Consider the following 230,686-nt stretch of genomic DNA (forward strand, 5'->3'; position numbering starts at 1 on the left):
ACGGATAGGTATGGTGCTGAAGTCCGGATCGTTGCTAATGGCCTTGAGCGCCAACTGGGGAAGCACGGAAACGGCGCATCCAGTGCGCACGATCTCCAGGGTGGCGCTCATATTCCTGCAACTGCTCATGACCCGAGGTGTGAACCCCGCTGCATGGAAAGCGTTGAGCAGGAAGTCGTAGTAGGTAACCGCAGTCTGGTTCAGCGCCCAACGTTCGTGGGCGAGTTCCGAGAGTTGGATTGATCGCTTGCCTGCGAGTTTGTGGTCGGCGGCAACCACGGCTTCGAAGTGGTCGGTACAGAGGGGATGGAACTCCAGGAGAGTCGCGAGGTTCCCCGCGCTGACCAGGTCGTCGACCACCGCAAGGTCCATCTTCTTCGATGCAGCAGCCTTAAGGCCGTCAGCAGGTTCCAGTTCCTGAATGCTCACGTTCAGTTGCGGATGTTCGCTTGCCAGCCTGGCAATGGCGTGGGGCACGACCGTCGACGCCAGGGACCCGAACGCAGACAGCCGGATGTCTCCCGATATCTGCGTGTTGGCGGCAGCCAGCTCCGCCTCGATGTCTTCGACGAGCTCGAACAACTCCGCGGCACGCGCAACCAGGCGACGTCCTGCAGGGGTCAGCTCGACGCTCCGGCCGGAACGTTCGAATAGAACCGTTTCGAGTTCCTCTTCAAGCAGAGCGAGTTGCTGGGACACTGCTGGGCGAGTGAGATGCATCGCTTCCGCCACAGCAGAAATTGTTCCCAGCACCGAAAGCTCATGGAGCAGATGCAGTCGACCAAGATGAAGCATGACAACCCTTCGTGAAATGAAGCTCGAGTAATCGAGGTTTACCCTAGTCTGCGAAACAGGATAAAAAAATCTTCCTGTTATTGGTGCGCCAAATCTGTGCACGTACCGGTCCACGCACACCTCACTTTGCGCGCGTTGCTACCCCGTCCTCTGCTGCAGGGCGACAGAAGCTCGAGACCAAGTCCCAACTCCCGCAAGGCTTAACGGCAAGCGGGCTTTCCCACAAAGCGAGGCCTTTGCTTCCGCTTTGCTTTTCTGCGCCGCACAAATTCCTGCACTCCGCTGGGGACGCTCGTTCGTCCAAAAACGTGCAATGCAAATGGTAAGTGAAATTTACGCATAGCGTCATAAATGGTCGTCTTTTTTTTCCATTTTTCGCTGTCTATAGTTTGTCGCACCAGACAGCAAATGCATATGCAAAGCGCAGTGAATGCGCAACAAGCGAGGTGCCAGACCAGCCTCGCCATGCATATGAAACTGGCGCCAGGTCTCTCAAGTTTTCGGAGGTTTAATTCAATGAAGGTCGCTTTTATCGGTGTGGGTCGTATGGGTTCGCGTATGGCCGCTCGTCTTATCGAAGCCGGGCACGAAGTCCGTGTGTTTGACCCGAACCAGCAGGCAGTGCAGGAACTGGTGGCCAAGGGCGCAATTGCCGCGGGCCAGCCGTCCGAAGCAGCCGAAGGCGCCGAACGTGTGCTGCTGAGCCTGCCCAGCCCAAAGACGCTGCGCGATGCAGTGACCGGAGCCGCCGGTGTGCTCCAAACGATTCCGCGTGGCGCCATCATCATCGACTTCAGCACTGTCGATCCGGCAACTACCAAGGACATTGCTGCCACTTGCGCCAAACAAGCCGTGGAGTTCCTGGACGCGCCGGTGAGCGGTGGTGTGCTGGGTGCAGCAAATGGCAAGCTCGTCATCATGATTGGCGGAAAGGCCGAAGTCATCGACCAGGCACGCGCTGTACTCGATGTTCTGGCGACCCGCATCGTCCACTGTGGTGACACCGGCGCAGGCCAGTTGACCAAGCTGAGCCATAACCTGCTGACCGCCATCAATACGGTCGCGCTTGGCGAGGTTCTCGCTGCGAGCGTGAAGGCCGGTGCCAACCTCTCCGTGCTGTGTGATGTGTTCGGTGCGGGTCTGGCCGGCAGCAAGATGCTGGACTACCTGCCCAAGACGCTGTTCACCGAAGAGCGCCCGGCGAACTTCGCCATCGACCTGATGCACAAGGACATCACGCTCTGCCTGGAAGAGTTCTCGAATCTGCCGATGCCTCTCGGCCAGCTGGTGCGCCAGACCTACAACGCGGCCCGCGCCAAGGGTCTGGGTGGCAAGGACTCCACCAGCGTCAACGAACTGTACGAAGAACTGCTCGGCGTTCGCCTGAGCCTGCAGTCGGCCAATCAATAAGTCTTGAGTCAGTGAGGAATTCCGTGAATAGCCCCGTTGAAATGAAGCAACCCGAAGTCATCGTGCCGGCAGCTGGCAAGACCGGCCTGTTGGTGAACGGCGAATGGACTACGCCGAAGAAAGGTCGCACGCTGGATGTTGAAAATCCGTGCCGTCGGACGGTCATTACCACTATCGGTGCGAGCGACGCTGACGATGTAGATGCGGCGGTGGCCGCCGCAGCAGCAGCGTTTCCGAAGTGGCGTCGTCTCGCATCGCGCAGCCGCGGTGCGCTGCTGACTGAATTGGGCAACCGTATCAGTGCCAATGTGGAAGAAATCGCCCGCGTTCTGGCCGCCGAAACCGGCAATGCCCTGCGCACGCAGAGCCGTCCGGAAGTGCAGAGCGCCGCCGAGGTGCTGCGCTACTACGGCGGTGTGGTTGCTGAGCAAAAGGGTGAAACGCTGCCGCTGGGCCCCGGCCTGTTCAGCTACACCACGCGCGAGCCCCTGGGCGTTGTCGGGGCCATCATTCCCTGGAACTCGCCGCTCGTGCTGGCCGCAGTGAAAATTGGCATGGCACTTGGCACCGGCAACACGCTGGTACTGAAGCCGGCAGAAGATGCGCCGCTGGCTGTTCTGAAGGTGGCCGAACTGGCTGCGGACCTGTTCCCGGCCGGCGTATTCAACGTTGTTACCGGCACCGGTATCGACGCGGGTGCGCCGCTGTCCAGGCACGCGAACGTCGCCAAGGTGTCGTTCACGGGTTCACTCGAAGTTGGCCAACTGGTCGCTCACGCCGTGGCAGACCGTATTGGCCACGCCACGCTGGAACTGGGCGGCAAGAGCCCTTGCATCGTATTTCCGGACGCAGCCACGCCGGAACACATCGATGCCACCGTGAATGGCGTGATCGCAGCAATGCGTTTCGCGCGCCAGGGGCAATCGTGCACAGCGGGCTCCAGGTTGTACGTCCACAAGGACGTCTTCGACACCGTCATGACCAGGGTAGTGGCGAAGGTAAATGAACTGCGCATCGGCGACGCTCTGGACGAGCGTACCGACATCGGCGCAATCATCAACGCCGAGCGCTACAAGGAAGTGCGCAGCTTCATTGCCGAGGCCGTCGAGGCTGGCGCCAAGACGCTGACCGGCTCGGTGCCGCCGGCAGTCGAGCAAGCGGACGGCTTCTTCCCTGGCCCCGTCATCTTTACCGGCATTGACAACAGTTGGCGGGTCGCCCGCGAAGAAGTGTTCGGCCCGGTCCTGGTTGCCATCCCGTTCTCCACGGAGCAAGAAGTGGTGCAGTGGGCGAACGATACGGTGTACGGCCTGGCGGCGTATGTGTTCACGAACGACCTGACCACCGCGATGCGCGTCACCGAGCAGATTGATGCGGGATGGCTGCAGGTTAATCGTGCCGGCGGCCAGATTCCTGGCATGTCGTATGGCGGTGCGAAGCAAAGCGGTATCGGTGCCGAGTACTCGATTGAAGGCGCGTTGGAAAGCTACACATCGCGCAAGAGCGTAACCATCAACGTCTGACGGTAGGTCCGCTGGTCGGCATCCCCTGCCGTGTTGATGCCGACCAGCGTGTATCAGAAAGCCCCACGAAGCGGAGTTTGGAATGAATGCACACACTACAACAGCCCACAATGTCGGACGCACCCGAACCGAGCGTTCGGCATCGACCAAGGCTGCGCTCGGTTCGTTCATCGGCACGACTGTCGAATGGTACGACTACTTCCTCTACGGTACGGCGGCTGCCCTCGTCTTTCCGAAAGTCTTCTTCAACGGGCTCTCTCCCGAATTCGCAACGTTCGCCTCGATGGCGTCGTTCGCTGTTGCATTCATCATCCGTCCGCTCGGCGGCATGATCATCGGTCACTTCGGCGACCAGATGGGTCGCAAGAAGCTGCTGGTCTTTACGCTGGTGCTCATGGGCCTTTGCACCGCGGCAATTGGCATCCTTCCGTCGTTTGAGACGGCGGGCTACTGGGGGCCTGGTCTGCTTATCCTGCTGCGTGTGTTCCAGGGCTTCGCCTTGGGCGGCGAGTGGGGCGGCGCAGCGCTGATGTCCGTCGAACACGCGCCGGACGGTAAGCGTGGATTGTTTGGCAGCACCATGCAAATGGGCGTGCCGGCTGGCCTGCTTGTGTCGTCGGGCGCATTCGCACTCGTCTCGATGCTCCCGGACGATCAGTTCTATGCCTGGGGATGGCGCCTGCCGTTCCTGTTCAGCCTGGCACTGCTCGCGGTGGGTATGTATATCCGTCTGCAGGTGAGCGAGCCGCCCGCATTCGAGAAGCTGGCCAAGACGGGCGAGGTTTGCAAGGCTCCGCTGAAAGAGGTTTGGGCCAACGAAAAGAAAAAGACCCTGGTGATGGTCTTCTTCCAGAGCGTTGCCAATGTCGGCTACTTCCTGATTACGGTGTATGCGCTGACCTACATCACGGAAACGCTCCACCTGCCCCGTAGTCTTGCGTCGACGGCACTGCTGGTTGGCGCTGCAGTTGACCTGTTCATGCAACCCGTATTCGGCGCGCTCTCCGACAAGATTGGCCGGCTGAAAGTGTATGGCTTTGGCGCGATTTTCCTCGGCGTCTATGCGTTCCCGCTGTTCTGGCTTCTGAACACAGGGAACCCCGCCTTGATTGTGCTGGCCATTACGCTCGGCCTGGGTATCGGCCACGCTTCGACCGGCTCGCTTCACGGCGTCATCTATGCCGAGCAATACCCGACGCGTTATCGCTTCAGCGGCGCCTCGACCGCATATCAACTGTCCGGAATCATCTCTAGCGCTCCGACTCCCCTGATTGCCGCCTGGCTGGTAGCGCAGACCGGCACCTCGCATGCGGTTTCCTGGTTTGTAGTCGTCGCCGCAGTGATCTCGCTGGTGTGCGTACTGCTTGCCAAAGAGACCTACCGCGACCCGATTGACGCCTGAGGAGCCGGTCGTGTTGAAGCAGAACGATGAGATTGTCGGCGAGCGGCTCGACAGACTGATGACTGTCGAAATCCGCCCGCTCAGTGGTGGTCTCCCGGCCGGATACGTTGCTCCGATGTACGCGGCGTGCCGGCGCCATCACGGACTTCCACTTACGACTCTCGCCGCCCGAAAGCTCATTGAAGCGGTAAAGCCAGGAAGCACCGTGTTGATTGCAACCGGGGCCGGCATCGCGCCGAAATTGCCACTCGGTGAAACCGATGGGCCTCCAGGGGCCGCGGTTCTGGCCAGAGCGCTGGTTCTTGGTTTCGGCGTGAAGGCCATCCTGGTTACCGAGGATGCGCATATGCCACCAGTCGCAGCCGTAACCGCAGTGGTGAACGACGAGCTCGGCAGGAAGGGAAAGGTTGCTGTCGAATCGTTCCCCATGGGTGCGCACATGGGCCAGGTGGCTGCGGAGTACCTGGTACGCGAGTACAACCCAACGGCGGTGCTCTTCGTGGAACGGGATGGCCCCAACGTGGAAGGCCATTTCCACGGTGTCCGAGGTGATTGCCGTGAGCCGGAGCAAGTCGCTCACGTGTATCAGCTTGCGGCAGTAGCCAGGAGCCGGGGGATTCTTTCGATCGGCATTGGCGATGGCGGAAACGAAGTCGGCTTTGGTGCGGTTCGCGACGAGATCTCGGCAGTGCATCCGCTACGGGCAAAGTGCCTGCGCGGATGCGAGTCCGGTGTGGTGACGACGGCTGCGACGGATGTTGTCGTGAGTGCGTCGGTTTCCAATTGGGGCGCATACGCAGTCGCTGCGGCGTTGGCCTCCGCGCTTGCAAAGCCGGAACTTATTCACTCGCCGGAACTGGAGCGTGGGTTGATTGAGGCCACGGTCAAGGCGGGAGCACGCGATGGTGCGACCTCCCTGGCTGAATGCGCGGTCGACGGGATTGACTGGCAGGGGCACGCCTCATTCGTAGGACTCCTGAACAGCATCGTGACGGTCTCCAGGTAATGGACGGGTTCACCCTTACCGGCGCGGCACTGTTCGACTTCCGGCTGCCCATACACGAAACAACGCCGGCGAGTCCGCCGGCATCGCAATCAGCAACAACTGGATTTGATATGCAGACCCCATCTGGCAAACGTCCCGATGTCGACAGCCTGGCACAGGACCGTTTCGGCAACCCGATTGACCCCGTAGTTGGCTTTGCGCGCGGCACGATTATTCGTTCCAGCGTCGACGAAGCGCGCCGTTTGCAGCAAGGCCAGGCAGTTGCGGCTGCCCGGGTGCGCGAACTGGGTCCGGAATCGATCGGCATCTTCACCGGCAATCAACGCGATTTTCCGGTATCGCCCGATGATCTTCTGACGCTATGCGAAGAATGGGTTGGGCCCGGGCTGGGCGCCAAGGAACTGCGGGCAGTCGCAGTCAAGCATATGGGTGGGAAACCTGAGGATGGTGTGGCCATCTTCAACCGCACCAGCGCCGGCATCATCGCCACCATCGCCGCAAATGCAGGCGGTAAGACGGTGGTCTCGGTGGTTCCACCGGGTGGGCGGTCGCACGCTTCGGTGGTGCGCGGCGCTCGCATCGCTCAAGTCAAGCTCGTGGAGGTCCAGGGCGACAAGGATTGGCGTTCCGCAATCGAGGCCGAGAGCCCGGGATTGGTGGTGGTGACTACGGTAACCAGCAGCCTGGAGCGCCTGGAAGACACTATTACCACCCAAGTGGTCGATTTTGCCAAGCGTCGCAACGCCACTGTCTTCCTCGACGAAGCGTATGGTGCCCGCCTGCGTCCCGTGTTGCACGCAGGGGCCCTGAGTCTTCAACTCGGTGCAGATATCTCCATCACGAACTGCGACAAAGCCGGCTTGTCGGGCCCGCGCGCTGGCGTGCTGGTCGGCCGTCAGGACCTCGTCACTGCGGCCAGTGCCAAGGCATCGGAGTTTGGCATGGAAGCGCGCGCACCGATTGCAGCAGCTGTATTGCGCAGTCTCCAGAAATACTCGCCGGAAGACTTGCAGCAGGAGGCACAGGCTGGCCAGGTCCTTGCGACCGCACTCCAGAAACGTCTTGGCAAGGAACGGGTTCAGCGTAGCGATCTCGGCCCCATGATTGACGAGAACGATGTGCTGGCCATTCTGCTGGAGCGTGCTGGCCGCGCGGGCGACAAGCCGGTTGTTGTTCCCTGCGAGGCAACTTCAGCGCTTGGCATGGTCCTGCTGCGTGACCATGGCGTCCTGACGGTGAATACGCATGGCCAACCGGGCGCGCGGGTGTCGGTTCGACTCAAGCCGACGCTCGATGCGCTGCGTCGCGCCGGTGGCCTCGAAACCGTCATCGATGCGATGGACAAGTCCCTGACTGATATCGCCAGGATCATTCACGACCGGGATGCTGTGGCGCGACTTGTTCTGGGAGCCGCGCAATGACGAGCAAACCTGAGTTTCGCGCATTCGACGACCGTCTGGACAAGCTGGTCTCACTGGATATCGGCGGCCGCGGTGTCGAGCATCTGTTTGCGGCGGCCCGCGAGCGCCTGGGTCAGCCTTTGGTCGGCGCAGCAGCCGACGCACTCGCTGCCATTCCGAAAAGCGCGACCGTGCTGGTGACAACGGGCTCCGTCTCGCGCGCATGGATTTCGCCAAACGTTGGCGAGAACGACGGCCCTGCAGGACTCGCCGTCATTGTGCGCGCCTTGGCTATTGCCAGGCAGGCCCATTGCGTGGTGCTGGCAGAAGAGACGCTCCTGGACCAACTCGGGGCAGTGCTGACTGCTGCGGGATTGACAGTGCTCCCGTTCGATCAGGCGCAGATAGCCTGCAAGGATGGCAGCCTGGCTGTTGTCTCGCTCCGAGGCTTCCCGGTCGAGGACGATGCAGCGCGAGATGCCGCAAAGCAGGTACTGGACGAACTGAAGCCTGCACTCTTCTTGTCAACCGAGCGCGTCGGCCGTAGCGAGCGCGGCGTCTATCACAGCATGCGCGGCGTCGACTATGGCATGAAGCGCGCGCGTATCGATTTTGCTTTCGACGAAGCCATTCGTCGGGGCATCCCCACCGTTGCAGTCGGCGATGGCGGCAACGAGATTGGCATGGGCATCGTGGCGAATGCGGTGCGCGAGCATGTCAAGTTTGGTGACAAGTGTGCATGTGGATGCGGCTCGGGAATTGGGGCGGTCACAGGCGCTGACGTACTGGTCACGGCCGCGTGTTCGAACTGGGGTTGCTATGCGATTGCTGCGGCACTCGCCATGCGACTGGGCGACGCACGCCTTCTGCATACCCCTGAGTTAGAGGCAGAACTGCTGCGTAGGGGTGTCGACGTCGGCCTCATTAACTCCGTAGTGGGAGTTATCGACCCGAACGTCGACGGCATTCCGGTCGCTAGCCACCTGGCAATGGTCGAGATGCTGCGCGCCATTGTTCGACCTGTCGTTCGATAACCGGAGATTCGCGATGCGATCAACCCCGACAACGCAAGACATCCTTGACCGCCACGAGACGACGCCGTCGAAGACGCAGCAGTGGCACCAGTATCCGGATTCGCAGCTCGCTACGCTGAGTCGGCGTATCGGGCTGGACTGTGGCACCGAGGATGAAGAGCTAAGCCGCGTGGCAGTGCTTGGATACAACTAAGTGAGACGGTTGATTTCGATGGGATTGAAGAAAATGAACGACACTCAAATCTGCTGTGGCATGGATCAGGTCGCGGAAGCTGGTCGCGCAATGCGTCTCTTCCGTTGTCTGACCGTGGGATTCTCGATGGCAGCGGCAGTGCTGCTCGCCTCTCCGGCGCACGCCCAGTCCTCGAAGCTGGACGCGGTGCTGTCCAAAGGCAAGGTTGTGGTGGGCGTATCGAGTGAATCGCCTCCGTTCGGCTTCGTAGATGAGAAGGGTGCTTTGACGGGCTTCGACATCGACGTGGCGAAGCTTATCGCCAAATCCCTCTTCGGCGACGACAAGCCGGAGCGTATCGAATTCGTGAAGCAAAGCTCGGCCGCGCGTTGGGAAAACGTGAACAGCGGGAAGGTGGATTTCGGTATCCATGTCGCGACCATCTTGCCGGACCGTGTTGCCCGTGTTGCATTCACCGAAGGGTATATCGACTCCGGCATTGTGGTCATCGTCAAGAAGGACTCGCCCATCAAGACGTTCGCAGACCTCGATAACGCAAAGTACTCCACGGCGATTTTGTCCACGCCGGTGCAGGCGGCCCGTGCAAAGCAGTTCTTTCCGAAAGCGAAGCCGGTGGTACTGGACTCGACCGGCGCTCAGTTCACGGGGGTGAAGTCCAATCGGGTGGATGCCGCGCAACTGGATGAGCCGGTCGCGCTCTGGTATGTCAAACAGAATCCGGACGTTCGCATACTGGACCAGCGCATGTCCGCTGCAACGAACAACGCCATCTTTATGAAGCCCGGCGACTTTGCCTGGTGGCTGACGCTGAACACCTATGTGTCGGAGATGCGCGGCGGTTCGCTCTATCCGGAGTACTCTGCCATCTATCAAAAATGGTTCGGCAGGAATCCTCCGAACGCGAAGTACTACGCGAAGTAACAGCTGAAGGCCGGGGGAAGACGACATGCTATCGACCTGGATCATCTGGCTCAGTTCAATGCTGGGCGAGTTCACGGACGGGTTCATCACAACCTTGGCGGTGGTTGCCCTCAGCCTGCCTGGAGCGCTGGTTCTCGGTGCGATGGTCGCTGCAATGCGTCTCTCCAGCAATGTCATGGTGCGAGCGCCGGCCTACGCAGTAATTGAGTTCCTTCGCAATACGCCAACGTTTCTTCTCATCCTGGTTGCCTACTATGGGCTGCCTTTGCTCGGTTGGCGCCTTGATGGAATTTTCTGCGGTGCATTGGCAATCTCCATACAAAGCGCGGCATACTTTGCTGAAGTGCTTCGCGGCGGTGTTCAGTCGGTGCCGCGAACTCAATGGGACGCTGCTCGCGCTATTGGCATGAAGCCCAAGGCAGTTTTCTTCAGGGCGATCCTTCCTCAAGCGTTGCTGAAGGTCATTCCGAGCCTGGGCAACCAGGTGACGGTCCTTATCAAGGATACGTCGCTTGTCGCCGGCATAGGTGTCGTCGACTTGACCCTCACCGGAAAGCTGACGATGGAAAGAACCGCTGCCTCCTATGAGGTGTTCTTGGTCGTCGCCATCTTCTATCTGGTCATGACTACTGCAGTCAGCCTCTTCTTCCGGGCGATGGAAGGTCACTACCGGAGGAAGATGTGATGGGCGCGACAGGATTGTTTAGTTCATTGCCGTACCTTCTGCAAGGTGCGATGGTCACGCTTCAGCTCGCCGTGTTTACGGTGGTTATCAGCTTCATCGTTGGTACTTTGCTGGGAAGTGCCGCGGCAATCGGGCCCCGGTTCGCCTCGTGGATCATCACCCCGTACATCTATGTAGTCAGGGGTGTTCCAGTTCTGGTTCTCATCTTTGTCGCGTACTTCGCATTGCCGAAGCTTGGTGTCGAGTTTCCACCTGTCTATGCAGCCGCGATTGCACTGGCAGCGTACTTTGCGGCGTTTGTCGCAGACATTGTCCGAGGTGCGATTCTTGCAGTCCCAAAGCTTCAGGTTGAGGCGGCGAAGAGCATTGGAATGATGCCTGGACAAATCCTGCGGAAGGTGCAATTGCCGCTTGCGTTGCGGTTGGCGGCGCCGCCACTGGTGACCAACGCTTCGATTGCTGTGAAAAGCACCTCGTATGCGTCGATCGTCGGTGTGTGGGAGCTTACTTATGCATCGCGCGAGGTTGTCGAGAGAACGCTGGAAGCATTCCAGGTGTTCGCCGGGGTGATGCTTATCTATTTTGCTATCTGCTACCCGATTTCACTGTTCGCTGCCCACTTGCAGCAGCGGCTCAAGTTCGAGTAGTGCCACGGGTCATCGCATCAGAATTGAGGACTGTCCCATGAATGACGTAGCTGTAAGTCGACCGATGATTCAGGTCCAGAAGGTATCGAAGTGGTTTGGCGAGTTACGCGTGCTCGATGAAATCTCTTTCGACGTACGCGAGGGGGAGGTTGTGGTGATGGTTGGGCCGAGCGGCTCCGGAAAATCCACCCTTCTGCGCTGTATCAACTTCCTTGAGGAGTTCCAGCAGGGTTGTATCCATGTCGACGGAGAACCTGTCGGATACCGAAAAGCTGCTGAGGACGGCAAGCGAATACGGCAGTCCGAAGCAGACATCTCCCGTCTACGTATGACTGCAGGGATGGTTTTCCAGAACTACAACCTGTTCCCTCATCGAACTGCGCTGGACAACGTCATGATGGGACCGTTGATGTTTCATCAACGAGGTAAGGCTGAAATCCGCGATGAATGCATGGCCCTCCTTGAGAAGGTCGGGCTGGCTGACAAGGCATCTGCGTACCCTGCGCGGCTATCTGGCGGTCAACAGCAACGCATTGCCATCGCGCGGTCCCTTGCGATGCACCCGAAGGTCATTCTCTTCGACGAGGTAACTTCGGCGCTCGATCCGGAACTCGTCGATGAAGTGCTTCGCACAATTCGAGACCTGAGCAAGGAAGGCATGACGATGATTATCGTCACCCACGAGATGCAGTTCGCGCGCGACGTTGCAGACCGCCTGCTGTTCTTCTACCAGGGGAAAATCCTCGAGGACGGCAACCCGCGCGAAATTTTCGCCAATCCAACCACGGAGCGGTTCAAGGCTTTCGTGCGGCGTTTCAGTCAAGGGCACCTTGCCGCAGCTTGACATGCGGCGCGGCGGCGGCCACGCACACCAACCGATTAGCGCGGTTTTTCTTGCCGGTTCGCCGCCACATGCGAAATCCGGTCCCTGACCACCCCGATCGCCTGCTTTAGGGCGTAGACGTCCTGGAAGTAGCGCTGTGGTAGCCGGATCTGGCTGGCGTGCGCGTCGATGTTCTCGATCTCGTCGCGCCATTGCGCTACCTGTTCGGTGGTCGGTTCGCTGTTCTTCCAGATCTCGTCCTCCAGCGATTTGATCTCCTGATACCAGACTACGAGCCGGTTCTTGTACCGCGCTTCGATCATGCGCGGCAGTGCTTGCAGCAAGCCGAGCAGCAATGCCATGAACGGTAGCAGGATCAGCAGGCGTCGTTCGATAAAGCTGGCGAGCCAGAAAGGCAGGTAGCGCTGCAGGAACGGTCGCCCGGATTTGAAATAGCGCGTGCTCTCGTCCGCGATCGGGAACTCGCTGGTATTCAGGTTGGGGAACGTGCCCAGGCGCGTGAAGTAGTCCTCGCCGCCATGCACGGAACGGGCGGCCTCCAGTAGCAGGTAGACCAGGGCAGGGTGGAGCGTGTCTTTCGAAACCAGCAGGGCCGTGGCGGCCAGCAGCGTGACGTCGGCCTGCGGCAGGTCCTTCGCGATACTGGTCGAGGCGCGCGGGAAGGTGAGCTTGGTGAGAGAAGGGAACCTCTGCACCAGGGCGTCGGCCTGGGCGAAGTTCATCAGCTTCAGGTCGCTGTTCAGCAGCTTCTGCTGCATGTCGGCATCCGGCCGGCCGATGAAAAAGGCGGCGTCAAGCCTGCCATCGTGCAGGCTTTGGTACGCCTGGCCGGCGTCCATTTCCATCAGCGTGCTGTTGCTCGCGTTGACACCACTATGGTTGAGCAGGACGCGCGAGACGTTCAGCAGGCCGCTTCCGGGTACTCCGATCGAGATCCGCTTGCCGCTTAGTTGTGCCAGACGGTCGATCGTGGCCTTGCCGCGATAGAACACCCAGATCGGTTCATAGGACACCGCGGCGATGGTCTGCAACCGGTCGCTGTCCTTCGGGGCGGTGGTGCCCGACTGGATAAAGCCGACGTCGTATTCACTATCTGGGTCAGTCAGCCGCGCGTAGTTCTCGACCGAGCCGGCGGAACTGCGGATATCGAGCTTGATGCCATCGCGCTTGAGCAGGGGCGCATAGCGCTCTGCAAAGCCGCTATAGATGCCCTTGTCCGCGCCGGTCGTGATTACGATGGTGCGCTGGATGGCGGGTTCGACGACCACCGCTACGCCCCAGCCCAATGCCGCGACCAGCAGGATGATGCCGGCGATAAGAGAGCGCCGGCGCGCGGGTGTCAAGGGCGTTTTCTGGCTGCGTCGGAGCGCCGGGTTGGGTGTGGGCATTGCTTGGCTCTCTCTTTCTCTCTCATGAGTATTGTTCTGCGCCGCAAGGCTTCGGCGCCATACGATAGCAGGTCGCGAGTTGGGGAAGCCATTGCGGTGACAGTTCAATGTCCCAACTTGACAAATTCATGTCCCAAATAAGCAAGCGAGGTCGGCTGAGCGAGACCGATACTCGATGCACAGGACAGGGTGAACCGATCCACGGATTCATCCGACTCTGCAGGAGACATGACAATGAAGATCAGGCAGATCACCCCGGCCATCGGCGCCGAAATCTCCGGCATCCATCTGGGTGAAGCGTCACGCGACCCGATGCTGTTTGCCGCAGTCCACGCCGCGCTGCTCGAGCACAAAGTGCTTTTTTTTCGCAAACAGCAAATCACGCGCGCCGAGCATGTGGCGTTCGCCAGGTGCTTCGGCAAGCTCGAGGATCATCCGGTAGCCGGCAGCGATCCGGAGCATCCGGGTCTGGTGCGCATCTACCGCAGCGACAACCCGCACAGCTACGAGAACAACTACCACTGCGATGGCCTGTGGCGGCCCAATCCGGCCATGGGCGCGGTGCTGCGCTGCGTCGAGTGCCCCGAGATCGGCGGCGACACGATCTGGGTGAACATGGTGAAAGCCTATGAGGAACTGCCTGACGACATCCGGCAGAAGGTCATCGGCCTGCGTGCCCGGGCCAGCATCGAGCATAGTTTCGGCGCGGTGATGACCCCGGAAGCACGTGCGAAGCTGGCGCAGGACCATCCGCCGGTGGAGCATCCGGTGGTACGCACGCATCCGGAAACCGGCGAGAAGATCCTGTTCGTCGGCGCAGGCTTCAGCACCCATTTCACCAACTACAGCACCCCGGCCAATGTTCGTCACGGCATCGACAAGGCGCCAGGCGCTTCGCTGCTGCTCAACTACCTGATCAGCCGCGCCACCATTCCCGAGTACCAGGTGCGCTGGTCATGGCAGGAGGGCGATGTCGTGCTGTGGGACAACCGCTGCACGCAGCACTACGCGCTGAATGACTACTGGCCGGCTCCGCGCAAGATGGAGCGTGCCGGCATTGTCGGTGACATCCCGTACTGAATCGGCTGCTGACTACTACCCGGAGCATCACCATGAATTTTCTTGACGGTCACCTTTTCCCTGAGAACCAGCAGCCGCTGATCATTACCGCCGCCCCGTACGCGCCTGGCTGGCTACCGTCCGATTTCCCCGAGGACATTCCGGTCACGATGGAAGCACAGATCCAGAAGGCCGTGGATTGCTACAACGCCGGCGCCACGGTGCTGCACCTGCATGTGCGTGAACTGGACGGCAAGGGCAGCAAACGCCTGTCCAAGTTCAACGAACTGATTGCCGGCGTACGCGAGGCGGCACCGGGCATGATCATCCAGGTCGGCGGGTCGATCTCGTTTGCCCCCGAGAATGAAGGCCAGGCCGCCAAATGGTTATCTGACGATACCCGCCACATGCTTGCGGATCTGGACCCCAAGCCGGACCAGGTGACGGTGACCGTCAATACGTCGCAGATGAACGTCACCGATCACGCCGAGGATGCCGACTTCAAGAGCACCTCGCGTGAGGACATGACGCTGTTCAATGCCTACAAGAACTTGACGGTGCCTGCCAACCCCGGCTGGGTGGAAGAGCACGTGCGTCGCCTGACCGAGGCTGGCATCCAGAGTGAATTCCAGTGCTACAACGTCAACAGCTTCGAATCGGTCGAGCGGCTGATGCGGCGCGGCTTCTACAAGGGACCGTTGAACCTGAACTGGGTGGCGATCGGTGGCGGCATGGATACGCCGAGCGTCCACAGTCTGGCCAACTTCATGCGTGCCGTGCCTGAGGGCGCGGTGGTGACCGTGGAAAGCAATGTGCGCAATGTGCTGCCAGTCAACGTGATGGGTATCGCGATGGGTTTGCACGTGCGGTGTGGCACCGAAGACGTACTGTGGAACCCGCGCCGTACGGCCAAGCAGGGCTCTGTGGATCAGATCGAGCAATTGGTACGCATCGCACGCGAGCTTGGCCGCGACATCGCCACTGCAGAACAGGCGCGCGAAATCTGCAGGATTGGCGTGTTCTATGACACCGTCGAGGAATCCTTGCAAGCCAATGGGTTCGCGCCGAACCGGAACGGGGGCAGCCAGGGCTTCCTGCGCAAGACGCAGTGAGGCGACGCAGCGATTGACAAGGAGACAGAGATGAAACGCCATGCCCTCAATGCGCGCACGACCCTCGCGGTCGCGCTCGGTTCGGTAGTGTTTGCCATGAATACGGTCCATGCTGCCGACTGGCCAAGCAAGCCGGTGCGCATTCTTGTCGGCGCACCACCGGGCGGCACCGCCGATATCGTGGCGCGCCTGCTGGCTTACGAACTGCAGCGCCCACTCGGGCAGCCCGTGATTGTCGACTACAAGTCGGGCGCGGCCGGCACCATCGCGGTCCAGGGCATGCTGTCCGCACCGCGCGACGGATACACGTTCCTGCTGATCCAGAAGGGCATTGCCTCGGAAGTGCCGCAGGCTATCAAGGTGTCCTACGATCCCTTCAAGGATATCGTGCCCATTGCGCAGCTCACGCGGCAGGGACTGGTGCTGGTCGGCAATCCATCGCTGCCGGCGAAGAACCTTCCGGAACTGGTTGCGCATATGAAGGCCAATCCGGGCAAGCTCGACTATGCGAACTTCGGCATCGGACTGCGCGGCCAGACGATCGGCGTGCAGTTCAACCGGCTGGCCGGCGTGGATGCCGGCGCAGTGAGCTACAAGGGATCTCCGCCGGCGCTGCAGGATGTGATGGGTGGACAGGTTCCGTTGATGTTCGATGGTCCCGCTACGTCGTTACCGTTCATCAAGTCAGGAAAGCTGCGCGCCTATGCGGTGGCTTTCCCGCAGCGCATCTCGGCACTGCCCAATGTGCCGACTTTCGCTGAACTCGGCTATCCCGAACTCAACGAGGTGGGCTGGATGGGACTCTGGTCAGCGCCGGGCGTGCCGCCAGCGGTTATCGCAAAAATGCGCGACGCCACGCTCAAGGCGCTGCAATCGCCCGAACTGCGGCGGAAGATCGAGGATCTTGGCATGGAGATCGGCTCCACTGCCACCACGGAAGAGCTTGCCAAGGATATCCATGAATCGTACGAGCGCCAGGGCAAGCTGCTGCGATCGATCCATTTCACTCCGCAATAACAACCAGCGCCGAGGACTAGCAATGAAGGCAGTGCGCGTATTACCGGGCGCCGACGGCGGCCGGACAGAGATTCACGACATTCCCATTCCAGAACCGGGCCCCGGCGAGATCTTGATCAGGGTCCGCGCATCCGGCATCAATCTTGGCGAAATCAAGTACATGCGCGAGCATCGAACCGGAAGCCCGATGACTGCAGGGGTCGAGTTTGCTGGTGAGGTAGTGACCGTCGGCAAGCAGGTTGAAGGCTGGCGCGAGGGCGACCGCGTGATGGGTCACGGCCGTGGTTGCCATGCGCAGTACGTGGTGGCCGCGCGGCTCGCGTTGATGCCGGTGCCCGATGATGTGTCATGGGTCGACGCAGCGGCGTTCCCCAATGTGTTCATCACCGCCCACGATGCGCTGGTCAGCAATGGCGAGTTGAAGGCTGGCGAGACGGTGTTCATCAACGGTGCGTCGGGCGGCGTGGGTATGGCCGCGATCATGGCTGCCAAAGCGCTTGGCGCCAGGCTCGTCATGGTGTCGTCGCGATCCGCAGAAAAGCTCGCAAGGCTTGCCGGCTTCGGGGCGGACGTGGGCATCGACGCATCGCATGACGGGCAGGTGGAGGCCATCATGGCGGCCACTGACGGACGTGGCGTCGATCTCGTCATCGACACCATCGGCGGCACGGTCTTCGAAGACAATGTCCGAAGTCTTGCGGTGCAGGGACGACTGGTCAATCTTGCACGGCTGGGTGGAGGGCAGTTCGGGCGGATCGATATCAACCTGCTGTGGTTGAATCGCCTCAAGCTGATGGGTGCGACGTTCCGGACGCGCAGCGAGCAGGAACGCCTTGCATGTATCCAGGCATGCGCGCGCGATCTGCTGCCGCATTTCCGTGCGGGCAGGCTGCGCTTGCCGATTGACCGCACGTTCCCGATGGATGCGATCGCAGACGCCTACACGTATATCGCGAGCGGCCAGCACATGGGAAAGATCGTGCTTATTGCCGACTGAGCGCTGAAGCGGGACGGCGGCGTCCCGCACCGGCGGATGATGCTGCCGGTTGCACGACCTGTTGCCGGCGCCATTGCGTGACGCTGCAGCCAAACTCGGCGCGGAACCAATGGCTGAAGCTGCTCTGGTTTGCAAATCCAAGCAGACTCGCAATGTCGCCGATCGGTTGGTCGCTCTCTTGCAGGTGGCGCGTCACCAGTTCCGCGCGTACTTCGTCGAGCAGGCCGGAAAACGTCAGCCCATCGACGCTCAGATGTCGATGCAGGGTGCGGCGGTCCACGCGCAACAGCCGGGCGACCTGTTGCGCCGTACAGCGCCCGACAGGCAGCAGCGCCATGATCAATTCACGACATGATTCGCGTGTGCCCTCGCCACGATGCCGCAGCGCGTCGTCGAGGTAGCCACGCGCCAGTTGCGCCGCGCCCGACCGGTCCGGGGTGCGTGGTTTCTGCAGATCGGCTGCCGCGCAGACCAGACCGTTGAAGGGCTGATTGAACATCGGCTTACGGTCGAAGAATGCCTGGTGGGCCGCCATGCTGGCCGGCGGGCGATGGGTGAAGCAGACCTGAAGCGGGCGCCATTGCGGACCGATCAGTTCGCGCAGGATGCGAAACATCATGCCGACGGTCAGTTCCATGGCCTGGCGCGTGCCCGTACCCGGGCTCGGCAACAAGTCTTCGCGAATGATCACGGTCTGGCCCACGTCCTCGACGTGCGTTACCAGCGATGCACTGATCAGCTTCAGGTAGCGGCACAAGGTATCGAGCGCCTGCCGTGGCGAGGGCTCCTCCTTCAGTACCAGGCTGATCGGCCCGAGGTTGGAAAACGTGCGGCGCGCCGCCATCCGCAACGCAAAATCCTCGGCACCTGTCGCGCGGGCAGTGGCTTCCAGCAATTCTCGCAACGCGCTGCTCGGTATCAGCGTCTCCGGGTCCTTGAGCAACCGCGCTGACAGCCCCACACCGCGCAACAACCGACCGGGATCGCAGTCGAGCGATTCCACCAGTTCGATATAGCCGCTCAGCGTGGCACTGCGAACGAGTCGGCCAACGTTTTGCATGGTGCTGCTGTCTCCTGTGTGCGGACCGGTGAGAGTATGCACGAACTGTCCTCATCGCAGGCGGTGTGCGCAAAGGCCTTTGTTGGCATACGATACGTGCTCAAATCCTTTCCGATCGTGCATTCGTCGACAGCCACGCCTTACCATACATGACTATGAAACAGGTCACTGAACCAAGCCGGAATGTATCCGCTGCGCGGCTCATTGCGCTGGACTGGGGCACCTCCTCGCTGCGCGCGATGTTGCTGGGCGATGGTGGCGAACTGCTGGATGCTCGTGACGCGCCACTCGGGATCATGCAGATCGGCGCAGGCGGCTTCGAAGCGGCGTACAGATCGGTGGTTGGCGACTGGATGGTAGGGACGGGAGCGGAGAAGCTACCAGCCATTGCGGCGGGGATGGTGGGCAGCGCCCAGGGCTGGCTCGAAGCACCATATTGCCGTGGCACAGCGGGCGCGCCGGAACTGGCGCAGCAACTGGCCAGGGTGATGCTCTCCGACGGAACGGCGCTGCATCTGGTGCCCGGCGTGTCGATGACCGAACCACGAGCGGAGGTCATGCGCGGCGAGGAAACCCAGGTGGTGGGAGCGCTGACGCTTCTTCCCCATCTTCGCCGCGAGGCAATGCTGGTGCTGCCTGGCACGCATAGCAAATGGATTCGCCTGGAAGATGGGTGCATTCAGGAATGCCAGACGTATATGACCGGGGAGTTGTTTGCGGTGCTGCGGCAGCACTCCATCCTTGGCCGGTTCGCTAACGCAAACGACCCGATGGAAGCTGACGAGGCCGCAGACCATGCGTTCGACACGGGAGTGGAGGCGGCGCGCGGCAGCGTCAATGGCATTGCACCGCTACTGTTCTCGGCGCGGGCGAAGGTGCTGTTGGGTCAATTGCCCAGATCGGCCAGTCTCGCCTACTTGTCCGGACTATTGATTGGCGACGAGCTTCGCAGTGCGTTAGGCGTTGGCGTCCCGACCGCTTCGCTGGCCATGATTGGCGATGCACGACTCTGTGCGCGCTATCGCCGCGCGGCGCGTCAGTTCGATATTGCCGATGTACCCGAGATCGAGAACGCGACGCGCGCGGGCCTCTGGGCGATCGCCAGCGAAGCAGGCCTGGTCCGCTGACCGGAAACTTCCACCGACAAGGATTATCCAGATGACTGATCCGATCCATTCGATCCAATCCTGTTTGGACCGCTTTCCGCTGGTTGCCATTCTCCGCGGGGTGACTCCGGATGAAGTGGTCGCAGTCGGCCAGGCACTCGTTGACCAGGGCTTCACAATCATCGAGGTGCCGTTGAACTCTCCGGATCCGTTCGAGAGTATCCGGCGACTGGCCGAGGCGTTTGCGCCCGGTATCCTGATTGGCGCCGGCACCGTAACGGAAGCCGCGCAGGTGAGCGCCATTGCTCAGGCTGGCGGGCGGTTGGTTGTCATGCCGCATGGCGACGCCGCGGTGATACGCGCGGCAAAGGCCGCTGGCATGGCTTGCCTGCCCGGTGTGGCGACGCCCACCGAGGCATTCGCGGCGCTGCGCGAGGGCGCGGATGCACTCAAGGCTTTTCCGGCCGAAGCGCTGCCGCCCGCCGTTGTCAAAGCATGGAAGAGCGTATTGCCAAAGCATGTCCGGCTGCTGCCGGTAGGCGGTATCACGCCGCAGGCCATGCAGGCTTATGTATCCGCCGGGGCAGCGGGCTTTGGCCTGGGTTCCGCGCTATACAAGCCTGGCATGAATGCCGCCGCCGTGGGCCATGCCGCCGCGGAGTTTGCTGAAGCATGGCGCAGGATCGAGGTGAGCTAAGCCAACCGTGCTGCCATATCAGGCATCGGCCGCCAGCAGCGCGGCCTTTGCCTGTTCGCAAAGCGCGAGCAAGGGGCCGCTCAGTTGGTTCTCTGTCGTTGGGATATCGGCCGTGGTCGCGACGCTGACGTTCAGCACGTAGACGGGGCGCCCCGGCAGCACCAGCGGCGCGGCGATAGCGACCACTTCCGGCTGCCACGAGGCAGCGCAGTAGCCTTTCGTATCCACGCTGAGCTTGGCGGCATCGATCTCCTTGCGCAGGCGCTGCCAGTCGGAGGGGCGTCGCTCCCGAAACTGTGCGAGCAGCGCGCGCCGCTCCGCGGCATCCGCTACCGCGAGGTAGGCCCTGCCAAGCGAAGTCAGCTCCATTGGCACCCGTTGCCCGGCAACTACATTGCGCAGCGCTACCTTGCGGTTGTAGCGAACCGATTCCAGATAGACCATCTCGTCGCGATCCGCCGTTGCCAAGCCGACGTTGATGCCCATCTTCTCGGCCAATGTCCGCATCATTGGCGCAACCACACCCAGTACGGGCGACCCCGCGCGCATCGCATGTGCGAGGCTTAGCACCAGTGGGGCCAGCCGGTAGGTACGCCGGCTCCTGTCATGCTCCAGCAGTCCGCTTTCTACCAACGTTTGCGTCAGGCGGCTGACCGTGGCGCGTGAAAGCTGGGTACGTTCTGCGATCTCGCCATTGCCAAGCTGATCCGCGCCGGGCCGGAAGGCGCGAAGAATCTCCACGCCGCGCACCAGCGAGCGGTTCAGGACCGGGTCTTCATGGTGGTGCCGGCGTGGTTTTTCGGGCGGGGTGGAAGGCATGGTGCAATCTAGCACGATTTTCACGTAATTCCACTTGATGGAATTTTAGTGGGCCTCGCCATAGGTTGACTCATCGGCAAGCACGACGACACCATCCGCTGCTCGCACTCCCTGGCCTTCCGGTAGTACGAATACCGGGTTGATCTCGGCTTCGATCAGGCGGTCGCCGAGTTGCGCTGCCATTTGCGAGAACGCCACGATGGTGGTGACCAAGGCCTCTACGTCAGCCTTGGGTCGCCCGCGGAAGCCGTCGAGCAGAGGCCAGGTCTTGAGTTCGCGTACCATCCCGGCCGCCTCTTCACGGCCAAGGCCGCCGCCGGATGGCAGCAGTCGCATGGTGGTGTCCTTGAACAGTTCGGCCGTGATGCCGCCCATGCCCAACAGGATCGCCGTGCCGAGCGGATCGCGGTGCATGCCCAGGATCAGTTCCGTGCCGCCGCAAACCATCTCCTGAACCAGAAAGCGTTGCGGCATGATGCCGGTCTTTGCCTGCACCTCGGTCTTCATTGCGGTCAGCCGGGCGCCGACCTGCTCGGACGTCAGGTTGACGGCGACACCGCCGACGTCGCTCTTGTGCGTGATCTCGCCCGAAAGGATCTTGAGCACGACGCGTCCGCCGAATTCGCGCGCGGCCTGCTCGGCTTCGGCCGGTGTTGCAACCACGGTCTCGCCTGCGCAGGGCACGCCAAAGCGTGCGAACAATTTCTTGGCCTGGGCTTCGTCGAGTGACCCGGTCGGCAGGTTGGTGGCATCTACGGGTGCTGGCAGCGCCGAGTGCGAGGGCGCCTGCCAACGCGCATGTTGCAGCATGCCGTCCAGTGCCACGGTACAGCTTTCGGGCACTGAGAAGGCGGGCACGCCTCGCTGCGTCAACAACGCAGCCACTTCCGGCGCGTGGGGGCTGACGAAGGCGATCACCGGCTTGTCGCTCTCGGGCAGGCAATCCTGGATGGCGTTGGCCATCAGTTCGGGCATTGCGAGGCTCGAGGAGCCGACGATGACCGCGAGCGCGTCGTAGCTGGGGCTGGCCAGCAACGCACGGATCGCGCCGCGCAGCAGGTCCGGCTGCAGGCCGGCCAGCGTCACATCGATCGGATTGCGGTCCAGCGCGGCGTGGTCGCCGGTCTGCAGCGCGCGCAGCCGCGCGCCGGTTTCCGCGTCGGGCGTTGGCGTGTCGAAGCCCGACACGCCGAGGCTGTCGGACACCAGCGTACCGGCGCCGCCGGTCGAGGTCAGGATCGCCACCCGGTTGCCGCGCAACACGCGGCCGGTGGCCAGTGCGGCGGGGATATCGAGCAGGTCGCCAAAGGTCTGGGCGCGGATTACGCCGACTTGCCTGAACAGCGCATCGTACATGCGGTCGGCCCCGGCCAGTGCGCCGGTGTGCGAAACGGCGGCCTTCGCGCCTGCTTCCGAGCGTCCGATCTTGAATGCCACCACCGGCTTTCCAGCACGTGCGGCCTTGAGCGCTGCAGCACGGAATTTCTCCGGGTCGCGCACGCTTTCGACGTAGAGCGCGATGACTTTCGTGGCCTCGTCGTCGGCCAACTGATCGACGAAGTCGGCCAGGTCAAGGTCGACCTCATTGCTGGTCGAGATCAGCTTGGACAAGCCGATGCCACGCGACGCCGCCCGCGACAGCAGCGCACCGAGGATGCCACCGCTCTGCGACACCACGCCGATGGAACCGACCGGGAAGTGCTCCATTTCCAGCGCGCCGCTGGCCGACAGCACGATATTGTCGGTCAGGTTGACCAGCCCAATGGTGTTGGGCCCAAGGATGCGCATGCTGCCCGCGGCTTCGATCAACTGCGCTTGCCGGCGTGCGCCCTCGGCGCCGGTTTCGGTGTAGCCGCTTGCCAGCACGATTGCCGCCGCGGTGCCAAGCTGCGCTAGTTCGCGCACGGCCAGGTGGGCGCGCTCGGCGCCCAGCAGCACGATGGCGACATCAGGTACCGCGGGTAACGAGGCGATATCGGGGTAGCAACGCAAGCCATCGATGCTGTCGACGCGCGGGTTGACCGGATAGATGTCGCCAGTGAAGCCGTGCTTGCGTAGGTAGGCAACCGGACGGCCGGCAGTCTTGTTGGCGTCGGCGGAGGCGCCGATGATGGCCACGCTGCGTGGCTTGAGAAGGCGGGAAATGGCGTCCATGCTGGTCACTCGTTGCTGGTGCGTGCGGCGCTCTTGGCCAGGAAGGCCATTACCGATTCACGGTGCTCGGTGCTGGTGTAGCAGATGCCCTGCGCTTGGCTGCCCTGCGCGAATATCTGTTCGGCAGGTAGCTCGAAGCTCTGGTTCAGGATGGTCTTGCCCAGCGCCAGCGCAGTGGCCGAGCCCTTGCTCAGTTCAGCGGCCCAGGCCTGCGCATCGGCTACCAGCCGCTCGGCGCTGGTCTGGCGATCGGAGATGCCCAGGCGCAGCGCTTCTTCGGCATCGACCTTGCGGCCGGTGAAGATCAGTTCCTTGGCTTTCGCCAGGCCCACGCGGCGCGGCAGGAAGTACATGCCGCCGCCGTCCGGCACGATGCCCCGGTTGATGTAGGACCAGGTAAAGCTGGCGGCATCGCTGGCAATAATGAAGTCGCAGGCCAGCGCGGTGTCGGCGCCCAGGCCCGATGCCGCGCCGTTCACGGCGGCAATGGTCGGCTTGGGCATCGTATGTAGCAGCGACTGTGTGTAGTGCACGCGCTGTTGGCGGTGCCAGCCGTTGAAGCCGATCTCGCCGGCCGGCGCGCTCATGCGCCGCTCCATGCCGGCCACGTCACCTCCGGCGCAGAAGCCCTTGCCGTTGCCACTGAGCACCAGCGCACGTATCGTCTTGTCCGCGCTGACGCGCTCAAGCGCCGCGATAAACTCGGTGCGCATATCGTCGCTCATGGCGTTGCGCTTGTCCGGGCGGTTGAGCAGCAGGGTTGCGATACCCTCGGTAACGCTCAGTTCGATCAGGTTCGTAGTCATGTGGGGTGTCTCCTTGGATCCGTCGCTTCTTGTGAATCTGGGGCCGCTTGCCGTTCACTTCAGCGATGCAGCGACTGCCCAACTCTGCGATGCAGATTAAGGTCGAGCCTGTCCGCTGTCATCGGACTATTTCCACTGAGTGGAAATCAAGGAGCGTTACCTGACGCGTTCTTCTGAGCGTTCTTCCGGGCGCGCGTCGGTGCCTTCAGCGGGAACCGAGAATGGGAAGGCCATGGTGAAGCGCGTCTTCCCGTTGGCGGACTGGACGGAGATGTCGCCGCCATGCGCGGCCATGATGGCGCGCGTAATCGACAGGCCAAGGCCGACGCTGTCGGATTCCGGCCGTACCCGGGACTTGTCGCCGCGGAAGAACCGGTCGAACAGGGATGGAAGTACGTCGGCAGGAATTTCCTCGCCGTCGTTCTCCACGGCAATGCTGGCGCCATCATGGTCCATGGTGGCTTCCACCAGCACCTTGCCATGCGCAGGGGTGTGCCTTAGCGCATTGGACAGCAGGTTGCTCAGTGCACGTCGCAACATCAACCGGTCACCGGCAATGGTTCCGTGCCCCTTCCATTGGAGCTCGATGCCCTTGTCTTCAGCCAGCGCCTCATAGAAATCGAACAGCGCAGACACCTCGGCCTCGATCGAGATGACTTCCTTGTGGGGAAGGTCGAGGCCATGCTCCATCTTGGCCAGGTAAAGCATGTCGGAGACCATGCGCGACAGGCGTTGAAACTCCTCGGCGTTGGATGCCAGGATCTCGCGATACTTGGCGGCGTCGCGTGGCTGGGCCAGCGCTACCTGGGTTTGCGTCATCAGGTTGGTCAGGGGCGTACGCAACTCATGGGCGAGGTCCGACGAAAACTCCGAAAGGCGACGGAATTCGTCTTGCAACCGCCCAAGCATGGCATTCAGGTCGGCGGCCAGATCCGCCATCTCGACCGGCACGGATTCGACCGGCATCCGCGCACTGAGCTTCTCGCCGGTCACCGATTTTGCGCGGGAACCCATGGTCCGCAATGGCAGCAGGCCCCGGTATGCCGCCCACCAGCCGAAGACGCCGCTTGCGAGTGCCGCCAGCGCGACATAGAAGACCAGCGACCTGCGGAACGCCCGCATGAAATGCTCGTGGATCTCGGTGTCCATGGCCAGAATGACTTCCACGCGCTGGCCGGCCTGCGCCGTCATGTCGGCGCGCATCCCCCGATACTCCTTGCCACCCTCGTGCCAGTTGAAGATGTCATGTCTGCCACGTTGGTCCTGTGCCGCGGCAAGGGCCAGCGAAGGGTCGAAGCCCCGCGACGCATAATGCGTCTGACCCTGCGCATCGCGTACGGCTACCAGTAATCCGGTGTGATGCTGGTAGGTCTCGGTGAGGCGCGCCGGCAATGTCGCTGCCGGGCCTAGTGCAATGGTGCGTTCCACCAGCCGCATATTGTCTCGCAGCAGCGCATAGTCTTCGTCTGCGAAATGCCGGTCCATCGCGGTAAAGATCAACAGGCCAAGACCAAGCAGGACGCCTGCCGACGACAGCGAGAAGAACACGGTCAGGCGCGTGGTGAGTGAATGCCTGCGCATCACGCGGCGTCCTCGGGTTCTTCGAGCACATAGCCCATGCCACGCACGGTCTGGATCAGCTTCTGGTCGAACCCGTCATCGATCTTGGCGCGCAGGCGCCGGATGGCAACGTCGATCACATTGCTGTCGCTGTCAAAATTCATGTCCCAGATCTGCGAAGCAATCAGCGAGCGAGGCAGTACTTCGCCGCGCCGCCTTGCCAGTAGTTCGAGCAGCGCAAATTCCTTGTTGGTCAGGACGATCTTGCGTCCTGCGCGGGTGGCCCTCCTGCGCGCGAGATCGAGTACCAGGTCTCCCACCTCGATGCGGTCCACCGGCTGGTTGCCTGCGCCACGCCGCAACAGGGTCCGCACACGGGCGAGCAACTCGGAAAACGCAAACGGCTTGACCAGATAGTCGTCGGCTCCCAGTTCCAGACCCTTGACCCGGTCAGCCACGCTGTCTCGGGCGGTCAGGAACAGCACGGGCACGAAATTGTCAGCGGCGCGCAGGCGTTGCAGGATGCGCCAGCCATCGAGGTCGGGCAGCATCACATCCAGGATCAGGAGGTCATAGAGTCCGGTCGTCGCCATATGCAGGCCATCCTGGCCATTGCGTACCAGGTCCACGACAAAGCCGGCCTCGGACAGCCCCTGCCTGACGTAATCCCCCGTTTTTACCTCGTCCTCGACCACCAGCAACTTCATCGATCCCCCCGTCAAGACACGCATCCAGCCTCGCTTTCGGCCTTGTTTGCGGCATTGCCAGCCGCTGCGACGCCGCCAGTGTAAGTGGTGGCCGGAACATTACACGAACCTTACCGGAATGTAATGTTCGAGTAATTCCGAGGTTAGTCCGGTTTCACTAATCTGTGCCGGCTGCGCCATTCGGAGGCGCCAGAACGAGTGGGAAGAGGCAAAGGGAAGAGGAATTATCTGCATGCGATCGAAAACTGCAACCGGCGTGGTCCCGCCAAGGCCGCTGGGGCTCTCCAGGCGCCAATTTGTGCAAGGGCTGGCGGCCGGAGGCGTGCTGGGCGCGCTGGGTGGCTTTACGGAGGGCGCGTGGTCTCAATCCGCAGCCGCGCCGGCGAGCGCGGGTAGCGGCACCGCGCCTGTGCTGCGCGGAACCGAATTCGACCTCGTCATCGAAGACGCCGCCGTGAACTTCACCGGCAGGCCTGGCGTGGCGCAGACCATCAACGGGACCTTGCCTGGCCCCACGTTGCGCTGGCGCAAGGGTGACACGGTGACCATTCGCGTGACCAACCGGCTGCGCGAGCCGACGTCGATCCATTGGCACGGCATCATCCTGCCGTTCCAGATGGACGGGGTGCCGGGCATCAGCTTTGGCGGCATTGCTCCGGGCGAAACGTTTACCTATCGCTTCAAGGTCGAGCAAAGCGGCAGCTACTGGTATCACTCGCATTCGGGCTTCCAGGAAATGACTGGCGTTTACGGCGCCCTCATCATCGAAGGCGACGATGACCCGATACGTGTCGATCGGGAACACTCGGTGCTGTTGTCGGACTGGACTGACGAGGACCCGATGCGGATCCTGTCCAAACTCAAGATCCAGAGCGATTACTACAACTACAACCAGCCGACGGTTATCGATTTCTTCCGCGATGTATCCAACGACGGCATCAAGGCCGCGCTGGACAAGCGAAAGATGTGGAACCAGATGCGGATGAACCCGACCGATCTTGCCGATCTGTCGGGGGCAACGCTGACCTATCTCATGAATGGCGTAACGCCGTCCGGCAACTGGACCGGACTGTTCCGCCCAGGAGAAAGGGTTCGCCTGCGCTTTATCAACGGCGCGGGGAACACGTTCTACGACGTGCGCATTCCAGGACTCAAGCTCACAGTGGTGCAGGTTGACGGACAGAACATCGAACCCGTCACGGTCGACGAATTCCGCTTTGGGCCGGGGGAAACCTGCGACGTACTGGTAGAGCCATCCGACGAGGCGTACACCATCTTTGCGCAGACGATGGATCGCACCGGCTATGCGCGTGGCACGCTGGCGGCGAAGGAAGGACTCCAGGCGCCAGTGCCAGCGCTGGACCGCGTGGAATGGCTGACCATGGCCGACATGATGGGAAGCATGGACCACGGCAGCATGGGTCATGGCAGCATGCAGATGGACCATGCTGCGATGGGGCATGGCGCGATGCAGATGGACCATGGTCAGCACGGCATGGCCATGGATCACAGCATGCACACCATGGCCGCGACGAATCCGCTCAAGGTGCCGAGCACCACCGCACGCCATGCCAGGACTGAATACGGTGCCAGCACCGACATGCGCGTCGACATGGCGCGTACCAATCTGGACGATCCCGGTATTGGGCTGCGCAACAATGGCCGGCGCGTGCTGACGCTGGCAGACCAGCACACGATTGGCGGCGCCATGGATGCACGCGGGCCGGGTCGTGAAGTCGAACTGCACCTGACCGGCAATATGGAACGCTATAGCTGGTCGTTCGATGGCGTGGAGTTCGGCAAGTCGACGCCGATCTTTTTCAAGCATGGCGAGCGGCTGCGGGTCATCCTGCACAACGACACCATGATGACGCACCCGATGCACCTGCACGGCATGTGGAGCGAACTGGAAGCACCCGACGGGTCGTTCCAGGCCAGACGGCACACGATTCCGGTCCAGCCGGCACAACGCATCAGTTTCCTGGTCACCGCCGATGCGCTCGGCCGCTGGGCATGGCATTGCCACCTGATGATGCATATGGATGCCGGCATGTTCCGGGAAGTGGTGGTGGCCTGATGTCCGATTTCAAAGCAACTTCTCGCATGCATACCCGGAAGATGACGTTTCTTGCCGCGCTGCTGGTCGCCACGAGCGTGGTGCCGGCGTGGGCCCAGCACGCCCACGGCGATCATGGTGACCACAGCGATCATGGCGCCATGCAAGGCATGGACGGCATGGACGGCATGGAGATGCAGACCATGGACGGAGGTCAAATCCAGACCATGGAAGATGCGGCCCCGCCGCCGCCGATGGACCATGGCGACATGAAGATGCAGGGCGGCAAGGCGCCGCCAGACGCACGGGATCCGAACGCCTACTCGGGCGGCTATCAATTGGGCGTCGGACAATATGCGCTAGGCCCGCATCGCCAGCTTCATATGGCGGACGAGCACCTGTTCGCATCGGTGCTGGTCGACCGGCTCGAATGGACGCACGGTAGCGACAGCAATGCCGCATCGTACGAGGCGCAAGCCTGGTTCGGGAGTACCTACAACAAGTTCGTGATCAAGGCCGAAGGCGAAGCCGAGAAAGGGAGGGTGCACGAGGCCCGTACCGAACTGTTGTGGGGCCATGCGGTTGCCACGTACTGGGACACGCAGCTTGGTTTCCGCAACGATGCGGGCTATGGGCGTCCGGCCCGCAACTGGCTCGCATTCGGCGTGCAAGGGTTGGCACCGTACTGGTTTGAAGTTGATGCGACCGGCTATGTCGGCACGGAAGGCCGCACGGCACTACGTTTGTCCGCGGAGTACGAGTTGCTGATCACCCAGCGCCTGATCCTGCAGCCGCGTATCGAGGCCAATCTGTATGGCAAGAACGATCCGGCCGTGGGTATCGGCAGCGGCCTGTCCAATGGCGCGGTCGGGATCCGGCTGCGCTACGAAATCAACCGACAGTTCGCCCCGTATGTCGGGGTCGAACGGTACCAGACGTTCGGCAACACAGCCGATATGATCCGCGCATCGGGCGGCCGCAGTGGCGAGACCCGGTTTGTTGCCGGCGTACGTATGTGGTTCTGATAGTTCAATTCGCAATATCGAAGGAAATTCAATGAAATCCGTTATCTCCATCGCCAGGCCTTTGCTGGTCGCCGCAACGCTCGTTGCCAGTGCCGCTGCATTGGCGCATCCGAAGCTGGTCAGTTCCACACCGGCCGATGGCGCGGAAGGGCCCGCACCGCAGAAGATCGACCTGCAGTTCTCTGAGACGCTGACCCGGCAATTCTCCGGTGCCAATCTTGTCATGACCGGCATGCCAGGGATGAGCGATCATCCGCCCATGAAGATTGCCGCCGCGGTCTCGGGGTCAGACGATCCCAAGACGATGGTCATTACGCCCAAGAGCCCGCTGGTACCCGGAAGCTATCGCGTGGAATGGCGCGCAGTCTCGTCTGATACCCACCCGGTCAGCGGCACGGTCAACTTCAAGGTGAAGTGAGCCCATGCAGGTCGAATGGCTCAATGTGCTGGTGCGCTTCCTGCTGTATCTGGACTTGATGCTGGTATTCGGCCTGCCGCTGTTTGCGGGCCTTTCGCTACGGCGTGGTGAACTGCGCTCGCCAGTGGCCCGCCGGCTCATTGGCTGGACGGCTTCCGCAGGCATTGCCGGCATGGTGCTGTCGGCCATTGGCATGGCCGTGATGGCCAAAGCCATGACTGGCGCAGCCAGCTATTCAGAGCTGACGGCCCATGTCTTCGAGATGATGATTACGGGGACGGCCTTTGGGCTGGCGTGGGCGGGTCGCCTGATCGCGTTGACCCTCGGCATCACCGCCGTGATCGCATTACGCAAGTGGCCGCATATACGGCTGCCGGTCCTGGGCATCACCGGCGCGGTGGCACTGTCCACGTTGGCCTGGGCAGGTCATGGGGCCATGGATGATAGTGCTGGGTCTACGATCCATCTGTTCCATTTGTTCGTGGACATCGCGCATCTGCTGGCGGCCGGCGCGTGGATCGGCGCGCTGGTGGCGTTCGTGTTGCTCGGCAGGGCCGTGCGAGCCGGCAGCGCTTCGTCGATGCTACTGGCGCGGACCGCGCATGACTTCGCGCGCCTGGGCAGCATCATCGTGGCGACCCTGGTCGCCACCGGCACCGCGAACTATTGGCTGATCGCCGGCCTTCCTTCCATTGCAGCGGCGCGTTCTCCCTATGGCATGCTGCTGCTCGCCAAGCTTGGGATATTTACCACCATGCTCGGCATGGCCGCGCTGAACCGGTATCGCCTCGTGCCGAGGCTTGCGGCGGAAATCCACGCCGCTACAACGTACGGCGCCGTCCGTGCGTTGCGCAAAAGTCTGCTGGTCGAACTGGCGATCGGTCTGTGTGTACTCCTGGCGGTGGCGCTGCTGGGTGTGCTGTCTCCCGAGGGCTAGATCTGGTTGGCCTGGCCTAAGACTTCACGAGTTCGAAGTCCGGCATCTTGAACGTCTTCCGATTCATGGCCTCGGTGGCGCCATAGAAGCGCATGGTCGGCATGGGGCGCTTGCCCTCGGTCGGGATCCAGTTGGATTCCAGACCGACCGGTGCCGTCGGTCCGACATAGATGGTCACCCCGCCGTCGGGGTTGCGCTTCATCTTGTCCAGGTCGTAGGAAGACAGCGTGGTGCGGTTCGAGTCGCTGTAGATGAAGGAGAAGGTCGCGTGATCGTAGACCGTGAGCGCCCAGAACTGCCGCACCGGCATGTCGCGCGGTACATCCACCTTGTACAGCTTGCCCGGCTCGAGCAGCTTGCCATCCTTGTCGGCCAGGGCAACCATATAGTGCGTGGCCGGGGCGTCGCTGAGTTCCTTGGGCATGTAGGTGCACCAGAAATACTCTGCGGCGCGCTCTATCAGGTCGATGCGATCGTCGTAGGTGAAGGTGAAGCGACGGTTGGCGTCGCTCTGCAGCAGTGATACGTAATGTCGGTCCGGCCAGTAGACACGCTTCACCAGTTCCGTATCGAACCACTGCTGCAGGAAGAACCAGGCATCGATGGCAGCCTGACGCATGGCGCGCTTCGCCGTGTCGTCTGGGGTGAACGGCTTGCCTTTCTGGATGCCAAGTGAGGTCAGCATCCCCATCATGACCTTGTCGTGTTCCCTTACCGGCTCGACGCTCATGATGGCGTGCATGTCTTCGAAGTGCCGTTCGTCGTAAAACGGCAAGGTCGGGTAGCGCTGGTTGGCCGGATCGACGAAGCGCTGGCGCGGCGGGCTGGCGGCTTCGGAAAGATAGTACATGTGCAGCTTTTGCGCGTAATGGTAAGCGTCCTCCACGGACTTGCCGGGCGCACGCACCGAGCGGAAGGCCAGGGCGATGCGGTAGTTCGGCGACGGCACGTGGATATAGCCTTTCGGAATGGCGTCCTTGTAGCCTGGTGGCGTGAAAAGGTATTTTCCGCCTTTGCCCTTGTCGAGCCCGGCAGGCCCCACATCGGCAATCGTGAACTGCCAGGCGTCCACCACCTGTCCGTAGAGACTACCGTCGGGCCCTGCCTTTGGCACTTCCAGGACTACCGGCCCCTTGCGCAAGTCCGTGTACGCGGCGATATAAGGTGTCGAACTGTTGGCGGTAATGGCTTCCAGGCGCGGTGTTGCCGGGGCCGAGTACGTGATGATGTCGTTGTCCTTGAGGCCCAGGTCCGCAAACGCTGCCCGGCGGAAGGAATAGATCGCGATCGCTGGCATGTTCCACAGCACCGCTTCAAAGGCCCGGTGATACTTGATCTGGTAGTCAAAATCCTTGACCGATGGCATGGCGCCCGGTGGTGGTTGCCCGCCCAATGGTTCGCGCGTTGCCCGCGCGCCAGCCGTGCTGGCGGCCTGCGCATCCGGTTGTGAACCGGCTGATGCCGCGGCAGTTGCAGAATTGGCGGCAAGCGTGCCACTGGCGGCGGAAATCAGGAACTGGCGTCGATCCATGGCGGTAGCGTACCTTTTCAGATCCGGTCGATTCGGGATGGCGGCTCGTGTTACTTGCCGGCACGCTCGAACTGCGGGAGTTTCCAGGTTCCGGAGATGACGGATTCCCTGGGCTGATAGATGCGGAGGATCGCGTAGAAAGGCCCATTGGGCGATGGCAGCCAGTTGATGCCCTCTGCTGGCCGCCGCGGCGAAACGGTGACCGAGAAACTGCCGTCGGCATTCTTGCGGATGCCGGCGGTGTCGCTGCCGAACTTGTAGCGGCTTAGCGGGTTCTCGATCAGCATCTTGGTCTTGGCGTCATAGATCGTCAGCGACCAGAAGGCATCGCTCGGAGGCTCGCTCGCGAAGCGCACCACGTAATCGTTAGCCCCGTCGAGTGTTTGCCCCGCCTGATCCGTGTAGCGCAGCGGATAGACCGCTTCCTTTTCTCCCTGTCCGCCGAGGTAGGGGCCTGCCACGACTGCGCGTAACGGATAGTTGTACCCGAAGCTGTCGAGTCCGAACACGTAGTTCCAGCCTTGACGAACTTCCGATGACTGCGCGACGGCCGAGACCGGAATCAGTGGCGCATCGTTGATGGCCCGCGCCAGTCCCTTGCGCTGGTTGTCATTGAGTCTGGCAGGGTCGAAGCCCTTTTCCGTCAGGCCGATCCGGGCAAACTGCTCGGCGAGCCCCTTGTCCTCGATGCGTATCGGGTTGTCTTTCAATACCGCGCCAAGGTGGCGGTAGAAGCCAAGCGGATCGTTGCCGATATCCGGGAGCGGTGCCAACGTGGCAGCCGGCGCCTTCCAGTCTTTCTTGCCTGCGGCGGACAGGGGACGAAGATCAAACGCATCCTGCAAGGCACGAATCTTCTTCATGTCTTCGCCCGGGGAAACACGCATGCGCCCCCACAGCCATACCTTGCTTGTCTTGATGTCCAGGCGCTTGACGCCGGCCGGAAGGGTGCCGCGCCATCCTGGCGCCACCAGTGCGAAGCGACCGGCCTTGGTGCCCGTAACGCGGCGGCCGATGTAGTGCTCCAGCTCCTGCCACATGTTGAAGGTGTCCACGACGTAGTAGCGCCCTGCCGTGTCGGGTACGGAAAGGATGTAGGGCTCACGGGACAGATCCACGACCGCGCTCAGATATGTGGTGTCGTTGTTTGCGGTCGGCATATCCAGTGCCGATGGCGTGGCCAGCGCGCGTGCCCATCCGAGCTGGTTCAACGGTGCCCGATAGCTGGTATCGGGCTTGGGATTCGGTACATCCGTGTACTCGCGAGCCACGCGCTCCATCCTGACCAGTGGATAGCCCCATACATAAGCCGACAGGCCAAGCTGGTAGGCATCGTACTCGGCGCCCTTTGCCACGTTCTCCGGTGTTCCTGCAGTTTCAAGCAAGGGATCGGGCCAATCCTTTGCATGGCTCGCCGGGACAAGCCCACACAGGATCGCCGCCACCAGGCATTGCCGAGTGCGTTTGAAGAAGTACGTCATCCGTTTCTCCATCGATAAAGAAACCGGGCGGTGAGACCATCCCGTGCCTGCAAGAACCAGGGGCACGGTCTGACACGGTTTTATCTGACGGAGTATGCCGAGCCGAACCGGGGTAAGCCACTGTAAATGCCGCTGGCATCCCTTTTTACGCAAAGATTCAGATCGGCTCTGAAATATTTCATCTCGTCTTGAGTCCGCTCGTTGAATCTGCCTGAGTCCGCCGCGATTCAGATCGGAAACTGCGTGGTCGACAACACTTGCTTGAGCACCATGAACGAGCGGATCTGACGCACGCCCGGCAGATAGAGCAGTTGTTCCGCATGTAGCCGGTTGAAGCTGTCGCTGTCCTTCGTGCGTACCAGCATGAAGTAGTCGAACTCGCCAGTCACCACATGGCATTCCATGCAGCCCGAGACCTGCTGGGCAGCGGTTTCGAACTGCGCGAAAGACTCCGGCGTGGAGCGATCCAGCACCACGCCAATCATCACCAGCATTCCCGCATCGAGCGCATTCGGATTCAGCAGCGCCACGATGCCGCGGATCAGACCCATTTCCTTCAGACGTTCCACGCGCCGCAGGCACGCGGGCGGGCTCAGGTTGACCTTGGCCGCCAGCGCCACGTTGGAAATCGATGCGTCCTGTTGCAGCGCACGCAGGATGGCTTTGTCGGCACGATCGAGGGTCTCGATGTGCGGCGTAGTCACCGTATTCGATGGTGTCGAAGGTGGTGCATGCGGTGGTGCATCCGGGCCGGATTTGGTGCGAAATTTTGTTTCTTTCATGGGGTTTGAGAAAGAATTTTTGAAGTTATAAGGCTTGTTGTTCCTTTTAATAGTGTTCAAAAGACCGATTTTTTGCAAGCACGTTTCGTGAGTTTTTTCTTAGGATTGAGCCCATCGCAACATCGATCTGCCCCTCGCACGGCAACCTGCGCGGCGCGGCACATCGGTGACGGGATACGCCCCTCAACCCTGGAGTTGCCACCATGAATCTCAAGCGTTTCGCTCGCCATCCCCTGACGTTCGGACCTACCCCGATCCAGCCTCTGAAACGCCTGTCCGCGCACCTGGGCGGCAAGGTGGAGCTGTATGCCAAGCGCGAAGACTGCAATAGCGGCCTGGCCTTCGGCGGCAACAAGACCCGCAAGCTCGAATACCTGATTCCAGACGCGCTGGCGCAGGGCTGCGACACGCTGGTGTCGATCGGTGGCATCCAGTCGAACCAGACGCGCCAGGTAGCAGCCGTGGCCGCACACCTTGGCCTGAAGTGCGTGCTGGTGCAGGAGAACTGGGTCAACTACGCCGATGCAGTATATGACCGCGTGGGCAATATCCAGCTGTCGCGCATGATGGGTGCCGACGTGCGACTGGTGGCCGATGGTTTCGATATCGGCATCCGCAAGAGCTGGGAAGACGCCATGGAAAGCGTGCGCAAGGAGGGCGGCAAGCCGTATCCGATCCCGGCCGGTTGCTCGGAGCATCCGTTGGGCGGCCTGGGCTTTGTCGGGTTTGCCGAGGAAGTCCGTGCGCAGGAAGCCGAACTGGGCTTCAAGTTCGACTACATCGTGGTGTGCTCGGTCACGGGCAGCACGCAGGCGGGCATGGTGGTGGGCTTTGCGGACGATGGCCGCGCCGATCGCGTGATCGGTATCGACGCATCGGCCAAGCCCGAGCAGACACGCGCGCAGATCCTGCGTATCGCCAAGCATACGGCCGGCCTGGTCGAACTCGACCGCGATATCGTCGATGCCGACGTGGTGCTCGATACCCGTTACGCTGGCCCCGAGTATGGTCTGCCGTCCGCAGGCACGATGGAAGCAATCCGCATGTGCGCGAAGTTCGAAGGCATGATGACCGACCCTGTCTACGAAGGAAAGTCGATGCACGGCATGATCGACATGGTGCAGCGGGGCGAATTCCCGGCCGGCTCGCGCGTGCTGTATGCCCATCTGGGCGGCGCACCTGCACTGAGCGCCTACAGCTTCCTGTTCCGCAACGGCTGAGCGCGCCAGCGCCGTCGTCGTGCACGTATCCGCGCCGGCACTGACCGCCGGTGCGGTGGTCTCGCTTCGCTTCATGTTCGTTTCACGCAGGGGAACGCAAATGATTGCCTCGCTACGGAAGGGGTTTCTACGGACGATCATGGCGACGGCCAGCGTGTGCGCGCTGCCGGCCATGGCCATGCTTGCCGCTCATGCGGCCAATAGCCACGCGGCGAGCTACCCGACGCGGCCCGTGGTGCTGGTGGTGCCGTTTCCGGCCGGCGGCGCGGTAGACATCATCGGGCGGCTGGTTGGCAAATCGCTTGGCGATGCGCTGGGCCAGCCGGTCGTGATCGAGAACCGCGCCGGAGCCGGCACGATTGTCGGCGCGGGATACGTGGCCAAGGCTGCGGCCGACGGCTACACACTGCTGATCAGCTCCGGATCGACGTTCACCGTCAATCCGGCCATCAATGCCAGCCTGCCGTACGATCCGGTGAAAAGCTTCGAGCCGGTGGGGCTGGTGGCCCGTGTGCCATTGATCGTGGTCGCCAACCGGTCGGTACCGGTAGACAACCTGCCGCAGATGGTCAGTGCGGTCAATGCAGCGCCGGGCAAGTATGTCTATGGTTCCTTTGGTAGCGGCACCACCGGGCACTTTGCCGGCGAGTTGCTGCTGAGTGCCACGGGCATGAAGATGCAACACATTCCGTACAAGGGCAGCGCACCGGCCATAGCCGACCTGATTGGCGGGCAGATTCCGTTTTCGATCGACACCGTGGCCGCTTCGCTGCCGCATATCCGCAGCGGCAAGATCAAGGCGATTGCGGTAACTGGCGCCACGCGCGCTTCGTTGTTGCCCGAGGTGCCCACGGTGGCGGAAGCTGGCTATCCCGGTTTCGATGCCGATTCATGGGTGGCCATTGCGGCGCCACGCGGCTTGCCCGCCGATGTCCGGGCCAGGCTGGACAGTGCGCTGGCACAGGCGATGAAGGACCCCGAGGTGCGGCAGAAATTGCTGGCTAATGGACTGGAACACAAATACGCGGCTGGGGAGCAGGTCAGTGCAATGATCGACCGGGAATTGCCGCGCATGCGCACGATTGCGCAGAAGTCCGGTATCCAGGCCAACTGATTTTGCTGCGTCACCACGACTAGACTGAAACTGGCTGGGCCGGACCCAGCCTGAACCGCGCAGGAGACACTCGATGGAACAGCATGACCGCTTCGGTGCAGCCGCGCAGGCGCTGCACGCCCAGGCAGATCCGCAGGAGCTTCAGGAATGGTGCGATGCGCTCGATGGCGTGCTGTCGGCGTGGGGTGCGGAGCGGGGCCGCGAGCGTGCCTGCGAAATCCTCGATGCACTGTTGGCCCACGCGCGCGAGCGGCGCCTGGCATGGCGTCCGGCGCAGGTCACGCCGTATCTGAACACGGTGCCGGTGGAAGACCAGCCCGCCTATCCGGGCGACCTGGCGATCGAGCAGCGGCTGTCGGCCATCCTGCGCTGGAACGCGCTGGCCATGGTGGTACGTGCCAATCGCGCGCATGGCGAACTCGGCGGTCATATCGCCAGTTATGCGTCGGCCGCGGATCTGTTCGAGGTGGGATACCAGCATTTCTTCCGCGGTAATGCTGCACCTCACGGTGCCGACCTGGTTTTCTTCCAGCCGCATTCGGCGCCTGGCGTCTATGCGCGCGCGTTTCTGGAAGGGCGGCTCGATGAGTCGGCGCTGTGTCACTACCGCCAGGAACTGGTGGCCGAAGCGCAGGGGCTGCGCGGCCTGAGCTCGTATCCCCATCCATACCTGATGCCGGATTTCTGGCAGTTTCCCACCGGCTCGATGGGCATTGGCCCACTCAACGCGATTTATCAGGCGCGCTTCATGCGCTACCTGCAGAACCGGGGCCTTTGCGAGACCGGTGGACGTCGCGTGTGGGGCTTCTTTGGCGATGGCGAGATGGATGAGCCCGAATCGGTCGCGGCACTGACGCTTGCCGCGCGCGAACAGCTCGACAACTGCACCTTCGTGATCAATTGCAATCTGCAGCGGCTCGATGGTCCGGTGCGCGGCAATGGGCGCATCGTCGACGAACTGGAGGCGCTGTTCGCCGGCGCAGGCTGGCATGTGGTCAAGTGCCTGTGGGGCTCGGAATGGGATGCATTGCTGGCCCGCGACCACAACCATGCGATCAGCCGTGCGTTTGCCCAGACGCTTGATGGCGAGTTCCAGACCTTGTCCGCCAATGACGGAACGTTCAACCGCGCCCACTTCTTCAGCAAGACCCCTGAGCTGCGTGCGTTGGTGGCGCATCTATCCGATGCGCAGATCGACCAGTTGCGCCGGGGCGGCCATGACCCCGTCAAGATCCATGCGGCATTTGCCGAGGCCGCGCGCTGCAAGGGCCGGCCCGCCGTGGTGCTGGCCATGACGATGAAGGGCTACGGCATGGGCACCATCGCGCAGGGCCGCATGACCACCCACCAGCAGAAGAAGCTGAGCCAGGCCGACCTGATGGCGTTCCGCGACCGTTTCCGTTTGCCGCTGTCGGACCAGCAGGTCATGGATGCCGCGTTCTACCGGCCGCCCGAGGACAGCCCCGAAATGCAATATCTGCAGGCGCGCCGCGCCGAACTGGGCGGCTATCTGCCGGTGCGCAGTGCCAGTGGCGCCGCCTTGGCGGTGCCCGGCCTGGAAGCTACCGCCGCCTTCGCGCTCCATGCCGATGGCAAGGCGATGAGCTCGACCATGGCGCTGGTGCGGCAGCTTGGCGCGTTGCTCAAGGATCCGGTGCTGGGGCCGCGTATCGTCCCGATCGTTGCCGACGAGGCCCGTACGTTCGGCATGGCTGGCTTGTTCCGGCAGGTTGGCATCTATGCGCCATTTGGCCAGCTGTACCAGCCGGAAGACTCGGCGTCGATGCTGTCGTACCGCGAAACGCGCGACGGCCAGATCCTGGAGGAGGGGATTACCGAGGCGGGTGCGCTGTCGTCGTGGACCGCGGCGGCCACCAGCTATGCCACGCATGGCCTGCCGATGCTGCCGTTCTATATCTACTACAGCATGTTTGGCTTCCAGCGCGTGGGCGACCTGATCTGGGCGGCCGCCGACCAGCGCGCCCGAGGCTTCCTGGTGGGGGCCACGTCGGGACGCACCACGCTCGGCGGTGAAGGGCTCCAGCATCAGGACGGAAGCAGCCATCTTGCAGCCGCCACCATCCCGAACTGCCGCGCCTATGATCCCGCGTTCGCAGGCGAACTGGCGGTCATTGTCGACCACGGCATGCGCCGCATGCTCGAGCAGCAGGCCGACGAGTTCTACTACCTGACCGTGACCAACGAGGCGGTGGAGAACCCGAGCCTGCCACCGGAAGCGCATGAAGGCGTGGTACGCGGTATCTACCTGCACCGTCGGGGCGGCGATTTTGCCCATCGGGTGCAGCTGTTTGGCAGCGGCGCCATCATGGGCGAAGTGCTCAAGGCCGCGCGGCAGCTCGAACAAACGCATGGTATCGGTGCCGATGTATGGAGTGTCACCAGCTATATAGAGCTTGCGCGCGAGGGCGCCGACTGTGAACAGCAGTGGCGGCATGGCAAGGGACCCGCTGACCAAAGCTGGCTGGGCCGGCAGTTGCAGCGCAGCGTTGGACCGATCATCGCCGCCACCGACTATGTACGTGCACTGCCGGAACTGGTGCGTGCCTTCCTGCCGGCCGGAAGGCGCTACGTGACGTTGGGTACCGACGGCTTTGGCCGCAGCGATTCGCGCGCGGCGTTGCGGCGTCATTTCGAGGTGGATGCCGCGGCGATCGTGCAGGCCAGCCTGCGTGCCGTGGAGGAAATCGTGGCCGAGGAAACGGTCTCGGAGCGGCGGCACCTGGCCGACGTGATCGCCTTGGCATCGATATGACCCGCGCTTGATCCGAAGTTGATCCGAGGTTGATCCACCGCTGACGCGCGGAGCGGTTCGGCACCAAGGCCGCGCGTCGCGCACCGTGCTGGGGAGTCATGGCGCGCTGCATGCCCGATTTTCGCGCGTCGGGTGCGGCTTTTTGCCGACAAATCTTGCATACAAGCATGGCATACCACTTGCTCAAGTGGTTGCCGTGACCGAAACCACCGACAAATCTCCCGCTGACATTGCCAATCGCATCACCGAGGCGATGCTTGGCCAGAAACTGCTTCCCGGCTCGCGCCTGGGCGAGCAGGAGCTTGCCGCGCTATTTGGCGTGAGCCGCACGCTGGTGCGTGAAGCACTGATGCGCCTGGCCGCACGTGGCATGGTGACCGTCAGTTCGCGGCGCGGCTGGTTCCTGGTGGAACCGAGCGCCGATGACATCCGTGCCGCCTTTGATGCGCGCCGCATCATTGAAACCGGATTGCTGCGCGAAGTCAGTGTGGACCGGCCGCCAAGCGTCCAGGCGATCCATTCGCTCAAGGTTCATATCGCCCGTGAAAAGGCCGCGCTCGATGGCGACGACGCCAGCGTACGCAGCTTCCTGCTGGGCGATTTCCACGTCTGCCTGTGTGCCTCGCTTGGCTATGGCCTGCTCACCGATACGTTGCGTGACCTCACCGCGCGCACCACGCTGGTAGCCAGCCGCAACCAGTCTGCCGCCGATGCCGGACGCTCATGCAGCCAGCATGAAGATATCGTCAACGCGCTGGCCGATGGCGATGGCGCGCTGGCCGCACGCCTGATGGCCGACCACCTGGGCGAAGTCCATACGAGCCTCGATGCCGTGCCGCCCATCGATCCGCTCGCGCACCTGCGCCACGCACTGGCGCCAGTGGACCCGCAACGCGTATCAACCTCCGTTTTCCCGTCCGGGGATCTGTCCCCGAACCCATCCACTCCCTCTCGAAGCTAAGGAAACTCGCGATGTTCCACGTCAACGCCCTCAAGAAGTTTTCCCGTCGTGGCCTGATGGTCGCCATGCTGGCCGGTCTGTGCGTGACGGCCTTGCCGAAGCTGGGCCATGCCGACACGCTTGCGGACGTCACCAAGGCTGGCGTATTGCGCGTGGCCGTGCCGCAGGACTTCCCGCCGTTTGGTTCGGTTGGCGCCGACATGGCACCGCAAGGCCTCGATATCGACGTGGCCGCGCTGGTGGCCAAGAAGATGGGCGTCAAGCTGCAACTGGTGCCGGTGACCAGCACCAACCGCGTGCCGTACCTGCAGACGCGCAAGGTCGACCTGGTGATTTCGAGCATGGGCAAGAACCCCGAGCGCGAGAAAGTGCTCGATTTCTCCGAAGCCTACGCGCCGTTCTTCAACGGCGTGTTTGGTCCAGCCGACCTGCCGGTCAAGAGCGCGGCCGATCTGGCCGGCAAGACCGTGGGTGTTACGCGTGGCGCCGTGGAAGACCTGGAACTGAGCAAGATTGCGCCGGCCAGCGCCACCATCAAGCGCTATGAAGACAACAACGCCACGATCTCGGCGTTCCTGTCCGGTCAGGTGCAACTGATTGCCACGGGCAACGTGGTGGCATCGGCGCTGATCGCCAAGCATCCGCCCAAGGCACCGGAAACCAAGTTCCTGATCAAGAACTCGCCGTGCTTTATCGGCATGAACAAGGGCGAGAAGGCGCTGCAGGACAAGGTCAATGCGATCCTGGCGGAGTCGAAGAAGGACGGTTCGCTGAACTCGCTGTCGATCAAGTGGCTGCTGCGTCCGCTGCCGGCACAACTCTGATACGCGCCGTCACCGGGTTGAAGCATGGCTTACCAGTTCGATTTCCTGTCGGTGCTTGACTACACCGATGTGCTGCTCAAGGGCATTGCCGTCACCGCGCAACTCACGCTTACGGGCGGCGTGCTGGGCGTGGCGGTGGCCGTGGCCGGTGCCTGGGCCAAGACCCAGGGGCCGGCCTGGCTGCGCACCGTGGTCAGCGCCTATGTGGAGCTGATCAGGAACACGCCGTTCCTGATCCAGCTGTTCTTCATCTTCTTCGGGCTACCGAGCCTGGGCGTGCATCTGCCCGAGATGCTGGCGGCGTCGCTGGCCATGGTCATCAACCTGGGCGCATACGGCACCGAGATCGTTCGCGCCGGGCTGGCCGCCACGCCGCGCGGGCAGTTCGAGGCCGGCGCGAGCCTGGCCATGTCGCCGTTCCAGGTATTCCGTCACGTGGTGCTGCGCCCCGCGTTGCAGAAGATCTGGCCGGCGTTGTCCAGCCAGATCGTGATCGTGATGCTGGGGTCGGCGGTCTGCTCGCAGATCGCGGCGCAAGACCTGACCTATGCGGCCAACTTTATCCAGGGGCGCAACTTCCGCGCCTTCGAGGTGTATCTGGTCAGCACCACGATCTACCTGCTACTGGCGCTGGTGTTGCGGCAACTGCTGCGCGGCATCGGGCGGCAGCTTTTTGCACGGAGCGTCCGATGATCGAGTTCTCAACCTGGGACATCGTCCGCAACCTGTTACTGGCTGCGCGCTGGACCGTGCTGCTGTCGCTGGTGGCTTTCGTGGGCGGTGGCATTGTGGGGCTGCTGGTGCTGCTGATGCGCACCAGCAAGCGCCCGATGCTACGCCGCGCAACGTGGGCCTATATCGAGATCTTCCAGGGCACGCCACTGCTGATGCAGTTGTTCCTGGCGTTCTTCGGGCTGGCGCTGTTCGGCATCGAAGTGCCTGCATGGCTCGCCGCCGGACTGGCGCTGACATTGTGGACCGCGGCGTTCCTGGCCGAGATCTGGCGCGGCTGCGTCGAGGCCATTCCACGTGGCCAGTGGGAAGCGTCGGGCAGCCTGGCCATGAACTATGTGCAGCAGATGCGCCACGTGATCCTGCCGCAGGCGTTGCGCATCGCCGTGGCACCCACCGTCGGCTTTGGCGTGCAGGTCGTCAAGGGCACCGCGCTGGCATCGATCATCGGCTTTACCGAGCTGTCCAAGGCGGGGACCATGATCGTCAACGCCACATTCCAACCGTTCACCGTGTATGCCGCCGTGGCGCTGATGTACTTCGCGCTGTGCTGGCCGCTTTCGCAATACAGCAAACTGCTGGAGAGGAAATTCCATGCCGCTCATCGCCATTGACCAGGTCCGCAAGTCGTTCGGCAGCAATCAAGTCCTGAAGGGCGTATCCCTCTCGGTGGAGCCGGGCGAAGTCATTGCCATCATCGGCAAGAGCGGTTCGGGCAAGAGTACGTTGCTACGTTGCATCAACGGGCTGGAGACCATCGACTCCGGTGCGATTACCGTGGCCGGCGCGCACCTGGCCGACAGCGAACTGCAACTGCGCGCGCTGCGGCTGAAAGTGGGCATGATCTTCCAGCAGTTCAACCTGTTTCCGCACCTGAGCGCGGGGCGCAACGTGATGCTGTCGCCAATGGTGGTCAAGGGCGTGCCGGAGTCGCGGGCCCGTGAACTGGCCGAGGAGAATCTGGCACGGGTGGGCTTGTCCGCCAAGTTCGACGCGTATCCGGATCAGCTGTCCGGTGGACAACAGCAGCGTGTGGCCATTGCACGTGCGTTGGCCATGCAGCCGACTGCCTTGCTGTGCGACGAGATTACCTCGGCGCTGGATCCCGAGCTCGTGAACGAAGTGCTGCAGGTGGTGCGCGGCCTGGCTTCCGATGGCATGACCTTGCTGATGGTGACGCACGAAATGCGCTTCGCACGTGAGGTGTGTGACCGCGTGGTCTTCATGCACCAGGGCAAGGTGCATGAGATCGGCGCGCCCGATGAGGTATTCGCCCGGCCGCAGACGCCGGAGTTGCAGCAGTTCCTGGGGATGGTGGAGGCGGTGGCCTGATCTCTGCCGATGCGCACGGCCCGTCAGGCGGATCGCTGATCTGCCGTGCGCCATTCGGCCCATTGCCACGACAGCAACGCTGGCACGCCAAAGCCAATCTCACGTGCCCGCTTGACCAGCGCCAGCGCGAGCGAGGTTGGCGCATCGATGCCGCAGGTCGTTCCCAGCACCACGAGCACCGCTTCCTGCACCCCCAGTCCGGCGGGAATGAAGAACGCCATCTGGCGCGCAGCCAGCGTCAATGCTTCGATGGCCAGTGCCGCACCAAAGCCGACCGGATGCCCAAGCAGCGACAGCCCCCACCAGACTTCCAGTGTCCCCACCACCAGTCCGGCCACCTGCCAGGCCAGCGTGCGCAACAGCATGCGATAGCGCTGGCATAGCGCGCGGATCTGCGCATCCAGACGGACGCCGTCGATCACCGCCGCCATACGGTGCTGGTCGCCCAGCATGCGTTGCGCGAAGGTCTCGATTCGCGTGAACCATGTACCGTGCCGCAACGCATAGGCAAACAATCCGGGTCCCGGAAGCGACAGCAACAAGCCAACCGCGATCAGCCAGCCATGGTCACTGACTCGCGTGGTCGATACCAGCAGCAACACGCCAGCCAGCGCGAACAGATAGTGCGCAAACATCGTCACCATTACCTCAATTACGACGCTGGCCGTGACGGTGGTGTTGTCGGGCACACGGCGCCACGCCAGGCGGATGCCTACGAGTTCGCCGCCGACACCAGCCGTCGGCAGCAGTCGCGTCACGGCCTCGCGTACGGTGGCGACCCATAGCAGGTATCCGGTGCCCGCCTTCCCGGTCGGGTCGGAAGGTGCCAGCAAGGTGCGCCAACCGCGCGCGTCGAGCCACAACGCGGCGAGATGGATCGGCGCGAGCCACAGTAAGGGCCAGCCCGCGCGTTCGAGGATCTGGCCAACTTCGACGAAGCCCTCCATCGCCACGACGATGGTAAGGAGCAGCAGTCCGAGTAGTGCGCCTAGCAAGCCCAGACGCTTCATGGACATGCGGCCTGAAGGTCGATAAAGCTGCCACGTCTTGGCGCGGCCCGTTCCGCCGCGGCACGCACACGCGGCGAGAGCAGCGCTGCAAGCTCATCGGCGTGGCGATAGTCGGGCATCGATGCACCAATGCGTGCGCCCGAGGTCACGGCCGGATGGAGATACAACTCGACGGCACCGTTGGGTAAATGGTCGAGCGCCGCAAGCAAGGCGGCTTCGTCCATCGCGCCGCTGGCCGAGAGGCCGAGCACGAAGTCGTTGTGGGCGATACCTGCGCGATGCAGGCGCCGGCGTAGCAACGCCAGCCATGGTCGCAGGTACAAGGGGCCACCGGCCTCGCGCGGCAGGCGCATGGCGCGTAGTCCGTACTCGCGGCCGATGCGCAGGATCAGGCCGAGCACAGTCGGATGCAGATGAAAATGCTTGTGCGCGTTCACGTGATCCAGTGCCAGTCCGGTCTGCGCGAACGCCTCGAACTGCGCGCGTATCTCTGCCGCCAGTTGCTTGCGGACCCGAGGCTGGAAGAAGAAGCGAAAGCTGTGCCGCACCATGGCCTCGTCGAAGCGGCCATCGATATCGACGAGGTCGGGTATCGCTTCCCATGGCAATGCAGACCAGCCATCGGTCAGTACCAGATGCAGGCCCACGCGCAATCCGGGCAGCCGGTGGGCACGCGCCACGGCATCGGCCGTGGCGGGGGCACTGACCATCAGGCTGGCCGCGTTGAGGATCCCTTCGAGATGTGCCTGCTCCACTGCGGCGTTGACATCGCGATGCAGGCCGAAGTCATCGGCGGTGACGATCAGCAATTGACAGCTGGTCATCGATCAGGCCTCGTGGGAACGCAGGAAGCGGAAAAATTCCACGCCTTCGCGCAGGCGGCGTTTGGTCATGCTCCAGCTACCCATCATCTCCCTGACGATTTCGTAGATCTTGCTCGGCCGGAAGTAAAAGCGCCTGTAGAACGTCTCCACACCGTGATAGATCTCCTCCCGGCTCAGGTGCGGATAGCTGAGGGCGGCCAGTTGCACGCCCTTGTCGTTGACAAGATGAATCACCTTGTTGTCTTCGAGCCAGCCGTTGTCCACGGCCTGCCGGTACAGCGTGGTACCCGGATACGGGGCCGCCAGCGATACCTGGATCGTGTGGGGATTGATTTCCTTGGCGTACGCGATGGTTTTCTCGATGGTCTCGCGGGTCTCGCCGGGCAGGCCCAGGATAAACGTGCCGTGGATCTGGATGCCAAGTTTGCGGCAATCTTCGGTAAAGCGACGCGCAATATCGGTACGCAGGCCTTTCTTGATATTGAGCAGGATCTGGTCGTCGCCCGACTCATAGCCCACCAGCAGCAGGCGCAAGCCGTTCTCCTTCATGATCTTGAGCGTGCTGTATGGCACATTGGCCTTGGCGTTGCAGGACCATGGCAGCCCGATCTTGCCCAGGCCACGCGCGATCTCTTCCACGCGCGGCTTGAAGTCGGTGAACGTATCGTCGTCGAACATGATCTCGCGCACTTCGGGCATGTTCTCCTTGATCCATTTCACCTCGTCGATCACGCTTTGCGCGGAGCGCGTGCGATAGCGATGACCGCCCACGGTTTGCGGCCACAGGCAGAACGTGCAGCGCGACCGGCAGCCCCTGCCGGTATAGATCGACACGTAAGGATGTAGCAGGTAGCCGATAAAGTAGTTCTGGATCTTCAGGTCGCGCTTGTAGATTGGCGCGACGAACGGCAACTCGTCCATCTTCTCGATCATCGGCCGCGCCGGATTGTGCTCGATCGACCCATCGGGCAACCGGTAGCTCAGGCCTGCGATTTCGCCGAGTGGCTTGCCGGCGGCCACATCCTGGCAGGTGTAGTCGAACTCCTCGCGACACGCAAAGTCGACGGCTGCGGTAGCGCCGAGCGTGCCGCCCGGGTCCACCGCAGCCTTGGCGCCAACCATGCCAATCAGCAGGTCGGGCCGGCGTGCCTTCAGTGCTTCGGCAAACCTTGCATCGGTCGGAAAAGATGGCGTGCTTGTATGGATGATCACCAGGTCATAGTCGGCCGCGATATTCAGCGTCTGTTCTACCCCCAGCCCGTCGGCAGGCGCATCCAGTACGCGGCTGTTTGGTACCAGGGCTGCCGGTTGCGCGAGCCATGTTGGATACCAGAACGACTTGATCTCGCGCTTGGCCTGATAGCGCGAGCCCGCACCGCCGTCGAATCCGTCATACGAAGGCGCCTGGAGGAAGAGCGTTTTCATCGGGAGCTATCCTGTGGGTGGGGCGTGGACGAGTACAGCCCATGATTCGGCGCGGGGCGAGCGGCCGCGTGCACGGCAGTGGGTTCGGCGCGTGGCTCATCCGCGGTGGTCATTACGTGGCCGCGCCAGTGCACCTGGCCGCCGGGCAGCGATGCCGACCACTCGAGGAGCAGTAGCGCATCGCGCAGCGGTGCCATCAAGGCATTGCCGATGCCGTTCGCCATCGCGCTGCGCGCCAATGCGCCAGCCATCGCGATAGTGAACACCACCGGAGTCGGCGTGAGCACGCATCCAAGGATCAGCATCGGCCACGTGAACGTGAGGAACATGAAGTAGAAGCCGGGCGCGCTCAGCGAGCGGATCGTGCGCATCCAGCGCAGTTCGTGCCGCCACAACGCACGCAGGCCAGTCTCGATCACGTCGGTTTCCACTACTACGTCGGACAGCACGGTTCTCCATCCGGCCTGGCGTGTGAGCTCGCCGAGCCAGAAGTCGTCGGCCAGACGGTCTGCCAGCGCCGGGAATCCGCCAATGGCATTGAGCGTGTCGCGCCGCAGCGCGATCGTTGCGCCGAACGCAAAGCGTCGAGAGCCGCCAGCATGCGCCACGTGTACCGACGGTGCAAACCAGTCGTTGATGAACGATGCCCCCAACCTTGCCCAGGCACCCTCAACGGGCCGACCGCGATACAGGCACGTAACAACGCCGACGTGCGGGTCGGCGAGCGGGCCAGCCAGTCGTTCCAGATAGTCGGGCGGTACGGCGATGTCGCTGTCGGCGATGACCAGATGATCGTGCCGCGCCGCGCGATAGAGGTTGATCAGGTTGCTGACCTTGGGATTCCTGCCATGCACGCGTGCATCGACGACCAGTGCGATCTCGCGCTCGGGAAACTCCTTGCGCAGGCGCAACACGACGTCGATCGCCGGATCGTCATCGGCGCAAACGCCAAAGACCAACTGATAGTGCGGATGCCGCTGGCGGCAGAGGCCTGCCAGGTTTTCGTAGAGGTGTGGTTCGGCGCCGCAAAGCGGCTTGAGAACGCTAATGGGTGCCAGGTGACGGGGAGGGGCAGCGGGTAGCGTACGTCGCTGACTGACGCACGCTGCCGTGATGGCATAGCACGTGGCAGCCTCCACCAGCAATTGCCCCGCGGTAGCGGTCCAGATGGCACTCATCGCTCGCCCCTCGCATGCGATTACTTACGATCCATGACTTGACTCAGTATTGCTCGATCCACTGTGCCCTACGCGCTTGACGGACGCAATACGGTTGCGTGCGCCACGGATCATTATTGCCGCCAAAAATACGTTCCGCCAGAGCGATCCTGGAAGTTTTTGCGTTGACGCATTTTGCAGACATCAATGCATCAGGCCGCGATTTAATCTGGTCTTAATGATTCCGTGAGAAGACGTCGCATTACGGCTTGATCAGCCCTTCTCTTGCCGCGCGTACCACCGCCTCGACGCGCGTGGCTACTCCGAGCTTCTCGCGCGCATTGTCGATATGGAAGTCAACGGTGCGCTTTGAGAGGCCCAGGATGGTGGCGATCTCGCCGGATGTCTTGCCACGTGCGGACCATGACAGCGCCTCGATCTCGCGTTCGGACAACACAACGTGTGGCAGCGTCCGGTGCAGGATCTTCCCGGCGCGTGCAAGCCGCGCTTCGATGATGCTTTCGAGGATATCGAAATCCACGGGCTTGGTTACATAATCGTCCGCGCCCAGGCGACGCCCCTTGAGTTCGGCATCGCGTTGGGCCAGCGCCGTAAGGAAAACGAAAGGAATATCGGCAAAGCGCGGCGCAAGGGCTCGCAGGCGACCGAGCAGTTCGAAACCGTCCATCACGGGCATGCCGATATCGCACAGCACAAGATCCGGTGGCGCACGCAGGACCGATGCAAAACCATCCTGCCCGTTGTGCATCACTGCAACCTGGTAGCCGCGCTCGGTCAATTCCTCGGCAATCAGTGAGGCGGTTTCGGCGTCATCTTCTATGCACAGAATTTGCCGTGGCGCGTTAAGGAAGAGCGTGGACATCTTTATCTTGTCGGGCCGGTAACCGGCGCACCGCGAAAATTAGTGGGAAATTCGGAAAAATAACCTATGCAAAACATGGTTCGCAAGGTTCGTTGGCAGTTGCTGGACGATACGGCGTCGGCGTCGCTGGCATCGCTCAGGCGATTGCGCGTGCGGCTACCGTTGGTGTTCGTCCTGTTCCTGTTACTGGTGGTTGGTCTGGGTGCCTTCAGTATCAACCGTCTGAGCAGCTTCCACAATGTCTCGGCACAGATCAGCAACCACTGGCTGCTCAGCAATCGCATACTGGGCGACCTGAATAACGACATCTCGGATTTCAGGGCCACCGAGGGCGAGTTGCTGACGGCGCGTGGCGTCAAGGATCGACACCGGATGGAGCAGGAGCTCGAAGCGCTGGATGCGACGATATCCGAAGCCAACGAGCGGTACGGGAAGATCGAGCACGATACCTTTGAGCTCGAGCTTTACGCGCAGTTTGCCGGTCAGTGGCGAGCCTACCGGGAACTGGCCAATCGTGTGATGGAACTGGCGCAGCGCGCCGACAATACCGAAGCAATCGCTCTCTACTATCAGGAGTCGCGGCACGCTTTCAACCTGGCCAATGGCACGCTGACCACGCTGACGGAGCGCAATGTGGCTGGCGCCAACGAAGCGACGATGCGCGAAGCCCAGGCATACCGCGGGGCGCGCGACCTGATCCTGAACGGCATCGTCGTCGCTGCGCTGCTGATGATTGCCGGCATCCTTTACTTTGTCACGGCCGTGACCAATCCGATTGCGGTGCTGGTGGACCGGATGCATCGCATCAGCGACAACGAGACCGAGATCGTCATACCATCGACCGCGCGCCCTGATGAAGTGGGGGAAATCGCACGCGCAGTCCAGCGGTTTCGCGACAACACCGTTGCGTTGGCCCAGAGCCGTACCGCGCTCGCGGCCCAGGCGAAAACGCTGGAAGCGACACTGGCCAATGAACGCCGCATGGCCGAACTGCAGCGCAACTTCATCTCGATGGTGTCGCATGAGTTCCGCACGCCGTTGACCGTGATTGATTGCCACGCCCAGCGTATGAGCCATATGCGGCAGGCACTGTCGGTGGAGCAACTGGGCGAGCGCAGTGCCAGGATTCGCGCCGCGGTCAGGAAGATGACCGACCTGATCGATGACATGCTCGGCGCCTCGCAGACGCTTGATGCCGCCACCCCCGGCGCGCTGCAGAAATCGGATTTCTCTTTGCAGCTCCTGCTGCAGGACGTCTGCGACATGCATCGCGAAAGCGTGGCCGATACGCAAATTGTTGTGCATTGGGCGGCTGACGTGCCGGAGACGTTTCACGGCGATGCGCGACTGCTGTTCCAGGCGTTCAACAATCTGGTTGGCAATGCGATCAAATACTCGCCACCGGGTTCCCTGGTGGCCGTCGACGTGTCGAACGATACTGGCGCGACGCTGATCAGTGTGTCGGATCGCGGTATCGGCATACCCGAATCCGACCTCGGACACGTGTTCGAGCGCTATGTGCGTGGGCGCAACGTATCAGGTACCGCAGGTGCGGGAGTGGGACTCTACATTGTCAGGCTGGCGGCCGAGCTGCATGGTGGTGAGGTATCGGTCAGCAGCGCGGAAGGCACCGGATCCCGGTTCATGGTACGCCTGCCTGGCGTGATGCAAGCGCAGGCGGCGTAGCGCGCCGGGTGTCGGCTGAGGCCGAGCGATTCCACCAGCCACCCCCCAACGCCTGATATAGAGCCACCGTATCTGCGTATCGCGCTGCCTCGGCTTGTGCGACAGCCTGCGTGGTGGTCTGGAATGCCTGTTCCGCATTGAGCACTGCCAGCACATTCACGAAACCTGACGACAGTTGCTTCTGCGTGATGTCCAGTGTGGTCCGCGCGGCTTGCCCGGATGCCTGGGCGGCCTGCAACGTGTCGGCATCATTGCTGATGGCGTGCAGAACATCCGCGACGTTCTGGAATGCATTGACCACGGTGCCGCGGTACTGGGCTTCGGCCTGGTCCAGCGCGGCATCGGCAGCGTGCTTGCGCGCGATCAGCGTGCCGCCGGCAAAGAACGTCTGGGCAACGTTTCCGGCCAGGCTCCAGAAAACGTTCCCGGATGCGAACATCTGGCTGAACACCGTGGCGGCGCCGCCCTGAGCAGCCGAGATCGTGAACTGGGGCAGCATATTGGCAATGGCCACGCCCACCAGGGCCGTGGCCGCGTGCAATTGCGCTTCGGCGGCGCGCACATCGGGTCGCTGCCGCACCAGGTCGGATGGCAGCGATACCGGTAGCGCTTCGGGCAGCGCGAAATCGGTGAACGTGAACGTTTCCTCGAGTGGTTCTGCGGGCAACCTGCCGGCCAACGCCGCAAGCAGATCACGCTGCAGCGCCAGCTGCTTGCGCAGGCCCGGCAGCGCCTGTTCCGCCTGCGCAAGTTGCGTGCGTGCGGCTGCCACGTCGAGGCCGCTCACGTAACCAAGCGAGAACTGCTTCTGCAGGATATCGAGCAATCGCCGCTCCACGGCGACAATGTGCTCTTGCGCATCGATCTGTGCGCGCAGTGACGCTTCCTGGATCGCCGCCAGGCTGATGTTGGACGCCAGTGTCAGGTAGGTAGCCTCGACCTCGAAGCGCTGGGCCTCTTCCAGTGCCTGCAGCGATTCAACCTGGCGCCGGTTCAGCCCGAACACGTCGGGCATGTAGCTGACGGTGAGCTGGGCGGTATGAAGATTGAAGACGGCATCGCCTGACGTCAGTGTCGGTGACAGCGTATTGACCGCATTGCGCTGGCGCGAGGGCGAATAGGAACCCTGCAGCGTGGGGAAGTACGCGCCCTGCTGTGCGCGTACTTCGGCATGTGCCTGTCGCAGGGCGGCCTGGGCAGCGGCGACAGTGGGGCTGGCACGCATGGCTGACGCAATGACCCTGTCAAGCTTGTCGGAGCGTAGCAAGGTCCACCATTGCTCCGGCACGTTCATGCCGGCCACGAAGCGCTGGACATCGCCGCCTTGTACGGGCGCCGCTGCCGTCAGCGCTGGCAGCGGCGCTTGCGAATACCCGCTCGTGTCAGGTGCCGCGGGTGAATGAAAATCTGGCCCGACCGCGCATGCCGAGACCATGCAACATGCCGCAAGCGCAGCTGCGCGCGCGCGTGACGGGGCAATACGGGGAAGTAACCTGCGGCGGACGGTAGACATGGTCCATAAACTCAAAGCCATCGGTGGCGCTGGACGAAGTCTAAGGGTGCGCTACCCGACCGTCACTGTGATTTGTCACAGTAGACCGCATGCGCGCCGGCTCTCATCATGCGGGCCAGCACAAGAAATTCCGGGATTGTTCCATGCGTATCGATGCAAAGTCCGCCATTGTGGGTGGCGGCACCACGGCCGTGGTACTGGTGGGCCTGTTGCTCGCATTCAACGCGTGGACCCAGCCCAGTCCCCTGTACGGACCGGAGCGGGGCTTTTCCGGCAGCAATTCGCCTGCACCGAAGGTGGCGCCGTTGGGCGCCGCCGTGACGTTGAGTACGACCCAGATGGGAACCGTCAAGGTCGTGGCGGTCCAGCAGGCCGATTTTGCCAACCGGCGCGAAGCAGTTGGCAACATCGACTTCAACCAGGATCGCTCGGTCCAGGTTTTCTCGGCTTACCCGGGCAAGGTGCGCAACGTCTACGTCGCTGTGGGAGACGACGTGAAGAAGGGTGCGCCGCTGTATGACATTGACAGTCCCGATCTGGTCCAGGCCGAGTCAACGCTGATTTCCGCCGCCGGTACGCGCAAGCTGACCGCGCGCGCGCTGGAACGTGCGCACCAGCTGTTCGAGATCCAGGGCATTGCGCAAAAGGACCTGGAGCAGGCGGTGTCTGACCAGCAGGCGGCGGAAGCGGCGTACAAGGCCGCGCGGGATGCCGTAACGATCTTTGGCAAGTCAGAAGCCGAAATGGATCGCATCATCTCGCAGCGACATCCGGACTCGGTACTGACAGTCGTCAGTCCGATTGGCGGTCGCGTCACGGCACGCAACGCGCAGTCGGGTTTGCTGGTGCAGCCCGGCAATGGCACCGCACCGGTCACCGTGGCAGACATCTCGACGGTCTGGATGCAGGCCTTCGTGCCCGAGGCCGACACGCCACTGCTGCATGTGGGGCAGTCCGTCAAGGTCAAGGCCATGGCGTGGCCCGGCCGCGAGTTCACCGGCACCATCACCACGCTGGGTGCCAGCATCGACGGGACCACGCATCGCATGCAGGTGCGTTCGGAGGTCAAGGATCCGCAGCATGAACTACGTCCCGGCATGATTACGTCATTCGATATCCGTACCGGGGATCCGTCGCACTCGGCGGCCGTGACAGCCGATGGCATCATGCGTGAAGGAGATGGCACGATGACAGTCTGGGTCACGCACGACCAGCGGCGGTTTGAGCGTCGCGTGGTTACGGTTGGGCTGACGCAGGATGGCTTGGTCCAGGTCCTGAGCGGGCTGGCGCCCGGGGAACTGGTGGCCAGCGAGGGCGCCGTATTTCTCAGTAATGCGGCGGCGCTGGCGGCGCAGTAGCGCCGGCCCCTCGCACTCGCCCTCGCACACGTAATTCCGATTCCAAGACCAATAACGAGGCCATTGTGCTCAGGAATGTCCTACGGCTGTCGCTGACACGGCGGCCGCTGATTCTGCTTTTCCTGCTGGTATTCGCCGGCGCCGGGCTGTTTGCCTACTCGAAGCTCAATATCGAGGCTTATCCGAATCCCGCGCCGGTAATCCTGGAGATCACCGCGCAGGCCCCCGGACTTTCGGCCGAGGAAATGGAGCGGTACTACACGGTACCGATGGAAGTGGGGCTGGCCGCCACGCCCGGTGTCGAGAGCATTCGCTCCACCTCGTTCTATGGTTTGTCGTTCGTGCGGGTGACGTTTCGCTACGGTATCGACTACTACTTTGCCTATACGCAGGCCGCACTGGCGTTGCAGCAGAACGTAAGCTTGCCGAACAATGTCCAGGCGCAGATCCAGTCTTCGAGCCTGGTCGGCGAAATCTATCGCTACCAGCTCAAGGGTCCCGACCATTTCGGGCTTACCAACCTGCGCACGCTGCAGGACTGGGTGCTGCAGCGCCGGCTGAAGACCGTGCCCGGCGTCATGCAGGTGGTGAGCTGGGGTGGGACGACCAAGGAGTATGACGTCGAGGCCGACCTGCACAAGCTCGACGCGTACAACATCTCGCTGTCGCAGATGATTACCGCGCTCGGCAATGCCAACATCAATGTCGGCGGGCGAACCATTAACCTGGGCCAGCAATCCGTCAACATACGCGGCGTGGGCCTGATCGAAAGCACGAAGGATATCGAGCAGGTCGTGCTGACCCAGAACAATGGCGTACCGGTCCAGGTCAAGGACGTAGCCAAGGTCAAGGTTGGCTTTGCGCCACGGCTTGGCAAGTCGGGACGTGACAACGAGGACGACGTGGTGACAGCCGTCGTGGTGATGAACCGGACGTTGCAGACCAATGAGGTGGTGGCTCGCGTCAAGGACGAGATCGCGAAGATCAACAGCGACGGTACGTTGCCCGCAGGTGTCCGCATCGATCCGTACTATGACCGCTCGACGCTGGTGGCGGTGACTACGCATACTGTGCTGCACAGCCTGCTGTTCGGTTGCCTGCTGGTGTTCTTTATCCAGTGGGTATTCCTCGGCGATCTGCGCAGCGCGATCATTGTCAGCGTCAATATCCCGTTTGCATTGTTCTTCAGCATCATGATCCTGGTGATGCTGGGGGAATCCGCCAACCTGCTGTCGGTAGGCGCGGTGGACTTCGGGATCATCGTTGATTCATCGGTGATCCTGGTCGAGAACATCTTCCGGAACTTCCAGTTGCCGCTTGTCGAGCAGCAGCGGCTGTTGCTGAGCCGTGAAGGCCGGGGGCTCGGCAAGGGCTTGCCAGACCGCCTGCGCATGATCTTCATCAGCGCTTTGCAGGTGGACAAGGCCGTGTTCTTCTCGGCGGCGATCACGGTGGCGGCTTTCGTGCCACTGTTCACGATGCAGGGCGTGGAGGGCCAGATCTTCGGCCCGATGGCACGCACCTATGGCTATGCACTGCTGGGTGCGTTGATCGCGACGTTTACCGTGACGCCGGTGCTGTGCTCGTACCTGCTGCCAAAGCATATCGAGGAGAAGGAAACCTGGCTGGTGCGCAAGCTGCACCACCTGTATGCACCGGCCCTGAGATGGTCGCTTGGCAACAAGCGGCTGTCGGTGGCCATTGGCGTTCTGGTCCTGGGTGTTACCGGAGCGTTGATGCCGTTGCTGGGTACCGAATTCCTGCCGGCACTCGAAGAGGGCAACCTCTGGATCCGCGCGACGCTGCCGCCCACCGTATCACTGGAGGCTGGTATCGCGCCCGTGGCACGCATGCGCAAGATCTTGCTGTCGCATCCCGAAGTGGCCACCGTGGTGTCGCAGCATGGCCGACCAGACGATGGCAGCGATGCGGCGGGCTTCTTCAATGCCGAGTTTTTCGTGCCATTGAAGCCATTCGACGAATGGCCGGCGGGCATGACCAAGGACAAGCTTGTTGCGCAGGTGCAGAAGGAGTTCGCGGATGAGTTCACCGGCATCTCGCTGAACTTTTCACAGTACATCCAGGACAACGTGGAAGAGGGATTGTCTGGCGTGAAGGGCGCGAACTCGGTCAAGATCGTCGGCCGCGACCTGCCCACGCTGGAGCGGCTGGCTGACCAGGTGATGCACGAGATGGAGCAGATTCACGGGGTCACGGATCTTGGGGTGTTCCGCGTGCTGGGCCAGCCCAACCTCGACATCAAGGTCAATCGTGAGGCGGCCGCGCGCTACGGGCTCAATACGGGAGACGTAAATGCGGTCGTGCAGGCGGCGCTGGGCGGAGCGCCGGCCACAACCGTGCTGGAAGGCGACCGGCAGTTCGCGCTGACCGTCAGGCTGGCGCCTGAATACCGGGGGAGCATCGACGCGATCCGCAATATCAAGGTCGCGTACCAGGTGGCAGGCGGAAGCAATGCGTATATACCACTGAGCGCGCTGGCCGATGTGTCGCTCGATACCGGGGCGTCATATATCTACCACGAGCGCAACCAGCGCTATATCCCGATCAAGTTCAGCGTGCGCGGCCGTGACCTGGGCAGTACGGTAGCCGAGGCGCAGGCGCGTATTGCCCGTACCATCAAGCTGCCCGAGGGATATCACATTGCCTGGGCTGGCGAGTTCGAGGAACTCGAACAGGCCAAGAAGCGGTTGGCGCTGATCGTGCCGATCAGCATCGTGATGATCATGGTATTGCTGTACGGCCTGTTCAATTCGCTGCGCGATAGCGTGATGGCGCTGGCCGGCATACCGTTTGCCATTGCCGGCGGCGTGTTCGCGTTGTTCGTGACTGGGCTCGATTTCAGTATCTCGGCTGCCATCGGGTTTGTCTCGCTGTTCGGCGTGTCCGTGATGGACGGCATCCTGATGATCACCTACTACAACCAGTTGCGCGAACAAGGCGAGAGGTCCGAGACAGCGATGTCGCAGGCCGCGCAACAGCGGATGCGACCGATGCTGATGACGGCGCTCTCGGCGTGCATCGGCCTGCTGCCGGCGGCAATCTCCACCGGTATCGGCAGCCAGGTGCAACGGCCGCTCGCGACGGTGGTGGTGGGCGGCATGCTGATCGGACCGTTGATGTTGTTGGTGATTGTGCCGGCGCTGCGGCTGGTGTTCATCGGCAAGCGCGAGAGTTAGCGTGGGCAGGTCAAGCCAGTGAGCTAATAGCGCTTGGAGGTGGCGTGGTTCTTGCGTGGGATATCCGCTTTGCTTTGTCTGTCCGCGGCTTCACATGCCTTTTTCTTCCCATTCCCTTGAGCCAGCGCCTTCGCCGGCACGATCGCCAGTCACCGCGCTGAACCTGCGCCAGATTGAGGTATTCCACGCAATCATGGTGTCGGGCTCGCTGAGCGAGGCCGGCCGCATGCTCTGCGTGTCACAGCCGGCCATCAGCCGCGTACTGGCTACCGTCGAAGCCCGGCTGCGCTTTGCGCTGTTCGACCGCGTGCGGGGCCGCCTGCATCCCACGCCGGAAGCGCGCCGCCTGTTCGCCGAAGTGCAGCCGATCCTCGATGGCGTGAGCCGCTTCAATGCGGTGGCGGCAAGCCTGGCCGAACATGGCGAGGGCAAGCTGTCGATCGTGTCCAGCCCGAGCTATAGCGAATGGCTGATGCCGCGTGCGATCCAGCGCTTTCGGCACCGGCATCCTACGGTGCGCGTGCACTATCGGCCTTTGCCGTTCGACGCGTTGTTGCCTTTTGTGGCGCAGGGGCAAGCCGATCTGTGCATCGCGTCGATGGCGCCACCGGCGGGTTCCCAGTTGCGGGCACGCGAGATCGGCGAGGGCAACATCATGTGCGCAGTGCCGCGCGGGCACGCGCTGGCGGAGCGCAATGAACTTACGGTCGATGACCTGCGTGGTTCCACGTTTATCGGCTATGGCAGCGACACGCCTTTCGGGCGCCTGTCGGCACAATTCCTGACTTCGGAGCGCGGCACGCTGGCGCCCGACATCGAGATTCGCTCGACGCCGGAAGCCATGGCGCTGGTACGCGAAGGGGTGGGCGTGGCGCTGATGGAATCGTTCGGCTATACCCCCGACGGGGCTGGCGATATCGTGCTCAAGCCAATTCGTCCGGCCTTGGCACACAAGATCTATCTGATCCATTCGCGCCAGCACGTGATGTCTACGCTGGCCAAGGGCTTTGTCGCCACGCTGACCCACCTGCTGGACCAGCGTCCTGGTTGACTGTGGCGGTTTCGAGACGGCACGGTTGGGAACAGTAGGCCGCCCGCATCAATCTTTGTCTGAAGACCATAACGCGCGGTTATGGGTGTGGCCTGGCAACGCTCCGGCCGCAGCGCCGGAAACGCCGATGGTGCAAGGTCTGGCGGCGTTCGCTCCAAGCTGCGTGGACCGATTTCGGCGTGTGGGGCGCGGGCTTCCGACGCGATGGGTGGCTCTCTACACTGGGCCTGCCTTCAACGCATATTGCCTACATCGCTCATGACCAGACTCATCACCGTCGCGGCCGCCCAACTCGGGCCGATCCAGAAACACGAGGGCCGCGATGTCGCCGTGGGCCGCATGGTGCGGCTGCTGGAGCGTGCGCATCAGCGCGGCGCCCAGGTCGTCGTATTCCCTGAACTCGCGTTGACCACGTTTTTCCCGCGCTGGTACCACGAGGATCTGGCCGAGGCCGATGGCTGGTATGAAAGCGAACTTCCGTCGCCGGCCACGCAGCCGCTGTTCGATGCGATCCGCCGCTACGGTCTTACCGTCTATCTCGGCTATGCCGAGATCGCGTTCGAGCCCGACGAGACTGGCACGGTGCGCAAACGCCGCTTCAACACGTCGGTGGTGATCGCACCCTCGGGCGAGATCGTCCTCAAGTACCGCAAGGTTCATCTGCCCGGCCACGCCGAGTACGCACCCCATCGCAAGGTGCAGCATCTGGAGAAGCGTTACTTCGAGGTCGGCAACCTGGGCTTCCCGGTCACGCGTGCCCCGGTAGGCGAGGTGGACGTGAACCTGGGCATGATGATCTGCAACGATCGCCGCTGGCCCGAATCGTGGCGCGTGCTGGGCTTGCAGCAGGTGGAACTGGTCATGCTTGGCTACAACACGCCGAGCATGAACATGGAGAACCGCGGCTTCGAGGCCCATCATCTGCGCGTATTCCATTCGCAACTGTCGATCCAGTCCGGCTGCTATCAGAACGCAACGTTCGCCGTTGCCGTGGCCAAGGCGGGCACGGAAGACGGTCACGAGATGTTCGGGCACTCGATCATTGTCAACCCACAAGGCGAGATCATGGCGCAGGCCACCACGTGGGACGATGAACTGGTAGTGGCCGATTGCAACCTGGACCTGTGCGAACTGGGCCGTTCCACTGTGTTCAATTTCGGGCTGCATCGCCGCGTGGAAGCCTACGACCGGATCACGTCGCAAACCGCCAGCGTCGCGCCCTCGGTGTGGACGCCTGCTGCGGCGGTACGCTGATGGACGCCGCGATGCAGACCTTCCGTGCCAAGTCGCGCCCGGCCTTGCCCGCGACCATCGAGCATGAAATGCTTGGTGCGATGCGTGTGCCGGTGTTTGCCGACGTTGAACGCGCCGCGCGTGCGCTGGCGCCGCATATTGTCAGGACGCCGCTGCTGCGCAACGCGAAGCTCGATGCACTGGCTGGTGCTCCGGTCTGGCTCAAGCCCGAATGCCTGCAGGTGACAGGCTCGTTCAAGGCGCGCGGCGCGCTCAATGCGCTGCTGGCCATGGACGATGCCACGCGAGAACGTGGCGTGGTTGCCTACTCGACCGGCAACCACGGCCAGGCAATTGCGTGGGCAGCAAAGAGCCTGGGCTTGGCGGCCACCATCGTGATGCCGGTGGACGCGCCGCGCAACAAGGTGGAGCGCGCGCTGGCACAGGGCGCCCGCGTGGTGCACTACGACCGTCGCCATGAAAGCCGCGAATCGATCGGCATGCGGCTGCTCGACGAAACCGGCGGCACGCTGGTGCCGCCCGGCGATCATCCCGATGTGCTGGCCGCACAGGGAACGGTTGCGCTGGAAGCGCTGCACGACCTGCCCGCCGCAGCGCTGGCGAACCTTGGCACGTTTGCGGCGCCGTGCGGTGGCGGCGGCATGATCGCCGGATGCGGCCTGACGATCGATACGCTAAGCCCCGGCACGCGCCTGGTGGCTGCGGAGCCGGCCAGCTTCGACGATACCGTGCGCTCGCTGCAAAGCGGCAGGCGCGAGTCCAATGTGCCGGGCGCGAGTTCGCTGTGCGACGCGTTGCAGGCCGTTACCCCCGCGGAATTGCCGTTTGCGATCAACGGCCGCTACCTTGATGCTGCCTGCGCGGTGTCCGACACCGAAGTCATCGCCGCGATCCGCTTTGCGCTCGAAGAACTGCACCTGCTGGTGGAACCGGGCGGCGCCGTCGCACTGGCCGCGCTGCTGGCCGGACGGATCGATCTGGCCGGCCGCGATGCCGTGCTGGTGCTGTCCGGCGGCAATATCGACCTGCCACTCCTACATACGATGCTGCAGCCCACTGCAGCCGCCCCGCACGGCACCTGAGACAGCCGTGCCCATGCCGGTGCACGGCAGATCGTGCGCCGGATTCTCTGCCACTTGTCGTTTGCAAGGACGGTTCATCATGTCTCTGAAGTCCAATCCATTCCGAATCCTGGGGCGCGTGGCGCTCGGCGCCGCCGCGTTGCTGCTGTCCGCACAGGCGTATGCCGCATGGCCCGAACGGCCGATCACGCTGATTGTGCCTTTCAACGCAGGTACCACACCCGATATCGTGTCGCGCTTGCTGGCCGATGCGGTGGGCCGTGACATCGGTCAGCAGATCGTGGTCATGAACCGCGTCGGCGCCTCGGGCATCATCGGCACGCAGGCCATCATCAACGCACCAGCCGATGGCTATACGATCGGCTTCGCCAACGTGGCTACGCTGGCCATCAACCAGTCGCTTTACAAGAAACTGCCGTACGACGCCGACAAGCAACTGGCGCCGGTGGCACTGACCGGCTTCGTGCAGAACGTGCTGGCGGTGCGCAAGGACCTGGGCGTCCATAACGTGGCCGAACTGGTGGCAAAGGCCAAGCGCGAGCCGGGCAAGCTGGCGGTGGCATCGGGAGGCAACGGCACCACGGGCCACCTGAGCGCCGAGATGTTCAAGTCGATGGCAGGTGTTTCCATCACCCATGTGCCATACAAGGGTGGCCCCGAGGCCGACCTCGCGGTATTGCGCGGCGAAGTCGATCTCGTATTCGAGAACATTACCTCGATTGCGCCGTATCTCAAGAATGGCAGCGTGGTGCCGCTGGCGGTCACCGGCAAGCAGCGCGACAGCCGCCTGCCGCAATTGCCGACCATGGCCGAAAGCGGTCTCAAGGACTACCAGGCCGTGGCGTGGACCGGCTACGTGGCGCCGGCCGGCGTGGATCCGCAGATCCTTGATACGCTGAACCGGGCATTCAACAAGGCCGCCAACTCCGATGCCATCAAGTCACGGCTGACTGACATGGCATACGAGGTCACCACGGGGCCGCGCACTGCACTGTTCGATCTGGCAAGGAAGGAACGCCCGGTCTGGGCCGCCGTGATCCGCTCGTCGGGCGCCACTGTGGACTGACTCAAATGGCGGATTTCGACATACTGCTGCGCGGCGGGACCATTATCGATGGTACGGGTGCGCCGCGCTTCGATGCCGATGTGGGAATCGCGGGGGACAGGATCGCGGCAATCGGCGACCTGTCCGGCGCGCGCGGCCATTGCGAAATCGATGTGCAGGGCCGCATCGTCGCGCCCGGCTTTATCGATGCGCATACCCACGACGACCGCTACCTGATGCAAAGCCCGCTGATGCCGGCCAAGCTCAGCCAGGGCGTGACCACGGTGGTCACCGGCAACTGCGGGATCAGCCTGGCACCTTGGTGCGCGGCCCCCGGCCAGGCCGTGCCACCGCCGCTGGACCTGCTTGGCGACGATGCGGCGGCATTTCGCTACGCCGTGTTTGGCGACTATCTGAATGCGCTCGAACAGGCAGCGCCGGCCGTCAATGCGGCCTGCCTGGTGGGCCATACCACGCTGCGCGTGGCCGTGATGGACCGCCTTGACCGTGCTGCCACCGATGCTGAAATTGCCGCCATGCAGGCGCTGTTGCGCGATGCGATGCGCAGCGGTGCCAGCGGCATGTCCACCGGCGCAGCATATCCCGCCGCCATGGCAGCGCCGACCGACGAGATGGCGCGCGTGGCCGCCGCGCTGCACGGCTTCGGTGGCGTCCATGCGAGCCATATTCGCGACGAGGGCGACCAGATCCGCGAAGCCATCGACGAAGCAGTATCGATTGGGGAAGCCGGCGATGCCGGCGTCGTCGTCTCGCATCACAAGCTGATCGGGCCAAAAAACCATGGCCGTTCGGTGGAAACGCTGGCGCATTTCGCGCAGGTTATGCGGCATCGCTGCGTCGGGCTCGATTGCTATCCGTACCAGGCTGGTTCCACGATCCTGCGCAAGGATCGCCTGGCGGTATCGAGCCGCGTGATCGTGACGCGCTCGCAGCCGCATCCCGAGTACGCGGGCCAGGATCTCGATACGATTGCCGCCGCGATGGGGCGGTCGCCCGAGGACGCCGTCGATGCGCTGCAGCCGGCCGGTGCCATCTATTTCCTGATGGACGAGTCCGACGTCCGCCGTATCCTGGCCTTTCCGCAAACCATGATCGGCTCAGACGGCCTGCCGCATGATCCGGTGCCACATCCACGGCTGTGGGGCACGTTCCCGCGCGTGCTGGGCCACTACAGCCGCGATATCGGGCTGTTTCCGCTGGAAATGGCGGTGCACAAGATGACCGGACTGACCGCACGCCACTTCCATCTGGCGGGCCGTGGCGTACTGGCCGAAGGCAATTTTGCTGATGTGACAGTGTTCGACGCAGCACGCGTCATCGATACGGCAACATTCGAACAGCCAGTGGCGCAGGCGGCGGGCATTGACCACGTGTTCGTCAATGGCGAGATGGCCTGGACCGAAGGCGCCAGTACCGGTGTGCGGGCCGGTACAGTGATCCGGCATCGCTGATGCCTCGCCGATGCGCCATACTTCTGCAACTTACTGAACCCGAGGTTTAAGCACCATGACGCAATCCGTCTTCCATCTGGCTTTCAATGTGACCAATCTCGACGAGGCGCGCGGCTTCTACGGTGGCGTGCTGGGCTGCAAAGAGGGCCGCAGCACCGATACGTGGGTCGACTTCGACTTCTTCGGCCACCAGATTTCACTGCATCTCGGCAAGCCATTCCAGACCGAGCGCACCGGCCACGTGGGTAACGCACTGGTGCCGATGCCGCATTTCGGCATCATCCTGTTGTTGCCTGAATGGCGCGCACTGGCCGACCGTCTGACAGCAGCCAGCACCGAATTCGTACTGGCGCCGCAGGTGCGTTTCGAAGGGGAACCGGGCGAGCAATGGACGATGTTCTTCACCGACCCGTTCGGCAACCCGGTTGAAGTGAAAGGCTTCAAGAGCTGGGAAGCGGTGTACGCGCATTGACGGATCAAAGGATCGAAGGTGGCAGACTGCGGAGAGCTATGGCAAGTCGTTCAGTTCGTAGCTGGTACTGCGCCCGCTGCCGTCCGCTTTTCGCAGCACGCCGCGCGAGATCAGATCGTTGATATCGCGCAATGCCGTATCCGCGGAGCATTTGGCGATCGCAGCCCACTTGCTGGTGGTCAGCTTGCCGTTGAAGCCATCGAGCATCCGGTTGAGCAGTTTCACTTGCCGTTCATTGAACGGCGTCATGGCCCAGTGCTGCCAGAAGCGCGCCTTGGCCAGCACGGCATCGAGCGACACCTGTGCGTGGTCGATGGCGCGATGGAGGGCGTCGAGGAACCATGCCAGCCATTCCGTAACATCCATCGACCGCTTCTGGGTTCGTTCCAGGATGTCATAGTAGGCCTTGCGTTCGCTTTGAATCTGCGCCGACAGGCTGTAAAAGCGCTGCGGACTGCGATCCGCGCGGGCCAACAAGAGATCGCCGATGGCTCGCGCAATACGGCCGTTGCCATCATCGAACGGATGTAGCGTGACAAACCAGAGATGACCAAGTGCGGCCCGGATCAATGGTGGATCCTTGGGCGAGCCGTTGATCCACGCAATGAGCCTGACGGTTTCGGCCTCCAGGCGGTCTGCGGGCGGCGCCTCGAAATGGACGCGCTGTCGACCGAAAGGGCCGGAGATGACTTGCATGGGTCCGCTGGCGTCATCGCGCCAGCTACCTATGCTGATTCTGGATAAGCCGGAGTACCCGGTGGGGAACAACGCGGCGTGCCAGCCGAACAGGCGCTCCCTGGTAACGGATGCCTCGCTGTTGAGCGTCGCGTCGAGCACCATCTCCACTACGCCTTCGACGTGACGATCCACCGGCGCCAACGCACCGATGTCGACGCCGAGGCGACGCGCAATCGACGAGCGGACCGATGCGACATCGAGTTGTTCGCCTTCGATTTCGCTGGTCCTGACCACGTCGTCGGTCAATGCCGCCAGGCTGGCCTCATCGCGTAATCCCATGCCGACATCCGCCAGCCGCCCCAGCAAAAGCCCTTGGGCTTGACTCACACTTGCCATCTGCCCGGCCAGGGCGGCGAGGTCGAAACGCCAATCGGGCCAGTCGTTGGCCTGCCAGATATAGGTGTAATCTCCGCTATTCATGCGGAGATTGTGGCCCATATTCTCCGCATGGGCAAATTATTCACCGCAAAATTTGCGGTGAATATCATCGTTTTTCGCCGCACGCCGATATAAAGTGATTTAAAGAACATTTTTTAGCGAATGACGGTAGACGGCGGTGCGCCCTGTGTGCATCGCATCACTTCAGGTAGGTGCGGATGGGCGCAGTCAGCAGTTCGATGGTCCGCTCCTGCTTGAGCAGCGCGGGAAGCACCGCTTCATATTCCTGCCGATAGGGCTTGCCGAGATGGTGCATGCGGAAGTATTCCCAACTGCAGCCCCACGTTTCATATACCAGCAAGGTATCCGGGTCTTCGGCGGAGCGATGCAGGTATGTGTTGATGAAATCGGGCTCGTCGGCCATGGTGTCCAGCACCTTCAGCAGTTGCGTTTCGAGTGTTGCCCGATGTTCCGGCTTGCCGGGCAAGCGCACGATAAACGTGATGACTTCGCTCATTTCTGTCTCCAATCGCGATGTAGGTGGTTCAGGCCGCAAGCTTCAGCTCGGCCAGTGCGGCGCGGCCTGCCTGCAGTTCACGTGCGACCTGCGCCACGCGTGCGCCAAGGTGCTCGGCGGTACGCAAGTCCGCGGGAGGGGGTGCGACCTCGGCACTGGCATCGGCATCCGACTGCGCTGCGGCGCCGATAAAGAACCCATGCCGATTGAGACTGTCCTCGGTGGATTGGGAATTGTTGTGTCCAGGCGGCAAGCCGAGGTTCACCCAGTGCATGCCATGCTGGGCCGCGAAGATCGACATCTGTTGCAGCGTGGCGAGCTTGTCGCCCGAACGCGAGGCGGCATTGGTAAAGCCGGCCGCTACCTTGTTGGCCCACAGGCCGCCCTTGGCGAACACGGTGCGCGAGGTGGCATCCATAAAGCCTTTGAACTGGGCCGAGGCGCTGCCCATGTAGGTGGGCGCGCCGAAGATGATGGCATCGACGTTTTCAAGCGTGTCCCAGTGCTGATCGATCTCGTCGACACTGATCAGCAGGCTGCTGGCGCCCGCAACGCCTGCAGCGCCGCGTGCCACGGCTTGTGCCTGCCGTGCCGTATGGCCATAGCCGCTGTGGAAGACAACTGCAACTTTGACTTGGGTGTTCATGATGTGGGCTTCAACTGTGAGGGGAAGGTGAAGCCAGTATGGTTTGCGTGATCTGTTCCCGGTAGATGCAGATCGGGAGAAGGATCTTCAACCGTTGGTTGAATGCGGGAGTGCTGCTCCCAATGTGAGGTCAATGTGCGGTTCCTTGGCCATGGCCGACATTGATCCGCCCGGACCCATGGTCTACAAAACCTGAACCCGGGGACGATGGCGCGTTTTCAGTGCTTGCTGCATACAACAATCGAAGGGGCTGCTGATGAATCCGAACAAGGCATTGTGGGAGAAGGGCGATTTCACACGCCTGGCCGCGACCATGCGCGAAAGCGGTGATCAACTGGTGGAAAGCCTGGGCATTACCAAGGGCATGAAAGTGCTCGACCTGGGCTGCGGGGATGGCACAACCGCATTGCCGGAAGCCAAACGTGGGGCCGAGGTCCTGGGGGTCGATATCGCCAGCAATCTGGTAGCGGCCGGCAACCGCCGGGCACAGGAAGCGGGGCTCACCAATATCCGTTTCCAGGAGGGCGATGCCTGCGCGTTGACGGATCTGCCGGACCAGGCTTTCGATCTGGTCGTGAGCATCTTTGGCGCCATGTTCGCGCCGAAGCCGGTCGAGGTTGCCAAGGAAATGGTGCGCGTGACCCGGCCCGGTGGCCGGATCGTGATGGGCAACTGGATCCCCAATGATCCAACGCTGGTCGCCCAGGTGCTCAAGATCAGTGCATCCTATTCGCCGCCGCCCCCGGAAGGCTTTATCAGCCCTGTGCTGTGGGGCAACGAGGCTGCCGTGATTGAACGCTTTGGCGCGGCCGGCGTACCGTCGGACAACATCGTATTCACCAGGGAAACCTATTTCTTCAATTTCGCGGCATCGCCGTCAGCGCTGCTCAGCGTGTTTCGCAACTATTACGGTCCGACCATGAACGCCTTTGCCGCAGCCGAGGCCAACGGTCGTACCGACGACCTGCAGCGCGAACTGGAAGCGCTGTTCCAGGCGCAAAACCAGAGCGGGAATCCCAATACCACGCGCATTCCCGCAACGTTCCTGCGCGTGACCGTGACGCGGCCCTGAGCTAGTGCATGGCCGGGGTGCGGCAGGCATCGGCCCGCCGCACCAGCGTTTGCAGGCCAGCGGTCATCGGCTTCAGCGCGGCGCGTTCGGCCGTCAGCGCGCTGGCAAGGTTGGCGCGGCCGGCCCGTAGCGCGGCTTCGATCAACGTCAGGCCAATCACATCGCGCTGCGCATGACTGCCGCCAAAGCGGTGTGCAATCACGCGTACCGGCATTAGCAGGTCGATGGTGGTGTCGTAGTCGGCCCGGTCGAACGCGATCAACGCGTCGGCCACCGGCAGGCCAACATCGCGCGACATCATGGCATTGGTGCCCTCGCCCTGCGCCGCGTGCAGCAACGCCGCGCGCAGTTCGGCGGCAGCTTCCCCGCGACCCGCGCCAAGGCTGGCCATGATGGCGTGGACATCGTTGAACGCGTAGTAGCCGGTTGCGGCCCGCCCCAGCCAGTCGTCGGCAACTGGCTGCCAGCGCGCGCCAACGTCGACGCCGCGCAGGTGCAGGCGCCAGAGCAGTGCCGAGGCGTCGACGAGGTCCAGTGCAATGGCTGGAGCAGGGCGGCTGACGTGACTGTCGTAAAGGGCCAGCACATCGTCGACCTGGTCTGCTTCGAGCTGGAACAATGCCAGGTGCCACCAGTTGTGCACCGCGAGCATATTGTCTTCGGACCAGTCGGCACGCCGGCCGTCGAGCCAAGCGATGCCGTCGGCCAGGCGACCTTGCATCTCCATTACGTGCGCGGCAGCGTGGATCGCCCATGGATCGCGCGGATCGAGATCGAGCGCCTGCCGTGCGCTGACTTCGGCGCGCTCATACATCTGCATTTCTTCCAGGCCAAACGCATGCATGCCCAGCAGATAGCCATATCCCGGCACGTGCGCATCCCAGTGCGGCAGCACCTGTGCGATGCGGTCACGCAGCATCGATGACTGGCCCAGCAGGAAGTCGCCGAGGTGCGTGACCTGGATGGCCAGCAAATCGCGCGGATAGTCGATCACGATATCGCCGTACAGGCCGATTGCGCGGTCGAACCGGCGGTCCAGCCACGCACGTGCGGCTGCGATATGGCGCCGTTCGCGATCGTTCGCGTGGGCATGCAGCGCCTCGCCAGCTTCCACGCTCTGGCGCAGCATCGGTTCCGCAGTGCCGTCGCCGGAGGTAACCATCAGGCCAGCGCGCAACGCATGGCCCATCGCAAAGTCGGGGTCGGCTTCCAGCGCCGCGTCGATGGCGGCCAGCGGGTCGCCGTAGTAACCGTTCAGCAGGTGTAGCGCCGCCTCGTACTGATCAATGGAACGCGCGTGCGGCGTCGACACTGCAAGCCCGAGTGAATCCGTCCGTGCCATGGCGTTCTCCGTTGTTTCCAAATCGTCAGGGACAGCAATCATCGTAGGCCGCAATCCGGGAAACGCCACGGACACCAGTCCCGGGTGGAGCAGGGTTGCGGGACCGGGGGTGCGGCGTTCATGTGTTCAGTAAACTGGACAAAATGGCGGGTTTTGCCTAATCTGTGGGACATATGCAAGCGTCCCCAAGTCTCTCTCCTGTCCTGGAACGCCAGTTACTTTTGCAACTGGGCGATCGCATCAAGCGCCTGCGCAAGGCGCAAGGGCTTAGCACAGTCGAAATGGCCAAACGGGTGGGTATATCGAGAACCACGCTTAACTCAGTGGAGGCGGGCGACTCGACCCCCACGATTGGCACGTACCTGCGCGTGATGTCTGTACTGGGCGTTGCGGGTGACTTTGCCCTGCTGGTGAGCGATACCTTCCAACCTCCGCCCGCGAATAGCGCGTCCGCGAATTCGCGACGCGCGCGACCGCAGGTTCAAGTGCTGGTCAGTTCTGATTCCGAGCGGCACCAGGCTCAAGACCTGCTGAGCCTGGCACTTCACAAGGAAGCAGTTCGGTTGATTCAAGCCAATCCCGAACTGCTGGTGCGCGCGCAAAATACGCTCAAGCGTTGGCGCGCCAATGGCCCGTCACGCTCCGAATCCCTCTGGGCAGAGTGGGACGAAATCCTTACGCATAGCCGTTGGCGCAAAGCCCTGGGTCGGACCCGGCGCGCTCAGGAGCTTCGACAAGCCTCTCCTCTGCCCACCGTGTTGCCGGAGGAGGTCAGGCTCGAGGTGCTTGCCCAAGTCCAGGCGCTCAAGAAGGGGGTCGTAATAGGGGACATCTAAGGAGAACGTCCGGAATGCGACGCGAGGACCTGGAGCACATCATTCGTGCAGCCGGAGAGATTACGGACGAATATGAGTTCGTGATTGTGGGCAGTCAGTCCATTCTTGGGGGGCGCCCTTATCCACCTGCGGTCTTCACCGTTTCCTCTGAGGCCGACATCTATCCCCTCAATGCGCACCAAAAAGCGGATCACATCGACGCAGCGATCGGTGAGGGATCCCGTTTTCATGATACTCACGGCTACTACGCGCAAGGGGTTGGGCCGGAAACGGCGTGTCTGCCGACTGGCTGGTTGAATCGCGTGGAACGCATTCAGAACTCGGGCACAAACGGGCGAGTTGGCTATTGTCTGGGGGCGCTTGATCTTTTCATGGCCAAAGCGGTCGCCAATCGGGACAAGGACCGCGACTTCGACGTGGCGCTTCTCGTGCACGGCTATGTGAAGCCGGATGAAGCGATTGCACTGGTCGACGAGATGCCGATTGACGACGCGTCGAAAGGGCGCCTTCGTGCACGGATCAAGCGCTGGATCAAGGTGGCAGAGGTTCAACAAGCCTAGCTTGGCCGCGATGCTCGTCCACTCGCCTCGTGCATGAGAGCCCATGTGAACCCAGTTGGAGAGGCCCTGTCCGCACCCGCGCGCGTAAATACCGCGCATGGAAGTGGGCCGCAAGGCTCGTAAATGTCAGTTGCAAAATGGAACAGAATGTCAGGTGCCTCGACGTTACAGTGGCTTTTCCCAAGCCTGTAGGCGTTTTACGGAGGTACACGAATGAAGCAACATCTGGCGAAATCCCTGTTGATGGCTGGCGCGATGATCGCGTCCTACCCGCTGCTTGCGCAGCAGGCCCAGCCGGTTCAGCAGGTCCAGCCGATGCCAGCCACGCAACCGCTGTCCACCGCACAACCGACGCAGTCGGTCCAGTCCGCTCCGGCGTATCAGGCCGCGCCGGCCACCGTGGCGCAGCAACCCGCCGCCGCCAACCCTTACGCGCAGGGCTCGATGGAGTCGGTGCAGATGGGTGTGCCACCCGGCCCTGGTGCCGCAACGGCTGCTCCGGCACCAGGTGTCACGGCAATGGCGCCCCCGCCGGGCGCAGCAGTGGATCCCGCCAGCATGACGCTGGCGCCCGATGCGCTGGGCACACGCCTGGGCCGTCGCAATCCCTATCTTGACGGCGCCTGAACGGTTGCAAGTTTTGCAACGTTCGCCAGCCACGACCATGACGCCCCGCGGGGCGTTTTTGTTTTTGAGGTCCTGAACCAGTTTGGGGCAGGGGCTGCTCTCGCCTTGCAATGCTGGCCCGCAAGCGATGAAGGTGCCGCCAATTTTTACAAGGCTGGCGCGAAAAGATTACCGCGCGCGTATCCAGCTACTACAGTTACTCATGGCCCGGTGCCTGATGAGGCGCGGGCATGGTCATTGCGAAAATTGGCCAACCGTCATCGGGGCCGCATCCATGTGTTCCCGGTGCCTGAGAACTTCATCATGAAAGAGCTAGCCTTTCGCACCCTGCTGTATCGCTACTTCTTCTTCGACTGGCTGTTCAAGGACGCTAGCCGCGGCGACCTGATGGCGCGCGCAGCCGCGTGGCGATTCAACCAGTCGCGCGCACACTGGCTGCCGACCTATATGCGGCGCTGGCTCTGGTGCGGGCTGCTGTTCTACGGACTGGGCGGGGCCGTTGAAATCCTGATGCGCTCGCCAGGGCTATCGGCCATCTTCTATGTGCCCGGCGCATTGAGCGTGCCCATCAATATCGTAATCGTCGTGTCGTGGATCGGGCTCAAGGCCTGCCCCGGCCCGTTGCGGATGTAGCGGGGCCTTGCCGCGTTTCCTTAAGTTATTTCCGAAAATACTAACTGGCTCTTTAGTCACTGCTGCGGCAGAATGGCGATGATGGGTCGGCACAGCCGTGCCGCCAGGCCCTTGTCATGTGTTTCCGTCCGTTTTCATGATCCCGCACAGGCGGGATGACACGCGAAGGAGTTCCGATGACGATCGCCGTACTTGCCACCGATGGCTCGTCGAGCAGCGTTGCCGCAGCGCGCCGCATGCTCGATCCCGGCGTGCTGGCCGCGCCGCTGTCGGTCCATCTGGTTCATGTGACCCCCGAAATCACGGGGCGCCCGCGTGCCTGGTTCTCGAAGGATGTACTGGACCAATGGCTCGACGAGTCGGCCGCGCAGGCGTTCGGTGAAATCCTGCCGATTTTCCTGGCCGCAGGCATTCCCGTGACCGAGCATCGCCGCTATGGCGAACCTGCCAGCGAAATCTGTGAAGTTGCGAAAGCGGTGCAGGCCAATCTGATTGTGATGGGCACGCACGGCCGCGGCGCGTTCTTCGCGGCGGTGATGGGCTCAGTGGCATCGCACGTGGTGGCCACGGCGCGCACGCCGGTGCTGCTGGTGCCGCGCAATGCCGGCGGATGACGGGGGGCCGCGCATGCTGATGCTCGCGCTGGTAATCCTGCCATTTGCCAGCGCGGTGCTGGTGCAACTGTGCAAGCGCGCGGGCAGCACCGTGGCATTTGCGATCGCCGCCGCCAATGCGTTGGCGGTACTGGGCTTGCTGACACTCGGCTGGCCGGCGGTTTCGGCCGGCACGGTACTCGCATGGCGCTACGACTGGCTCGCGTCGATCGGGTTGAACCTGACCCTGCGGCTCGATGGCCTGGCCTTTACGTTCGCGTTGCTAATTGCGGGTATCGGGCTGCTGGTCATCATCTACGCACGCTATTACCTGCCGCGCGTGGCGTCGACCGTGCGTTTCTTCACGCTGCTGCAGCTGTTCATGGGCGCCATGCTCGGCGTGGTCCTGTCGGGCAACCTGTTGCTGATGCTGGTGTTCTGGGAAATGACCAGCATCGTGTCATTCCTGCTGATCGGCTTTTGGTCGTATCGCGCCGATGCACGCAAGGGCGCCCGCATGGCGCTGACCATCACGGGGGCAGGGGGACTTGCCTTGCTTGCCGCGGTGCTGCTGCTGGGCCATATCTGCGGCAGTCTGGAACTTGCCGATGTGCTGGCGCAGAGCGGAGCGGTGCAGCGGCATCCGTTGTATCCGGTGATGCTGTGCCTGGTACTGCTTGGTGCGTTCACCAAGTCGGCGCAGTTTCCGTTCTTCTTCTGGCTGCCGCACGCAATGTCGGCACCGACGCCGGTTTCGGCGTACCTGCACTCGGCCACCATGGTCAAGGCCGGCGTGTTCCTGCTGGCGCGACTCTACCCGGTGCTCGACGGTACCAACTGGTGGTTCTACCTGGTCAGCCTGTCGGGCCTGATCACACTCGTGGGTGGCGCGGCCATGGCGTTGCTGCAGCGCGATCTCAAGGGGCTGCTGGCGTATTCGACGATCAGCCACCTGGGCCTGATCACATTGCTGTTCGGACTCGATACGCAATTGAGCACCGTGGCGGCGCTATTCCATATCATCAACCACGCAGTGTTCAAGGCGTCGCTGTTCATGGCCGCGGGCATCATCGACCATGAAACCGGCACGCGCGACCTCACACGGCTGCATGGCCTGTGGCGCTATATGCCGCATACGGGTGCACTGGCCATCGTGGCATCGCTGTCGATGGCCGGCGTGCCGTTGCTGAACGGGTTTCTGAGCAAGGAGATGTTTTTCGGCGAAACCCTTGCGCAGGGCCTGTTTGGTCATTTCAACTGGATTGTTCCGGCCGCGGCCACGCTGGCGGGGGCGCTCAGCGTGGCCTATTCGTTGCGCTTCATCTATGGCGTGTTCTTCGATGGCGCACCCGGTGACCTACCCAATTACCCGCCACACGAGCCACCAAGACTGATGAAGTTCCCGGTCGAGATCCTGGTGGTGATTTGCCTGGTGGTGGGGCTGTTCCCGAATATCACGGTCGGCGCCTTGCTCGACATCACGGCGCGTGCCACCTTGGGCGCGCCGCCGCCCGAGTACAGCCTGAGCCTGTGGCATGGCATCAACCTGCCGCTGGTGATGAGCGCGATCTCGATGGTGGCGGGTGGATTGCTGTTCTATTTCCGGCGCGAGGCGTTTCATCGTAATCACGACCTGCTGGCCAGGTTCAACGCGCGCGATCGCTTTGAAGATGTCATGCATGCACTGGCCTGGCTGGCCCGCCGTATTACGCTGGCGCTGGAGAACGGCGCGCTGCAGCGCTACGTGGCGTGGCTGGTCGCCGCAATGGTATTGCTGCCAGCCTGGTATCTGCTCGGCGCGGGTGCAGTACCGGTGTCCGAAGCGTTTCATGGCTTGCGTGGTTCGCTGACGCTGACACCGCTCGATGCAATGACCGGCGCCGGCCTGGGCATCCTGTCGCTGGGTGCGGTCATGGTCGTAGTGAGCCGGCGCCATCGCGTGGCGGCACTGGCGCAATTGAGCACCTGCGGCCTGATGGTGGCGTTGCTGTTCACGCGGTTTTCTGCGCCGGATCTTGCGCTGACCCAGGTGTCGGTGGAAGTGGTGACCATCCTGCTGCTGGTGCTTGCGCTGTACTTCTTGCCCAAGGATGCCGGCGAGCGTGCCGGCCCTGGCCGATGGGCGCGCGACGCCGTGCTGGCCCTGGCCGGCGGCGCGCTGGCGGCGGCCGCGGCCTTTGCGGTGATGACGCGTCCGCATGACTCGATTGGCGAGTACTTCGTCAGGAACAGCGTAAGCGGCGGGGGTGGGCACAATATCGTCAACGTGATCCTGGTCGACTTCCGCGGCTTCGATACCTTCGGTGAAATCTGCGTGCTGCTGGTAGCGGGCCTTGGGGTGCAGGCGATGCTCAAGGGTTTGCGGCTGGCGGCACCCGACGTGGATCCGAATGGTGCGCCATGGGCCGGGCAGAGTCATCCGCTACTGCTGTCGATCCTGGCGCGGCTGATGTTACCGCTGACGCTGCTGGTGGCGGTGTTCATCCTGCTGCGCGGCCATAACCTGCCCGGTGGCGGCTTTATCGCCGCGCTGGTGACGTCGATTGCATTGCTGTTGCAATACGTGGCCAGCGGCGTGTTGTGGACCGAAGCGCGGATCACGCTCAACTATCGCGTGCTGGCGGGTGCCGGCATTGTGGTGGCGGGACTGACCGGCCTTGGCAGTTGGGTGTTCGGCTATCCTTTCCTGACCACGGCGTTCGGGCATTTCCATTTGCCGGTGATCGGCGAGATCGAACTGGCCACGGCGATGGTGTTCGACCTTGGCGTGTATTTCACGGTGGTCGGCACCACGCTGCTGATCGTGTCTCACCTGGGGGTGCGCGACAAGCGCATCGGTGCGCGCCTGTCGGCGCCAGAGGAAGGTCGCTGATGGAAGCCGTGTTCGCCATCACCGTTGGCATCCTGACCGCATGCGGGATCTTCCTGCTGCTGCGCGCCCGCACGTTTACCGTGGTGCTTGGCCTGACGCTGCTGTCCTACGCGGTATCGCTGTTCCTGTTGTCGATGGGCCGGCTGGCAACCGGCCGGCCACCGGTGATTGCCGCGGGCGCCAGCTATGCCGATCCGGTACCGCAGGCGCTGGTGCTGACGGCCATCGTGATCAGCTTTGCCATGACTGCGTTTGCAATCGTGCTCTCGCTGCGCTCGCTCGGCCTGTCGGGCAGCGACCATGTCAATGGCACGGAGCCCGACGCCGGCAACGCGCGGGAGCGCACATGACGGCGGCGCACCTGCTGTTGTTGCCCGTGCTGGTGCCGATGTTTGCCGGCGCGTTGCTGGCCATGGCGCCCGCGCGCTGGCAACGTCGCCAGCGCAGCCTGTCGGTTGCCGCGAGCCTGGCGTTGCTGCCGCTGGCCATCGTCTTGATGAACATGGCGGACAGCGGTGCGATCCCGGTGGTGGCCATGGGTAACTGGCCGGCACCGTTTGGCATCGTATTGCAACTGGACCGGCTCAGCGCGTTGATGTTGACGCTGACGGCGGTGCTGGCGGTGGCCACGTCGATCTACGCCGCCTGTGGTGACGCCCGCCTTGGTCGTCATTTCGATGCGCTGTTCCAGTTCCAGTTGATGGGTTTGAACGGCGCGTTCCTGACGGGCGATCTGTTCAACCTGTTCGTGTTCTTCGAGATCCTGCTGATCGCATCGTACGCATTGCTGGTGCATGGAGGCGGCCCCCGGCGCATCGTGCCTGGCCTGCACTATGTGCTGATCAACCTGGCCGGATCCAGCTTCTTCCTGATAGCGATCGGCATCCTGTATGGCGTGACCGGCACGCTCAATATGGCCGACCTTGGCCTCAGGCTGGGCAGCATCGATGCCGGTTCCGCAAGCCTGGTCGCGGCGGCGGGCACCATGCTGCAACTGGTATTCCTGCTCAAGGCCGCGGCCTTCCCGCTGTATTTCTGGCTGCCGCGCGCCTACGCCGGCGCCTCGGGCGCGGTGGCCGCGCTGTTCGCGATCATGACCAAGGTGGGCATCTACGCGATCCTGCGCACCCAGTCGCTGATCTTTGGTCTCGATGCCGGACCGCTGGCTGGCTTCATGCACGACGTACTGTGGTGGATGGCGCTGGCAACCATGGCGGTGGGCGCCATCGGCGCGCTTGCTGCCCGCGAGGTGCGGATGCTGACGGCCTATCTGGTGTTGACGTCGGTTGGCCTGCTGCTGGCTGGAACCAGCATGCAGACGGCGCCGGCGTGGGCAGCGGCGCTCTACTACCTGCAAAGCACCACGCTATGCACGGCCGCGTTGTTCCTGCTCGCGGAATCGCTGGATGCCCATGGCGATGCCGCGGCAGCGCCAGCGACAGTGCCAGAACCGGACGATGACGACGGCACGAAGCGACGCAGGGGCATGCGGCTGGAAGGCGCACTGTTCATGGTCGCCGCGGTGGCGGCGGCAGGCTTGCCGCCATTGTCGGGTTTTCTCGGCAAGGCCATGCTGTTGCATGCCACGGTGGGGCCGCTGGCGCCGGTGCTATGGCCCGCAATCCTGCTGTCGAGCCTGATGCTGCTGGTCGCGGTCAGCCGTACCGGGAGCCGGCAGGTATGGAGCGCCCCGCATGTGTACCACGGCCTGCGCTCGCCGGCGCGGCGCGTGGTATTGCGCCGATGGAAACTGTCGTGCGCCACGCTGCTGCTGACCGGCAATGTCGCGTTGGTGGTGTTTGCGCAGCCGATGGAGCGCTACCTGGATGCCACGGTCAGCCAGTTGTTCGATGCCGCGGCCTACCAGCGTGCGGTACTGGGCGAGGCGCATGCGGGCGAGGGGGGCTGAGCCATGCTGAAACGGCTTTTCCCGCATCCGTGGTTGAGCCTGGTCCTGCTGGGCATCTGGCTGCTGCTGGTCAACGAGGTATCGGCCGGCCAGTTGTTGTTGGGAGCATTGCTGGGCTGGGTCATTGCGTTGATGATCGGCCAGCGGCTGTGGCTCCGGCCGATGGCGCTGCGTCGTCCCGACCTGATGGTGCGGCTTGCCGGCCGCGTGCTGTTCGATATCGTGCAGGCCAACCTGGAAGTGGCCGCGCTGGTGCTGGGCCCGGTGCGCCGCATGCAACCGGCGTTTATCCAGGTACCGCTCGACCTGGAACATGAGATGGCGTTGACGGCGTTGATCAGCATCGTGTCGCTGAGCCCCGGTACGCTGTGCGCCGAGCTGAGCGACGATCGCCGCATGCTGCTGATTCACGTGCTGCACCTGCAGGACGAGGCGGCGCTGGTGGGCACGATCAAGTCGCGCTATGAAGCCCCGCTGAAGGAGATATTCCTATGCTTGCCGTAGTGATACCGGTGGCCCTGGCCATGCAGGGCCTGGCAGTCCTGCTGACGCTGGCGCGCCTGCTGCGTGGGCCGAGCCTGTCGGACCGCATCATTGCGCTCGATACCTTGAGCATCAATGCGATTGCGCTGCTGGTGCTGTATGGCATGGTGATCGACTCGACGCTGTTCTTCGAGATCGCGCTGCTGATTGCCGTCACGGCGTTTATCGGCACGGTTGCGCTGACCAAGTACCTGCAGCGCGGCGACATCATCGAACTGAGGTAGAGGCACGCCATGCACCCCGTAGCGGATTTGATCGTCTGCGCGCTATTGCTGATCGGCAGCGCCTTTACGCTGATCGGCGCAATTGGGCTGGCGCGGCTGCCGGACTTCTTCATGCGCCTGCATGGCCCCACCAAATCGACCACGCTCGGCGTCGGCGGCGTGGTGCTGGCATCGGTCGTGTATTTCAGTGTCCGCGGCAACGGGCTGAGCCTGCATGAGATCCTGGTCACCGCCTTCCTGTTCCTGACGGCCCCGATCAGTGCGCACATGCTGGCCAAGGCCGCCATCCAGCAGCGGGTACCGGTAATCGACCGCACGCGCGGGCGGCCATGGTCGCCGGGGCGCAGCGTGGCCGATGCGGGCAGCGAGGCCGGCGACGATGCCGCGGACAACGATGCGGAGCGGGCTTGAGCTGTTGCTACCCCAGTGTTCGCACGGAATTGCTGATGGCGCGCGCGCATTGCAGCAGGGGCGGCCCTAACCGTTGTTCGGTATCTTCCCGGGTCCAGCGCGCCGTGGGAGCCACGACATGGATGGCGCCCAGCGGCCGGCCCTTGCCTCCCATTACCGGCGAGGCAATTGTCATGTCCCCCAGAAACAGTTCTTCGGCGTTCATCGCATAGCCGCGCAATCTGGCTTGCCGCAGTTCGGCCATGACGTCGTCGACCGATGTCAGCGTGTGCGGTGTGTGGGCGATGCGCGATGACTGCTCGATCAGCGCGCGGGCCTCGGCTTCGGGCAGGGCGCTCAGGTAGGCCCGTCCGGACGCCGTGCAATACATCGGTATGCGACTGCCAATCGGCATATGCACCGGCACGAAGTGTGCGCTGACAAAACGCGCCAGATAGACCATTTCGTCCCCATCGGGCTCAGTGAGACAACTGGTCTCAGCGGTGACCTTGGTCAGCTCGGACAGGAACGGGTTGGCCACGTCGATCAGCGGATCGGCGGCCAGGTAGTTGTAGCCCACCTTCATGACCTGCAGCGTCAACTGATAGCGCCTCGTTTGAGGATGCTTGCGCAGGTATCCCAACTGCTCGAGCGTGAAAACCATGCGCTGGGCCGAACTCTTGTTGATGCCGGCCACCTCGGCGATCTCCGCAATGGTCATCGTGCGACGCGACGCGCTGAATGCGGCCAGCACCGCCAGCCCTTTCTCCAGTGACTGGTTGAACAGCAGGCTGGTCTGCGCATTTGTTTGGGCTTGTGTTGGTGCTTCGACTGGCGTGTCGTGCTGAGATTCAGGCATCACTCGTATCCGGCAAATGTCCGTGTTCCATGGCTGTAAGAATCGCATATCGATTCTATTGATGCAACTAGTGGTTTTCGATGATTAAAAAATGATTGGCGTTCATCGATTATTGGCACACAGGTTGCGTAGGTACAAAGCCGCCCCACAAGGCGTGCCCCCAAATGACCCCTTGCCAAGGAGTGTTCGTATGTCCGTCGTCAATCGTTTCCGTCGTGCCGCACTGGTTCTGTGCCTGACTGGCACCGTTTCGTTGTGCTGGGCCCAAGGCAGTGCACCGGGTTCCTACAACGTCGGCGCTACTGCCACTGGCGTCCCGTTCACGTTCCTGGACGTCAAGACCAATACCATCCAGGGGATGATGGTCGATACGGTCACGGCGGTAGGCAAGGCCGGTGGCTTCCAGGTCAACGTGCAGCAGACCACGTTCTCGGCGCTGATCCCGTCACTGACATCGAACAAGATCGACATCATTTCCGCGGCCATGCTCAAGACCGCGGCGCGCCAGCAGGTGGTTGCGTTCAGCGACCCGGTCTATTCGTACGGCGAAGGACTGATGGTCAAGTCCGACGATGCCAAGGCCTACACCACGCTCGATGAACTGAAGGGCGAAGTGGTCGGGGCGCAGGTTGGCACGGTGTTCCTGGACATGCTCAACAAGAAGGGCATCTTCAAGGAAGTGCGCAGCTACGACTCGATTGCCGACATGTCGCGCGACCTGTCGCTGGGCCGCATCAAGGCCGGACTGGGTGACCAGCCCCTGATTGCGTATCAGATTCGCCAGAACGCGTTCCCTGGCGTCAAGCTTGTCGACAGCTACAAGTCTGTCAATGTTGGCGACGTCTGCCTGGTTGTGCGCAAGGGTGACGCCGAGACGCTGGCGCGCGTGAACAAGGCCATTGCGGCCATCAAGGCCGACGGCACGCTGGCGAAGATCGTCCAGAAGTGGGGGATGTAAGGACGATGGACGGCGCGACATTCCTTAACAACGCCAGCGAGTTCCTGCCCATCCTGCTCAAGGGCGCGGTGGTCACGGTGGAAGTCACCGTGCTGTCGTTCCTGCTCAGCAGCGTGCTGGGGTTAGGCCTGGCACTGATGAAGCTGTCGTCGATACGCGTGGTGTCGGCGACGGGTGCCACCATCATCAATGTGATTCGCGGCCTGCCGATCATCGTGCAGCTTTTCTACATCTACTTTGTGCTGCCCGATATCGGCTTGCACCTGACCGCTTTCCAGGCCGGTGTCATCGGGCTTGGCATTGCCTACTCGGCCTATCAGGCCGAGAACTTCCGGGCCGGCATCGAGGCAGTCGACCCCGGTCAGCGTGAGGCCGCCGAGGCCATGGGCATGCGCGGCGCGCTGATCCTGCGGCGGGTGATCCTGCCGCAGGCGTTCCGCATCGCGCTGCCGCCGTATGGCAACACGCTGGTCATGATGCTGAAGGACTCGTCCCTGGTGTCGACCATTACCGTGGCCGAGATGACCCGAGCCGGACAACTGATCGCATCGTCGACGTTCCAGAACATGACCGTCTATACGCTGGTGGCGCTGCTGTACCTGCTGATGAGCCTGCCGCTCGTCTACCTGTTGCGTCGCGTCGAGTTCCGCTTTGGCGCCGGAAGGAAACGACCATGATCGATATCGAGAACCTGCAGAAGCGGTTTGGCGAGCATCAGGTGCTACATGGGGTGGACCTGCATGTGGATGCGGGCGAGGTGGTCTGCCTGATCGGCCCGTCGGGATCGGGCAAGTCCACGGTGCTGCGCTGTATCAACGGGCTGGAATCGTACGAAGGCGGCGAGATTCGTGCCTTTGGCGAGCGTGTGGAGCGCAATGGCCGCGAGATCCACCGTTTGCGCAGCCGCATGGGCATGGTGTTCCAGCGCTTCAACCTGTTCCCGCACCGCACCGCGCTGGAAAACGTGATGGAGGGGCCCGTCTACGTCCGCGGCGAAAGTATCGAGGCGGCGCGTACGCGTGCCATGGGCCTGCTGGAGAAGGTGGGGCTGGCCGCCAAGGCATCTGCCTATCCCGCGCAGTTGTCAGGCGGCCAGCAGCAACGGGTGGCCATTGCGCGGGCGCTGGCGATGCAGCCCGAGGCCATGCTGTTCGACGAGCCAACCTCGGCGCTTGATCCCGAACTGGTTGGCGATGTACTCGAGGTAATGCGCAGCCTGGCGCGCGAAGGCATGACGATGATCGTCGTGACGCACGAGATGGGCTTTGCACGCGAGGTGGCGGATCGTGTCTGCTTCCTGCATGGCGGCAAGATCGTGGAGGAGGGCCCGGCTGCGCAGGTATTGGGCGCGCCGCGACAAGCGCGGACACAGGACTTCCTGCGCCGCGTCCTGCACAAGCCGGCCGAGTCCGCGGGAGACCTTGCGCGATGACGGAACACGCCATGAAAGAGACGTTGCCTCCTTCGCTGTGGGCGGCGACCGCCATCGATCCGTCGCCCACGCCGCCGCTGACCGCATCGTCCCGGGTCGATGTACTGGTGATAGGCGCCGGCTTTACCGGGCTGTCGACCGCCTTGCATCTGGCGGAACGTGGCACATCGGTTTGCGTGGTCGACAGTCATGAGCCTGGCTGGGGTGCCTCGGGGCGTAACGGGGGGCAGGTCAATCCCACGCTCAAGCATGATCCGGACGAACTGGTGCGGCTGCTGGGCGAGCAGCGCGCCGAGCCGCTGATCGAGGCCATTTCAGACTCGGCCGATCTGGTGTTTGACCTGATCGCCCGGCACGACATTCGCTGCCAACCGGTGCGCAGCGGCTGGCTGCAACTGGCCTATGCGCCAAAGGCCGTTGCGGGCATGCATGCGCGGGCCCGGCAGTGGGAACGCAGGGGCGTGCATGTGGAAACGCTTGATCGCGCTGCGGTAGCGCGACGCGTGGGCACCGAAGCGTTCGCGGGCGGGTGGCTCGATAGCCGTGCAGGGGCAATTCAACCGCTGTCGTACACGCGTGGACTGGTCCGCGCTGCCCAGCTCGCTGGCGCCGCCATACACGGTGGCAGTGCCGTCACCGCGCTGGCACCGCAAACCTCGCAGGGCATGGGCAGGTGGCAGGCAACGCTTTCCACCGGTGCGACGGTGTCGGCCGAGCACGTGGTGATTGCCACCAATGGCTACACAGGAGGCCTCTGGCCCGGTTTGCAAGGCACGCTGCTGACAGCCAACAGCTTTATCGTGGCCACGCGTCCATTGGCGTCGGCTGCCGCCGATGCGATCCTGGCGCGCGGAGAGACCGCATCGACATCGCAGCGGTTGCTGCTCTACTTTCGCAAGGATGCGGACGGGCGCCTGCTGATGGGTGGACGCGGTTTCTTTTCGGACCCGCGTGGTCCGCAGGACTTCGCCCATCTGGAGCGGTCGCTTGAACTGCTGTTCCCGCAGTTGGGGCCGCTCGAATATGCATATCGCTGGGGCGGACGCATCGCGGTGACCCGCGATTTCATGCCGCATATCCACGAACCCGCACCGGGCATCACCGTCGCGGTGGGATGCAATGGGCGGGGCATTGCGCTCTGCACAAGCTTCGGCAAACATCTTGCGGCGCGCCTGACGCAGCCGACGGAGGCTTTCCCTTATCCGGTCTCACCCATCACACCAATTCCGATGCACCAGTTGCAGCGTTTTTATATTGCAGCGGGCGTGGCGTGGTACAGCCTGCTCGACCGTATCGGACGTTGATCGGCGCCGCCCGGCCAGTCCGCGCATGGGTAAAGGCACATCTAAGGTAGAATTCGCGATAATGATTCTTATTTAGATGGGAAGTGGCATGGACGGACGTCCGAGCATTCTGTTGGTCGACGACCATCAAGCCATTCGCGAGCCGCTGTCGACATACATGCGCCGGTTCGATTTCGACGTGGAGGCGGTCGAGGACGGCAAGGCCATGCGCCGCCGACTCGATGAGCGCAGCTTCAACCTGATCTTGCTGGACGTGATGCTGCCCGGCGAGAATGGCCTGTCGCTGTGCCGCTACGTCTCCGAACATGTCGGAACGCCGGTCATCCTGCTAACCGCCGTGACCGACCAGGCCGACCGCGTTGCAGGCCTGGAGATTGGCGCGGACGACTATGTGGTCAAGCCGTTCGATCCGCGCGAACTCGTGGCGCGCATCCGCAGCGTACTGCGCCGCAGCCGTACACAGGCTCCGGCCCTGCCCGACGCGAAGCAGGGGCCGGCGCAATCCGAGTATCGCTTCCTGTTCAGTGGCTGGAGCTTCGACACCCGCACGCGCGAACTGCGTAGCCCCTTCGACGAGGACATTCCGCTCAGCACCGCTGAATACCATCTGTTGCGCGCACTGGTCGAACACCCGAATCGGGTGCTTAGCCGTAGCCAGTTAATCGACCTGACGCAGCGCAACGAGACCGTGGCGTTCGATCGCAGTATCGACAGCCAGATCAGTCGGCTGCGCAAGAAGCTCGAGGCCGATCCACGCCGCCCCAGCATGTTGAAGACCGTTCGCGGGGACGGCTACCTGCTGGCCACCAAAGTCACGGTCGAGCATTCATGAGGTGGTTTCCGCGCAGTATCACGGGGCAACTGCTGACGCTGTGGTTGTTGGCGCTGCTGGCCGCGCACATCATTGCGGTGCTGGTCATGACCTGGTGGCGCGCCGACAACGGCACCATTCACCCTTTGTCGGTGAGAACCATCGAGACCCGCATCCTGTCCGCCTACCGGGTTGCCGGGCGCACGCCCGATGCCACCGCGCTGCTCAACGATATCAGCCTGCCCGATTCCACCTTCCGGCTGTCGGCTACCTCGAGCGCAAATGCCCCGGAGATGGATGAACAGGAGCAGGTGCTGTCGCAGCGTGTGCACAAGCTGCTGGATCTGGCCGGGGACGCGCCGGTCCATGTGCATCTCTGGCAGATCGAGCCCAGCCCCACCGCCGAGCATCGCGGAAACTGGCTCGAGCGCGCGTTTGGTGCGTTTCGTGGCACGCATGCGTGGGCACTCGATATCGAGGTCAGGCTCCCCGATGGCCAGTGGCTGCGCAGCCGGCACTGGCCAACCATGCTGCCGGCCCACTGGAACCGCGTGCTGAGTTTCTCGCTGTTGGTTGGCATGCTGCCCACGGCCATCATCGCACTGCTGTTTGGCAGGCGGATCATGCGTCCGCTGCGCGTGCTGACCGAGGCATCGCGGCGCGTCAGCCGTGGTGAACGCGTCATGCTTCCACAACCCGAGGGCCCAAGCGGCGTGCGCGAGATCACGCAGGCTTTCAACGACATGCAGGAAAGCCTGATGCGTTTCGTGAACGGGCGCACCCAGATGATCGCGGCCATCGGGCACGACCTGCGCACACCGCTGACGTCGCTGCGGATCCGCTCCGAACTGATCGATGACGATGCGCTGCGCGACGCGATGGTGCAGACGCTCGACGAAATGAGCGTGATGGTGGAAGAAACGCTGCAATTCGCGCGCGACGATGCGCTGCATGAACCGACCCAGGATGTGCGCATCGGCGGCCTGGTTCACGAGGTAGTGGAAGGCCAGCGCCTGCAGGGACGGCAAGTCACGTGCACGGCATCGATTGACGACGACATGTACTATCGCTGCCGCCCGGTGCATCTGAAACGCGCGCTGACCAATATCATCGACAATGCCGCGCGCTATGGCGAAGTGTCCGTCAGGATCCTGGCTGACACCTTGCAGGGCAAGCTGCGGATCGACATCGAGGATAGTGGGCCCGGCATCGACCCCGATCATCTCGAACGCGTCTTCGAACCTTTCGCGCGCATGGACGTTGCGCGCAACAAGGACGCAGGTGGCATCGGCCTGGGTCTGGCCATCGCCCGTTCGAGCATCCGTGCGCATGGTGGCGAAGTGACGCTGCACAACCGTCCCGAAGGCGGCCTGTGCGCGGCAATTGCGCTGCCTCTCTAGCCTTCCCCGAGCCTTGGCCAGCCTGCCCCGGTCTTTCCGGGATGGCGAAGTGTGTCAGTCCCTGTCCGGCTTGCCACATTTCGCCACAATTCAACAAACCTGCGCAACAACAAATAGCAATCATTCGCATCTTGGCGTGATTGCCATGCCAGCCTCGATGGCTGCGGCGGGTGCATTTCCACATCTTTGACTGAGGAGTGCCTGGGTCCCCCGACCGAGGCGCGGCAGCACGACCAATCCGACTGTCAAATCATGCTGGAGTCATCCGTGCAGCAAAAGAAAGTATCGAGCGCCGTCCGCCTGTTGGTATCTGGTGCCACATCCGCGGGGTTGGTCATTTCCGTGTCGGCGCTTCCGTGCGTCGCTCAGGCGCAAACCGCATCGACGGGAGCGGTGGCCGCGCAGGCATCCGCAAGCGGTAGCGACATGCTGCCACAGGTTACGGTGACGGGCCGTGGCATTGGCAATGCCAACGAGGCGCCAACCGGAATTTCCCGGTTGCCCGATACCGTGAAGGAAACGCCGAAGACCATCAATGTGGTGCCGCGGGAGGTCATCGAGCAGCAGCAAGCCACGTCGCTTGAACAGATCCTCAAGAACGTGCCTGGCATCACGATCTCCACCGGCGAAGGCAACGGCGGACAAGCCGGCGACCAGTTCCGCATCCGCGGCCTGTCGGCGAAGGGCGATATCTACGTGGATGGCCTGCGCGATTTTGGTGCGTACAAGCGCGATGCGTTCAACACCGAAAGCGTCGAGGTCATCAAGGGGCCGTCGGGCGAGAGCTTTGGCGTTGGCAATATCGGTGGCCTGATCAACCAGACCACCAAGAAAGCCAACCTGCATACCAGCACCAGCATCGACCAGGGCTTTGCCTCGGACGCTACCTATCGCACCACGGTCGATAGCAATATCAAGCTCAACGATACCTCGGCGGTACGGATCAACGGCATGTTCCAGAACGGCCGCGTGGCCGACCGCGATCATGTCGACGATGATCGTCGCGGCGTCGCGATCGACTTTGGCACCGGCCTTGGCACCAGCACCGAGTGGCATCTCAACTATTCGTACCTGCACCGCAGTGGCGCGCCAGACTATGGCGTTTCGGTCGCGCAGGGCGCCGACGGCATCTACCGACCGTTGACCCAGTACGGCGTGCCAGGCATCTCCTCGTCCACGTCCTACGTACGCAACACCGATCGCGATACCACCGACGCGCATATCGTCTCGTCGAACTTTGCCACCAAACTCGACAACGGCATCACGATCAGCAATGACACGCGCTTCAGCTTCTACGAGCGTGACTTCTCGTCGACCAACCCGGGCGCGCTGACCTACGCCAACCTGCAGTCCCTGCTGGCTGGCCGGAACGTCAGCCTGCCGTACGGCGCAGGTGGTGGCTCCACCTATCTGCAGCGCGGGTGGGGTGTTCAGAATGTGCTGAGCGCCAAGGGCGAGTTCATGACGGGCAACTTCCGCCACAAGGCGATGGTGGGCCTGGATACGAGCTACCAGCGTGACCATCGCGACATGGGCACGTGGACCGGCCGCAACAACAACCAGACCGTGGTCAACCCGGTGTTCTACAACAGCCCGAATGCCAGCGTGGCCTATGGCGGCACCACGCGCGATGCCAATGCCATCGATGTCGGTGTCTTCATGAATGACCGTGTCTGGCTGACGGAACAGTTCTCGCTGCTGGGCAGCCTGCGCTGGGATTACTTCCGCAGCGAGTACGCGACCAATGCGTCGTCGCTGGGCGGCGCGGCCGATTCGAAAAAGCTGAGCCCGGCCATCAGCGCCATCTGGGAGCCGACCAAGGACTACATGTTCTATACGTCGTTCTCGCGCACGTATCGGCCAGTGGGAACCGACATCGCCGTGGCAGTGGGCGGCGTGGCATCGGAAGTGCCGCAGAACGGCATCAGCGGCGAACCTGAACGCGCCGACACGATCGAGGTTGGCACCAAGCTCGACTTCCTGGACAAGCGTCTCGGCGTGACCGGTGCGCTGTTCCAGACCAAGAAATCCAACGCCTACACGGTGGATCCGAATACCGGCGACATCACCAACGGTTTCTCTGATTCCGGTGAAGGCCGCCGTATCCGTGGTCTGGAGCTGGGCCTGAGCGGACGCATCGTGGGCGGCTGGACGGCCAACGTTGCGTACGCCTACCTGAACGGCGAAGTCACGTCGGCCACCACGGCTTCAACGGTGGGCAATGCGGCACCGGGCGTGTCGCGCCACAACGTGACGCTGTGGACCGCCTACGACATCCCGCATACGATCCTGCCCGTGCCGGGCCAGCTGACCATCGGCGGCGGCTTGCAGTACGCCACCGGATACTGGGCGGATTCAGCCAACACGACGAAGATGCCGGACAACTTCTCGCTGGACGCGATGATCGCGTACAAGCAGGGCAAGTACCGCATCTCCCTGAACGGCTACAACCTCACGAACCACCTGAACTACCAGTCGTCGTTCGGCGCGGTACGCGCGGTGCCGACCTCGCGCAGGACCTTCCTGCTGAACGTGGGCATGACGTTCTAACGGCGAATACGAATCGTGTCGTGTCTGGGGGCGCGTCCGGCGCCCCACGAGGATTTGCCAGGTCATTGGCGGTGGGGGGAATCTGCACTTCATCCTCCGCTGTTGCGCACCTGGCGGCGGAGCACCACAAGCCCTGGATATGCCCTTGGTGGTCTCCCCTCTCCCGCTCCGCGGGAGAGGGGAGCTTGTCACGCCCCTCGCTATTGCCGTCATTCGGCGCCCAACTCGCGCCGCGCGCGCCGCGAGTAGTAGGCAAACGTGGCTTCAAAGCGTTTCTGCGTACTGACCCAACGCTGCGCTTCGCGGCCCAGTTCAGGTGGAATCGGCTGGATCTCGCCGGCCGCCATGGCCAGCAGCTGCAACCGCGCGGCGCGTTCGAACATGACGCCGAGCACGCATGCCTCCTCCACCGTGGCGCCGGCCACCAACAGTCCGTGGTGTGACAGCAGGATTGCCTTCTTGTCGCCCAGCGCACCCGAGATGATTTCACCTTCTTCATTGCCGACTGGAATGCCAGGCCATTTCTCAAGGAATGCGCACTGGTCATAGAGCACGCAGGTGTCCATGTGCGAAATCGTCAGCGGTACTTCCAACATGGCCAATGCAGACGCATGCGGCGCGTGGGAATGGACGATGCACTTCAAATCCGGGCGGGCCCGATAGAGCCATGAGTGGAAGCGGTTGGCGGGATTGGGCATGCCGCTGCCTTCCAGGACTTCGAGGTCCTCATTGACGAGCAGCAGGTTGTCGGACGTGATTTCGTCGAAACCCAGGCCCAGGCGTTGCGTCCAGTAGGTGCCGGGTGTGTCGGCACGCGCGGTGATCTGGCCGGCGAGACCGGAATCATGGCCGAACGCGAAGAGGATGCGGCAGGTTTCGGCCACGGCTTCGCGCAGCGGCATTTTTTCAGCGCGCAATTGCGTCTGCATCTGCTGGAGCGATGCGGCGACGATCTCGCCCTTGCTCAGTTGCATCGTGTTTGCCATGTCTGTTCCTTTCAGTTTCGGGATGTGCTGGAGTTGAATCGGGATAAGGTTGAAACGATTGGGATGTGATTTCTTTATTTTGTCTTGTTGTCCGCCTTCAGCAGCGTGGACCATCGCTGGTCTTCTTCACTGATCAGCTTGCGGAACTGCTCGGGCGACGATGACATCGGTTCCGTACCCTGCGCCACCAGCGTTGCCTTGAACGCGGGATTGGCCACTGCCTTGGCGACTGCCGCATTGAGCTTGCTGACGATTCCGGCATCGAGGCCTGCAGGGCCGACGAGCCCAGCCACGGAGCCCGATACCAAGGTCGGAAACCCAAGTTCCGACGTCGATGGCACGTCGGGTGCGGTGGCCAGGCGCCGCGGGTTGGCCACGGCCAGCGCGCGCAGCTTGCCCGACGTGACGAACGGCATCACTTGAGGCGTGGCTTCGAAGGTCATGTTGACCTGGCCGGAGACCACATTGGTCACGGACTCTGCACCGCTTTTGAACGGCACGTGCAGGAACTGCACCCTGGCCACATCCTGGAGTACTCGCATACCCTGGAACGGCGAACTTCCCACGCCTGCGGTCCCTACGCTGACCGCGTCGGGTTTGCGTTGTGCGAGCCTGATCAGTTCGGGCAGGTTGGCAGCAGGCAAGTCCTGGTTGACTACCAGCAGATGCGGAGTGGAACCCACCAGCGAGACGTAGGTGAAATCCTTCGCGCTATTGAAATTGACCTTGACGTCGGTATGCGGGTTGACCGCGAGAACGCCGACGGTGGCAAACATCAACGTGTAGCCATCGGGCCGGGCACGCCGCACGAAATCGGCGGCGATATTGCCTCCGGCACCCGGGCGGTTTTCCACGACGATTGGCTGGCCCAACTGCTCGGACAATGCCTTGCCCGTGGCGCGCGCCACCAGGTCGGTAATGCCGCCGGCGCCAAACGGCACCACAAGCGTGATGGGGCGATCCGGGTAGGCGGCGTGAACGGCGAATGAACAACTGACGGATAGCGAGGCTAGCAGGGCAGCTGCACCTGCGAAGTGGGGGCGCTTGAGGCTCACTTGAATGCTCCTGGGGGCGGGTGGGGAAACAAGTGTGTCTATCATGACACCGAAGTTTCCTTTAGGCAACCAAGTTGCCGATGTGTCGTGCCGACCGTACAATCGCGGGCATTCCAGGCGCCGATGCGCACTAACCAGTGATCGTGGATGACCAGCAAGCAAGAAACGGGCGCCTCCGCCGCGCTTTCGACCATCGCCGAACGGCTGGCCGAGCTTCGTAAGCTCAATGGGCTAACGCTTGAGGAACTGGCGCAACGCGCGTCGCTTACCAAAAGCTATCTGTCCAAGCTGGAGCGTGGCCTGTCGTCGCCGACCATCGGCACCGTGCTGAAGCTGGCCGACGCGCTTGAGGTAACGGTGGACCAGTTGATCGCCAAGGCATCGCGTGCGAACGAGATCCTTCACGTCAAGGCCGCCGACCGCATACCGTTCAGCCCGTCGGCCGAGCGGAAAGGCTATACGTATGAAGCCATTGCTACCGAGCGTGTGGACAAGGTCATGCAGCCGTTCATCATGCTGCCTCCTTTTACGCTCGCAAAAGACCAGCCCATGGCAAGCCATGCGGGTGAAGAACTGATCTTCGTGGTGTCGGGCGAGATGGAGGTGGTGTTCGACGACCGCACTGTAAAGATGACGGCGGGTGATTCGCTGTACTTCAACGCATCGATCCCGCACCGTTCGCGCTCGCTTGGCAAGACCCTGGCGCAGGCACTGGTGGTGGTGAGTGACCGGAAGAAAAGCGTGTGATCTGACTGGCCTGAGCCAGTAGCCAGCTACATCACGCGCCCGAACCACCAGAGCGACAGCAGCCCCGCGCAGACCGCCAGCAGGGCGCCCATGGCGGCGAAGAACGCGGTGACTTCGATCTGGTCGCGCTTGCCCGATGCCAGCCGTGCGTTGAGCGCGCGGTAGACCTTCTTGAGTCCGGTGGCATCTTCCAGCCGAAAGTACTCGGCCCCGGTGGCATCGGCAATTTCCTTCAGCACTTTTTCGTCGAGCTTGACGCGCGCGGACCAGCCGTCGGCCGACAGCACGACGCCTTCGGTCGTGCCGACCCCCACGGTGTAGATGCGTACGCCATGGTCGGCGGCCAGTTGCGCGGCTTCCATGGCACCCGGGCCCGCATTGCTCTCGCCATCGGAGAACACGACGATCGCGCCCGAAGCATAGGTGCCCGGTTGCACCGCGTCATCGTCGCCAATGGCGCCAATGGCGCCGGATTTCTTCGGCGGCGCGTCCTCGTCGCTCATGAGTTGCGCGGCGTCGGCGCTTACCTGCGGCAACAGGGTCGTAAGCGCCACGAGCAGGCCATTGCCCAGCGCGGTGCCGCCCTGCGGCTTCAGGTGGTCGATCACGGCCGACACTTCATCCTTGCTGCGGGTCGGGGGCTGTGCCACGGCGGCGGTGCCCGCCATCGCGACCACGCCCATGCTGACGCCTGCCGGCTGTGAATCGAGCAGGACCTTGGCCGCCTGCTGCGCGGCGCGGATGCGGCTGGGTTTGACGTCCTGCGCGCGCATGCTGCCGGACAGGTCAAGCACCACGATCACGGTCTCGATGCGCGAGGGCAGCGTCATCACGGCCTGCGGCCGGGCAATGGCGACGATCAGCGCAGTCAGGGCCAGCAGGATCAGTACGGGCGACACGTGGCGCCGCCAGGTCGTGCCTGTGCCGATGACCGCTCCCGCACCCGCACCGACCATCCTCAGGGCGGGATAGTGCGCCGCGGCGCGCCGCCGGCGCCGATCCAGCCAGATATAGCCGGCCGCCAGCAACACGATGAACGCGAGCAGCCATAGCATGGCGGGCCACAGGAAACTGAAGACGGGCAAGCGGCTTATCGCATCGATCATGCGGCCCCCTCGATCTTGCCCTTGATGGTTGCCTTGGCTGTCCCGCTCGCGATTCCTGGCCGGCGACTGCGCAGGCGCGAAAAATTCAACAAAGCCAGGTCGAGCCGGGCATGGGTCGACAGTGTCAGGCATTCCACATCGGCCCGCTGGAATGCCTCGCGCAGTTCGGTTTCGTGGGTTTCGGCAGCCGCGGCGAAGCGCTTCCTGAATGCAGGATCGTGGGTGTCGACAAACATCTGCTCACCGGTTTCCGCATCCTGCAGCACGACCAGTCCCAGGTCGGGCAACGCCGATTCGAGCGGATCGACCAGCCGCACGGCCACGACTTCGTGGTGCCTGGCCAGCATCGCTAGCGATGCCTGCCAGCCCGGCGCGCTGATGAAATCGGACACCACGAACAGCACCGAGCGCCGCTTTGCGGCTGCACGGGCGCGATCGAGCAGGTCCCGCAGTCGGGTTTCCGTGCGTGCTTTGCCTGGCCCAGCGGCATCTGAAGCGGCAGGCGTGGCATGCATGCGGTCCAGCAGATGCATCAACTGCCGGCGCCCCGGACGTGCCGGCACCACCGATGTGGCAACATCGGGCGCGCCGCCGCCATACAGTACCGCGCCCACCCGGTTGCCATAGCGGGTCAGCAGCAGTGCCATGACGGTGGTGAAGTCGCGCAGCAGGTCGCGCTTGCGTACCACGCCGGAACCGAAGTCGATCGACCCGCTCAGGTCCAGCAGGAACCACGCAGCGATCTCTCGATCCTCCTGGAATTCACGCACGTAAGGCGTCTGCAACCGTGCGGTGACGTTCCAGTCGATATGCCGCACGTCGTCGCCAGGGTGGTACTCGCGCAGATCGGCGAAGTCCAGTCCAAAGCCTCGGAACAGCGTGCGGTAGTCGCCTTGCAGCAGGCCGTCGAGGCGGCGCACCACAGTCCATTCCAGGCGGCGCACCAGCGCGTCGGTCTGGCTGGCATCGATGCCGGCAAGCGCTCCGGTGCGCACGCGCTCCGGAGCGGCGGCATCGGGGCCGCGTGGGCGGCTAGCGCGCAGCCGCCTGAACATGGGATTCCATTGGCCGTTCCGGCACCGGCAGCGCCTGCATGATCCGCGTGATGAGCTGGTCGGCCGTCACGCCATCGGAGATGGCTTCATACGACAGCACCAGGCGGTGCCGCAATACGTCCGGCACGAGGTCGATCACATCCTCGGGCAGCGCATAGTGCCTGCCGCGCAGGAAGGCCAGCGCGCGGGCGCCTTCGATCAGGCCGATGGTGGCGCGCGGGCTGGCGCCAAAGGTCACGTAGCGGTCCAGGTCGGCCAGGCCGTATGACCCTGGTTTGCGCGTAGTCGCCACCAGGCGCACCGCGTACTGGATCAGGCCCGGATCCACATAGACCTTGCGGCACTCGTCCTGCAGGCCGGTCAGGTGTTCGGGGGTGGCGATCGCGCCCACGTTGATGCGCGGCCCCGTAACGCGGTTGACGATCACAACCTCCTCTTCCTCGCTGGGGTACCCCACCAGCACCTTCATCATGAAGCGGTCGACCTGCGCCTCTGGCAGCGGGTAGGTACCTTCGGTCTCGATTGGATTCTGCGTGGCCATGACCAGGAAGGGCATGGGCACCCGATGGCTTTCGCCAGCAATGGTGACCTGCTTTTCCTGCATCACTTCCAGCAACGCGCTTTGTACCTTGGCCGGCGCACGGTTGATTTCATCGGCCAGCAGCAGGTTGGCAAACACCGGTCCGCGCACCGTGGAAAATTCGCCGGTGCCCTGGTTGTACATGCGTGTGCCGATCAGGTCGGCCGGCAACAGATCCGGCGTGAACTGGATACGCCTGAACGTGCCGCTCATCGTCCTGGCCAGCGTGTTGACGGTCAGTGTCTTGGCCAGGCCGGGCACGCCTTCCACCAGCAGGTGCCCGCCGGCCAGGATGGCCACCAGCACCCGTTCGAGAAAGTGGTCTTGTCCCACCACCACGCGCTTCACCTCGTACAGCAGGCGCTCCATCAGGTCGGCGCTGTCCGTGGCGCCTCGGGCTTGGTCGTTCATGGGCCTCCGCAATCAGAAAGGTGAAGATCCGACGGCAGCACCGGCACTTTCAATGGTGATGGCAAAGCCAATGCCAATGAAGGTGCCGCTCTGGTTTGGGTTGAGGATGGCAGTGACGATTCCCACCACCTCGCCGTTCAGGTTGATCAGCGGGCCGCCCGAGTTGCCGGGATTGGCGGCGGCGTCGAACTGGATCAGCTTGTCCAGCCGCTGCTTGCGATCTGGCGACACGAACTCGCGGTCGAGTCCCGACACGACGCCGGCCGACACCGACGGGCCGATCCCGAACGGAAAACCCACCGCGACGACTTCGGTGCCCGGCGCAAGGTCCTGGCTCGAACCGAGCGTTGCTGCTGGAAGATCATCGGGAATCGATTTGGCCTTGAGCACGGCGAGATCCTTTTCGGGGATCGCCTGCAGCACATTGGCTTCCGACGTCTGGCCGTTGTGGAACCTGATTTCCAGACGCTGGGCGTCGGCAATCACGTGATAGCTGGTGAGGACCACGCCACTTTCAGTGACGACCACCCCCGAGCCGATATGGCCGGATTCGGGCTTGCTGCCGGGCTGGTCCTTGCCTGCGGGCGGATCGCCAGTGGCGAGTTCGTCGCGCGACGGGGGGGCGGACGGCGGCGTTTGCGGAGCGGCTTCGGGGCGTTTGCGTGGGGCGTCGCGCTTTGACTTGGGCGCGGGAGTGGCCGCCACCACCTTTGTCTCAGGCGCATAGCTGAGGACCTCCACCACCGATTCGCGAACCATCTCGGCTGCCCTGGCGCTGCGTGAAGGCAGGCTCTTGGTCTGCAGCGTGTGCAGCACGGCCTTGTCGATATCGGCCTGCGTGAGCGCACGCCGCGTGGGCTGCGTCATCCAGGCGGTGCCCACGCCCGCGACGAAGACCAGCGTGACGGCTGCCGCGACCCATCCGTAGATTGCCACCCGTTTCATCGCAGCCCCCGAGGTCCCGTCGTGCCTTTGAAAATACAGTACCATCCTCTTAACCACGCGCCAAGGAGCAGGGCATGCAGTTTCTCTGGCCGCAAATGCTCTGGTTGCTGCTCATGCTCCCGCTGCTGGCAGCCGCCTACCTGTATTTGCTCGCGCGGCGCAGGAAGACTGCGCTGCTGTATGCCAGCCTGTCCCTGCCGCGCGCCGCGCTTGGCCCCGGCCAACGTGTGCGGCGCCACATTCCGCCTGTGCTGTTCCTGCTGGCCCTGGGCGCCGCCCTGCTTGCGTGCGCGCGGCCCACGGCAACCCTCACGCTGCCCACCGACACCATTACCCTGGTGCTGGCGATGGATAACTCGCGCAGCATGGAGGCCACCGACGTGGCACCCACACGCATTGCCGCCGCGCAGCAGGCCGCCCGTGACCTGATCGTGGGGCTCCCATCCAGCGTGCGGCTGGGCATTGTGTCCTTTGCCACCACGGCCACCGTGGTGCTGCCTCCCACCAGCAACCGGCAGGACATGCTCGATGCGATCGACCGCTTCCAGCTCCAGCGCGGCACCGCGACCGGCAGCGGACTGATCCAGGCGCTGGCGGTGCTGTTTCCCGACGATGGCATCGATCTCGAAGCCATCCTGTTCAGCGGCGATGCCACGCCGCCGCATTTCGGGCGACCGGAACCTTCGCTCGACGAAGCCGCCGCGGCAGAGGCGGCCCGCAAACGCGACCAGCAGCAGCCGGCGGTACTGCCCGGGTCGTACCGCCACGGTGCAGTGATTCTGCTCAGCGACGGCCGGCGCACCACGGGTCCCGATCCGCTGGATGCCGCACGCATGGCTGCCCAGCGGGGTGTGCGCGTCTACACCGTGGGTTTCGGTTCGACGCAGGGCGGCAGCGCCGGGGTGGGCGAGTGGCCCCTGTCGTACTTCATGCAGCTCGACGAGCCCGCATTGCGCGCGGTGGCCGCGCTGACCGAAGGCGAATATTTCCAGGCGGGTTCGGCATCCGACCTGACCCAGGTGTACCGCCAGCTCACCGCCCGCTTTGCACTGGAGCGCAAGGAGACCGAACTGGGTGCCTTCCTCGCCGCGGCGGCGGCCCTTTTGCTGGCGTCGGGGTGCGCGCTCTCGATGCTCTGGTTTCGGCGCTGACAGCGCGGTGCGTCGAGTATGCCGCTTCATTGCTGCAACCTCCCGTTGCACGTAGCAATGTGGTGATGCCGAGCCAGCGCGCAAGCCCGCGTGGCATGGTCCTTGGCGCGCTAATTGCGTAGGCAGGAGTTTGCCCAGACTCCCGAGCGCGCTCCGCCAAGGCGCGCTATATCGTTCCCGATCGGTACAGCCGTTCGCAAGAAACGCGCCTGTCCGGATTCCGCTCCGAAGCCATGAGCCACTGTCCCCGCTGCAACTTGCGTTGCCGTGGCGGGTCGACGGCGCCCATCCATTCCTGTCGGAGGTTGCACCATGAGCCGTTATATCGTTCTAGCCAGTTTCACGGACCAGGGAATCCGTACCGTGAAGGACACCACCAAGCGGGCAGCGGCAGTACGCGAACTGGCTCCGCAGTTTGGCGTGAAGGTCACCGATGTGTTCTGGACGCTCGGCAAATACGACGTGATCCTGACCATGGAAGCGCAGGACGATGCTTCCGTCACTGCCTTCGGACTCAGTATCGGTGCGCAGGGCAATGTCCATACGCAGACGCTGCGCGCATTTACCGAAACGGAGATGCAATCGATTCTAGGCAAGATGCGCTGAGTCTGTTTGTGGGCGAGGGTGGATGCCCGCCAGTACGGTGGGTATCCATCGCTCAGCGTTCGCGACTGCTTCATTGGCGTTTACCCCCGCGACGTGCAATGCACCGTGTAAGAACCGGGTAAGCGGCACGCTTTACCGTGTAGCCATTCGATGCGAAAGCACAAATACGCAGGAGACATGGATGCACGAAGATCTGGTCGAGAGACTCAAGGCCAACCGGCAGTATCGCGAGCTGGTTCGCCGTCGCAGCAGGCTCGGATGGTTGCTGACCGCGGTCATGCTGGTGGTGTACTACGGGTACGTATTGCTGATTGCGTTCGACAAGGAGCTGCTGGCCACGCGCGTTGGCAATGGGGTGATGACGTGGGGCATGCCGATCGGCCTGTTCGTGATCGTCTTCACCGTCGTCATTACCGGACTCTACGTGCGTCATGCCAATAGCGTCTATGACGAACTGACCGACCAGATCAAGCGGGAGCTCGCATGAAAGCGCGTCACGTAATCGGTGCCAGCGCTTTGCTGGGTGCCTGCACAGCCCTGCTGCTGTCGAACGCCGCGTTCGCGGCTGGTGGAGACCTGGGGCAGGCCGTGCGGCAGCCCACCAACTGGACCGCGATCGGCATGTTCGTGGTGTTCGTGATCGGCACGCTGTTCATCACCAAGTGGGCCGCCAAGAAGACCAAGTCAGCAGCTGCGTTCTACACGGGCGGCGGTGGTATCACGGGCTTCCAGAACGGCCTGGCCATTGCCGGCGACTTCATGTCGGCGGCATCGTTCCTCGGTATCTCGGCCGCGGTGTTTTCCAGCGGCTATGACGGGCTGATCTATTCGATCGGCTTCCTGGTCGGCTGGCCGATCATTACCTTCCTGATGGCGGAGCGGTTGCGCAACCTGGGGCGCTTCACGTTTGCCGATGTGGCGGCATACCGCTTCAAGCAGGCACCGATCCGGGCCTTCGCGGCATCGGGCACGCTGGTGGTGGTGGCGTTCTACCTGATCGCGCAGATGGTGGGCGCCGGGCAACTGATCAAGCTGCTGTTCGGGCTGGAATACTGGATCGCGGTGGTCATCGTCGGCGCGCTGATGATGGTCTACGTGCTGTTCGGCGGCATGACGGCCACCACCTGGGTGCAGATCATCAAGGCGTGCCTGCTGCTGGGCGGTGCCTCGTTCATGGCCTTCATGGTGATGGCCCAGTTCCACTTCAGCCCCGAGGCGCTGTTCGCCAAGGCTGTCGAGGTGCATGCCAAGAAGGATTCGATCATGAGTCCGGGCAACTTCATCAAGGATCCGATCTCGGCGATCTCGTTCGGCATCGCGCTGATGTTCGGCACGGCGGGCCTGCCGCATATCCTGATGCGCTTCTTTACCGTGCCCAACGCCAAGGAGGCGCGCAAGTCGGTGTTCTGGGCCACCACGTGGATCGGGTACTTCTATATCCTGACCTTCATCATCGGCTTTGGCGCGATCGTGCTTGTGGGTACCAACGCCAGCTTCCAGGATGGCAGCGGCAAGCTGCTGGGCGGGGTCAATATGGCAGCGGTGCACCTGGCCAGCGCGGTGGGTGGCAACGTGTTCCTCGGCTTCATTTCCGCGGTGGCGTTTGCGACGATCCTGGCGGTTGTGGCGGGCCTCACGCTGGCAGGCGCCTCAGCCGTATCGCATGACCTCTACGCAACCGTGTTCAAGCACGGCAATGCATCCAGTGCGATGGAACTGCGCGTCTCGCGTATCACCACCGTCATCCTCGGCATGGTTGCCGTGGTGCTCGGCATTGTCTTCGAGAAGCAGAACATCGCGTTCATGGTGTCGCTGGCGTTTGCGGTGGCCGCATCGGCCAACTTCCCGGTGCTGTTCATGTCGGTGCTGTGGAAGGGCTGCACCACGCGCGGCGCCATGGTCGACGGCTTCCTGGGGCTGCTGACGGCTGTGATCCTCACGGTCCTGTCGCAGGCCGTCTGGGTAGACGTGTTCCACTTCAAGAGCGCGCTATTCCCCTATACGTCACCGGCACTGTTCTCGATGACGGTTGGCTTCCTGGGAATCTGGCTGTTCTCGGTCACCGACAAGTCCGCGCGGGCGCGCATCGACAAGGCTGGCTTCGAGGCACAGGAGCTGCGTTCCGAGACCGGCATTGGTGCCGGCGAAGCATCAGCCCACTGAGAGGGGTGTCGCCCCAGGCGCCATGCCTGGGGCAGATCTTTTCGCGTGTTCGGCTTCAGGCCTTGGCGATCACGCTGAGGTTCAGCGTTTCCCCACCCGCCACGATGGCCAGCAAGCGGTCGACATTCGGGTGCGCGCCCGGACGATTGCGTGCGTCGGCCGTGTGTTCGGCAAATACCGCCAGGCCGTGTTCCGCGGCAGCTGCATCGAGCTTGCCGAAGGTTTGCTGCAGGTAGTTGTACACGGCCAGCGAGCCCTGTTTGCCAGGCATGTTCTCGATGCTGGCCACTACCGCGCCATTGCCGTCGACCAGGTCGATGCGGGCAATGCCGTCGACGGCGGGCATCTGGGCGAGATTGTCCTTGAATGCGTTGCTCGGCTCGATCATGGTGGCGCTCCTGTTGCGGATTGCAAAAACAAAAACGGACGGGCCAGCAGTGGCGACCGTCCGTTCTTGCTTGATGCGTGTTGTGCGTTGGTAGGCTCGATTGGACTCGAACCAACGACCCCCACCATGTCAAGGTGGTGCTCTAACCAGCTGAGCTACGAGCCTAGCGAAGGCGCGAATTCTATAGAGGGCTTGCCAGAAGTGCAAGCACTTTCTGAAAAACAATCCATCTTCGAGCCATGCGTGCCTGATCGGGCTGGCGATTCAAGTTTTCCGTCTTGCGATCCGTAGACCGAAATAGGTCAGTCTGATAACCAGCGGCGCAGCCAGGCGACAGACCTTCACAAGAGCAGTGGGCATCAGATCCGCGCGCCGTACGAACGGAGACGTAGAAGATGATCAAGCAACTGTCGATCCGGGGCTCGCTGAGCCTGCTGGTCGCTTTCTTTGGGGCGGCGCTGGTGTTTGGTGCCGCGGTTGGCCTCTATTCGATCCATACCGGTAACGAGGCGCTCAAGCAGACCTATACGGTCGATACGCCGGCAGTAGCGGACCTGGAGGGCAGTGCCGGGCAACTGCTGCGGTTGCGGCTGGCGTTGGCTACCTATGCATCGCTGGCCGAGTTGAACGACCAGGACGCCGCCAACGCCGTGCTCAAACGGTTCGACCAGTACCTGAAAAATTCGAACGAGCGCATCGAACACTATCTGGCCGTTGCCGGCAACGGTGACGAGGAACAGCAGCGTCTGGTCAAGGACATGCAGGACAAGCGCGCCGCGTTCCTTCGCGACGGCGTCGAGCCTGCGCTGGCAGCGTTGAAGTCGGGCGATCGCCAGACGTTCCTGCAGCAACAGGCGCACAAGCTGCCACCGCTCTACAGCGCCTTTGAGAAGGCCATGCTGGCCGTCGAGAAGCGCCAGGTCGCTTACGGTGAACAGCGTTACGAGCAGGCGCAAACGCGCTTCAGGCTGGTGGTGTGGGCCGTGGCGGTTGGACTGGCGGGCGCGCTGCTGCTGTCGTTGCTTGCGCGCATGGTGATGATCCGCGCCATCGTGGTGCCGGTGGATGCCGCGGTGGCGCAGTTCCAGCGGATTGCCGGCGGCGACCTGACAGGTCGAGTGGAAGTGGCCAGCAGCAGTGAAATGCGCAAGCTCACCAGCGCATTGCAACAGATGCAGGCATCGCTGACCGAGACTGTCGGCATGGTACGCGCGGGCACCGATTCGATCAGCACCGGTGTCCAGGAAATTTCCAGCGGCAACACCGATCTGTCGCAGCGGACAGAGGAGCAGGCCGCATCGCTGGAACAGACGGCAGCCAGCATGGAAGAGTTGACCTCGACAGTGAAGCAGACCGCCGACAATGCGAAGCAGGCCAGTCGGCTGGCGGAGGGTGCTTCAGACCTGGCGGCGCAGGGTGGTGAGCTCACGCAGCAGGTAGTGGACACCATGCAGCATATCGTGGCCGATTCACACAAGATTGGCGAAATCGTCGGCGTGATCGAGAGCATTGCGTTCCAGACCAATATTCTCGCGCTCAATGCAGCTGTGGAAGCGGCTCGTGCGGGCGAGCAGGGACGTGGTTTCGCGGTGGTGGCATCCGAGGTGCGCGCGTTGGCGCAGCGCAGCGCCGGCGCGGCCAAGGAGATCAAGGGATTGATCGACCTGTCGGCGAACCGCGTGGAATCGGGTGCGGGCCTGGTGGAGCGTTCCGGGGCCACGATGGGCGAGATCGTGACCGCCATTGCGCGCGTCAGCGACATCATGAACGAGATTGCCGCGGCAGCCGTGGAGCAAAGCAGCGGCATCGACCAGGTCAACGTGGCCGTGACGCAGATGGACGAGGTAACGCAGCAGAACGCTGCGCTGGTCGAACAGGCCGCGGCGGCAGCCGGTTCACTGGAAGAGCAGGCACAGCGACTGGCAGCAGCAGTGGCGGTGTTCCGGATCGACCGGCAGGCGGCTCAGAATGCCTTCGGTGGTCTCCCCTCTCCCGCATTTGCGGGAGAGGGGCGGGGGAGAGGGCCAGCGCATCAGGTTGCGGCAATCGCAGTTTGAGCCGCGATGCCCTCTCCCCCAGCCCCTCTCCCGCGTGCGGGAGAGGGGAGCAAAACCAAACCGTGGGTGTCAGTGCGTCACCAGCGTAGAGCGCATCGCTTTCACATTGCGCTCTGATACCGCTGCCGCGCGGTTGCTCCAGCCCTGGCGCAGGAACGAGGCCAGTGCGGCCACTTCGGCGTCGTTCATGCGATGGGCGAAGCCCGGCATGACCAGTACCGAGGGCGCCTTGGCGGTGGAAGGTGTGGCGGCGCCGGCCAGTATTACGTTGACGAGTGCGGCCGGGCTGGTGGCGTTGACGACCGTGGCGCCGTCCAGTTGCGGGAACACCCGTGTTGCCCCTTTGCCCGTGACGAAGTGGCAGGCTGCGCAGTTGTCGAGGTAGAGCCGTTCGCCCAAGGTCAGCCCCTTGGCCGCGGTCAACTTGCGGATCGTGGCCTCGGTACCTTGCGGCTTGACCGCAGCCGACGTGGCCGGCACCGGCGACAGGCTTTTCAGGTAGGCGGCAATCGCATCGAGGTCTGCGCTACGCATATGCGACGTGCTATGCGCCACCACCTGCGTCATCTCGCCCGCCACGGCCGCGGTGCGATTGCGGCCGGTCAACAGGTAGTCAACGATGTCCTGGTTGGTCCAGTGCGGCATGCCGCGCAACGACGGTACAGGCCAGCCGTTGAGTTCGCCGCCCGCCAGATACTGTGCCTCGGCGCTTGAATCGGCCTTCTCGTTCATGGCGACCCCACGGGGCGTATGGCAACTGCTGCAGTGCCCGAGGCCTTCCACCAGATAGGCGCCAAGCCTGACCTGATCGGTCCACTTCGCTTGCGGCTGGAACGGCTTGCCGGACGCGAACACGTAGTTCCACACCGCCATGCCCCAGCGCAGGTTGAACGGGAAGTCCATGCTGGTCTCTGGCGGCACTGCGTTGCTTGCCTTCACGCCAGACATGAAGAAGGTGTAGAGCGCGTGGATATCGGCGTCCGTCACCTTGGCGTAGTTCGGGTACGGCATCGCCGGGTACAGGTGCGTGCCATCTGCGCGAACACCCTTGCGGACCGCATCGGCAAACTGCTTTTCAGTGTAGTTGCCGATGCCGTGCTGCTTGTCGGGCGTGATGTTGGTCGAATAGATCGTGCCGTGGCCGCTGTCGATGGCCAGGCCGCCGCTGTACTCGGGTTTGCCCGGCGCGCTATGGCAGGCCATGCAGTCGCCCACGCGAGCCAGGTAGGCGCCGCGCAGCACCAGCGCGGGGTCCGCCGCTTGCGCGGCCGAGGCAGCGAGGGTGCCGAACACGGCGGCAATGAGATAAGACTTGAGAGATTTCATTGTCGTGTGATCAGGCTTGTACCAGCGGTCCCGGATTCTTGAGGTACTGCTTCTTGATGGCGTCGGCCGCCATCAGCGTGATGGCACCGATCGTGGCGGTGGGGTTGGCCTGGAAGTTCTGCGGGAACGCATTGCCACCGGGAACGAACACGTTGTGCACGTCCCATGACTGCAGGTAGCGGTTCAACGCCGAATCGCGTGGCGATGCGCCCATGATCGCGCCGCCCACGTTGTGGGTGGACACGTACTTGGTGATGTCCCAGTGCGAATCGAGCGCGAGGAAGCTCTCCGAGATCGCGTCGGGCTTCATTTCCTTGGCGATCTTCAGCACGATCTCGCGCAGGTAACGCTGGAGCTTGAGCTCGTTCTCGCGCCAGTCGAAGGTCATGCGCAGCAGCGGCTGGCCCCATGGGTCGCGATACTTCGGATCGAGATCGAGGTAATGGCCGCGGTACGACATGCACGTGGTGGTGATGCTGATCTTCATCGAGCGGCCGTACCAGTCCACCATCGCTTCCTTCCAGCCCTTGCCCCAGGCCGGCGTGCCCGAGGGCAGCGACGTCCCGATCGGCGCGCCGGTGGCCTGCGAGCTATGGATCTTGGCGCCGCCGATAAAGCCCAGCGAAGGACCATCGAAATTGCCCGGCGAGATGTCGTTGAACATCTCGCCGGTAGCGCCCGCGGTGGCGAACGGGTTAAAGTGCTTGTCCTTGAAGAACAGCGTCGCGCCACCATTGCTCAGGAACGCATAGTTGCGGCCGACGGTGCCGGTTTCCGATACCGGGTCATATGGCTTGCCGATGCCCGACAGCAGCATCAACCGCACATTGGCAAACTGGAAGCTGCTCAACACGACGATCTTCGCGGGTTGGAACACCTCGCGGCCCTTCTCGTCGATGTATGTCACGCCGCGCGCCGTCTTGCGGTCGGCGTGCAGGTCCACGCGGATCACGTTGGCGTTCACGCGATACGAGAAATTCGGCATGCGCTTGACCACATCGAGGATCGTGGTCTGCGGGGAGGCCTTTGAATAGTTCAGGCACGGATACTTGCTGCAGTAGCCGCAATAGTTGCACGGCGCGAGTTGCGCACCATACGGATTAGTCCATGCCTGCGAGACATTGGCCGACGGATTCGGAAACGGGTGATAGCCGAGCTTCTTCGCCGTGTCGGCAAACATCGAACAGTTCAGTGTGTCCTGCAGCGCGGGCAGCGGATATGGCTGCGAGCGCGGGCCTTCGAACGGATCGCCGCCGGGCTGGACCTTGCCGCGCAGGTTGCCCGTGTTGCCGGACAGGCCGCAGACCTTCTCGAAGAAGTCGTAGTACGGCTCGATCTCGTCCCACGTGAACGGGAAGTCCTTGATACGCATGTCGGCGTCGAGCGTGCCGCGCTTGTAGGCGCGGTCGGCGTAGGTCTTGAGCTTCAGGTCGGTAGGCGTCGGACGGATCAGCACGCCGGTCCAGTGCAGGCCTGAGCCGCCAACGCCGGTGCCGGGCGCGAAGGCCCCCCATTTACGTGTGGGCAGCGCGGTGTCCTCGCGCTTGTAGCGCACGGTCAGCGCCGCGTCGCGCGGAGTGGCGAACACCTTGTTGCGCGTGGCGTAGGCGTACTGGTCGGCAGGCTTCGGGTAGGCAAAATCCTCGGGCGGGCGGTCGGGGCCGCGTTCGAGTGCACGGACCTTCAGGCCGGCCTGGGCGAGTTCAATCGCCATGATCGAACCGGCCCAACCGAGGCCGACGATGACGACGTCAACGTCGTCGTTGGTGATGTGGGGCATGAAACGTTCTTGTTCTGGACGTGATACCGCAGCGCGCGCATGGCGCCTTGGCATTCACGCAAGCAAATCTGGAATCGAAGGGGGGCGGGGGGGCGATCGGCCGTTCAGGCGATCAGGCGCGCTTGCCGCTGAGGCTGACCGGGCCCAACGGATATGGCACGTTGTGCTGGTCCACCCATTCGGTGTACTGGGCACGCGCGCCCGGGAAGCCGATTGCCACCCAGGCCTTCATGTCCTTGTTGCCGCCGTACTTCGGATCGGCGAGGTAGCCATTCTTGGTATCGCCGAGCAGTTGCGAGAAGAACTGACCGGCCTTCAGCGATGCTTCGCCGAGTTTGGCAAAGTCGACTTCATTCTTCTGCAGCGCGGTGAGCAGGGCGTCCTGCTCGGTAGCGGACAGGCGCTCGAACGGCTTGCCATGCCGGCTGTTTGCCGCCTGTTGCGTGAGCCGGATGCCGGTCCGGTAGATATTCTGGGGTGCATAGGGCAACTGGAAGCCGAGCGTCTTCGGCGCATCGGTGTTGTGCGGCCCCTGCAGGTAGATATCGTCACCAAGGCCGCCGTGAAGCTGCTGGTCGATAAATACCGGCACATTGGTTTCCAGTGCGCCAGGTCCCTTGCCCTCGGCAGGAATCAGGCGGTCGCACGCTGCCATGATGAAGGCCCACTCGGGCGCGCTGAAGAACACGGGCTTGTAGTGCTGCAAATGCACGTCTTCCAGGCCCTTGGCGCGGACTTCATGCAGCGGAATGGCCGCGACGGGCACGGCGACGGCGGTCGCCTTGAGAAAGGATCGACGTGAGAACGGGGGCGTTGACATGTGGGGTCCCAGAAAAAAACAGGCGTTGTCCCCATGCGAATCGCTCTCTTTTACCCGGGATTCGTCTCACGACTGGAAATAGTCGGACATCGTACCTCTTAATTGTTATGTATTGCAATGATTAGTTTGCTAATTGATTGTTCGGCTGGCGGGACATTCGTGCGCGCACACATGCGCGATTGCGGTCCGCACGGCGCATCGAGTAGGGTTAGGCCTCTGGCTTCATCCGGTGGCACGGTCCCCCCACAACTCCCGATCGAGGAGACAAGAACATGATTTCCTGGCTCAACCGCGCCGCGGCGGTATTGGCATGCATCGTCGCCTGCACGGCCACTCCGGCACTGGCCGCTGACGCCGCCGCCACGCTGACCATCACGGCCGGCGCGCAGCAGCAAACGTGGACGCGCGACGCGCTGCTGAAGGATCGGCGGCTGGTCAGCGTTACCGTGGATGATGACAACCTGAAGCGTCGCCTGACCTTCAAGGCGATTCCGATGGCGGCGCTGCTGGCCGGGCTGGCGGTGTCGAAGGACGGCAGCGCCACCACGGCCGCCAGCGACGGTTATGTCTCGCACCTGCCGATGCGCCTGCTGCTGGCCGATGACGCCGGTGGACCACGCGCCTGGCTGGCGGTGGAACCTTCCGCGAAGCCGTGGCCGAAACTGAAGGGACAGGACATTGGCCCGTTTCGCCTGATCTGGACGGTGCCGAAGACCGCCGCGAAAGGCACGGCGTCGGTCAGGATCAATGAAAGTCTGTGGACTTATGCCATCGCGCGCATCGACATTGGTGCGAGCGCTGCCGAACGCTTTACGGCGATTCGCCCCGCAGCGGACCAGCCGGCCGATGGCCCGGTCATGCGCGGCTTTGCCACATTCCAGCGCGTCTGTTTCTCGTGCCACTCGATCAATCGCACGGGCGATGCGAACCTGGGCCCGGACCTGAACGTGCCATACAACCCGGTGGAATATCTTGGCGACGAAAAACTCGCGAAGCTGATTCGCGATCCGCAATCGCTGCGCTGGTGGCCGGGTTCGAAGATGTCAGCCATCGACGAGAAGACCCTGTCGGAAAGCGAGCTCAAGGACCTGCTGGCGTACCTGCACCATATGTCAGGGCGCAAGGCGCAAGCGGCTGAAGCACCCGCGGCGCCGGGGTCGTGATGGAAGCCGCCGGCGCGCGCCGGCGGCTGGGTCATGGCATGCCTGCTGCTATTTCAGTCCGGCCTGCTGCCCAGGACGCACCGCATCTGCTGTGCCCTGGATAAAGGCCTTGATCTTCTCGACGTCATCGGGCGTGAGCTTGCCCGTGAAGTCGGGCATGCCGCGCGCCATGAACGGTCCCTTGAACACGATCTTGTCGAGGTTGTTGATCATGTCGGCGCTGACAAAGCCAAGGTTGGGGATATTGCCGCCGCGATCCACGCCGGGCACGCCGTGGCACATCACGCAACTACTGACGTAGAGTCCGGCACCGTCATTGACCTTGGCGGCGTCGTACCTGACACCCTTCAGCAGGCCATCGGTGCGGTACTGAACGAAGGCCGGCAGTTTCGCCGTGGCACCGAGTGCGAACGTATAGACCGTGCCCGGGCCCTGCCGGTCGGTGGCGCGTTGCGCCAGCCCGTAGACGCCGCCCCAGCCCACTGCCACCGATACGTACTGCTTGCCGTCGACCTGATAGCTGACCGGGGCGGCGATCACGCCGGTGCCGGTGGGGGTCTCCCAGAGTTTCTCGCCGCTCTTGGCGTCATAGGCCACGAATCGCCCGTCGGCCGTGCCCTGGAACACGAGATTGCCCGCGGTGGTCAGGGTGCCGCCGTTCCACGGCGACACCTGCTCCTGCGACCACGCTACTTTCTGCTGCACCGGGTCCCATGCCAGCAGGCGCCCGAACGGTTTGCTCTTCGGCGGTTCGGCATTGAGGAACTTGGCCGTGTTCCAGCCCGTGTTGGCGCCGGGTTGCATTGGCTGCGCGCCATTGAAGGTCCAGCCCTTGTCGTCCATCAGGTTGATCGGCACGTTCTGCGCGGGCAGGTAGACCAGGCCGGTCTGCGGATTGAACGACATCGGATGCCAGTTGTGCGCACCGTAAGGGCCGGGGATGGCGTCGTAAGGCTTGTCGACCGAGCGCGCCTCGGCGTGTTCGATCGGCCGGCCGTCCTTGTCATAGCCGCTGGCCCAGTTCACGTCGACAAAGTTCTTTGCCGAGATGAACTGGCCGTTGGTCCGGTCGATGACGAAGAAGAAGCCGTTCTTCGGCGCGTGCAGGATTACCTTGCGCGGCTGTCCCCCGATGGTCAGGTCGGCCAGGATCATCGGTTGCGTCGAGGTGTAGTCCCAGTTGTCACCGGGGGTTTCCTGGTAGTGCCACTTGTACTTGCCGGTGTCGGGGTCCAGCGCGACGATCGACGCCAGGTACAGGTTGTCGCCACCGGCCGGGCTGCGCTTGCTGCGCGACCATGGCGAACCGTTGCCGGTGCCCACATACATCAGGTTCAGTTCGGGATCGAAAGTCATTGAGTCCCACGCGGTGCCGCCACCGCCGGCTTCCCACCACTTGCCGGCCGGATCCCAGGTCTTGGCGGCTTTCTCCATCGACTCGTCCTCGAAGGGTTTGGACGGATCGCCCGGCACCGTGAACCAGCGCCATTTCTGCTCGCCGGTGCCGGCATCATAGGCCGTGATATAGCCGCGTACGCCATACTCGGCGCCGCCATTGCCAATGATCACCTTGCCCTTGAATACGCGTGGCGCACCGGTGATGGTGTACGAATACTTGCGGTCGATGATGGTGTCCTTTTCCCACAGCTTGCGCCCGGTGGCGGCGTCAAGCGCGATCAGGCGGCCATCGTAGGCCGCCACGAACACCTTGCCCTGGTACAGTGCCACGCCGCGGTTCACCACGTCGCAGCAGCCGCGGTAGCCAAGCGCGTGGTCCACCTTGGGGTCGAAGGACCATAGACGCTTGCCGGTGCGTACGTCCACCGCGTGTACCACGCTCCATGAGGCGGTCACATACATCACGCCATCCACGACCAGCGGCGTCGATTCCACGCCGCGTGTCGATTCGAGGTTGTAGGACCACACCAGGCCCAGGTTCTTCACGTTGCCGGTGTTGACCTGGTTCAGCCGGCTGAAGCGGGTCTCGGCATAATCGAGTCCGTAGCTGGGCCAGTCAGGTGTCTTATCGGCATTGGCGCGGATGAAATTGCCGTCGACCTTGGCCGTGGCCGCGCGGATCGTGGTAGCCGATGGCGGAGCCGCGTGCGCGGCAGACATGGCCAGCATGCCGGCCAGTGCCGCCAGCAAGGCACGGGTGGCCGGACGGGCAGGGGATGGGAGCCGCTTCGCTCGATGCGTCATCTTGTCTCTCTCCTGGAATCGTTGTTCTTGTACTTCTTGTTGTTCGACCCGCGGGGCGACGGCCCAGCCGCCATCGCCGCGCGTTTCGTGCTACCCACAGCCAGTCAATACACGGTCAATACGCCACGCACACCGACTTCAGTTCGGTATAGGACTCGATGGCCGAGCGCCCGTGCTCGCGCCCCACGCCCGAAGCCTTGTAGCCGCCAAACGGCATGTTCGGATCCACTACGTTGTGGCAGTTGACCCAGACCGTGCCGGCCTCGATGCCATCGACCAGCCGCTGCACCGCGCCAAGGTTGTTGCTCCAGACGCTGGCGCCAAGGCCGTACGACGAGCGGTTGGCCGCGGCCAGCACCGCATCGAGGTCGTCGAACGGCATGGCCACCACCACCGGGCCGAACACCTCCTCGCGCACGATCTCGATATCGCGACTGGCTGCATTCGCCACGACCGTGGGCCGCACGAAGTAGCCGGCGCGGTCCACGCCACCACCACCCGCGACAATCTCGGCACCTTCGTTGCGGCTGGTGGCGATCATGCCGACTACCTTGTCGCGATGGCGGGCCGAAACCAGCGGACCCATCTGGCTGGCCGGATCGAGACCCGGGCCCAGCACCATCGAGTTGGCAACCTTGGCAATGCCCTCCACCACATGGTCATAGTGGCGACGCGAAACGTAGAGCCGCGAACCGGCCGTGCAGACTTGCCCCTGGTTGAAGAAGATGGCGGCCGAGGCGCCCTGGATTGCCACGGCCGGGTCGCAGTCGTCGAGGACCACCACGGGGCTCTTGCCACCGAGCTCCAGCGACACGCGGCGGATATCCTGCCCGCAGCGCGCGCCGATCAGGCGGCCCACTTCGGTCGATCCGGTGAAGGTGATCTTGTCGACGTCGGGGTGCGAAACCAGCGCGGCTCCGGCGACGCCGTCACCGGTCACCACATTGAACACACCGGGAGGGAAGCCTGCTTCTAGCGCCAGTTCGCCGAGACGGATGGCGGTGAGCGGCGTTTCCTCGGCAGGCTTCAGCACCACGGTGCAGCCGCAGGCCAGCGCCGGCGCAATCTTCCAGACCGCCATCAGCAGCGGGAAATTCCACGGCACGATGGCGCCGACCACGCCCACCGGCGCGCGCCGGGTGGAGGCGTTGTAGCGCGTACCGGGCGGGAACGGCATCGAGATATCGAAGGTCTGGCCGTCGATCTTGGTGGCCCAGCCAGCCATATAGCGCAGCCACTGCGCGCTGCCGCCCACATCGAGGCCGTGCGCGAAGGCCAGCAGCTTGCCGTTGTTCAGCGTTTCGAGGCGCGCCAGTTCATCGGCGTTCTGTTCGACCAGATCGGCCAGTTTCAGCAGCAGCCGCTCACGCTGTGCGGGGATCATGCCGCGCCATGCGGCGCTGGCGAAGGCCCGGCGTGCACTGGCGACGGCGGCATCCACATCGGTGGCGGCGCCGGTTGGCACATGGGCAATCTCCTGGCCGGAAGCCGGGTCGAATACCGCAAATGTTTCGCCGGAAGCGGCCTGGCACCATTCGCCGTCGATCAGCATGGCGCTGCGGATTCGGTGCTGCGAGTCGTGGGGTGCGTTCATGCGGGTCTCCTGTCGTGGTGGATGGCCGACAGAAGTTAGCAAGTGGCCCGAGCGCTGGCTTGTCTGTGCGTGCATGGTGCTTGTCGCTGGGTGCACGCGTACGGACTAGTTGTGTTGCGTTGCGGTATCGGGAAGCGCGAGCCTGCGTTGTCGCCACTGCGACGGGCTCATGCCAAAACGTTCATGGAACACCCGGCTGAAGTGCGCGGCGTCGGCAAAGCCCAGGCCGAAGGCAATCTCGGTGATGCTCAAGCCCGCATCCATGGGCGCGCGCAGGCGCTGCGCGGCGCGCTGCAGTCGCCGGGCCTGGATATAGGCATGCGGGGTTTGCCCATACTCGCGAAACAGGTTGTAGAGCGTGCGGCGCGAGACATTGAACATGGCTGCCAATCTTTGCGCGGACAGTTCGGGATCATGCAGTTCGGCGTCGATGTATTCGACGATGCGGGTCACGCGGCCATCGCCAAGACGCTGCTGCGCAGGAGCGTCTTGCTGCGACCCAGCGCCGTGCAGTGCGGTTTCGACCAGCGCCACCATCGAGTCTTCCAGCACGCGCTGGGCGTGGCCATCGAGCGCGTGGCCGGCGATGGCGTCGTGCAGCAAGCCGCCCAGCGCCGAGGCGGCGATGCGTGCCGTGCCCTGGCCGGGTAGCGCGCATCCACATAACGTGGTGGCGGCATCGTGCCAGCCAAATGCGCGCGCTTGCGGCACCAGCAACACCATGGCGCGGCAGCCCTCGGCCATGTCCACGCTGTATGGCTGGGCGGTATCGTAGACCGACCACGTGCCCGGCACCAGCACGGCTTCGCGCCCGCGCTGCGCAATCATGCTGCGCCCGCTCAATTGCCAGAAGATCTTGAAGTAGCCAGCGTCAGAGGCCTCGGCATGCGCGCGCTGCCGGATCACCCGGTGGGCGCCGACGTCGATGTCTCCCACCACGCTGTCGCCAAAGTGGGCCAGGTGGGCATGCCCCCGGAATTGACCACGGCTGTCGCGGGAACAGTCGAGCGGCAGGAAGTTGGCGCTGATCGCCTCGCTCCATTCGTCGAAGTTGGTCGCGCTCACGGATACCGGAGACTGCAATGGACGATTCACTGCGCGCATCCTGGACTCCTCCAAGGAAAGCGAGACTAAGCGGGTCTGCCTGCGGACCGGACGGTATATGTGGTCTCGCGGGGCGGCTGGAACGGTGGACAAGCGTAATGCAAAGGTGCAGTGCGGACAATGGAAACATTGCGGCTGGTTTCGCGCACTGCAGTGCAGCATTCGAGGTGCGCGGGAAAACCCTAGTGTTGATAACGGACGAGAGAACTTACCCTCGTTCGGCCGCATTAATCTTGCGGATTAACTTGCCAGCAGGAGCCCCACCTGAATGGAAGATACGCTGCAATCGCCCGCCGCGCAGGGCGACTTCGCCCCCGTCGCCACCGGTAACGACACTAATAAGGACACCGCAGGCCAGTATGAACCGCGCAAGGCCTGGGCCATGGCCGCGTGGCTGACGGCGTTCTCGGCGATCAACTTCCTCGACAAGGTCGTGCTGGGCATGGTGGCGGTACCGGTGATGCATGACCTGAACCTCACCACCGCACAGTTCGGCATCATCGCTGGGAGCTTCTTCTGGTTCTTCTCGTTGTCCGCGGCGCTGGTCGGATTTCTTGGCAACCGTGTGCAGTCGCGCTGGATCCTGCTGGCGATGGCCGTGATGTGGTCGCTGGTGCAGTTTCCCGCGTCGCTGGCCACGTCTGCCACCGCGTTGATCGTGAACCGCGTGCTGCTGGGCGCGGGTGAAGGGCCAGGCAATCCGGTTTCCGTGCACGCCCTGTACAAATGGTTTCCGCATGAAAAGCGCAATCTTCCGGTTACGCTGATCAACCAGGGCGCGGTCATCGGACTGTTGCTGGCGGGCTTGATGGTGCCCTGGATTACACAGCATTGGGGATGGCGCGCCAACTTCGTCGTGCTGGCAGCGGCATCGGCCGTGTGGGCCCTCGGGTGGTTGTGTTTCGGCCGCGAAGGCTCGTTGCGTACGGCGCCTGCGTTGCACAGCAACCAGGCGGGCAAGGCCATCCTCGATCCGGCCGACCGCGTGCCCTACCGTCGCCTGTTGACCGACGCCACGGTGTTGTCGGGCTTCGCAGTCGGCTTCGCGGCGTACTGGGGGCTGGCGCTGATGCTGACGTGGTTGCCGTCGTACCTGGAGCAGGGGCTTGGCTTTGATGGCGTGACCGCGGGCCGGATGTTCGCACTGGTCGTGGTGCTCGGCATGCCCGCCAGCCTGTTGCTGAGCTGGTGTTCGCAACGCATGTTGCGACGTGGCAGCTCGTCGCGCGTGGCGCGGGTCTTGTTCAGTTGCGCGTGCATGACGTTTGGCGGCGTGCTGTTCATGCTGCTGCCGCAGTTGCCGCTGACGGCCGGCGGCAAGGTCACGATGCTGGCGATTGCGTCGATGCTGCCGCCCATCTCGTTCGCGCTATTGCCGGCCGTGCTCGGCGAAATCATTCCGGACAGCCAGCGCAGCGCCATGATCGCGCTGAGTACCGCAGTGGCCACCAGCGCCGGGGCAATCGCCCCGATCGTGATGGGCCAGATGGTGCATCTCGGTGGGCCACACAGCGCGCAGGGTTTCGAAGCGGGCTTTACGGTCTGCGGTGCGATCCTGCTGGCCGGCGCACTGGTAGGCGTGCTGTGGCAGCATCCGGAACGTTCGCTGCGGCGCTTGCGGGGGCGGTAGGCACCGACCCCGCTCAGCCATGACGTCAGTGCATGGTCACCGCGCTCCCCAACGCCGTGGCAAAGATCTCTGCCACCTGATCGATCTCCTCGGCGTTGATGATCAGCGGTGGCAGGAAGCGCACCGTTGCGCCATGCCGGCCACCGAGTTCGACAATCAGGCCACGCTCGAGGCATTGCCGCTGCACGGCTTTGGCCAGAGCGTTATGGGCCGGGAGTGCGCCGCAGACATCGGGTTGTGCGTTGGCATCGACCAGCTCGACGCCCAGCATCAAGCCCCGCCCGCGGACTTCGCCCATGCACGGGTAGTCGCGCTGCAACTGGCGCAGGTGCGTTTCCAGCCGTTGTCCCATCGACGCCGCATGCGCCACGATGCCTTGCGCGTGCAGCGTGCGGATGGTGGCCGAGCCGGCCGCCATGGCCAGCTGGTTGCCACGGAAGGTGCCGGCGTGCGCGCCGGGTTGCCAGGTGTCGAGCGCTTCGTCGTAGATCACCACGGACATTGGCAGGCCACCTCCGATCGCCTTCGACAGCACGAGCACATCGGGCACGATCGCCGCGTGCTCGAACGCGAACGTGCGTCCGGTGCGGCCCAGACCCGTCTGCACTTCATCGAGGATCAGCACGATGCCATGTTCACGCGTCAGGCGCCGCAATGCCTGCAGCCAGCGTGCCGGCGCTGGTATCACGCCACCCTCACCCTGTACTGCTTCGACCACGATGGCCGCTGGCGGCAGCACGCCCGATTCGGGATCGGCGAGCATCTGCTCGATGTAGCGGATACCTGCATCGATGCCGGCCTCGCCGCGTAGTCCGAACGGGCAGCGGTAGTCATAGGGGTAGGGCAGGAATTGCACATTGCCGCCGAGTGCGCCGAGCGGTGCCTTGGGGCCCAGGTTGCCCATCAGCGCCAGCGTGCCTTGCGTCATGCCGTGGTAGCCACCGGCAAAGCTCATCACGGTCTGCCGGCCGGTTGCGGTCTTGGCCAGCTTCAGCGCGGCCTCGATGCCATCGGCGCCAGTGGGGCCGCAGAACTGGATGCGCGCACGCGCGGCGAATTCGGCCGGCAGCAGGCCGAACAGGTCGTCGACATAACGGTCCTTGACCGGTGTGGCCAGGTCCAGCGTATGGAGCGGCAGGCCGGTGTCCAGCGTGTCGCGAATCGCGCGTACCACGGCCGGGTGGTTATGCCCGAGGGCCAGGGTGCCGGCACCGGCCAGGCAGTCGATAAACAACTGGCCGTGGGTGTCGCGCACGTACACGCCATAGGCCTGTTCGAGCGCCAGCGGAATGCGTCGCGGATAGGAGCGTGCATTCGATTCGCGCGCCGATTGCCGCTGTAGAAGTGCGTTTTCCTCGATGCGGATCGGGCCTTGCTGGAAGAAGGCGCCAAGCGAGAACGGAGCCGGCTGGCCACTGGCATGCGTGGCGAGGGAAGGGGGCGTCATGATGCGTTCCTTGCAGTTAAGCGTTGAACTGGATTGACGGAAGTGGAATGGATCCGCGCGGTGGGCCGTCGTCGGCATGGACGCTGCGGTGATCGAGGCAGCGTTCCACCGTTTTCAGCATGGCGTCGGCGTGATCGCGCAGGAAGAAATGGCCGCCGGCGAACAGGTGATGACTGCAATCGCGGTGCGTCTCGTTGCGCCACGCCGCCAGCGAGGCGGGTGGTGCGTGCAGGTCGTCCGCGCCGCCGAGCACCGCGATCGGACACGACAGGCTTGCCGCGGGCCGGTAGCGCCATGCTTCGCACAGCGCGATATCGGCGCGCAATACCGGCAGGAAAAACGCCAGCGCCTCGGGCGTTTCGCGAATCTCCGCCGGCATGCCACCCATGGCGGCAATCACGTCGGCAAACTCGCCATCGGGAAGCGTGCTGAACGGTGGCCGAGTACTGGGCAGCGACGGCGCGCCACGTCCGGACACGATCAAGGCCTGCGGTATTTGCCGATGCAGTGTCTGCAAACGCCGCGCCGTTTCAAACGCGAGCAGTGCACCCATGCTGTGGCCGAACAGTGCGAAACGCGGGGCCTCGTCAACGGCCATTGCAATCGCGTGTGCCAGCGCATCGGCGAGGGCTTCGATCGATGTGCCATGCGGTTCGGCGATACGTGCGCCGCGTCCGGGCAGGCGTACCGGCGCCAGTTCGATGTGATCGGGCAGGGCGCCACGCCAGCCGTGAAACACGGTATGACCGGCGCCCGCATACGGGAAGCAGTAGAGGCGGACCTTGTGCGCGACACGATGCGTGGATTGCGGCGCGGGCATCACCGCGAACCACGGTTGCTCTGCCTGGCGTGCCTGCAACGGCATGGCGCTCATGGGTTGGCCAATGCCTGTTGCAGACTCAACGGACGCATGTCGGTCCATACACGTTCGATATAGCCCAGGCATTCCTCTCGCGTGCCTTGCTGTCCCGCGCTTTCCCATCCCGCTGGAATGGTCTTGAAGTCCGGCCAGATCGAATATTGGCCTTCGTGATTGCGCACTACGTGGAAGCGCGTATCCGGATGGTCCCAACTCATGCTGTGCTCCTTCGGGTGATTCGCACATCGGCGTGAATGCCTTTTGTGCAAAGGGTTGGCGGCGTTTTCTGGCGGCTTTGGGCCGGCACTTCGGGCGGCTTTTCGGCCCAATACAGCCTCGCAGCAAATCATGACAGATTTGTGGAAATAATAACGATTCGTATTTCCATTCGCAAATGTATCCGGTAGACTCGCACCTCGTCGAATGTCCAGACAACGTTGAAGCGGCCCTCGTGTCGCGCCGAAACCGAATGAGGCAACCGGATATGGAAACTTCGAACCCTGTCGTGACGCGGCATCAGGTGTGGAGCGGTCAACCACTGCACACCGGAACAGCGTCGCTGCGGTTGGCCGCGCTGCATGCCGGCAACGCACTGCCGCAGGTGATCACGCCAAATGGCAACAGCGACTGGCGCAGCCAGTTCCACGAGATCCAGCACCTTGTCAATGAACAGCTTCATGTGTGCGCGGGCATCCTGTTCCGCGGCTTCCAGTTCGATGACGATGCTGCGTTCCGCGCGTTCGCCGCGGCATTCGGTCACCCGCTGCTGACTTATGAATTCGGTTCGACGCCGCGCTCGGAAGTCGGGCAGGGCGTCTACAGCTCGACCGAATATCCCGCGCACCAAGTGATCCCGCTGCACAACGAGCAGTCCTACACGCTGCAATGGCCAATGAAGATCTGGTTCCACTGCGTGCAGCCTGCCGAAGTGGACGGCGAGACTCCGATTGCCGATAGCCGCGAGGTCTATCGCCAGCTTGATCCGGTGATTCGCGAACGCTTTGCCAGCAAACGGCTGATGTATGTGCGCAACTACGGCAACGGGCTCGACCTGACGTGGCAGCGTGCGTTCAATACCGAGGATCGTGCAACCGTGGAGCGCTTTTGCCGCGCCCAGCAGATCGACTTCGAATGGAAGCCGGACGGTGAACTGCGCACGCGCCAGCTGTGCCAGGCCGTGGCGCGCCACCCGGTGACCAACGAGATGGTCTGGTTCAACCAGGCCCATCTGTTCCATGTCTCGAACCTCGATCCGGCCTTGCGCGAAACGCTGCTCGCCGTGGTGGGCAGCGAGGATGAGTTGCCGCGCAATGTGATGTACGGCGACGGTACGCCACTGGAGGAAGATGCCTTGGCATCGATCCGCGCCACGCTGGACGACTGCACCGTCAGCTTTCCGTGGCAGCAGGGCGATGTGCTGATGCTCGACAACATGCTGGCCGCTCACGGCCGCGCCACCTTCCGCGGCAAGCGCCGCGTGATCGTGGCCATGGCGGAACCCGCACCGCCGGGGCTTGGCTAGCCGCGAGCCCGCGCCTCTTTCTGCTCCGCCTCTACGGTGTGTGGCTGTATGGCACACCGCGTAACGACGTTTCGCCCCCCTTGATCATGTCGTTCTCTGTCGCCCCTGTTTCCGAAGTCCCGTTCACTCCGGCCGACCTGGCCACCGCAATGCGTGCGTGGCGCGCCGATGGCCTGCGCATGCGCCTGCGCGACGGCCGCTGGCGCATTGCCGAACCTTGCGCAGCCAGCGCCGAGACCCTCGCCGCGGCGCAAGCCTGCGTTGCCGCGCACGATGCCGTCGTGCAAGCCTGGTTGGCCGAGCATCCCGGCTTCTTCGCATGCCATCCGGCCGGTGCCGCGCAACTGGCGATGCTGGCGTTCCATCGCCAGCATCCCGGCAGCGCCGCCTACAACATGGCATTCTCGATGGAGTTGCGGCACGTGCCCGACGTCGAATTGCTGCTCGCCGCTGCGCGCCACGTGGTGGATTGTCATGAGGCGCTGCATAGCGGCTTTATCGAACTCGACGGCGAGATCGTGATGGCACGGCCAACGGGCTTTGCGGCCGATGTCTGCGCCACGCGCGTGGAGGACTGGAGCGAAGCGCAAGCAGCGGCCTGGCTTGAACGTGAAGCCGATGAGCCGTTCGACGTGGAGGCCGGCCATGTCTGCCGCTTCCATTTGCTGGTATCGCAGCAGTCCGATGCCTCGCAGCGGGTGTGGCTGGGCGCGGCGATGCACCATATCGCGGGCGACTTCATGGGCTTCGAGCTTGTGGTCGACCAGATCATGGCGACCTTCGAGGCAATGCGTGATGGCGCGGCGCCGATGGCGTCGCAGGTCGGGCGCTATCACGACTGGCTGGTGGGGCAGCGCCGGCTGCTGGCGGGTCCGCGTGGCGAGACCTTGCGCGCGTATTGGGAGACACAGCTCGAAGACCATCCCGCGCCGCCCGCACTGCCGCCCGACCTGTTCCCGGTGGGCGAGGCGCAGTGCCGTGGCGAGGAAATCGAATTCTGGCTTACCCCAGCGCAAACGTCGGCGCTGCGAGCGCTGGCCGCGCAGTTGTCGGTCAGTCCGTTCGTGGTGGTACTCGCGCTGTACAAGACCGTGCTGTATCGGGCTAGCGGCAGCGATACCTTCCTGATTGGCACTCCCACGGGCGGGCGGTCCGGTGCCCAGTATGCCGACCTGATCGGCTATACGTTGAATGCGGTGCCACTGCGCGCCGACTTCAGCGCGAATCCGGCTTTTGATGCAGTGGTGCGCGACTGCGCGCGCCAGATGCGTGGCGCGCTGCGTCACCAGCAGTATCCAATGGCACAGATGGGCGCGACGCGCGATGCGCAAGCCACCGGTCCGCGCGCGCCATTGTTCCGCCATATGACCACTTTCGTGCCGGTTGGCCCGCGCACGACGCTTAAGCGCTATATGGCGCGCGAGCATATCGCGACACAGCGAGGTGCTGCCAACGAGATGAACCTGCGCTGGCAGGATGCCGGCGACACCTGGCGCGGGCAATGGCGTTATGACGTGGACCGCTTCACGCGCGCTACCGTCGAGCGCCTGATTACCGCGATGCGCGCCGCGATCGACGCGGTGACGGCGGACCCCGAGATTCGCGTGGCGGGGCTGAACCTGTTCCCCGAAGCGTTGCTGTCAAGCGCGCATACGCCGGCAGTGCAGACGTTCGACACGGCGCTGGCCGCGTTCGAGCATGCCGCCCATCACACGCCCGAGCGTACCGCCGTCGTCGCGCCAGACGGGACGCTGAGCTACGCAGCGCTCGATCGCAAGGCAGTGGGCATTGCACAGGCATTGCAGGACGGTGGCGTGGTCCACGGCGATATCGTTGGCCTGCTCATGCCACGCGGCGCGGCCATGGCCGCCAGCATGCTTGCGGCATGGAAGGCAGGGGCCGCATTCCTTTGCCTCGACAGTGCCATGCCAGTGGCGCGACTCGCGCAACTGTGTGCGGATGCCAATGTGCGCGTGGTGCTCGGCCAGGGCGAGCGTCCCGCATGGCTCGGCGTGGCGTCATGGTTGAACCCCGATGCAGCCGGGCACGCCAGCACGGCAATATCGCAGCCCGTGGGCGCTGCGCACGCGGCCTACCTGATCTATACCTCGGGTTCCACGGGCACGCCAAAGGCGGTTGCCGTGAGCCAGGGCAATCTTGCCCACTACGCGGCCGGCGTGCTGCATGCGCTGGCATTGCCCGAAACGGCGACGCTGGCCGCATTGTCGTCGGTGACCGCGGATCTTGGATACACCGCGTGGTTTGGTGCCTTGCTAGGTGGGCGCACCTTGCGCATCCTTGACGATGCGCTGACCGAGGACCCCGAAGGACTGGCGGCAGCGCTGCAAGCCGAGCCGGTCGATTGCCTGAAGATCGTGCCGTCGCACTACAAGGCACTGCTGGCGGTGGCCAACCCAGGACGGATCGTGCCGCGCCACTGCATCGTGTTTGGCGGCGAGGCACTCGATCCAGCGCTGGTCGGTACGGTGCAGGCGCTAAGCGCGGCGTGCCGTGTGTTCAATCACTATGGCCCGACGGAAACCACGGTAGGTTGCGTGGCCGCGCCAGCGGAGCCGGCGGCCGGTGCCGCTTCGATCCCGGTTGGCGTGCCGTTGCCGGGCGTTACCGTGCATGTGCTCGATGCCCATGGCAATCGCCTGCCGCGCGGTGCGGCCGGTGAGCTGTACGTCGGTGGCGCCGGCGTGGCGCTTGGCTATCTGCATCGTGCAGCGCAGACGGCCGAACGGTTTGTTTCCGATCGGTTCGGTGCGGACGGCTCGCGCCTGTATCGCACCGGTGACCGCGTACGCATGCTCCACGACGGCCGTCTGGTTTTTTTGGGGCGTGCCGATGCGCAGGTCAAGATTCGTGGCTTCCGCGTGGAACCCGGCGAGGTCGAGGCATGGCTGCGGCAAGCCCCGCAAGTGCGCGACGCCGTGGTCGTGACCCGCACCGCGCCGACCGGCGGATTGCAGCTTGTGGCGCATATCGTTACGGCTGGTCCATCTGATGTCGATGCGCTGCGTGCGGCCATGACACAAGCCATGCCCGCTGCGATGGTGCCGTCGGCCTTTGTGTCATGTGATGCATTCCCGCTGCTGCGCAATGGCAAGGTCGACCGCAAGGCGCTCTCGCTGCGCGAAGACCAACCGGCGCGACCGGCGTCCATCGACAGTGCGGACAGTCCGACCGTCAAGGCGCTGCGCGGATTGTGGGCCACCGTACTGGGACAGGATGAGGCCGCCATCGGTACCGACGCCAACTTCTTTGCGCTCGGCGGCGATTCGATCCTGGGCCTGCAACTGACGGCGCGTGCGCGTCAGCAAGGGCTCGCGTTGACACCGAAGCTGCTGTTCGCGCATCCGACTCCGGCGGCGCTGGCGGCCGTACTCGACAGCGTGCCTGGTGCCACGCGGCCTGCTGAGAAGCCCGGCGCCGAGCTCGAAGCCGCGCTGCATGGCATCTGGTGTGAAGTGCTGCGCCGAGACGCCATTGACCGGGATGCGGATTTCTTCGCGCTCGGTGGCGACTCGATCCTGGCGCTGCAAATCGTGGCCAAGGCTCGCGCGCGGAAGATCGTACTGATGCCGAAGACCTTGTTCGCGCATCCCACGCTGGCCAGGCTGGCGGCGCATCTCGTGGCGCAGTTGGTGGCACAGACGCCGGCGCAAGCGACGCCACAGCCTGAATTGCCGCCGTTCTCGCTGGGTGGGTTGCAGCAAGCGGACATCGCGCGCTTGCGCGAGCTGCGTGGCGATATCGAGGATGCCTACCCGCTGTCGCCGTTGCAGGAAGGCCTGCTGTTCCACCATTTGCGCGACGGTAGCGATGGCGCCTATGTCAACCAGCTGGTGCTCGCCGTCGATGGCCCGCTGGACCCCGTTCGCATGGGTGCCGCATGGCAGGCTGTGCTGGACGCGCATCCGATCTTGCGTACTTCGTTTGTACCAGCCGGGGAAGTGAACGGCAGTGACCTGGCGCTGCAATGCGTGCATCGCCGCGTCGCGCTGCCTGTGTCAACCGAGGACTGGCGCGCCGTGCCGTCTGACGACGCCGCGCGGCGGCTCGAGGAATGGTGCCGGACCGACCGTGCGCAAGGGTTCGATCCATTTACACCGCCATTGATGCGGCTCGCGTTGCTGCGCGTTGCCGACACGCGTTGGTGGCTGGTATGGAGCCGTCACCATCTGGTGGTGGACGGCTGGGGCTCGGTGCAGTTGCTCGATGAAGCGCTGCAGCGCTACGCCGATGCCACGCATACGGCTACGCCCCGTCGCCCATACCGCGACTACATCGCATGGACCGCGCAACAACCGCAGGCGCCCACGCGCGAGTTCTGGCAGCAGGCGTTCGCCGGCCTGGAAGGCCCGACGCACCTGCCCGGTATTGCCGATGCCGCTGCCGATGCTCCGGCAGCGAAGGTGCCACCGCTGACGCGCGACCTTGTGGTGCCCCCCGAACTCGACCAGTCATTGCGCGCGTTTGCCGCGCGGCATCGCGTGACACTGAATACCGTGATGCAGGCCGCCTGGAGCCTCGTGCTGGCGCGGCATGCTGGAACCGCCGACGTGGTGTTTGGCGTGACATCGGCCGGTCGACCCGCAGGGCTGGCCGGTGCGGACCGGATGCTTGGCGTATTCATCAATACGTTGCCGCTACGCGTACGTACGCACGGCGCGCAGTCGGTTGGTGAACTGCTGCGCGGGATTCAGGACAATGGTGCCGCCATGCGTGAATTCGAGCACGTAGCGCTGGCCGATATCCAGGCGCAGTCTGGCGTTGGCGGAAATCTGTTCGACACGCTGCTGGTATTCCAGAATCTGCCCGACCTGAACGACCGGGCCCGCCAGGTTGCTGGCCTGTCGCTACGCCAGCACGACAATATCGAGCAGACCCACTATGGCCTGACGATCGAGGTCATGCCCGATCAGCGCTTTGTGGTTCGCTTCACGGCCGACGGTGGACGCGTTGCCATGGGGCAACTGGACCAATGGGTTGACGCTTACCGGAACGTGCTGGCCGCGCTGTCACAAGGTGCCACGCACGTTGGTGAGGTTGCGATGCTCGCCCCAGAGCGACGGCAGCAACTGCTCGACTGGGGTAGCAGCGACGACCGGACCGTAACGACCGAGGCGTTGCAGGATGACTATCTGTCGCGCGCCGCTGCTTGGGTCGCGCAGCATCCCGAACGCGTGCTGGCCCGCTGTGGTAGCGCCACGCTGACGTATGGCGAATGGTGGCGCGGGGCTGGTGAGCTTGCGGCAGCACTGCGCGAGACTGGCGTGCGCGCCGACGACACCGTGGCGGTGCTGCTGCCACGTGGCCTGCAATGGCTGACGGCGCTGGCCGGCATTCTCAGGGCAGGAGCGGCCTGGGTACCGCTCGACGTGACACATCCGCCAGCGCGCTGGCGCCAGGTGGTGTCGCAGGCCCGGCCAGCACAGGTGCTGACCGACGCGGCCGGACAGGCAATGCTGGACGCCAATGCGCTGGAAGGCGGCAGGGATGTCGCCGCACTGATCGCGGCACATGCGGGCAAGTCATTCACCGACGCGCCTCGGCATCCAGAGGGCCTGGCCTATGTGCTGTTCACATCGGGCTCGACCGGCACGCCCAAGGGCGCGATGGTCACGCGCGCCGGCATGCTCAACAACATGCTGGCCAAGGTCCAGCCGCTCGGACTCGGCGAACACGACACGATTGCGCAGACCGCGCCGCCTTGCTTCGATATCTCGGTCTGGCAGGCGCTGGCCGCGCCGATCTTCGGTGCCAGCGTCGATATCGTGCCTGATGACGTAGTACGCGATGTGCCGGCATTGCTCGCGCGGCTGGCTGCGTCCGGCATTACGCTGTTCGAACCGGTGCCGTCGCTGCTGCAGGCCTTGCTCGATGTGCAGGAAGCCGGGGCCGTGCACACGCCGCTGCCGGCTCTGCGCTGGGTGTTGCCGACCGGCGAGGCACTGCCCGCCAACACCGCGCGTGCATGGTTCCAGCACTATCCCGCTGTGCCGCTGATGAATGCCTACGGACCGGCCGAGTGCGCCGACGACGTGGCCTTCCACCCATTGCATGCGATGAGCGGAAGCGGCGAGTTTGCCGTGCCGATCGGACGCCCGACCGCCAATGCGCGGCTTCAGGTGCTCGATGCCGACGGCAATCTGGCGCCAGCCGGGGCGGTGGGCGAGATCGCGGTGTGCGGCGTGGGTGTGGGACGCGGCTATCTGGCCGATGCCCGCCGTACGGCCGCCGCATTCGTGCCCGACCCCGAGGGCGCGCCGGGGCAGCGCCGCTACCTTACCGGTGACCTCGGGCGCTGGCGCGCCGACGGGCTGCTTGAATATGTGGGCCGCAAGGACTTCCAGGTCAAGCTGCGCGGCTTCCGCATCGAACTGGGCGAGATCGAGGCCGTACTGGCTGCGCAGCCCACGGTTCGCCAGGCACTGGTAACGGTGCAGCGCGTAAATGGCGCCGAGGTACTGACCGCATACTGGCAACCGGCCGATGCGGGCTTCGATGGCGCCGATGCACTGCCGGGGGCCGTGGCCGCCAGCCTGCCGGCCTACATGGTGCCGGCAGCGTGGGTTCGTATCGAGCAGTGGCCGCTCAACGCCAACGGCAAGATCGACCGCAAGGCACTGCCGCTGCCGCAGCAGGACCATGCAGCGGGGCAGGGTGGTGCGCCGCGCACGGCGACCGAGCGCGATGTGGCCGATGTCTGGGAGGCCTTGCTCGACGGCGTGCAGGCAGGTCGCGAGAGCCATTTTTTCCAGCTTGGCGGTCATTCACTGGTCGCCACGCGCGTGGTGGCGCGACTGCGCACACGTGGATATCCGCATGCCACATTGCGCGATGTGTTCGAAGCCCCGACGCTGGCCGCATTTGCGGCGCGCCTCGATGGCTCGGACGCGCATGTCACGGCCATGCCATCACTGGTGGCGGTTCCGCGCAGGCCGGCCATGGCGGTATCGCTGGCGCAGCAACGGCTCTGGCTGGTCGAGCAGTTACAGGGGCAGGCATCGGGTGCCTACAATATGGCGGGCGCGCTGCGCCTGCGCGGGGATCTCGATACCGGAGCACTGCAGGCCAGCCTGAACGCCGTGATCGCGCGGCATGAGGTGCTGCGCACCGCTTACGCCGATCACGACGGCGAGCCCGTTGCGCAAATCGTGCCAGAGCTGACCTTGCCGCTGCACACCATCGACCTGGGTCCGCTGACCCCGTCCGCACAGCAGGCTGCTTTGCAGCAGGCCATGCGCGAACACGCGGCGAAGCCGTTCGCCCTCGACCAGGCGCCGCTGATACGCGCGTCGCTGCTACGCATGGGGCCCGGCGAACACGTGTTGCTGGTAGCGCTGCATCATCTCGTTTCGGATGGATGGTCGATTGGCCTGTTCATGAACGAGCTCACCCATGGCTATGCCCATGCGCGTGATCCACGGGCCGTGCCGGCCATGGTGCCGCTGCCGATCCAGTACGCGGACTATGCCGCGTGGCAACGGCAAGCGATGCAGGGCGCGCGACTCGAAACCATGCAGCAGTACTGGCGACAGGCGCTCGATGGCGCGCCGCGTGCGCTTGACCTGCCGGCGGATCGCCCGCGCCCCGCTGTGGCGCAGCACGACGGTGGCGCGATAGCGTTGCATGTCGACGCCGCACGCATGGCACGCGTCGAGACGCTGGCGCGCAGCGCAGGCGTGACCCCATTTACGGTGTTGCTGGCCACGTTCCAGCATTGGCTGCACGATGCAACCGGCATGGACGATCTGGTGATCGGCACCGACGTCGCCGGACGTCCCGATGCCGCGCTCGAATCACTGCTGGGCTTCTTCGTCAATGTGCTGCCGTTGCGTTCGCGCCGGATTGCCGGCGCCAGCTTCAACGACAACTTGCGCGATTGCGGCAAGGCCGTGCTCGACGCTTTCGAGCACGAAGCACTGCCGTTCGACCGGATCGTCGAAGCCGTCGGCGTGCCGCGCGACCGCAGCCGCAACCCGCTGGTGCAAGCGCTGTTCGTGCTGCAGAACACGCCGGCAGGCCAGTTGGCAATGCCCGGCATCGAAGCCGCGATGTTGCCGCCGGTGGCCCGTACCTCAAAGTTCGACATGGCGTTGTTCCTTGAGCCCGAGGCTGTGGCGAAGTCGGGCACCGTGTCACCGCTGCGTGGTGAATGGGTCTTTGCCACCAGCCTGTTCGATACGGCCACGGTCGAGCGCTTTGCCGCCGGCTGGCTGGCCACGCTCGATGCACTGCTCGCCAGCCCCGATCAAGCGGTGTCCGCAGTTATCGCGTCCGCGCCCAGAGGGGCCGGCGCTTCCCGCATTCCGTCCGAGAACCAGGAGTCCCGTTCCATGGAAACTACCCAACGCATGGCCGCCAAGCTCGACCAGCTTCGGTCGTTGTCCAGGCCGCGCACGGTCGCGCCGGCCGCCGCCGCCTCTACGCTTGCAGCCAATCCTGCGCTGCCCGACCCCGCCAGCCAGGTCGTGCTGCGTCCGCTCAGTGTAGAACGCCCATTCCCGCTGGTGATCGAGCCCGCCGTGCCAGGTCTGGATGCGGCACAGTGGGCGGCACGCGCACGGCCGTTCATTACCGAGACGCTGCATCGGCACGCCGGTTTGCTGTTCCGGAATTTCGATATCGCCACGCCGCAGGCATTCGAGGCGTTTGCCGAGGCCATTCACCCGGGGCTGTATGGCAGCTACGGTGACTTGCCCAAGAAGGAAGGGGGCACCAATACCTACCGCTCCACGCCGTATCCGGAGCGCCAGATGATCCTCTATCACAACGAGAGCGCGCATATGGACCGCTGGCCGCGCAAGCAATGGTTCTTCTGTGAACTGCCTTCGCCGGTAGGCGGGGCTACCCCGATCGTGGATTGCCGCGAACTGCTGCGCCGGTTGCCCGCGGACCTGGCTGAAGCCTTCGAGCGCAAGCAGCTGATGTATGTGCGCACGTTCACGCCGCGGCTCGATGTGGACTGGCGTGATTTCTACAAGACCGATGATCGCGCCGAGGTCGAGGCGCGCTGCCGCGCGGCGGGTATCGACTGCCGCTGGCTCGACGGTGACATCCTGCAGACACGTACGGTCTGCCCGGCGGTGATCCGGCATCCGGCTACCGGCGAACGCAGCTTCTTCAACCAGGTGCAATTGCACCATGTGTCGTGCCTCGAGGCGGATGTGCGCGAAGACCTGCTCGACATGGTGGGCCTGGAGCGTATGCCGCGGCATGTGATGTTTGGCGACGGCACCCCGATTCCGGATGATGCCATGGCACTGGTCGGCGAACTGTATGAAGCCTGCGCAGTGCGTTTCGAATGGCTGCGTGGGGACGTGGTGATGCTCGACAACATGCTTGCCGCCCATGCACGCGACCCGTATGAAGGGCCACGCAAGATAGTGGTGGCAATGGGCGACATGTTCGATCGCCAGCAACTGGCTGCCACCCAGGTGGCGCAGGCTTCGGAGAATGCCAATGCGTGACGCCGCCATGAACTGGGTAGCAACGCCCGAGCAGCAGGCCGCGCGGGCACTATTGAACGCGCAAGCGCGTCATGCCGTCCGCATCGAGCTGGACATGGCGATTGACGTAGCCACCGTGCACCAAGCGCTGGAAGCAGTCCGCTCGCGCAGCGATGCACTGCTTGCGGCTGCAAGCGATGCAGCCGTCATCGACGATGGCAAGGCGGTGATGCTGACCGCCGATGCCGTGCTGATCGACCGCACGAGCCTGCTGATGGCTGCGGCGATGCTGCGCGAGGGTTTGCGCGGGCTGCACGTCGGTACAGGTGCCAATGATTCTGAAGACGCGCCCCTGCAATACGCGCAGTACGCCGCATGGCAGCAGGACGCCAGCTTGGGCGAAGATGGCACCGGTGCGGCGGGGCAACAGTACTGGCAGCGGCAATACGCGCCACTGCCAGCACCACTGCGCGTGCCCGATGCGCTGGCTGGCAGTGGCGATCGTCATACGGTACGGCACGCGTTGCATGCCGTGCATCGACAGGGTGTGACAGCGTTGGCCAACCGCTGGCAAACCAGCGCCGAGCGCGTGGTGCAGGCAGCGTGGTGGTCCGTGCTGGCACGTGTGTTCGGTCAGCAGACCTTCTCGGGTGTCTGGTTGCATGATTGCCGGCGCGACTACGATGTGATGGCCGATGCCATCGGCGTGTTCGAGAAAGCGCTGCCGGTCGCTATCGATTGGAGCGCCGAGGGATCGCTGCTCGCGCAATGGGAACGGCATCTGGCCATGCTGGGCGAGCATGCCGCATGGCAGGAAGCCTGGACCTTGCCGGCCGGATGGGCCGAACAAGGGACGCGACCACGCATCGCCTGTACGGCTACCCCTGTGGCGGGGGCCGGAGTGGCGACTGAAAGCGCGGCGTGGCCAGCGTTCGACGTGGTCTGCGAAATGCAATGCGACGCCGACGGTGTAGCTGTGCTCGCGATCCATGCCGAAGCGAACGTGCTGCACCCGCGTGTGTCGCAATGGCTGCTGGCCCACCTTGCTGCGCTGTTGCGCACGTTGCCGCAGGCGCTGGACAACGCGGAAACGGTCGAGGCCCTTGCATGGCCACTCGACGACACGCTGCGCGTGCCGCAGGAATGGCGCGAAGCGGCGCCAGCCGATGCTGGTGATTCGATCCTGGCCCGCATCGCGCGATACGCGATGCAGACGCCGCAGGCACCGGCCTTGCATGCGGGGGACGTAGTACTCGATTACGTGTCCCTGCAGCAGCAGATTGCTGGCGCGGCAGCGCTGCTGCGCGCGCAGGGCGTGGTGCCCGGGTCGCGCGTGGCGCTGTCGATGCCGCGTAGCGGCGCGCTGGTGGTGGCGCTGCTGTCGGTGTGGGCGGCTGGCGCGGCCTATGTCCCCCTGGATCCCGCGTGGCCTGCGCAACGGCGCCAGCGGGTGCTGGCACAGGCGGCGCCGGTACTGCTGGTTGCCGACGGCGAATCTGTTGCGGCACATGGTGTGCCGGTACTGGACGCCGGAGCATTGCTCAGGAAGCCGGTAGCGCAGACGGGTACGTTCGCGGTGCCGGGTCCGGCCGAGGCGGCATATGTGTTGTTTACATCGGGATCGACCGGCGAGCCGAAGGGCGTGGTCATTGGTCATGCGCAGGTCAGCCACTACACCGCCGCGGTGTGCGCGGCACTGGGTTTCCATGGTTGCCAGCGCTTTGCGTTGACGTCTTCGGTGGCGGCCGACCTGGGCAATACCACGCTGTTTGGCGCACTTTGGAAGGGCGCTTGCCTGGTCGTGGCCAGCGAAGCGGACATGGCGCATCCCGATGCATTTGCGCACCTGATGCGCGAGCAGAAGGTCGACGTGATCAAGATCGTGCCGTCGCATCTGGCAGCGCTGCTTGAAACGGAAACGCCGGCGGTACCTGCAACGGTGGTGCTTGGTGGCGAGGTATTGCCCCGTTCGCTGGTCGCACAGTTGCGTCAGCACGCGCCGGCGTGCCGGATCTTCAATCACTATGGTCCGACGGAGACGACCGTTGGGGTGCTGGTGCATGCGATCGACGACACGGCGGGTGCGGTGCCGCTTACGCGCGCGCTTGGCGCGTCGCGCATCCGCCTGCTCGATGCACGCCTGCGACCGGTGCCGCCGGGCGCGGCGGGTCAACTGTTTGTTGGCGGTCCGCAACTGGCACACGGGTATCTGAACCGCTCCGACCTCGATGCTGCGGCATTCGTCGCAGATCCCGACGCACCGGGAGAACGGCTGTATCGCACCGGAGACGTGGCACGCGTGACCCCTGGTGGCCTGCAACTGATTGGTCGTGCCGACCAGCAGGTCAAGATTCGTGGCATCCGGGTCGAGCCCGCCGAGGTCGAGACTGCGCTGCTGGCCGAGTTCGGTGTTGCACAGGCGGCAGTTGTTGCCGATGCGGCGTCGAATGGCGAGACCTCGTTGCTGGCCTTTGTATCGCCCGCGTCGCTTGATGTGGCGGCGTTGCGTCAGGCGCTGTCTGCGGCGTTGCCGGATGCGATGGTGCCGGCAAATATCGTCGCGTTGCCGGAACTGCCACGTTTGCCGAATGGCAAGATCGATCGTGCCTTGCTCAAGAGCATGCCGGTGCCTGCAGCCCCGGCATCGGCGTCGGTACGGGCCGAAGCGGCCGATGCGGTCGAGGCACTGGTCAGTTCGCTGATGACGGAATTGCTTGGCGATACCGAGGCGGCGCCCGATGCGGATTTCTTCGCGCTCGGCGGCCATTCGTTGCTGGTGATCAAGCTCGTGGCGCGCTTGCGCCGCCGCTTGCAGCTCGATATTGCGCCCGGCCTGGTGTTCGACCATCCCACGCCTCGCGCATTGGCCGCGGCCTTGCGCGCGCACGGTGCGGCTGATCTCGATAGCCTGGCCGTGGCATCGCTGGCGGCTTCATCGGCCGCATTGCCAGCCGCAACACCGGCCGCACTACCGGCCTGAGTGCATGCCCTTTCGACCGAATCGTCCATCGCCCCCATGACCGACGCCTTGAACTCCGCCCGCGCGCAGATTGCCGCGCGCTTTGCCACGCTGGCACCCGCGCAGCGGGCCGCCTTCCTGGACAGTCTCCAGGAGAAAGGCGTGGCTTTTGCATCATTGCCCATTGTGCCGGCAGCACGTACGGCGGCTCTGCCGTTGTCATATGCGCAGCAACGACTCTGGTTCCTCCAGCAACTGGAACCGGGTAGCAGCGCCTACCATATGCCCGGTGCATTGCGACTCGACGGGCCGCTTGACATCGATGCATTGCGGCGGGCCTTCGATACGATTGCTGCCCGGCACGAGGTATTGCGTACGACCATTGCCATCGACGAGGATGGCAAGCCCTGGCAGACGATCCACCAGACGTTGCCGCCAGCCTTTACCGTGTCGGTGCCGCCCGACAACGCGGCGGGCAGCATTGACGATTGGGTAGGGCAGGAAGTCGCACGGCTATGCGGGGAGCCGTTCGACCTCGCGCAAGGACCGTTGTGGCGCGTGGCGCTGGTCCGGCTGGCCGAACAGGCGCATGTGATGGTGGTGGTGCTGCACCATATCGTGGCCGATGGCGCCTCGATACCGTTGATCGTGCGGGAACTGGCCGAGGCCTATGCGGGACATGACCCGCGCCCCGCGCCGGTAATCCAGTATGCCGACTATGCCGTCTGGCAGCGTAACTGGATGGAGGCCGGTGAGGCGCAGCGGCAGACCGCGTACTGGCGCCAGCGACTCGGCGACGAACAGGCCACGCAGGCTGCGCTGGATTTGCCGCTCGACCGGCCGCGGCAGGCGCGTCCTGACCTGTGCGGCGCGGAACAGGCGTTCGAACTGCCGGCAGCGGTCGTCACGCGGTTGCGCGAGCTGGCCCTGGGACATGGCGCTACGCTGAACATGGTGATGCTGGCTGCGTACGCAGTGCTGTTGTATCGCTATACGGGGCAGCCCGACATTCGTATCGGCGTGCCGGTTGCCAACCGGCAGCGTAGCGAGACCGAGCCGCTGATCGGCTGTTTCGTCAATACCCAGGTGACGCGCATCGAGCTGATGCCGCGTGAATCGTTCGCAGCATTGCTCGACCGTGTGCGCGATCAGGCAGCGGCTGACCACGAGCGGCAGGCGCTGCCGTTCGACTTGCTGGTGGAGGCACTGCAGCCGGAGCGCAGCCTGTCGCAGGCGCCGCTGTTCAGCGTCACGTTCGACCATCGCGTGGATGGTGCGAGTGCTCAGGTGGCACTCGCCGGGCTACATGTCACACCGTTCGAAATACCGGTGACGTCAGCCAAGTTCGAGCTGAGTCTGGCCACCTCCGAAATGCCTGACGGCAATGCCATCGTGCGCATTGCGTATGCCACCGCAGTATTCGATGCCGCGACGATCGCCCGCATGGGCCGCCACTATTGTCGTCTGCTATCTGTGGTCGCAAAATCCCCGGATACTACGGCCGCTCACGTATCGTTGCTTGACGATGACGAACGCGCGCAGCTGACCGCCTGGAGTCTCTCAGGCTACCAAACGCCACCATTCGAACCGGTTCACCTGTCCGTAGCGCGCCATGCGCGTCAATCGCCCGATGCCGTGGCAGTCGTCTTCGGGGACAGCCATGTCACCTACGGTGAACTGAATCGCGAGGCAAACCAGCTTGCGCATCGGCTGCTGGGGCTTGGTATTGGCGCGGAGGCGCGGGTCGGGGTGGCGCTGTCGCGTTCACCGCGCATGATTGCGACGTTGCTGGCCGTGTTGAAGGCAGGGGCAGCATTCGTGCCGCTCGATGCCAGCTATCCGGCGCAGCGCCTGCGCGACATGCAGGCCGATGCGCGGCTGAACCTGCTGCTGACCGAGCGCGCGTTGCGCGACGGCCTGCCGGTCATGGTGGATGTGCCGGTACTGTGCGTGGATGATGACGCTGACAGCTACGCCAGCGGCGATCCTGAGGTCACCATCCATGCGGAGCAACTGGCCTACGTGATCTACACGTCGGGCTCGACCGGCAAGCCCAAGGGCGTGGGCGTGGCGCACGGGCCGCTGGCCATGCATTGTGTGTCGACGGCTGAATGCTACGACATCACGCCGGCCAGCCGCGAGCTGCATTTCCTGTCGTTCAGCTTCGATGGGGCCCATGAACGCTGGATGGTGCCGCTCACCTCGGGTGCCAGCATCGTGTTGCGCGACGACGCGCTTTGGAGTGTGGAGCAAACCTACACCGCATTGCAGCGCCACGCCGTCACGCATGCGGGCTTTCCGCCGAAGTATCTGCATCAACTGGCCGCCTGGGGCGAGCAGGCTGGCAATCCACCGCCGCTGTGGCTTTACTCGTTCGGCGGTGAGGCCATGCCGCGTGCCGGCGTGGCCAACCTGGTTGCCGCGCTACGGCCGCAGCATGTGATCAACGGCTATGGTCCGACCGAAACGGTGGTGACGCCGCTGGTCTGGAAGGCACCCGCCGCTACGGCCGAAGCGCAGATTGCCGGGGCGTACGCACCGATCGGTCGCCCGGTTGGCGAGCGCAGCGCGCATGTGCTTGACGACAACCTCGAACCGGTGCCGGTGGGCGTGCCCGGTGAACTTCATCTTGGCGGCGCGGGTGTGGCGCGCGGATATCTGGGCCAGCCTGGCCTGACCGCCGATCGCTTTATCCCGGACCCGTTCGGCGCGCCGGGCGCACGCCTGTACCGTACCGGGGACCTCGTGCGCTGGCGGGCCGATGGCTGCATCGAGTACCTGGGGCGGCGTGACCATCAGGTCAAGATCCGCGGCTACCGTATCGAGCTTGGCGAAATCGAAGCCCATCTGCTGGCGCTTCCCGGCGTGCGGCAGGCAGCGGTGCTGCCGCACGATACGCCATCGGGGCAGCGGCTGGTGGCTTACGTGGGTGCCGACGACGCGCTCGATATCGACCGCGTACGTGCGGCGGTGGCCGACGCGCTGCCGGACTATATGGTGCCGTCGGCGTTCGTGTGCGTCGAACGCTTGCCGGTGACGCCAAACGGCAAGCTCGACCGGCGCGCGCTACCTGCGCCGCAGTGGAGTGCAAACACCGCCTACGTGGCGGCCGAAACCGCCGCACAACGTGTGCTGGCGGCAGTCTGGCAAGACGTGCTCGGGATCGCGCAGGTCGGCCTGCACGACAACTTCTTTACGCTGGGTGGCGACTCGATCCTGAGCCTGCAGATCGTGGCCCGTGCGCGGCAGCGCGGCTGGCGCCTGACCCCGCGCCAGGTATTCGAGCATCAGACCGTGGCGGCGCTGGCGGCGGTCGCGGTGGAGATCGTCGAGGACGCAGGTGACGATGCGCCGGCGGACGAGGACACGCCGTTCGGGCTGACACCGATCCAGGCTACGTTCTTCGCGCAGCCGATGCCGGATCGTAACCGTTTCAACCAGTCGGTGCTGCTACGTAGCAGCACGGCGGTCAATGTCGAAGCGCTGAGTACGGCGCTGGCTGACCTGCTCGTCCAGCATCCGGTGCTGCGCTACCGCTTTGCGCAAACGCCGCAGGGGTGGCGCCAGCACGCGCACGCCCACGGCGAAGTTCCATTGACCTGCGGGACGGCCGACGACGCCGCTGCCGTGACGGCAGCTTGCGATGCGGCGCAGGGCGAGCTGGACATCGTCAACGGTCCGTTGATGCGCGCCGTGCATCTTCGGGTGGCCGACGGCAGCGAACGTCTGTTCCTGGTATGCCATCACCTCGTGATCGATGGGGTGTCATGGCGCATCGTGCTTGAAGACCTGCAGCGCGCCTATGCGGCCCGTGCGGCAGGTGGCGCGCCGCAGTGGCCGCCCGCGGCGGCGCGCTATGGCTCATGGCAGCGCATCCTGGCGCGGCAGGGCGTGGCGGCATGCGCGGCGGAGGCTGACCACTGGCGCACCGCAACGGCGCTGGAAACGCGCCTGCCGGCGGACTTCGATATCGGCGATGCCGAGGCCGTCCAGTCCACGCAGCAGGTCGCCACGCTGGCGCTCGATACCGCTACCACGGCCAGGTTGCTCAAGTCGGCCCACGGTGTCTACCGCACCACGGTCAATGATCTGCTGCTGGCGGGATTCAGCCGGGCCTTGAGCGCGTTCGCGGGAGCGCGCGAGATTTGCATGCACCTGGAAGGGCATGGACGCGAAGCCGATGCGATCGGCAGCACACTGGACGTGAGTCGCACGGTGGGCTGGTTCACCAGTGTCGCGCCGGTCCGGCTGTGCGCCGATGCCGATCCTGGCAATCACATCGTCGGCGTCAAGGAGGCGCTGCGCACCATGCCACGGCACGGCATCGGATATGGCGTGCTGCGCCATGGTGGGGCCGATATTGCGCTCCCCGATTGCCAGCCGAGGATCCTGTTCAACTACCTGGGCCAGTTCGATGGCGCGACCACCGAAGGGCCGTGGCAAATGGCCGCCGAGGACACCGGTTCGGGCATCGATGCGCGCACGCCGCTACCGGCATGGCTGGTGTTCAACGGCAGCGTGCAGGCAGGGTGCCTGCGCTTCCGGTGCCAGTACAGCGGTGCGCGGTATCGCGCAACCACGATCGCTGCCTTGATGGATGCGATTGGCGCGGCGCTGCGCGAGGTGGTTGACCATTGCGAGGGTCGATCGAGCGGCAGGTTGACGCCATCGGATGTGCCGGCCAGCGCGCTGACGCAGGCACAGCTTGACACGCTGGCGTTCGAAGCCGACGACATCGACGATATCTGGCGGCCCACGCCGATGCAGCGCGGCATGATCCTGCATGGCAGGCGCCATCCGCTCTCTCCGGCCTACGCCGTACAGGTGGTGGCAACCATGGACGGGCTCGATGCGGAGCGCATGGTCAATGCCTGGCAGGCGGCGGTGACGCGTTATCCGATGTTGCGCGCGCGGGTAGCGTGGGTCGAGACCGGGGCGCGCCCCGAGCCGTTGCTGGTGGCGCCTCGCACGGCGACGCTGCCGGTGCACCGGCTTGACTGGCGTGACGAGCCAGGTCGCGAGGTGCCGGTGTCGGCGCCGGACGATGCCCGCTGGCAGGTGTTGTGCGACGCCGAGTTCCGGGCCGGATTCGCCATGCAGCAAGCACCGTTGATGCGGCTTACCCTGGCACGCGTGGGCGATGACACGTGGCGTTTCGCCTGGACCTGGCACCACCTGATGATGGACGGATGGAGCATGTCGCGCCTGCTCGGTGAAGTGCTGCGCGGCTACGATGGCGAAGTGCCCGGCGATGCCGCGGTGCCACCACGCACGCATGCCGGCTGGCTGCTACGGCAGGCCGACGCCAATCGTGATGCCGAGGCGATGTGGCGGGCGCGCCTGGCGCCATTTGCTACCGCACCGACACGACTCACGCGCACCACCGCGGCAGTTGCGCGCGGACAGGTGATGAAGGCCGTCGAGCGCGTGGTGGAAGCCCCGGCATTGCGCGCGCTTGCCGGCTTTGCCAACCGCGCGCAGGTGACGCTGAACACCTTGGTGCAGGCGGCGTGGGCGCTTACGCTACGCCGCCTGACCGGGCACGATACGCTGGCCTTCGGGGTGGTGGGATCGGGGCGTTCGGCCGATCTGCCCGAGATCGAGCGCGTAATCGGCCTGCTGGTCAGTACGTTGCCGCTGATCCAGACCGTTGATGCCGGCCAGTTGGTGGCCGACTGGTTGCGCGCGCTGCAGGCGGACAACCTGGCATTGCGCGAATTCGAGCATGCGCCACCGGCGTGGTTGCAGAGCTGGGCCATCGATGACAACGCCGCGCCGTTCGATTCGATGCTGATTTTCGAGAACTATCCGGTGGACAGCACGCTGCGGGAGACCGAGCGCGGCCGGCTGCGCTTCAGCGATGTCGACAACCGGGGACAGATGAGCTACCCGGTTACCGTGATCGTGATTCCGCGCGAGACGCTGACCGTGCGCGTCGAGTACGACACGGCCGCGCTGGACGACGCCACGGCCGCCGCTGCCGCCGGCTACTGCATGCAGGTGCTGGACGCCTTGCCGGCCGCCGATGAGCTGCAGGTGGGCACGTTGGCCGCGCGCGCCGCGGCGGCGGACGGGCCATACCTGACACGCGCCGCATGAACATGCTACTGGCGCAGTTGCCGCGGGCAATCGCCGCACAGGTCGAAGCCCGGCAGCCGATAGCGCAGGCAGCACATGCGCCGCAGCCACAGCGTGCTGGTGACGCCATCGCGCGTCACGCTGTGGGCGCGCATTGGCGCATGCAATGGATTGGCGCTGCCGTCCGCACGGATGCGCGTGTCCATCAGCCATGCGGCATCGGCTTCAAGCGTGGCGCGCGTCGCGGGCATGCCCGGTTGCAGCAGCGCTGGCGCATGGCGGAAGACTTCGGCCGTCACCGCGCCGGCGTTGGCCCACAGCAATCGTGCCGAGACGCCGCTGACCCGGCTCAAGGTCTCGATCAGCGGACGGAGATGGTGTTCGAGCAGGCCGCCGAAGCGCGCGCTGGCGCTGGCGTGGCGTTGCGTCTCGCCCGGATGCGGCACCTGCAATTGGGTGGGGATGCCGTGCTGGTCAACCACGCATATCGCGCGGTCGAGCGGCAGCGCGTGGTGTCGCAGTGCCGCCGCAGCCAGCGGCGCGGGCAGCAGGGCAGAGAAATAGTGCCGTGCCCAGACCGATGCCACCACGCGGCGGTCCGTGCCTTCGTAGTGCTGCGCCATGGCGCGCAGCGCGGCATCGAGTGCCGTGTCGATGACGGGCGTAGCAAGTCCGGCAACCGGCAGATGCGTAGTGCCTTGCGCAATGGGCCCCGCCAGCACCACGGCTTCGCCGTAGCTGCGCAGCGGGCCCGGAAAAAGATCGACCAGTAAGGAAATCACAGAAGAAGGAAAGGGCTCTGGGCGCATCTGGCGCGGCCAGACAACACTTTGAGACATTTGTCGCTTATGGATTGCAAATGATAATGATTCGCATGTATATTCGCAATTTCCTTGATTGCAGACATTGTGAGCAAAGGCTCGGCGATGGCGTTTCTGTGACTTTCAGCAGAAATGTCAACACCGGGCTGGCATGCCGTTGGCGAAAGGAGGGCCAATGACGCAGCATTCGCCCGATTTCACCATCGCCATTAGCCCCCGTGCGCACCGCGACCCGGTGCCGCTGTCGTTTGCGCAGCAACGACTGTGGTTCCTGCAACGCTATGCGCCGCGCAGCGTGGCCTACAACCTGGTCCGCGCATTCCGGCTGCGAGGCGCACTGTCGGTTCCGGCATTGGAGCGTGCACTGCAAGCGTTGGCGACGCGGCACGCGGTGCTGCGCACGCGCTTTGTCGAGCAGGCAGGCGAGCCCGTGCAACGCATCGATGCCGCCATGCCATCGCTGACGAAGGTCAGCGTGGCCGATGACCACCACGCCGTGCAGGCCTTGCTGCAGCAAGAGGCGGCGCGTGTATTCGACCTCTCCAGCGCGCCCCCCGTGCAGTTCACGGTCGCTTGCATTGCGGATGACGTGCACGTGCTGGTCATGGCCATGCACCATATCGTCTCGGACGGCTGGTCGAACGCAATCCTCGCGCGCGACCTGGCCCTGGCCTACGAAGCAGCACTGAACGAGGCACCGCCAGCATGGCCCGAGTTGCCGATCGAGTATGCCGACTACGCGTGCTGGCAACGCGAGCGCTTGCAAGGCACCGCGCTCGATGGCGCCATGGAGGCCGCCGCGGCGCGCATCGGCAATGCCGTCCCGGCGCTGGAACTGCCGCTCGATTTCGCGCGACCTGCAACGCCTGCCGGCAAGGGCGCCCGTATCCGCTGGACCCTGGCATCTCAAACGGTTGAAGCGCTGCGCGCCTATTGCGCCAGCAGCCCGGCCGGCCGGCTTACGCCATTCGCCGTGCTGCTCGCGGCGTGGCAGGCGCTGCTGGCCCGCTACAGCGGCCAGCAGGACTTTGCCGTGGGCGTGCCCAATGCGGCCCGCACGCACGAGGAACTCGACGACCTGATCGGCTGCTTTATCAATACGCAGATCTATCGCGCGCGGCTGGCGCCGGCAATGAATACCCATGCGCTATGCGCGCAGATCCGCGACGACGCGCGCGCCGCACTAAACCAGGCCGACCTGCCTTTTGAACTGCTGCTGGACCGGATTGCCCCGGTGCGCGACCCCAGCCGGACGCCGGTGTTCCAGGCCATGTTCAACCTGCAGATGGGCGATGTCGCGGCGTTGTCGTTTGCGGGCCTGAGCGTTACGGCGCTGGCCGTGCCCGATGACAGCGCCAAGTTCGATATCACGCTGGACCTGCAGGCCGGCAGCGCCGGGGTGCGCGCCACACTTGAATACGATGCGGCGCTGTTCGCGCCGGCCACGATCGAACGCATGGCACGTCACTACGACGCTTTGCTGGCGGCGATGCTGGCCACCCCTGACGTTGCGCTCGATGCGTTGCCGATGCTCGATACCGCCGAACGGCAGGAGATCGTGCTACAGGGCAACCAGACCGCCATGCCATTGCACGCCGGTGATGACGTCGTTCGGCAGTTTGGCGCCTCGGTTGCCACGCATGCCGCGCGTATTGCCGTCACTGGGCGCGCCGGCCGCAACGAGGTTGCCCTCGGCTATGGGGCGCTCGATGCGGAATCCAATCGCATCGCCAACTGGTTGCACGGGCGCGGCATCGGCCCTGAATGCCTGGTGGGCGTGTGCCTGCCGCGTACGCCGGAACTGGTGGCCGTGCTGCTTGGCATCCTGAAGGCTGGCGCGGCGTACTTGCCGATCGACGCCAGCCATCCGCCGCAGCGCAACGCCCATATCCTGGCACATGCGCAGCCCGGCGTGATCCTGGCCACCACGCAGGAACGCGCCGCGCTCGGCGATGCAGCATCGGTGATCCTGCTTGAAGGACCGACCCGCCCCTGGCATGACGCTTCAGAAGCGTACGCATTGTCGGACCCGCATCCGGAGCAACTGGCCTATACGCTGTACACGTCGGGTTCCACCGGGACGCCCAAGGGCGTGCAGATCTCGCGCGGGGCGTTCGCCAACTTCCTGCTGGCGATGAGCGCGGTGGCGCCGTTGCAACCTGACGACCGGCTACTGGCCATCACCACGTTGGGTTTCGATATCGCGGGTCTGGAACTGTTCCTGCCGCTGGTATCGGGCGCCCATGTGGTGCTCGCTAGCCAGGACGAGGCGCGCGATCCGGCCCAGCTCGCGCAGTTGATGACGCGGCACGCGATCAGCGTCATGCAGGCCACGCCGGCAACCTGGCAGATGCTGCTGTCGCACGACACACCGGCATGGACCGGCCTGCGCGTGCTCTGCGGCGGTGAGGCGCTTGGCCGCGAACTGGCCAATGGCCTGCGGGCCAGGGGTGCGCAGGTGCTCAACGTCTATGGTCCCACCGAAACCACGGTGTGGTCGGCGGCCTGCCGGCTTGGCGATGGACCGCTGGCAACTGCCGTGGCGCCGGTCGGTGTGCCGATCGCCAACAACCAGCTGTATGTGCTCGACGCCCGCATGGAACCGGTGCCCCCGGGTGTGGCAGGCGAGCTCTATATCGGTGGCGCGGGCCTGGCGCGCGGCTACGCGGCAGACCCGGCACGCACCGCCGCGGCCTTCGTGCCAAATCCATTCGTGGCCAGCGGACCCGGTGCGCAAGCGGGTAGCCAGCTCTACCGTACCGGCGACATGGCGCGCAAGCGTGCCGATGGCGTGGTCGAATTCCTCGGCCGTCGTGACCATCAGGTCAAGGTACGCGGCTTCCGCGTGGAACTGGGCGAGGTGGAGGCGGCGCTGGCGGCATGCCAGGGCGTGCGTCATGCCGCCTGCACGGTACGGCGCGACAACGATGGCATGGGCCAGCTCTACGGCTACTACGTAGCCGATACGGATTCGCCGCTCGACGTGGCCGTGATGGTGCCCGCAATGGTGGCTGCCATGCGCCAGCGCGTGCCGGGCTACATGGTGCCCTCGCGCTTCATGCAACTTGACAGCCTGCCGCTGAACGCCAATGGCAAGGTCGACCGCATGGCCTTGCCCGAACCTGCGGCGGCGCCACGCACGGTCGCGCCACTGCGGACCACCACCGAGCACGAGCTCGCCGCGCTGTGGAGCGCTTTGCTGAACGTGCCGGAACTCGGTGCCGATGACGACTTCTTTGCACATGGTGGCCATTCACTGCTGCTGGTGCGTTTGCAGGCGCGCATCCGCGACACGCTGCATTGCGAACTGGCATTGCCCACGCTGTTCGGCGCGCCGGTGCTACGCGACATGGCCGCCGCCATCGACAGTACTGGCCGGCGCGACGCGCAGGCCGATGTCGATTTCATGAACGCGTTGCTGGAGACGCTATGAACCTGTTCCTGTCATTGCGCCGCCGTTTTGGCGGTTTGCTGGTCCTGGCGCTGCTGGCCGGTACCTGTAGCGCGCTGGCCGGCATCGCGCTGGTGGCCGAGATCAATCGCATGATTGGTAGCACCACGCCGCTCGACGCCACGCGCATCGCCACGCTGGCGGGTTTGCTGGCGTTGCTGTTCGGCTGCGCGTTCGGCTCGCAGGCGTTGTTGACCGCCTTGGGTCATCGGGTGGTCTACGACCTGCGCATGAGCATGCTCAAGCGCGTGCTCGATACCGATGTCGAGCGTCTCGAACGCATTGGTGGCCCCAAGGTCTATGCCACGCTGACCAAGGACATCGCGTCGATCGGCATGGCGTTCAACCGCGTGCCATTCGTGTTCTACAACGGGGTGCTGGTGGCGGGCGGGCTGCTGTACCTGGGCTGGCTGTCGTGGCAACTGTTCCTGCTCAGTGCCGTACTGCTCGGCGGCGGCGTGTTGCTGGCGCAGCGCTGGGTCATGCGCATGCGAGGGCTGATGAAGGCTGTGCGCGATACCGACGATCGCCTGTATGCGGGCTATCAGGGGGCCATTGACGGCCGCTACGAACTGGCGCTCAACGCATGGCGCAAGCAGAGCTTCTATCAGCGTGATTTCGAACCGGCCGCCGAATATGCGCGCGCACACGAAGTACGCGCCGACCGCTACTGGGTGCTGAGCCTGTCGTTCACGGCCATGCTGATCCTGGGGTTGGCTTGCGGCATGTTCGTTGCCGGCGACGCACTGGGCATTCCGCGCGAACGCATTACCGCCTTTGTGCTGGTGCTGATGTTCCTGCGCATGCCGCTGAACGACCTGGTCGGCACGCTGCCGATCCTGATGACCGGCAATGTGGCACTGCGCAAGATCGACTCGCTGCAACTCGCGCCATTCGAGCCGGGTTTCGCGCTGGATGCCCCACCGGTTCGTGCGGCAACGGATCACACCGCTCCATTGATCGAACTCGAAGACGTGCGCTACGACTACCCCGGTGAAGAGGGCGAGCGCGGCTTCCGGCTCGGGCCGGTATCGCTGTCGTTGAAACCAGGGGAAACGGTCTTTATCGTCGGCGGCAACGGCAGCGGAAAATCCACGCTGATGAAGCTGCTGGCGGGGCTGTACCGGCCCACCAGCGGCACGGTGCGGCTGGCGGGCGAGGCGGTAGGGGAGGCTGGACGTGCTGCCTATCGCAGCCAGTTCGCCACGGTGTTCTCGAACGCCCACCTGTTTGCGCGCCTGGTAGGACCGGATGGCCAGTTCGATGCAGCCGTGGCCAACGCGTTCCTGAAGCGCCTGCATATGGACCATAAGGTCGCCATCCGCGATGACCTGCTGTCGACCACGCAGTTGTCGCAGGGACAGCGCAAGCGGCTGGCGCTGCTGGCTGCCTATGTCGAAGCGCGGCCGGTACTGCTGCTCGACGAATGGGCCGCGGACCAGGACCCGCTGTTCCGGGCCTATTTCTATGAATCGTTGCTGCCGGAACTCAAGCGCAGCGGCAAGACCATCATCGCCGTCAGTCATGACGACCGCTACTTCCATGTGGCGGATCGCGTGATCCGCTGCGACAGCGGCGTGATCGTCGCCCATGAAGCGTCCGATCGGGGGACCGACAGCGCTGCCGATAGCGCGGTCCGCGCCGTACCCGACATCGCCACCGAACGCCATGCCGCGGCCTGAGGCCGCGCCTACCAGACAGGGAGACTTCCACATGCAGACCAATGCCGCGACATTCATGACGCACGCCATGTCCGCCTCGCCGTGGACCACGCAGGGCAGCACACCGCTGCGCACCGGCTGGACCGGTGCCGGCCAACTCCAGGTGCACGACGCCGACCGCGTGCTCCAGACCTGGCGCGTAACTGCCGGCGACAATCCGGGCCTGGCCCTGACGCATGCCGATGCCGCCACCGATGGCCCGCTGCGCCGCGCAGCCACGTTCGCTGCGTGCGAGGCGGCGCTGGCGCGCCATCCGCAAGCGGTGCATATCGCGCTCGACGTGCCGGAGACCATCGCCGTGCCAATGCTGCGTGAAGGCAGTGCGGTACGCCAGTCATCGGGAGCGTTGATATCGCCGGTGGACCAGCTCTGGCAGATCCCGGCGTTGTGGCACACCGGCCCGTCCAATCGGGACTTTCCGCTGCAATACGCAATGACCCAGGGCAAGCGCCATCCGTTGCGCGCGCCCAAGCCTTCGGGCCAGGTCTATGCCCGGCATATCCCGTGGCTGGACCAGGTGTTCTCGCTGCGCGTGGCCGATATGGACCTGGACCTCGAACGGTTCCATGGCTGGATGAACGATCCGCGTGTGGCGGCGTTCTGGGAAGAAGCGGGCGAGTTGAGCAAGCATCGTGACTATCTGCAGGCGCAACTCGACGATCCGCACACGATCCCGCTGATCGGCAGTATCGATGGCCAGCCGTTTGCCTATTTCGAGGTGTACTGGGCACGCGAGAACCGCATCGGCCCGTACTACGACGCCGACGATTTCGACCGTGGCTGGCATGTGCTGATCGGTGACGCAAGCATTCGTGGCAAGGCCTATATCAGTGCGTGGCTGCCGTCGCTGATGCATTACATCTTCCTGGACGACTCGCGCACGCAGCGCATCGTGGGCGAGCCGCGCATCGACCACGTGCAGCAGATCCGCAACCTGGACCGTTCCGGCTTTGCCAAGGTCAAGGCATTCGATTTTCCGCACAAGCGCGCGATGCTCGTGATGCTGCTGCGCGAACGCTATTTCGATGAACGCCTGTGGGTGCCGCAACCCGATGCCGCGGAAACCGCCGTTCCCGCCAAGGCGCTGGCTGCCTGAAACCGAACAGAACGAGGAGTCATCATCATGCTTCAGTCCACTTCACCGTTCTCCACGCCCCATGGCGGGAGCCATCTTCCGGTCTTCGACCTGCTGGGCATCGGCTTTGGACCGTCAAATCTTGCACTGGCCGTCGCATTGCGCGAGATGCTGCCGGAGGACAGCGCATTCCGTTTCGGCTTCCTTGAGAAGAAGCCAGGCTTCGTCTGGCACGGCAACATGCTGCTCGACAACAGCCGCATGCAGATCTCGTTCCTGAAGGACCTGGTCACGATGCGCAACCCGGCCAGCCGCTACACCTTCATCAACTATCTGCACGCGCGCCAGCGGCTGCAGGACTTTATCAACACCAAGACGTTCTTCCCGAGCCGCCACGAGTTCAACGACTACCTGTCGTGGGTGGCGGCGGACTTTGCCGATGCCTGCCACTACGGCGAGGAAGTGGTGTCGATCACGCCCGAGGCGGGACAGGGCGAACCCGGTGCCGACATTCTGCGCGTGGTATCGCGCATGTCCGACGGCGCGGTGGTGGAACGGCGTGCGCGCAATGTGGTGGTCAGCGTGGGCGGCGTACCCAATGTGCCGCGGCCGTTTGAAGCCTGGCAAGGCAACGCGCGTGTGTTCCACTCGTCGAACTATCTTGGCTCGCTGGCGCAACTGCACGACGTGCGGCGCGTGGCGGTGATCGGGTCGGGACAGAGTGCGGCCGAGATCTTCCTTGACCTGCACGGACGGGACAGCACGGTGGCCGTGGACCTGATCTCACGCGCGCCGGCGCTGAAGCCCGCCGACGACAGTCCGTTCGTGAACGAGATTTTCAATCCCGGCTACACCGACTACCACTTCAGCCGCGATGCCGCCGAGCGCGAAGCACTGTTGCGCAGCTTTGGCAACACCAACTACGCGGTAGTCGATACCGACCTGATCGAGACGATCTACGACGTGCTCTACCAGCAGAAGGTGACTGGCGTGGCACGGCACCGTCTGCTGGCCGGTTGCGAGGCACGCCACGCAGAGGCCGATGCCGACGGCGTGCGGGTCGACATCGTACGTAACGAGGACGGTTCGCACGAGCTGCAGCGCTATGACGCGGTGATCCTGGCCACCGGCTATCGGCGCGAGCTGCACCAGGCGCTGCTGAAGCCGCTGGCGCCATTCCTCGATGCCGACACCGGATTCGAGGCCGATCGCGAGTACCGGCTCAAGACCACGCCGGCATGCGGCGCGGGCGTGTTCCTGCAGGGCTGCTGCGAAGCCACGCATGGCTTGTCGGACACGCTGCTGTCAGTGCTGGCGATCCGCGCGCAGGAGATTGCCAGTGCCGTGATCGCGCATGGGTCCGCGCATGGGTCCGCGCATGACGCAGGGGACATCGCAAACGCACAGGCAACGCGCCGCACGCAGGCGGTGCGTTGGGAAGGGCAGTTGGCTCGCGCGGGATCGCACTGAGCCACGGGCGCCGGTGGCGACGGACCGGGAAGGGAGCGTCCCGGCGGCCACCGGTTTTCATTTCGAGCATCGACCATTGATTTCACATTTCACAACAGAAGGGGAGCAACCGAGCAATGCCACATACCAACAGACGCGCGACCGCACGCGCGCCAGGAGCGGGTAACCGAGCGGGCCAGCCACGCGTGATCGCCATGCGCTGGATTCCGGCCGCGGCCAGCCTGCTGTTCACCACCACGGCATTCGGCCAGCAGGCCGATGCCACGACGGCCGCGACGACAGCCGCAGCGCCGGCGTCCGAGCATCATCTGCCAGCCGTGACCGTCAGCGGTGGGAAGGAAAATCGCATCAATCCGCCCACCACCGCCGGCAGCAAGGTGCCGATGACCGCGCGCGAGGTGCCGCAATCGGTGACCGTGGTGAACGCCGAGCGTATCCAGGACCAGAAGCTCAATACGCTCGAAGATGCGATGAACCAGGCCACGGGCGTGTTCGTCGAGAAGCGCGACCAGGAACGGAGCATCTTCTATTCGCGCGGGCTGGAAATCGATACGTTCCTGCTCGATGGCGTGCCGACCAAGTACGACTGGCGCAATACGGTACAGCCGGATATGGCGCAGTTCGAACGCGTGGAAGTGCTCAAGGGACCGTCCGGACTGCTGTCGGGCGCCGGCAAGACCGGTGGCGCGATCAACCTGGTGCGCAAGCGCCCGACGCGCGACTACCAGCTTTCCGGTTCGTTCTCGGTGGGCTCGTGGGACAACTATCGCGCCGAGATCGATGCCAGCGGTCCGCTCAATGCCGACGGCACGCTGCGCGGCCGCGCGGTAGGTGTGTTCCAGGACAAGAATTCGTTTATCGACAAGGCCAATATGCGTACCGGCATGCTGTATGGCGTGCTCGAGTACGACATCACGCCGAATACCACGGCCACCGTGGGCGCCAGCTACCAGGATGCGGAAGGACGCCAGCCGTGGACGCTGCCGGCAGTCTATAACCCGGTGACCCGCCAGGCCAGCCTGCTCGATGTACGTCGCTCCACGTTCCTGGGCGCCGACTGGAACCGCGACCACTTCTACACCACGAGCGCATTTGCCGAACTGGAACACCGGCTCGACAACGGCTGGTCGGTCAAGGGCGCGTTCCGCTATATCAACAATCGCTTCCATCGCGAACAGGCCTACGCCTATACGCCGGTCATCGCGGGTACCAACACCACCACGCTCTATGCAGCAGGTAACGCGTACGAGCAGGAGCAATACAGCGTCGACGTCTACGCCAACGGTCCGTTCTCGTTGCTCGGGCGCAAGCACAAGGCACTGGTCGGCTTCAACTACTCGAACTCGGACCGCAATGACCCGCAGTATCGCGCCACCGCGTTCACGCAGGTGGTGGATGTGTACAACCCGCGCAGTGATTTCACCAAGCCGGTGTTCGCATTCAACGGCTCGGGCCGCGATACGCGTACCAAGCAGTTCGGGTTCTATGGCGATGTGCGCCTGTCGGTGGCCGATCCGCTCACTGTGGTGCTCGGTGGCCGCATCAACTGGTGGGACATCAATTTCCGCCAGTACACAAGCTCTACCAGTGTGTCCCAGGGCGACGACTACAACGCCAAGTTCACGCCGTTTGCAGGGCTGATCTTCGATCTGACCGAGCATTGGTCGGCCTACGCGAGCTACGCCGAGATCTACCAGCCGCAGGACGAGTTCTTCACGGCCAGCGGCACGTTGGTGGATCCGCTCAAGGGCAAGCAGTACGAGATCGGCCTCAAGGGCGAATTCTTCGAAGGTGCGCTGAATACGTCGATGGCGTTGTTCCAGGTACGCGAGCAGGGCAGGGCGACGGTGGACTACGTCAATACCACCGACGTGTCGAACCCAGTCTATGCGGCACAGGGCAAGACCAAGAGCCAGGGTGTGGAACTCGAGGTAACCGGCCGCGTGATGCCGAACTGGGACGTCTACGCGGGCTATACCTACAACAACACGCAGGACTTGCAGGACCGTACGGGCCAGGTCAATACGCCGTTCTCGGCAGTGGCACCGAAGCACCTGTTCAAGCTGTGGACGCGTTACCGCCTGCCGGGCGAGTTCAACAAGTGGCGCATCGGTGCCGGTACCACGGTGGTCAGCTCAGGTTCCACCACCACGCTGTTCCCGCAGCCGTTCGGCGCGATCACGCTGAACCGTCCGGGCTATGCTACCGTTGATGCCTTGATCGGATACGACTTCAACAAGCATTTCTCCGCGGACTTCAATATGACCAACCTGTTTGACCGCCGCTACTACGTGCGGACCAACAACATCCGGGAAGGGAATATCTGGGGCACGCCGCGTGCATTCATGCTGACCTTCCGCGCGCGGATGTAAGTCGTGCCACGCCAGTTCATCATGACATGCAGGGTCCTGGCGGCCCTGCTGGGCAGCTATGCGTTCGTCTGGGGCATTGCCGCGGGCGGCGCCGTGGTGGGCTGGCGGCTTGGCCTCGTGCGTAGCGAGGCCGTGCTGTGGAGCGTGCTGCTGGCACTGTTGCTGTATCCGCTGATGGCGCTATGGGCCATGGTCACCACCCGCCTGTGGCATGTCTGGTCGGTCATGCTGGCCGGTGCCGCGCTTGGCGTGGCGTTGTCCCGCTGGCTGGCGGAGGTGGCGCCATGAGCCAGTTGCGCCAGGCCATGACGTGGGCCCATACCTGGATCGGCGTGATCCTGGGCGGGGTGCTGATGGTGGCGTTCTTCATGGGGTCGATCGCGGTCTTCGACCGGGAGATCGATCGCTGGATGATGCCGGCCACGCGTCTGCCTGCCGTAGCGCCGCAGACCGACCAGGTCGGCGTGGCGGTGCAGGCCGTCGACAAGTTGGCGGCCGGAAGACCGGTGCGGGAGTGGGCCGTCACGCTGGCCGAACCGCGCACGCCGGTCATGATCGTACGTGTGCGCACCGAGAACGGCGGCGCTACCCGGCTCGTCGATCCGCGCACCGGCGCCATGCTCGATGATCAGGGCACACTTGGTGCGTCATCGTTCTTCTACCCGCTGCACTACAACCTGCACCTGCGCGTCTGGAACATCGGCTACTACATGGTTGGCCTCGCGGCCATGGCCATGCTTGCGGCGATTGTGTCGGGCGTGATCATCCATGTGCGGATCTTCAAGGACTTCTTTACGTTCCGGCCGCGCAAGCAACTCAAGCGCAGCCTGCTGGACCTGCACAACCTGACCGGGGTGCTGGCGCTGCCGTTCCATGCGGTGATCTCGTTTTCCGGGGTGGCCATTGTCTACATGATCGTGTTGCCGGCAGGGATCGGTGCGCTTTACCGCCAACCGGCCGTGTTCTATGACCAGGCCTTGTCGGGCTATTCGCGTGCGCGTGCCGATGTGGCCGCACCGATGGCACCGCTCGCGCCCATGCTGGCCACGGCGCGCGCCCGTTGGGGCGGGGCGGAACCGGCCAGCATTCGCGTCTGGCATCCGGGCGATGCCAATGCCGTGGTCAAGGTTGCGCGCTCAGTGCAGGATCGGGTCAGCCTGGCCGACGATGCGGTCTATTTCAATGGCGCCACCGGTGCGCTGCTGCGGCACGATCCGCTGCAACCCGCCGCGGCCACGCAGCGCTTCCTTACCGGCATGCATTTCGTCGCGTTCGATCACTGGCCTTTGCGCTGGCTGTATTTCCTTGGTGGCCTGGCCGGTTGCGTGCTGATTGCCACCGGGCAACTGTTCTGGCTCGACAAACGGCACGCGCGGCATGGCGAGCGCGGCGTGCGGCTGGCTGCCGCCGTGACGGCGGCCATGACCACCGGGCTCGTGATGGCCACGCTGGCGATGCTGGTGGCCAACCGCGTACTGCCGATGCACGTGCCATCGCGCGAACTGGTGGAGGCGGGAATATTCCTGCTGGTGTGGCTCGGCAGCGCCGTGCATGCGCGCGTGGCCATGCGGCGCGGCAGCCGTACGCTGGTGCCATGGCGTAGCCATTGCATTGTCATTGCCTTGCTGGCCCTGGCGGCACCGATCTTGAATGGCATCACCACCGGCGACTGGCTGCCGTTGGCGCTTGTGCGTCAACAGTTTGCGGTGGCGGGCGTGGACCTCGGCTTGCTGCTGACGGGCGCGATGGCGTGGTTGGCCGCGCGGCGGCTCGCGCCTTCGCGTCAGCCAGCCACGGCAGTACGGACCAAGCTGGCGGCCGCCATCGAGGAGACCGACCATGCGTGACGCCATCCTGCTGGCCTTGGCCGCGTGCAGTGCCTATCTGTCGTTTGCATTGTTCGCCTGTGCGTCGGAGCGGCATTGGAACACGCTGGCGGCGCGTCACGACGATATCGGAAGCGGGCAACGCAAGCGCTTGCGTATTGCCGCATGGGGATTGGTGGCAGTCAGTGGCGGCTTGGCATTGTGGCGCGACGCGCCTGCCTTCGGCTCGATTGTCTGGGCGATGCTGGCAATGGCCGCCGCCGTTGCGGTAGCGATGACCCTGACGTGGCGGCCCGCGTGGTTGAAGACGCTGTTGCGGCCCTGCATCGCGCTGCTGCGCATCTGAAGGGCCGCATTCTACTGATACCGGGTCACGTCAGAACTTGTGGCGGATGCCCATGGTCGCGCCGAACTGGTTGGCGCCGTTCTGCACGAATGCGCTGTCGGTCGGGCTGTTGGTATTGAAGCCGTTCACACTCAGGTTCGAGTTGTTCTTGTTCTTCACGTACGACAGTGACAGGTAGACATCGGTACGCTTAGAGAACGCATAGTCGGCGGTGGCCACGAAGTCCCACGGATCGGCGCCCGAGTTGCGGAAGTCCTGATAGTAGGCAGCGCCCACCAGCGAGAACGCCGGCGTGAACTGGTAGCCGAGGCCGGCCCAGTACAGGTTCGATCCACCGTTGGCACCCTGGGCACCCGGCAGCGTGGCACCGTCGTAGGCCCTGGCCCAGCGGTAACCGCCATACACCTTGGCAGCACCGAACGAATAGGAACCGGCCACCGAGGCGCGGCGCGTCATCTGGGCGCTGGCATCGCCGGTATTGTTGGCCTGGTCATACACCGCGCCGAGCGACAACCCTCCCGTGGCATAGCTGGCCAGCGCGCTGAATTCGCGGCCGTTATGGTAGTTGCCGGGCACTTCATTGCCGTTGTTGGTGAAGCTGTACAGCCCCGACACAGTCAGGCCACCGAATGTGCCGATGTACTTGGCGCTGTTGTCGGCGCGCGAACCAAATTCCGGTGCGGTCGACGTAATGCCGTAGCGCGTGGAAATCGCCATCGGATCATAGAGCAGGCCGAAGTCGAAGAACGGCGTGGTGTGCCGGCCCAGCGTAAACGTGCCGTAGGGGCTCTGCAGGCCCACGTAGGCATTACGTCCGAACAGCCGGCCGCCCTGGCCCGAGGTGCCGGTATCGAAGTTCACGCCGCTTTCCAGCACGAACACGCTTTTCAGGCCACCCCCGAGATCTTCCACGCCACGCAGGCCCCAGCGCGACCCCGACTGGTTGCCCGAAGTCACGCGAAACGCATTGCCACCGCCCGTACCGGCGGCGGTTGGTGCCGACTTGCTCGTGTATTCGATGCCGGCGTCTGCCACGCCATAGAGCGTCACGCTCGATTGCGCGCTGGCGGCGGTGCTCGCCAGCGCAGCCAATGCCGCGGCATACCATTTCAGCTTCATATTGTTCTCCTCCTTGTTCTGCGTCTTGATGGGATCGGTCATGCGGTCATGCGGTAATGCGGTCATGCGGTAATGCGGTAAATCGGTGAAACGACGGCTAGTGCGCGGGCGACGAGCGCAGTCCACCGTTCATGGCCGTAGGCTCGGTGCGTTCGCGAGCCATCACGAACACCACCGCGGCGGCGATCAGGTCGAACACGGCCAGCACCACGAACAGCGGGCTGTAGCCAATCTGCGTGACCGCCAGGCCGAACAGCAGCGTGAACAGCGTGGCACCCAGGTAGCCGGTCATGCCGGCCAGTCCGGTGGCGGTGGCCACTTCGTTCTTGCCGAAGACATCGGAAGTGATCGAGTACAACGCGCCCGACAGCGTCTGGTGCGCAAAGCCACCCACGCACAGCAGCGCGATTGCCGTGTACGGGCTATCCACCAGGCCCACGCAGGCCGGCCCGATCATCGCCAGGCAGCCCACCAGCATTACCAGCTTGCGCGACGTGAACAGCGAGACTTTCAGATGCTTGTGGAACCACGGGCTCAGGTAGCCGCCCAGCACGCAGCCAATATCTGCCGCCAGGAACGGCAGCCATGCGAACATCGCGATCTCCTTGATGTTCATATGGCGCTCGGTGGCCATGTAGAGCGGAATCCAGGCATTGAAGGTCTGCCATGCCGGCTCGGACAGGAAGCGCGGAATCGCGATCGACCAGAAGTTGCGGCCACGCACGATCTGGAGCCAGCTGGCCTTGGGTGCGCTGCCATCCTTGTGCAGCGCTTCCTGGCCGGACAGGATGTATTCGCGCTCCTCTTCGGACAGGCGTTTCTGCTGTTTCGGATGCTTGTAGAACAGCGCCCACAGCAGGGTCCACGCCACGCCGAGCACGCCGACCACCACGAACGACAGCTTCCAGCCGCCATGCAGGATGGTCCAGACCACCAGCGGCGGTGCGCACAACGCACCGATCGAGGAGCCGATATTGAACCAGCCAATGGCGACCGAGCGTTCCTTGGCCGGAAACCACTCGGTGGTTGCCTTCACACCGCCGGGAATGCCGGCCGCCTCGGTCAGCCCAAGCAGGCCACGGAAGAACGCCATGCCTTGCCAGCCGGTAGCCAGTGCGGCTGCCGCGCAGGCCAGCGACCACGCCAGCGCAAAGATGCCGAAGCCGAGCTTGGTGCCGACGGCATCGAGTATCAGGCCGGCAACCGGTTGCATCAGCGCATAGCAGACCTGCCACGCCACCACGATGTAGGAATACTGCTGCGTGCTCATCTGCAGCTCGGTCATCATGGTCGGGGCGGCCACCGACAGCGTATTGCGCGCCAGGTAGTTGACGATCAGGCCCATCGTGACCAGGCTGACCATCCACCAGCGCATGCCCTTGATTCGTTTCATGTTGTCTCCTCGTTGCCTTGTGTTCGCGTGTATTTGTGTGATGCGGGGTTCAGCGTGGCGGCCGGTTCTCCGGCGCGGTGTAGTCGATGCTGGCAAAGCCGCCGCCCTGGTGCTGGCGTGCAATGGCGTCGAGCGGATCAGGCAGCGCGAGGATCGCCTCGGCAAACTCCTCGGCGTTCTGGCGCGGCCGATACTGCAGGCGTGCCGCGCCACTGTTGTCCCAGTAATTGCGGGTATTGGCGGACACGCCCCATACGACGATAAAGCCCAGGTCCGGCACCGTGATCGCCTGTTCGATCAGGTGCAGCAGGTCGTCATGGCCGAGCCACGTGCTCAGGTGGCGCGGCTCCTGCGGCTGTTCGACACAGCTGCCGATACGGATGCAGACGGTCTCGATGCCGTGTTTGTCCCAGTAGAGGCGGGCCATGCCTTCGCCCCACATCTTGCTCAGGCCATAGAAGCCATCGGGACGGAACTCGCAATCGGTGTCCAGCCTCTCGGTCACGGGATACATGCCGATCGCGTGATTGGAGCTGGCAAAGATCACGCGCCGCACGCGCTGGCGTCGCGCGCCTTCGTAGACCTCGTACAGCGCGCGCAGGTTGTTGTCGATGATTTCCGGCAACGGGCGCTCTACGCTGGTGCCAGCCATATGAATCAATACGTCCACGCCCTGCAGCAAGCGGTCGACTACGGCCGGGTCGCGCAGGTCGCCGTGCATGACTTCCTCGTTGTCAGCCAGCGGTGTCAGCGGGGTAGTGTTGCCGGCCGAGCGCAGGCGGTAGCCGCGCGTAGGCAGGGCGGAGCGCAGCACCTTGCCCAACTGGCCGCCTGCGCCGCTCAATGCAATTCTGGTCACCATAAGAACTCCGGGAATGTCTTTATCCAACTGCCGGAGATTTATGCGACGTCGTACAACGTGTAACGCATGATTAGTCCGACAACTTCTTGATTAAGTCCGGCAACTTTGGTTCGATTCGTCCATGAAGTCAACGAACATACGGCTCATTTGGGGTATACCCCGGTGTAAAAGTGTCGCATTCGGCTTATTTAGTGACGTACGATGACTTTATTGTAATGAAGGGAATCAGGCGCGCGCAGTATGGTAGTGTGACAACTTCAACAAGTTGCCAGGCACCACTGGTACACCGGCACCACCGGCATCAACCAATCGACAGGGGAATAACGCTTGGACGACATCGTATTGACAGCAGCCGACAGCCCGAGCCGATCGGAACAGGTCTGCAAGCTGATCATCGCGGCAATTCTTCGTGGGGAGTTCGCCGCGGACCAGAAGTTGCCCACCGAAGTCGACCTCGCCAATCGCTATGCGGTATCGCGTACCACCGTGCGCGAGGCGCTGTCGCGGCTACGCTCGGAAGGCATCGTGGTGTCGCGCCGCGGCTCGGGCAGCTTTATCCAGCGCATGCCGGCGCGCGGCCAGCCGAGCGGGCCGCAGATCGAGAGCATTGCCGATATCGAGCAGTACTACGCGTTTCGCATGTGCGTGGAGGTGGGCGCGGCGGAGCTGGCGGCGCGGATGCGCAGCGATGCCGATCTCGCCACCATCCGCGCGGCCTGCCAGGCACTGGACCGCGCGCAGCACAGCGGCGCGATGGGGGTAGAGGAAGACCTGCAGTTGCACCTGTCTATCGCGCGTGCGTCGCACAATGCGTTCTTTGTCTCGACCATCGAGCATGCGCTCGGGCCGATCCGACAGTGCATGGAACTGGCCCGCAATCTTGGGCAGGCCCGTATCGCCGCACGTTTCGAGGTGGTGCAGGCCGAGCATAACGCGATCATCGATGCCATCGTCGCGCAGGCGCCGGCAGACGCGTCGCTGGCGATGCGTCGCCATATCGAGAATGCGCGGCGGCGGATTTTCGAGGGCGGCTAGACGTCGATCGCGGAACTCGACTGCAATTGCCGGCGCAGCTCGAACTTCTGGATCTTGCCGGTCGAGGTCTTGGGTAGCGGCCCGAAGTAGACCGCCTTGGGCACCTTGAAACCGGCCAGCAGCGTGCGGCAATGCGCGATGATCTCTTCGGCCGTGACGCTGGCCCCTTCCTTCAGTTCAACGAACGCGCACGGGGTCTCGCCCCACTTGGCGTCGGGCTGCGCCACCACGGCGGCGGCCATCACGGCAGGGTGACGATAGATCGCGTCTTCCACTTCCACGCTGGAAATGTTCTCGCCGCCCGAGATGATGATGTCCTTGCTGCGGTCCTTGATCTTGATATAGCCATCGGGCATCAGCACGCCAAGGTCGCCGGTATGGAACCAGCCGCCCGCGAACGCCTCGCGCGTGGCCTTGTCGTTCTTGAGGTAGCCCTTCATGCAGATGTTGCCGCGGAACATGATCTCGCCAATGGTCTCGCCGTCGCGCGGCACCTGCTGCATCGTATCGGGATCGAGCACTGTGACGCCGGACTGCAGGTGATAGCGCACGCCCTGGCGCGCCTTCAGCACCGCACGTTCCTCCATCGACAAGGTGTTCCAGTCGTCCTGCTCGGCGCATGCCGCGGCCGGGCCATAGACTTCGGTGAGGCCATAGACATGCGACAGTTCGAAGCCCATGGCTTCCATCTGCGCCAGCACGGCCGCCGGGGGCGGGGCGCCGGCCACCATGCCGCGCACCGGTCCGCGCAGGCCCTCGCGCCATGCGGCCGGTGCGCTGACCAGCGCGGTGTGCACGATCGGGGCCGCGCAGTAATGGGTCACGCCCTCCGCGCGCATCAGGTCGAAAACAAGTTTGGGCTCGAACTTGCGCAGGCAGACGTTCACGCCCGCGCGCGCCGCCACGGTCCAGGCAAAACACCAGCCGTTGCAGTGGAACAGCGGTAGTGTCCACAGGTAGACCGGGTGCTTGGCCATATCCCATTCGAGGATGTTGGACACCGCGTTCATGGCCGCACCGCGATGATGGTAGACCACGCCCTTGGGGTCTCCGGTGGTGCCCGAGGTGTAGTTCAGCGCAATCGCATCCCATTCGTCAGCTGGCAACTTCCAGTCATATTCGGGGTCGCCGCCGGCCAGGAAGGTCTCGTAGTCTGTGTCGCCAAACGGTGCGTCTGCTACCGGGCCAAGCGCATCGTCCACGGCGATCACCTTGAGCCCTTGCACCTCCCGGGCAAGCTGGCGCGCCACGTCGGCGAACTCGGTATCGGCCAGCAGCACGCGGGCTTCGCCATGGCGCAGCATGAAGACGAGGTTGGCGGCATCCAGGCGGATATTGAGCGCGTTTAGCACGGCACCGGACATCGGCACACCGAAATGCGCCTCGATCATGGCCGGTGTATTGGGCAGCAGCGCGGCAACCGTATCGCCCTTGCCAACCCCCGCACGGGCCAGCGCACTGGCCAGGCGGCGGCAGCGCGCGTAGGTGTCGCGCCAGTTCTGGCGTACCGGGCCATGCACGATGGCCAGCCGGTGGCCATAGACTTCCGCCGCACGGGCAATAAAGTCGAGCGGCGTCAGGGGCACGAAGTTGGCCGGATTGCGGGCCAGTCCGGTGTCGTAGTCGGTCGGCATGAAGCTGTCTCCTCTGAGGATCCTGGTGGATTCGTGATGTGTTGTTGGCCACACGCTATCATTGCGCGACAGGCCAACACTGTCGTCCGGATGACAGAGCTGGCGCAACCTGAACTTCGCCAAGTCCCCGAGCCACATGAACGCCCACGCAGTGCTTGAGCAACACGACTGGTATCGTGCGCTGGCTCCCATGCATCAGGAGCTTGCCGCGTCAGGCACCGTGGTGCGCACGTTTCCGGCCGATACCTATATCGCGCGGCGCGGCGAATACTCGCGCTACTGGATTGGCGTTGACGCGGGGCTGATCAAGCTGGCGGTCTACACGCCGGATGGGCGCGGCTGCACGTTCTGTGGCGTGCCCGCCGGCGGCTGGTGCGGCGAGGGAAGTGTCATCAAGCGCGAGGAGCGGCGCTACGATGTGATCGCGATCCGCGAATCGCGGGTGCTGCTGGTGCCCGAAGCGCTCTTCAATACGCTCTTGACCGACAGCCTGCCATTTGCCGGCTATGTGGTGCGGCAACTGAATGAACGCATGGGCCAGTTCATTGCCATGGTGCAGAATGATCGGCTGCTGGGCGCCGATGCGCGCGTGGCGCAGGCCATCGCGCAATTGTTCCACCCGGCGCTGTACCCGAAGACCAGCGCGGTGCTGGAGCTGTCGCAGGAGGAAATCGGCCTGCTGACGGGTTTGTCGCGCCAGCGCGTCAACCAGGCGTTGCGCAGGCTCGAAGGCGAGGGCATGGTCGGGCTGTCTTACCAGACCATTCGCGTGACGGATCTGGAAGCGCTGCGCAGGTTCGGCATGTCGGAGTTGTAGAATCACGGTCTGGCTTCCCCTCTGCGCAATTCAGTCCCCCATGCACCAGCTGTCCAGCATCTCGGCAATCTCCCTCGACCTTGACGATACTTTGTGGGCTTTCGGGCCAGCCGTGGTGCGTGCCGAGCAGACCCTGCACGACTGGCTGCTGGCACAGGCACCGCGCACATCGGGCCTGCTGACTTCGCCGCAGGTGCTGGGCGAGTTGCGCACGCGCTTCGAGGCCACACGGCCCGACCTGTCGCACAACCTGCGGGAACTGCGGCTCGGCTCGATCCGCATGGCGCTGGAACTGTCGGGCGAGGATCCGCTGCTGGCACAGGCTGCCTACGACGTGTTCTTCGCCGCACGCCAGCGCGTGGATTTCTTCGAGGATGCCTTCCCCGCATTGCAGTGGCTCAGCGAGCGTTTTCCATTGGTGGCGGTGTCCAATGGCAACGCCAGCCTCAAGGTAACCGGTGGGCACCATTTCTTTCGCGCCGCGCTGAATCCGGAAAGCGCCGGCTTTGCCAAGCCCGATGCGGCGATGTTCCACGCCGCGGCGCAAGCGGTCGGATGCCGGCCCGAACAGATGCTCCATGTCGGCGACGATGCGGACCTCGATGTGGTGGGTGCACTTGCGGCAGGTGCGCAGGCGGCGTGGGTGGTACGTTCCGACAACGCGGAAGCTGCACGTTGGGCGCGTAATAGCCCGGCGCCGCACCTGATTGTGCGGGACCTTTACGCGCTGTGTCGTGCCATCGATCCGTCCTGCCCTGCAGCGCGGGCGATGCCGGCAAGGCCGCTGCAGTGAGCGGCCCGCAGCAGGGCACATCATCCCGGGTCGGCTGGTTGCTGGTCATCGCCACGGCGGTGGGCTGGGGCTTTGGCTGGCCGGCGATGAAGATCCTGATTCACGATTGGCCGGCCCTGTTCGCTCGCGGCTCGGCCGGCGTGCTGGCCGCCGTCGGGCTGGCGCTCACGGCCATCCTGCGCAAGGAAAGCCTGCGGCTACCGCGTGGGCTGGCCGGCCGGTTGTTGCTCACGGCGTCGATCAATGTATTTGCCTGGATGGGATTCACGGCGCTGTCGCTGCGCTGGCTCCACGTGTCGGAGGCCGCGCTGCTGACCTACACGCTGCCGATCTGGACCACGATGCTCGCATGGCCGGTGCTCGGTGAGCGACCCGCGCGGCAAAGCATCGTGGCATTGTGCCTGGGCATCGCCGGGCTGGCATTGCTGGTGGGTGGCAATGTTGGTGGCATCGTGCACAAGCTTCCAGGCATTGTGTTCGCACTGTCCGCAGCGTTGCTGTTTGCGCTGGGCGCCGTCACGTCGCGCCGTCCGATTGCCATGCCGCCGATCGCACTCAGTGCATGGTTGATCGGGCTGGGCTCGCTGATGATGGTGGCAATCGGCATCGCGACCGAACGTCCCGATCCGTCATTGCTGACGCCAACCGGCGCAGGTGCGTTGATCTATATGGCGGTGGGGCCGATGGCGCTGTGCTATCTGGCGTGGTTCGGCGCGCTGAAACGCGTACCGGCCGGCTCCGCGTCAGCCGGCTTGCTGCTGGTGCCGGTGATCGGCACGGTCTCCGCCGCATTCATGCTGGGCGAGCCGCTCGGACCACGGGTGGTCACGGCATTGGCGATCACCCTCGGCGGCGTGGCCCTCGAACTGCATCGCAGCACCCGGGCCATGCGCGCAGAGTGCTGACGGTTCAGTCTTCGGTTTTTTCAGGGGGGACGGCCTTGCCGAGCAGCTTGCCAAGCAGCCCGTTCTTGCTGGCGGCCAACTGGCGCTGGTTCTTCGGCGCGGAACCCGCCCGGTTGGCGCCCGCCTGCTTCATGCTGTTGGTCAGCTTCAGGCCCTTGTTCTTTTCCAGGTCGGTTTTCTTCACGACATCATTCCGTTGGTTAAGGGCGGCATTGTACTCAGGTGTGGCGGGGTCCGGGAGCCCGGCGACACCTCCACGCAAATCAATCCTCCCCCTTCACCGCCTTCTTCGTCGCGTAATACCCGCGTTTGGTGGTGTCCGCCACCGCGTGGCCGGCTGCCTTGGCGCCGTGTCCAACCGTGCGTGCCGCATCGGCCACTGCATGGCCGGTTTTCCGGCCGGCTTCCTTGACGCCTTCCTTGAACGCATGGGCGTCGGATGCCACGCTGGCGTGCGCCAACGGGCTCATGGCGGCCGTGGCGGCTACGGCAAGGGCGATGATTGCGGTTCGGATCTGCATTTGAGGTCTCATCCGAGTCTGTTTCACGTGCGGCCATTGTAACCATGCCCGCGCCCGGGCATCCCGGGCGCGGGCGCGGCTTGTCAACGCGGGGCGGGGCCCGGTTCGGTGATCGCGCTGTAGACCAGCGTGCGCAACTGGCGGCGTACCGGGTAGGCCGAAGAGGGCAGCAACTGGGTCAGGAACAGGCCAATCAGGTCTTCGCGCGGGTCGACCCAGAAGAACGTGCTGGCCGCACCGCCCCAGAAGAAGTCGCCCGCGCTGCCGGGAATCAACGTGCTGGCCGGTGCAATGGTGGTTGCAAAGCCCAGGCCGAAGCCCACGCCTTCGTAGGTAGCCTCGCTGAACATCGAGCGCGACATGCGCGGCAAGTCGACCCCGCCCGGCAGGTGGTTGGCCGTCATTAACGCCAGCGTCTTGGGACCCAGCAACCGTACACCATCGAGTTCGCCGCCATTGAGCAGCATGCGGGCAAAACGCATGTAGTCGGCGGCCGTCGAGACCAGACCGCCGCCGCCGGACAGGAAGCCCGGTGGCTTCAGGTACGGGCTGGTTTGCGGATCGTCCTGCAGCATCGGGCCGCGTTGCGAGATCACCTTCGAGCCCAGTGCACCGATGGCATAGCACGCGCAGAAACGGTCGGCCTTGTGTTCGGGCACATGGAAACCGGTATCGACCATGCTCAGTGGGTCGAAGATCCGCTGCTTCAGGAACGCGTCGAACGACATGCCGCTGATCTTGCCGACCAGGTAGCCGAGCACATCGGTGGCTACCGAGTAGTTCCAGGCTTCACCGGGCGAGAACTCGAGCGGTAGCGTGGCCAGCTTGGCGATCATGTCGTCGAGCGTACCTTCGGTGGCCAGTTCGCCGAGCTTCAGCTTGCGGTAGGCCGCGTCGACATTGCTGTTCTGCTGGAAGCCATAGGTCAGGCCGGAGGTGTGGCGCAGCAGGTCGACCACCAGCATCGGTCGGGCGGGGGCACGGGTCTGGAAGCTCTCCATGAAGCCGCCCGCGAACACGCCAAGGTTCTCCCACTCGGGAATGTACTTGCTGACCGGGTCGTCGAGCGCGATCTTGCATTCCTCCATCAGCATCATGATGGCCACCGACGTGATTGGCTTGGTCATCGAGTAGATGCGGAAGATGGAATCCTCGGCCAGCGGTACCTGGCGCTCACGGTCGGCCATGCCCAGTACCGCGTTCACGGCCAGTTCGCCACGCCGCCACACCTGGACCAGCGCGCCGGGCAGCTTGCCCGTGGCGACATAGTTCTGGTCGACAAAGCGTCCGATCCGGTCCAGCCGTTCCCGCGACATTCCCTGCGTGTCTTGCATATCCGTGCCTCCGTGCTGTGTTGGCTGTCAGGGCCCGGTCGCAATCACGCCATGCACGTGGCTCACGCGGAAGGTTCGCGTGTGCTCCACGGCAGCAGCCGGCGCCAGGGCCATCCCAATGTCATGCCGGCGGCGGCCAGCAGGATCAACGCCGCACCGCCGACTTGCGACAGGTGCAGGTGATGCCCGAATGCGAGCCGGTCCACCAGAATGGCCACGATAGGATAAATGAACGACAGCGCGCCTGTCAGGTGAGTGGGCAGTTTCTGGATCGCGCCATACAACAGGATGTACATCAGGCCGGTATGGATAACGCCCATGGTGGCCAGCGTGCCCCAGGTCGTGGCGCCAGCCGGCAGGTCCGCCTGCACGGCCATGGGCAGCAGCATGACGGCACCTACCAGCACGTGGATCATGGCAATCAGGTGCGGCGGCACGCCTTTGAGTTGCTTGGCGATCAGCGCGGCCAGTGCGTAGAAGAATGCCGCGCCCAGTGCCAGCGCGATGCCCAGCAGGTAGTTGCCATTTACGCTGCCCCCATCGGGTTTGGCCTGCACGATCAGCAACATGCCCAGGAAGGCCAGCACCAGCCACGACACCTTGGCCACGGAGAGGCGTTCCCCGAGGAAGAGCGCACCCAGGGCCACCAGCATGAACGGTTGGGTGTTGTAGACCGCGGTGGCAATCGAGATCGACGCCCCCGAGTAGGCCGAGAACAACAGCAGCCAGTTGGCGACGATGGCTACGCCGCCGGCCACGGCCAGTAGCGCCTGGCGTAGCGTGATGCCGCCGGGCCGCAGGTAACCCCGCATGGCACAGACCGGTATCAGTACCAGCGCACCAAACGCGCAGCGCCAGAACACGACCTGTGTGACAGGGCGCCCCGATACCACCACCAGCCAGCCAATGGTGCCCGAGATCACCATTGCCGCCACCATCTCCAGCATGCCCCGCGTTCTGTCTTCCACGGCCTGTCTCCTGCAAACGAGGGTTGCAGTTTAAGCGTTACGGCCTACAATCCACAGTCGAAAGTAAAGGTGATATGCGCTTTTTTCAGATTTTTATCAGGCAGAACCATGGAAATACCTTATGTCGCTCGATGATCTCGATCGCCGAATCCTGGCGCTGCTGGAGCGGGATGGCCGCATGCCGGTAAAGACGCTGGCCGAGCAGGTCGGGCTGTCGGCGCCGGGCGCGTCCGAACGGTTGCGCCGTCTCGAGGATCGCGGCGTGATCCGTGGCTTTACCGTCGATGTGGAGCCGCGCGCGATGGGCTTTTCCATGCAGGCCATCGTTCGTATCAAGCCGTTGCCCGGCAAGCTCCACGCGGTGCAGAAGCTGATCGAGGGCATTCCCGAGTTTGCCGAGTGCGACAAGGTCACCGGCGATGACTGTTTTATCGGCCGGCTCTACCTGCGCTCGATCGAACATCTGGACCATATTCTCGAACAGATCACCGACATGGCCGAGACCAGTTCGGCCATCGTCAAGTCACAGCCAGTCAGGCGGCGCCTGCCACCGCTGTAGGCAGTAGGGAAGCAGCAACCACCGGTTTCAGGCGACAAAACTTTGGTGCGGTGCAGAGTGACATGACGGCGGCTGGCCATCTATAAGCGGCCTGTAAATCATCTGATTCGGCATACACCACAGTTTCATTCCGCAAAACCGTAGCGATTCAGGAGCCTGCATGACCCCCACTCGCACGCTGTCGATGTTGTTGCTGTCCGTGCCGCTGCTGGCCGCCGCCCCCGCCATCCACGCGCAGCCCTGGCCGGGCAAGCCGATCCGGATGGTGGTGCCTTATCCTCCGGGCGGTCCCACCGACATCGTTGCGCGGGTCATCGGGCAGAAGCTTGCGGAACGGCTGGGCCAGCCGATCGTGGTCGACAACCGTCCTGGCGCGGGCGGCAATATCGGGGCCGACGCCGTGGCCAAGTCCGCGCCCGACGGCTACACGCTGCTGGTGGCCACCACCGCGCATGCGATCAACATGACGCTGTTCTCAAAGCCGGGCTACAGCACGCGAAACGACTTTGCGCCGGTCTCGATGCTGACCAGCGGGCCCCTCGTGCTGGTGACCGCGCCGTCCACGCCGGCCAACAACGTCGGTGAACTGATCGCGGTGGCCAAGGCCAATCCGGGCAAGGTCACGTTTGCGAGTTCCGGCAATGGACAGTCCACGCACCTGGCCGCGGAGTTGTTCGACAGCATGGCCAGCGTGCGCATGACCCATGTCCCGTACAAGGGCAGCGCGCCGGCATTGACCGACGTGATGGCCGGACAGGCCACGGTAATGTTCGACACCATGCTCTCGGCAATGCCATTCGTGCGCGACGGCAAGCTACGTGCACTGGCCGTGACCAGCGCCACGCGTTCCCCCGCCGCACCGGATATCCCGACCATTGCGCAAGCCGGGTTGCCGGGCTACGAGGCCACTGCATGGAATGCACTGCTGGTACCGGCCGGCACGCCGCCGGCCGTGATCGGCAAGCTCAGCGATGCGTTGAAGGCGGTACTGACCGAGGACGAGGTGCGCGCGCGTTTTGCCACGCAGGGGTTTGCGGCAAGCTGGACATCGCCTGTCGATACCGGCCAGTTCCTGGCCCGCGAGATCGACAAATGGGGCAAGGTGGTAAAGGCTTCGGGCGCGACGATCGATTGATTTGCTGTCGGGCGCCGACCTGACGCCGACCCGCTTTCATCAAGCGGTCTTTACGATCCCTTACATTCCTGACGCGCGGCATGTGTAACATTGCGCGCTTTGCCCCGTGCCGCCGCCGGGGCATGCCCTGATCTTTTCGGCAATGTCTGGACATCCGAACGTGTCAGCTGGTCCCGTGGATAGGACCAGCTGGTTCCATTGAGTGACCCGCCGACGGGGCATAGAGTCCGATTTAACCCCCATATCCAGAAAAGCGGCGGAGACAACGATGTCAATCAGTCGAAGAAAAGCCCTGGCCGGCGCAGTGCTGGCCATGTTTGCAACATTGGCCGCGCCATTGCAGGCGGCGGCCCAGGACAAGCCGATCACGATCGTGGTGGGCAGTCCGGCAGGTGGCACCACCGATGCGCTGGCGCGCCTGATCGCCCGTTCGATGGGCGATACGTTGCACCGTACGGTCGTGGTGGACAACAAGCCCGGTGCGGGCGGCAATATTGCCGCGCAGTATGTGGCACGCAGCACGCCCGATGGCAGCACGCTGCTGATGAGTTTCACCGGCCATACCATCAACGCCACGCTTTACAAGAACCTGCCGTTCGATCCGGTAAAGGACTTCACGCCGATCACGATGGTGGCGCGCGTGCCCAGCGTGCTGGTAGCGCGCAAGAACGTGCCGTTCGATACCACGGCCGGCCTGATCGACTATGCGAAGCGCAATCCGGGCAAGCTCACGTTTGCGATTGGCGCGCAGGGCTCGTCGCTGCATCTGGCCAGCGAGCAGTTCAAGCTGCAGACCGGTACCGACATCGTAAACATTCCCTACAAGGGTACCAATCCGGCGCTGACCGATCTGCTCGGCGGCACCGTGGACCTGATGTTCGCGAGCACCGTCAACGTGCTGCCGCATGTGAAGTCGGGCACCTTGAAATTCCTCGGTGTCAGCAGCAAGGACGCGCTTCCGCAGTTTCCGGGCGTGCCGCCGATCGGCAAGACGGTCAAGGGTTTCGAGTCGTCGGCGTGGTTCGGCCTGTTTGGTCCCGCGAAACTGCCGCAGGCCGTTACCGACCAGCTGTACCGCGCGGTGAAGATTGCCGTCGAGGACCCGGCTTACAAGCAGCGCATGGAGACCGAAGCCGCCACGGCGGTGAGCATGACGCCGCAGGCGTTCGCACAGTTCGTGCGTAGTGATATTCAGCACTGGGCCAAGGTGATCCAGGCCTCCGGTACGAAGGTGGAGTAAAGCAGCATGGGCAGGACATTGGCGCAGAAGTTGTTGGCCAGGGCATCGGGCAGGGCGGAGGTCTCACCCGGCGAGATCGTGACGTGCCGCGTGGACCTGGCGATGATGCATGACTCGGGCGGTCCGCGCCGTGTGAAACCGATGCTGGAAAAGCTCGGCGCAAAGGTGTGGAACCCCGACAAGGTAGTGGTCGTCACCGATCACTACGTGCCCGCGCATGACCCCGACAGCCGCAAGATCGTGCAGATTGCGCGCGATTGGGTAAAAGACGAAGGCGTGACGCGCTTCCATGACATGGAAGGCATCTGCCATGTGGTCGTGCCGCAGAAGGGCTACCTGCGGCCCGGCATGTTCGCGGTGGGCGGCGACAGCCATTCATCCACTGGCGGCGCGTTCGGAGCCTATATGTTCGGCATCGGCGCCACCGAGATGCTCGGCGTGCTGGTCACGGGCGAGATCTGGGTGCGCGTACCGCAGACCATCCGCATGCAATGGCATGGCAAGCTCGGCGCAGGCGTCTCTGCCAAGGACATGATGTTGCGCATGTGTACGCAGTTTGGCATGGATGGCGGTCAGTACCAGGCCGTGGAGTACACGGGTAAGGCGGTGGCCGCGCTGTCGATGCAGGAACGGATGACGTTGTCGAACATGACCGCCGAGCTTGGCGCACAGGTGGGGCTGGTGGCGCCCGACGCCACCACGCGCGACTGGTTGCTGGCAGCCGGTGTGCCGGCCGAAGCGATCGACGTGGATGCCTGGCAGTCCGATGCCGATGCCGAATGCCTGGCCGTGCATGAGTTCGATGCGGCCACGCTGGCGCCGCAGGTTTCGCGTCCGCATACGCCGGCCAACGCCGACGACGTCGATGCGTTCGACAAGGTCGGCATCGACATTGCCTATATCGGCGCGTGCACCGGCGCCAAGCTCGAAGACCTGCGCATGGCCGCCGAAGTATTGCGTGGTCAGCGCGTGGCAAATGGCACGCGCCTGCTGGTGGCGCCTGCCAGTGCCGCCGACCAGATGCGCGCCGCGCAAGAGGGCACCCTGGCCGTGCTGTCCGATGCCGGTGCCGAACTGCTGCCCAACGCCTGTGGTGCATGTGCGGGCTACGGTGAACATCGCTTTGGCGAAGATAGCGTGGTCATCAGCGCCACGGCACGCAATTTCAAGGGACGCATGGGCGCAGCATCGTCACAGGTTTATCTCGGTTCGCCTTATACCGTGGCGGCGTCGGCCATTGCCGGGCGCATTGCCGATCCGCGCGAGGTACTCGCATGAGCGCGGTCATGAATGTTGACGTGAGTGCTGACATGAGTGCCGTCGCAAATAACTTCACCGGCCGCGCCTGGGTGTTTGGCGACGATATCAATACCGACCTGCTGGCGCCGGGTGCCTATATGAAGTTTGGCATCGACGAGATCGCGCGCCATTGCATGGAAGCGGTGGACCCGTCGTTTGCCGCCAACGTGCGCCCTGGCGACATCGTCTTTGGCGGCCGTAATTTTGGTGCCGGTTCGTCCCGAGAACAGGCCGTGGAGGTGCTGCGCCACCTGGGCGTGGTGGCCGTGGTGGCGCCGTCGTTCGCCGGCCTGTTCTATCGCAATGGTTTCAATCTCGGCCTGCCGCTGCTGACATGCACGGCGCCAGCTACCAATGCAGTCGCCAATGGCCAGCGCGCAGGCTGCGATATCGATGCCGCGCAGGTATTTGTGGAAGGGGCTGCCACAATGCAATGCGAGCCAATTCCGCCGCATCTGGTCGCCATGATCCGCGATGGCGGACTGGTGCCACACCTGGCGCGCAAGATCGCGGCAGGGCAACTCACCGTCAACGAGGAAGTGCAATGACACTCAAGCAGCGCCTGCAAGGCACCGGCATCATCACCGCGCCGGGCGTCTACGACGCGTTCTCGGCCTTGCTGGTCGAACAGGCCGGATTCAACGCCGCATACCTGTCTGGCGCCAGTATTGCCTATACGCGGTTCGGACGTCCCGACATCGGTTTCCTGTCGCTCGACGACGTGGCAGCCGTGACGCGCAGCATTCGTGAACGTTGCCTGACGCTGCCGCTGATCGTGGATGCCGATACCGGCTTTGGCAATGCGCTGAACGTGATGCAGACCGTCCGCGTACTGGAACGCGCCGGCGCCACCGCGATCCAACTCGAAGACCAGGGCAGCCCCAAGCGCTGCGGCCATCTCGATGGCAAATCGGTGATCAGCGCCTCCGAGATGGCTGGAAAGATCCGAGCCGCTTGCGACGCGCGGCGTGATGACAATACGCTGATCATCGCCCGCACCGATGCGGTGGCCGTGGAAGGCATGGAAGCCGCATTGGCGCGCGCTGAACAGTATGCCGAGGCCGGTGCCGACGTACTGTTCGTGGAGGCATTGCGCAGCCGCGAGGATATGGATGCGGCCATCGCCCGCCTTGGCAAGCGCGCGCCGTTGCTGGTCAATATGGTGGAGGGTGGCAAGACGCCGGTACTGCCGGCGGCGGAGCTCGAGGAAATCGGCTTCCGCATCGTGATCTTCCCGGGCGGTACCGTGCGCGCGCTGAGCTTCGCGCTGCAGGATTACCTGGCCAGCCTTCATGCGAACGGCACCACCACGCCATACCTCGACAAGATGCTGTCGTTCCAGGCGCTCAACAGTGTCATTGGCACGCCAGAGATGCTGGCGTTGGGTAAGCAGTACGAGTAACGGTACCGCTTGTCGAATGATTGCGGCACGCGTACCGTGGCGGCATCGCACTGATTTCTCCGCCGCATGACGCTTGACCCCCACACCACCTTGCCCCGGTTCCAGCAGGTTCGCCTGATCCTGCGCGAGCGGATTCGTGGTGGGCATTACGAGACCGGCATGCCGCTGCCCGGTGAGCGGCAGCTGGCGGAAGAGTTTGGCGTGGCGCGCGTCACGGTGCGCTCGGCGCTTGCGCGGTTGCAGGAAGAAGGGTTGGTGGTGCGGTTGCGCGGCAAGGGCACCGTGCCCGCTGCCAGGCATCCGTCGCAGGCCCAGGCGGCGGTGCAGACCGTGCGGGGCGGCCTGCTCGACAATATTGTCAGCGTCAGCATGCGCACGCGGGTGCAGGTGCTTGAATGGAAGCGCATGCCGGCGCCACCGGCGGTAAGCGCCGCGCTGGAACTGCCGCCCGGTGCGCCGGTGCTCAAGGTGGTGCGCGTACGCAAGTTCAAGGCGCAGCCGATCTCCTATACCGAGGTGTTCGTGCCCGGCGATCTGGCAGGCGCGCTTGACCGTCATACGCTACAGGACACGCCGATGCTGGTGGCGCTGGAGCAGCATGGCATCGAGGTGGTATCCGCGGACCAGACGCTGGGGGCCGCGGTTGCCGATCTGGATGTGGCGCGGATACTGCGCATTGCGCCGGGTGTGCCGTTGCTGCGCGTGTCTCGCGTGGCAACCGACGCGAACGGCAGGCCAGTGCAGTTCCTGGTCGGGCTCTATCATCCGGAGCGCTATACCTACCAGATGCGGTTGTCGCGCGCGGGGGCGTCGACACGCGTGTGGATCGACGCCGACCAGCACTAGCGCGGCGCCAACCTTGCACTAGCGTCGCACCAGGGCCACCACGTAGACGCACTCGGCTGGCCCGGGATTGCTGAAGGTGCAAGGCGCGGGTGGCCCCAGTTGCAGGCAGTCGCCTGCATTGAGAGTGTGAACCAGTTCGCCTTCCTCGAAGACCAGCGTGCCGGCGAGCACCCAGATTTGCTGGTGCTGAAACGCGAATGCCGACGACGGGTAAGACACGCGCGCGTTGCCCGGCAGCGTGACTTCCACCAGTTCAAGCATGCCGCCGTTGCGCGGCGAGACTGCGCGGCGCGTATAGCCGGTTTCGGGGTCCTGCCAGACCGGTTGGTCGGCCCCGCGGCTCAGGCGTTCGCCAGCCTGCTCGGCGAGGGCCAGCAGCATCGACAACTGCAGGCCAAAGGCGCCCGACAGGCGCCCCAGCACGGTGGCGGTGGGGCTGGCCTCGCCGCGCTCGATCTTGCTGATCATCGCCTTCGATACCCCCGAGTGGTCGGCCAGTTCCGCCAGCGACCAGCCGCGCGATTCACGCTCGATTCGCACGCGGGCAGAGATGGCGGTGGTGGGGTCGTCGGGAAGTCGGCTCATGATCGGACTGGCGGCAGGGACGTCGCATTATAAGAGGCGCCTGTCCGATGCCGGGAGTGTTGTTGCGCGGCAATCCAAGGGTTAACCCTCTGCATTCAATCCTTACGATGATGTGCATTCGTCCACTATAGTGGATGAAAATCCTGATCACGCATCCTCGAACGGAGCCCCCAATGCCGCGTGAGATCCGCCTGAACGCCTTCGACATGAACTGTATCGGCCATATCCAGCAAGGATTGTGGACGCACCCGCGCGACCAGTCGCACCGCTATGCCGAACTGCAGTACTGGGTCGAATATGCGAAGACGCTCGAACGCGGTCTGTTCGACGGCATCTTCTTTGCCGATGTGGTTGGTGTCTACGACGTCTATGGTGGCAATGCAGACGCCGCGTTGCGGGGTGCCGTGCAGGTACCGGTCAATGATCCGACATTGCTCATTCCGGCCATGGCGGCGGTGACGCAGCACCTGGGTTTTGGCGTGACCGCCAATCTGACCTACGAGCAGCCATTCCTGTTCGCGCGGCGCATGTCCACGCTCGATCATCTGACCGGTGGGCGTATCGGCTGGAATATCGTGACCGGTTACCTGGACAGCGCGGCTCGCGCGATCGGTATCGATGGACAGGTGGCGCACGACGACCGCTATGACCTGGCCGACGAGTACATGGCGCTGGTCTACAAGCTCTGGGAAGGCAGTTGGGACGACGATGCGGTGGTTGGCGACCGCGCCGGTGGCGTCTATGCGCGCCCGGACAAGGTGCGCGTGATCCATCACCAGGGGCCGCAATACAAGGTCGATGCGATGCATCTGTGCGCGCCGTCGCCGCAGCGTACGCCGGTGCTGTATCAGGCCGGCGCGTCCACGCGGGGCCGGCGCTTTGCGGCCACGCATGCCGAGTGTGTGTTCGTGAACGGGCAGAAGAAAGAGGGCGTGAAGGAGATTGTCGACGATATTCGTGCGCAGGCCGTGCAACTGGGCCGCCATGCCGACGACGTGAAGGTGTTCCTGGGCGCCACACTGGTGGTGGGGCGCACCGATGCCGAAGCCCAGGAGAAGTTCGAGGAGTATCGCCGCTACGTCAGCTCCGAGGCAGCATTGGTGCATGCGGCGGCCTCGCTGGGGATCGATTTCGCGCGCTATGATCTGGACGAGCCGATCGACACGGGCAAGAGCCAGGCCATCGTATCGAATGTGGAAGCGATGACACGCAGCGCGGGACCGCAGTGGACGCGCCGCAAGTTGCTCGAACAGATGGTGTTGGGCAGCCGCCAGCCGCCATGGGTGGGCTCGGCCGAGCGCGTGGCGGACCTGCTGATGGCATGGAGCGAGGAAACCGGCGTGGATGGCTTCAACCTTTCACGCACGGTGGTGCCGGAATGCTTCGAGGATGTGATCGACCTTGTGGTGCCGTTGTTGCAGGAACGTGGCGCATACAAGACCGCGTATCAGTCGGGCACCTATCGGGACAAGCTGTTCGGGCGGCCGCGCTTGCCAGGGTCGCATGCCGCGGCGCAATATCGCGGCACCGGCGCGAACCAGTCATGACAATCATGGTAGACAAGACAACTTTTCGTGACGCGATGGCGGGCCTCGGGGCCGCCGTCAATGTCATTACGACCGACGGCACGGCCGGGCTGGCCGGGTGCACGGCATCGGCCGTGTGCGCCGTGACCGACGAGCCGCCAACGCTGCTGGTATGTATCAACCGCACCAGCCGCAATAACGCGGCGATGCGCGAGAACGGCCGGCTTTGCGTAAACGTGCTGGCGGCCGAGCAGCGCGATCTTGCGATGCGCTTTGCCGACAAGGACCTGTCCATCGGCGACCGCTTTGCATGCGCCGAGTGGGAGCAACTGGCCACCGGTGCGCCGGTGCTGCATGGGGCGGTCAGCGCGCTCGATTGCGAGATCGAATCGGTGACCGAGGTTGGCACCCATACGGTGTTTTTCTGCCAGATCAAGGCCGCGCGCGCCGCCAGCGGGCGCGACGGGCTGATCTACTTCGGGCGCGATTTCCATCGCGTCGGGATGGCCGCGCAGCAGGTGCCTGCCTGAGCATGCCGGCATCGCCTTCCACCGCCGCGCCCGCGCAGCAGCGCCAGCGCGGCAAGCTGTTCTCGATTGCGATCCTGCTGCTGGCCGAGGTTGCGGCAATGGGTGTCTGGTTCTCGGCAAGTACTGCCGTGGCAGTCATCAAACGCGAACATGCGATTTCCGCCTTTGACGAGGCATTGCTGACCAGTGCCGTGCAATTCGGCTTTGTGGCTGGCACGCTGGCTTCGGCGCTGCTGTCGCTGCCCGACCGGTATGACCTGCGCAGGTTGTTTGCCGGTTCGGCTCTGGTGGCGGCAATCGCCACCGGTGCGCTGGCCTTCCTGCCGCCGGTTGGTGGCACGGTGGTGGTGCTGCGCTTTATTACCGGCATGTGCATGGCGGGCGTCTACCCCGTGGGCATGCGGCTGGCTGCCACCTGGGCGCAGCGCGATCTCGGCCTGCTGATCGGCTTGCTGGTCGGGGCGTTGACGCTGGGCTCGGCAAGTCCGCATCTGGTGGCGGCAACCGGTGGGCTGGAGTGGCGCCTCATATACGCGGTGGCGGCCGCCTGCGCGGCCGGTGCGGCGGCGCTGATCGGCCTGGCTGGCATTGGTCCCAATCTGCGGCGTGCGGCGCGTATCGATCTGGGCAAGATCGCGCAGGCATGGCGGCAACCGGCGGTGCGGCTGGCCAACCTTGGCTACCTGGGCCATATGTGGGAGCTCTATGCGATGTGGGCGTGGCTGGCGTTGTTCCTGCAACAAACGCTTGCCGCGCGCGGCATGGCCGAGGCGCGTGCCCATGCGGAATTGCTGACCTTCGCGGTGATTGCCATTGGCGCCCTAGGGGCGTGGCTGGGAGGGTGGCTCGCCGATCGCGTGGGACGTACCGCGGTGACGATCGGCGCGATGGCCATCAGCGCATCGTGTGCGGCGGTGATGGGATGGCTGGCCACGGCGCCGCTGACGGTGCTGATCACGGTTGCCTTGATCTGGGGGGTGTCGGTGATTGCCGACTCGGCGCAGTTCTCGGCAAGCGTGACCGAACTGGCGGAACCGTCATCGATCGGTACGCTGCTGACCGCGCAGACCTGCGCGGGCTTCCTGCTGACGTTGATCAGCATTCACCTGGTGCCTGATATCGTTGCGCTGCTTGGCTGGCGCGGCGGCTTCGGCATGCTGGCGATCGGGCCGGCGCTGGGCTGCATCGCGATGTGGCGGCTGCGGCAGCATCCCGATGCGGTGAAGCTGGCCGGGGGGCGGCGGTAGCTGGCAGGTGGGTGGGGCAAGCGGCTTCAGAAACTTGCCGCAAGGCCCAGCGAAACCCCGCTCACATTGTTGCCGAACACATAGCGCACCACGGCACGCACGCGTGTCACGAACACCTCATGCGCACTGGTGTCGAGTTCCAGTCCGGTGCCGAGTGTTGTCAGCCGGTTGAAGCCCAGCACATCGGCCTGGCTGCCCAGGTATTGGGAATGCGACAGCTCCAGTACATAGCGCACCGGCCGATCCAGTGCGAACAGGCCGGTGGGCGCGCGCCAGCGTGCATAGAGGTTGGCGGTCTGCGCGGTGGCCGAGCCCGTGACTCCGGCCGTGGTGCCGCCAAAGGTCCGCAGATGGATGTTGGTGTAGCGCAGCTCCACGTCGATGTCGTGCTCGGGCCGGTAGTGTTCCCAGTCCAGCATCACCGAACCCCCAAGTCCGTAGGCGTTGAGTGTGCCGTGATCGAGGAAGTTGATGCTACGGTCGGCGGCGCGCTCCAGGATGAACTTGCCGACGGCAAGGTCGCTCGACACATTGCCCAGCGAGGCATTGAAGATGGGCCGGAATACGAGGTCCTTGTCATCGGTCAGCGGGAAATCCCAGCCGATGCCGATGGTGCCTGCCACGGTATTCCAGCGCGTGGGAATCGGGCGCGTTTCGGTGCCATCGCTGGCCACGAAGGTCGGGTCGTAGCGGCTGTAGGCGATCGATCCTTCCATGTAGAGCGGGAAAGACCTGCTCATCGTAAAGCCGCCGCCCAGCTGCGACATCACGATGCCGGGGTTGCCGCTGGTGGTGTTGTTGATCGACAGCGAACTGGACGCCAGGTCGGGTACCACCGAATAGGCCATCAACGACAGCACGCCATTGGCCTGCTTCTGCACGTTGGCGCCCACCACGCTGAACTGCGCGTGGACGGGCAGGCTTGCGCACAGGCAGACGGTGGCGAGGATGGCGGCTTTCCTGATCATGCGGCGCAACGGATAGGGCGTTGCCACCCATGGTCGCAAGGATCGCGCGCCGGTGGAATTCAGTTTTCTCGTGCCACGTGTTTAGGAAATCCGCTTTGTCGCCGCTTTGTCAAAATTGACGCCTGCAGTGCACTTGTATCCGAAGCGCCCGGGTGGCCCATGAAGCCGTCCGACATGTAATTGCGAAGCTGTCCTACAACACGGCGCCATCAGGGTTTCTACAATGTCCAGTAGCGCCGCTTCCGACGCCATCCGGCCTGCCAGGCTGGCTGCGGGCGGGAACCGGGCCTTCTTGAATCCACTACAGGAGCGCGATCATGAACAAGGACCAGGTAAAGGGCCGCATGAATGAAGCCAAGGGCAAGGCCAAGGAAATTGCCGGCAAGGTAACCGGCAAGACTTCCACCGAAATGAAGGGCAAGGCCCAACAGGTGGCCGGCCGCACGCAAGCCGCCTATGGCGATGCCAAGGAAGACATGAAGAAGAATCCGCGCTAAACGGTAGAGCGCGGTAGAGATTGTTTTGCTCCCCTCTCCCGCATGCGGGAGAGGGGTTGGGGGAGAGGGCATGAGGTTCTGCTTGCCTCGTAAGGATATTTGAACCGCCAGCCCTCTCCCCCGCCCCTCTCCCGCCGTGCGGGAGAGGGGAGAACACCACCAGGTTTAATCCGCCATCGGTGGCAGTACGCGGCCCGGATTCAGCAGGTTCTTCGGATCCAGCGCGCGCTTGACCTGCCACATCAATTCCAGCTCCACCTGTGACTTCACGTTGCGCAAGTCATCGCGCTTGACCACGCCAATGCCGTGCTCGGCCGAGATCGACCCGTTTTCGGCATGGGCCAGACCGTCCACCAGGTCGGATACCGGCTTGTACCACTGCGCCAGGAACGCCTTTGCGTCCCGATCCTTGGGGCGCAACGGGTTGAAGTGGACGTTGCCGTCGCCCATGTGTCCGTAGATCACCATGCGCGTGGCCGGGTCCAGCGCCAGCACCTCGGCTGACGCCTTCTCGATGAACTGCGCGATGCGCGAGACCGGCACCGAGATATCGCATTTGATGCTGCCGCCGGTGCGGGTCTGGGCGTCCGAGATCTCCTCGCGGATGCGCCAGAACTGTTGTACGTCGGCCAGGCTAGCCGCCACGGCGGCATCCGCAACCCAGCCATTGCCCAGGCCTGCTTCGAGGATATCCATCAGCGTAGCATTGAGGCTTTCCTCGTCGGCGCCCGACGTCAGTTCGATCAGCACCATCCAGTCATGGCGGCCTTGCAGCGGCGACGGGACATTGCCGAGGTATTCGAGCACCAGGTCCAGCGCCGGCGCCGAGATCAGTTCGAAGGCCGTGACCGCGCCGCCGGACAGCGCACGTGCTTCGCCCAGCAGCTTCACGGCGGCTGCGGGACTTTCCACGGCCACGAATGCCACGGCCGTCGAGCGCGGTTGTGGCATCAGTTTCAGCACCGCGCCGGTGATGATCCCGAGCGTGCCTTCCGCGCCAACAAACAGATGCTTGAGGTCGTAGCCGGTGTTGTCCTTGCGCAGCCCCTTCAGCGACGAAAAAACCCGGCCGTCGGGCAGCACCACCTCGATGCCGAGCACGAGGTCGCGCATGTTGCCGTAGCGCAGTACCGCGGTGCCGCCGGCATTGGTCGACAGGTTGCCGCCAATCTGGCACGAACCTTCCGAGCCGATGCGCAGCGGAAACAGGCGTTTGTTGTCTTCGGCCGCGGCGCGCGCGCCCGACAGCGTGACACCGGCTTCCACGGTCATCGTGTCGTTGATCGTGTCGATGGCCAGCACACGGTTCATCTTCTTGAGGCTGATCACCACGGCGGTGCCGCTGTCGTCGGGCACGGCGCCCCCCATCAGCGACGTATTGCCGCCCTGCGGCACCACGGGTACGTCATGCGCGTAGCACCAGGCCATGACCTGGCTGACCTGTTCCGTGGTCGACGGCATGACCACCACGGGCGACTTGCCGTGATAGATGCGGCGGTAGTCTGTGGTGTACGGCTCGGTGTCCGAGGCGGCCGTCAGGCAGCCGTTGGCACCGACGATGGCCTGCATGGCTTGCAGCAGGGCGTCTTGGGAAGGCAGGGCGGTCATCTTGTACGTCTTCTTGCGATCAGTAAGCGGCGCCGGGGGCGGCAATGTTCTTCGCGCGCTCGGGCAGGAATTCCGCGGCAAGCCGGCGCGCGGCGTTGGCGTAGACCAGCACGTCGACGCCGGTGGCCACGAACGTGCAGCCGAGTTCCAGATAACGGCGCGCGAGCGCATTGTCGGAGGTCAGCGTGCCGGCGGCCTTGCCGCTGGCGACGATCGTGCGCATCGCGCTCTCGATCTGCGCCTGAACGTCGGGATGGCCCGGGTTGCCGCGATGGCCCATCGATGCGGCCAGGTCGGCCGGACCAATGAACACGCCGTCCACGCCATCGACGGCGCAGATTGCTTCCAGGTTCTGCATGGCGGTCACGGTTTCGGCCTGCACCAGCAGGCAGACTTCGTCATCGGCCACGTCGAGGTAGTCGGTACGCGAGGCCCATTGCGAGACCCGTGCCACGGCACTGCCCACGCCGCGAACGCCGAACGGCGGATAGCGAGTGGCGCGCACCAGCGCGGCGGCCTGCTCGGCGGTATCGACCATCGGGATCAGCAGCGTGCGGGCGCCGATATCGAGCAGTTGCTTGATCAGCGCGGTCTCGCCCGATACGGCGCGAACCACCGCCTGCGAGCGGTACGGGGCCAATACCTGCAGCGTCTGCAGGATCGTGCGCACGTCGTTGGGTGCGTGTTCGCCGTCTACCAGCAGCCAGTCGAAGCCCGCCGTGGCGGTGACTTCGGCAAGGTAGGGGGTAGCGGCGGACATCCAGAGGCCGATTTGTGCCTGGCGGGCGGCCAAAGCGGCCTTGAACGGGTTATGTGCGGGCATGTTGTGCTTGTCTCCTGTCGGATGGGCGTCAGATCAACTGGCCCTGGCAGAGATACTTGGTATGCATGTAATCGTCAAGTCCATGACGCGATCCTTCGCGGCCGTAGCCGGATTCCTTGACCCCGCCGAACGGTGCGGCCTCTGACGCCAGCGCGCCCTCGTTGATGCCGACGATGCCGGTTTCCAGCGCCTGGGCCACGCGCCAGATCCGGCGCACATCGTTCGAATAGAAATAGGCGGCCAGCCCGAACGGCGTATCGTTGGCATCGCGGACTACCTCGTCCTCATGCGTGAAACGGAATACCGGCGCCACCGGACCGAAGGTTTCCTCGTGGGCCAGCGCCATGGCTGGCGTGGCATTGACCAGTACCGTCGGCGCGTAGTAATGCGGACCGTCACTGGCGCGCACGCGCGCGCCGCCCACCACCACGCGCGCACCCTTGTCGACGGCGTCCTGCACATGGCGGTCGATCTTGTCCACGGCGCGCGCATTGATCATCGGGCCAATCTGCGCGGCGGCTTCGGTGGCGGGGCCAACATGGAGCGCGCCCACGCGCGCTGCCAGCTTGTCGACGAAGGCGTCGTGCACGGCGGCCTGCACATAGACCCGGTTCGGGCATACACAGGTCTGGCCGCCATTGCGGAACTTGGAAGCCATCAGGCCGTCGACCGCGGCATCGAGATCGGCATCGTCGAACACGATGAACGGTGCGTTGCCGCCGAGTTCCAGCGACAGCTTCTTCAGCGTGCCGGCCGACTCGCGCGCCAGATGCTTGCCCACCGGCGTGGAGCCGGTGAACGTGATCTTGCGCACGCGGCTGTCGGCCAGCCATGCGTCGACCACGGCCGGCGTGTTGGTGCGCGATGCGGTGACGATATTGAGTACGCCTTGCGGCAGGCCGGCCTGTTCGGCCAGGTAGACCAGTGCCAGCGCGGTCAGCGGCGTGTCTTCGGCGGGTTTGGCCACCACGGTGCAACCTGCCGCCAGTGCCGGCGCGATCTTGCGCGCGATCATCGCCAGCGGGAAGTTCCACGGCGTAATGGCCGCCACCACGCCCACCGGCTCCTTGATCACCAGCATCTTGCGGCCCGGCACGGCCTCGGCAACCACGTCGCCGCAGATGCGCGTGGCTTCCTCGGCAAACCATTCCACATACGATGCGCCGTAGCGTACCTCGCCCAGGCTTTCATGCATCGGCTTGCCCTGCTCGGCGGAGATGATGCGCGCCAGGTCCTGCTCGTTGGCAAGGATCAGCGCGTTCCAGCGCTTGATGATCTGCGCGCGCTCGCGGGCGGTGCGGTGGCTCCAGGCGGGAAACGCCGCGGCGGCGGCATCGGCGGCCTGCCGGGCGTCGGCGGCATCGCTGTCGGCAACCTTGGCGATCACCTCGCCGGTGGCGGGGTCGGTGACACCCAGGCGTTGCCGGGCATCACACCATTGCTGGTCGATAAAGTTCTGCGAGCGGAGCAGGGCGGGGTTGGTCAGCGTTGTCAGCATGGGGGATATTGAAGGTATGTGGGTGGCAGTTTGGACGGCTGGCCCTCTCCCCCGCCCCTCTCCCGCCGTGCGGGAGAGGGGAGAACACCGGGGGTGCATCAAATGGTGTCAGCTCACGATCCCCACATGCCAGGGCACGAATTCATGATCGCCGAGCCCGAGCAGTTCGCTCTTGGTGGGCTCGCCCGATGCCGCGCGCAGGATATGTTCGAAGATCCGCTCGCCCATCTGTGCCACGCTGAGCTCGCCGTCGAGGACCAGGCCGCAGTTGATGTCCATGTCTTCCTCGAGCCGCCGGAACATTGGCGAATTCGACGCGAGCTTGATCGTGGGCGCGGGCTTGGATCCGAACATCGAGCCGCGGCCCGTGGTGAAGCAGATCAGGTTGGCGCCGCTGGCGATCTGGCCGGTGGCTGCCACGGGATCGTAGCCGGGCGAATCCATGAAGACGAAGCCAGCCTTGTCGATCGGCTCGGCGTATTCGTACACGGCCTGCAGCGGTGTGGTGCCGCCCTTCATGGCCGAACCGAGCGACTTCTCGAAGATATTGGCCAGGCCACCCTGCTGGTTGCCGTGGCCGACCACGCCGTTGAACTGCGCGTTTTGTCCCGCGGTATAGCGCTCCCACCAGGCTAGCCGGTCCAGCAGCTTCTGGCCGACCTCGGGGGTAACGGCGCGGCGCGTGAGCATATATTCCACGCCGTGGATCTCGGGCGTCTCGGACAGGATGGCCGTGCCGCCGTGGCGCACCAGGATATCCATCGCGGCACCCAGCGCCGGGTTGGCGGTGATGCCGGAGAAGCCGTCGGAGCCACCGCATTCGAGACCGATCTTGATATGGCTCGCGCTGACCGGTTGCCGCGTATAGGCGTTGGCGGCCGGCAGCATGGCTTCGATGGCGCGGATGCCTGCCTCGATGGTGGCACGGGTGCCGCCGGTGTCCTGCATCACCATCGTGTGCAGGTTTTCACCGGGGATCAACCCTTGCGATTCGACCAGCGATGCCACCTGGTTGCGCTCGCAACCCAGGCCGACGATCAGTACCCCAGCCAGGTTCGGATGCCGTGCATAGCCGGCGATGGTCCGGCGCAGCATATCGAAATGCTCGCTTGGCGACGACATGCCGCAACCGCTGCTCTGCGCGAATGCGGCCACGCCATCGACATTGGGATAGGCCGCGAGCCGTTCCTTGGTGAAATGCGCGGCGATATGCTTGATCACCGTGGCCGAGCAGTTCACCGACGACAGGATGCCGATAAAGTTGCGCGTGCCAACCCGGCCATCGGGCCGTACATAACCCATGAAGGTGGCGCGCTCGGATTCGGGCACGTAGTCCACGGGGCGCACGTCGCGGCAGAACTCCGGATCGCGATAGAAATCGACCAGCCGGAGGTTGTGGCTATGCACGTGTTCGCCGGCAGCGATATCGCGTTCGGCCACGCCGATCACGGTATCGTACTTGCGGACCTGTTCGCCGCGTGCAATCGCACGCGCGGCAATCTTGTGCCCGGCCGGCACCTGGGCGCGCACGCGCACACCCAGCGCTTCCAGATGCTGGCCCAGCGTCAGGTCGCCGCGGGCGATCAGGACGTTGTCGTTGGCATGCAGGCGAATGACGGGATTGGAAGTCACGATGGCAAATGCGTTGTCGGGTTAGCTCTGCTGCAGCATTTCCTTGAGCTTCAGGCGCCGGATCAGCTGGGTTTCCTGCTCGTAGACCGATGCTACGTACTTCTTGTAGTCGGGGCCGTCCAGATACATGATCGGCGCGTCGAGGCGCGCGGCCACGTTCTTGAACTCGGTGCTGGCCACGGCGGCGCGGAACGCCTCGCGCAGCTTCATCTCGATGGCCGGCGGCAGGCCCTTGGGCGCGCCGATGCCATTCGGGGCTTCCACCACGACGTTGTAGCCAAGTTCCTTGAGCGTGGGCGTGTCCTTGAAGCGCGGCGTGCGCTGCTCGCCCCAGGTAGCCAGCAGGCGCAGCTTGCCCGCTTCCACATGCGGTGCCCACGAGCTGGAATCGGCCAGCAGGTCGACCTGGTTGGCCAGTACGTCCTGCAGTGCCTGGGAGCCGCCCTTGTACGCGACGGCATTGAACTTGATGCCCGCGGCCAGCGCGAACTGCTCCATGCCGACGTGCGTGGCACCGCCGATGCCGGCATGTGCATAGGTAATGCGGCCCGGATTTGCCTTGGCTTCGGCAACCACGTCGGCCAGCGTCTTGAAGCGCGAACCAGCCGGTACGGCGATGCCGAAGGTCTGGCCCGACGTGCGCGCCAGGTAGGTCAGTTCGCTGCGCGGATCCAGCTGCAGCATGCCGAGCTGCGAGAAGCGCGTGACCGAGATCGGGATCTGGCCGATCGTGTAGCCGTCCGGATTGGCGCGGGCCAGGGCCTTGGTGCCGATCATGCCCGAGGCACCGGCGCGGTTTTCCACCACGATCGATTGCTTGAGGATGCCCGACGCCACCTGGCAGAGCGCACGCATCGACTGGTCCGCGGTACCGCCAACCGGCCATGGGCAGATAAACGTGATGGGACGGTCAGGATACTCGCCGGCAGCGCGTGCAATGCGTGGCGCCAGCAGGCTGGCCGTGCCAGTCGCGGCAGCAGCAGCGGCCGCGACGCTGCCCAACAGCAGGCGGCGACGCGTGAGGCTCACGGGATGGCTGGCGGGAAAGCCTTGAGTCATGGGGATTGTCTCCATCATCGGTTGTTGTATGTCGCGGGTGGTGCTATGCCAACCGCCGTGACCCGATTGTGGGCGTGATGAACATAACCATCCAATATAAAATTGGCATTGCTTCATAACCTGAAGGTTAGATAGACTGCCGCCATGGCACATATCGACCGCGCGTTCCGTTCCAATATCAAGCTGCGCCACCTGCAATTGCTGGTGGCGCTCGACGAGTTCCGCCACCTGGGGCGCACCGCGGAATTCCTGGCCGTAAGCCAGCCGGCCGTGTCGAAGGTGCTGGCCGAGGTGGAAAAGATGCTCGGCATGACGCTCTTCACGCGCTCCACGCGTGGCACGGAGCCCACGCCGGCAGGCGAATCGCTGGTGCGTTTCGCGCGCTCGGTGCTGGCGCAGTACGACGTGACGCGTGACGAGATCGAGGCCGTGGCCAGTGGCGCGGCGGGGCGAGTGCGCGTGGGCGCGATGGGCGCCACGCTGCCGGTGCTGCTGGCGCGTGCGGTAACGCAGCTCAAGGACCGGTCGCCGCGCGCCACCGTCCTGATCGAGGAGGGCGACCTTACCCACCTGTTGCCGCGCCTGCGGCTGTCCGAGCTCGACGTGATCGTCGGGCGGCTCGAGCCGTCTTACGCGGCGCCCGACCTGGTTACCGAAGCGCTCTATGAGGAACCAATGGTGGCCATCGTCGCCGCAGGCCATCCATTGGCGCGCAAGGCGCGGCCCGACTGGTCGGACCTGGCCCAGGGCCCGCTGGTGATGCCGCCGCCGTGGGCCTCGCTGCGGGTCAAGATCGAACAGGCGTTCTTCCTCCATGGGCAGCAGCCACCGGCCGATGTCATGGAGTCGTCGTCCTACCTGGCGGTCACTACCTTCGTGGCGCAGCGGCAGGCGGTGGGCTTCGTGGCCCGCTCAGTGGGACAGCAGTTGCAGACGGAAGGGCGTTTCCATGTGCTGGCGATGCCGGTCGAACTGGATTTGCCACCCATCGGCCTGATTACGCTGCGCGACCGCAGGCTGCCCCCGAGCGTGACGGAACTGGCCGCCTGCCTGCATGACGTGGCACGCGAGATCGTGCGCGCACGCGCACGGCCGGCAAGGAAACCGAAACCCACGGAATAGGCGGCTGCCAGCCGCGACATGTATCGGCGGGTGGCGCCGTCTATCTGTCGATCCGCGCAATCCCGGTGTTGCCGCGCGCCAACCGGGTGGTAATCTCGCTGCACCTCCGCTTCCCATTTATCAACGTGCGTCACGTCGACCCCGAACTCTGGCGAACCGCCGCGGACCAGCACGCCTATGACGAAGCGCGCCGGCGGGTGCGCGCGCTGCGTTTCTTCTACATGCACGCGATGGTGTATGTGGGCGTCAATGCGCTGCTGATCGTCATCAACCTGATGACGTCGCCGCACCGGCCGTGGTCCGGTGCACCGCTGATGGGGTGGGGCATCGGCCTGGCCGTGCACGGCATCATGACGTGGAGCCGGGTGGGCCTGCTTGGGCGAAGCTGGGAAGAGCGCAAGATCGCCGAGTACATGGCGCGCGACCAGGTGCGAACGCTGTCCACGGAGAAGCAGCTCGTGGAAGCGCAGATGCGGCTGCTGCAGGCCCAGATCGAACCGCATTTCCTGTTCAACACCCTGGCCAATGTGGTCAGCCTGATCGAGCCCGCGCCGCAGAAGGCCACGCTGATGCTCGAACATTTCATTGCCTATCTGCGCGCTTCGCTGGCGGCCAGCCGGTCCACGCAGGGCACCGTGGCGCAGGAAGCGCGGCTGTTGCGCGATTACCTGGCGCTACTCAAGATCCGCATGGGCGACCGGCTCCAATATACGGTCGACGTCGATGCTTCGCTCGAGGCCGTGCCGCTGGCACCAATGCTGCTGCAGCCGGTGGTGGAAAATGCGATCAAGCACGGGCTGGAGCCCAAGGTGGAAGGCGGGCGACTGCTGGTCAGCGTGGAACGACGTGGCCCGCGCATGCTGGCAACGATCGAGGACGATGGCATGGGCTTCAAACCAGGCGGCGGTTCGGGCGTGGGTCTCGCAAACCTGCGCGAACGGCTGGCCGTGCTTTACGACGGCGATGCACACGTGCGGATCGAGGATCGCGCTCCGGGCACCGCCGTGCTGATCGAAATCCCGCTGCCACGCCAGTACCGAACCGGAGATGCCGCATGACCCCGACCGCGTTGATCGCCGACGACGAAGAGCACCTGCGCGCGTACCTGCGCGCCAAGCTCGCACGGCTGTGGCCTGAACTGCAGATCGTGGCCGAGGCCGCCAATGGCCTGGAGGCGGCCGAGTTGATTGCGCGGCTGGCGCCCAGCGTGGCCTTCCTCGATATCAGGATGCCGGGGTTGTCGGGTCTTGAGGTGGCACAGGGTATCGAGACCGATACGCGCCTGGTGTTCGTGACCGCCTACGACGAGTTCGCGCTCGACGCTTTCGAGCGCGCGGCGGTCGACTATCTGGTCAAGCCGGTGACCGATGAACGGTTGGGCCGGACCATCGAGCGGCTGCGCAAGGCGTTCCAGGAAGCCGCGCCGCAGCCGGAACTGGCACAACTGCTGCAACAGCTCACGCGTGGCCAGTCGCGCGCGGAAGGTGCCGGGCCGTTGCGCTGGGTGCGCGCGAGCCGTGGCAATACCACCAGTCACGTGCCGATCCAGGATGTGCTGTATTTCCAGAGCGACGACAAATACGTGGTGGTGCATACGCGCGAGGGCGAGCACCTGATCCGCACGCCGTTGCAGGAGCTGATCGATGGCCTCGATCCCGAGGTTTTCTGGCAGGTGCACCGCTCGACCATCGTCAACATGGAGTACGTGGCAGGAACACGGCGCGACGACGCCGGCCGGCTGTTCGTGCGGATGCGCGACAGCGATGCCGAGCTGCCGGTATCGCGCGCCTATGTGCACCGGTTCCGGCAGATGTAGCGGAACCGGCCTGGTGCTCAGTGGTCTCGCTACGCTCAGTGCCGGCGCATGAATTCCTCGATCTTGCGGCTTTCCCAGTCGCGGCCCCAGCGTGACAGCCGTGTCCAGACCAGGATGCCGTGCACGCCCAGGCCCAGGCCCCAGGCCAGCGTGGTGGTCAGCGGCCATGGCCAGCCGGTGCTGGCGTAGTGCGACCATGACGGCGAAGGAAAGTAGAAGAACCGGATCCAGAGCCAGCTGTTGACCACCGCGTAGACCAGCAGGTGGATATACCAGCCGCGCAATGCGCGCACCATGCGGCGGGCACGCCAGTAGGCCCAGGCGTTGTCATCGGCTTGCGGTGAAGGAGGATGCATCGATTCGTGGCGCATGGCTCGGTCCTTGTTCAGAGGTTCGTTGCGATGCGTAAGGTATAAGCCACGATCGATGCACTTGCCAGCCACAGGGGCCGAATCGACAGGAAGACGTCGCCAGCGACGGAAAGATGGCGCGAATGGCGGGGCCCGCGCGGAAGCGGATCACTGTTCGCGCGAGACCTCCACCAGACAACTCATCGCGTTCGGCCCCTGCGTCAGGTCCGAGGTGCCGATATCGAGCGTCAGGGTATTGGCCGCGCCGGCCCGGTCGACCCCATCGGCATCGGGGTCGTACCATGCCCCGGTGGCCATCACGGCCACGCCCCTGGTCACGCCATCGCTGATGGCCAGCCCTGCTGCCAGCGCGCCACGCGCGTTGTGCACGCGTACACGCATGCCCGGGTGCAAGCCGCGTGCGGCCGCATCGTCGGGATGCAATGTGATCCGTTCCGCGCCGGCCACCTTGCCCGACTGCGCCAGCGGCGCGGGATCGAGCTGGCTGTGCAGGCGATCCGCAGGTTGCACCGAGACCAGATGCAGCGGGTGGCGCCGTGCTTCGGATGCGCCCAGCCATTCAATCGGCGGCTGCCAGTTCGGATGCGTGCCGCAGTCTTCAGACAGTGCGCCAAGCGTGGGGCTCGACAGTTCGATGCGTCCGCTTGGCGTGCGTAGCGGGTGCGCGGCCGGGTCGCGCCGGAAATCGTCGAACAGCACGAAATCTTCCGTGGGCGCCGGTAGCGCTACGAAACCGGTACGCCAGAACTGGTCGAACGATGGCAGCTCGATACCGGCGCGCGCCTGCGCTTCGCGGCAGCGGGCGTAGATCGAGGTGATCCAGTCGCGTTCGTCGCGATTCTCGGTAAAGGTATCGCGATAGCCGAGCCGCTCCGACAACTCGGCAAAGATATCGAGATCGCTGCGCGCCTGATGCAGCGGCGCAATGGCCTGGTGCATCGCCAGCACGTAGCGGTCACGCGACGAGCCACCAATGTCATTGCGTTCGAGCGCCGTGGTGACCGGCAGAACGATGTCCGCATGACGCGCGGTCGCGGTCCAGCAGATGTCCTGCACGATTACCGTCTGGGGACGTGACCACGCCTCGCGCAGCCGCGTCAGTTGCTGGTGATGATGAAACGGATTGCCGCCGGCCCAGTGCACCAGCTTCACGTCGGGATAGTGGCGCGTCTCACCGCGAAACCGATAGGCCGTGCCCGGATTCAGCAGCATGTCGGACAGGCGTGCGCAGGGAATATCGAGGCTGGCCGGGTTGCGGCCCACCGGCATCTCGGGCCCCGGCGTGGCCACGCGCGGATTGCCCACACCATTCATCGAACCATGGCCGAAGCCGAACCCGCCACCGGGCAAGCCGATCTGGCCGAGCAAGGCGGCCAGCGCGATCGCCATCCAGTAGGGCTGTTCGCCGCGATGCTGGCGTTGCACGGCAAAGCTGCAGGTGATGTAGCTGCGTTTGCCCGTGAGCTGGATCGCCAGGTGTTCGATCCGCTCGGCGGGAATGCCGGTGATGGCGGCGGCCCATGCCGGTGTCTTGGGCGTGCCGTCGCCATGGCCCAGCAGATAGGCTTCGAGCTCCGCCCAGCCGCTGCAATGCGTGTCGAGGAACGCTACGTCATGAACGTCGGCGCGGCGCAGCGCATAGGCCAGCGCCAGCATCAGCGCCACGTCGGTGCCGGGTCGGATCGGGATCCATTCGGCACCAAGGAAATCGGGGCAGTCGTCGCGCGTGGGGCTTACGTTGATCACGGTGGTGCCGCTGGCCGCGAGCTTGCGTAGCCAGCCTTCCTGGGTATGCTCGGCCGCGCCGCCCGACGAGACCTGGCCATTCTTGAGCGCAAGGCCACCGAACGCCAGGAAGACCTCCGTATGGGCAATCAGGCTTGGCCACGCGGTGACCCGGCCGGTCAGCGGCCGGTCTGTGCCAATCACGTGAGGCAGCAGGAACTGCGCCGTGCCCCAGCTGTAGTTGCCAACCTGGTCGACACAACCGCCGCCCGTGAAATGGAAGCGACGGATCAGCGAACGTGCATGATGCAGGCGGCCGGCCGACGACCAGCCATAGGATCCACCGAAGACACCCGAGGGCCCGTGTGCATCGCGCACGCGCGCGATTTCGCCGGCCACGAAATCGAGTGCCACATCCCACGAGACTTCAACGAAGTCATCGCGCCCGCGCTCGCGGCCGTCGGCGGCTTCGCGCCGTTCCAGCCAGCCGCGCCGCACCATGGGCGTGCGGATGCGCGTGGGCGAGTAGACCATCGGCACCACAGAGTCGAGCAGCGGCGACGGGTTGGGGTCCGCCGCGAATGGCTCGCAGCGGATCAGCCGGCCATCGTCGACGACAGCCGTGAAGGCGCCCCAATGCGCCAGTTGCGGATAGCGGCGAACGGTCACGATCTCAGTCGCCCTGGATGCCGGCCTTGCGGATCAGTTCGCCCCACTTGGCGCGTTCGCTATTGAGCAGCCTAGCGAATTGCTGCGGCGTATCGGAGGTCGCATCCATGCCCGACACGGCCAGGCGCTGGCGGATATCGGGATCGGCCATGACCTTCACGAGCGCCTTGTTCAACTGTGCGATCACGTCGGCCGGCGTGCCGGCCGGGGCGACCATGCCATACCAGTTGGTGACCTCGTAACCGGGCACGCCCGCTTCGGCCACGGTCGGCACGCCGGGGAACTGCGGTGAACGCGTGGCGGTGGTCACCGCCAGCACGCGCAGCTTGCCCGAAGCAATCAGCGGCTTGGCCGATGGATCGGAGAACGTGATCGGCACGATGCCGGCCATGACATCGGTCAGTGCCGGCGTCGTGCCCTTGTAGGGCACATGCTGCATCTGCAGGCCGGCCAGCATCTTGAACTGCTCGGCGGCGATCTGCCCGATCGTGCCATTGCCGCCCGATGCGTACGAGAACTTGCCATTGGCGCTACGCACCGCGGCCAGCAGGCCGTGTACATCCTTGTATGGCGTATCGGCGCCGGTGACCAGTACATTGGGCATTGTCACCAGCACGCTGATCGGCGCGAAATCTTTCTGCGGATCGTAGTTCAGCTTGCGCAGATTGGGCCAGATCGTGAACGAACCCGGCGTGGCCACGTAGAGCGTGTAGCCGTCGGGCGCGGACTTCGCCACGATATCGGTGGCAATCAGCCCGCCCGCGCCAGGACGGTTGTCGATGATGACATTGGCCTTCAACTGCTCGGACAATGCCGGTGCAATCGCGCGTGCCAGCGCATCGGCACCACCACCGGGCGGGAATCCAACCACCACGCGGATCGGCTTGGCCGGATCGGGCCAGGCGGCGTGGGCGGCAAACGAGGTCAGGGCAAGGCAGGGAATCAGCAGAAGCAGGGCGCGGCGGGCAAACATGGCGAGACTCCGGGTAGTACGTGTAACGATGTCTTGCTCCCCACTCCCGCACGGCGGGAGAGGGGCCGGGGGAGAGGGCGGGCAGTGGTCATGCCGAAACCAAACGATCAGATGGAAACCGTGTCCCATTCCCACGCCACGAATGCCAGGCGTTCGCCGGTATGGACTACAGGGTCACTGCGCAAACCGATCAGCACGCCATCACGCGAGAACGGCTTCACGGCGGTAAGCGATGCATCGAGCTTCATGGTGTCGCCAATCGATGCCCCCTCACGCACGAGATCGCCGGCGCGTGTGGCCGGGATAAACAGCCCGCCTTCGTCGGCCGTGATCCAGCCGCGCCGCTTGACGCGCCGCAGGCTGGTCGCGGCGGGTTTGGCCGGGGCGCCATCGAGGATGCCCATCTGCACGGCCAGCGTATGAAAGCCGGTCTCGGCCACGGCGATGTTGTCGGGTTCGAAACGGCTGCCGCTGCCCAGTTCGAGCATGAAGGCACAGACGCCGGCCGCGAGGCACTGGTAATCGAGTGCGCCCGAGATATTGCCGGGCAGTTCGCCCTTGCCGCCGACGTCCTGCTGGCAGGCCACGTGGGGATGAAACGGCGCCATCGCGGCCAGCACGTCGGCTTCGGTGACGCGGCTGTCCGGATGCACCTTGTAGACCGTATAGGGCCGGGCATCGAACAGCGGATTCATCGTATGCAGGTTGATCAGCACGTCTGCCACGCCACGCACTTCGCTGATCAGGGCATGGGCCAGCCGTTCCGACACCAGGCCACCGGCATTGCCCGGGTAGGTCTGGTCGAGATCGAGTTCGTCATACGGATTGCGTTTGCGACGCGCGTCGAGCGCCTGCGGATTGCCGGTGGGCGTGACCACCACATTGCCGCGCATGGTGGCCGGATCGAGGCCGCGTGCGAAGCGCAGCGCCGCCACCATGCCATTGATCTCGTCGCCGTGTACCTGTCCGTGCAGCCATAGCGTGCGGCCCGGATGCGCGCCACGTACGGCCACGTACGGCAGCGTGACACTCATGCCCGAGGCCATCGAGCCAACGGGCAACTGGCCGCTGGTGCGGGCCGGGCCGGATTGCTGGCGTAGCCAGTCACCGATGATGGGCATGGGATGAGTCCTCTTCAGTCGATTGCAGCGATGGGGTCGATGGATGCGCGATGGCGGCGAACGCCTGGTCCAGGTCGGCCAGCAGGTCCGGCACGGCTTCCAGGCCGATATGAAGGCGGATCACGGTTCCGTGCGACGACCAGTCGCTGACGCTGCGCGCGCGGCGCATGTCGGCCAGCACGGCCAGGCTTTCAAAGCCACCCCATGAAGCGCCGATGCCGAACAGTTTCAGGCTGTCGACGAAACGTTCGGGCGCCACGGCGGCCGGCGAGCGCAGCGTGAACGACAGCAGGCCGTTGGTGCCATGGCAGTCTCGCTGCCACAGCGCATGATTGGGATCGTGCGGCAGCGCGGGGCAGAACACCTCGGCCACTTCCGGTCGTTCGAGCAGCCATTGCGCCACGGCCAGCGCGCCCGCCTGGTGCTGCGCCAGCCGCGCGCCCAGCGAACGGATACCACGCTGCACCAGATACGCATCGTCGGGACTCACGGTCATGCCGAACGCGTCAGACATGGTCGCCAGTTCCTGCCACGCGGCCTCGGTGGTGCAGACCGTGCCCATCATTACGTCGGAATGGCCACCGAGGTACTTGGTGGCGGCCATCAGCGAGATATCGGCGCCGAGTTCCAGCGGGCGATACAGCAGCCCCGATCCCCATGTGTTGTCGGCCGCCACCAGCGCGCCGTGGGCGTGCGCGCGTGCCGCCAGTGCCGGCAGGTCGCACATCTCATAGACCAGCGAGCCCGGTGCCTCCACATAGACCAGACGCGTCTCGGGGCGCAGCTTCGCATCGAGATCGGAACCATCGGCCGCATAGAAATCGGTGGCGATACCGTGCTGGCGCAAGAAGCCGTTGGCCAGGTTGCGCACCGGTTCATAGACGCAATCGGGCAGCAGTACATGCTGGCCAGGGCGCACATAGGCCAGTATCGTCATGGCCGCGGCAGCCAGTCCTGATGGGAACAGCCGCGTGCGATAGCCACCTTCGAGCATCGTCACCATGTCTTCGAGCGCGAAGTTGGTGGGATTGCCGCGCGCGCCGTATGTGAACAAGCGCTCGGTATCGCGGCGCGCGCGCATCTCGCGTTGCTGCGCAACGGATTCGAACAGCACGGTGCTGGCGCGCACCACGGGCGGGTTGACCGGCTGGCCGCCGGGCACGCCCGATGTGCGTCCGGCATGGGCAAGGCGGGTAGGGAGCGCTTTCGTCATGGCTGGCCTGTGGAGTGGCTCATTGTCTTTGGAGATGTCGCAAGGAACGTGCCGGTCAGTCGACATGCGCGCCCGAGAGCTTGACGATCTGCGACCAGCGCGAGATGTCCTGCTTCAGTTGCGTGGCGAATGCCTCGGGACTGTTGGCAACCACATCGCTGCCGCCCTCGTTGATGGTCTTCACCACCTCGGGCATCTGCAGCACCTGCACGATCGCGCGGTTCAGCAACGCCACGCGCTCGGGCGACGTACCGGCCGGTACGAAGAAGCCGTACCAGTCCTCGAAGCGTGCATTGCGATAGCCCAGTTCTTCAAGCGTCGGGACCTTGGTGAATACCCCGAGCCGGCGTGGGCTGGTGACGGCCAGGGCCCGCATGCGGCCGGTCTGGATAAAGCCGGCCACCGACGAAGTCGACGTGATCAGCACATCGACCTGCCCACCGAGCAGGTCATTGATGGCCGGGCCCGCGCCCTTGTATGGAACATGCTGCAGCGAAACCTTGCTGTCCTTGTCGAGCACCACGCCCACCAGGTGCGAGAGCGTGCCATTGCCAGGCGTGGCGAATGTGATCTTCTGCGGCTCCGCCTTGGCCTGCGTGGCCAGTTCCTCGAACGTCTTCCACGGCGCATTGGCCGATACCACGATGGCCAGCGGCGCCGCGTTGATCTGCGTGACCGGAATGAACTGCTTGACCGGATCGAAGCCCGGTGAGCGATACAGCGTCGGGTTGACCGCCATGATTGACACCTGCGAGGTCAGCACCGTATAGCCGTCGGCCTTTGCTTCCGCCACGTAGCGCGTGCCGATATTGCCGCCAGCGCCGCCGCGGTTGTCGGTCACCGCGCTCTGGCCCAGTACCTGCGAAAGCCGCGTCGCCACCACGCGCGTCACCGCATCGTTGCCGCCGCCAGCCGGGAATGGCGACACGATGCGCAGCGGTTGCGACGGGAAGCCGTTGACAGGTGGCAGCGGCTGCTGCGCCGTTGCGGCACCGGAGATGGCAATGCTGAATGCTGTGACCAGGAACTGCGAAATGCGTGATGACATCGGACGTGACATGGGGCGACCTCGTTCTTTCTTGGCAGGTTGTTTTGGGGGCTTGCTGGCTCGTAAAAATCAGTCGATGGCAGGGAAGTGGAAGGTCGCCAGCTCTTGCGCATCGAGCTGGGCAATCAGTCCGGTTTCCCACGCCAGGTATTGCCGTGCTGCCGCCTTGTTGCCGTCGTGGCGGTCGTGCACGAAGAACAGGTAGTCGATGCAGCGCGCATCGGGCAGTGTTTCGGCGCCGTGCGCAATCGCATGACCGGCATCGCGCCAGGCCGGGAATCCGCCTTGCAGTCGACGCACGTCCCGATAGCCGAGGGTGTGCAGGTCGGCTACCGCCACTTCGGCCGGATCATCGCCATCGGCATCGCCAATCAGCACCAGCGTGGTGTCGTGCGGTACGCCGCGCAGGTCCTGCGCCAGCCGGGCGCGTGTGGCCCAGCGGCTGCCCGCGATATGGCCGGCGCGATAGTTCATGCTGCTGCGCAGGTCGAGCGCAAGCATCGATTGCGCCGCGGTACCCGCCGCGAGTTGCTCGACATTGATGGCCGAGAGCGCGGTGACTTCGTGCGACGGTCCCTGGGCGGCGCGGATGCCGGCATCGAGACCGGCCTGCAGGCCGCCGTCGAGCACCACGGCATCGTGGCCCATCTGGCGCAGCCAGCTGGCTACCACGGTGGCGCGTACGCCTTCGGCATCGAACAGCACCAGCCGCGCGCGACGCACACCCACGTATTGGTCGGTGGCCTGCATCAGTTGGCCGCCCGGCGTGTGCTGGGCGCCGGGCAAGGTTTGCGCGGCGTATTCCTCGGCGGTACGCACATCGCACAGGAACGTCGTGCGCGAGGCATCGGCCAGCCATGCGCTGGCTTGCGATGTGGCAATGTGCGGCACGGCAAAGCGTGCGGTCAGTGCTTGCGCGGCATCGCGTGCGGTGTCGAGTCCGCGCGGCGATGCGTTGTCCGGATAGCGCGCGGTGCCGCCATGTTCGAGCTTGAAGTCGTTCAGGTACCAGCCCTGCGTGCCGTTCTCGAGCGCGTAGACCGGATTGGCGATGCCGAAATTGATCAGCGATTGCGCGCCGATAATGCTGCGCGTGCGGCCGGCGCAGTTGATCACGATCGGCGTGGTGCTGTCGGGCACCAGGTCACGCACGCGGTAGGCCAGTTCGCCGTTGGGGCAGCAGATCGCGCCCGGGATATTCATCTTGCGGAATTCGCTGCTCGGGCGGCCGTCCAGCACCACGGGCGCATTCGGGCCCGCCTGCATCGCTGCAAGCTCCTGTGCCGATACGCGCGGCGTGTGGTAATGGTGCTCGGCCAGTTCGCCGAAGGTCTTCGACGGCAGGTTCACGCCGGCGAACAGCGTGTAGCCGGCGCTTTTCCAGGCTGGCATGCCACCGTCGAGCACGAACAGGCTGGTATAGCCGAGGCGCGACAGCGCGCCTGCCGCGGCCTGCGCCACGCCGTCGCCATCATCTGCCAGCACGATGCGCGCATCGGTGCGCGGCGCCAGGCGGCCCACGTCGAGTTCGAGCCGGCTGTAGGGCAGCGGCACGGCATAGAACGGATGGCCTTCGCCATACTGGCCGTGCTCGCGTACATCGAACAACGCGATCTCGTCGGCATCGTGCAGCCAGCCCTTCAGGGTGACGGCGTCGACAGCGGTGTAGGAAGCTTGGCTCATGAAATTTGGGCAAAAAGGGGGCCGCCCTCTCACGCGGAGAGGAAAAAAGCGGCGTGTTGTTTCTCAGGAGTCGGGCGGCGCGGTGGTCTTTACCGGTGCGCAGCCGCCCAGTCAGGCTGGCTTCAGCGGCGGGTCTGTACGCCCACGTTCATGATCTGGCAGCGTCCGGTCTCGAGGTCGAACGTCAGGCGGTCGGTCAGCGTTTCCAGCGAGCGACCGTACATATGCAGGTGGCGGATGATCGCCTCACCGCGGATTTCGACGGAATGGATGTCGTCAGGCAGCAGTGCGATACCGTTGCGCGGGCCCACTTCCACGGTGCGCTCATGTTCGAGCGTGCCCACGCCGGGCTGGCTGCCATCGTCGGTGCGCGTGTAGACGTCATTGAATTCCACGCCGCTGACGCCGGCCACGCAGGCCCAGGTGGTGTGGTTATGCGGCGGAATGCGCTTGCCGGGCCGCATCACGTTCAGATACAGCGCATAGGTCTGGTCCGGATCCTCGGCGATCAGGTAGCGCGCCTGGCGCTCGCCGGGTTCGGGCGGCGGAAAGTCGGCTTCACCCCACAGTTCGGTATGTGCGGCCAGGTCTTCCACGTGGGTCAGGACATTGGCCAGGCTGGTGCGCGTGACGCCACCCTTGCCTACGATGGTCCTAATGGATTCGATGGTGTCTCCGACGGCGGCGTTGCGCTGTTGTGCGATGGACATGGTGCTGGCAATCCTTGCAATCTCTGTTTTTGGGGGGTAGAACGGTGTTTCGTGTTTCACTGTAATGAACACCTGCCCTGAAAACTACTTAATGCACAACGAAAATCCATTAGCAGGTCTAATGAATGCGTAATCTCGACCTGGACCTGCTTCGGACGCTGGTGGCCATTGCCGACCACGAGACGTTTGGCGCTGCCGCGGAAGCCGTGCAGCGCACCCAGTCGGCGGTAACCCAGCAGATGCAGCGGCTGGAAGAGCAACTGGGGCTGACGCTGTTCGAGCGTCAGGGCCGCAGCAAGCTGCTGACGCGCCATGGCAAGAAGCTGCTCGAATACGCGCGGCAACTGCTGACGATCAACGACGAGGCGCTGCGCATGTTGCGCGAAGGCGACCTGACCGGCTCGCTGCGGATTGGTGCGCCGCACGATGTGGCCGACACGATCCTGCCGGTGCTGCTCTCGCATATCGCCCGCTCGTCGCCGGCACTGCGGCTCGAAATCCATGTCGGCAGAAGCCCGTTCCTGATGGAGTCGTTGCGTCGCGGGGAAATCGACCTGACCGTGTCCACGCGCGAGGACCCCTCGCTCGAAGGCATCGTACTGCGTACCACGCCCACCATCTGGGTCTGCTCGGCGGACTTTGTCTATGAGCGCGGCACGCCCGTACCGCTGATCCTGGCCGACGAGCCGAGCCTGTTCCGCAAACTGTCGCTGGAGGCGCTGACCCAGGCTGGCGTCCCCTGGCGCATCGCCTATCTGGCGCCAAGCCTGATCGGCATCAAGGCGGCATTGCGCGGTGGGCTTGGCATTACGGCGCGCAGCATCGACCTGCTGGCGGCCGACATGCGCATCTTGGGCGAGAACGACGGCCTGCCGCGGTTGCCCGATGTCACCTACTACCTCTGGGCACGCCCCAATGCGGTCAATCCTGTCGCGCGTCATGTGTTCTCGATGCTCAAAACGGCCCTGCAGCGCGGCCTGGTCAGCGCTTGAGGAAAGGCAGCATCGTAGGACGGGCCGCGCGCGCGGCAAACTAACAAGAACGCGTATCGATATTTCGATGTTCGACAATAACTTTCATTTTGCTTTCAGTGGATGCGAGGCGAGGCGTGAGTATCCAACTGGACAATATGTTCCGCGGCATGGATGAAATTCACTATTGCGTGAATCGAATATTGCGATGCATCAAAACTCCACTATCTTTCACCCACTGTCATTCAGATTCTGACCAGGAGGTGATGAAATGAACAGCACGACCCTCGACACCGGATTCCAGTCATTCCGTACCCAGGCTGACGAAGCCGCAGCCGTCACCGCAATCCATCATCAGGACATCGTTGCCGCCTTTACGGCGCGACCCGCTTCCCAACCGGTCGCCGTGCTGCACATGCTCTACCCACGCACCGATGCCCGTACCCACCGCAGCCTGGACCATCTGGTTGGCGCCTTGCAGAACCATGGCCTGCATGAAGTGGCGGCATTGGTAGCGCGTGAAGCGCACTACCTGGTATTCCAGGACGTGGCGCAGGCATGGCGCACCTTGCATGAGATCCGCCACGACTCCCTGGCGATTGGCGTGCATCTCTACTATCGCGGACTGGCAGGAGACGCGGCGGAGCACGCGCTCGATGCCGACGCGCATCGCCTGCATTAAGGATCTGACGATCCCGCCGGGACCTTTTCCTGGCGGGATAACGGTGCGGCAGTCACGGTAGAAAAGGTCTTTAACGATGTAGATTCAGAAATTTAAGCGATTGGCGATTAATCGATTGATGTCTGTTGTCCAGACTAGGGTTTGTCCCGCTGACGTTGAGCGAGAGAAAAACAATCTGGTAGACGAACTCCCTATTTCTGTAAGGAAGACATCATGAACATCACCAATACACTGCGTGGCGGCCTTCTGCTGACCCTCCTGGCCACTGCATCCGCGGGGGCTTTCGCTGCGGAGAGTGCAGACCTCATCGTCAAGGGTGTTATCCGTCCGGCTGCATGCGCGGTCACGCTGTCCGGCGACGGCTCGGTCGACTTTGGCACGATTTCATCGAAGAGCCTGAGCGGATCTGCTGCCACCAAGCTGCAGGAACGCGAAATCACCATGACCATGACGTGCGATGCCGCAGCAGCCGTTGGCTATCGCATCGACGACAATCGTTCGGCCAGCGCGGCCCAGATTCTGAATGGCGTGGATTCCACTATCGCCAACGCGATGGGCTATGGCCTGGGCAGCGTCGACGGCAAGAGCCTTGGCGCGTTTGCGATTCGCGCGTTGCCTGCCGATGCCACGCTCGACGGCACGGCGGCAACCGCCAGTACGCGTTCGACCGATGGTGGCAGTAGCTGGCAAGGTGCCGGCACGGTGTCGAACTACGTTGCGCCGGCAACGGTCTATGCCTGGTCGGCTACCGATGGTGGCGCCCCGGTGAGCGCCTCGACCGTCTCGCAAGTCCTGAAAGTGGTTGGCGCGTTGAACAAGACCGGCGACCTGCCCGCGCTGACTTCGAATGTGTCGCTCGACGGCTCGGCCACGATCTCGGTCGTCTACCTGTAAGCCGACTGCCCTGCAGTGAAAAGCCCGCATCACGATGATGCGGGCTTTTTTTCGTCCAGACATAGGATTCGGATACAGTACCCATCGACACATTCAACCCATTCAACAGGTGTTTCCCATGTCCGATTTCGTTGTTGACCGTGTGTTGCTAACCAATGATGATGGCATCGAGGCGCCGGGCCTCGCGGTACTGGAACAGGTGGCGTCGACGCTGGCACGCGAGGTATGGATCGTCGCGCCCGAACATGACCAGAGCGGAACCTCGCATTCCATCAGCCTTCATGCGCCGTTGCGGGTTGCCGAGCACGGGCCACGCCGCTTTGGCATTAGCGGTACGCCGGGCGACTGTGTCGTGATGGCCGCGCGCCATATCATGCGCGATAACCCGCCGGACCTGGTGCTGTCCGGCATCAATCGCGGCGGTAACCTTGGGTTGGAGACGGTGTTCTCGGGTACCGTGGGCGCGGCAATGACTGGCATGCTGCTTGGCATCCGGTCGATTGCGTTGAGCCAGGTCTTCACCGATCGCAATGCGGTCAAATGGCAGACGTCGCGCGCGCTGGCGCCTGACGTGATCCGCCGGCTGCTGGCCGCGGGGTGGACGGACCAGGCATGCCTCAATGTGAATTTTCCCGACGTCGATCCCCAAGATGCAGGGCCTCTGGTCGTCACGCGACAGGGGATGGGTCTGGTCAAGGCGATCGACGTACGCGCCCATGTGGATCCGCGCGGCATACCGTACCACTGGCTCCAGTTCTCACGCGGACCTCGCCCTGATGTAGACGATGCCGAAGCAATGGTGACCGGGCGAGGGGCCATTTCGGTGACGCCGTTGCGGTTCGAGCGTACTGATGATGAGGCTGCAGCGGTGCTGGCGGCAGGATTGGCGCGGTAGATTTTCTCCCATGTCCCGCTCGCGGGACAGGGGAGCAAACCAGCAGTTCTTGATATGCCCGTGGTGTTCTCCCCTCTCCCGCGCGCGGGAGAGGGGCGGGGGAGAGGGCCAGCGCATCAAGACGCGACATCGGCAATTTGAACCGCATTGCCCTCTCCCCCACCCCCTCTCCCGCGTTGCGGGCGAGGGGAGCCGGTTATCGCTTATCTGTCCGCACCAGCACCGACACCGGCAATAACCCGAACACTTCCTTCAACCGCAGCCATCCCGCATGCGAGGCCACCGCGTGGCCTGTCAGTGCATCGACCCACTGTCCGTCGCCGGCATGCAGTCCCGTATCGCGCCAGCATTGGGGTGCAATGCGTGGTAGCGTGGGTTCCACGTAATGCGCGGCCAGACGCGTGACCGCAATCACGGATTCGGCGTTGCCGCAGCGGCGCCGGAATGCCAGCACGTTGGCGGCAAGCTCACCACTGGCGGATAGTGGATCGTAGCTGCCTTGTGCAAATAGCGCGGGTTGGTCGCGGCGTATTGCCAGCACACTGCGAATCAACTGTTGCTTGATACGTCCGTCTTGCCAGTGAGAAAGCCAGTGAGCCCACCCGCCACGGCATTCGAGTTGCGCCTGCAGGCGCGCATGGTCGGGCTGGCGGCGGTTGTCCGGATCGACCAGGCTGAAATCCCAGGTCTCGTTGCCTTGATAGCGGTCCGGCACGCCGGGAACGGTCAACTGCAAGACGGTCTGGGCCAGGCTGTTGAGCGCCGCTGCGGTGCCGATTCGTGTCGCGAAGCGGCCGATGTCGTCGAGCACGCTTTCGGTGTCGCCGATGGCCAGCGCGGGCAGGAATGCGTCGCAAGCAGCTTCATAGTCGGTGTCGGGGTGCGTCCAGCTGCCATGCCGCTTGCCTTCGCGAATGGCCTTGCGTTGCCATGCCAGGACGCGCTCGACAAATTCGCGCTGGGCAGATTCGGTTTGCAGTGCGCGCGGATCGGCGGGCCAGGCACCTACCAGGGTCTGATAGAGCATCAGGCGGTCCACGCCATCAGGGCCCTTGGGCGATGCGGTCAGCAGCGGTGCCAGGCGAGCCTCCCAGGTGGCCACGGCCTCGGCCCAAGGTTCGGCCAGTTCGCTCAGTACAGCCAGCCGCATGCGTGCGTCTTCGCCACGCTTGTGGTCATGCGTGGCCACTGCCAGCATCGCATGCGGCCAGTTGTGTTGGCGGTCCTTCATGCGGTCGTGAAAGCGCTCCGGGGAGATGGCCAGCGTACCGGGATCACTGCCCACTTCATTGCGCGACAGCAAGCGCCCATAGCGATAGAACGCGGTGTCCTCGGTGGACTTGGCCGCCAATGCCGGCATCAGTTGCTGCAGCCGCGTGCGCAGCTTTCCGGCGTCGCTGTCGAGCGGCGCGGCATCTTGCAGCGCGGCCAGGATGAAATCAAGCGCGGCGGCTTCATCGGGCGCCAGGTGCTTGCGCGCGGCGCCGGCGGCAGTCGCCAGCATGTTGTCATCGAACGATGGATCGCGTTCGTCATGGCCGGCGGTGTAATAGCTCCGATAAACCGGAATGGCGGTCATCAGCGCAGTCAATGCGTGGCGCAGTGCATGAGCGGTCAGGTCGCGCGTGGCGGGTGCCGCGCGTGCCATGTCATGCAACCGCACACAGATCGCGTCGACCTCGGCAATCAGGTGGCGTGCCAGTACACGGTGCCGGCCGGCGCGCACGTAGTCCGCAAAGAGCCGGTCGTCGGCGCTGATCTGCAGCCAGAGCATGTTGAGCGGACCTGCGCCACGCAGATCGTGCAACACCGCGCTGACTTCGTCCATGAAATCGTAGCCGGTGGTGCCATCGACCTGCCAGTCGGTGGGCAACGGCTCGTGCTCGCCGAGGATCTTTTCGACGACCAGCCATGGGTGGTGACGTGCCAGTTCGGCAGGGCGCCCGGGCCGCAGCGTGGCAAGCCGCACTCGTACACGTCGGCAATACCCGGCCGGATCTGCCAGGCCATCGACATGGTCGATCCGCAGGCCGTCGATCCAGCCTTCCCGATAGAGGCGGAACACCAGTGCATGCACGGCCTCGAACACGTCGTCGCATTCTTCCCTGACGCCAGCCAGTTCCGTGACCTCGAAGAAGCGTCGCCAGTTCAGCGCCGCCGCGCCAGTGCGCCACCACGCAAGCCGGTAGTGTTGCCGCTCCAGCAGCGCGTGCAATGCCTGGACATCGTGCAAGGACCCGCCAGGTTCAGCCGGCACGGCCAACGGCAAATCGAGATCGCCATAACGAACGACCATCCAGCCATCGCCATCGTGTGCCAGCCGGATCGATCCCGCTTGCAGGGTGTCCCAGTATGGGTCGCCAAGGATTGGCAATAACACCTTGCCGTGCAGGTCCGGATCGCGCGATTGCCAGTCGATGTCGAAGTAATGCGCGTAGGCACTCTGCGTGCCGCGCGCGAGCACGTCGCGCCACCAGGCGTTGTGAACCGCGTCTGTCGCCATGTGGTTGGGCACGATGTCGAGCACGATGCCGAGGCCCGCGGCGCGTGCGGATGCCGCGAGCGCAAGGAAGCCGTCCTCACCGCCAAGTTCCGGGTTGATTCGCGTGAAGTCGGTCACATCATAGCCGTGCGTGGAATCGGGGCGGGCCGTCGTGATCGGTGAGAGGTAGAGGTGGCTGATGCCGAGCCCGGTGTAGTACGGAACCAGCCTCGCTGCATCGGCAAACGTAAAGCCGGCATGCAGTTGTAGTCGCGCGGTCGCGCGTGGCACGCCAGCATAACCGGGATCGGCGGGATCGGCGGGATCGGCGGGATCGACGGGAGCGGTCATGGCAAGCTCACGCAGGATGCAGGCAGGCGATGCAGCAATATCCGGACAGTGTGCCGGCGGAAAGCGCCGCGATGGCACCGGGCTGGCTCGCATGCAGCATTTGTCCGCCGTCGCAGTCGACCAGTACTGGCGCCTCGCCAAGATTCAGCCAGATCGACAACACACAACCGTCGCCCATGCGCCACCGCGCCACCAGCGCCAGATCGGCGAGCAGGGTCACGCCAAGCGCGCGGCAGTCGCGCAGACGCGGCACGATCTCATGCCGCCGGATCGACAGCAGTTCACCGTAGTAATGGTTCCACGCGCGGCAATAGCCATCCGTGTCGTCACAGACCGGGCGCGAGGCGTCGAATGTCTCCGGCGCGTTCGGATCCGCGATGCGCGCGGCATGCGCATCGTCGCGGAACGCGACCGATGTGGCGAACTCGCGGCGGCGTCCGTCGCGTACCGCCTGCGCCAGTTCGGGTGGATGGTCGGTGAAGTAGAGGAACGGCGTGCGCGCGCCATGCTCTTCACCCATGAAAACCAGCGGTATTTGCGGGCAAAGCAGTTGCAATGCCACGGCGGCACGCAAGGCGTCGGGATCGGCCAGCGTGGCCAGGCGCTCGCCGAATGCGCGGTTGCCGGTCTGGTCATGGTTCTGCAGGAACATCACGAACGACGTAGGCGGCAGCGCGGCACTGGGCTGCCCGCGACGCACCTCGCGGCCTTGCAGCGGTCCATGGGCTGCACCGCTGCGATAAGCAGAAACTTCTCCCTGCCAGGCAAAGCCCTCGGCAAGCACGCGGGCCAGATGCCGCAGTGCAGGCGTGCCGGCCGCATCGTCGGGTGCACTGCCGGGAACCAAGGCCTGGTATTCGCTGTAGTAGCTGTCATGCTCGCCGGTCAGCAGCACGTGCAATGCATGGTGGGCATCGTCGTTCCATTGTGCATCGTAGCCGGCTTGCAGCAGTGCCACATCGTTGTGGTCGTTTTCCAGCACCAGATGCAGGTGCCGGCCGGGCAGGCAGGTGCGCAATTCCTGAGCCAGCCGGGGCAGCCAACCTTCGTCTTCGATCGCGTGCACGGCATCGAGCCGCAGGCCATCAAGGCGGAAGGCCTCGAGCCAGTAGCGTGCGTTTTCGCCAAAGAAACGCTGGACTTCCGGGCGCCGGAAATCGATCGCGGGTCCCCACGGCGTTTGGCGATCCTCGCGGAAGAACGCACTGGCGTAGCGATGCAGGTAGTTTCCTTCCGGCCCAAAGTGGTTGTACACGACATCGAGCAGCACCATCATGCCCAGCCCGTGCGCGGTGTCGACCAGCGTGCGCAGTTCGTCGGGCGAGCCATAGCTGTGCTCGGGTGCAAACGGCAGGACGCCGTCGTAGCCCCAGTTGCGGGCGCCGGGAAATTCCGAGAGCGGCATCAGTTCGATGGCTGTGAAGCCGAGCGCGGCCAGCCGATGCAATTGCGCCGTCACGCCGGCGTAGCCACCGTACAGGCCGACGTGCAGTTCGTAGATCACGGCCTCGTGCCAGGGGCGCCCGCGCCATTCGGTGTGCTGCCACGTGAACGTGGCGGTGCCTTGCGGCAGGCAGAGCACGCTTGCGCCGTGCACGTCGTCGGCCTGCAACCGCGAGGCGGGATCCGGCACGATCTCGCCGTCGTCGAGCCGGAACCAGTAGCGCGCGCCATCGCAGCACGGCGCCACGGCCTCGAACCATCCCGCCTCGGCTTCGACCATCACCACTGGCGGCATGCCGGCAATCTCCAGGCGTACCGCGTGACCCTGTGCGGCAGCATCCGGTGCCCAGAGGCGGAAGCGAACCCGTCCGTCCGCAAGCCTGACCGGTCCGAAGCGATAGGCTGCGGCACCGTCGTCGCCGCAGGGCAGCAGGCGCGAGTCGGCTCCCAGCGTTTGCCAGTTAGGTGCGGGGGACATGCCGTCAGGCTGCGGCACGGCTGGCGCTGCTGTCATCATGGTGCGCTACCTTCGATCTGGAAGTCAGACAACGCTCAGGCTGGGGTTGCGGCGGGGCCAGCCTCCACAGGGGCCAGCACTGGGCTATCGGGCATTACCGGGCGGCGCGTGCTGCGCGGTTGCACGGCCGGTGTGTCGTTTGCCGCTGCGGCTTGTGCCAGCGGCATGTGCGCGAGGGCCGGCGCCAGCGCACCATACAGTGCCAGGTACTGGCGCGCGGGCCCGTCCCAGCCGAAGTCGGTTTGCATGCCGGTACGCTGCAGGCTGCGCCAGTGACGCTGTCGCCCATACCATCCTAGTGCACGCGCAATCGCGCTACGCATGGCTTCGACCGATTCGCCTTCAAAGACAATGCCGTTGGCGCGTGTGGACGGGGTGGTACCGTCACCAACATCGCGCACGGTGTCGGCCAGGCCACCTACGCGCGAGACAATCGGCACCGTGCCGTAACGCATCGCATAGACCGGTGTCAGGCCAAAGGGCTCGAAGCGGCTGCCATGGAGCAGCACATCGGCACCCGCATGCAGCAGGTGCGCATCTTCCTCGCGATAACCGATCGATACGCCGACGCGTCCCGCATGCCGTTGTGCAAGCGCGGCAAACGCGGCTTCGAGCTTAGGATCGCCACATCCCAGCACCACGAACTGCGCATCGGCATGGGTGTCGAGTGCCATGGCGATGGCTTCCAGCGCCACATCGGCCATTTTCTGGTGGGTCAGTCGGCTGCCCATGGCGATCAACGGCCGTGCCGGATCGGTTGGCAAGCCATGCCGTTCCTGCAATGCCGTCTTGCACGCGCGCTTGCCGGCCAGTGTGCGGGCGTCATAGCGCTGGGGCAGCAGGCGGTCGTTGTGTGGCGACCAGGTATCCGTGTCGATGCCATTCGGAATCGCGCCAAGCACGCTGGCGCGGTGATTGAGCAGTCCGTCGAGCCCATGGCCAAAGCGCGGCGTGAGGATCTCCCTTGCATAGCTGTGGCTGACGGTCGTAACCCGGTCCGCAAAGCGGATACCGGCCTTCAGGAAATTGAGCTTGCCCCAGAACTCGATCCCGTCCGGCGTCAGGTACTCCCTGGGCAGTCCCAGTGCTTCTGCGAGGTCCATCGGGAATACACCCTGGAACGCAAGGTTGTGAATGGTACAGACCGTCGGGATGCGCACGCCGCGGGCGTGCATCAACAGTGGGGTCAGCGCCGCATGCCAGTCATGGGCATGGACGAGGCTTGGCACCGGCAGCGGGGTGTCACCCGCCGCAATGGCCGTGGCCGCATGGGCGAGTGCGGCAAAGCGCTGTGCGTTGTCGCAGAAGTCGCGGCCGGTGGCATCTACATATAGTGAGCCCGGGCGATCGTACAGCGAGGGGCAGTCAAGAAATACCACGCGAACACCGCTATCCGGCATCAGCCCGTACAGCAGCCGGGCCGGACTATGACCGGGAGGCAGGGCCATCGGCAGGTGAACCGCGCCCAGGCTGCGGACGTCGCGTGCGGCAGCTACCGCGCGCGGATAGCCGGGCATCAGGATCGTGACGTCGGCGCCGCGTTGCTGCAGCGCACGCGCGAGGCTACCCACCACATCGGCCAGTCCGCCGGTCTTGGCCAGGGGCTGGGCTTCTGCCGCCACATACAAGGTGTTTGCGATCAAGGTGAGACTCCCGCTTCGTTGCTGTTCTACTTTGGGATGAGGGTTCGCGGCGCGTCGCACAACTTTTACGACGCTGCAGGGGAGTCGCAATGCGAACTTTGTGCCAGGTAGCGGGTCGGCGTGGTTGCCGCGCTGCATCAACAGCAGCGGCCACAAGTCATGGCGGGCATGGCAACGCCGATGTATAAGCTTCCCGTGCCGTTGTAGAAACTGCTGCCGCGCGGGCAGCCAGTCACCACTCATCAGCCATTAGTTGCAGCGCTCGCTGAAGCCGCCGATATGGTCGAAGCTGACGCCGGGTTCCAGGCCGTCGCCGGCGCGACGCGGTCCCTGGATCTGGCCGCTGGAACGCCGCAGCAGGCAGACTGGAACCGGGTCGACCCGCCAGACGCGCTCGCAGTACTCGCGGATGGCGCGATCCGATGAAAACCGGCCAGAGCGCGCCGAAGACAGCACCGACATGCGCTGCCAGCGCTGGGTATCGCAGTAGGCGGCGGACACCTCGCGCTGACATTGCAAATATGAAGCGAAGTCGGCCATCAGCAGGTAAGGGTCGTGCCGGAACAGGTCCTCGAACAGGGGCCGGAAGATCGCGGCATCGCCTTTCGAGAAGAAGCCGTGCTGGATCAGGTCAACCACCGCGCGCAGTTCGGGGCTGCTGTCGTAGAACGTGGAAGGGTGGTAGCCGGAGGCCTTGAGCGCATAGACCTCCGAGGCATTGAGTCCGAACGGAAAGAAATTGTCGGTGCCGATGGCATCGCGCAACTCAATATTGGCGCCATCCATGGTGCCGATCGTAATGGCGCCATTCATTGCAAACTTCATGTTGCCGGTACCCGACGCCTCCTTGCCGGCCAGCGAGATCTGCTCGGACAGGTCCGCAGCGGGGTAGATCCGCTGCCCGTGGCTGACGTTGAAGTTGGGCAGGAAAACGACCTTGAGCCGGTCGCGCACCTGCGGGTCGCGGTTGACCACCTCGGCCACCGAGGTAATGAAGCGGATCATCAACTTGGCGTAGTGATATCCGGGCGCGGCCTTGCCGGCGAACAGGAAGGTGCGCGGCTGCACATCGGCATGCGGGTCGGACTTGATCTGGTGGTACAGCGCGATGATGTGCAGCACGGCCAGATGCTGGCGCTTGTATTCATGGATGCGCTTGACCATCACGTCGAACATCGAGGCCGGATCGACGGTTACGCCGGTGGACTCGCGGATCAGCAGGGCCAGGTCGCGTTTGTTGTCGCGCCGCACCGCTTGCCACTGTTCACGGAAGCCCGCGTCATCGGCGTAGGGCTCCAGTGCCTGCAGTTGTTCGAGGTCCTTGATCCAGCCGTCGCCGATGGCTTCGCTGACCAGTCGCGTCAGGCGTGGGTTCGATAATGCAAGCCAGCGGCGCGGCGTGACACCGTTGGTGATGCTGGTGAACTTCTCGGGCCACATCGCATAGAAATCCTTCAGTACATCCTCGCGCATCAGCCGCGAGTGCAGTTCGGCCACGCCATTGATGGCGTGGCTTCCCACGCACGCCAGTCCGGCCATGCGCACAAAGCGGCTGCCATGCTCATTGATCAGCGACAGCCGCGACAGCCGCGATTCGTCGCCATAGAACCGTATCCGTACCTCGTCCAGAAAGCGTTCGTTGATTTCGTAGATGATTTCCAGGTGGCGTGGCAGGATGCGTTTGAACAGTTCCAGCGGCCATTGTTCGAGCGCCTCGGGCAGCAGGGTGTGATTGGTGTAGGCAAAGGCATTGCGCACGATATGCCAGGCGTCGTCCCAGCCAAGGTCGTGGTCGTCCACCAGCAGCCGCATCAGTTCGGCGATACCCACGGCCGGGTGGGTATCGTTGAGTTGCACCGCAAACTTCTCGTGGAAGCGCGTCACGGGAATGCCGTGGGTGGCCAGCAGGCGCAGCATGTCCTGCAGCGAGCACGCCACGAAGAAGTACTGCTGCTCCAGTCGCAGTTCCTTGCCTTGTTGCGTCTCGTCGTTGGGATAAAGCACCTTGGTCAGGTTCTCCGAGGTGATTTTCTTGCTGACCGCGCCCAGGTAGTCTCCCCGGTTGAAGGTGTGGAAGTCGAACTGTTCGGTCGCCTCGGCCCGCCACAGCCGCAGCGTATTGACGGTATTGACACGGTAGCCAAGGATTGGTGAATCGAACGGTACGCCGACCACGGTCTTTTCCGGCACCCAGCGCACGCGATAGCGGCCCCGGTCGTCGGTATAGTGCTCGGTGTGGCCGCCCAGCCGTACCTGCACGGCCCATTCGGAGCGCTGGATTTCCCACGGGTTGCCGTGCCGCAGCCAGGTGTCGGTGGTTTCCACCTGCTGGCCGTCGATGATGTTCTGGTGGAAGATGCCGTACTCGTAGCGGATACCGTATCCGAGGGCCGGGATCTCCTGCGTGGCCAGCGAATCCATGAAACATGCGGCCAGCCGTCCCAGGCCGCCGTTGCCCAGCCCGGGCTCGTCCTCGTGTGACAGGATGTCGTCGAGGTCGAGATCCAGCGTGGCCATGGCCGCACGTACCTCCTCGACGATCCCGAGGTTGACGAGATTGTTGCCGAGGTGGGGGCCCATCAGGAATTCGGCGGACAGGTAGGCCACCGTGCGCGACGGTTGCGACTGGTAGGTTTCGGCGGTGCTGATCCAGCGCTGTACCAGCCGGTCGCGTACGGTATGCGCGAGCGCCTGGTAGAGATCGTTGCCGCTGGCATGGCCCGGGAGCTTGCCCTGGGTGTAGAAGACGTGGTCCAGGAATGCGCGCCGGATCGTTGCGCTGGACATCGCAGTGCGTGTATCGTCGGCATGTTCCTGGAACGGCGCCATGGTGGCGCCCTTGGCACCCAGGGAGCCATCCGTCGTATCGCCAGGGGTATGGGCAGGGGCCGGCCGCAGCCGGGATGCATCTGTCATCGCTTGGCTCCTGTGCAAAACAGTAAAACACTTACTACGATTGAGGCGTTCAGGCCAGAAAATATTTCGCCGGCTGCGCATGAAACGACGCGGCCGGGGCTGGTATGGAAACTGCTGAATGGAGGTTTCCCCGATCCACTCGTTTTGATGCGAGACGTGCCATGACGATCCATATTCCGCACGATCCTGTGCGCCGACCGGACCGGCGACCTGACCAAAGCCCTGACCACAACAAGGAAAAAGGGGATCAGCCGGCGCGCAACCTGCCCGACAAGCATCCGCCGCCGCCGTCCGTCAAGGCACGCGGTGGACGCGTTCGCGAGCATTGCTGCTGATCCGGTATTGCAAACCGTGTAGTTTTTGCACGCGGCTTGCCATGCTTGCTTGACTGCTTCCAAGAAAAGCAGACCCAGACACAGAGGATTGAAATTGCCCATGGACCGGCAGATATCGGACCTTGCGCGGGAGCGTGCGCCGGGCCACCCAGCGCTGCGGGCCGCGCATGTCGCCACGTTGCTCGATGCCGTTGACGACACGGCAATCTTCGAACTCACCCAGGAAGGACGCGTCCGCGCCTGGACCGATGCCGCGCGCCGCGTGTTGCTCTACGACGCGGAAGCAGTGGCCGGATGTCCTGTTGCGATGTTTCATACCCCCGAGGCCGTTGCGGCTGGCGAGCCTGACAGCTGGCTTGCGGCAGCGCGCGATGACGGCCGCACCGAGCAAAAAGGCTGGCGCGTGCGGCTCGATGGCAGCATGTTCTACGCCAGTGCCGTACTGGTGCAACTGCGCGACTTCGAAGGCAACCCGGACGGATTCGCCGCGGTGTACCGCGATATCACGATCCAGTACGCAGCCGAGGAGCATGCAAGGATCATCGAGACCCGCCAGCAGCAACTGCTCGAAACCCTCGATGATTGCGCGGTTTGCGAACTGAGCCCCGAGGGCGTCATCCGTAGCTGGAGCGCGGGTGCGCAGGCGCTGTTCGGCTACACCGGGCAGGAAGCGGTGGGCCAATCGCTGGCGCTGCTTTATTCGCAACACGGTGTGGCATCCGATACCGAGGCCACGGGGCTGGACAAGGTGCGCGCCACGGGACGCTGGTCCGGCGACGAGCGCCTGCAGCGGCGGGACGGTTCGCTGTTGCGCTGTCACGTGCGTGAGGTATTGCTGCGCGATGGCGGCGAGAGCGTGTCGGGCATATTGTGGGCGGCCCGTGACATCTCGGACTCGTCGCGCCTTGCCGATCTCGAGAACGCGGGCCGTCGCGTGCAGGCGTTCCTGGCCATCCTGGCGCACGAATTGCGCAATCCGCTGGCACCAATCCGTAATGCCGTGGATGTGATCCGGCTTACCCCGGTCAGCGATTCGCGCATCCGCCACTGCGCTGAGATCATTGGCCGGCAGCTTCATCTGCTGACCCGGCTGGTGACCGACCTGATGGATGTGGGCCGCGTCACGTCGGGCAAGCTCAAGGTGCAGCCGGTACCGATCCTCTACAACGAGGTGGTCTCCACGGCGATCGAGGCCATGCGGCCCGCGCTGGAGGGTGCGAGCCAGAAGCTCGATGTGACATTGCCGGCCGACCCGGTGTTCGTCAACGGCGATGCGGCGCGGCTCGAACAGGTCCTGTCGAACCTGCTCAGCAACGCCACCAAATACACGCAGCGTGGCGGTGCCGTGACGGTCACCGTGAAAGCGGAGGCCGGCCAGGTGATTACCACGATCGAGGATACGGGACGCGGCATTGCTACCGATGCGCTCGACCGCATTTTCAACCTGTTTGCGCAGGAGGGCGATGACAGCGCACGCAGCGGACTCGGCATTGGCCTGGCGCTGGCGCGCGCCGTGGTCGAGGCGCATGGCGGTGCCATCCAGGCCAGCAGCGCAGGCGAAGGGCACGGCAGCACGTTCACCGTGATGCTGCCCGAGGTGCAGATGGACGGCGCCAGCGTGAGCCGGGCCACCGCCGCCCAATGCACGGGACAACGCATCCTGATCGTCGATGACAGCGCCGATTCGGCGGACAGCATGGCAGAGTTGCTGACCGTGCTCGGGCATGAGGCGCGCCCGGTCTATACCGGTTTGCAGGCCCTGGATGCGGTGCGCGCGTTTGCGCCCGACGTGGTGTTGCTCGACCTCGAGATGCCGGACATGAGCGGGTACGAAGTACTGGAAGCGCTGCGCGCGGCAGGTCCGACCGATACTGCCTTGCGCGTCTTCGCGCTGACGGGGCGCAGTTCGCCCGAGGATCGCCGGCGCACCGGCGTGGCCGGCTTCGACGCGCATCTGGTCAAGCCGCTCACGGTCGAGGCGCTGTGCAAGGCGCTGGCGGACCGCCCAGACAAGTAGCAACGCCTCAGACATCGCTGCTTCCGTTGCCGCCGTCGCGCACGGTGGCCACACGCTGTTCGATCCCGGCATCGGTGAACAGTGTGCGGGCGTCGGCGCCGAGCCGTCGCTGCCAGTTCGGGTGGCCAGACGTTGTACCGGGCAGGTTGGGCTGCTCGCGCAAGCCCAGCAGGTCTTCCAGCGGTACCAGGCGCAACGGGGTGGCTGCGCGATGGAGCCAGCGCAGTACGGTATTCACGGGCGCCAGATCCGCTGCAGGTTCGGCGCCGTGGGCCACGCCGCCGTTGCACATCGCCTGCCACAGTGCGCTGCGCTCGGTGGCTCGCAAATCCTGCAAGCCGGATTCGGTTTCGTCGGTGCCCAGTTGATGCAGCCGGGCCCGCCAGGCAATGTCGTTGCCGGACCACCAGCCGGCGATGGTGGGCAGGTCATGAGTCGTGGTAGTGGCCACGGCCAGCGCTGGCCATTGTTCAGGCGGCAGGAATGGCGCGCTGACCGGTTCCGCCGCCGTGGGTGCTTCGCCGGGACCCGGCGTAGTCTTGGGCTCGGCTTCGGCTGCGGGGGAATCCGGCTCGCGTGCAAACCACAGTACATCGATGCCGAGTACGCCGCGCTGCTCCAGCGCCGCGTTCAGTACTTCCGGCACGGTGCCCAGATTCTCGCCAATGATGATGGCGCGATGCCGCCACGATTCGATGGCCACCAGCCGCAGCAGGTCGTCGAGCGGATAGCTCAGGTAGGCGCCGGCGCTGGCCGGCGCGCCAGCCGGTACCAGCCACATGCGCGCGAGCCCCAGTACATGGTCGATCCTCAGCCCACCCGCATGGGCCAGGTTGGCGCGCAACATCTCGATCCACGCGGCATAGCCGTTGCGGCGCAGGCCACGTGGTGAAAACACGGCCACGCCCCAGTCCTGGCCGCGCGGGTTGTACAGGTCGGGTGGGGCGCCGGCGTGGAAGCCGTTCAGGATCTCGTCCTGGCGCGTCCATGCATGGCTGCCGCCGGGGTCGGTGCCAACCGCCAGGTCGGCAATCACGCCAATGGCCATGCCGGCCGCGCATGCGCGGCGCTGGGCATCTTCCAGGCCGTCCGCGGTCAGCCATTGCAGGAATTCGTGGTAGCCGATGGCCTCGGCGCTGGTGGTCGCCCGGGCCGCCACGGCGGCGCCGTCGGGGCTGCGCAGCGTAACGGGCCAGCGGCGCCAGTCCGACGCGTCATGCACCTCGGCGGGAGTTCGTGCTGCTGCCAGCAGTTCCGCCTGGATGGCCTCGAAGCTGGCATGGGCCAGCAGCGCGTTGCCGCCACGCGCCCTGAATGCCGCGAATGCCTGCCGTTGTGCCGGGCCCAGCAGCGTGTCATGGCGGTCCCAGAGCCAGCGCAGCAGCGCATGGCGTGCCTCGGCCACGACTGTCCAGTCGATTTCCGCGCGGCGCTCGGCTTCGGCCAGTACCGCACCGATGCCGAGTTCGGCGGTTGCCCGCTGTAACACGTCCACGCCAAACACGCGCGCCGGGTCGGCATAGAGCGGATTGAAGAAAATGCGGCTCGATGGCGAATATGGACTGTAGCGCTCCGGCAATGCCGAGAAGCCGGCGTGCAGCGGGTTGATTGCTACGGCATCGGCACCCTCCCGCGCGGCGCCTTCGGCGACCAGCGCGAGTGTGGTCAGGTCACCGATGCCGATGTCCGCCCCGCGGCGCAATCCATACAGTTGCAGCGCAAGGCCCCATGGCTTGCTTGCCAGTACCGGGCGTGTCGACGCTGCCAGCGCGTCGGCCACGCCAAAGCAACGCGGCGGCGCCACGGCCACGGTAGTTTGCGCCTCGCCGAGGTGCAGGCGGTGGTAGCCCCATTGCGAAATCGGGGCAATCTCCATGACGCCATCGGCGGTGCGGTGCGCGATGCCTTCCACGCTGGAGCCGTCCTCGAGTTCGAGCCGATACGGCCGCTGCTGCAACGTATGGGTCCACGGCACCGCAACGGGCTTGTACTGGTCCGCGGTAATCAACGGTGGTAACGGGTGCGCGGCATCGTCGGCGTGCAGGCGCGCACGCGATGCCTCGCATTGTCCCGGTGTGTCACATGGCAAATCCAATGCGGTCAGCACGGTATGCAGCGCCTCGTCGGACAGCGTCTGCGACCGGTTCCAGGCATCGCGCCACTGGAGCTGCAAGCCCGCGCGCAAGGCCAGTTGGCGTAGTGGGTCGTTGCCGTTCATCGTGAAGGGTCCTCGTCCTTGGGCACCGCCGCCACCAGCAGGGCCAGGCCGTGGGCGGCCACCGTGTAAGTGGACTGCCCGCCCTCATCGAGCGCAACCGGCTCGTCCTCGAGGTCGGGGGCTGTACTGTCGAACAGCAGGTGCCAGTCTTCGCCCGGTGGCGGCATCGTGAACGAGACATCGTCGGGGCTGGCATTGAGACACAGCAGGATGACCTCGACTTCCTCATCCTGGCTGTGCGTGGCGCGACGCAGCGCCAGCGTACGGTCTTCGGGGTTGGCCCATTGCTCGCTGGTCAGCTCATTGCCATCGGGGCCGAACCATGCAATATCGGGCAGGCCCGGCGCCGGTCGCGAACGCCCATGCACGAAGCGGTTCTCGGTCAGCACCGGCAACTGGCGGCGCAAGGCAAGCAAGCGGCTGACCACGCGCCGCATCGGCGCATTCGACGGATTGGCGGCATCGTCCCAGTTCAGCCACGACAGTGCGTTGTCCTGGCAATAGGCATTGTTGTTGCCTTGCTGGCTACGCCCCCATTCGTCGCCGGCAGTGATCATTGGCGTGCCCTGCGACAGCAGCAGCGTGGCCATCATCGCGCGCGCCACGCGTCCCCGGGTTTCGAGTATCGCCTCGTCATCGGTCGGGCCCTCCACGCCACCGTTCGGGCCCCAGTTCGCGCTGGCATTGTCGTCGTTGCCGTCGCGGTTGTCCTCGTTATTGGCTTCGTTGTGCTTGTGGGCGTAGCTGACCACGTCCGCCAGCGTGAAGCCATCGTGAGCGGTAATGAAGTTGACGCTGGCCCACGGCTTGCGATGGCGCCGGTCGAACAGGTCGGCGGAGCCGGTCAGCCGCGCCGCCAGCTCGCCGCGCTGTCCCGCGTCGCCACGCCAGAAGCGGCGCACGTTATCGCGAAACTTGTCATTCCATTCCGCGAAGCCGGGCGGATGATTGCCAACCTGGTAGCCACCGGGGCCCAGGTCCCACGGCTCGGAGATCAGCTTGACGCGCGACAGCGCGGGGTCCTGCAGGATTGCGTCGAAGAAGCCCGAGCCGGGGTCGAAACCATTGCTTTCGCGGCCCAGCGTGCTGCCCAGGTCAAAGCGGAAGCCGTCGACATGGAACACCTCCACCCAGTAGCGCAGCGAGTCCATCACCATCTGCAGCACACGCGGATGCGACAGGTTCAGCGTATTGCCGCAACCGGTGTCGTTGATGTAGTGGCGCTCGTCGCCGGGCATCAGCCGGTAGTAGCTGGCATTGTCGAGCCCGCGCCACGACATGGTGGGCCCGAGTTCGTTGCCCTCGCACGTGTGGTTGTAGACCACGTCGAGGATTACCTCGATGCCCGCGGCATGCAGGCGCCGGATCGCGATCTTCATCTCGTGGTGCTGGCGGCCGGACAGATACAGTGGTTCCGGCGCGAAGAACGCCAGCGTGTTGTAGCCCCAGTAGTTGCGCAGCCCACGCTCGATCAGGAAGCGGTCCTGCAGGAACGCATGGATCGGCAGGAGTTCGATCGACGATACGCCGAGCTGGTGCAGATGGTCGATAAAGCGTGGATCGGCCAGCGCCGAGAAGGTGCCGCGATACTGCGGCAGCAGGTCTTCTCGCTGCATCGACGCACCGCGCACATGCACTTCGTAGATCGATGTCGTGGCCCATGGCTCGCCCGGCGGACGGTCATCGCCCCAGTTGAAGCTTTCGTCGATGACCACGCCCTTGGGCATGGTCGGCGCGCTGTCGCGGCGGTCTGGCGTCAGGTCGGCGCGCGGGCTGTTGAGCCGGTAGCCAAACAGCGCGTCGGACCAGCGCACGGGGCCACTCAACGCACGCGCATAGGGATCGAGCAGCAGCTTGTGCGGATTGAACCGGTGGCCGCGCGTCGGTTCGTACGGGCCGAATGCACGAAAGCCATACTGGGTACCCGGCTGCGCGTGCGGCAGGTAGCCATGCCAGATTTCGTCGGTGCATTCGGGCAGCGGCAGGCGTTGGATTTCCTTGCGCCCATTGCCGGAGAACAGGCACAGGTCGATACGGCTCGCGTTCGCGGAGAATACCGAGAAGTTGATGCCGAGCCCGTCCCAATGCGCACCAAGCGGGTATGGCTTGCCCGGCAACAGCCGGTCAACGGTAGTGCTGGCCATGCGTGGTGCTCCTGTCGTGATGGTTGTTCTGGTTATGCATTCGAATCGGGAACGTGATGCAGGATCAGCGTGGCCAGCGGTGGCAGCAGCAACGACAGCGATGCGGGTTGGCCATGCGATGGCGCCGCGATGGCTTCGACGCAGCCGCCATTGCCGAGATTGCTGCCGCCATAGATCCCGGCGTCGCTATTGAGGCATTCTTCCCAAATGCCAGCGAACGGCACGCCGAGCCGGTAGTCGTGGCGCGGGACCGGTGTCATGTTGACCACCACGAGCATCACCTCGGCGCTGTTCGGCGCGGCGCGGCGCAGGTATGCGAACACGCTGTTCTGGTGGTCATCGCCCACGATCCACTGGAAGCCCTCGGGCCGATGGTCCATGGCGTGCAGCGCCGGCAGGTCGCGATACAGTCGGTTCAGGTCCCGCACCAGCGAGTGGATGCCGCGATGCGCCGGCTGGTCCAGCAGTGCCCAGTCGAGTTCCTCGTCGTGGTTCCATTCGCGCCACTGCGCGAACTCGCCGCCCATGAACAGCAGCTTCTTGCCCGGATGGGTCCACATGAAACCGTAGTACGCGCGCAGGTTGGCAAACCGTTGCCAGTCGTCGCCTGGCGCCTTGCCGATCATCGAGCCCTTGCCATGCACCACCTCGTCGTGCGACAGCGGCAGCACGAACGCCTCGGACCACGCGTAGACCATGCCGAACGTCATGTCGCCGTGGTGCCACGGGCGATGGACCGGCGAGTGCGCCAGGTAGCGCAGCGTGTCGTGCATCCAGCCCATGTTCCATTTGAAGTGGAAGCCCAGGCCGCCGGATTCGACGCTCGCGGTGACCCCGGGCCACGCGGTGGATTCCTCGGCGATGGTCAGCGCGCCGGGGCAGCGCTCGCGCACCAGCGTGTTCAGGTCACGCAGGAACGCTACCGATTCAAGATTTTCCCGGCCACCAAAGCGGTTTGGTACCCATTCTCCCGGTTCACGGCTGTAGTCGCGGTACAGCATCGAGGCCACCGCGTCGACACGCAGGGCGTCGGCATGAAAGTGTTCGAGCCAGTGCACGGCGTTGGCCAGCAGAAAGCCCCTTACTTCATTGCGGCCAAGGTTATAGATCAGTGTGTTCCAGTCCTGGTGATAACCCTCGCGCGGGTCCTGGTGCTCGTACAGCGAGGTACCGTCGAACATCGCCAGCCCGTGCGGGTCGGTCGGAAAATGCGCCGGCACCCAGTCCAGGATCACGCCGATGCCAGCCTGGTGGCAGCGGTCGACAAACGCGGCGAAGCGCTCGGGCGAGCCGAGCCGCGAGGTTGGTGCAAACAGCGACAGCGGTTGATAGCCCCACGACCCGCCGAACGGATGCTCGGTCACGGGCAGCAGTTCGATATGGGTAAAGCCCAGGTCGCGCACATAGGGGATCAACCGTTCCGCCAGGATGTCCCAGCCATGGCCGCTATCGTTGGCCGCGCGCTGCCATGACATGACATGCAGTTCGTACACCGACATCGGCGCAGCGTACGGGTCGGCATGCGCGCGCTGCGTCATCCAGGCCTCATCGTTCCATGCGAATGGTGGTGCGGCGTGGCCCGCGCATGCCACCACCGATGCCGTTGCTGGTGGTAGCTCGGTGGCTTGCGCCAGCGGGTCGGCCTTGTCCGGTAGCGCTTCGCCATGCGGGCCGGTCATGTCGTACTTGTAGCGGCTGCCACCCGCGGCACCCATGGCCTGGGGAATGAACAGTTCCCACACACCGGAACCGTGCCGCAGCCGCATCGGATGGCGGGCCGGGTTCCAGCCATTGAAGTCGCCGATCACCGATACCCGTTGCGCGTTCGGTGCCCAGACCGCGAAGCGCACGCCGGGCATGCCGTCGATGGTCACGCATTGCGAGCCCAGGCACGATCCGAGTTCGAGGTGGCGGCCTTCGTTGAACAGATGCAGATCCAGCTCCCCAAGCAGCAGGCCAAATGCGTAGGGGTCCGCGCTGGTCTGTTCACTGCCGTCCGGCCAGTGGATCTTCAGGCGGTAGTCCTGTGCAACGGGCTGGCCCTGCGCGAAGCCCGGCAGGCGGCCGGCAAACACGCCGTCGGCATGGAGCCGGGTCATCTCGGCCTGCACCTGGCCTTGCGCATCGGTCAACTGCATGGCCGCGGCGCCGGGCACGATCGCGCGCACCGCAATGCCGTGTTCGTCGCGATGCGGGCCGAGCACCCCAAACGGATCGGCCAGTCGACCCTCGCGCAGTGCGTCGAGTACCGGTTCGGGCAATGCCGGCGCTGGCAGGTCCAGCGTGGTGGTTTCAGGGCCGGGCATCTTCGTCTCCCAGCAGCTTGCGCACCAGCCGGGCCAGGCCGCTGGTGGGCAGGTCGATCCATGCCACGCGGTTGGCGGCTTCGTAACCCACCTCGTAGGCTGCGCGTTCCAGCAGGAACAGGTCCAGCAGCGGCTGCAACTGGTCGGGCGTCACCCACGCTTGCGGCGCGGCGGCCATGGTCTGCTGGTAGCAGTTCAGGAATGCCTGGCCCGCCGTGCTGCGGAAGCGGTCGAGCAACGCCGCGCGACGTTCGGCCAGCGTCGGCGGAAGCGTCGCGTGCGTGCGCTCCTGGCGATCGGTGCCGACCGTGGCGGCGGCATAGTCGAGCGAACGCAGCAGTCCGGCGACATCGCGCAGTGGCGAGGTCTTGCGGCGGCGGAATGCCAGCGGCTGGCGCGGTTCGCCTTCGAAGTCCACCAGATAGGTGTCGTTCTGCGCGATCAGCACCTGACCCAGGTGGAAGTCGCCGTGAATACGCGTTTGCAGGCTACCCGGCGTGGCCGTGGCCAGTTGTGCGACCAGGCGTGGCAACCGGTCGCGTGCGGCCAGCAGCGTTTCGATATCGCGCGCGAAATCGCCGCTGGCTTTGGCGCGGCGCGCTTCCAGCAGGTCGAGCGCCTCATTGAGCGAACGCAGCGCTTCGTCGGCCCATTCCTCGGCATGGCCGTCATTGGCGGGTTCGGGGGCGAACGCGGTCTCGTCCGTGGGGCGTGCCAGCACCGCATGCAATTCGGCAAGGCGCTTGCCGAGCGTGCCGACCATGGTTGCGTAGCCGGTCATGGCTTCGCCAAACTCATCCTCGCTTTCGGTGGCGGGTAACGCGTCGTCGATCGAACGGCCCAGGTAGTCGAGCGTCCAGTCCCAGCCATCGCCCTGGTTCAGGATATAGCCTTGCAGCAGCATCAATGTGTGCGGCGCGCCGTCGGCACCGGTGCGCACCACCTCACCCAACAGCGGGGCCGAGTGCGCGAAACCATGGCTGGTCAGGTAACGCGTCATTTCGGCTTCGGGATGAATGCCCCCGGCCACGCGGCGTACCAGCTTGAGCACACCGGTATTGCCGTATGCCAGCGAACTGTTCGATTGCTCGGCCGACATCCACTGCACCGGCTCGTCTTCGAGCGGTGCGGTTGCAAGGCCCGGTTCCGCGAGGAAGCGGATCGTGCCATGCGTGGTTTCGGCGCTCGTGCCGTCGCGCATCGCCTGCACCACGGCTCGTGCATACGGCTCGACCACGAAACCGTCGGTGGCTACGCCCACGCGACTGCCGCGCCGCACGCGCGCCATCGACAGACCGTGCACCAGTTGCGACATGCCATCGGTGTTTTCGCGGTCCCACATCAGCGCGACGGGAAGCTGGTAGCACTCGGTACGGCCCGGTAGTGCCACCTCGACTTCACAGTGCCAGATTTCCTCGCCACTGTTGGCCCTGACGATTGGCCAGGCATAGGCAACACTGACGCGTTCGATGCGCTCGCCCTTCGAGGCAAACCAGCGGCGCCGCGCCAGATAGTTCGGCAGCACCTCGGTGGTCAGCGCGCGGCGCGCCGACTCCGTCAGTTCTGAACGCCCTGCGTTGTTCTGCAATACCAGCGTGACCTGATCGACCATTTGTTCGGGCGCGTTGACATGCCACGAGGGCGGTTGCGCGTCCTCGCTGAGCACAAACCAGTAGAAACCATACGGTGGCAGCGTCAGCAGGTAGGTCAGCTGGCCGATGGCGGGGAAGGGCGTGGCACCGAGCATTTCCACCGGCACCCGGCCATTGAACTGGGACAGGTCGAGCTCCACGGCCTGCGGCGCACGCGACAGGTTGGCCACGCACAGGATGTGCTCGCCGTCGTACTCGCGCAGATACGCCAGGATCTTGCGGTTGCCCGGAAACAGGAAACGCAGTGTGCCGCGGCCAAATGCACGATGCTGCCGGCGTAGCGCCAGCATGCGGCGCATCCAGTTCAGCAGCGAATGCGGATCGCGCGTCTGCGCTTCGACGTTGACCGCTTCGTAGCCATACAACGGTCCCTGCAGCGGCGGCAGCACGAGCCGCTCGGGGTCGGCGTGCGAGAAGCCGCCATTGCGGTCGGGCGACCACTGCATCGGCGTGCGCACGCCGTCGCGGTCACCAAGGTGAATGTTGTCGCCCATGCCGAGCTCGTCGCCGTAGTAGATCACGGGCGTGCCCGGCATCGAGAACAGCAGGCTGTTCATCAGCTCGATGCGGCGTCGGTCGCGTTCCATCAACGGGGCCAGTCGGCGGCGGATGCCGAGGTTGATCCGCGCGCGGCGATCTGACGCATAGACTTCCCACAGGTAGTCGCGCTCGCTGCTGGTGACCATTTCCAGCGTCAGTTCATCATGATTGCGCAGGAAGATCGCCCACTGGCAGTTGGGCGGCACCTCTGGCGTCTGCCGCATGATGTCGGTGATCGGAAAGCGGTCCTCGCGCGCGATGGCCATGTACATGCGTGGCATCAGCGGGAAGTGGAACGACATCTGGCATTCGTCGCCGACAATGCCGCCGTCGGGACTGGCGGCGCCCGTGGTGTCGGCCGTGCCGCCGCTGCTGGCACCGCCAAAATACTGCTGGGCGTCCTCGGGCCACATATTGGCTTCGGCCAGCAGCATGCGTCCCGTGTAGTGTTCGTCCAGATGGCGCCGGATCTTGCGGATCACCTCGTGCGTCTCGGGCAGGTTCTCGTTGCTGGTGCCTTCGCGTTCCACGAGGTAGGGCACGGCATCGAGCCGCAGGCCGTCGATGCCGATATCGAGCCAGAAGCGCATGACCGACAGCACTTCGTTGAGCACCTGCGGATTGTCGAAGTTCAGGTCGGGCTGGTGCGAATAGAAGCGGTGCCAGAAATAGGCGCCCGCTTCGGCGTCCCAGCTCCAGTTCGATTTCTCGGTGTCGCAGAAGATGATGCGCGTGCCCGCGTACTTCTGGTCGTTGTCAGCCCAGACATAGTAGTTGCGCGCGGCCGAGCCTGGCTTGGCCTTGCGTGCGCGCTGGAACCACGGATGCTGGTCCGAGGTGTGGTTGATGACCAGTTCGGTGATCACGCGCAAGCCGCGCGCATGCGCCGCGGCGACAAAACGCTTGGCCTCGGCCAGCGTGCCGTAGTCGGGGTGCACATTGCGATAGTCGGCAATGTCGTAGCCGTCATCGCGCCGTGGCGACGGGTAGAACGGCAGCAGCCAGACCGTATCGACGCCAAGGTTGACCAGGTAGTCGAGCTTGGCCAGCAGTCCGGCAAAGTCGCCCACGCCATCGCCATTGGCATCGAAGAACGATTTGATGTGGAGTTGATAGATGACCGCATCCTTGTACCAGAGTGGGTCGGCGTTGAGCATTGCGGCGTTGGCGCGCTCGGAGAGTCGCTTCATGCCGTGTCTCCCGGTTGTTGTTGGGGCCGGACATGCCAGAGCGAGAATGGCAGTTCGTGTGGGTCCAGGGTGATGTGCTGACGCTTGCCATGCCAGGTGAAGCGGGTGCCGAACATCTGGTCTTCCACGTCGAGTGCGGCATGGTCGGGCAATCCCCATTCCCAGAGCGGCAGTTCGATCTCGCATTTACGCGGCGCGCGGGGATCGAGGTTGATCGCGGCCAGCAGCACATCGTCGCCAAATGCGCCGGCACCTTCCGCGCCGGTGGGAACGAAGCGCGCGAAGTAGAGCACGGCGTCATCGCTGGCGTGATAGAAGCGCAGGCCAAGATGGTTCTGCAGCGCCGGGTGATTGGCGCGGATCTGGTTCAGGCGCGAAATTTCGGCGACGATATTGCCGGGCGCATTCCAGTCGCGCACGCGCAGTTCGTATTTCTCTGAGTCGAGGTATTCCTCGCGCTCCACGCCGTTCAGTATCAGCGGCGCGCTTTCGCAGACCTCGAATCCGCTGTACATGCCCCATAGGCCGGAAAGCAGCGCGGCCAGCGCCGCACGTATCAGGAAAGCGGGGCGTCCGCCGTCATGCAGGAAGAACGGGTTGATGTCGGGCGTGTTGACAAAAAAATGCGGCCGGTAGTACTCGCGCAGCGGGCTTTGCGTGAGCTCCGTCATATATTCGGTCAGCTCGGCCTTGGTATTGCGCCAGGTGAAGTACGTGTACGACTGCGCGAACCCAAGCTTGGCCAGCCGCGCCATCATCTTGGGCCGCGTGAAGGCCTCGGCCAGGAACAGCGTGTCCGGGTACTTGGCGCGCACGTCGGCAATCATCCATTCCCAGAACGGCAACGGCTTGGTATGCGGATTGTCGACGCGGAAAATTCGCACGCCCTGGTCGGCCCAGAACATCACCACATCGCGCAGCGCCTGCCATAGCTGCTCGGCCGCCGGCGGCGGGGCGTAGAAATCGACGTTGACGATGTCCTCGTACTTCTTGGGCGGATTTTCGGCGTAGCGCAACGTGCCGTCGGGACGGTGCGAGAACCATTCGGGGTGTTCGCGTAGCCACGGATGGTCTGGCGAACACTGGATCGCGAAGTCCAGTGCCAGCTCGATGCCCATGCCTGCGGCCGCGCGCCGCAGGCGCTGGAAATCCTCCAGTGTGCCAAGCTCAGGATGCAGCGCATCGTGCCCGCCTTCGGCACTGCCAATGGCATAAGGGCTGCCGACATCGCCGGGCTCGGCCTTCAGGCTGTTGTTCTTGCCCTTGCGATGGGCCTGGCCGATCGGGTGGATCGGCGGGAAATACAGTACGTCGAAACCCATCGCGCGAATCGCGGGCAGGCGTCGGATCACGTCATCGAACGTGCCGTGCTGGTTCACATCGCCGCTTTCGGAACGCGGGAAAAGTTCGTACCAGCTTGCAAAGCGACCCGCGAGCCGGTCCGCTTCGACCGGCATGACGGTGGGATAGCGGCTGGCGAACGGACGGCCGGCCGGGGTGCTCATGGCCGCGCGCATGGCGGCTTCGGTGCGTGGCGACAGCAGGATCTCGAGCCGCAGTGCATTGTCGTCGGCCGCACCAGACAGGTCGGCCAGCACCGCGCTGGCCTCGGCTGTTGCACCGCCTTCCGGTGCGCCTAGCGTTTCCGCCACGAGCCGTGCGCCTTCCTCGATCTCGAGGTGGATGTCGACGCCCGCCTTGCGTTTCTTGCCGACTTCGTCGAGCCAGCTTGCAAACGTATCGCGCCACGCTTCGACCGTGAACTCGTGACGGCCCAGTGCCGTTATCGGGAAGCTGCCACGCCAGCGGTCGTTGACGATATGAACCATGGGTGAGGCATGCCAGGCCTGTTCGCCGGGGCCACGCCATAGCACCACCGCGGCCAGCTTGTCGTGCCCGTCCATCCAGATATCGGCACTGACTTCCACGCGCTCGCCCACGGTGCGGCGCACCGCGAAGCGTCCATTGTCGGTGGTGGGCGACAGGTTCTCGATGGCGACACGTGGCGCTTCCAGCGCCGTAGCCAGGGCCCGCTCAGACGCCTTGCGCGCCGATCCGTTGCGCTTTGCCGGCGTCGCAGTCGGGGTCGGCAAGGCTTCGAACAGGCGGATATCGGCCGGCGGCAGCGTAATGGTGCCGCATGGACCGAGCCCGGTGCCGTCCTCAAGCGTGCCGCCTGGTCCGCCTTCAGCTGGGGCCAGGGTAGCCGCCGGCTGCGGCAGCGCGCTCAGCACGCGATCGACGCCGAACGATGCCGGCTGCAGCGGACACGGGTTCAGCACCACGGTAAGGGCCGGCGTACCGGCGGCGCCGTTGGCCAGATGGCCAGGGACGCGTGCCAGCACCGTCAGGGGGGCATCGGGCCCGCTGACCTGGCGCACCGCCACTGCCGGCTCGCCATCCTGCGCGGCGAGCCATGCATTGGCCTGCATGACCTCGTGCGTCAGGTCGTAAGGCGCATCGACGATATCGTCCGGGTGGCCGTCAGCCTGCGCCACTGGCGCGGTGTCATGTACGGCGGCCGCCCCCGTTTCATATCCGGCTGGCACCAGCCAGCCATCGCCAATTGCCGCGGCAGTCCACAGTGCGCGCCGCGCGGCCAATACGTCGACCCCGTCGGGCGCTAGTGCCGGAGCGGCCAGTACCCGGCCGAAGCGGCGCAGCCGGGCAATTTCCTCGGTCAGCCAGGCGCTGCGGTAGTCCCACCACGGTAGCGAGCAGAAGGCGCCATCGAATGGCGCAAAGGCCAGGTCATCGAGTTGCTGCGGCGTGCTGCCGGGGGTCCAGGCCAGGAATATCGGAGCTTGGCTCGTGTCCGGCGCATCGCCACGGCGCTTTAGGGTCTCGATCAGTTCGGTCCAGTGTCTTCCGGCCACACGGGTTGGCGCACGACAGCAGAAACCTGCCGCGCCGGCGGCCACGGCATCGCCCAGTTGGGCGCTCCACCATGCCACCAGCTGGCTGGCGGTAGCGTCGTCAAACCACCGCACGCGCACGCCCGGCAGATGATTGTCGGTGGCATCGGGGCTGCCTGCGGGCCGGGCATGATCGACCCAGCCATCGTGCATGGCGGCGGCGTCCTTGGGGAAGCGGTCCAGCGCCAGGTCCAGCAGCGGCGCCAGGCCGTGCCGGCGACAGGCCGCGAGCGCGGCGCCCAGTAGGTCGGGCCGTATCTGAGGGGCGGACCATCCCGCTAGCAGGACATGGTCGAATCCGAGTTGCACTGCGCGGGCAAGCGCGTCGTCGTCCACTGCCCGCAGTTCTTTCAGGTTGAGTTGGCAAATGCGCACGTCACACGTCCTCTGGCCGTGAGCGCCCAGGGGCAGGTTGGGCGCACCAGTGTCATGGTCAATTCCATGAGGACATGCGAATCACGTGCCAGTCACTGGCGCAAGGTGGCACCGGCCTCCTGAAGTGCGGTGCAGCAACGCTTCGCAAAGGATGTCTGACAACACTTCTGATAGGTCAGCCGTGTAAGAAGTACATGGCGACGGACGCCGGTGGAGTAGGAATGCCCTTGCGATGCCCGATGCACACCTCCAAACGGGTGAGATGCAGGCAAGATGCAGGCCAATCGCAGGAGAAACACCGCTCACCGCAAACAAAAACGCCCGCCGGTGTGGCGGGCGCGTGCCTGATGGGAGTGGGCTTTCAGCCGGCCCGATAGACGTCGAGGCGGTTGTAGAGCGTCTTCAGGCTGATGCCAAGCGCCTTGGCGGCCTGGCGCTTGTCGCCATCGAACTTGGCCAAGGTGGCCAGGATGATTTCGCGCTGGGTGTCGGCCAGCGTGGTACCCACCCGAACGCTGACCACGCCGTCGACGGTGGTGGGGCGCTGGGGCTGGCTGGCCAGCCCCGGATTGCCGATCTCGACCTGACGGTCCGCCAGGATATAGGCGCGATAGATCGTGTTCTTGAGTTCGCGCACGTTGCCGGGCCAGTCGTAGCGAACCAGGCGTTCGAGGGAGCCGGGCGCAAACGCCTTTTCGGTTTGCTCGATTGCGTTGAACTCGTCCAGAAAATGGCGCGCCAGCGGTGCGATGTCCTCGGTCCGCTCGCGCAGCGGGGGAATATGCAGCGGGAAGACAGCCAGCCGGTACAACAGGTCCTCGCGCAACTGGCCGCCGCGCACCGCATCCATCGGGTCGCGATTGGTGGCTGCCAGGATACGGACATCGCTGACCAGTGGCGTATCGCCACCCACGCGATGAAAGGACCGGCTCTCCAGCACGCGCAGCAGCTTGATCTGCATCTCCGCCGGCATTTCGGTAACTTCGTCCAGGAACAGCGTTCCCGCCTGCGCCTGCTCGAAATAGCCGGCCTTTTGCTCCAGCGCACCGGTGAACCCGCCTTTCTCGTGGCCGAACAGTTCCGATTCGATCAGCGTGGGCGCGATGGCGCCGCAATTCACGGCTACGAAAGGTCCGCCCCTCCGGCTGCTGCGTTCATGCACGGCGCGCGCGACCACCTCCTTGCCGCTGCCGCTTTCGCCGACAGCCAGCATGGTCACATCGGTATTGGCCACGCGGTTGAGCTGGCCAATCAGGCGCTGCATGGCGGGCGAGGTGCTTTCCCAGAGCAGCGAGACCTGGGCTGGCACGACTCTGCGGCCCGGAGCACGAGGTGGCGGCGGGGCGGGGCGTCCGGGAGGTAGCGTGGCAGTGGTTGACACGGATGTCGATGGGGCTTGCACTCCTTGCGCCATGTTTCTGTTCCAGGGGGCGGCGGTAGGGTACGCAAGCGCGTCGGAATGGTGGAAGATGGCTACCATGCTATCCGCTCGCGCGCCGGGTGGCTACCGCCTGGGGCACTGTCGCGGCAAGGTCCCACAGGCGTGTCAGACGGACACCGGCATAAGGTGCAGGACACGGTCGCTACACTTCAGCCTATCGTTGCACGTCTGTTTTCCGGGCGTGCATGCGGTGACGGATCAACCACCAGCCCACAGGGCCCATGACAACCAGACGCCGGCAAGACGACGCCATCCGACCTTCCTATGCCACATATCCTGATCGTTGACGATGACGAAAACGCCTGCGCGGCGTTGGCGGAGATCGTGGCGATTGAAGGCTTCTCTTCCGCCACGGCCGGCAATCTGCGCGAAGCGCGTCTGCAGATAGGCTGGCGTGTGCCCGATGCCATCCTGGCCGACCTGCGCCTGCCCGATGGCAATGGCATGGAACTGTTCGACGAGGTCGGTTCCAGCGGCGTCGAGGTAATCCTGACCACCGGCTATGCCAGCGTGGAGTCTGCCGTCGAGGCATTGCGCCTCGGTGCCACCGACTACCTGGTCAAGCCCATCAACGTTACGCGGTTGCAGACCGTGCTCAAGCGCATCGCCACGACCAGCGAGTTGCGCGCCGAAGTGCATTCATTGCGCGGCGAACTACGCCGCTATGGCCGCTTTGGACGGCTGCTGGGCAGTTCCGAGGCGATGCAGGTAGTCTATGACCAGCTTGGCAAGGTCGGCCCGACCGAAGCTACCGTCCTGCTGATTGGCGAAAGCGGTACGGGCAAGGAATTGGCGGCACAGACCGTGCACGAGTTGTCGGCGCGCCGCCGCCAGCCCTTCCTGGCGGTCAATTGCGGTGCAATTTCACCCACGCTGATCGAAACGGAAATGTTTGGTCACGAGCGCGGCAGCTTTACCGGCGCCGACCGTCAGCACAAGGGGTATTTCGAACGCGCCGACGGCGGCACGCTATTCCTCGATGAAATTACCGAGATGCCGCACGAATTGCAGGTGAAGTTGCTGCGCGTGCTGGAGACCGGTACCTTCATGCGGGTGGGTACCAACCGCGAAACGCATGCGGACGTGCGCGTGCTGGCCGCCACCAACCGCAATCCCGAGGAAGCCGTAGCCGACGGCAAGCTGCGCGCCGACCTGTACCATCGGCTCAATGTATTTCCGATCGAGCTGCCGCCGCTGCGCGCGCGCGGTGAAGACGTGGTGCAGATCGCCAATACGATGCTCGAACAACTCAACGGGGAACAAGGCACGCAACGCCGCTTCTCATCGTCGGTGCTCGAAAGCCTGCGCATGCATGCCTGGCCAGGCAATGTCCGCGAATTGCGCAACTTCGTGCAGCGCGCGTACATCATGGCCGATCAGGATGTCATCACCGAAGTCCAGATTCCGCTGCAGGTAGCGGCCGCGCCCAACGCGGGTGCCGCGGTGGTGTCGGTGCCGGTAGGGATGTCGCTGGCCGAGGCCGATCGCCAGTTGATTTTCGCCACGCTCGAACAGTGCGCCGGCGTGAAGAAGCATGCGGCGGAAATTCTGGGTATCAGTTTGAAGACTTTGTACAACCGTCTGGAAGATTACGCCGCCAAGGGCGAACTGCCCGAAAGTCTGCGTGCGGCGCGTAACGGTGACTCCAACCCGCCTCCGGCCTCGTGAGTGGGGCGACGCACGCACGTTTCGTGCGGTTTGATCCATCGTGGCAAGGCCGATGTACGGGGTAGTGCACGGTTCTTGCGTGGTTCTTGCGTGACAAGGGCAAATGTAGTTCCCGATCGATGACAGAACCGATGGTTGATCATGGCTGATGCCTCGCGCACTCCTTCCGAAGTCAGCGGCGCGCCGTCCCAGGACGACACGCCTTCCGGGCAACTGCCGGTGGTTCACAGCATTGCCGAAGTGACGGCGCTGATCGAGCAGGCCGCGCATGACCTGCGGTCGTCGCTTAACGCGATCCAGAGCTGGAGCTATGTGCTCGATCGTTCGATCGATTCGCTTGCGGCGCCCGCGCAGCGAGCGCTGGACGGCATGCGCTCGGGCATGCAGCAGCAATTGGCACTGATCGAGGAAATGGAGGAGGGCATCCACCTGCTGGCTGACGAGCGCGCGTCGGTATGGGCGGAGTCCGACCTGCGCGTGGTGGCCGAACAGACCATCGACGACAAGCGGCCAGCGGCGGAGGCTCGCGGTGTCATCCTGGCGCCGCTTGAATGCAAGAGTTCCGATGGTGCCGGCTTTATCGTGCCCGGCGATTCATTGCGTATCGGACCGCTGCTGCGGCACTTGCTGGTGCACTGCCTGTGGCGTGCGCCAGCGGGCGGCTCAGTGCGCGTGTTCCTGACTGCCGAGGCCGACTACATCAAGTTCCGCATCACCGAAAGCCAGCCGATCGAGCGCTCGCGCGGAGCTACGCGGCTGGGTGCCTTGACGGACTTCTTTGGTCGCCGCATGCCGCCCGAGGGTAGCCACTCGCCGCGCCAGAGTACGGCCCTGCTACTCACGCGACGCATGGTGGAACTGCAAGGCGCCACACTGACCGCCGAGAACGAGGATTGCGCCGATAACGACAACGTCACGGTGTGCATCGCGGTGCGATTCCCGCGCAAGACGAGCGACGCGAGTAACCCGATTACACCGCCGGCATAAAGCGCTTCTCACGCTACGGTGGCATGCTGGCCCGGGCTTTGCATGATTTCCTGGCAGGGCCCCGCTGACAGGGGTCCGGGATCCGATACTCCACAGGAGAGATGCCATGTCACACGCCCACGCTTCCAAGGGATCGCACAAGCCTTCCGCCAAACGGTCGTCGTCGACGTCGGACAAGACCGGCAGCGGTAAGTCCGACAAGTCGAGCAAGACTTACCAGGCGGCCGTCGACGAATCGCTCGACATGACCTTTCCGGCCAGCGATCCGATTTCCCCGGGTGCTGCCGAGCATGCCGAGAGACAGACCCAGACCCGCCGTGACGATGTGGACTGGACCCTGAAGAAGGGTAGCCAGCATCAGCCGGCCGGCGAAAAAGCCGTTGCCGAGCGCAAAGGCACCAGCGACAAGCACGCTACGCACGACAAGAAGCGGTAGGCAGGAGCACGATGAAAGCGGGCGCCTCGTGCGCCTTCCCACCATTGCATTGCAACATGCCTTGAACGGAGCCTCAGGATGTCTACGATCATCGCAGGACGATTCGATACATTTGCCCGGGCCGAGACCACTGCAACACGACTGATGGCCAAGGGCGTTCGCCAGGACGATCTGACCATGTTCTATGTCAATCCGCCGGGCCAGCATGGCACCTATCCGATAGGTGGCGACGAAGCCGTGGACCCGGCCGCGCGCAAGGCGGGCAAGGGAGCCGGGCGCGGCATGCTGGTTGGCGGCGTGGCTGGCCTGGCGCTGGGCCTATGCCTGGCTGCGGTGGAGCGTGTGTGGTTTGCCGCGTCCGTGCAGCCGTGGGTGCTGGTGCTGGTAATGGCGTTTGCCACCGGTGTGGGCGCCTATGCTGGTTCATTGATGGGCGCGCTCTCGCTGACCAGCCGCCAGCCCACCCCGGTGCGCCATGCCGGTGTCCTGCTGGCGGCACACGTGAGCGCCGACAATACCGCGCTGGTCGCGAACGAGTTGCGCCAGAACGGCGCGCTGGATGTGGAGCGTGCCGAAGGCCAGTGGCGCGACGGTCAGTGGAAGGATTTTGATCCGCTGGCGCCGCCCAGGCCCGCGGTCCGCTGAACGATGAAGACTGTAAAGACTGCAGGTTAGGTATTGCAACCTTTCGAACTTGATTTCCCACGCAGGAGGATCTGCTCATGAAGCCCATTGACCCGCAAGTACCGCCCTCCGGCACGCCCGCCCGCGGCGCGTCGATCATTGGCGATGTTGATCAGAACATGGCTGGATGCGGCCCGTTCGTGATGGCCTCGGACACGCTCGAAGGCAACAAGGTGGTGGACCCCTCTGGCGAGGAGATCGGCACCATCGACCACATCATGCTCGACGTGCTCGGCGGGCGAATTGCCTATGCGGTGATGGCGATGGGCGGTTTCCTCGGTATCGGCGAGAAACTCCATGCGCTGCCGTGGTCGGCGTTGACGCTTGACACGCGCCGGAAATGTTTCGTGCTCGGCGTCGAAAAGGATCGCATCAAGGAAGCGCCCGGGTTTGACAAGGAGCATTGGCCCACCATGGCCAATTCGCAATGGGCCACGAGCATTCACGAGTACTACGGTATCTCGCCGTACTGGGAGAAGGACCGTTACGACCCGTGGGCGTAATGAAGCGTTGAAGTGCCCCTGCCCGCCAATGGCAAATTCAAAGGCGGGCAGGGGTATTTTGCCTGGGGGATCGAGTAGGTCACACCTTGTGATTGACCTGCCCAGGCGGCTTGTCCGACGGGTCGGCCCGCATGCCTGTGGCCTGCACGGGCTGTCCGGGCGGTTGCTGCGGTGCGGGCACGCGCGTGGTAAGCTGGTTCGAGACCCCGAGAATGCCCGGCGGCGTCGATGCCGCCTTCTCGATGCGCTGGGAGATATCGATGTCGTCCACGCGGCCGGTAATCGTTACGCGCCGCGCCACCACATGCACGGCCACGCCATCGGGCATGTCGCCGCCACAGAACTCGGCGATGCATGTTCCCACGCGCTCGCGCAGCAGTTCGTCTTCGTCATCGGGGCTGGTCCGTTCGGGCGCCTGGCTTTCGGTCTGCATCATGGTGGTCCTTAGTCGGTGAGTGATCGACGCGGCGCGGCGTCACGCAACGCCAGGCCACGCCCGGAACTCCGGTGAGACGCAAACGCCATGCCCACGCGGGCGCCCTGGTTCCGGATCGTTGCTTGTAAAAACGACTTGTCACGGTGCCGGATGACATCCTTGTAGGACGACACCGACTGAAACTGCAAGAGGGCGCTCCCTACAATGTAGACAGTCCTGTCAGGCATGGGAGCGTTTCATGCATCAGCCCGCGCATCGTCGCATCCTGCATCTGTTCGACCACTTTGCCGGCGCGGCCACGCGACAGGCCGGTTCACCGGTGGCATTCGTGCTGGCCGTGTTCGTGGTGATGGCATGGGCCGTGACCGGGCCCATGTTCGGCTATTCGGAAACCTGGCAACTGGTCATCAATACCGGTACCACGATCATTACCTTCCTGATGGTCTTCCTGATCCAGCAAAGCCAGAACAAGGATGCGATGGCCGTGCACCTGAAGCTCAACGAGTTGCTGGCGTCGCATCGGGAAGCCAGCAATCACCTGGTTTCGATCGAGGATCTCGATGAAGAGGAACTGCGGCAACTCGTGACCTTCTACCGTCACCTGGCAAAACTTGCCGATGAGGAGGGCGGGGTCAAATGCAGTCATTCGATAGACGAGGCGCAGCAGAACCATGAGGAGAAGGCAAGCTTGCGACGCTCTCGACGCGATGAGCGCCCGGCGCGGCGCGCCGAACGGCGCAACCACACCGCCCAGGCCTAGTAGCGGACGAGGCAATTGATGCAATCCTGAATTCCGATTTCCAACTGGCAAATGCGGCCTGGCCGCAGAGGAGCCTACCTTGGCAACCCCGGCGACTCCCGATGCAGCAGCTACCGCAGTGGCGATGGAAATCGCCGCCCCGGACCCGAATGAACGCGATGTGCACGTGGTGGCATACGGCCGCGCGGATTGCGACGATCCGGCCAGCCACCAGGGCACCACGCTCAAGGGCATCGCCCAGCGTGTGGCGCAGCTTGCCGGTTTCAGGTTTGCCGGCACTTATGACGCTGCAGCGCTGCCGCCCGCGCAGGCGCGTTTCTATTTCGTGCCGGCCGACACGCTGACCGGTGTCGATTGCGCGCGGCAATTGGGCATTACCGGATTGCAGGACCTGCTGGGCGGGGTGGTGCCGCATGCGTTCATTGGCACCAAGGCGATTTCACATGGCCTTGTCGCGCCCGATGCCGCGGCGCCCGCCGGCTGGAGCGAGCCGTTTGCCGAGCGGGTGCGCGCGCATGTGCTGCCAGGGTTTACGGTGTTTTCGCTGGAAGATGCGCGCCGTGCCGGCCGGCAGATGCTGGCCGATGGCAAGGTGCGCCTCAAGGAGCCATGTGGCATCGGCGGCCTGGGCCAGCAGGTGGTGGCGACCGAGAAGGAACTGGATGCCGCGCTGGAAGCCATCGACGCCGCGCGCCTGGCCACCGAAGGGCTGGTTATCGAGCGCAATCTCGATGCCGTCAGGACGTTCAGTGTCGGCCAGGTAGAAATCGGCGATTTGCGTGCGAGCTATTGCGGCACGCAGGACCTGACGCCCAACAATACCGGGCAGCAGGTTTATGGCGGTTCCACGTTGCGTGTGGTGCGCGGTACATTGGAAGACCTGCTGGCGCATCCGGTCGAACTGCATCTGCGCGATGCCGTGCGTGCCGCCATTGCGTATCACGCGGCGGCGGTGGCCTGTTTCCCCGATGTGCTGGTGTCGCGCTCGAACTACGATGTGGCGCTTGGCACGGACCATGGCGTGCCGCGCCTGGGGGTACTCGAGCAATCCTGGCGCGTGGGCGGTGCCACGGGTGCCGAACTGGCGGCCCTGGCGGCGTTCCGGGCCGACCCGCAATGCATGCGCGCCACCGCCAGCACCTGCGAGATCTACGGAGAGAATCCCAACGTGCCGGCCGATGCGGACGTCTACTTCCAGGGCGAAGACCGCAGCGTTGGCGCACTGACCAAATACGCAAGACTGGAGTCCGTATCCGATGGCCACACATGAAGAGTCGATCAAGATCCATACTGAAGGAGGGATGATTGCCGGCACGGTGATCTCGCCAGCCACCAAGTTGCCCGGCGTGCTGTTTGTGCACGGCTGGGGTGGCAGCCAGCAGCAATACCTGGCGCGCGCGCGCGAAGTGGCGGGCCTTGGGGCGGTCTGCATGACCTTCGACCTGACCGGCCATGCCGGCACCGCCGCACAGTACGAGACGGTCAGCCGCATGCGCAACCTGGCCGATGTGCTGGCTGCATATGACATGCTGGTGCGGCATCCCGAAGTGGACCGCAATGCGATTGCCGTGGTGGGCAGCAGCTATGGCGGCTATCTGGCCGCCGTGCTGTGCGAACTGCGTCCGGTCCGCTGGCTCGCGTTTCGGGCACCAGCGCTGTATATGGACAGTGGTTGGGAATCGCCCAAGCGCCAGCTGCATCATGACCAGGATCTGGTTGCCTATCGCCGCAAGGTGGTGGCGGCCGATACCAATCGTGCGCTGCGTGCCTGCACGAATTTCAAAGGCGACGTTCTGGTGGTGGAATCGCAGCACGACAGTATCGTGCCGCACACGGCGGTGCTGAGCTATGTAGATGCCTGCATCCAGGCCAGCTCCATCACGTATCGGGTGCTCAAGGGCGCAGACCATGGTTTGGCGACCGAAGACAGCCAGCGCGCCTATACGAAGTTGCTGCTCGGATGGCTGCGCGAGATGGTGACCGAAGCCCGGACTGGCCCCGCAGTGCCGGCGCGGCCATCGAAGGCTTCCACGGCGCCAAAGGTGCCGCACCCCGACGACGGCCTCGATCCCCAGGGCAGCAAGGAAGATGAACCTCGCGAGCCTCGGGTGGTGGCACTTGCCGGCGACGATGATGACAACGACCCACAAGTCATCGCGGCCAGCCCCCGGCCCGAGCGCCGTTAGCGCTACACGGTTGCAGGACTTGCAAGCTTTGCGATTTGCCACTGCTTGCCAGGTAAGAATTTCAAAGTCGGGGTCTGACGCCGTGTAAAGGCTGGCGTGGACTGGATGGCATGTCTTGTGCGTATGGGCACGCACATGACAACCTCAGATCCGGCCAATTCCGGCAATCCCCCTGCAGACGTGGCAGCCGCCTTGCGCAAGGTCGGTTTGCATTATGTCGACGACAGCGACGCTGGCATTACCAGACGGCGTGCGGGCAAGGGCTTCACCTATATCGGTCCGACTGGCAAGCGCGTGGACGCGGCCACCGTGGCTCGCATCCATGCGCTGGCAATTCCGCCCGCCTACGAAGCGGTCTGGATCTGCGCCGATCCGTGCGGGCATCTGCAGGCCACGGGCCGCGATGCGCGGGGGCGCAAGCAGTACCTCTACCATGCCGACTGGGCGGTACTGCGCGATGCCGACAAGTATGCGCGGCTGATGGCGTTCGGCAACGCCCTGCCGCATCTGCGCGGCCGCGTATCGCGCGATCTGGCGCGCAACGGCATGCCGCGCGAGAAGGTGCTGGCGGCGGTGGTGACCTTGCTCGATGCCACACTGGTGCGCGTGGGCACGCCACGCTATGCCGAACAGAACCGTACATACGGGCTGACCACCCTGCATCGCAAGCATGTGGCGGTGCGCGGCAGTCGCCTGCGCTTCCAGTTCACGGGAAAGAGCGGCGTAACCCACGATGTCTCGGTCAATGACGCACGGCTCGCGCGCATCGTGCGCAATTGCACCGACCTGCCTGGGCAGCGGCTGTTCAAGTACAAGGACAGCGAAGGCCAGGTGCGCGAGATTGGTTCGGCCGACGTCAATGCGTATCTGCAGGAAGTCACCGGCGGTGATTTCACGGCCAAGGATTTCCGCACCTGGGCCGGCAGTGCGCATGCGCTGGCGTTGTTGCGCAAGACTCCAGCCGACAGCGAGACGGCGCGCAAGAAGGCCGTGATCGAAGTGATTCGTGCCGTGGCCAAGCGCCTGCGCAATACCGTGGCGGTCTGCCGTAAATGCTATGTGCATCCCGATGTGTTGGCGGCATTCATGGCCGATACCTTGCAGGCTTTACCGGCACCGCGTGCAGGCGTGCGCCTGCGTGTCGACGAGGCGCGCTTGCTGGCGTTGCTGGAAAGTAGCTGCGCCGCCGGCTTGACGTCGCGCAAGGCCGCATAAGTTGTCCCACCGGCGTCCAACCGGCGTCAGCTTCATACCTGCAGGGCCGGCACGGCTATTGCATCGTTACTGATACCAACAACAAGCAGAAACGCATAGCGATCGAGGTCCAAGGTGGAACACGAAGTCATCAGTTGCCAGCAGGCTGACAGCAGTAGCCCGGCAACCAAGCATTCCGAGGCGCGCCAGACGCTGCCTGCTGCTGATATTCCTTTAATCGAAGTTGCCGCGCTTGCGAAGTCCAGCGAGTCTGCCGGCGTTTCGCTGACCAAACGGCAACTGTCCGCCGCACGGCTGGCTACCTTGGCGCGTTACGGCAAGGGTGGGGTGGCGCGTGCAGTGCGCGGGCCGGATCTGCGTCAGGCACACGTGCTGATGCAGGCGCTGTGCGAAATGCGCGTGGAATTGGGCGAAGATCAGTGGTCGCCGTCCGCGCTCGACAGCCGTCACACCACGACGATGGCGTTGTGGCGCAACCGCGAGCGTGCGTTGTACACGCAAGCCGGTGTCGAGCAAGGTATCGAAGACCGGCTCGATGCTGGCTTCAAGCATGCTCGTAGCGGCAGCCAGCGCGAAGCCGCGGGCGAGTTCAAGCGCGCCTATCTGCTGCTGTGCTGTGTGCTGGCGCTGGCGCGCGATACAGCGCGACGCAGCGCGCGCCACAACGCTGCCGAGGCCCGGCCGGCCTGAACTGCCGCGCGGCTATCGGGCCGGCTTGCACGGCCCGATATAGCCCGGCAGGCCGCGTGCCTTGGTGCTCAACGCGAGCTTCACCGCTTCTGCCAGTGCACCCGCGAACGCGTGGTGGGTATCGAATGGTCCCTCGATATGCTTGCGGAAGAAGTCGGCCCAGCGGAAGTCCGGATACGCGGCCTTGACCTTGCGATAACCTCCTGACAATTGCACGAAGGCTTCCAGGCTGCGATACGGATCGTCGCGCATCGCGTGGATATCCGGGGGCAGTTCCTTGAGCGGGCGCCGCCTGCCATGTTCGTCGTAGGGATGGACCATGTGGGTGGCCACCATCTGTTGCCAGAACTTGCGCTCGGAAAGATGGCTCAGGTCCGCGCGCACGATCGCCGGCACCATCACGATGCCCATCTCGTGCCAGGCGCGGACCCAGTGGTGGTGGTCGACAACGTAGAGCGATTGCTCGGGCCCGAGTACCACGTGAATGCGATGTTTGTCGAGAAAGCGCGGCAGGTCCGCGTGTGACAGGCGACGCGTGACGTGAATCTTCTGCGCCACGTGGTAGCCCCCTACGGTGATCTGCGTAGGCCGCAGATGATCGACCGGAACCATCAGTGCAGCGCCTTCCCTGAGTAGCCTGACCGGCTTCTTCTTCGTTGACGCTTTCGTTATCGCTTTCGTTGATGCTTTTGTTGGCTTCTTCGCTTCGGCCGTTCTTTGCGATTCTTGCTTCGTCATGGCGTGTTGGTTCCGGAGCATGCGGTGTCCGGATTACAGCAAGCTTCGTGCCCTGGGTGGGATGAACCCGCATGTGCCTGCGGCAAACCTTGCCACGGCTTGTAATGGTTACGCGAGGGCAGGTGAAGCGAAGGCGCCGGATTGCCGCTGGGTGCCGTTGCCGGCGCGGCACGGAATTTGCGCCTCACATGTCCAATGGCAATGCAATGCCGCGAGATTCGTCAGGAAAACCATGTCTACCCCCAGCAAGCTCCCTCCGCAGCACCAGGACCAGCAACCGGGCCTGGAAAGTGAGATGGTCCCGCAGCCCGATAGCGGTTCAGACGACTATGTCGGGAGCGGAAAACTGCGTGGCAAGGTCGCGCTGGTGACCGGCGGCGACAGCGGTATTGGCCGGGCCATCGCCGTGGCGTTCGCCAGGGAAGGGGCGGACGTCGCGTTCGCGTACCTTGATGAGCACGAGGATGCCGCGGAGACCGAGCGCCTGATCGTCGAAGCCGGACAGCGGGCATTGGCCATTGCGGGAGATCTTGGCGAGGTGGCTCACGCCGACAAGGTCGTATCCGACACCGTAGCGCAGTTTGGATGTCTCGATATTCTTGTGAACAATGCCGCGGAGCAACATCCGCAACCCTCGCTCGAGGATGTCAGCGACGCACAGCTCGAGTCCACGTTCCGCACCAATGTGTTTGCCATGTTCCATGTGACACGCGCGGCGTTGCCTCATCTGTGCAAGGGTGCGACCATCCTCAATACCACATCGGTCACCGCCTACCGGGGTAGCGCGCATCTGCTCGATTACTCGGCCACCAAGGGGGCGATTGTCGCTTTCACGCGTTCCCTGGCACTTCAGGTGGTCAAGCGCGGGATTCGCGTCAATGGTGTGGCGCCGGGGCCGATCTGGACCCCATTGATCCCGTCAACATTCAGTGCGGAGGAGGTCGCGGAATTCGGCAAGAAGACGCCCATGGAACGTCCGGGGCAGCCTTTCGAGGTGGCAGCCGGCTATGTGTTCCTGGCTTCCGATGCCGCGAGCTATATCACAGGCCAGGTCCTCCATATCAACGGCGGGGAAGTGGTCAATGCCTGACCACGATATTTGCCGCTACACCTGATCACAGGGAGAACGATCATGTCATCGATTGTCGCCGGTCGCTTCGCCTCCATTCCGGAGGCCGAGAAGGTAGCGCAGAAGCTGTATGCGCGCGGATTTTCGGTCTGGGATGTATCCATCATGTCGGTGGACCCCGGCGGCGCGCGGCCGCCCGGCGTTCTGCTGGCCGCTCGCGCCAAGGGCGAGCGGCGCGACGAGGCGCTGGATGCGCTGCGCGAAGGCGGCGCCTGCGATTGCGAGCGCGCCAGTGGCAAATGGGAAGGCGGGCAGTGGAGCGACTTCGACCCGCATCACCTGCCTTCACTGGTCGACGCACCGGAAGGCGAATGCTGGCCAATGCCCGGCACGCGCAATGGCAACGTAGCGCGGAACGACCATGCCGCGCCGGTGGCCCAGGAGGCAGTGGCTGAAGACAGTACCGGCAATGAGGATCCAGGCAGTGAGCTCGAGCACTACGTCGACCGTCAGGTCGCGGGCCACAGCTGATCCGGCCGCACGCCGATGGGACACAAGACGACGGCGGATCTCGACACGCTACGGCCCACGCAGATCACGCTGGGCTTGTACCAGGTGCACGAGAAAATGGATGTCAGTGGGCGGCCACGCGGTCAGGCCGCGCGAACGCGCT

188 protein-coding genes and 1 tRNA gene (2 of these 189 only partly in view) are annotated in these 230,686 nt (G+C 64.2%); 114 read left to right on the top strand and 75 right to left on the bottom strand.

The genetic code is table 11. From position 1 onward, the window contains the following. Positions 1–795, bottom strand: the 5' portion of a protein-coding gene (locus tag ACO550_RS07055; protein ID WP_315591558.1) for a LysR substrate-binding domain-containing protein. 126 nt of this gene lie to the left of the window's left edge; only the first 795 of its 921 coding nucleotides appear in the window; it begins with the start codon at positions 793–795; its stop codon lies beyond the left edge, outside the window. A gap of 471 nt (positions 796–1,266) precedes the next feature. Here ACO550_RS07055 and ACO550_RS07060 point away from each other — a divergent pair, with 471 nt between their 5' ends. The 11 genes from ACO550_RS07060 to ACO550_RS07110 all read left to right on the top strand — a co-directional run bounded on the left by ACO550_RS07060 (position 1,267) and on the right by ACO550_RS07110 (position 11,860). Then, on the top strand, positions 1,267–2,205 hold the full coding sequence (locus ACO550_RS07060) for an NAD(P)-dependent oxidoreductase (protein ID WP_485994586.1): 939 nt from the start codon (positions 1,267–1,269) through the stop codon (positions 2,203–2,205). 23 nt (positions 2,206–2,228) lie between these two features. Beyond that, entirely contained in the window at positions 2,229–3,728 is a 1,500-nt protein-coding gene (locus tag ACO550_RS07065) for an aldehyde dehydrogenase family protein (RefSeq protein ID WP_315591556.1), read from the top strand. An 82-nt stretch (positions 3,729–3,810) separates the two neighbouring features. Continuing rightward, entirely contained in the window at positions 3,811–5,130 is a 1,320-nt protein-coding gene (locus ACO550_RS07070; protein WP_315591555.1) for an MFS transporter, read from the top strand. A 10-nt stretch (positions 5,131–5,140) separates the two neighbouring features. Continuing rightward, positions 5,141–6,136, top strand: a complete 996-nt coding sequence (locus ACO550_RS07075) for a glutamate cyclase domain-containing protein (RefSeq protein ID WP_315591554.1) — start codon at positions 5,141–5,143, stop codon at positions 6,134–6,136. A gap of 110 nt (positions 6,137–6,246) precedes the next feature. After that, the gene (locus ACO550_RS07080) at positions 6,247–7,557 is read left to right on the top strand and encodes an aminotransferase class I/II-fold pyridoxal phosphate-dependent enzyme (RefSeq protein WP_315591553.1); all 1,311 of its coding nucleotides are present in this window, start codon (positions 6,247–6,249) and stop codon (positions 7,555–7,557) included. Beyond that, positions 7,554–8,570: a glutamate cyclase domain-containing protein gene (locus tag ACO550_RS07085; RefSeq protein WP_315591552.1), complete on the top strand. Its 1,017-nt coding sequence runs from the start codon at positions 7,554–7,556 to the stop codon at positions 8,568–8,570. Before ACO550_RS07080 ends, ACO550_RS07085 begins: the two co-directional genes overlap by 4 nt. Positions 8,571–8,583: 13 nt before the next feature. After that, positions 8,584–8,763, top strand: coding sequence for a hypothetical protein (locus ACO550_RS07090; RefSeq protein ID WP_315591551.1), 180 nt, complete (start codon positions 8,584–8,586; stop codon positions 8,761–8,763). Between the two features lie 33 nt (positions 8,764–8,796). Next, the gene (locus ACO550_RS07095; RefSeq protein ID WP_315591550.1) at positions 8,797–9,684 is read left to right on the top strand and encodes a transporter substrate-binding domain-containing protein; all 888 of its coding nucleotides are present in this window, start codon (positions 8,797–8,799) and stop codon (positions 9,682–9,684) included. A 25-nt stretch (positions 9,685–9,709) separates the two neighbouring features. Next, the gene (locus ACO550_RS07100) at positions 9,710–10,369 is read left to right on the top strand and encodes an ABC transporter permease subunit (RefSeq protein ID WP_315591549.1); all 660 of its coding nucleotides are present in this window, start codon (positions 9,710–9,712) and stop codon (positions 10,367–10,369) included. Continuing rightward, positions 10,369–11,016, top strand: coding sequence for an ABC transporter permease subunit (locus ACO550_RS07105; protein ID WP_315591548.1), 648 nt, complete (start codon positions 10,369–10,371; stop codon positions 11,014–11,016). Before ACO550_RS07100 ends, ACO550_RS07105 begins: the two co-directional genes overlap by 1 nt. A gap of 37 nt (positions 11,017–11,053) precedes the next feature. Continuing rightward, entirely contained in the window at positions 11,054–11,860 is an 807-nt protein-coding gene (locus tag ACO550_RS07110; protein WP_315591547.1) for an ATP-binding cassette domain-containing protein, read from the top strand. Between the two features lie 35 nt (positions 11,861–11,895). Here the strand turns inward: ACO550_RS07110 and ACO550_RS07115 are convergent, their stop codons facing one another. Beyond that, positions 11,896–13,248, bottom strand: coding sequence for a TAXI family TRAP transporter solute-binding subunit (locus tag ACO550_RS07115; RefSeq protein ID WP_315591546.1), 1,353 nt, complete (start codon positions 13,246–13,248; stop codon positions 11,896–11,898). A 234-nt stretch (positions 13,249–13,482) separates the two neighbouring features. On the opposite strand from ACO550_RS07115, the gene ACO550_RS07120 reads away from it, so the two are divergent. Genes ACO550_RS07120 through ACO550_RS07135 form a run of 4 tightly spaced genes read left to right on the top strand, consistent with a single transcriptional unit; the run spans position 13,483 to position 17,433 of the window. Then, entirely contained in the window at positions 13,483–14,328 is an 846-nt protein-coding gene (locus ACO550_RS07120; protein ID WP_315591545.1) for a TauD/TfdA dioxygenase family protein, read from the top strand. A gap of 32 nt (positions 14,329–14,360) precedes the next feature. Further along, on the top strand, positions 14,361–15,419 hold the full coding sequence (locus ACO550_RS07125) for a 3-keto-5-aminohexanoate cleavage protein (RefSeq protein WP_315591544.1): 1,059 nt from the start codon (positions 14,361–14,363) through the stop codon (positions 15,417–15,419). A 30-nt stretch (positions 15,420–15,449) separates the two neighbouring features. After that, positions 15,450–16,436 carry a tripartite tricarboxylate transporter substrate-binding protein gene (locus tag ACO550_RS07130; RefSeq protein WP_315591543.1) on the top strand — a complete coding sequence of 329 codons (987 nt, stop codon included), beginning with the start codon at positions 15,450–15,452 and terminating at the stop codon, positions 16,434–16,436. A gap of 22 nt (positions 16,437–16,458) precedes the next feature. Next, positions 16,459–17,433 carry a quinone oxidoreductase family protein gene (locus ACO550_RS07135; RefSeq protein WP_315591542.1) on the top strand — a complete coding sequence of 325 codons (975 nt, stop codon included), beginning with the start codon at positions 16,459–16,461 and terminating at the stop codon, positions 17,431–17,433. Here ACO550_RS07135 and ACO550_RS07140 read toward each other — a convergent pair. Next, positions 17,420–18,493, bottom strand: a complete 1,074-nt coding sequence (locus ACO550_RS07140; protein ID WP_315591541.1) for an AraC family transcriptional regulator ligand-binding domain-containing protein — start codon at positions 18,491–18,493, stop codon at positions 17,420–17,422. The two genes, ACO550_RS07135 and ACO550_RS07140, sit on opposite strands and share 14 nt — an antisense overlap. Before the next feature lie 155 nt (positions 18,494–18,648). Between ACO550_RS07140 and ACO550_RS07145 the strand changes: the two genes are divergently transcribed. Both ACO550_RS07145 and ACO550_RS07150 read left to right on the top strand, forming a co-directional pair. Continuing rightward, positions 18,649–19,620, top strand: a complete 972-nt coding sequence (locus tag ACO550_RS07145) for a 2-dehydro-3-deoxygalactonokinase (RefSeq protein WP_315591540.1) — start codon at positions 18,649–18,651, stop codon at positions 19,618–19,620. Between the two features lie 31 nt (positions 19,621–19,651). Further along, the gene (locus ACO550_RS07150; RefSeq protein WP_315591539.1) at positions 19,652–20,296 is read left to right on the top strand and encodes a 2-dehydro-3-deoxy-6-phosphogalactonate aldolase; all 645 of its coding nucleotides are present in this window, start codon (positions 19,652–19,654) and stop codon (positions 20,294–20,296) included. An 18-nt stretch (positions 20,297–20,314) separates the two neighbouring features. Here ACO550_RS07150 and ACO550_RS07155 read toward each other — a convergent pair whose 3' ends face one another. The 5 genes from ACO550_RS07155 to ACO550_RS07175 form a co-directional block, all read right to left on the bottom strand. Next, complete coding sequence (locus tag ACO550_RS07155; RefSeq protein ID WP_315591538.1) at positions 20,315–21,115, bottom strand: IclR family transcriptional regulator; 801 nt, start codon at positions 21,113–21,115, stop codon at positions 20,315–20,317. A gap of 45 nt (positions 21,116–21,160) precedes the next feature. Then, the gene (locus ACO550_RS07160; protein WP_315591537.1) at positions 21,161–23,269 is read right to left on the bottom strand and encodes an acetate--CoA ligase family protein; all 2,109 of its coding nucleotides are present in this window, start codon (positions 23,267–23,269) and stop codon (positions 21,161–21,163) included. A 5-nt stretch (positions 23,270–23,274) separates the two neighbouring features. Continuing rightward, positions 23,275–24,075, bottom strand: a complete 801-nt coding sequence (locus ACO550_RS07165) for an enoyl-CoA hydratase-related protein (protein WP_315591536.1) — start codon at positions 24,073–24,075, stop codon at positions 23,275–23,277. A gap of 156 nt (positions 24,076–24,231) precedes the next feature. Beyond that, positions 24,232–25,656: a heavy metal sensor histidine kinase gene (locus ACO550_RS07170; protein WP_315591535.1), complete on the bottom strand. Its 1,425-nt coding sequence runs from the start codon at positions 25,654–25,656 to the stop codon at positions 24,232–24,234. Continuing rightward, positions 25,656–26,342, bottom strand: a complete 687-nt coding sequence (locus tag ACO550_RS07175; RefSeq protein WP_315591671.1) for a heavy metal response regulator transcription factor — start codon at positions 26,340–26,342, stop codon at positions 25,656–25,658. The genes ACO550_RS07170 and ACO550_RS07175 overlap by 1 nt, the downstream gene beginning before the upstream one ends. 232 nt (positions 26,343–26,574) lie before the next feature. Between ACO550_RS07175 and ACO550_RS07180 the strand changes: the two genes are divergently transcribed. The 4 genes from ACO550_RS07180 to copD are packed head-to-tail and all read left to right on the top strand — an operon-like array spanning position 26,575 to position 30,778. Then, positions 26,575–28,419: a copper resistance system multicopper oxidase gene (locus ACO550_RS07180; RefSeq protein ID WP_315591534.1), complete on the top strand. Its 1,845-nt coding sequence runs from the start codon at positions 26,575–26,577 to the stop codon at positions 28,417–28,419. Between the two features lie 26 nt (positions 28,420–28,445). Next, entirely contained in the window at positions 28,446–29,423 is a 978-nt protein-coding gene (locus ACO550_RS07185; RefSeq protein WP_315591533.1) for a copper resistance protein B, read from the top strand. A gap of 31 nt (positions 29,424–29,454) precedes the next feature. Further along, entirely contained in the window at positions 29,455–29,841 is a 387-nt protein-coding gene (gene copC, locus ACO550_RS07190) for a copper homeostasis periplasmic binding protein CopC (protein WP_315591532.1), read from the top strand. Positions 29,842–29,845: 4 nt separating this feature from the next. Beyond that, positions 29,846–30,778, top strand: coding sequence for a copper homeostasis membrane protein CopD (gene copD, locus ACO550_RS07195; protein ID WP_315591531.1), 933 nt, complete (start codon positions 29,846–29,848; stop codon positions 30,776–30,778). 16 nt (positions 30,779–30,794) lie between these two features. Here the strand turns inward: copD and ACO550_RS07200 are convergent, their stop codons facing one another. The 3 genes from ACO550_RS07200 to ACO550_RS07210 all read right to left on the bottom strand — a co-directional run bounded on the left by ACO550_RS07200 (position 30,795) and on the right by ACO550_RS07210 (position 34,572). Beyond that, the gene (locus ACO550_RS07200) at positions 30,795–32,309 is read right to left on the bottom strand and encodes a DUF1254 domain-containing protein (RefSeq protein WP_315591530.1); all 1,515 of its coding nucleotides are present in this window, start codon (positions 32,307–32,309) and stop codon (positions 30,795–30,797) included. A gap of 50 nt (positions 32,310–32,359) precedes the next feature. Next, positions 32,360–33,790 (bottom strand): DUF1254 domain-containing protein, encoded by a 1,431-nt coding sequence (locus ACO550_RS07205; RefSeq protein ID WP_315591529.1) that lies wholly within the window; start codon positions 33,788–33,790, stop codon positions 32,360–32,362. 227 nt (positions 33,791–34,017) lie between these two features. Then, complete coding sequence (locus tag ACO550_RS07210; RefSeq protein WP_315591528.1) at positions 34,018–34,572, bottom strand: winged helix-turn-helix transcriptional regulator; 555 nt, start codon at positions 34,570–34,572, stop codon at positions 34,018–34,020. Between the two features lie 203 nt (positions 34,573–34,775). Here ACO550_RS07210 and ACO550_RS07215 point away from each other — a divergent pair, with 203 nt between their 5' ends. The 8 genes from ACO550_RS07215 (at position 34,776) to ACO550_RS07250 (ending at position 43,528) form a co-directional block, all read left to right on the top strand. Next, entirely contained in the window at positions 34,776–35,792 is a 1,017-nt protein-coding gene (locus ACO550_RS07215; RefSeq protein WP_315591527.1) for a 1-aminocyclopropane-1-carboxylate deaminase, read from the top strand. A gap of 100 nt (positions 35,793–35,892) precedes the next feature. Then, complete coding sequence (locus tag ACO550_RS07220; RefSeq protein ID WP_485994486.1) at positions 35,893–36,906, top strand: Bug family tripartite tricarboxylate transporter substrate binding protein; 1,014 nt, start codon at positions 35,893–35,895, stop codon at positions 36,904–36,906. Positions 36,907–36,979: 73 nt separating this feature from the next. Further along, entirely contained in the window at positions 36,980–39,679 is a 2,700-nt protein-coding gene (gene mdeB / locus ACO550_RS07225) for an alpha-ketoglutarate dehydrogenase (protein WP_315591526.1), read from the top strand. Between the two features lie 196 nt (positions 39,680–39,875). Further along, positions 39,876–40,640, top strand: coding sequence for a GntR family transcriptional regulator (locus ACO550_RS07230; RefSeq protein ID WP_315591525.1), 765 nt, complete (start codon positions 39,876–39,878; stop codon positions 40,638–40,640). A 56-nt stretch (positions 40,641–40,696) separates the two neighbouring features. Then, positions 40,697–41,464 carry a transporter substrate-binding domain-containing protein gene (locus ACO550_RS07235; RefSeq protein ID WP_315591669.1) on the top strand — a complete coding sequence of 256 codons (768 nt, stop codon included), beginning with the start codon at positions 40,697–40,699 and terminating at the stop codon, positions 41,462–41,464. A gap of 24 nt (positions 41,465–41,488) precedes the next feature. Then, a complete protein-coding gene (locus tag ACO550_RS07240) occupies positions 41,489–42,157 on the top strand; it encodes an ABC transporter permease subunit (RefSeq protein ID WP_315591524.1) in 669 nt (222 codons plus the stop codon). After that, positions 42,154–42,810 (top strand): amino acid ABC transporter permease, encoded by a 657-nt coding sequence (locus tag ACO550_RS07245; RefSeq protein WP_315591523.1) that lies wholly within the window; start codon positions 42,154–42,156, stop codon positions 42,808–42,810. The genes ACO550_RS07240 and ACO550_RS07245 overlap by 4 nt, the downstream gene beginning before the upstream one ends. Further along, complete coding sequence (locus ACO550_RS07250; protein WP_315591522.1) at positions 42,791–43,528, top strand: ATP-binding cassette domain-containing protein; 738 nt, start codon at positions 42,791–42,793, stop codon at positions 43,526–43,528. Before ACO550_RS07245 ends, ACO550_RS07250 begins: the two co-directional genes overlap by 20 nt. Before the next feature lie 23 nt (positions 43,529–43,551). Here ACO550_RS07250 and ACO550_RS07255 read toward each other — a convergent pair whose 3' ends face one another. From ACO550_RS07255 to ACO550_RS07275, 5 genes are all read right to left on the bottom strand, one after another. Next, positions 43,552–44,538, bottom strand: a complete 987-nt coding sequence (locus ACO550_RS07255; RefSeq protein ID WP_315591668.1) for a lysylphosphatidylglycerol synthase domain-containing protein — start codon at positions 44,536–44,538, stop codon at positions 43,552–43,554. Further along, complete coding sequence (hpnK, locus tag ACO550_RS07260) at positions 44,535–45,362, bottom strand: hopanoid biosynthesis-associated protein HpnK (RefSeq protein ID WP_315591521.1); 828 nt, start codon at positions 45,360–45,362, stop codon at positions 44,535–44,537. The genes ACO550_RS07255 and hpnK overlap by 4 nt, the downstream gene beginning before the upstream one ends. Positions 45,363–45,365: 3 nt before the next feature. Next, the gene (gene hpnJ, locus ACO550_RS07265; protein ID WP_315591520.1) at positions 45,366–46,787 is read right to left on the bottom strand and encodes a hopanoid biosynthesis associated radical SAM protein HpnJ; all 1,422 of its coding nucleotides are present in this window, start codon (positions 46,785–46,787) and stop codon (positions 45,366–45,368) included. Then, entirely contained in the window at positions 46,784–47,965 is a 1,182-nt protein-coding gene (gene hpnI / locus ACO550_RS07270; RefSeq protein WP_315591519.1) for a bacteriohopanetetrol glucosamine biosynthesis glycosyltransferase HpnI, read from the bottom strand. The genes hpnJ and hpnI overlap by 4 nt, the downstream gene beginning before the upstream one ends. 241 nt (positions 47,966–48,206) lie before the next feature. Beyond that, entirely contained in the window at positions 48,207–48,827 is a 621-nt protein-coding gene (locus tag ACO550_RS07275; RefSeq protein ID WP_315591518.1) for a response regulator, read from the bottom strand. Between the two features lie 66 nt (positions 48,828–48,893). Here ACO550_RS07275 and ACO550_RS07280 point away from each other — a divergent pair, with 66 nt between their 5' ends. After that, the gene (locus ACO550_RS07280) at positions 48,894–50,513 is read left to right on the top strand and encodes a sensor histidine kinase (protein WP_485994491.1); all 1,620 of its coding nucleotides are present in this window, start codon (positions 48,894–48,896) and stop codon (positions 50,511–50,513) included. Here the strand turns inward: ACO550_RS07280 and ACO550_RS07285 are convergent. Then, positions 50,470–51,948: an efflux transporter outer membrane subunit gene (locus ACO550_RS07285; protein ID WP_315591666.1), complete on the bottom strand. Its 1,479-nt coding sequence runs from the start codon at positions 51,946–51,948 to the stop codon at positions 50,470–50,472. The genes ACO550_RS07280 and ACO550_RS07285 overlap by 44 nt on opposite strands. Before the next feature lie 221 nt (positions 51,949–52,169). Here ACO550_RS07285 and ACO550_RS07290 point away from each other — a divergent pair, with 221 nt between their 5' ends. From ACO550_RS07290 to ACO550_RS07325, 8 genes are all read left to right on the top strand, one after another. Next, positions 52,170–53,384, top strand: a complete 1,215-nt coding sequence (locus ACO550_RS07290; RefSeq protein ID WP_315591517.1) for an efflux RND transporter periplasmic adaptor subunit — start codon at positions 52,170–52,172, stop codon at positions 53,382–53,384. Positions 53,385–53,449: 65 nt separating this feature from the next. Continuing rightward, the gene (locus ACO550_RS07295; RefSeq protein ID WP_315591516.1) at positions 53,450–56,581 is read left to right on the top strand and encodes a CusA/CzcA family heavy metal efflux RND transporter; all 3,132 of its coding nucleotides are present in this window, start codon (positions 53,450–53,452) and stop codon (positions 56,579–56,581) included. 94 nt (positions 56,582–56,675) lie between these two features. Continuing rightward, positions 56,676–57,632, top strand: coding sequence for a LysR substrate-binding domain-containing protein (locus ACO550_RS07300; protein WP_315591515.1), 957 nt, complete (start codon positions 56,676–56,678; stop codon positions 57,630–57,632). Between the two features lie 258 nt (positions 57,633–57,890). Continuing rightward, positions 57,891–58,886: an N-carbamoyl-D-amino-acid hydrolase gene (locus ACO550_RS07305; protein WP_315591514.1), complete on the top strand. Its 996-nt coding sequence runs from the start codon at positions 57,891–57,893 to the stop codon at positions 58,884–58,886. Continuing rightward, entirely contained in the window at positions 58,886–59,968 is a 1,083-nt protein-coding gene (locus ACO550_RS07310) for a threonine/serine dehydratase (protein ID WP_315591513.1), read from the top strand. The genes ACO550_RS07305 and ACO550_RS07310 overlap by 1 nt, the downstream gene beginning before the upstream one ends. Before the next feature lie 79 nt (positions 59,969–60,047). Then, a complete protein-coding gene (locus tag ACO550_RS07315; RefSeq protein WP_315591512.1) occupies positions 60,048–61,034 on the top strand; it encodes a tripartite tricarboxylate transporter substrate-binding protein in 987 nt (328 codons plus the stop codon). 5 nt (positions 61,035–61,039) lie between these two features. Continuing rightward, a complete protein-coding gene (locus ACO550_RS07320) occupies positions 61,040–62,485 on the top strand; it encodes an amidohydrolase family protein (RefSeq protein WP_315591511.1) in 1,446 nt (481 codons plus the stop codon). 55 nt (positions 62,486–62,540) lie between these two features. Beyond that, complete coding sequence (locus ACO550_RS07325) at positions 62,541–62,957, top strand: VOC family protein (RefSeq protein WP_315591510.1); 417 nt, start codon at positions 62,541–62,543, stop codon at positions 62,955–62,957. Positions 62,958–62,993: 36 nt separating this feature from the next. Here ACO550_RS07325 and ACO550_RS07330 read toward each other — a convergent pair whose 3' ends face one another. From ACO550_RS07330 to ACO550_RS07340, 3 genes are all read right to left on the bottom strand, one after another. Further along, complete coding sequence (locus tag ACO550_RS07330; RefSeq protein ID WP_315591509.1) at positions 62,994–64,115, bottom strand: DUF4172 domain-containing protein; 1,122 nt, start codon at positions 64,113–64,115, stop codon at positions 62,994–62,996. 157 nt (positions 64,116–64,272) lie between these two features. Beyond that, positions 64,273–64,590, bottom strand: coding sequence for a putative quinol monooxygenase (locus ACO550_RS07335; protein WP_315591508.1), 318 nt, complete (start codon positions 64,588–64,590; stop codon positions 64,273–64,275). Positions 64,591–64,618: 28 nt separating this feature from the next. After that, positions 64,619–65,236: an NAD(P)H-dependent oxidoreductase gene (locus tag ACO550_RS07340; RefSeq protein ID WP_315591507.1), complete on the bottom strand. Its 618-nt coding sequence runs from the start codon at positions 65,234–65,236 to the stop codon at positions 64,619–64,621. Positions 65,237–65,492: 256 nt separating this feature from the next. On the opposite strand from ACO550_RS07340, the gene ACO550_RS07345 reads away from it, so the two are divergent. Next, positions 65,493–66,308 carry a methyltransferase domain-containing protein gene (locus tag ACO550_RS07345; protein WP_315591506.1) on the top strand — a complete coding sequence of 272 codons (816 nt, stop codon included), beginning with the start codon at positions 65,493–65,495 and terminating at the stop codon, positions 66,306–66,308. 1 nt (position 66,309) lies between these two features. Here the strand turns inward: ACO550_RS07345 and ACO550_RS07350 are convergent, their stop codons facing one another. Next, on the bottom strand, positions 66,310–67,650 hold the full coding sequence (locus tag ACO550_RS07350; RefSeq protein WP_315591505.1) for a tetratricopeptide repeat protein: 1,341 nt from the start codon (positions 67,648–67,650) through the stop codon (positions 66,310–66,312). Positions 67,651–67,823: 173 nt separating this feature from the next. On the opposite strand from ACO550_RS07350, the gene ACO550_RS07355 reads away from it, so the two are divergent. The 11 genes from ACO550_RS07355 to ACO550_RS07405 all read left to right on the top strand — a co-directional run bounded on the left by ACO550_RS07355 (position 67,824) and on the right by ACO550_RS07405 (position 76,858). Then, complete coding sequence (locus tag ACO550_RS07355; RefSeq protein WP_315591504.1) at positions 67,824–68,486, top strand: helix-turn-helix domain-containing protein; 663 nt, start codon at positions 67,824–67,826, stop codon at positions 68,484–68,486. Between the two features lie 14 nt (positions 68,487–68,500). After that, positions 68,501–69,046: a DUF6036 family nucleotidyltransferase gene (locus ACO550_RS07360; protein WP_315591503.1), complete on the top strand. Its 546-nt coding sequence runs from the start codon at positions 68,501–68,503 to the stop codon at positions 69,044–69,046. Between the two features lie 213 nt (positions 69,047–69,259). Continuing rightward, complete coding sequence (locus ACO550_RS07365; RefSeq protein ID WP_315591502.1) at positions 69,260–69,673, top strand: hypothetical protein; 414 nt, start codon at positions 69,260–69,262, stop codon at positions 69,671–69,673. Positions 69,674–69,976: 303 nt separating this feature from the next. Next, positions 69,977–70,306, top strand: a complete 330-nt coding sequence (locus ACO550_RS07370) for a hypothetical protein (protein ID WP_315591501.1) — start codon at positions 69,977–69,979, stop codon at positions 70,304–70,306. 176 nt (positions 70,307–70,482) lie between these two features. Beyond that, a complete protein-coding gene (locus ACO550_RS07375; protein WP_315591500.1) occupies positions 70,483–70,920 on the top strand; it encodes a universal stress protein in 438 nt (145 codons plus the stop codon). Positions 70,921–70,933: 13 nt separating this feature from the next. Beyond that, the gene (locus tag ACO550_RS07380; RefSeq protein WP_315591665.1) at positions 70,934–73,771 is read left to right on the top strand and encodes a monovalent cation/H+ antiporter subunit A; all 2,838 of its coding nucleotides are present in this window, start codon (positions 70,934–70,936) and stop codon (positions 73,769–73,771) included. After that, positions 73,771–74,121 carry a Na+/H+ antiporter subunit C gene (locus tag ACO550_RS07385; RefSeq protein WP_315591499.1) on the top strand — a complete coding sequence of 117 codons (351 nt, stop codon included), beginning with the start codon at positions 73,771–73,773 and terminating at the stop codon, positions 74,119–74,121. Before ACO550_RS07380 ends, ACO550_RS07385 begins: the two co-directional genes overlap by 1 nt. Then, positions 74,118–75,680 carry a monovalent cation/H+ antiporter subunit D gene (locus tag ACO550_RS07390; RefSeq protein WP_315591498.1) on the top strand — a complete coding sequence of 521 codons (1,563 nt, stop codon included), beginning with the start codon at positions 74,118–74,120 and terminating at the stop codon, positions 75,678–75,680. Before ACO550_RS07385 ends, ACO550_RS07390 begins: the two co-directional genes overlap by 4 nt. Positions 75,681–75,683: 3 nt before the next feature. Then, a complete protein-coding gene (locus tag ACO550_RS07395; protein ID WP_315591497.1) occupies positions 75,684–76,184 on the top strand; it encodes a Na+/H+ antiporter subunit E in 501 nt (166 codons plus the stop codon). Continuing rightward, entirely contained in the window at positions 76,172–76,447 is a 276-nt protein-coding gene (locus ACO550_RS07400; protein WP_485994500.1) for a K+/H+ antiporter subunit F, read from the top strand. The genes ACO550_RS07395 and ACO550_RS07400 overlap by 13 nt, the downstream gene beginning before the upstream one ends. A 9-nt stretch (positions 76,448–76,456) precedes the next feature. Continuing rightward, positions 76,457–76,858 (top strand): Na+/H+ antiporter subunit G, encoded by a 402-nt coding sequence (locus ACO550_RS07405; protein ID WP_315591495.1) that lies wholly within the window; start codon positions 76,457–76,459, stop codon positions 76,856–76,858. 7 nt (positions 76,859–76,865) lie between these two features. Here the strand turns inward: ACO550_RS07405 and ACO550_RS07410 are convergent, their stop codons facing one another. Further along, positions 76,866–77,696 carry an IclR family transcriptional regulator domain-containing protein gene (locus ACO550_RS07410; RefSeq protein WP_315591494.1) on the bottom strand — a complete coding sequence of 277 codons (831 nt, stop codon included), beginning with the start codon at positions 77,694–77,696 and terminating at the stop codon, positions 76,866–76,868. Between the two features lie 190 nt (positions 77,697–77,886). On the opposite strand from ACO550_RS07410, the gene ACO550_RS07415 reads away from it, so the two are divergent. The 7 genes from ACO550_RS07415 (at position 77,887) to ACO550_RS07445 (ending at position 86,151) form a co-directional block, all read left to right on the top strand. After that, positions 77,887–78,654, top strand: a complete 768-nt coding sequence (locus ACO550_RS07415; protein WP_315591493.1) for a transporter substrate-binding domain-containing protein — start codon at positions 77,887–77,889, stop codon at positions 78,652–78,654. A gap of 5 nt (positions 78,655–78,659) precedes the next feature. Continuing rightward, entirely contained in the window at positions 78,660–79,331 is a 672-nt protein-coding gene (locus tag ACO550_RS07420; protein ID WP_315591492.1) for an ABC transporter permease subunit, read from the top strand. Further along, on the top strand, positions 79,328–80,086 hold the full coding sequence (locus tag ACO550_RS07425; RefSeq protein WP_315591491.1) for an ATP-binding cassette domain-containing protein: 759 nt from the start codon (positions 79,328–79,330) through the stop codon (positions 80,084–80,086). The genes ACO550_RS07420 and ACO550_RS07425 overlap by 4 nt, the downstream gene beginning before the upstream one ends. 11 nt (positions 80,087–80,097) lie before the next feature. After that, a complete protein-coding gene (locus tag ACO550_RS07430) occupies positions 80,098–81,390 on the top strand; it encodes an FAD-dependent oxidoreductase (protein ID WP_315591490.1) in 1,293 nt (430 codons plus the stop codon). An 88-nt stretch (positions 81,391–81,478) separates the two neighbouring features. Beyond that, positions 81,479–82,222, top strand: coding sequence for a response regulator (locus tag ACO550_RS07435; protein ID WP_315591489.1), 744 nt, complete (start codon positions 81,479–81,481; stop codon positions 82,220–82,222). Continuing rightward, a complete protein-coding gene (locus ACO550_RS07440) occupies positions 82,219–83,601 on the top strand; it encodes an ATP-binding protein (RefSeq protein ID WP_315591488.1) in 1,383 nt (460 codons plus the stop codon). Before ACO550_RS07435 ends, ACO550_RS07440 begins: the two co-directional genes overlap by 4 nt. A 267-nt stretch (positions 83,602–83,868) precedes the next feature. After that, positions 83,869–86,151, top strand: coding sequence for a TonB-dependent siderophore receptor (locus tag ACO550_RS07445; RefSeq protein WP_315591487.1), 2,283 nt, complete (start codon positions 83,869–83,871; stop codon positions 86,149–86,151). Positions 86,152–86,360: 209 nt separating this feature from the next. On the opposite strand, the gene ACO550_RS07450 is transcribed toward ACO550_RS07445, so the two are convergent. Then, positions 86,361–87,137 carry an aldolase gene (locus ACO550_RS07450; RefSeq protein ID WP_315591486.1) on the bottom strand — a complete coding sequence of 259 codons (777 nt, stop codon included), beginning with the start codon at positions 87,135–87,137 and terminating at the stop codon, positions 86,361–86,363. Positions 87,138–87,211: 74 nt separating this feature from the next. Then, positions 87,212–88,192, bottom strand: coding sequence for a tripartite tricarboxylate transporter substrate binding protein (locus ACO550_RS07455; protein WP_315591485.1), 981 nt, complete (start codon positions 88,190–88,192; stop codon positions 87,212–87,214). A gap of 147 nt (positions 88,193–88,339) precedes the next feature. Here ACO550_RS07455 and ACO550_RS07460 point away from each other — a divergent pair, with 147 nt between their 5' ends. Continuing rightward, positions 88,340–88,939: a helix-turn-helix domain-containing protein gene (locus ACO550_RS07460; protein WP_315591484.1), complete on the top strand. Its 600-nt coding sequence runs from the start codon at positions 88,340–88,342 to the stop codon at positions 88,937–88,939. Positions 88,940–88,965: 26 nt separating this feature from the next. Here ACO550_RS07460 and ACO550_RS07465 read toward each other — a convergent pair whose 3' ends face one another. The 4 genes from ACO550_RS07465 to ACO550_RS07480 are packed head-to-tail and all read right to left on the bottom strand — an operon-like array spanning position 88,966 to position 93,036. Next, positions 88,966–90,045 carry a VWA domain-containing protein gene (locus ACO550_RS07465; protein WP_315591483.1) on the bottom strand — a complete coding sequence of 360 codons (1,080 nt, stop codon included), beginning with the start codon at positions 90,043–90,045 and terminating at the stop codon, positions 88,966–88,968. After that, positions 90,042–91,100: a DUF58 domain-containing protein gene (locus ACO550_RS07470; RefSeq protein WP_315591482.1), complete on the bottom strand. Its 1,059-nt coding sequence runs from the start codon at positions 91,098–91,100 to the stop codon at positions 90,042–90,044. Before ACO550_RS07470 ends, ACO550_RS07465 begins: the two co-directional genes overlap by 4 nt. Then, positions 91,078–92,091, bottom strand: a complete 1,014-nt coding sequence (locus tag ACO550_RS07475) for an AAA family ATPase (protein ID WP_315591481.1) — start codon at positions 92,089–92,091, stop codon at positions 91,078–91,080. The genes ACO550_RS07470 and ACO550_RS07475 overlap by 23 nt, the downstream gene beginning before the upstream one ends. 12 nt (positions 92,092–92,103) lie before the next feature. After that, on the bottom strand, positions 92,104–93,036 hold the full coding sequence (locus ACO550_RS07480; RefSeq protein ID WP_315591480.1) for a S1C family serine protease: 933 nt from the start codon (positions 93,034–93,036) through the stop codon (positions 92,104–92,106). Between the two features lie 74 nt (positions 93,037–93,110). On the opposite strand from ACO550_RS07480, the gene ACO550_RS07485 reads away from it, so the two are divergent. The 4 genes from ACO550_RS07485 (at position 93,111) to ACO550_RS07500 (ending at position 96,956) form a co-directional block, all read left to right on the top strand. Further along, positions 93,111–94,187, top strand: coding sequence for a VWA domain-containing protein (locus ACO550_RS07485; protein WP_315591479.1), 1,077 nt, complete (start codon positions 93,111–93,113; stop codon positions 94,185–94,187). Between the two features lie 312 nt (positions 94,188–94,499). Then, positions 94,500–94,793, top strand: coding sequence for a GYD domain-containing protein (locus ACO550_RS07490; protein ID WP_315591478.1), 294 nt, complete (start codon positions 94,500–94,502; stop codon positions 94,791–94,793). A gap of 181 nt (positions 94,794–94,974) precedes the next feature. Next, the gene (locus ACO550_RS07495; RefSeq protein ID WP_315591477.1) at positions 94,975–95,280 is read left to right on the top strand and encodes a DUF485 domain-containing protein; all 306 of its coding nucleotides are present in this window, start codon (positions 94,975–94,977) and stop codon (positions 95,278–95,280) included. After that, positions 95,277–96,956: a cation acetate symporter gene (locus tag ACO550_RS07500; RefSeq protein ID WP_315591476.1), complete on the top strand. Its 1,680-nt coding sequence runs from the start codon at positions 95,277–95,279 to the stop codon at positions 96,954–96,956. The genes ACO550_RS07495 and ACO550_RS07500 overlap by 4 nt, the downstream gene beginning before the upstream one ends. Before the next feature lie 55 nt (positions 96,957–97,011). On the opposite strand, the gene ACO550_RS07505 is transcribed toward ACO550_RS07500, so the two are convergent. Beyond that, positions 97,012–97,344, bottom strand: coding sequence for a DUF2322 family protein (locus ACO550_RS07505; protein ID WP_315591475.1), 333 nt, complete (start codon positions 97,342–97,344; stop codon positions 97,012–97,014). Positions 97,345–97,432: 88 nt separating this feature from the next. Next, positions 97,433–97,509, bottom strand: a tRNA-Val gene (locus ACO550_RS07510). A 230-nt stretch (positions 97,510–97,739) separates the two neighbouring features. On the opposite strand from ACO550_RS07510, the gene ACO550_RS07515 reads away from it, so the two are divergent. Then, the gene (locus ACO550_RS07515; RefSeq protein WP_315591474.1) at positions 97,740–99,401 is read left to right on the top strand and encodes a methyl-accepting chemotaxis protein; all 1,662 of its coding nucleotides are present in this window, start codon (positions 97,740–97,742) and stop codon (positions 99,399–99,401) included. Positions 99,402–99,470: 69 nt separating this feature from the next. Here ACO550_RS07515 and ACO550_RS07520 read toward each other — a convergent pair whose 3' ends face one another. The 3 genes from ACO550_RS07520 to ACO550_RS07530 all read right to left on the bottom strand — a co-directional run bounded on the left by ACO550_RS07520 (position 99,471) and on the right by ACO550_RS07530 (position 103,327). Then, positions 99,471–100,727: a c-type cytochrome gene (locus ACO550_RS07520; RefSeq protein WP_315591473.1), complete on the bottom strand. Its 1,257-nt coding sequence runs from the start codon at positions 100,725–100,727 to the stop codon at positions 99,471–99,473. A gap of 10 nt (positions 100,728–100,737) precedes the next feature. After that, entirely contained in the window at positions 100,738–102,507 is a 1,770-nt protein-coding gene (locus tag ACO550_RS07525; RefSeq protein ID WP_315591472.1) for a GMC oxidoreductase, read from the bottom strand. A gap of 112 nt (positions 102,508–102,619) precedes the next feature. Continuing rightward, complete coding sequence (locus ACO550_RS07530; protein ID WP_315591471.1) at positions 102,620–103,327, bottom strand: gluconate 2-dehydrogenase subunit 3 family protein; 708 nt, start codon at positions 103,325–103,327, stop codon at positions 102,620–102,622. A 272-nt stretch (positions 103,328–103,599) separates the two neighbouring features. On the opposite strand from ACO550_RS07530, the gene ACO550_RS07535 reads away from it, so the two are divergent. Next, positions 103,600–104,490, top strand: a complete 891-nt coding sequence (locus ACO550_RS07535) for a cytochrome c (protein WP_315591470.1) — start codon at positions 103,600–103,602, stop codon at positions 104,488–104,490. A 48-nt stretch (positions 104,491–104,538) separates the two neighbouring features. Here the strand turns inward: ACO550_RS07535 and ACO550_RS07540 are convergent, their stop codons facing one another. From ACO550_RS07540 to ACO550_RS07550, 3 genes are all read right to left on the bottom strand, one after another. Further along, on the bottom strand, positions 104,539–106,692 hold the full coding sequence (locus tag ACO550_RS07540) for a PQQ-dependent dehydrogenase, methanol/ethanol family (protein ID WP_485994511.1): 2,154 nt from the start codon (positions 106,690–106,692) through the stop codon (positions 104,539–104,541). A gap of 115 nt (positions 106,693–106,807) precedes the next feature. Then, positions 106,808–108,286: a phenylacetaldehyde dehydrogenase StyD gene (gene styD, locus ACO550_RS07545; RefSeq protein ID WP_315591469.1), complete on the bottom strand. Its 1,479-nt coding sequence runs from the start codon at positions 108,284–108,286 to the stop codon at positions 106,808–106,810. A 105-nt stretch (positions 108,287–108,391) separates the two neighbouring features. Further along, on the bottom strand, positions 108,392–109,390 hold the full coding sequence (locus ACO550_RS07550; RefSeq protein ID WP_315591468.1) for a helix-turn-helix domain-containing protein: 999 nt from the start codon (positions 109,388–109,390) through the stop codon (positions 108,392–108,394). Positions 109,391–109,658: 268 nt separating this feature from the next. Between ACO550_RS07550 and ACO550_RS07555 the strand changes: the two genes are divergently transcribed. Then, positions 109,659–111,020 (top strand): MFS transporter, encoded by a 1,362-nt coding sequence (locus tag ACO550_RS07555; RefSeq protein WP_315591467.1) that lies wholly within the window; start codon positions 109,659–109,661, stop codon positions 111,018–111,020. Between the two features lie 25 nt (positions 111,021–111,045). Here the strand turns inward: ACO550_RS07555 and ACO550_RS07560 are convergent, their stop codons facing one another. The 3 genes from ACO550_RS07560 to ACO550_RS07570 are packed head-to-tail and all read right to left on the bottom strand — an operon-like array spanning position 111,046 to position 113,544. Next, a complete protein-coding gene (locus tag ACO550_RS07560) occupies positions 111,046–112,467 on the bottom strand; it encodes a diaminobutyrate--2-oxoglutarate transaminase (RefSeq protein ID WP_315591466.1) in 1,422 nt (473 codons plus the stop codon). A 16-nt stretch (positions 112,468–112,483) separates the two neighbouring features. Next, positions 112,484–113,341, bottom strand: a complete 858-nt coding sequence (locus ACO550_RS07565) for a thioesterase II family protein (protein WP_315591465.1) — start codon at positions 113,339–113,341, stop codon at positions 112,484–112,486. After that, a complete protein-coding gene (locus tag ACO550_RS07570; protein ID WP_315591464.1) occupies positions 113,338–113,544 on the bottom strand; it encodes an MbtH family NRPS accessory protein in 207 nt (68 codons plus the stop codon). Before ACO550_RS07570 ends, ACO550_RS07565 begins: the two co-directional genes overlap by 4 nt. Positions 113,545–113,810: 266 nt before the next feature. Here ACO550_RS07570 and ACO550_RS07575 point away from each other — a divergent pair, with 266 nt between their 5' ends. The 4 genes from ACO550_RS07575 to ACO550_RS07590 all read left to right on the top strand — a co-directional run bounded on the left by ACO550_RS07575 (position 113,811) and on the right by ACO550_RS07590 (position 133,367). Next, positions 113,811–114,848: a TauD/TfdA family dioxygenase gene (locus ACO550_RS07575; RefSeq protein WP_315591463.1), complete on the top strand. Its 1,038-nt coding sequence runs from the start codon at positions 113,811–113,813 to the stop codon at positions 114,846–114,848. A gap of 86 nt (positions 114,849–114,934) precedes the next feature. Next, positions 114,935–124,330, top strand: a complete 9,396-nt coding sequence (locus tag ACO550_RS07580; protein ID WP_315591462.1) for a non-ribosomal peptide synthetase — start codon at positions 114,935–114,937, stop codon at positions 124,328–124,330. After that, the gene (locus tag ACO550_RS07585) at positions 124,323–127,289 is read left to right on the top strand and encodes an amino acid adenylation domain-containing protein (protein WP_315591461.1); all 2,967 of its coding nucleotides are present in this window, start codon (positions 124,323–124,325) and stop codon (positions 127,287–127,289) included. Before ACO550_RS07580 ends, ACO550_RS07585 begins: the two co-directional genes overlap by 8 nt. Positions 127,290–127,325: 36 nt before the next feature. Further along, complete coding sequence (locus ACO550_RS07590; protein WP_315591460.1) at positions 127,326–133,367, top strand: non-ribosomal peptide synthetase; 6,042 nt, start codon at positions 127,326–127,328, stop codon at positions 133,365–133,367. Between the two features lie 5 nt (positions 133,368–133,372). Here the strand turns inward: ACO550_RS07590 and fhuF are convergent, their stop codons facing one another. Beyond that, entirely contained in the window at positions 133,373–134,128 is a 756-nt protein-coding gene (gene fhuF / locus ACO550_RS07595) for a siderophore-iron reductase FhuF (RefSeq protein WP_315591459.1), read from the bottom strand. Between the two features lie 214 nt (positions 134,129–134,342). Here fhuF and ACO550_RS07600 point away from each other — a divergent pair, with 214 nt between their 5' ends. The 8 genes from ACO550_RS07600 to ACO550_RS07635 all read left to right on the top strand — a co-directional run bounded on the left by ACO550_RS07600 (position 134,343) and on the right by ACO550_RS07635 (position 146,428). Beyond that, complete coding sequence (locus tag ACO550_RS07600; RefSeq protein WP_315591458.1) at positions 134,343–137,600, top strand: amino acid adenylation domain-containing protein; 3,258 nt, start codon at positions 134,343–134,345, stop codon at positions 137,598–137,600. Further along, entirely contained in the window at positions 137,597–139,300 is a 1,704-nt protein-coding gene (locus ACO550_RS07605; protein ID WP_315591457.1) for a cyclic peptide export ABC transporter, read from the top strand. Before ACO550_RS07600 ends, ACO550_RS07605 begins: the two co-directional genes overlap by 4 nt. A gap of 31 nt (positions 139,301–139,331) precedes the next feature. Beyond that, positions 139,332–140,435: a GNAT family N-acetyltransferase gene (locus tag ACO550_RS07610; RefSeq protein WP_315591456.1), complete on the top strand. Its 1,104-nt coding sequence runs from the start codon at positions 139,332–139,334 to the stop codon at positions 140,433–140,435. Between the two features lie 27 nt (positions 140,436–140,462). Continuing rightward, a complete protein-coding gene (locus ACO550_RS07615) occupies positions 140,463–141,884 on the top strand; it encodes a SidA/IucD/PvdA family monooxygenase (protein ID WP_315591455.1) in 1,422 nt (473 codons plus the stop codon). A 116-nt stretch (positions 141,885–142,000) separates the two neighbouring features. Next, positions 142,001–144,256, top strand: coding sequence for a TonB-dependent siderophore receptor (locus tag ACO550_RS07620; RefSeq protein ID WP_315591454.1), 2,256 nt, complete (start codon positions 142,001–142,003; stop codon positions 144,254–144,256). Positions 144,257–144,277: 21 nt separating this feature from the next. Then, the gene (locus ACO550_RS07625) at positions 144,278–144,544 is read left to right on the top strand and encodes an iron uptake protein (RefSeq protein WP_315591453.1); all 267 of its coding nucleotides are present in this window, start codon (positions 144,278–144,280) and stop codon (positions 144,542–144,544) included. Further along, on the top strand, positions 144,541–146,103 hold the full coding sequence (locus ACO550_RS07630; RefSeq protein WP_315591452.1) for a PepSY domain-containing protein: 1,563 nt from the start codon (positions 144,541–144,543) through the stop codon (positions 146,101–146,103). Before ACO550_RS07625 ends, ACO550_RS07630 begins: the two co-directional genes overlap by 4 nt. Beyond that, positions 146,096–146,428, top strand: a complete 333-nt coding sequence (locus ACO550_RS07635) for a DUF3325 domain-containing protein (RefSeq protein WP_315591451.1) — start codon at positions 146,096–146,098, stop codon at positions 146,426–146,428. The genes ACO550_RS07630 and ACO550_RS07635 overlap by 8 nt, the downstream gene beginning before the upstream one ends. Positions 146,429–146,458: 30 nt before the next feature. Here ACO550_RS07635 and ACO550_RS07640 read toward each other — a convergent pair whose 3' ends face one another. The 3 genes from ACO550_RS07640 to ACO550_RS07650 all read right to left on the bottom strand — a co-directional run bounded on the left by ACO550_RS07640 (position 146,459) and on the right by ACO550_RS07650 (position 149,799). Next, positions 146,459–147,547: a porin gene (locus ACO550_RS07640; protein WP_315591663.1), complete on the bottom strand. Its 1,089-nt coding sequence runs from the start codon at positions 147,545–147,547 to the stop codon at positions 146,459–146,461. A 97-nt stretch (positions 147,548–147,644) separates the two neighbouring features. Continuing rightward, positions 147,645–148,940, bottom strand: coding sequence for an MFS transporter (locus tag ACO550_RS07645; protein ID WP_315591450.1), 1,296 nt, complete (start codon positions 148,938–148,940; stop codon positions 147,645–147,647). A gap of 49 nt (positions 148,941–148,989) precedes the next feature. Further along, positions 148,990–149,799, bottom strand: coding sequence for an NAD-dependent epimerase/dehydratase family protein (locus tag ACO550_RS07650; RefSeq protein ID WP_315591662.1), 810 nt, complete (start codon positions 149,797–149,799; stop codon positions 148,990–148,992). A 330-nt stretch (positions 149,800–150,129) separates the two neighbouring features. Here ACO550_RS07650 and ACO550_RS07655 point away from each other — a divergent pair, with 330 nt between their 5' ends. After that, positions 150,130–150,837, top strand: a complete 708-nt coding sequence (locus ACO550_RS07655) for a FadR/GntR family transcriptional regulator (protein ID WP_315591449.1) — start codon at positions 150,130–150,132, stop codon at positions 150,835–150,837. On the opposite strand, the gene ACO550_RS07660 is transcribed toward ACO550_RS07655, so the two are convergent. Next, complete coding sequence (locus tag ACO550_RS07660; RefSeq protein WP_315591448.1) at positions 150,834–152,471, bottom strand: acyl-CoA synthetase; 1,638 nt, start codon at positions 152,469–152,471, stop codon at positions 150,834–150,836. The genes ACO550_RS07655 and ACO550_RS07660 overlap by 4 nt on opposite strands. A 136-nt stretch (positions 152,472–152,607) precedes the next feature. Between ACO550_RS07660 and ACO550_RS07665 the strand changes: the two genes are divergently transcribed. The 3 genes from ACO550_RS07665 to ACO550_RS07675 are packed head-to-tail and all read left to right on the top strand — an operon-like array spanning position 152,608 to position 154,986. After that, entirely contained in the window at positions 152,608–153,288 is a 681-nt protein-coding gene (locus ACO550_RS07665) for a helix-turn-helix domain-containing protein (protein ID WP_315591447.1), read from the top strand. Positions 153,289–153,328: 40 nt separating this feature from the next. Next, positions 153,329–154,081, top strand: coding sequence for an HAD-IA family hydrolase (locus tag ACO550_RS07670; protein ID WP_315591446.1), 753 nt, complete (start codon positions 153,329–153,331; stop codon positions 154,079–154,081). After that, positions 154,078–154,986: a DMT family transporter gene (locus ACO550_RS07675; protein WP_315591445.1), complete on the top strand. Its 909-nt coding sequence runs from the start codon at positions 154,078–154,080 to the stop codon at positions 154,984–154,986. Before ACO550_RS07670 ends, ACO550_RS07675 begins: the two co-directional genes overlap by 4 nt. A gap of 4 nt (positions 154,987–154,990) precedes the next feature. Here the strand turns inward: ACO550_RS07675 and ACO550_RS07680 are convergent, their stop codons facing one another. From ACO550_RS07680 to ACO550_RS07695, 4 genes are all read right to left on the bottom strand, one after another. Further along, entirely contained in the window at positions 154,991–155,170 is a 180-nt protein-coding gene (locus ACO550_RS07680) for a hypothetical protein (protein ID WP_315591444.1), read from the bottom strand. Between the two features lie 79 nt (positions 155,171–155,249). Continuing rightward, entirely contained in the window at positions 155,250–155,507 is a 258-nt protein-coding gene (locus ACO550_RS07685; protein WP_315591443.1) for a hypothetical protein, read from the bottom strand. Between the two features lie 83 nt (positions 155,508–155,590). Further along, the gene (locus ACO550_RS07690) at positions 155,591–156,841 is read right to left on the bottom strand and encodes a serine hydrolase (protein ID WP_315591442.1); all 1,251 of its coding nucleotides are present in this window, start codon (positions 156,839–156,841) and stop codon (positions 155,591–155,593) included. 62 nt (positions 156,842–156,903) lie between these two features. Next, positions 156,904–157,809 carry an EamA family transporter gene (locus ACO550_RS07695; RefSeq protein WP_315591441.1) on the bottom strand — a complete coding sequence of 302 codons (906 nt, stop codon included), beginning with the start codon at positions 157,807–157,809 and terminating at the stop codon, positions 156,904–156,906. Positions 157,810–157,930: 121 nt separating this feature from the next. Here ACO550_RS07695 and ACO550_RS07700 point away from each other — a divergent pair, with 121 nt between their 5' ends. The 7 genes from ACO550_RS07700 (at position 157,931) to ACO550_RS07730 (ending at position 164,290) form a co-directional block, all read left to right on the top strand. After that, complete coding sequence (locus ACO550_RS07700) at positions 157,931–158,368, top strand: winged helix-turn-helix transcriptional regulator (protein ID WP_315591440.1); 438 nt, start codon at positions 157,931–157,933, stop codon at positions 158,366–158,368. Positions 158,369–158,528: 160 nt separating this feature from the next. Then, positions 158,529–159,503, top strand: coding sequence for a tripartite tricarboxylate transporter substrate binding protein (locus tag ACO550_RS07705; RefSeq protein ID WP_485994522.1), 975 nt, complete (start codon positions 158,529–158,531; stop codon positions 159,501–159,503). 268 nt (positions 159,504–159,771) lie between these two features. After that, entirely contained in the window at positions 159,772–160,743 is a 972-nt protein-coding gene (locus ACO550_RS07710; protein WP_315591439.1) for a tripartite tricarboxylate transporter substrate binding protein, read from the top strand. Between the two features lie 6 nt (positions 160,744–160,749). Next, complete coding sequence (locus ACO550_RS07715) at positions 160,750–162,021, top strand: aconitase/3-isopropylmalate dehydratase large subunit family protein (protein WP_315591438.1); 1,272 nt, start codon at positions 160,750–160,752, stop codon at positions 162,019–162,021. A 32-nt stretch (positions 162,022–162,053) separates the two neighbouring features. Continuing rightward, positions 162,054–162,590 carry a LeuD/DmdB family oxidoreductase small subunit gene (locus tag ACO550_RS07720; RefSeq protein WP_315591437.1) on the top strand — a complete coding sequence of 179 codons (537 nt, stop codon included), beginning with the start codon at positions 162,054–162,056 and terminating at the stop codon, positions 162,588–162,590. After that, positions 162,587–163,444, top strand: coding sequence for an isocitrate lyase/PEP mutase family protein (locus ACO550_RS07725; RefSeq protein WP_315591436.1), 858 nt, complete (start codon positions 162,587–162,589; stop codon positions 163,442–163,444). The genes ACO550_RS07720 and ACO550_RS07725 overlap by 4 nt, the downstream gene beginning before the upstream one ends. Positions 163,445–163,510: 66 nt before the next feature. Next, a complete protein-coding gene (locus ACO550_RS07730; protein WP_315591435.1) occupies positions 163,511–164,290 on the top strand; it encodes a UTRA domain-containing protein in 780 nt (259 codons plus the stop codon). An 18-nt stretch (positions 164,291–164,308) separates the two neighbouring features. On the opposite strand, the gene ACO550_RS07735 is transcribed toward ACO550_RS07730, so the two are convergent. Beyond that, positions 164,309–164,875: a helix-turn-helix domain-containing protein gene (locus tag ACO550_RS07735; protein ID WP_315591434.1), complete on the bottom strand. Its 567-nt coding sequence runs from the start codon at positions 164,873–164,875 to the stop codon at positions 164,309–164,311. A 173-nt stretch (positions 164,876–165,048) separates the two neighbouring features. On the opposite strand from ACO550_RS07735, the gene ACO550_RS07740 reads away from it, so the two are divergent. From ACO550_RS07740 to ACO550_RS07750, 3 genes are read left to right on the top strand one after another with little or no spacing between them, the layout of a single operon-like run. Next, on the top strand, positions 165,049–166,422 hold the full coding sequence (locus ACO550_RS07740) for an LLM class flavin-dependent oxidoreductase (protein ID WP_315591433.1): 1,374 nt from the start codon (positions 165,049–165,051) through the stop codon (positions 166,420–166,422). A 5-nt stretch (positions 166,423–166,427) separates the two neighbouring features. Beyond that, complete coding sequence (locus tag ACO550_RS07745) at positions 166,428–166,931, top strand: flavin reductase (RefSeq protein ID WP_315591660.1); 504 nt, start codon at positions 166,428–166,430, stop codon at positions 166,929–166,931. A 2-nt stretch (positions 166,932–166,933) separates the two neighbouring features. After that, positions 166,934–168,178 carry an MFS transporter gene (locus tag ACO550_RS07750; RefSeq protein ID WP_315591432.1) on the top strand — a complete coding sequence of 415 codons (1,245 nt, stop codon included), beginning with the start codon at positions 166,934–166,936 and terminating at the stop codon, positions 168,176–168,178. 26 nt (positions 168,179–168,204) lie between these two features. Here the strand turns inward: ACO550_RS07750 and ACO550_RS07755 are convergent, their stop codons facing one another. Next, entirely contained in the window at positions 168,205–169,146 is a 942-nt protein-coding gene (locus ACO550_RS07755) for a hypothetical protein (protein ID WP_485994590.1), read from the bottom strand. A gap of 317 nt (positions 169,147–169,463) precedes the next feature. On the opposite strand from ACO550_RS07755, the gene ACO550_RS07760 reads away from it, so the two are divergent. Further along, positions 169,464–169,643, top strand: a complete 180-nt coding sequence (locus ACO550_RS07760; protein ID WP_315591430.1) for a CsbD family protein — start codon at positions 169,464–169,466, stop codon at positions 169,641–169,643. 165 nt (positions 169,644–169,808) lie between these two features. Here ACO550_RS07760 and ACO550_RS07765 read toward each other — a convergent pair whose 3' ends face one another. From ACO550_RS07765 to ACO550_RS07785, 5 genes are all read right to left on the bottom strand, one after another. Then, a complete protein-coding gene (locus tag ACO550_RS07765; protein WP_315591429.1) occupies positions 169,809–171,251 on the bottom strand; it encodes an FAD-binding oxidoreductase in 1,443 nt (480 codons plus the stop codon). Positions 171,252–171,270: 19 nt separating this feature from the next. Next, positions 171,271–172,074 carry a 4-hydroxy-2-oxoheptanedioate aldolase gene (hpaI, locus tag ACO550_RS07770; protein WP_315591428.1) on the bottom strand — a complete coding sequence of 268 codons (804 nt, stop codon included), beginning with the start codon at positions 172,072–172,074 and terminating at the stop codon, positions 171,271–171,273. A gap of 28 nt (positions 172,075–172,102) precedes the next feature. Further along, entirely contained in the window at positions 172,103–173,572 is a 1,470-nt protein-coding gene (locus tag ACO550_RS07775) for a succinate-semialdehyde dehydrogenase (RefSeq protein WP_315591427.1), read from the bottom strand. 108 nt (positions 173,573–173,680) lie between these two features. Next, entirely contained in the window at positions 173,681–175,204 is a 1,524-nt protein-coding gene (locus ACO550_RS07780) for a UxaA family hydrolase (RefSeq protein ID WP_315591426.1), read from the bottom strand. Positions 175,205–175,225: 21 nt separating this feature from the next. Next, positions 175,226–176,263 (bottom strand): tripartite tricarboxylate transporter substrate-binding protein, encoded by a 1,038-nt coding sequence (locus ACO550_RS07785; protein WP_315591425.1) that lies wholly within the window; start codon positions 176,261–176,263, stop codon positions 175,226–175,228. A 144-nt stretch (positions 176,264–176,407) separates the two neighbouring features. Here ACO550_RS07785 and ACO550_RS07790 point away from each other — a divergent pair, with 144 nt between their 5' ends. From ACO550_RS07790 to ACO550_RS07800, 3 genes are all read left to right on the top strand, one after another. Continuing rightward, the gene (locus ACO550_RS07790) at positions 176,408–177,385 is read left to right on the top strand and encodes a LysR substrate-binding domain-containing protein (RefSeq protein WP_315591424.1); all 978 of its coding nucleotides are present in this window, start codon (positions 176,408–176,410) and stop codon (positions 177,383–177,385) included. 125 nt (positions 177,386–177,510) lie between these two features. Beyond that, the gene (locus ACO550_RS07795) at positions 177,511–178,443 is read left to right on the top strand and encodes a sensor histidine kinase (protein ID WP_315591659.1); all 933 of its coding nucleotides are present in this window, start codon (positions 177,511–177,513) and stop codon (positions 178,441–178,443) included. Further along, entirely contained in the window at positions 178,440–179,201 is a 762-nt protein-coding gene (locus tag ACO550_RS07800) for a LytTR family transcriptional regulator DNA-binding domain-containing protein (protein WP_315591423.1), read from the top strand. Before ACO550_RS07795 ends, ACO550_RS07800 begins: the two co-directional genes overlap by 4 nt. A 35-nt stretch (positions 179,202–179,236) precedes the next feature. Here the strand turns inward: ACO550_RS07800 and ACO550_RS07805 are convergent, their stop codons facing one another. The 8 genes from ACO550_RS07805 to ACO550_RS07840 form a co-directional block, all read right to left on the bottom strand. After that, positions 179,237–179,572 (bottom strand): 2TM domain-containing protein, encoded by a 336-nt coding sequence (locus tag ACO550_RS07805; RefSeq protein WP_315591422.1) that lies wholly within the window; start codon positions 179,570–179,572, stop codon positions 179,237–179,239. A gap of 147 nt (positions 179,573–179,719) precedes the next feature. Further along, complete coding sequence (locus ACO550_RS07810) at positions 179,720–181,966, bottom strand: molybdopterin-dependent oxidoreductase (protein WP_315591421.1); 2,247 nt, start codon at positions 181,964–181,966, stop codon at positions 179,720–179,722. 4 nt (positions 181,967–181,970) lie between these two features. After that, positions 181,971–182,939 (bottom strand): tripartite tricarboxylate transporter substrate-binding protein, encoded by a 969-nt coding sequence (locus tag ACO550_RS07815; RefSeq protein ID WP_315591420.1) that lies wholly within the window; start codon positions 182,937–182,939, stop codon positions 181,971–181,973. Positions 182,940–183,046: 107 nt separating this feature from the next. Beyond that, positions 183,047–184,060: a M14 family metallopeptidase gene (locus ACO550_RS07820; protein ID WP_315591419.1), complete on the bottom strand. Its 1,014-nt coding sequence runs from the start codon at positions 184,058–184,060 to the stop codon at positions 183,047–183,049. Next, positions 184,044–185,273 carry a cystathionine beta-lyase gene (gene metC, locus ACO550_RS07825; RefSeq protein ID WP_315591418.1) on the bottom strand — a complete coding sequence of 410 codons (1,230 nt, stop codon included), beginning with the start codon at positions 185,271–185,273 and terminating at the stop codon, positions 184,044–184,046. Before metC ends, ACO550_RS07820 begins: the two co-directional genes overlap by 17 nt. A gap of 55 nt (positions 185,274–185,328) precedes the next feature. Further along, the gene (locus ACO550_RS07830; RefSeq protein ID WP_315591417.1) at positions 185,329–186,333 is read right to left on the bottom strand and encodes a tripartite tricarboxylate transporter substrate-binding protein; all 1,005 of its coding nucleotides are present in this window, start codon (positions 186,331–186,333) and stop codon (positions 185,329–185,331) included. 57 nt (positions 186,334–186,390) lie between these two features. Beyond that, positions 186,391–188,004, bottom strand: coding sequence for a rhodanese-like domain-containing protein (locus ACO550_RS07835; RefSeq protein WP_485994532.1), 1,614 nt, complete (start codon positions 188,002–188,004; stop codon positions 186,391–186,393). A 122-nt stretch (positions 188,005–188,126) separates the two neighbouring features. Further along, complete coding sequence (locus ACO550_RS07840) at positions 188,127–188,714, bottom strand: cysteine dioxygenase family protein (protein ID WP_485994534.1); 588 nt, start codon at positions 188,712–188,714, stop codon at positions 188,127–188,129. Between the two features lie 125 nt (positions 188,715–188,839). Between ACO550_RS07840 and ACO550_RS07845 the strand changes: the two genes are divergently transcribed. The 4 genes from ACO550_RS07845 (at position 188,840) to surE (ending at position 192,156) form a co-directional block, all read left to right on the top strand. After that, positions 188,840–189,706: a LysR substrate-binding domain-containing protein gene (locus ACO550_RS07845; protein ID WP_315593583.1), complete on the top strand. Its 867-nt coding sequence runs from the start codon at positions 188,840–188,842 to the stop codon at positions 189,704–189,706. 250 nt (positions 189,707–189,956) lie between these two features. Further along, positions 189,957–190,367 carry a hypothetical protein gene (locus tag ACO550_RS07850; protein WP_315593582.1) on the top strand — a complete coding sequence of 137 codons (411 nt, stop codon included), beginning with the start codon at positions 189,957–189,959 and terminating at the stop codon, positions 190,365–190,367. A gap of 213 nt (positions 190,368–190,580) precedes the next feature. Continuing rightward, on the top strand, positions 190,581–191,261 hold the full coding sequence (locus tag ACO550_RS07855; RefSeq protein WP_315593581.1) for a DUF1120 domain-containing protein: 681 nt from the start codon (positions 190,581–190,583) through the stop codon (positions 191,259–191,261). A 118-nt stretch (positions 191,262–191,379) separates the two neighbouring features. Further along, positions 191,380–192,156 (top strand): 5'/3'-nucleotidase SurE, encoded by a 777-nt coding sequence (gene surE / locus ACO550_RS07860; protein WP_315593580.1) that lies wholly within the window; start codon positions 191,380–191,382, stop codon positions 192,154–192,156. Between the two features lie 196 nt (positions 192,157–192,352). Here the strand turns inward: surE and treY are convergent, their stop codons facing one another. The 4 genes from treY to ACO550_RS07880 form a co-directional block, all read right to left on the bottom strand. Next, positions 192,353–194,989, bottom strand: a complete 2,637-nt coding sequence (treY, locus tag ACO550_RS07865) for a malto-oligosyltrehalose synthase (RefSeq protein ID WP_315593579.1) — start codon at positions 194,987–194,989, stop codon at positions 192,353–192,355. Between the two features lie 7 nt (positions 194,990–194,996). Next, positions 194,997–196,910 carry a malto-oligosyltrehalose trehalohydrolase gene (treZ, locus tag ACO550_RS07870; protein WP_315593578.1) on the bottom strand — a complete coding sequence of 638 codons (1,914 nt, stop codon included), beginning with the start codon at positions 196,908–196,910 and terminating at the stop codon, positions 194,997–194,999. Positions 196,911–196,984: 74 nt separating this feature from the next. Further along, the gene (gene glgA, locus ACO550_RS07875; protein ID WP_315593577.1) at positions 196,985–198,592 is read right to left on the bottom strand and encodes a glycogen synthase GlgA; all 1,608 of its coding nucleotides are present in this window, start codon (positions 198,590–198,592) and stop codon (positions 196,985–196,987) included. 249 nt (positions 198,593–198,841) lie between these two features. Continuing rightward, positions 198,842–201,421 carry a glycogen/starch/alpha-glucan family phosphorylase gene (locus ACO550_RS07880; protein WP_315593594.1) on the bottom strand — a complete coding sequence of 860 codons (2,580 nt, stop codon included), beginning with the start codon at positions 201,419–201,421 and terminating at the stop codon, positions 198,842–198,844. A 248-nt stretch (positions 201,422–201,669) separates the two neighbouring features. Here ACO550_RS07880 and ACO550_RS07885 point away from each other — a divergent pair, with 248 nt between their 5' ends. Both ACO550_RS07885 and ACO550_RS07890 read left to right on the top strand, forming a co-directional pair. Further along, positions 201,670–201,843, top strand: coding sequence for a hypothetical protein (locus ACO550_RS07885; RefSeq protein ID WP_315593576.1), 174 nt, complete (start codon positions 201,670–201,672; stop codon positions 201,841–201,843). A 100-nt stretch (positions 201,844–201,943) separates the two neighbouring features. Next, positions 201,944–203,860, top strand: coding sequence for a hybrid sensor histidine kinase/response regulator (locus ACO550_RS07890; protein WP_315593575.1), 1,917 nt, complete (start codon positions 201,944–201,946; stop codon positions 203,858–203,860). A 7-nt stretch (positions 203,861–203,867) separates the two neighbouring features. On the opposite strand, the gene malQ is transcribed toward ACO550_RS07890, so the two are convergent. From malQ to ACO550_RS07920, 6 genes are all read right to left on the bottom strand, one after another. Next, positions 203,868–206,078 carry a 4-alpha-glucanotransferase gene (malQ, locus tag ACO550_RS07895; protein ID WP_315593574.1) on the bottom strand — a complete coding sequence of 737 codons (2,211 nt, stop codon included), beginning with the start codon at positions 206,076–206,078 and terminating at the stop codon, positions 203,868–203,870. Then, the gene (gene glgX / locus ACO550_RS07900; protein WP_315593573.1) at positions 206,075–208,222 is read right to left on the bottom strand and encodes a glycogen debranching protein GlgX; all 2,148 of its coding nucleotides are present in this window, start codon (positions 208,220–208,222) and stop codon (positions 206,075–206,077) included. Before glgX ends, malQ begins: the two co-directional genes overlap by 4 nt. A gap of 32 nt (positions 208,223–208,254) precedes the next feature. Then, positions 208,255–210,528 carry a 1,4-alpha-glucan branching protein GlgB gene (glgB, locus tag ACO550_RS07905; protein WP_315593572.1) on the bottom strand — a complete coding sequence of 758 codons (2,274 nt, stop codon included), beginning with the start codon at positions 210,526–210,528 and terminating at the stop codon, positions 208,255–208,257. Further along, positions 210,515–213,910, bottom strand: a complete 3,396-nt coding sequence (gene treS, locus ACO550_RS07910; protein ID WP_315593571.1) for a maltose alpha-D-glucosyltransferase — start codon at positions 213,908–213,910, stop codon at positions 210,515–210,517. Before treS ends, glgB begins: the two co-directional genes overlap by 14 nt. Continuing rightward, positions 213,907–217,200 (bottom strand): maltotransferase domain-containing protein, encoded by a 3,294-nt coding sequence (locus ACO550_RS07915; protein WP_315593570.1) that lies wholly within the window; start codon positions 217,198–217,200, stop codon positions 213,907–213,909. The genes treS and ACO550_RS07915 overlap by 4 nt, the downstream gene beginning before the upstream one ends. A 361-nt stretch (positions 217,201–217,561) precedes the next feature. Next, the gene (locus tag ACO550_RS07920; RefSeq protein ID WP_485994541.1) at positions 217,562–218,614 is read right to left on the bottom strand and encodes a sigma-54 interaction domain-containing protein; all 1,053 of its coding nucleotides are present in this window, start codon (positions 218,612–218,614) and stop codon (positions 217,562–217,564) included. A gap of 291 nt (positions 218,615–218,905) precedes the next feature. Here ACO550_RS07920 and ACO550_RS07925 point away from each other — a divergent pair, with 291 nt between their 5' ends. From ACO550_RS07925 to ACO550_RS07945, 5 genes are all read left to right on the top strand, one after another. Further along, the gene (locus ACO550_RS07925) at positions 218,906–220,309 is read left to right on the top strand and encodes a sigma 54-interacting transcriptional regulator (RefSeq protein WP_315593569.1); all 1,404 of its coding nucleotides are present in this window, start codon (positions 218,906–218,908) and stop codon (positions 220,307–220,309) included. A 141-nt stretch (positions 220,310–220,450) separates the two neighbouring features. Beyond that, a complete protein-coding gene (locus tag ACO550_RS07930) occupies positions 220,451–221,296 on the top strand; it encodes a sensor histidine kinase (RefSeq protein ID WP_315593568.1) in 846 nt (281 codons plus the stop codon). 106 nt (positions 221,297–221,402) lie between these two features. Next, positions 221,403–221,732, top strand: a complete 330-nt coding sequence (locus ACO550_RS07935; protein WP_315593567.1) for a hypothetical protein — start codon at positions 221,403–221,405, stop codon at positions 221,730–221,732. 78 nt (positions 221,733–221,810) lie between these two features. Further along, positions 221,811–222,377, top strand: coding sequence for a hypothetical protein (locus ACO550_RS07940; protein WP_315593566.1), 567 nt, complete (start codon positions 221,811–221,813; stop codon positions 222,375–222,377). Positions 222,378–222,454: 77 nt separating this feature from the next. After that, on the top strand, positions 222,455–222,919 hold the full coding sequence (locus ACO550_RS07945; protein WP_315593565.1) for a PRC-barrel domain-containing protein: 465 nt from the start codon (positions 222,455–222,457) through the stop codon (positions 222,917–222,919). A gap of 79 nt (positions 222,920–222,998) precedes the next feature. Here ACO550_RS07945 and ACO550_RS07950 read toward each other — a convergent pair whose 3' ends face one another. Next, positions 222,999–223,355, bottom strand: a complete 357-nt coding sequence (locus ACO550_RS07950; RefSeq protein WP_315593564.1) for a BON domain-containing protein — start codon at positions 223,353–223,355, stop codon at positions 222,999–223,001. A gap of 238 nt (positions 223,356–223,593) precedes the next feature. On the opposite strand from ACO550_RS07950, the gene ACO550_RS07955 reads away from it, so the two are divergent. The 5 genes from ACO550_RS07955 (at position 223,594) to ACO550_RS07975 (ending at position 228,206) form a co-directional block, all read left to right on the top strand. Continuing rightward, positions 223,594–224,115 (top strand): low affinity iron permease family protein, encoded by a 522-nt coding sequence (locus ACO550_RS07955; protein ID WP_315593563.1) that lies wholly within the window; start codon positions 223,594–223,596, stop codon positions 224,113–224,115. A 79-nt stretch (positions 224,116–224,194) separates the two neighbouring features. Then, complete coding sequence (locus ACO550_RS07960; RefSeq protein ID WP_315593562.1) at positions 224,195–225,385, top strand: DUF3182 family protein; 1,191 nt, start codon at positions 224,195–224,197, stop codon at positions 225,383–225,385. Then, a complete protein-coding gene (locus ACO550_RS07965) occupies positions 225,372–226,301 on the top strand; it encodes an alpha/beta hydrolase family protein (RefSeq protein ID WP_315593561.1) in 930 nt (309 codons plus the stop codon). Before ACO550_RS07960 ends, ACO550_RS07965 begins: the two co-directional genes overlap by 14 nt. Before the next feature lie 135 nt (positions 226,302–226,436). Then, positions 226,437–227,516, top strand: coding sequence for a DNA topoisomerase IB (locus ACO550_RS07970; protein ID WP_315593560.1), 1,080 nt, complete (start codon positions 226,437–226,439; stop codon positions 227,514–227,516). A 114-nt stretch (positions 227,517–227,630) separates the two neighbouring features. Continuing rightward, a complete protein-coding gene (locus tag ACO550_RS07975) occupies positions 227,631–228,206 on the top strand; it encodes a hypothetical protein (RefSeq protein ID WP_315593559.1) in 576 nt (191 codons plus the stop codon). Between the two features lie 12 nt (positions 228,207–228,218). On the opposite strand, the gene ACO550_RS07980 is transcribed toward ACO550_RS07975, so the two are convergent. Continuing rightward, positions 228,219–228,818 carry a ParB-like protein gene (locus ACO550_RS07980; protein ID WP_315593592.1) on the bottom strand — a complete coding sequence of 200 codons (600 nt, stop codon included), beginning with the start codon at positions 228,816–228,818 and terminating at the stop codon, positions 228,219–228,221. Positions 228,819–229,176: 358 nt separating this feature from the next. On the opposite strand from ACO550_RS07980, the gene ACO550_RS07985 reads away from it, so the two are divergent. The 3 genes in view from ACO550_RS07985 to ACO550_RS07995 are tightly spaced (at most 42 nt apart) and all read left to right on the top strand, a layout consistent with a single transcriptional unit that may run on beyond the window. Continuing rightward, on the top strand, positions 229,177–230,034 hold the full coding sequence (locus tag ACO550_RS07985; protein WP_315593558.1) for an SDR family oxidoreductase: 858 nt from the start codon (positions 229,177–229,179) through the stop codon (positions 230,032–230,034). A gap of 42 nt (positions 230,035–230,076) precedes the next feature. Then, positions 230,077–230,544 carry a hypothetical protein gene (locus ACO550_RS07990; protein WP_315593557.1) on the top strand — a complete coding sequence of 156 codons (468 nt, stop codon included), beginning with the start codon at positions 230,077–230,079 and terminating at the stop codon, positions 230,542–230,544. A 15-nt stretch (positions 230,545–230,559) separates the two neighbouring features. Further along, positions 230,560–230,686, top strand: the beginning of a protein-coding gene (locus ACO550_RS07995) for a ParB-like protein (RefSeq protein WP_315593556.1). The gene runs 488 nt beyond the window's last position; the window shows 127 of its 615 coding nt (coding positions 1–127); it begins with the start codon at positions 230,560–230,562; the stop codon falls past the right edge of the window.

This window comes from Cupriavidus sp., from assembly GCF_057315035.1.

Coding starts and splice junctions, on each gene's coding strand:
- ACO550_RS07060 (WP_485994586.1), top strand. CDS start 1,267: ATGAAACTGGCGCCAGGTCTCTCAAGTTTTCGGAGGTTTAATTCAATG.
- ACO550_RS07070 (WP_315591555.1), top strand. CDS start 3,811: ATGAATGCACACACTACAACAGCCCACAATGTCGGACGCACCCGAACC.
- ACO550_RS07080 (WP_315591553.1), top strand. CDS start 6,247: ATGCAGACCCCATCTGGCAAACGTCCCGATGTCGACAGCCTGGCACAG.
- ACO550_RS07085 (WP_315591552.1), top strand. CDS start 7,554: ATGACGAGCAAACCTGAGTTTCGCGCATTCGACGACCGTCTGGACAAG.
- ACO550_RS07090 (WP_315591551.1), top strand. CDS start 8,584: ATGCGATCAACCCCGACAACGCAAGACATCCTTGACCGCCACGAGACG.
- ACO550_RS07095 (WP_315591550.1), top strand. CDS start 8,797: ATGAACGACACTCAAATCTGCTGTGGCATGGATCAGGTCGCGGAAGCT.
- ACO550_RS07100 (WP_315591549.1), top strand. CDS start 9,710: ATGCTATCGACCTGGATCATCTGGCTCAGTTCAATGCTGGGCGAGTTC.
- ACO550_RS07105 (WP_315591548.1), top strand. CDS start 10,369: ATGGGCGCGACAGGATTGTTTAGTTCATTGCCGTACCTTCTGCAAGGT.
- ACO550_RS07110 (WP_315591547.1), top strand. CDS start 11,054: ATGAATGACGTAGCTGTAAGTCGACCGATGATTCAGGTCCAGAAGGTA.
- ACO550_RS07115 (WP_315591546.1), bottom strand. CDS start 13,248: ATGCCCACACCCAACCCGGCGCTCCGACGCAGCCAGAAAACGCCCTTG.
- ACO550_RS07120 (WP_315591545.1), top strand. CDS start 13,483: ATGAAGATCAGGCAGATCACCCCGGCCATCGGCGCCGAAATCTCCGGC.
- ACO550_RS07125 (WP_315591544.1), top strand. CDS start 14,361: ATGAATTTTCTTGACGGTCACCTTTTCCCTGAGAACCAGCAGCCGCTG.
- ACO550_RS07130 (WP_315591543.1), top strand. CDS start 15,450: ATGAAACGCCATGCCCTCAATGCGCGCACGACCCTCGCGGTCGCGCTC.
- ACO550_RS07135 (WP_315591542.1), top strand. CDS start 16,459: ATGAAGGCAGTGCGCGTATTACCGGGCGCCGACGGCGGCCGGACAGAG.
- ACO550_RS07140 (WP_315591541.1), bottom strand. CDS start 18,493: ATGCAAAACGTTGGCCGACTCGTTCGCAGTGCCACGCTGAGCGGCTAT.
- ACO550_RS07145 (WP_315591540.1), top strand. CDS start 18,649: ATGAAACAGGTCACTGAACCAAGCCGGAATGTATCCGCTGCGCGGCTC.
- ACO550_RS07150 (WP_315591539.1), top strand. CDS start 19,652: ATGACTGATCCGATCCATTCGATCCAATCCTGTTTGGACCGCTTTCCG.
- ACO550_RS07155 (WP_315591538.1), bottom strand. CDS start 21,115: ATGCCTTCCACCCCGCCCGAAAAACCACGCCGGCACCACCATGAAGAC.
- ACO550_RS07160 (WP_315591537.1), bottom strand. CDS start 23,269: ATGGACGCCATTTCCCGCCTTCTCAAGCCACGCAGCGTGGCCATCATC.
- ACO550_RS07165 (WP_315591536.1), bottom strand. CDS start 24,075: ATGACTACGAACCTGATCGAACTGAGCGTTACCGAGGGTATCGCAACC.
- ACO550_RS07170 (WP_315591535.1), bottom strand. CDS start 25,656: ATGCGCAGGCATTCACTCACCACGCGCCTGACCGTGTTCTTCTCGCTG.
- ACO550_RS07175 (WP_315591671.1), bottom strand. CDS start 26,342: ATGAAGTTGCTGGTGGTCGAGGACGAGGTAAAAACGGGGGATTACGTC.
- ACO550_RS07180 (WP_315591534.1), top strand. CDS start 26,575: ATGCGATCGAAAACTGCAACCGGCGTGGTCCCGCCAAGGCCGCTGGGG.
- ACO550_RS07185 (WP_315591533.1), top strand. CDS start 28,446: ATGCATACCCGGAAGATGACGTTTCTTGCCGCGCTGCTGGTCGCCACG.
- copC (WP_315591532.1), top strand. CDS start 29,455: ATGAAATCCGTTATCTCCATCGCCAGGCCTTTGCTGGTCGCCGCAACG.
- copD (WP_315591531.1), top strand. CDS start 29,846: ATGCAGGTCGAATGGCTCAATGTGCTGGTGCGCTTCCTGCTGTATCTG.
- ACO550_RS07200 (WP_315591530.1), bottom strand. CDS start 32,309: ATGGATCGACGCCAGTTCCTGATTTCCGCCGCCAGTGGCACGCTTGCC.
- ACO550_RS07205 (WP_315591529.1), bottom strand. CDS start 33,790: ATGACGTACTTCTTCAAACGCACTCGGCAATGCCTGGTGGCGGCGATC.
- ACO550_RS07210 (WP_315591528.1), bottom strand. CDS start 34,572: ATGAAAGAAACAAAATTTCGCACCAAATCCGGCCCGGATGCACCACCG.
- ACO550_RS07215 (WP_315591527.1), top strand. CDS start 34,776: ATGAATCTCAAGCGTTTCGCTCGCCATCCCCTGACGTTCGGACCTACC.
- ACO550_RS07220 (WP_485994486.1), top strand. CDS start 35,893: ATGATTGCCTCGCTACGGAAGGGGTTTCTACGGACGATCATGGCGACG.
- mdeB (WP_315591526.1), top strand. CDS start 36,980: ATGGAACAGCATGACCGCTTCGGTGCAGCCGCGCAGGCGCTGCACGCC.
- ACO550_RS07235 (WP_315591669.1), top strand. CDS start 40,697: ATGGTCGCCATGCTGGCCGGTCTGTGCGTGACGGCCTTGCCGAAGCTG.
- ACO550_RS07240 (WP_315591524.1), top strand. CDS start 41,489: ATGGCTTACCAGTTCGATTTCCTGTCGGTGCTTGACTACACCGATGTG.
- ACO550_RS07245 (WP_315591523.1), top strand. CDS start 42,154: ATGATCGAGTTCTCAACCTGGGACATCGTCCGCAACCTGTTACTGGCT.
- ACO550_RS07250 (WP_315591522.1), top strand. CDS start 42,791: ATGCCGCTCATCGCCATTGACCAGGTCCGCAAGTCGTTCGGCAGCAAT.
- ACO550_RS07255 (WP_315591668.1), bottom strand. CDS start 44,538: ATGAAGCGTCTGGGCTTGCTAGGCGCACTACTCGGACTGCTGCTCCTT.
- hpnK (WP_315591521.1), bottom strand. CDS start 45,362: ATGACCAGCTGTCAATTGCTGATCGTCACCGCCGATGACTTCGGCCTG.
- hpnJ (WP_315591520.1), bottom strand. CDS start 46,787: ATGAAAACGCTCTTCCTCCAGGCGCCTTCGTATGACGGATTCGACGGC.
- hpnI (WP_315591519.1), bottom strand. CDS start 47,965: ATGAGTGCCATCTGGACCGCTACCGCGGGGCAATTGCTGGTGGAGGCT.
- ACO550_RS07275 (WP_315591518.1), bottom strand. CDS start 48,827: ATGTCCACGCTCTTCCTTAACGCGCCACGGCAAATTCTGTGCATAGAA.
- ACO550_RS07280 (WP_485994491.1), top strand. CDS start 48,894: ATGCAAAACATGGTTCGCAAGGTTCGTTGGCAGTTGCTGGACGATACG.
- ACO550_RS07285 (WP_315591666.1), bottom strand. CDS start 51,948: ATGGTCTCGGCATGCGCGGTCGGGCCAGATTTTCATTCACCCGCGGCA.
- ACO550_RS07290 (WP_315591517.1), top strand. CDS start 52,170: ATGCGTATCGATGCAAAGTCCGCCATTGTGGGTGGCGGCACCACGGCC.
- ACO550_RS07300 (WP_315591515.1), top strand. CDS start 56,676: ATGCCTTTTTCTTCCCATTCCCTTGAGCCAGCGCCTTCGCCGGCACGA.
- ACO550_RS07305 (WP_315591514.1), top strand. CDS start 57,891: ATGACCAGACTCATCACCGTCGCGGCCGCCCAACTCGGGCCGATCCAG.
- ACO550_RS07310 (WP_315591513.1), top strand. CDS start 58,886: ATGGACGCCGCGATGCAGACCTTCCGTGCCAAGTCGCGCCCGGCCTTG.
- ACO550_RS07315 (WP_315591512.1), top strand. CDS start 60,048: ATGTCTCTGAAGTCCAATCCATTCCGAATCCTGGGGCGCGTGGCGCTC.
- ACO550_RS07320 (WP_315591511.1), top strand. CDS start 61,040: ATGGCGGATTTCGACATACTGCTGCGCGGCGGGACCATTATCGATGGT.
- ACO550_RS07325 (WP_315591510.1), top strand. CDS start 62,541: ATGACGCAATCCGTCTTCCATCTGGCTTTCAATGTGACCAATCTCGAC.
- ACO550_RS07330 (WP_315591509.1), bottom strand. CDS start 64,115: ATGAATAGCGGAGATTACACCTATATCTGGCAGGCCAACGACTGGCCC.
- ACO550_RS07335 (WP_315591508.1), bottom strand. CDS start 64,590: ATGAGCGAAGTCATCACGTTTATCGTGCGCTTGCCCGGCAAGCCGGAA.
- ACO550_RS07340 (WP_315591507.1), bottom strand. CDS start 65,236: ATGAACACCCAAGTCAAAGTTGCAGTTGTCTTCCACAGCGGCTATGGC.
- ACO550_RS07345 (WP_315591506.1), top strand. CDS start 65,493: ATGAATCCGAACAAGGCATTGTGGGAGAAGGGCGATTTCACACGCCTG.
- ACO550_RS07350 (WP_315591505.1), bottom strand. CDS start 67,650: ATGGCACGGACGGATTCACTCGGGCTTGCAGTGTCGACGCCGCACGCG.
- ACO550_RS07355 (WP_315591504.1), top strand. CDS start 67,824: ATGCAAGCGTCCCCAAGTCTCTCTCCTGTCCTGGAACGCCAGTTACTT.
- ACO550_RS07360 (WP_315591503.1), top strand. CDS start 68,501: ATGCGACGCGAGGACCTGGAGCACATCATTCGTGCAGCCGGAGAGATT.
- ACO550_RS07365 (WP_315591502.1), top strand. CDS start 69,260: ATGAAGCAACATCTGGCGAAATCCCTGTTGATGGCTGGCGCGATGATC.
- ACO550_RS07370 (WP_315591501.1), top strand. CDS start 69,977: ATGAAAGAGCTAGCCTTTCGCACCCTGCTGTATCGCTACTTCTTCTTC.
- ACO550_RS07375 (WP_315591500.1), top strand. CDS start 70,483: ATGACGATCGCCGTACTTGCCACCGATGGCTCGTCGAGCAGCGTTGCC.
- ACO550_RS07380 (WP_315591665.1), top strand. CDS start 70,934: ATGCTGATGCTCGCGCTGGTAATCCTGCCATTTGCCAGCGCGGTGCTG.
- ACO550_RS07385 (WP_315591499.1), top strand. CDS start 73,771: ATGGAAGCCGTGTTCGCCATCACCGTTGGCATCCTGACCGCATGCGGG.
- ACO550_RS07390 (WP_315591498.1), top strand. CDS start 74,118: ATGACGGCGGCGCACCTGCTGTTGTTGCCCGTGCTGGTGCCGATGTTT.
- ACO550_RS07395 (WP_315591497.1), top strand. CDS start 75,684: ATGCTGAAACGGCTTTTCCCGCATCCGTGGTTGAGCCTGGTCCTGCTG.
- ACO550_RS07400 (WP_485994500.1), top strand. CDS start 76,172: ATGCTTGCCGTAGTGATACCGGTGGCCCTGGCCATGCAGGGCCTGGCA.
- ACO550_RS07405 (WP_315591495.1), top strand. CDS start 76,457: ATGCACCCCGTAGCGGATTTGATCGTCTGCGCGCTATTGCTGATCGGC.
- ACO550_RS07410 (WP_315591494.1), bottom strand. CDS start 77,696: ATGCCTGAATCTCAGCACGACACGCCAGTCGAAGCACCAACACAAGCC.
- ACO550_RS07415 (WP_315591493.1), top strand. CDS start 77,887: ATGTCCGTCGTCAATCGTTTCCGTCGTGCCGCACTGGTTCTGTGCCTG.
- ACO550_RS07420 (WP_315591492.1), top strand. CDS start 78,660: ATGGACGGCGCGACATTCCTTAACAACGCCAGCGAGTTCCTGCCCATC.
- ACO550_RS07425 (WP_315591491.1), top strand. CDS start 79,328: ATGATCGATATCGAGAACCTGCAGAAGCGGTTTGGCGAGCATCAGGTG.
- ACO550_RS07430 (WP_315591490.1), top strand. CDS start 80,098: ATGAAAGAGACGTTGCCTCCTTCGCTGTGGGCGGCGACCGCCATCGAT.
- ACO550_RS07435 (WP_315591489.1), top strand. CDS start 81,479: ATGGACGGACGTCCGAGCATTCTGTTGGTCGACGACCATCAAGCCATT.
- ACO550_RS07440 (WP_315591488.1), top strand. CDS start 82,219: ATGAGGTGGTTTCCGCGCAGTATCACGGGGCAACTGCTGACGCTGTGG.
- ACO550_RS07450 (WP_315591486.1), bottom strand. CDS start 87,137: ATGGCAAACACGATGCAACTGAGCAAGGGCGAGATCGTCGCCGCATCG.
- ACO550_RS07460 (WP_315591484.1), top strand. CDS start 88,340: ATGACCAGCAAGCAAGAAACGGGCGCCTCCGCCGCGCTTTCGACCATC.
- ACO550_RS07465 (WP_315591483.1), bottom strand. CDS start 90,045: ATGATCGATGCGATAAGCCGCTTGCCCGTCTTCAGTTTCCTGTGGCCC.
- ACO550_RS07470 (WP_315591482.1), bottom strand. CDS start 91,100: ATGTTCAGGCGGCTGCGCGCTAGCCGCCCACGCGGCCCCGATGCCGCC.
- ACO550_RS07475 (WP_315591481.1), bottom strand. CDS start 92,091: ATGAACGACCAAGCCCGAGGCGCCACGGACAGCGCCGACCTGATGGAG.
- ACO550_RS07480 (WP_315591480.1), bottom strand. CDS start 93,036: ATGAAACGGGTGGCAATCTACGGATGGGTCGCGGCAGCCGTCACGCTG.
- ACO550_RS07485 (WP_315591479.1), top strand. CDS start 93,111: ATGCAGTTTCTCTGGCCGCAAATGCTCTGGTTGCTGCTCATGCTCCCG.
- ACO550_RS07490 (WP_315591478.1), top strand. CDS start 94,500: ATGAGCCGTTATATCGTTCTAGCCAGTTTCACGGACCAGGGAATCCGT.
- ACO550_RS07495 (WP_315591477.1), top strand. CDS start 94,975: ATGCACGAAGATCTGGTCGAGAGACTCAAGGCCAACCGGCAGTATCGC.
- ACO550_RS07500 (WP_315591476.1), top strand. CDS start 95,277: ATGAAAGCGCGTCACGTAATCGGTGCCAGCGCTTTGCTGGGTGCCTGC.
- ACO550_RS07505 (WP_315591475.1), bottom strand. CDS start 97,344: ATGATCGAGCCGAGCAACGCATTCAAGGACAATCTCGCCCAGATGCCC.
- ACO550_RS07515 (WP_315591474.1), top strand. CDS start 97,740: ATGATCAAGCAACTGTCGATCCGGGGCTCGCTGAGCCTGCTGGTCGCT.
- ACO550_RS07520 (WP_315591473.1), bottom strand. CDS start 100,727: ATGAAATCTCTCAAGTCTTATCTCATTGCCGCCGTGTTCGGCACCCTC.
- ACO550_RS07525 (WP_315591472.1), bottom strand. CDS start 102,507: ATGCCCCACATCACCAACGACGACGTTGACGTCGTCATCGTCGGCCTC.
- ACO550_RS07530 (WP_315591471.1), bottom strand. CDS start 103,327: ATGTCAACGCCCCCGTTCTCACGTCGATCCTTTCTCAAGGCGACCGCC.
- ACO550_RS07535 (WP_315591470.1), top strand. CDS start 103,600: ATGATTTCCTGGCTCAACCGCGCCGCGGCGGTATTGGCATGCATCGTC.
- ACO550_RS07540 (WP_485994511.1), bottom strand. CDS start 106,692: ATGACGCATCGAGCGAAGCGGCTCCCATCCCCTGCCCGTCCGGCCACC.
- styD (WP_315591469.1), bottom strand. CDS start 108,286: ATGAACGCACCCCACGACTCGCAGCACCGAATCCGCAGCGCCATGCTG.
- ACO550_RS07550 (WP_315591468.1), bottom strand. CDS start 109,390: ATGCGCGCAGTGAATCGTCCATTGCAGTCTCCGGTATCCGTGAGCGCG.
- ACO550_RS07555 (WP_315591467.1), top strand. CDS start 109,659: ATGGAAGATACGCTGCAATCGCCCGCCGCGCAGGGCGACTTCGCCCCC.
- ACO550_RS07560 (WP_315591466.1), bottom strand. CDS start 112,467: ATGACGCCCCCTTCCCTCGCCACGCATGCCAGTGGCCAGCCGGCTCCG.
- ACO550_RS07565 (WP_315591465.1), bottom strand. CDS start 113,341: ATGAGCGCCATGCCGTTGCAGGCACGCCAGGCAGAGCAACCGTGGTTC.
- ACO550_RS07570 (WP_315591464.1), bottom strand. CDS start 113,544: ATGAGTTGGGACCATCCGGATACGCGCTTCCACGTAGTGCGCAATCAC.
- ACO550_RS07575 (WP_315591463.1), top strand. CDS start 113,811: ATGGAAACTTCGAACCCTGTCGTGACGCGGCATCAGGTGTGGAGCGGT.
- ACO550_RS07580 (WP_315591462.1), top strand. CDS start 114,935: ATGTCGTTCTCTGTCGCCCCTGTTTCCGAAGTCCCGTTCACTCCGGCC.
- ACO550_RS07585 (WP_315591461.1), top strand. CDS start 124,323: ATGCGTGACGCCGCCATGAACTGGGTAGCAACGCCCGAGCAGCAGGCC.
- ACO550_RS07590 (WP_315591460.1), top strand. CDS start 127,326: ATGACCGACGCCTTGAACTCCGCCCGCGCGCAGATTGCCGCGCGCTTT.
- ACO550_RS07600 (WP_315591458.1), top strand. CDS start 134,343: ATGACGCAGCATTCGCCCGATTTCACCATCGCCATTAGCCCCCGTGCG.
- ACO550_RS07605 (WP_315591457.1), top strand. CDS start 137,597: ATGAACCTGTTCCTGTCATTGCGCCGCCGTTTTGGCGGTTTGCTGGTC.
- ACO550_RS07610 (WP_315591456.1), top strand. CDS start 139,332: ATGCAGACCAATGCCGCGACATTCATGACGCACGCCATGTCCGCCTCG.
- ACO550_RS07615 (WP_315591455.1), top strand. CDS start 140,463: ATGCTTCAGTCCACTTCACCGTTCTCCACGCCCCATGGCGGGAGCCAT.
- ACO550_RS07620 (WP_315591454.1), top strand. CDS start 142,001: ATGCCACATACCAACAGACGCGCGACCGCACGCGCGCCAGGAGCGGGT.
- ACO550_RS07625 (WP_315591453.1), top strand. CDS start 144,278: ATGACATGCAGGGTCCTGGCGGCCCTGCTGGGCAGCTATGCGTTCGTC.
- ACO550_RS07630 (WP_315591452.1), top strand. CDS start 144,541: ATGAGCCAGTTGCGCCAGGCCATGACGTGGGCCCATACCTGGATCGGC.
- ACO550_RS07635 (WP_315591451.1), top strand. CDS start 146,096: ATGCGTGACGCCATCCTGCTGGCCTTGGCCGCGTGCAGTGCCTATCTG.
- ACO550_RS07640 (WP_315591663.1), bottom strand. CDS start 147,547: ATGAAGCTGAAATGGTATGCCGCGGCATTGGCTGCGCTGGCGAGCACC.
- ACO550_RS07645 (WP_315591450.1), bottom strand. CDS start 148,940: ATGAAACGAATCAAGGGCATGCGCTGGTGGATGGTCAGCCTGGTCACG.
- ACO550_RS07660 (WP_315591448.1), bottom strand. CDS start 152,471: ATGCCGACCGACTACGACACCGGACTGGCCCGCAATCCGGCCAACTTC.
- ACO550_RS07665 (WP_315591447.1), top strand. CDS start 152,608: ATGAACGCCCACGCAGTGCTTGAGCAACACGACTGGTATCGTGCGCTG.
- ACO550_RS07670 (WP_315591446.1), top strand. CDS start 153,329: ATGCACCAGCTGTCCAGCATCTCGGCAATCTCCCTCGACCTTGACGAT.
- ACO550_RS07685 (WP_315591443.1), bottom strand. CDS start 155,507: ATGCAGATCCGAACCGCAATCATCGCCCTTGCCGTAGCCGCCACGGCC.
- ACO550_RS07690 (WP_315591442.1), bottom strand. CDS start 156,841: ATGCAAGACACGCAGGGAATGTCGCGGGAACGGCTGGACCGGATCGGA.
- ACO550_RS07700 (WP_315591440.1), top strand. CDS start 157,931: ATGTCGCTCGATGATCTCGATCGCCGAATCCTGGCGCTGCTGGAGCGG.
- ACO550_RS07705 (WP_485994522.1), top strand. CDS start 158,529: ATGACCCCCACTCGCACGCTGTCGATGTTGTTGCTGTCCGTGCCGCTG.
- ACO550_RS07710 (WP_315591439.1), top strand. CDS start 159,772: ATGTCAATCAGTCGAAGAAAAGCCCTGGCCGGCGCAGTGCTGGCCATG.
- ACO550_RS07715 (WP_315591438.1), top strand. CDS start 160,750: ATGGGCAGGACATTGGCGCAGAAGTTGTTGGCCAGGGCATCGGGCAGG.
- ACO550_RS07720 (WP_315591437.1), top strand. CDS start 162,054: ATGAGTGCCGTCGCAAATAACTTCACCGGCCGCGCCTGGGTGTTTGGC.
- ACO550_RS07725 (WP_315591436.1), top strand. CDS start 162,587: ATGACACTCAAGCAGCGCCTGCAAGGCACCGGCATCATCACCGCGCCG.
- ACO550_RS07730 (WP_315591435.1), top strand. CDS start 163,511: ATGACGCTTGACCCCCACACCACCTTGCCCCGGTTCCAGCAGGTTCGC.
- ACO550_RS07735 (WP_315591434.1), bottom strand. CDS start 164,875: ATGAGCCGACTTCCCGACGACCCCACCACCGCCATCTCTGCCCGCGTG.
- ACO550_RS07740 (WP_315591433.1), top strand. CDS start 165,049: ATGCCGCGTGAGATCCGCCTGAACGCCTTCGACATGAACTGTATCGGC.
- ACO550_RS07745 (WP_315591660.1), top strand. CDS start 166,428: ATGGTAGACAAGACAACTTTTCGTGACGCGATGGCGGGCCTCGGGGCC.
- ACO550_RS07750 (WP_315591432.1), top strand. CDS start 166,934: ATGCCGGCATCGCCTTCCACCGCCGCGCCCGCGCAGCAGCGCCAGCGC.
- ACO550_RS07755 (WP_485994590.1), bottom strand. CDS start 169,146: ATGATCAGGAAAGCCGCCATCCTCGCCACCGTCTGCCTGTGCGCAAGC.
- ACO550_RS07760 (WP_315591430.1), top strand. CDS start 169,464: ATGAACAAGGACCAGGTAAAGGGCCGCATGAATGAAGCCAAGGGCAAG.
- ACO550_RS07765 (WP_315591429.1), bottom strand. CDS start 171,251: ATGACCGCCCTGCCTTCCCAAGACGCCCTGCTGCAAGCCATGCAGGCC.
- hpaI (WP_315591428.1), bottom strand. CDS start 172,074: ATGCCCGCACATAACCCGTTCAAGGCCGCTTTGGCCGCCCGCCAGGCA.
- ACO550_RS07775 (WP_315591427.1), bottom strand. CDS start 173,572: ATGCTGACAACGCTGACCAACCCCGCCCTGCTCCGCTCGCAGAACTTT.
- ACO550_RS07785 (WP_315591425.1), bottom strand. CDS start 176,263: ATGACTCAAGGCTTTCCCGCCAGCCATCCCGTGAGCCTCACGCGTCGC.
- ACO550_RS07790 (WP_315591424.1), top strand. CDS start 176,408: ATGGCACATATCGACCGCGCGTTCCGTTCCAATATCAAGCTGCGCCAC.
- ACO550_RS07800 (WP_315591423.1), top strand. CDS start 178,440: ATGACCCCGACCGCGTTGATCGCCGACGACGAAGAGCACCTGCGCGCG.
- ACO550_RS07805 (WP_315591422.1), bottom strand. CDS start 179,572: ATGCGCCACGAATCGATGCATCCTCCTTCACCGCAAGCCGATGACAAC.
- ACO550_RS07815 (WP_315591420.1), bottom strand. CDS start 182,939: ATGTTTGCCCGCCGCGCCCTGCTTCTGCTGATTCCCTGCCTTGCCCTG.
- ACO550_RS07820 (WP_315591419.1), bottom strand. CDS start 184,060: ATGCCCATCATCGGTGACTGGCTACGCCAGCAATCCGGCCCGGCCCGC.
- metC (WP_315591418.1), bottom strand. CDS start 185,273: ATGACGAAAGCGCTCCCTACCCGCCTTGCCCATGCCGGACGCACATCG.
- ACO550_RS07830 (WP_315591417.1), bottom strand. CDS start 186,333: ATGTCACGTCCGATGTCATCACGCATTTCGCAGTTCCTGGTCACAGCA.
- ACO550_RS07835 (WP_485994532.1), bottom strand. CDS start 188,004: ATGAGCCAAGCTTCCTACACCGCTGTCGACGCCGTCACCCTGAAGGGC.
- ACO550_RS07840 (WP_485994534.1), bottom strand. CDS start 188,714: ATGTCCATCGCACAACAGCGCAACGCCGCCGTCGGAGACACCATCGAA.
- ACO550_RS07845 (WP_315593583.1), top strand. CDS start 188,840: ATGCGTAATCTCGACCTGGACCTGCTTCGGACGCTGGTGGCCATTGCC.
- ACO550_RS07850 (WP_315593582.1), top strand. CDS start 189,957: ATGAACAGCACGACCCTCGACACCGGATTCCAGTCATTCCGTACCCAG.
- ACO550_RS07855 (WP_315593581.1), top strand. CDS start 190,581: ATGAACATCACCAATACACTGCGTGGCGGCCTTCTGCTGACCCTCCTG.
- surE (WP_315593580.1), top strand. CDS start 191,380: ATGTCCGATTTCGTTGTTGACCGTGTGTTGCTAACCAATGATGATGGC.
- treY (WP_315593579.1), bottom strand. CDS start 194,989: ATGACCGCTCCCGTCGATCCCGCCGATCCCGCCGATCCCGCCGATCCC.
- treZ (WP_315593578.1), bottom strand. CDS start 196,910: ATGTCCCCCGCACCTAACTGGCAAACGCTGGGAGCCGACTCGCGCCTG.
- ACO550_RS07880 (WP_315593594.1), bottom strand. CDS start 201,421: ATGGCGCCGTTCCAGGAACATGCCGACGATACACGCACTGCGATGTCC.
- ACO550_RS07885 (WP_315593576.1), top strand. CDS start 201,670: ATGACGATCCATATTCCGCACGATCCTGTGCGCCGACCGGACCGGCGA.
- ACO550_RS07890 (WP_315593575.1), top strand. CDS start 201,944: ATGGACCGGCAGATATCGGACCTTGCGCGGGAGCGTGCGCCGGGCCAC.
- malQ (WP_315593574.1), bottom strand. CDS start 206,078: ATGAACGGCAACGACCCACTACGCCAACTGGCCTTGCGCGCGGGCTTG.
- glgX (WP_315593573.1), bottom strand. CDS start 208,222: ATGGCCAGCACTACCGTTGACCGGCTGTTGCCGGGCAAGCCATACCCG.
- glgB (WP_315593572.1), bottom strand. CDS start 210,528: ATGCCCGGCCCTGAAACCACCACGCTGGACCTGCCAGCGCCGGCATTG.
- treS (WP_315593571.1), bottom strand. CDS start 213,910: ATGAAGCGACTCTCCGAGCGCGCCAACGCCGCAATGCTCAACGCCGAC.
- ACO550_RS07920 (WP_485994541.1), bottom strand. CDS start 218,614: ATGGCGCAAGGAGTGCAAGCCCCATCGACATCCGTGTCAACCACTGCC.
- ACO550_RS07925 (WP_315593569.1), top strand. CDS start 218,906: ATGCCACATATCCTGATCGTTGACGATGACGAAAACGCCTGCGCGGCG.
- ACO550_RS07930 (WP_315593568.1), top strand. CDS start 220,451: ATGGCTGATGCCTCGCGCACTCCTTCCGAAGTCAGCGGCGCGCCGTCC.
- ACO550_RS07935 (WP_315593567.1), top strand. CDS start 221,403: ATGTCACACGCCCACGCTTCCAAGGGATCGCACAAGCCTTCCGCCAAA.
- ACO550_RS07940 (WP_315593566.1), top strand. CDS start 221,811: ATGTCTACGATCATCGCAGGACGATTCGATACATTTGCCCGGGCCGAG.
- ACO550_RS07945 (WP_315593565.1), top strand. CDS start 222,455: ATGAAGCCCATTGACCCGCAAGTACCGCCCTCCGGCACGCCCGCCCGC.
- ACO550_RS07950 (WP_315593564.1), bottom strand. CDS start 223,355: ATGATGCAGACCGAAAGCCAGGCGCCCGAACGGACCAGCCCCGATGAC.
- ACO550_RS07955 (WP_315593563.1), top strand. CDS start 223,594: ATGCATCAGCCCGCGCATCGTCGCATCCTGCATCTGTTCGACCACTTT.
- ACO550_RS07965 (WP_315593561.1), top strand. CDS start 225,372: ATGGCCACACATGAAGAGTCGATCAAGATCCATACTGAAGGAGGGATG.
- ACO550_RS07970 (WP_315593560.1), top strand. CDS start 226,437: ATGACAACCTCAGATCCGGCCAATTCCGGCAATCCCCCTGCAGACGTG.
- ACO550_RS07980 (WP_315593592.1), bottom strand. CDS start 228,818: ATGGTTCCGGTCGATCATCTGCGGCCTACGCAGATCACCGTAGGGGGC.
- ACO550_RS07985 (WP_315593558.1), top strand. CDS start 229,177: ATGTCTACCCCCAGCAAGCTCCCTCCGCAGCACCAGGACCAGCAACCG.
- ACO550_RS07990 (WP_315593557.1), top strand. CDS start 230,077: ATGTCATCGATTGTCGCCGGTCGCTTCGCCTCCATTCCGGAGGCCGAG.